This window comes from Gymnodinialimonas sp. 202GB13-11, from assembly GCF_040932485.1.
In the GTDB taxonomy this organism is placed as follows: domain Bacteria; phylum Pseudomonadota; class Alphaproteobacteria; order Rhodobacterales; family Rhodobacteraceae; genus Gymnodinialimonas; species Gymnodinialimonas hymeniacidonis.
The window spans coordinates 2,696,936-2,895,184 of record NZ_JBFRBH010000001.1; the positions used below are offsets into that span (position 1 = coordinate 2,696,936).

208 protein-coding genes, 1 tRNA gene, 1 pseudogene and 1 riboswitch (1 of these 211 running past the window's edge) are annotated in these 198,249 nt (G+C 61.0%); of the genes and pseudogenes, 99 read left to right on the forward strand and 111 right to left on the reverse strand.

Features of this window, described 5'->3' with window-relative positions:
- Together V8J81_RS13605 and V8J81_RS13610 are read right to left on the reverse strand one after the other, a co-directional pair.
- Positions 1–134 carry the 5' end (the start) of a DUF4178 domain-containing protein gene (locus tag V8J81_RS13605; RefSeq protein ID WP_368476293.1) on the reverse strand. The gene continues 502 nt to the left of window position 1, outside the view, so only the first 134 of its 636 coding nucleotides appear in the window; the start codon lies at positions 132–134; its stop codon lies off the left edge, out of view.
- A gap of 96 nt (positions 135–230) precedes the next feature.
- Positions 231–1,601, reverse strand: coding sequence for an aspartate aminotransferase family protein (locus tag V8J81_RS13610; RefSeq protein WP_368476294.1), 1,371 nt, complete (start codon positions 1,599–1,601; stop codon positions 231–233).
- Between the two features lie 112 nt (positions 1,602–1,713).
- Between V8J81_RS13610 and V8J81_RS13615 the strand changes: the two genes are divergently transcribed.
- The 5 genes from V8J81_RS13615 to V8J81_RS13635 all read left to right on the forward strand — a co-directional run bounded on the left by V8J81_RS13615 (position 1,714) and on the right by V8J81_RS13635 (position 6,782).
- Complete coding sequence (locus tag V8J81_RS13615; RefSeq protein WP_439649924.1) at positions 1,714–2,091, forward strand: DUF1801 domain-containing protein; 378 nt, start codon at positions 1,714–1,716, stop codon at positions 2,089–2,091.
- A 163-nt stretch (positions 2,092–2,254) separates the two neighbouring features.
- Positions 2,255–3,433, forward strand: a complete 1,179-nt coding sequence (doeA, locus tag V8J81_RS13620) for an ectoine hydrolase DoeA (RefSeq protein WP_368476296.1) — start codon at positions 2,255–2,257, stop codon at positions 3,431–3,433.
- On the forward strand, positions 3,430–4,425 hold the full coding sequence (gene doeB, locus V8J81_RS13625; RefSeq protein ID WP_368476297.1) for a N(2)-acetyl-L-2,4-diaminobutanoate deacetylase DoeB: 996 nt from the start codon (positions 3,430–3,432) through the stop codon (positions 4,423–4,425). Before doeA ends, doeB begins: the two co-directional genes overlap by 4 nt.
- Before the next feature lie 43 nt (positions 4,426–4,468).
- Positions 4,469–6,013, forward strand: coding sequence for an ATP-dependent DNA helicase (locus V8J81_RS13630; protein WP_368476298.1), 1,545 nt, complete (start codon positions 4,469–4,471; stop codon positions 6,011–6,013).
- Between the two features lie 40 nt (positions 6,014–6,053).
- Positions 6,054–6,782: an SDR family oxidoreductase gene (locus V8J81_RS13635; RefSeq protein WP_368476299.1), complete on the forward strand. Its 729-nt coding sequence runs from the start codon at positions 6,054–6,056 to the stop codon at positions 6,780–6,782.
- Between the two features lie 86 nt (positions 6,783–6,868).
- Here the strand turns inward: V8J81_RS13635 and V8J81_RS13640 are convergent, their stop codons facing one another.
- The 3 genes from V8J81_RS13640 to V8J81_RS13650 are packed head-to-tail and all read right to left on the reverse strand — an operon-like array spanning position 6,869 to position 8,948.
- On the reverse strand, positions 6,869–7,300 hold the full coding sequence (locus tag V8J81_RS13640; RefSeq protein WP_368476300.1) for a nuclear transport factor 2 family protein: 432 nt from the start codon (positions 7,298–7,300) through the stop codon (positions 6,869–6,871).
- Positions 7,261–8,025, reverse strand: a complete 765-nt coding sequence (locus V8J81_RS13645; RefSeq protein WP_368476301.1) for a TIGR02186 family protein — start codon at positions 8,023–8,025, stop codon at positions 7,261–7,263. Before V8J81_RS13645 ends, V8J81_RS13640 begins: the two co-directional genes overlap by 40 nt.
- Positions 8,022–8,948, reverse strand: a complete 927-nt coding sequence (locus tag V8J81_RS13650) for a sulfite exporter TauE/SafE family protein (protein ID WP_368476302.1) — start codon at positions 8,946–8,948, stop codon at positions 8,022–8,024. Before V8J81_RS13650 ends, V8J81_RS13645 begins: the two co-directional genes overlap by 4 nt.
- A gap of 252 nt (positions 8,949–9,200) precedes the next feature.
- Between V8J81_RS13650 and V8J81_RS13655 the strand changes: the two genes are divergently transcribed.
- Both V8J81_RS13655 and V8J81_RS13660 read left to right on the forward strand, forming a co-directional pair.
- Complete coding sequence (locus V8J81_RS13655) at positions 9,201–9,740, forward strand: RNA polymerase sigma factor (RefSeq protein ID WP_368476303.1); 540 nt, start codon at positions 9,201–9,203, stop codon at positions 9,738–9,740.
- Positions 9,737–11,866 carry a vWA domain-containing protein gene (locus tag V8J81_RS13660; protein WP_368476304.1) on the forward strand — a complete coding sequence of 710 codons (2,130 nt, stop codon included), beginning with the start codon at positions 9,737–9,739 and terminating at the stop codon, positions 11,864–11,866. The genes V8J81_RS13655 and V8J81_RS13660 overlap by 4 nt, the downstream gene beginning before the upstream one ends.
- 49 nt (positions 11,867–11,915) lie before the next feature.
- Here V8J81_RS13660 and V8J81_RS13665 read toward each other — a convergent pair whose 3' ends face one another.
- The 3 genes from V8J81_RS13665 to V8J81_RS13675 all read right to left on the reverse strand — a co-directional run bounded on the left by V8J81_RS13665 (position 11,916) and on the right by V8J81_RS13675 (position 13,471).
- On the reverse strand, positions 11,916–12,686 hold the full coding sequence (locus V8J81_RS13665) for a hydroxypyruvate isomerase family protein (RefSeq protein ID WP_368476305.1): 771 nt from the start codon (positions 12,684–12,686) through the stop codon (positions 11,916–11,918).
- Between the two features lie 282 nt (positions 12,687–12,968).
- Positions 12,969–13,044: transfer RNA gene (locus V8J81_RS13670), tRNA-Ala, on the reverse strand.
- 85 nt (positions 13,045–13,129) lie between these two features.
- Entirely contained in the window at positions 13,130–13,471 is a 342-nt protein-coding gene (locus V8J81_RS13675) for a TIGR02300 family protein (RefSeq protein ID WP_368476306.1), read from the reverse strand.
- 99 nt (positions 13,472–13,570) lie between these two features.
- Here V8J81_RS13675 and V8J81_RS13680 point away from each other — a divergent pair, with 99 nt between their 5' ends.
- From V8J81_RS13680 to V8J81_RS13690, 3 genes are all read left to right on the forward strand, one after another.
- Complete coding sequence (locus V8J81_RS13680) at positions 13,571–14,287, forward strand: M48 family metallopeptidase (protein ID WP_368476307.1); 717 nt, start codon at positions 13,571–13,573, stop codon at positions 14,285–14,287.
- Between the two features lies 1 nt (position 14,288).
- Positions 14,289–14,942 (forward strand): GntR family transcriptional regulator, encoded by a 654-nt coding sequence (locus tag V8J81_RS13685; protein WP_368476308.1) that lies wholly within the window; start codon positions 14,289–14,291, stop codon positions 14,940–14,942.
- Positions 14,943–15,009: 67 nt separating this feature from the next.
- Positions 15,010–15,426 carry a hypothetical protein gene (locus tag V8J81_RS13690; protein WP_368476309.1) on the forward strand — a complete coding sequence of 139 codons (417 nt, stop codon included), beginning with the start codon at positions 15,010–15,012 and terminating at the stop codon, positions 15,424–15,426.
- Here the strand turns inward: V8J81_RS13690 and lpdA are convergent, their stop codons facing one another.
- The 16 genes from lpdA to sucC form a co-directional block, all read right to left on the reverse strand.
- Positions 15,427–16,815: a dihydrolipoyl dehydrogenase gene (lpdA, locus tag V8J81_RS13695; RefSeq protein ID WP_368476310.1), complete on the reverse strand. Its 1,389-nt coding sequence runs from the start codon at positions 16,813–16,815 to the stop codon at positions 15,427–15,429.
- 135 nt (positions 16,816–16,950) lie between these two features.
- The gene (locus V8J81_RS13700) at positions 16,951–17,295 is read right to left on the reverse strand and encodes a hypothetical protein (protein WP_368476311.1); all 345 of its coding nucleotides are present in this window, start codon (positions 17,293–17,295) and stop codon (positions 16,951–16,953) included.
- Positions 17,295–17,708, reverse strand: coding sequence for an MAPEG family protein (locus V8J81_RS13705; RefSeq protein WP_368476312.1), 414 nt, complete (start codon positions 17,706–17,708; stop codon positions 17,295–17,297). The genes V8J81_RS13700 and V8J81_RS13705 overlap by 1 nt, the downstream gene beginning before the upstream one ends.
- A gap of 51 nt (positions 17,709–17,759) precedes the next feature.
- Positions 17,760–18,287, reverse strand: coding sequence for a peptide-methionine (R)-S-oxide reductase (locus V8J81_RS13710; protein ID WP_368476313.1), 528 nt, complete (start codon positions 18,285–18,287; stop codon positions 17,760–17,762).
- Positions 18,288–18,489: 202 nt separating this feature from the next.
- Positions 18,490–20,043 (reverse strand): 2-oxoglutarate dehydrogenase complex dihydrolipoyllysine-residue succinyltransferase, encoded by a 1,554-nt coding sequence (gene odhB / locus V8J81_RS13715; protein WP_368476314.1) that lies wholly within the window; start codon positions 20,041–20,043, stop codon positions 18,490–18,492.
- A 6-nt stretch (positions 20,044–20,049) separates the two neighbouring features.
- A complete protein-coding gene (locus tag V8J81_RS13720) occupies positions 20,050–23,004 on the reverse strand; it encodes a 2-oxoglutarate dehydrogenase E1 component (RefSeq protein ID WP_368476315.1) in 2,955 nt (984 codons plus the stop codon).
- A gap of 55 nt (positions 23,005–23,059) precedes the next feature.
- Positions 23,060–23,479 carry a DUF805 domain-containing protein gene (locus V8J81_RS13725; protein WP_368476316.1) on the reverse strand — a complete coding sequence of 140 codons (420 nt, stop codon included), beginning with the start codon at positions 23,477–23,479 and terminating at the stop codon, positions 23,060–23,062.
- On the reverse strand, positions 23,476–24,066 hold the full coding sequence (locus V8J81_RS13730; protein WP_368476317.1) for a DUF805 domain-containing protein: 591 nt from the start codon (positions 24,064–24,066) through the stop codon (positions 23,476–23,478). The genes V8J81_RS13725 and V8J81_RS13730 overlap by 4 nt, the downstream gene beginning before the upstream one ends.
- Positions 24,063–24,692, reverse strand: coding sequence for a DUF805 domain-containing protein (locus tag V8J81_RS13735; RefSeq protein WP_368476318.1), 630 nt, complete (start codon positions 24,690–24,692; stop codon positions 24,063–24,065). The genes V8J81_RS13730 and V8J81_RS13735 overlap by 4 nt, the downstream gene beginning before the upstream one ends.
- A 4-nt stretch (positions 24,693–24,696) precedes the next feature.
- Positions 24,697–25,578 (reverse strand): succinate--CoA ligase subunit alpha, encoded by an 882-nt coding sequence (sucD, locus tag V8J81_RS13740; protein ID WP_368476319.1) that lies wholly within the window; start codon positions 25,576–25,578, stop codon positions 24,697–24,699.
- Between the two features lie 36 nt (positions 25,579–25,614).
- A complete protein-coding gene (locus tag V8J81_RS13745) occupies positions 25,615–26,163 on the reverse strand; it encodes an STM3941 family protein (protein WP_368476320.1) in 549 nt (182 codons plus the stop codon).
- A complete protein-coding gene (locus V8J81_RS13750; RefSeq protein WP_368476321.1) occupies positions 26,160–26,717 on the reverse strand; it encodes a succinyl-CoA synthetase subunit beta in 558 nt (185 codons plus the stop codon). The genes V8J81_RS13745 and V8J81_RS13750 overlap by 4 nt, the downstream gene beginning before the upstream one ends.
- The gene (locus V8J81_RS13755) at positions 26,714–27,454 is read right to left on the reverse strand and encodes a class I SAM-dependent methyltransferase (RefSeq protein ID WP_368476322.1); all 741 of its coding nucleotides are present in this window, start codon (positions 27,452–27,454) and stop codon (positions 26,714–26,716) included. The genes V8J81_RS13750 and V8J81_RS13755 overlap by 4 nt, the downstream gene beginning before the upstream one ends.
- Positions 27,455–27,525: 71 nt before the next feature.
- The gene (locus V8J81_RS13760) at positions 27,526–27,978 is read right to left on the reverse strand and encodes a hypothetical protein (protein WP_368476323.1); all 453 of its coding nucleotides are present in this window, start codon (positions 27,976–27,978) and stop codon (positions 27,526–27,528) included.
- Positions 27,975–28,649 (reverse strand): class I SAM-dependent methyltransferase, encoded by a 675-nt coding sequence (locus V8J81_RS13765; RefSeq protein WP_368476324.1) that lies wholly within the window; start codon positions 28,647–28,649, stop codon positions 27,975–27,977. Before V8J81_RS13765 ends, V8J81_RS13760 begins: the two co-directional genes overlap by 4 nt.
- A 3-nt stretch (positions 28,650–28,652) precedes the next feature.
- Positions 28,653–29,846 carry an ADP-forming succinate--CoA ligase subunit beta gene (gene sucC / locus V8J81_RS13770; RefSeq protein WP_368476325.1) on the reverse strand — a complete coding sequence of 398 codons (1,194 nt, stop codon included), beginning with the start codon at positions 29,844–29,846 and terminating at the stop codon, positions 28,653–28,655.
- A gap of 246 nt (positions 29,847–30,092) precedes the next feature.
- On the opposite strand from sucC, the gene V8J81_RS13775 reads away from it, so the two are divergent.
- Both V8J81_RS13775 and V8J81_RS13780 read left to right on the forward strand, forming a co-directional pair.
- Positions 30,093–31,106 (forward strand): glycosyltransferase family 2 protein, encoded by a 1,014-nt coding sequence (locus tag V8J81_RS13775; RefSeq protein ID WP_368476326.1) that lies wholly within the window; start codon positions 30,093–30,095, stop codon positions 31,104–31,106.
- A 57-nt stretch (positions 31,107–31,163) separates the two neighbouring features.
- Positions 31,164–31,778, forward strand: a complete 615-nt coding sequence (locus V8J81_RS13780) for a sulfotransferase family 2 domain-containing protein (RefSeq protein WP_368476327.1) — start codon at positions 31,164–31,166, stop codon at positions 31,776–31,778.
- Between the two features lie 20 nt (positions 31,779–31,798).
- Here V8J81_RS13780 and mdh read toward each other — a convergent pair whose 3' ends face one another.
- Entirely contained in the window at positions 31,799–32,761 is a 963-nt protein-coding gene (gene mdh, locus V8J81_RS13785) for a malate dehydrogenase (protein ID WP_368476328.1), read from the reverse strand.
- A 116-nt stretch (positions 32,762–32,877) separates the two neighbouring features.
- Positions 32,878–33,183 (reverse strand): hypothetical protein, encoded by a 306-nt coding sequence (locus V8J81_RS13790; protein WP_368476329.1) that lies wholly within the window; start codon positions 33,181–33,183, stop codon positions 32,878–32,880.
- 282 nt (positions 33,184–33,465) lie between these two features.
- Between V8J81_RS13790 and V8J81_RS13795 the strand changes: the two genes are divergently transcribed.
- The 11 genes from V8J81_RS13795 to V8J81_RS13845 all read left to right on the forward strand — a co-directional run bounded on the left by V8J81_RS13795 (position 33,466) and on the right by V8J81_RS13845 (position 41,072).
- Positions 33,466–34,323, forward strand: a complete 858-nt coding sequence (locus V8J81_RS13795; protein ID WP_368476330.1) for an HpcH/HpaI aldolase/citrate lyase family protein — start codon at positions 33,466–33,468, stop codon at positions 34,321–34,323.
- Entirely contained in the window at positions 34,323–34,874 is a 552-nt protein-coding gene (locus tag V8J81_RS13800; protein WP_368476331.1) for an NnrU family protein, read from the forward strand. Before V8J81_RS13795 ends, V8J81_RS13800 begins: the two co-directional genes overlap by 1 nt.
- Before the next feature lie 3 nt (positions 34,875–34,877).
- The gene (locus V8J81_RS13805) at positions 34,878–35,081 is read left to right on the forward strand and encodes a DUF1737 domain-containing protein (RefSeq protein WP_368476332.1); all 204 of its coding nucleotides are present in this window, start codon (positions 34,878–34,880) and stop codon (positions 35,079–35,081) included.
- A complete protein-coding gene (locus V8J81_RS13810) occupies positions 35,078–36,097 on the forward strand; it encodes a MaoC family dehydratase (RefSeq protein ID WP_368476333.1) in 1,020 nt (339 codons plus the stop codon). Before V8J81_RS13805 ends, V8J81_RS13810 begins: the two co-directional genes overlap by 4 nt.
- Before the next feature lie 257 nt (positions 36,098–36,354).
- Positions 36,355–36,738, forward strand: a complete 384-nt coding sequence (sdhC, locus tag V8J81_RS13815; RefSeq protein ID WP_368476334.1) for a succinate dehydrogenase, cytochrome b556 subunit — start codon at positions 36,355–36,357, stop codon at positions 36,736–36,738.
- A gap of 14 nt (positions 36,739–36,752) precedes the next feature.
- A complete protein-coding gene (gene sdhD, locus V8J81_RS13820; RefSeq protein WP_368476335.1) occupies positions 36,753–37,124 on the forward strand; it encodes a succinate dehydrogenase, hydrophobic membrane anchor protein in 372 nt (123 codons plus the stop codon).
- Between the two features lie 12 nt (positions 37,125–37,136).
- On the forward strand, positions 37,137–38,957 hold the full coding sequence (gene sdhA, locus V8J81_RS13825; RefSeq protein WP_368476336.1) for a succinate dehydrogenase flavoprotein subunit: 1,821 nt from the start codon (positions 37,137–37,139) through the stop codon (positions 38,955–38,957).
- A 2-nt stretch (positions 38,958–38,959) separates the two neighbouring features.
- The gene (locus V8J81_RS13830; protein ID WP_368476337.1) at positions 38,960–39,244 is read left to right on the forward strand and encodes a hypothetical protein; all 285 of its coding nucleotides are present in this window, start codon (positions 38,960–38,962) and stop codon (positions 39,242–39,244) included.
- The gene (locus V8J81_RS13835; protein ID WP_368476338.1) at positions 39,241–39,600 is read left to right on the forward strand and encodes a succinate dehydrogenase; all 360 of its coding nucleotides are present in this window, start codon (positions 39,241–39,243) and stop codon (positions 39,598–39,600) included. Before V8J81_RS13830 ends, V8J81_RS13835 begins: the two co-directional genes overlap by 4 nt.
- A gap of 41 nt (positions 39,601–39,641) precedes the next feature.
- A complete protein-coding gene (locus V8J81_RS13840; protein WP_368476339.1) occupies positions 39,642–40,421 on the forward strand; it encodes a succinate dehydrogenase iron-sulfur subunit in 780 nt (259 codons plus the stop codon).
- A 6-nt stretch (positions 40,422–40,427) separates the two neighbouring features.
- Positions 40,428–41,072, forward strand: a complete 645-nt coding sequence (locus V8J81_RS13845) for a hypothetical protein (protein ID WP_368476340.1) — start codon at positions 40,428–40,430, stop codon at positions 41,070–41,072.
- Between the two features lie 4 nt (positions 41,073–41,076).
- Here the strand turns inward: V8J81_RS13845 and V8J81_RS13850 are convergent, their stop codons facing one another.
- Together V8J81_RS13850 and V8J81_RS13855 are read right to left on the reverse strand one after the other, a co-directional pair.
- Positions 41,077–42,213 carry a Hint domain-containing protein gene (locus V8J81_RS13850; RefSeq protein WP_368476341.1) on the reverse strand — a complete coding sequence of 379 codons (1,137 nt, stop codon included), beginning with the start codon at positions 42,211–42,213 and terminating at the stop codon, positions 41,077–41,079.
- Between the two features lie 196 nt (positions 42,214–42,409).
- Positions 42,410–43,105: a DUF1868 domain-containing protein gene (locus V8J81_RS13855; RefSeq protein WP_368476342.1), complete on the reverse strand. Its 696-nt coding sequence runs from the start codon at positions 43,103–43,105 to the stop codon at positions 42,410–42,412.
- A gap of 57 nt (positions 43,106–43,162) precedes the next feature.
- Here V8J81_RS13855 and V8J81_RS13860 point away from each other — a divergent pair, with 57 nt between their 5' ends.
- The 5 genes from V8J81_RS13860 (at position 43,163) to V8J81_RS13880 (ending at position 49,421) form a co-directional block, all read left to right on the forward strand.
- The gene (locus tag V8J81_RS13860; protein ID WP_368476343.1) at positions 43,163–44,290 is read left to right on the forward strand and encodes a WD40/YVTN/BNR-like repeat-containing protein; all 1,128 of its coding nucleotides are present in this window, start codon (positions 43,163–43,165) and stop codon (positions 44,288–44,290) included.
- Positions 44,291–44,322: 32 nt separating this feature from the next.
- Positions 44,323–45,048 (forward strand): ZIP family metal transporter, encoded by a 726-nt coding sequence (locus tag V8J81_RS13865; protein WP_368476344.1) that lies wholly within the window; start codon positions 44,323–44,325, stop codon positions 45,046–45,048.
- A gap of 49 nt (positions 45,049–45,097) precedes the next feature.
- Positions 45,098–46,729, forward strand: coding sequence for an FAD-binding dehydrogenase (locus V8J81_RS13870; protein ID WP_368477647.1), 1,632 nt, complete (start codon positions 45,098–45,100; stop codon positions 46,727–46,729).
- Positions 46,730–46,958: 229 nt separating this feature from the next.
- Complete coding sequence (gene creD / locus V8J81_RS13875; protein ID WP_368476345.1) at positions 46,959–48,401, forward strand: cell envelope integrity protein CreD; 1,443 nt, start codon at positions 46,959–46,961, stop codon at positions 48,399–48,401.
- Between the two features lie 165 nt (positions 48,402–48,566).
- On the forward strand, positions 48,567–49,421 hold the full coding sequence (locus V8J81_RS13880; protein WP_368476346.1) for an urea carboxylase-associated family protein: 855 nt from the start codon (positions 48,567–48,569) through the stop codon (positions 49,419–49,421).
- A 99-nt stretch (positions 49,422–49,520) separates the two neighbouring features.
- Here V8J81_RS13880 and V8J81_RS13885 read toward each other — a convergent pair whose 3' ends face one another.
- Positions 49,521–50,144 (reverse strand): cysteine hydrolase family protein, encoded by a 624-nt coding sequence (locus V8J81_RS13885; RefSeq protein ID WP_368476347.1) that lies wholly within the window; start codon positions 50,142–50,144, stop codon positions 49,521–49,523.
- A gap of 247 nt (positions 50,145–50,391) precedes the next feature.
- Between V8J81_RS13885 and V8J81_RS13890 the strand changes: the two genes are divergently transcribed.
- A complete protein-coding gene (locus tag V8J81_RS13890; protein WP_368476348.1) occupies positions 50,392–51,558 on the forward strand; it encodes a type III PLP-dependent enzyme in 1,167 nt (388 codons plus the stop codon).
- Between the two features lie 63 nt (positions 51,559–51,621).
- Here the strand turns inward: V8J81_RS13890 and V8J81_RS13895 are convergent, their stop codons facing one another.
- From V8J81_RS13895 to V8J81_RS13910, 4 genes are all read right to left on the reverse strand, one after another.
- Positions 51,622–52,593, reverse strand: a complete 972-nt coding sequence (locus tag V8J81_RS13895) for an aldo/keto reductase (RefSeq protein WP_368476349.1) — start codon at positions 52,591–52,593, stop codon at positions 51,622–51,624.
- Positions 52,590–53,294, reverse strand: coding sequence for a purine-nucleoside phosphorylase (gene deoD, locus V8J81_RS13900; protein WP_368476350.1), 705 nt, complete (start codon positions 53,292–53,294; stop codon positions 52,590–52,592). Before deoD ends, V8J81_RS13895 begins: the two co-directional genes overlap by 4 nt.
- A gap of 128 nt (positions 53,295–53,422) precedes the next feature.
- Positions 53,423–53,740, reverse strand: a complete 318-nt coding sequence (locus V8J81_RS13905) for an H-NS histone family protein (RefSeq protein ID WP_368476351.1) — start codon at positions 53,738–53,740, stop codon at positions 53,423–53,425.
- A gap of 112 nt (positions 53,741–53,852) precedes the next feature.
- Entirely contained in the window at positions 53,853–55,817 is a 1,965-nt protein-coding gene (locus V8J81_RS13910) for a methylmalonyl-CoA mutase family protein (RefSeq protein ID WP_368476352.1), read from the reverse strand.
- Between the two features lie 276 nt (positions 55,818–56,093).
- Here V8J81_RS13910 and V8J81_RS13915 point away from each other — a divergent pair, with 276 nt between their 5' ends.
- The 3 genes from V8J81_RS13915 to ccrA are packed head-to-tail and all read left to right on the forward strand — an operon-like array spanning position 56,094 to position 59,388.
- Entirely contained in the window at positions 56,094–57,488 is a 1,395-nt protein-coding gene (locus V8J81_RS13915) for a 1-acyl-sn-glycerol-3-phosphate acyltransferase (RefSeq protein WP_368476353.1), read from the forward strand.
- Positions 57,489–57,541: 53 nt separating this feature from the next.
- Positions 57,542–58,081, forward strand: coding sequence for a hypothetical protein (locus tag V8J81_RS13920; RefSeq protein WP_368476354.1), 540 nt, complete (start codon positions 57,542–57,544; stop codon positions 58,079–58,081).
- An 11-nt stretch (positions 58,082–58,092) separates the two neighbouring features.
- Positions 58,093–59,388 (forward strand): crotonyl-CoA carboxylase/reductase, encoded by a 1,296-nt coding sequence (gene ccrA / locus V8J81_RS13925; protein ID WP_368477648.1) that lies wholly within the window; start codon positions 58,093–58,095, stop codon positions 59,386–59,388.
- Positions 59,389–60,043: 655 nt separating this feature from the next.
- Here the strand turns inward: ccrA and V8J81_RS13930 are convergent.
- The gene (locus V8J81_RS13930) at positions 60,044–60,979 is read right to left on the reverse strand and encodes an aminotransferase class IV (RefSeq protein WP_368476355.1); all 936 of its coding nucleotides are present in this window, start codon (positions 60,977–60,979) and stop codon (positions 60,044–60,046) included.
- Positions 60,976–61,653: a ribulose-phosphate 3-epimerase gene (gene rpe / locus V8J81_RS13935; protein WP_368476356.1), complete on the reverse strand. Its 678-nt coding sequence runs from the start codon at positions 61,651–61,653 to the stop codon at positions 60,976–60,978. Before rpe ends, V8J81_RS13930 begins: the two co-directional genes overlap by 4 nt.
- A 100-nt stretch (positions 61,654–61,753) precedes the next feature.
- Here rpe and V8J81_RS13940 point away from each other — a divergent pair, with 100 nt between their 5' ends.
- The 5 genes from V8J81_RS13940 (at position 61,754) to V8J81_RS13960 (ending at position 66,191) form a co-directional block, all read left to right on the forward strand.
- On the forward strand, positions 61,754–62,200 hold the full coding sequence (locus V8J81_RS13940; RefSeq protein ID WP_368476357.1) for a DMT family transporter: 447 nt from the start codon (positions 61,754–61,756) through the stop codon (positions 62,198–62,200).
- A gap of 77 nt (positions 62,201–62,277) precedes the next feature.
- Positions 62,278–63,279, forward strand: coding sequence for a deoxyribose-phosphate aldolase (gene deoC, locus V8J81_RS13945; RefSeq protein ID WP_368476358.1), 1,002 nt, complete (start codon positions 62,278–62,280; stop codon positions 63,277–63,279).
- A gap of 4 nt (positions 63,280–63,283) precedes the next feature.
- Positions 63,284–63,565 (forward strand): hypothetical protein, encoded by a 282-nt coding sequence (locus V8J81_RS13950; protein WP_368476359.1) that lies wholly within the window; start codon positions 63,284–63,286, stop codon positions 63,563–63,565.
- A 3-nt stretch (positions 63,566–63,568) separates the two neighbouring features.
- Positions 63,569–63,850: a hypothetical protein gene (locus V8J81_RS13955; RefSeq protein WP_368476360.1), complete on the forward strand. Its 282-nt coding sequence runs from the start codon at positions 63,569–63,571 to the stop codon at positions 63,848–63,850.
- Position 63,851: 1 nt separating this feature from the next.
- Positions 63,852–66,191 carry an aldehyde dehydrogenase family protein gene (locus V8J81_RS13960; RefSeq protein WP_368476361.1) on the forward strand — a complete coding sequence of 780 codons (2,340 nt, stop codon included), beginning with the start codon at positions 63,852–63,854 and terminating at the stop codon, positions 66,189–66,191.
- A gap of 84 nt (positions 66,192–66,275) precedes the next feature.
- On the opposite strand, the gene V8J81_RS13965 is transcribed toward V8J81_RS13960, so the two are convergent.
- Both V8J81_RS13965 and V8J81_RS13970 read right to left on the reverse strand, forming a co-directional pair.
- Positions 66,276–66,887 (reverse strand): DUF1523 family protein, encoded by a 612-nt coding sequence (locus tag V8J81_RS13965; protein ID WP_368476362.1) that lies wholly within the window; start codon positions 66,885–66,887, stop codon positions 66,276–66,278.
- A gap of 10 nt (positions 66,888–66,897) precedes the next feature.
- Positions 66,898–67,158: a hypothetical protein gene (locus V8J81_RS13970; RefSeq protein ID WP_368476363.1), complete on the reverse strand. Its 261-nt coding sequence runs from the start codon at positions 67,156–67,158 to the stop codon at positions 66,898–66,900.
- A 98-nt stretch (positions 67,159–67,256) separates the two neighbouring features.
- Here V8J81_RS13970 and V8J81_RS13975 point away from each other — a divergent pair, with 98 nt between their 5' ends.
- Positions 67,257–68,528, forward strand: a complete 1,272-nt coding sequence (locus V8J81_RS13975; protein WP_368476364.1) for an acetylornithine deacetylase/succinyl-diaminopimelate desuccinylase family protein — start codon at positions 67,257–67,259, stop codon at positions 68,526–68,528.
- Positions 68,529–68,603: 75 nt separating this feature from the next.
- Here V8J81_RS13975 and V8J81_RS13980 read toward each other — a convergent pair whose 3' ends face one another.
- Positions 68,604–68,795, reverse strand: coding sequence for a hypothetical protein (locus tag V8J81_RS13980; RefSeq protein ID WP_368476365.1), 192 nt, complete (start codon positions 68,793–68,795; stop codon positions 68,604–68,606).
- A 221-nt stretch (positions 68,796–69,016) separates the two neighbouring features.
- Here V8J81_RS13980 and V8J81_RS13985 point away from each other — a divergent pair, with 221 nt between their 5' ends.
- Positions 69,017–70,489, forward strand: coding sequence for an ABC transporter substrate-binding protein (locus tag V8J81_RS13985; protein ID WP_368476366.1), 1,473 nt, complete (start codon positions 69,017–69,019; stop codon positions 70,487–70,489).
- The gene (locus V8J81_RS13990; RefSeq protein ID WP_368476367.1) at positions 70,489–71,448 is read left to right on the forward strand and encodes a hypothetical protein; all 960 of its coding nucleotides are present in this window, start codon (positions 70,489–70,491) and stop codon (positions 71,446–71,448) included. The genes V8J81_RS13985 and V8J81_RS13990 overlap by 1 nt, the downstream gene beginning before the upstream one ends.
- A 17-nt stretch (positions 71,449–71,465) precedes the next feature.
- On the opposite strand, the gene V8J81_RS13995 is transcribed toward V8J81_RS13990, so the two are convergent.
- Positions 71,466–72,290 (reverse strand): MBL fold metallo-hydrolase, encoded by an 825-nt coding sequence (locus tag V8J81_RS13995; protein ID WP_368476368.1) that lies wholly within the window; start codon positions 72,288–72,290, stop codon positions 71,466–71,468.
- Between the two features lie 81 nt (positions 72,291–72,371).
- Here V8J81_RS13995 and V8J81_RS14000 point away from each other — a divergent pair, with 81 nt between their 5' ends.
- The 12 genes from V8J81_RS14000 (at position 72,372) to V8J81_RS14055 (ending at position 83,467) form a co-directional block, all read left to right on the forward strand.
- Positions 72,372–72,770 (forward strand): winged helix-turn-helix transcriptional regulator, encoded by a 399-nt coding sequence (locus V8J81_RS14000; protein WP_368476369.1) that lies wholly within the window; start codon positions 72,372–72,374, stop codon positions 72,768–72,770.
- Positions 72,771–72,854: 84 nt separating this feature from the next.
- Positions 72,855–74,258 carry a hypothetical protein gene (locus tag V8J81_RS14005; protein ID WP_368476370.1) on the forward strand — a complete coding sequence of 468 codons (1,404 nt, stop codon included), beginning with the start codon at positions 72,855–72,857 and terminating at the stop codon, positions 74,256–74,258.
- A gap of 350 nt (positions 74,259–74,608) precedes the next feature.
- Positions 74,609–75,550, forward strand: coding sequence for an ABC transporter permease (locus V8J81_RS14010; protein ID WP_368476371.1), 942 nt, complete (start codon positions 74,609–74,611; stop codon positions 75,548–75,550).
- The gene (locus V8J81_RS14015; protein ID WP_439649896.1) at positions 75,547–76,371 is read left to right on the forward strand and encodes an ABC transporter permease; all 825 of its coding nucleotides are present in this window, start codon (positions 75,547–75,549) and stop codon (positions 76,369–76,371) included. Before V8J81_RS14010 ends, V8J81_RS14015 begins: the two co-directional genes overlap by 4 nt.
- Positions 76,368–77,921 (forward strand): ABC transporter ATP-binding protein, encoded by a 1,554-nt coding sequence (locus tag V8J81_RS14020; protein WP_368476372.1) that lies wholly within the window; start codon positions 76,368–76,370, stop codon positions 77,919–77,921. The genes V8J81_RS14015 and V8J81_RS14020 overlap by 4 nt, the downstream gene beginning before the upstream one ends.
- Positions 77,918–79,372, forward strand: coding sequence for an aldehyde dehydrogenase family protein (locus tag V8J81_RS14025; protein ID WP_368476373.1), 1,455 nt, complete (start codon positions 77,918–77,920; stop codon positions 79,370–79,372). Before V8J81_RS14020 ends, V8J81_RS14025 begins: the two co-directional genes overlap by 4 nt.
- A 175-nt stretch (positions 79,373–79,547) precedes the next feature.
- Positions 79,548–80,105, forward strand: coding sequence for a hypothetical protein (locus V8J81_RS14030; protein ID WP_368476374.1), 558 nt, complete (start codon positions 79,548–79,550; stop codon positions 80,103–80,105).
- Positions 80,095–80,835, forward strand: coding sequence for a glucose 1-dehydrogenase (locus V8J81_RS14035; RefSeq protein ID WP_368477650.1), 741 nt, complete (start codon positions 80,095–80,097; stop codon positions 80,833–80,835). The genes V8J81_RS14030 and V8J81_RS14035 overlap by 11 nt, the downstream gene beginning before the upstream one ends.
- Positions 80,832–81,320: a hypothetical protein gene (locus V8J81_RS14040; protein ID WP_368476375.1), complete on the forward strand. Its 489-nt coding sequence runs from the start codon at positions 80,832–80,834 to the stop codon at positions 81,318–81,320. The genes V8J81_RS14035 and V8J81_RS14040 overlap by 4 nt, the downstream gene beginning before the upstream one ends.
- Complete coding sequence (locus V8J81_RS14045; RefSeq protein WP_368476376.1) at positions 81,317–81,640, forward strand: hypothetical protein; 324 nt, start codon at positions 81,317–81,319, stop codon at positions 81,638–81,640. The genes V8J81_RS14040 and V8J81_RS14045 overlap by 4 nt, the downstream gene beginning before the upstream one ends.
- A complete protein-coding gene (locus V8J81_RS14050) occupies positions 81,637–82,617 on the forward strand; it encodes a P1 family peptidase (RefSeq protein ID WP_368476377.1) in 981 nt (326 codons plus the stop codon). The genes V8J81_RS14045 and V8J81_RS14050 overlap by 4 nt, the downstream gene beginning before the upstream one ends.
- Before the next feature lie 292 nt (positions 82,618–82,909).
- On the forward strand, positions 82,910–83,467 hold the full coding sequence (locus V8J81_RS14055; protein ID WP_368476378.1) for a hypothetical protein: 558 nt from the start codon (positions 82,910–82,912) through the stop codon (positions 83,465–83,467).
- 73 nt (positions 83,468–83,540) lie between these two features.
- Here V8J81_RS14055 and V8J81_RS14060 read toward each other — a convergent pair whose 3' ends face one another.
- From V8J81_RS14060 to V8J81_RS14080, 5 genes are all read right to left on the reverse strand, one after another.
- A complete protein-coding gene (locus V8J81_RS14060; RefSeq protein WP_439649897.1) occupies positions 83,541–84,110 on the reverse strand; it encodes a F0F1 ATP synthase subunit B in 570 nt (189 codons plus the stop codon).
- A gap of 5 nt (positions 84,111–84,115) precedes the next feature.
- Positions 84,116–84,700, reverse strand: a complete 585-nt coding sequence (locus V8J81_RS14065; protein ID WP_368476380.1) for a F0F1 ATP synthase subunit B' — start codon at positions 84,698–84,700, stop codon at positions 84,116–84,118.
- An 81-nt stretch (positions 84,701–84,781) separates the two neighbouring features.
- Positions 84,782–85,018 (reverse strand): F0F1 ATP synthase subunit C, encoded by a 237-nt coding sequence (locus V8J81_RS14070; RefSeq protein WP_368476381.1) that lies wholly within the window; start codon positions 85,016–85,018, stop codon positions 84,782–84,784.
- A gap of 58 nt (positions 85,019–85,076) precedes the next feature.
- Positions 85,077–85,823, reverse strand: a complete 747-nt coding sequence (locus V8J81_RS14075) for a F0F1 ATP synthase subunit A (protein ID WP_368477651.1) — start codon at positions 85,821–85,823, stop codon at positions 85,077–85,079.
- A 91-nt stretch (positions 85,824–85,914) separates the two neighbouring features.
- Positions 85,915–86,247: an AtpZ/AtpI family protein gene (locus tag V8J81_RS14080; RefSeq protein ID WP_368476382.1), complete on the reverse strand. Its 333-nt coding sequence runs from the start codon at positions 86,245–86,247 to the stop codon at positions 85,915–85,917.
- A gap of 197 nt (positions 86,248–86,444) precedes the next feature.
- Between V8J81_RS14080 and V8J81_RS14085 the strand changes: the two genes are divergently transcribed.
- Positions 86,445–86,774, forward strand: a complete 330-nt coding sequence (locus V8J81_RS14085; RefSeq protein ID WP_368476383.1) for an ArsR/SmtB family transcription factor — start codon at positions 86,445–86,447, stop codon at positions 86,772–86,774.
- Between the two features lie 103 nt (positions 86,775–86,877).
- On the forward strand, positions 86,878–87,543 hold the full coding sequence (locus V8J81_RS14090) for a hypothetical protein (protein WP_368476384.1): 666 nt from the start codon (positions 86,878–86,880) through the stop codon (positions 87,541–87,543).
- Positions 87,544–87,804: 261 nt separating this feature from the next.
- Here V8J81_RS14090 and V8J81_RS14095 read toward each other — a convergent pair whose 3' ends face one another.
- The 3 genes from V8J81_RS14095 to V8J81_RS14105 form a co-directional block, all read right to left on the reverse strand.
- A complete protein-coding gene (locus V8J81_RS14095; protein ID WP_368476385.1) occupies positions 87,805–88,287 on the reverse strand; it encodes a ClbS/DfsB family four-helix bundle protein in 483 nt (160 codons plus the stop codon).
- Between the two features lie 162 nt (positions 88,288–88,449).
- A complete protein-coding gene (locus tag V8J81_RS14100; protein WP_368476386.1) occupies positions 88,450–89,337 on the reverse strand; it encodes a DMT family transporter in 888 nt (295 codons plus the stop codon).
- 126 nt (positions 89,338–89,463) lie between these two features.
- Entirely contained in the window at positions 89,464–90,342 is an 879-nt protein-coding gene (locus tag V8J81_RS14105) for a LysR family transcriptional regulator (protein ID WP_368476387.1), read from the reverse strand.
- A gap of 199 nt (positions 90,343–90,541) precedes the next feature.
- On the opposite strand from V8J81_RS14105, the gene V8J81_RS14110 reads away from it, so the two are divergent.
- From V8J81_RS14110 to rimM, 12 genes are all read left to right on the forward strand, one after another.
- Entirely contained in the window at positions 90,542–91,123 is a 582-nt protein-coding gene (locus V8J81_RS14110) for an FMN-dependent NADH-azoreductase (RefSeq protein ID WP_368476388.1), read from the forward strand.
- Positions 91,120–91,476 carry a DoxX family protein gene (locus V8J81_RS14115; RefSeq protein WP_368476389.1) on the forward strand — a complete coding sequence of 119 codons (357 nt, stop codon included), beginning with the start codon at positions 91,120–91,122 and terminating at the stop codon, positions 91,474–91,476. The genes V8J81_RS14110 and V8J81_RS14115 overlap by 4 nt, the downstream gene beginning before the upstream one ends.
- Positions 91,477–91,537: 61 nt before the next feature.
- A complete protein-coding gene (locus V8J81_RS14120) occupies positions 91,538–92,050 on the forward strand; it encodes a hypothetical protein (RefSeq protein WP_368476390.1) in 513 nt (170 codons plus the stop codon).
- A 380-nt stretch (positions 92,051–92,430) separates the two neighbouring features.
- Positions 92,431–92,607, forward strand: a complete 177-nt coding sequence (locus tag V8J81_RS14125) for a hypothetical protein (protein ID WP_368476391.1) — start codon at positions 92,431–92,433, stop codon at positions 92,605–92,607.
- 152 nt (positions 92,608–92,759) lie between these two features.
- The gene (locus V8J81_RS14130) at positions 92,760–93,098 is read left to right on the forward strand and encodes a hypothetical protein (protein ID WP_368476392.1); all 339 of its coding nucleotides are present in this window, start codon (positions 92,760–92,762) and stop codon (positions 93,096–93,098) included.
- 3 nt (positions 93,099–93,101) lie between these two features.
- Positions 93,102–94,601: a signal recognition particle protein gene (ffh, locus tag V8J81_RS14135; protein WP_368476393.1), complete on the forward strand. Its 1,500-nt coding sequence runs from the start codon at positions 93,102–93,104 to the stop codon at positions 94,599–94,601.
- Positions 94,598–95,158, forward strand: a complete 561-nt coding sequence (locus V8J81_RS14140) for a GNAT family N-acetyltransferase (protein WP_368476394.1) — start codon at positions 94,598–94,600, stop codon at positions 95,156–95,158. The genes ffh and V8J81_RS14140 overlap by 4 nt, the downstream gene beginning before the upstream one ends.
- 88 nt (positions 95,159–95,246) lie before the next feature.
- Positions 95,247–95,786 carry a GNAT family N-acetyltransferase gene (locus V8J81_RS14145; RefSeq protein WP_368476395.1) on the forward strand — a complete coding sequence of 180 codons (540 nt, stop codon included), beginning with the start codon at positions 95,247–95,249 and terminating at the stop codon, positions 95,784–95,786.
- Entirely contained in the window at positions 95,783–96,292 is a 510-nt protein-coding gene (locus V8J81_RS14150; RefSeq protein ID WP_368476396.1) for a GNAT family N-acetyltransferase, read from the forward strand. The genes V8J81_RS14145 and V8J81_RS14150 overlap by 4 nt, the downstream gene beginning before the upstream one ends.
- 91 nt (positions 96,293–96,383) lie before the next feature.
- The gene (locus V8J81_RS14155) at positions 96,384–96,683 is read left to right on the forward strand and encodes a chorismate mutase (protein ID WP_368476397.1); all 300 of its coding nucleotides are present in this window, start codon (positions 96,384–96,386) and stop codon (positions 96,681–96,683) included.
- Positions 96,684–96,724: 41 nt separating this feature from the next.
- Positions 96,725–97,156: a 30S ribosomal protein S16 gene (gene rpsP / locus V8J81_RS14160; protein WP_368476398.1), complete on the forward strand. Its 432-nt coding sequence runs from the start codon at positions 96,725–96,727 to the stop codon at positions 97,154–97,156.
- A gap of 60 nt (positions 97,157–97,216) precedes the next feature.
- Positions 97,217–97,759: a ribosome maturation factor RimM gene (gene rimM, locus V8J81_RS14165; protein ID WP_368476399.1), complete on the forward strand. Its 543-nt coding sequence runs from the start codon at positions 97,217–97,219 to the stop codon at positions 97,757–97,759.
- Between the two features lie 90 nt (positions 97,760–97,849).
- Here rimM and V8J81_RS14170 read toward each other — a convergent pair whose 3' ends face one another.
- Positions 97,850–98,611: an ABC transporter permease gene (locus tag V8J81_RS14170; RefSeq protein ID WP_368476400.1), complete on the reverse strand. Its 762-nt coding sequence runs from the start codon at positions 98,609–98,611 to the stop codon at positions 97,850–97,852.
- Positions 98,608–99,543: an ABC transporter ATP-binding protein gene (locus tag V8J81_RS14175; RefSeq protein WP_368476401.1), complete on the reverse strand. Its 936-nt coding sequence runs from the start codon at positions 99,541–99,543 to the stop codon at positions 98,608–98,610. Before V8J81_RS14175 ends, V8J81_RS14170 begins: the two co-directional genes overlap by 4 nt.
- 146 nt (positions 99,544–99,689) lie before the next feature.
- On the opposite strand from V8J81_RS14175, the gene trmD reads away from it, so the two are divergent.
- The 3 genes from trmD to rpmE all read left to right on the forward strand — a co-directional run bounded on the left by trmD (position 99,690) and on the right by rpmE (position 101,262).
- The gene (trmD, locus tag V8J81_RS14180) at positions 99,690–100,496 is read left to right on the forward strand and encodes a tRNA (guanosine(37)-N1)-methyltransferase TrmD (protein WP_368476402.1); all 807 of its coding nucleotides are present in this window, start codon (positions 99,690–99,692) and stop codon (positions 100,494–100,496) included.
- A gap of 148 nt (positions 100,497–100,644) precedes the next feature.
- On the forward strand, positions 100,645–101,028 hold the full coding sequence (gene rplS / locus V8J81_RS14185; protein WP_368476403.1) for a 50S ribosomal protein L19: 384 nt from the start codon (positions 100,645–100,647) through the stop codon (positions 101,026–101,028).
- A 12-nt stretch (positions 101,029–101,040) separates the two neighbouring features.
- Positions 101,041–101,262, forward strand: a complete 222-nt coding sequence (gene rpmE, locus V8J81_RS14190; protein ID WP_368476404.1) for a 50S ribosomal protein L31 — start codon at positions 101,041–101,043, stop codon at positions 101,260–101,262.
- 75 nt (positions 101,263–101,337) lie between these two features.
- On the opposite strand, the gene V8J81_RS14195 is transcribed toward rpmE, so the two are convergent.
- Positions 101,338–102,621, reverse strand: a complete 1,284-nt coding sequence (locus V8J81_RS14195; RefSeq protein WP_368476405.1) for a tetratricopeptide repeat protein — start codon at positions 102,619–102,621, stop codon at positions 101,338–101,340.
- A 194-nt stretch (positions 102,622–102,815) separates the two neighbouring features.
- On the opposite strand from V8J81_RS14195, the gene V8J81_RS14200 reads away from it, so the two are divergent.
- Positions 102,816–103,625 carry a division plane positioning ATPase MipZ gene (locus tag V8J81_RS14200; protein ID WP_368476406.1) on the forward strand — a complete coding sequence of 270 codons (810 nt, stop codon included), beginning with the start codon at positions 102,816–102,818 and terminating at the stop codon, positions 103,623–103,625.
- Between the two features lie 15 nt (positions 103,626–103,640).
- Here V8J81_RS14200 and V8J81_RS14205 read toward each other — a convergent pair whose 3' ends face one another.
- The 4 genes from V8J81_RS14205 to V8J81_RS14220 form a co-directional block, all read right to left on the reverse strand.
- The gene (locus V8J81_RS14205; RefSeq protein ID WP_368476407.1) at positions 103,641–104,654 is read right to left on the reverse strand and encodes a cytochrome d ubiquinol oxidase subunit II; all 1,014 of its coding nucleotides are present in this window, start codon (positions 104,652–104,654) and stop codon (positions 103,641–103,643) included.
- 6 nt (positions 104,655–104,660) lie between these two features.
- Positions 104,661–106,097, reverse strand: coding sequence for a cytochrome ubiquinol oxidase subunit I (locus V8J81_RS14210; protein WP_368476408.1), 1,437 nt, complete (start codon positions 106,095–106,097; stop codon positions 104,661–104,663).
- A gap of 14 nt (positions 106,098–106,111) precedes the next feature.
- Positions 106,112–106,660: a GbsR/MarR family transcriptional regulator gene (locus V8J81_RS14215; protein WP_368476409.1), complete on the reverse strand. Its 549-nt coding sequence runs from the start codon at positions 106,658–106,660 to the stop codon at positions 106,112–106,114.
- Between the two features lie 114 nt (positions 106,661–106,774).
- Positions 106,775–107,500 (reverse strand): HAD-IA family hydrolase, encoded by a 726-nt coding sequence (locus V8J81_RS14220; protein WP_368476410.1) that lies wholly within the window; start codon positions 107,498–107,500, stop codon positions 106,775–106,777.
- A gap of 261 nt (positions 107,501–107,761) precedes the next feature.
- On the opposite strand from V8J81_RS14220, the gene V8J81_RS14225 reads away from it, so the two are divergent.
- Positions 107,762–108,622: a DUF4394 domain-containing protein gene (locus tag V8J81_RS14225; RefSeq protein WP_368476411.1), complete on the forward strand. Its 861-nt coding sequence runs from the start codon at positions 107,762–107,764 to the stop codon at positions 108,620–108,622.
- Between the two features lie 41 nt (positions 108,623–108,663).
- On the opposite strand, the gene V8J81_RS14230 is transcribed toward V8J81_RS14225, so the two are convergent.
- Both V8J81_RS14230 and V8J81_RS14235 read right to left on the reverse strand, forming a co-directional pair.
- Complete coding sequence (locus tag V8J81_RS14230) at positions 108,664–109,974, reverse strand: calcium-binding protein (protein ID WP_368476412.1); 1,311 nt, start codon at positions 109,972–109,974, stop codon at positions 108,664–108,666.
- 164 nt (positions 109,975–110,138) lie between these two features.
- Positions 110,139–110,981 (reverse strand): MBL fold metallo-hydrolase, encoded by an 843-nt coding sequence (locus V8J81_RS14235; protein ID WP_368476413.1) that lies wholly within the window; start codon positions 110,979–110,981, stop codon positions 110,139–110,141.
- A gap of 93 nt (positions 110,982–111,074) precedes the next feature.
- On the opposite strand from V8J81_RS14235, the gene V8J81_RS14240 reads away from it, so the two are divergent.
- Entirely contained in the window at positions 111,075–111,626 is a 552-nt protein-coding gene (locus tag V8J81_RS14240; protein WP_368476414.1) for a hypothetical protein, read from the forward strand.
- 118 nt (positions 111,627–111,744) lie between these two features.
- Here V8J81_RS14240 and V8J81_RS14245 read toward each other — a convergent pair whose 3' ends face one another.
- From V8J81_RS14245 to V8J81_RS14270, 6 genes are all read right to left on the reverse strand, one after another.
- A complete protein-coding gene (locus V8J81_RS14245; protein WP_368476415.1) occupies positions 111,745–113,109 on the reverse strand; it encodes a DUF3179 domain-containing (seleno)protein in 1,365 nt (454 codons plus the stop codon).
- A 172-nt stretch (positions 113,110–113,281) separates the two neighbouring features.
- Positions 113,282–115,108 (reverse strand): 30S ribosomal protein S1, encoded by a 1,827-nt coding sequence (gene rpsA, locus V8J81_RS14250; RefSeq protein ID WP_368476416.1) that lies wholly within the window; start codon positions 115,106–115,108, stop codon positions 113,282–113,284.
- 840 nt (positions 115,109–115,948) lie between these two features.
- Positions 115,949–116,461, reverse strand: a complete 513-nt coding sequence (locus V8J81_RS14255; RefSeq protein WP_368476417.1) for a type III secretion system chaperone family protein — start codon at positions 116,459–116,461, stop codon at positions 115,949–115,951.
- A 103-nt stretch (positions 116,462–116,564) separates the two neighbouring features.
- Positions 116,565–117,179 carry a (d)CMP kinase gene (gene cmk / locus V8J81_RS14260; protein WP_368476418.1) on the reverse strand — a complete coding sequence of 205 codons (615 nt, stop codon included), beginning with the start codon at positions 117,177–117,179 and terminating at the stop codon, positions 116,565–116,567.
- Positions 117,180–117,211: 32 nt separating this feature from the next.
- Entirely contained in the window at positions 117,212–117,622 is a 411-nt protein-coding gene (locus V8J81_RS14265; protein ID WP_368476419.1) for a GFA family protein, read from the reverse strand.
- A 55-nt stretch (positions 117,623–117,677) separates the two neighbouring features.
- Positions 117,678–118,025 (reverse strand): metalloregulator ArsR/SmtB family transcription factor, encoded by a 348-nt coding sequence (locus V8J81_RS14270; RefSeq protein ID WP_368476420.1) that lies wholly within the window; start codon positions 118,023–118,025, stop codon positions 117,678–117,680.
- 75 nt (positions 118,026–118,100) lie between these two features.
- Here V8J81_RS14270 and V8J81_RS14275 point away from each other — a divergent pair, with 75 nt between their 5' ends.
- Together V8J81_RS14275 and V8J81_RS14280 are read left to right on the forward strand one after the other, a co-directional pair.
- Complete coding sequence (locus tag V8J81_RS14275; protein WP_368476421.1) at positions 118,101–119,006, forward strand: acyl-CoA desaturase; 906 nt, start codon at positions 118,101–118,103, stop codon at positions 119,004–119,006.
- The gene (locus V8J81_RS14280; protein WP_368476422.1) at positions 119,003–119,953 is read left to right on the forward strand and encodes an acyl-CoA desaturase; all 951 of its coding nucleotides are present in this window, start codon (positions 119,003–119,005) and stop codon (positions 119,951–119,953) included. The genes V8J81_RS14275 and V8J81_RS14280 overlap by 4 nt, the downstream gene beginning before the upstream one ends.
- Positions 119,954–120,346: 393 nt before the next feature.
- On the opposite strand, the gene aroA is transcribed toward V8J81_RS14280, so the two are convergent.
- From aroA to V8J81_RS14330, 10 genes are all read right to left on the reverse strand, one after another.
- Complete coding sequence (gene aroA, locus V8J81_RS14285; RefSeq protein WP_368476423.1) at positions 120,347–121,702, reverse strand: 3-phosphoshikimate 1-carboxyvinyltransferase; 1,356 nt, start codon at positions 121,700–121,702, stop codon at positions 120,347–120,349.
- Between the two features lie 96 nt (positions 121,703–121,798).
- Positions 121,799–122,491 (reverse strand): tRNA (guanosine(46)-N7)-methyltransferase TrmB, encoded by a 693-nt coding sequence (gene trmB / locus V8J81_RS14290; protein WP_368476424.1) that lies wholly within the window; start codon positions 122,489–122,491, stop codon positions 121,799–121,801.
- Positions 122,492–122,522: 31 nt separating this feature from the next.
- Positions 122,523–122,972: an ABZJ_00895 family protein gene (locus V8J81_RS14295; RefSeq protein ID WP_368476425.1), complete on the reverse strand. Its 450-nt coding sequence runs from the start codon at positions 122,970–122,972 to the stop codon at positions 122,523–122,525.
- Between the two features lie 31 nt (positions 122,973–123,003).
- Positions 123,004–124,185, reverse strand: coding sequence for a methionine adenosyltransferase (gene metK, locus V8J81_RS14300; protein ID WP_368476426.1), 1,182 nt, complete (start codon positions 124,183–124,185; stop codon positions 123,004–123,006).
- Between the two features lie 6 nt (positions 124,186–124,191).
- Positions 124,192–124,240, reverse strand: a riboswitch (SAM-SAH riboswitch).
- 30 nt (positions 124,241–124,270) lie between these two features.
- The gene (gene lnt, locus V8J81_RS14305) at positions 124,271–125,776 is read right to left on the reverse strand and encodes an apolipoprotein N-acyltransferase (RefSeq protein WP_368476427.1); all 1,506 of its coding nucleotides are present in this window, start codon (positions 125,774–125,776) and stop codon (positions 124,271–124,273) included.
- Positions 125,773–126,669, reverse strand: a complete 897-nt coding sequence (locus tag V8J81_RS14310) for a hemolysin family protein (RefSeq protein ID WP_368476428.1) — start codon at positions 126,667–126,669, stop codon at positions 125,773–125,775. Before V8J81_RS14310 ends, lnt begins: the two co-directional genes overlap by 4 nt.
- A 44-nt stretch (positions 126,670–126,713) precedes the next feature.
- Positions 126,714–127,211, reverse strand: coding sequence for an rRNA maturation RNase YbeY (ybeY, locus tag V8J81_RS14315; RefSeq protein ID WP_368476429.1), 498 nt, complete (start codon positions 127,209–127,211; stop codon positions 126,714–126,716).
- A gap of 47 nt (positions 127,212–127,258) precedes the next feature.
- Complete coding sequence (locus V8J81_RS14320) at positions 127,259–128,281, reverse strand: PhoH family protein (protein WP_439649925.1); 1,023 nt, start codon at positions 128,279–128,281, stop codon at positions 127,259–127,261.
- Positions 128,282–128,501: 220 nt separating this feature from the next.
- Entirely contained in the window at positions 128,502–128,870 is a 369-nt protein-coding gene (locus V8J81_RS14325) for a hypothetical protein (protein WP_368476431.1), read from the reverse strand.
- Between the two features lie 19 nt (positions 128,871–128,889).
- A complete protein-coding gene (locus V8J81_RS14330; RefSeq protein ID WP_368476432.1) occupies positions 128,890–129,465 on the reverse strand; it encodes an OmpA family protein in 576 nt (191 codons plus the stop codon).
- 476 nt (positions 129,466–129,941) lie between these two features.
- Here V8J81_RS14330 and V8J81_RS14335 point away from each other — a divergent pair, with 476 nt between their 5' ends.
- Positions 129,942–130,268, forward strand: coding sequence for a hypothetical protein (locus V8J81_RS14335; RefSeq protein WP_368476433.1), 327 nt, complete (start codon positions 129,942–129,944; stop codon positions 130,266–130,268).
- A gap of 38 nt (positions 130,269–130,306) precedes the next feature.
- Here V8J81_RS14335 and miaB read toward each other — a convergent pair whose 3' ends face one another.
- Positions 130,307–131,623 carry a tRNA (N6-isopentenyl adenosine(37)-C2)-methylthiotransferase MiaB gene (miaB, locus tag V8J81_RS14340; protein ID WP_368476434.1) on the reverse strand — a complete coding sequence of 439 codons (1,317 nt, stop codon included), beginning with the start codon at positions 131,621–131,623 and terminating at the stop codon, positions 130,307–130,309.
- A 143-nt stretch (positions 131,624–131,766) separates the two neighbouring features.
- Here miaB and V8J81_RS14345 point away from each other — a divergent pair, with 143 nt between their 5' ends.
- Together V8J81_RS14345 and V8J81_RS14350 are read left to right on the forward strand one after the other, a co-directional pair.
- Positions 131,767–132,645, forward strand: coding sequence for a hypothetical protein (locus V8J81_RS14345; protein WP_368476435.1), 879 nt, complete (start codon positions 131,767–131,769; stop codon positions 132,643–132,645).
- 97 nt (positions 132,646–132,742) lie between these two features.
- On the forward strand, positions 132,743–133,747 hold the full coding sequence (locus tag V8J81_RS14350; protein ID WP_368476436.1) for a Hint domain-containing protein: 1,005 nt from the start codon (positions 132,743–132,745) through the stop codon (positions 133,745–133,747).
- A 55-nt stretch (positions 133,748–133,802) separates the two neighbouring features.
- Here the strand turns inward: V8J81_RS14350 and V8J81_RS14355 are convergent, their stop codons facing one another.
- From V8J81_RS14355 to V8J81_RS14375, 5 genes are all read right to left on the reverse strand, one after another.
- Positions 133,803–134,267 (reverse strand): Hsp20 family protein, encoded by a 465-nt coding sequence (locus V8J81_RS14355; protein ID WP_368476437.1) that lies wholly within the window; start codon positions 134,265–134,267, stop codon positions 133,803–133,805.
- Positions 134,268–134,412: 145 nt separating this feature from the next.
- Positions 134,413–135,261: a trypsin-like serine peptidase gene (locus tag V8J81_RS14360; RefSeq protein WP_368476438.1), complete on the reverse strand. Its 849-nt coding sequence runs from the start codon at positions 135,259–135,261 to the stop codon at positions 134,413–134,415.
- 73 nt (positions 135,262–135,334) lie between these two features.
- On the reverse strand, positions 135,335–136,663 hold the full coding sequence (gene glcF / locus V8J81_RS14365) for a glycolate oxidase subunit GlcF (protein ID WP_368476439.1): 1,329 nt from the start codon (positions 136,661–136,663) through the stop codon (positions 135,335–135,337).
- A 4-nt stretch (positions 136,664–136,667) separates the two neighbouring features.
- On the reverse strand, positions 136,668–137,807 hold the full coding sequence (glcE, locus tag V8J81_RS14370; RefSeq protein WP_368477652.1) for a glycolate oxidase subunit GlcE: 1,140 nt from the start codon (positions 137,805–137,807) through the stop codon (positions 136,668–136,670).
- Positions 137,808–137,888: 81 nt separating this feature from the next.
- Positions 137,889–139,334: an FAD-linked oxidase C-terminal domain-containing protein gene (locus V8J81_RS14375; RefSeq protein ID WP_368476440.1), complete on the reverse strand. Its 1,446-nt coding sequence runs from the start codon at positions 139,332–139,334 to the stop codon at positions 137,889–137,891.
- 128 nt (positions 139,335–139,462) lie between these two features.
- On the opposite strand from V8J81_RS14375, the gene V8J81_RS14380 reads away from it, so the two are divergent.
- Together V8J81_RS14380 and V8J81_RS14385 are read left to right on the forward strand one after the other, a co-directional pair.
- Positions 139,463–139,876: a CopD family protein gene (locus V8J81_RS14380; RefSeq protein ID WP_368476441.1), complete on the forward strand. Its 414-nt coding sequence runs from the start codon at positions 139,463–139,465 to the stop codon at positions 139,874–139,876.
- Between the two features lie 64 nt (positions 139,877–139,940).
- Positions 139,941–140,291, forward strand: coding sequence for a hypothetical protein (locus V8J81_RS14385; protein ID WP_368476442.1), 351 nt, complete (start codon positions 139,941–139,943; stop codon positions 140,289–140,291).
- 342 nt (positions 140,292–140,633) lie between these two features.
- Here the strand turns inward: V8J81_RS14385 and V8J81_RS14390 are convergent, their stop codons facing one another.
- The 5 genes from V8J81_RS14390 to V8J81_RS14410 are packed head-to-tail and all read right to left on the reverse strand — an operon-like array spanning position 140,634 to position 148,341.
- The gene (locus tag V8J81_RS14390) at positions 140,634–141,602 is read right to left on the reverse strand and encodes a leucine-rich repeat domain-containing protein (RefSeq protein ID WP_368476443.1); all 969 of its coding nucleotides are present in this window, start codon (positions 141,600–141,602) and stop codon (positions 140,634–140,636) included.
- Between the two features lie 7 nt (positions 141,603–141,609).
- Entirely contained in the window at positions 141,610–143,679 is a 2,070-nt protein-coding gene (locus V8J81_RS14395; protein ID WP_368476444.1) for a hypothetical protein, read from the reverse strand.
- Between the two features lie 2 nt (positions 143,680–143,681).
- Positions 143,682–146,441, reverse strand: a complete 2,760-nt coding sequence (locus V8J81_RS14400; protein WP_368476445.1) for a DUF4159 domain-containing protein — start codon at positions 146,439–146,441, stop codon at positions 143,682–143,684.
- Positions 146,438–147,325, reverse strand: coding sequence for a DUF58 domain-containing protein (locus V8J81_RS14405; RefSeq protein ID WP_368476446.1), 888 nt, complete (start codon positions 147,323–147,325; stop codon positions 146,438–146,440). Before V8J81_RS14405 ends, V8J81_RS14400 begins: the two co-directional genes overlap by 4 nt.
- Positions 147,322–148,341: an AAA family ATPase gene (locus V8J81_RS14410; RefSeq protein ID WP_368476447.1), complete on the reverse strand. Its 1,020-nt coding sequence runs from the start codon at positions 148,339–148,341 to the stop codon at positions 147,322–147,324. Before V8J81_RS14410 ends, V8J81_RS14405 begins: the two co-directional genes overlap by 4 nt.
- Positions 148,342–148,466: 125 nt before the next feature.
- On the opposite strand from V8J81_RS14410, the gene V8J81_RS14415 reads away from it, so the two are divergent.
- The 4 genes from V8J81_RS14415 (at position 148,467) to V8J81_RS14430 (ending at position 150,888) form a co-directional block, all read left to right on the forward strand.
- A complete protein-coding gene (locus tag V8J81_RS14415; RefSeq protein ID WP_368476448.1) occupies positions 148,467–149,048 on the forward strand; it encodes a DUF1285 domain-containing protein in 582 nt (193 codons plus the stop codon).
- Between the two features lie 14 nt (positions 149,049–149,062).
- Positions 149,063–149,647, forward strand: coding sequence for a hypothetical protein (locus tag V8J81_RS14420; RefSeq protein WP_368476449.1), 585 nt, complete (start codon positions 149,063–149,065; stop codon positions 149,645–149,647).
- A gap of 64 nt (positions 149,648–149,711) precedes the next feature.
- Positions 149,712–150,104 (forward strand): VOC family protein, encoded by a 393-nt coding sequence (locus V8J81_RS14425; RefSeq protein WP_368476450.1) that lies wholly within the window; start codon positions 149,712–149,714, stop codon positions 150,102–150,104.
- 82 nt (positions 150,105–150,186) lie between these two features.
- Complete coding sequence (locus V8J81_RS14430; RefSeq protein WP_368476451.1) at positions 150,187–150,888, forward strand: helix-turn-helix transcriptional regulator; 702 nt, start codon at positions 150,187–150,189, stop codon at positions 150,886–150,888.
- On the opposite strand, the gene V8J81_RS14435 is transcribed toward V8J81_RS14430, so the two are convergent.
- Positions 150,885–151,733, reverse strand: coding sequence for a cobalamin B12-binding domain-containing protein (locus V8J81_RS14435; RefSeq protein ID WP_368476452.1), 849 nt, complete (start codon positions 151,731–151,733; stop codon positions 150,885–150,887). The genes V8J81_RS14430 and V8J81_RS14435 overlap by 4 nt on opposite strands.
- Positions 151,734–151,945: 212 nt before the next feature.
- On the opposite strand from V8J81_RS14435, the gene V8J81_RS14440 reads away from it, so the two are divergent.
- On the forward strand, positions 151,946–153,154 hold the full coding sequence (locus tag V8J81_RS14440; RefSeq protein WP_368476453.1) for a cytochrome P450: 1,209 nt from the start codon (positions 151,946–151,948) through the stop codon (positions 153,152–153,154).
- Positions 153,155–153,333: 179 nt separating this feature from the next.
- Here V8J81_RS14440 and V8J81_RS14445 read toward each other — a convergent pair whose 3' ends face one another.
- From V8J81_RS14445 to V8J81_RS14520, 16 genes are all read right to left on the reverse strand, one after another.
- Positions 153,334–155,394: an FAD-dependent oxidoreductase gene (locus V8J81_RS14445; RefSeq protein WP_368476454.1), complete on the reverse strand. Its 2,061-nt coding sequence runs from the start codon at positions 155,392–155,394 to the stop codon at positions 153,334–153,336.
- Entirely contained in the window at positions 155,391–156,287 is an 897-nt protein-coding gene (locus V8J81_RS14450; RefSeq protein WP_368476455.1) for a helix-turn-helix transcriptional regulator, read from the reverse strand. The genes V8J81_RS14445 and V8J81_RS14450 overlap by 4 nt, the downstream gene beginning before the upstream one ends.
- A complete protein-coding gene (locus tag V8J81_RS14455; protein ID WP_368476456.1) occupies positions 156,284–156,715 on the reverse strand; it encodes an acyl-CoA thioesterase in 432 nt (143 codons plus the stop codon). Before V8J81_RS14455 ends, V8J81_RS14450 begins: the two co-directional genes overlap by 4 nt.
- Positions 156,716–157,174, reverse strand: coding sequence for a flavodoxin domain-containing protein (locus V8J81_RS14460; protein ID WP_368476457.1), 459 nt, complete (start codon positions 157,172–157,174; stop codon positions 156,716–156,718).
- A 48-nt stretch (positions 157,175–157,222) separates the two neighbouring features.
- Complete coding sequence (gene boxB, locus V8J81_RS14465; protein WP_368476458.1) at positions 157,223–158,671, reverse strand: benzoyl-CoA 2,3-epoxidase subunit BoxB; 1,449 nt, start codon at positions 158,669–158,671, stop codon at positions 157,223–157,225.
- Between the two features lie 58 nt (positions 158,672–158,729).
- Positions 158,730–160,388 (reverse strand): 2,3-epoxybenzoyl-CoA dihydrolase, encoded by a 1,659-nt coding sequence (gene boxC, locus V8J81_RS14470; protein ID WP_368476459.1) that lies wholly within the window; start codon positions 160,386–160,388, stop codon positions 158,730–158,732.
- Between the two features lie 99 nt (positions 160,389–160,487).
- Complete coding sequence (locus tag V8J81_RS14475) at positions 160,488–161,270, reverse strand: alpha/beta fold hydrolase (protein ID WP_368477653.1); 783 nt, start codon at positions 161,268–161,270, stop codon at positions 160,488–160,490.
- A complete protein-coding gene (locus V8J81_RS14480; RefSeq protein ID WP_368476460.1) occupies positions 161,270–162,781 on the reverse strand; it encodes a benzoate-CoA ligase family protein in 1,512 nt (503 codons plus the stop codon). Before V8J81_RS14480 ends, V8J81_RS14475 begins: the two co-directional genes overlap by 1 nt.
- Positions 162,782–162,794: 13 nt before the next feature.
- Positions 162,795–163,982: a thiolase family protein gene (locus V8J81_RS14485; RefSeq protein ID WP_368476461.1), complete on the reverse strand. Its 1,188-nt coding sequence runs from the start codon at positions 163,980–163,982 to the stop codon at positions 162,795–162,797.
- Positions 163,982–165,736, reverse strand: coding sequence for a feruloyl-CoA synthase (locus V8J81_RS14490; protein ID WP_368476462.1), 1,755 nt, complete (start codon positions 165,734–165,736; stop codon positions 163,982–163,984). Before V8J81_RS14490 ends, V8J81_RS14485 begins: the two co-directional genes overlap by 1 nt.
- Positions 165,717–166,190: a MarR family winged helix-turn-helix transcriptional regulator gene (locus V8J81_RS14495; RefSeq protein ID WP_368476463.1), complete on the reverse strand. Its 474-nt coding sequence runs from the start codon at positions 166,188–166,190 to the stop codon at positions 165,717–165,719. The genes V8J81_RS14490 and V8J81_RS14495 overlap by 20 nt, the downstream gene beginning before the upstream one ends.
- Positions 166,187–166,939: a crotonase/enoyl-CoA hydratase family protein gene (locus tag V8J81_RS14500; protein ID WP_368476464.1), complete on the reverse strand. Its 753-nt coding sequence runs from the start codon at positions 166,937–166,939 to the stop codon at positions 166,187–166,189. Before V8J81_RS14500 ends, V8J81_RS14495 begins: the two co-directional genes overlap by 4 nt.
- Complete coding sequence (locus tag V8J81_RS14505) at positions 166,936–167,700, reverse strand: SDR family NAD(P)-dependent oxidoreductase (RefSeq protein ID WP_368476465.1); 765 nt, start codon at positions 167,698–167,700, stop codon at positions 166,936–166,938. The genes V8J81_RS14500 and V8J81_RS14505 overlap by 4 nt, the downstream gene beginning before the upstream one ends.
- A 54-nt stretch (positions 167,701–167,754) precedes the next feature.
- Positions 167,755–169,356 (reverse strand): TRAP transporter large permease, encoded by a 1,602-nt coding sequence (locus tag V8J81_RS14510; protein WP_368476466.1) that lies wholly within the window; start codon positions 169,354–169,356, stop codon positions 167,755–167,757.
- Positions 169,353–169,937 (reverse strand): TRAP transporter small permease, encoded by a 585-nt coding sequence (locus V8J81_RS14515; protein ID WP_368476467.1) that lies wholly within the window; start codon positions 169,935–169,937, stop codon positions 169,353–169,355. Before V8J81_RS14515 ends, V8J81_RS14510 begins: the two co-directional genes overlap by 4 nt.
- Positions 169,938–169,993: 56 nt before the next feature.
- Positions 169,994–171,031, reverse strand: a complete 1,038-nt coding sequence (locus V8J81_RS14520; protein ID WP_368476468.1) for a TRAP transporter substrate-binding protein — start codon at positions 171,029–171,031, stop codon at positions 169,994–169,996.
- A gap of 220 nt (positions 171,032–171,251) precedes the next feature.
- Here V8J81_RS14520 and V8J81_RS14525 point away from each other — a divergent pair, with 220 nt between their 5' ends.
- Positions 171,252–171,731, forward strand: a complete 480-nt coding sequence (locus V8J81_RS14525; RefSeq protein WP_368476469.1) for a MarR family winged helix-turn-helix transcriptional regulator — start codon at positions 171,252–171,254, stop codon at positions 171,729–171,731.
- Here V8J81_RS14525 and V8J81_RS14530 read toward each other — a convergent pair.
- Complete coding sequence (locus V8J81_RS14530) at positions 171,716–172,498, reverse strand: hypothetical protein (protein ID WP_368476470.1); 783 nt, start codon at positions 172,496–172,498, stop codon at positions 171,716–171,718. The two genes, V8J81_RS14525 and V8J81_RS14530, sit on opposite strands and share 16 nt — an antisense overlap.
- A gap of 2 nt (positions 172,499–172,500) precedes the next feature.
- Positions 172,501–174,501 (reverse strand): phenylacetic acid degradation bifunctional protein PaaZ, encoded by a 2,001-nt coding sequence (gene paaZ / locus V8J81_RS14535; RefSeq protein ID WP_368476471.1) that lies wholly within the window; start codon positions 174,499–174,501, stop codon positions 172,501–172,503.
- 82 nt (positions 174,502–174,583) lie between these two features.
- Here paaZ and paaI point away from each other — a divergent pair, with 82 nt between their 5' ends.
- From paaI to V8J81_RS14575, 8 genes are all read left to right on the forward strand, one after another.
- Complete coding sequence (gene paaI / locus V8J81_RS14540) at positions 174,584–175,015, forward strand: hydroxyphenylacetyl-CoA thioesterase PaaI (RefSeq protein ID WP_368476472.1); 432 nt, start codon at positions 174,584–174,586, stop codon at positions 175,013–175,015.
- Entirely contained in the window at positions 175,012–176,316 is a 1,305-nt protein-coding gene (gene paaK / locus V8J81_RS14545) for a phenylacetate--CoA ligase PaaK (protein WP_368476473.1), read from the forward strand. The genes paaI and paaK overlap by 4 nt, the downstream gene beginning before the upstream one ends.
- 184 nt (positions 176,317–176,500) lie before the next feature.
- On the forward strand, positions 176,501–177,478 hold the full coding sequence (paaA, locus tag V8J81_RS14550; protein ID WP_368476474.1) for a 1,2-phenylacetyl-CoA epoxidase subunit PaaA: 978 nt from the start codon (positions 176,501–176,503) through the stop codon (positions 177,476–177,478).
- On the forward strand, positions 177,478–177,933 hold the full coding sequence (locus V8J81_RS14555; RefSeq protein WP_368477654.1) for a DUF3291 domain-containing protein: 456 nt from the start codon (positions 177,478–177,480) through the stop codon (positions 177,931–177,933). Before paaA ends, V8J81_RS14555 begins: the two co-directional genes overlap by 1 nt.
- The gene (paaB, locus tag V8J81_RS14560) at positions 177,930–178,220 is read left to right on the forward strand and encodes a 1,2-phenylacetyl-CoA epoxidase subunit PaaB (RefSeq protein WP_368476475.1); all 291 of its coding nucleotides are present in this window, start codon (positions 177,930–177,932) and stop codon (positions 178,218–178,220) included. The genes V8J81_RS14555 and paaB overlap by 4 nt, the downstream gene beginning before the upstream one ends.
- Positions 178,217–178,957, forward strand: a complete 741-nt coding sequence (gene paaC, locus V8J81_RS14565; protein ID WP_368476476.1) for a 1,2-phenylacetyl-CoA epoxidase subunit PaaC — start codon at positions 178,217–178,219, stop codon at positions 178,955–178,957. Before paaB ends, paaC begins: the two co-directional genes overlap by 4 nt.
- The gene (gene paaD, locus V8J81_RS14570; protein ID WP_368476477.1) at positions 178,951–179,412 is read left to right on the forward strand and encodes a 1,2-phenylacetyl-CoA epoxidase subunit PaaD; all 462 of its coding nucleotides are present in this window, start codon (positions 178,951–178,953) and stop codon (positions 179,410–179,412) included. The genes paaC and paaD overlap by 7 nt, the downstream gene beginning before the upstream one ends.
- On the forward strand, positions 179,413–180,474 hold the full coding sequence (locus tag V8J81_RS14575; RefSeq protein ID WP_368476478.1) for a 2Fe-2S iron-sulfur cluster-binding protein: 1,062 nt from the start codon (positions 179,413–179,415) through the stop codon (positions 180,472–180,474).
- 3 nt (positions 180,475–180,477) lie between these two features.
- Here the strand turns inward: V8J81_RS14575 and V8J81_RS14580 are convergent, their stop codons facing one another.
- Complete coding sequence (locus V8J81_RS14580) at positions 180,478–181,359, reverse strand: AraC family transcriptional regulator (protein WP_368476479.1); 882 nt, start codon at positions 181,357–181,359, stop codon at positions 180,478–180,480.
- A 151-nt stretch (positions 181,360–181,510) separates the two neighbouring features.
- Here V8J81_RS14580 and V8J81_RS14585 point away from each other — a divergent pair, with 151 nt between their 5' ends.
- Positions 181,511–182,458, forward strand: a complete 948-nt coding sequence (locus V8J81_RS14585) for an SDR family oxidoreductase (protein WP_368476480.1) — start codon at positions 181,511–181,513, stop codon at positions 182,456–182,458.
- 182 nt (positions 182,459–182,640) lie between these two features.
- Here the strand turns inward: V8J81_RS14585 and V8J81_RS14590 are convergent, their stop codons facing one another.
- A complete protein-coding gene (locus V8J81_RS14590; protein WP_368476481.1) occupies positions 182,641–182,994 on the reverse strand; it encodes a hypothetical protein in 354 nt (117 codons plus the stop codon).
- A 111-nt stretch (positions 182,995–183,105) separates the two neighbouring features.
- Between V8J81_RS14590 and V8J81_RS14595 the strand changes: the two genes are divergently transcribed.
- The gene (locus tag V8J81_RS14595) at positions 183,106–184,056 is read left to right on the forward strand and encodes a LysR family transcriptional regulator (RefSeq protein WP_368476482.1); all 951 of its coding nucleotides are present in this window, start codon (positions 183,106–183,108) and stop codon (positions 184,054–184,056) included.
- Between the two features lie 142 nt (positions 184,057–184,198).
- On the opposite strand, the gene pcaF is transcribed toward V8J81_RS14595, so the two are convergent.
- The 4 genes from pcaF to V8J81_RS14615 form a co-directional block, all read right to left on the reverse strand.
- Positions 184,199–185,395 (reverse strand): 3-oxoadipyl-CoA thiolase, encoded by a 1,197-nt coding sequence (pcaF, locus tag V8J81_RS14600; RefSeq protein WP_368476483.1) that lies wholly within the window; start codon positions 185,393–185,395, stop codon positions 184,199–184,201.
- A gap of 96 nt (positions 185,396–185,491) precedes the next feature.
- A complete protein-coding gene (locus V8J81_RS14605) occupies positions 185,492–186,181 on the reverse strand; it encodes a YjbF family lipoprotein (RefSeq protein WP_368476484.1) in 690 nt (229 codons plus the stop codon).
- Positions 186,172–188,346: a YjbH domain-containing protein gene (locus V8J81_RS14610; RefSeq protein ID WP_368476485.1), complete on the reverse strand. Its 2,175-nt coding sequence runs from the start codon at positions 188,344–188,346 to the stop codon at positions 186,172–186,174. The genes V8J81_RS14605 and V8J81_RS14610 overlap by 10 nt, the downstream gene beginning before the upstream one ends.
- Positions 188,347–188,498: 152 nt before the next feature.
- Positions 188,499–188,813: a hypothetical protein gene (locus V8J81_RS14615; RefSeq protein WP_368476486.1), complete on the reverse strand. Its 315-nt coding sequence runs from the start codon at positions 188,811–188,813 to the stop codon at positions 188,499–188,501.
- A gap of 749 nt (positions 188,814–189,562) precedes the next feature.
- Between V8J81_RS14615 and V8J81_RS14620 the strand changes: the two genes are divergently transcribed.
- The 3 genes from V8J81_RS14620 (at position 189,563) to V8J81_RS14630 (ending at position 191,718) form a co-directional block, all read left to right on the forward strand.
- Positions 189,563–190,111: a hypothetical protein gene (locus V8J81_RS14620; RefSeq protein WP_368476487.1), complete on the forward strand. Its 549-nt coding sequence runs from the start codon at positions 189,563–189,565 to the stop codon at positions 190,109–190,111.
- A gap of 171 nt (positions 190,112–190,282) precedes the next feature.
- Entirely contained in the window at positions 190,283–190,573 is a 291-nt protein-coding gene (locus V8J81_RS14625; protein WP_368477655.1) for an HGGxSTG domain-containing protein, read from the forward strand.
- A gap of 101 nt (positions 190,574–190,674) precedes the next feature.
- Positions 190,675–191,718, forward strand: coding sequence for a tyrosine-type recombinase/integrase (locus tag V8J81_RS14630; protein ID WP_368476488.1), 1,044 nt, complete (start codon positions 190,675–190,677; stop codon positions 191,716–191,718).
- Between the two features lie 410 nt (positions 191,719–192,128).
- Here the strand turns inward: V8J81_RS14630 and V8J81_RS14635 are convergent.
- The 3 genes and pseudogenes from V8J81_RS14635 to V8J81_RS14645 form a co-directional block, all read right to left on the reverse strand.
- Positions 192,129–192,389: pseudogene (locus V8J81_RS14635) on the reverse strand (integrase core domain-containing protein); the annotation flags it as partial.
- A 533-nt stretch (positions 192,390–192,922) separates the two neighbouring features.
- The gene (locus V8J81_RS14640; protein ID WP_368476489.1) at positions 192,923–194,227 is read right to left on the reverse strand and encodes an HlyD family type I secretion periplasmic adaptor subunit; all 1,305 of its coding nucleotides are present in this window, start codon (positions 194,225–194,227) and stop codon (positions 192,923–192,925) included.
- Entirely contained in the window at positions 194,224–195,879 is a 1,656-nt protein-coding gene (locus V8J81_RS14645) for a type I secretion system permease/ATPase (RefSeq protein WP_368476490.1), read from the reverse strand. Before V8J81_RS14645 ends, V8J81_RS14640 begins: the two co-directional genes overlap by 4 nt.
- 513 nt (positions 195,880–196,392) lie before the next feature.
- On the opposite strand from V8J81_RS14645, the gene V8J81_RS14650 reads away from it, so the two are divergent.
- A partial coding sequence (locus tag V8J81_RS14650; protein WP_368476491.1) for a M10 family metallopeptidase occupies positions 196,393–198,249 on the forward strand: 1,857 nt, incomplete at its 3' end.

Here is a 198,249-nt window from a genome sequence, read left to right on the forward strand (position 1 = left end):
CCGATGGGATTGAGCGCAGCCCCCTCGCGGAACAGCGTCGTGTCGCAGGACGGACAATCAAACATCCGCGTGGATTTGCGAAGGTTGTCAAAGCCGTACCCACAATTTGGGCAAGTGACGTGAGTGTCAGACATCTACTGCGCGGTTCCGAAATGCTTTGCCTGTAATTAACGCCAGACTAGCCGGATCACGCCACAGCCGTAAAGGGGGGCCGGGGTTAAGGATTCCCCTTACCCCAGAACGTTCGCAATCGAGTCGTGTGTGACCGATACAACCGTATCCGCTTCTTCGCGGCTGAGGCACAGGGGCGGCGCGAAGCCGATGATATCCGCCTGCGGCATCGCCCGCGCGATCACACCGCGCCGGCCCATCGCCGCCACGATCTGCGGCACGATCTTGTCCGCCGGGTCAAAGCCCTTGCGCGTGCCCGGTTCGCTGACCAACTCCACCGCAGTCAGCATGCCCACACCACGCACATCTCCCACATGGTGCATGTCGCCCACAGCCTCCGCCATGGCTTGCGTCAGGTAAGGCCCAACCTCCGCAGCGTTGCTAACCAACCCAAGGCTGTCGAGCAGCGTCAGGTTCGCAACCCCCGCCGCCGCACCAATCGGATGCGCCGAATAGGTCCAGCCATGGCCTAGCGGCCCGTTCTCATCTGTGCCGCGCGCCAGAACCTCGAACACGCGATCATGCACGATGGACCCTGACAAAGGCGCATAGGCACTCGTCAGCCCCTTGGCGATGGTCATTATGTCAGGCTCCAGCCCATAGACGGGCGAGCCGAACATCGACCCCAACCGCCCGAACCCGGTAATCACCTCATCCACGATCAGCAGGATGTCATGCTTCTTCAGGATCGGCTGGATTGCCGCCCAATACCCCTTCGGCGGCGGCACAATCCCGCCCGTCCCGATCACAGGTTCCGCAATGAACGCCGCAATCGTATCCGCGCCTTCGGCCTCGATCATCGCCTCCAGATCGGCGGCACACATGGCGACAAACTCGGCCTCGCTCTGCCCTTCATCCTCGCGCTGGAAATAGTAAGGTGCCGTCGTATGGCGCACCGTATCCAGCGGCAGATCGAATTTCTTGTGAAACAGGCTGAGCCCCGTCAGCGAGCCGCTGACAATGCCCGAGCCATGATAGCCGCGCCACCGGCTGATGATCTTCTTCTTCTCAGGCCGGCCGAGGATGTTGTTGTAATACCAGACCAGCTTGATGTTGGTCTCGTTCGCGTCCGACCCACCCTGCCCGAAATAGGTTCGGTTCATGCCCTCCGGCGCGCGTTCCGCAATCATCCGGGACAGCGTGACCGAGGCCTCCGTGCCGTGCCCGACATAGGAGTGATAATAGGCCAACTCCCGCGCCTGATCCGCGATGGCCTCCGCCACCTCCTGCCGCCCATAGCCGATGTTCACGCAATACAATCCCGCAAACGCATCCAGCAGACGGTTCCCGTCGCGGTCCGTTACATGGCAGCCTTCGGCACTCTGAATAATGCGTCCAGGCGCCTCGCCCCGCGCGTGCTGGCCCAGATGCGTCGACGGATGGAAAAAGTGATCGCGGTCCCACTTGGAGAGTTGGTCATTCGTCAGCATGGGCAGGGCCTCCGGGTAAGCTCACATATCCTCACGCTGGACCGGAGCAAGGATTTGCGCAACCCTGAAGGGGTCGCAGATATGGGAGAGCCCCCTGTCAAAACCCGCCACGATCGACGCGTTCCACGCCACCCTCGCGCCCGAAGATCGCGCCATCGCCGGCATGCTGCGCGCCAGCATCACCCAAGCCTTGCCCGAGGCGGAGGCCAAGATCTGGCACGCCCACCCGGTCTGGTTCCTCGATGGCAATCCCACTGTCGGCTATTCCAAGTTGAAATCCTGCATGCGGCTGTTCTTCTGGTCCGGCCAGTCCTTCCCCACTCCCGGCCTCGCCCCCTCCGGCACCTTCAAAGCCGCCGAAAAACGCTACGCCGACGCCGCCCAGATCGACCATGACCTCCTCGAAAAATGGCTCTCCGACGCGCGCGAGATCCAGTGGGATTACAAAAACATCGTCAAAAACAAAGGCCGCCTCAAACGCCTGAAATAGCCGCTCGCCCCCTTTTCATCTTGCCAGAAAAACACCGGCGGAGGCGCACACAGCGCGACGGGGGCAGCGCCCCTCTTTTACGAAAACCCACACACCCGTCGCAAACGGGCTGGACGCCATCACATCCCTCGGCAAACCTCCCGCCTAACAGGAGAGCCCAGCCATGCCCGACCGCGTCCCCAATTTCACGCCCGAGGAATACGCCGCCCGCCTCGCCAAAACCCGTGCGGCGATGGAGGAGGCCCGGGTCGAATGGCTCATCATCACCGACCCGTCGAACATAGCCTGGCTCACCGGCTATGACGGCTGGTCCTTCTACGTCCATCAGGCGGTCATCGTGCCCTCGACCGGCCTGCCGCTCTGGTGGGGCCGCGCCATGGACGGCCTCGGCGCACTCCGCACCGTCTACATGCCCGACGACCACGTCATCGGCTACGACGACACCTACGTTCAGAACCCGGAAAAGCACCCCCACGAAACCCTCGCCGACCTGATCCGCCAGCGCGGCGGGTCCGGCACCCGCATCGGCGTGGAGCTCGACAATTACTACTATTCCGCCGCCGCCCACCAAACGCTTCTGCAACACCTCCCCGACACCCAATTCATCGACGCCACCGGCCTCGTGAACTGGCAGCGCGCCATCAAGTCCGAGGCCGAGATCACCCGCATGCGCAAAGCCGCGAAGATCGTGGAGGCCATGCACAACCGCATCCTCGAGGTGGCCGAACCGGGCCTGCCCAAGCACCACCTCGTCGCCGAAATCCTCGCCACCTCCGTCAAAGGCACCAACGAGACCTGGGGCGACTACCCCGCTATCGTTCCCCTCACACCCTCCGGAATGGACGCCACTGCCCCCCACCTCACATGGGACGACAAGCCGATGGCGACAGGTGAGGCCACCTTCTTTGAGATCGCTGGCGTCTACCGCCGCTACCACTGCCCGCAATCCCGCACCCTTTTCCTAGGCTCCATGCCACAGCACTTCAAAGAGGCCGAAAAAGCGGTCATCGAGGCCACCCACAAAGCCCTCGACCAAGCCAAACCCGGCAACACCTGCGAAGACGTGGCCAATGCCTTCAACGGCACCCTCAACCGGCTAGGCTTCGAAAAAGACAGCCGCACCGGCTACGCCATCGGCCTCTCCTACCCGCCCGACTGGGGCGAGCGCACCATGTCTTTCCGGCGCGGCGACACGACGCCACTCCAACCCGGCATGACCTTCCACTTCATGCCCGCCCTCTGGCTCGCCGATGGCGGCATCGAAATTACCGAACCGATCCTCATCACCGAGACGGGGCATGAATGCCTCTCGACCCTCCCGCGTAAGGTCTTCGTGAAATGACCAGCCTCACCGTCCCCCTCAACCAACCCGGCAAGCACTTCGGCCACATCCGTATCCCCCATTCCGCCGACGACAGCGCCTGGGGGCACGTCATGATCCCCGTCTGCGTGATCAACAACGGCACCGGCCCCACCGCGCTTATCACCGGCGCAAACCACGGCGATGAATACGAGGGCCCCATCGCCATCCGCCGCTTCATGGGTGTTGCGGAACCCTCCGACATCCAGGGCCGCGTGATCCTGATCCCGACCCTCAATCACCCCGCCTTCATGGCCGCCACCCGCAATTCGCCCATCGACAGCGTCAACATGAACCGTGCCTTCCCGGGCTCTCCGTCCGGCACGATCACCCAAAAGATCGCAGCCCATATCAACGACCACCTGATCCCCGAGGCCGATCTCGTGCTCGACTTCCATTCCGGGGGCAAAACGCTCGACTTCCTGCCCATGGCCATCAGCCACATCCTCGACGATGCGGAGCAAGACCACCGCTGCGCCACAGCCGCCCGGGCCTTCTCCGCGCCCTATACCGCCCGCCTGCGCGAGATTGACGATACCGGCATGCTAGACGGCGCCGCCGAACGGGCGGGCAAGACCTTCGTCACCACCGAACTTGGCGGCGCCGGCACAACCAACGCCCAAAGCGCCGAGATCGCCTATCAGGGCCTGCGCCGCGTCCTCGCCTTCCATGGCATTTTCTGCACCAACTACGCGCCCGCGCCGTCTCGCGCCCTCGACCTGTCCGATCCCACGGGCTTCCACTTCGCTGAACATCGCGGGCTCTTTGATCCGCAGGTCTCGCTTGGTGATACGGTCGAACGACATCAACGCCTCGCCCACATCTACCACCCCGAAGACCTCCAAAGCGTGCCCAAAGCGATCTACGCCCAACGCCCCGGCCTCATCGCCGCGCGCCACGTCCCCGGCCTGATCAAACCCGGCGATTGCGCGTTCGTTACCGGCACTGATACCGGCCCTGCCGGTTTCCCCTGATCGAGGCCTCGCACTCCCCTCCCGCGCGGGCTAGGGTCGCGCCATGAACGCCGTCCCTGCCCCCACCTTCTCCGACGATCAGGCCATGGCCCACGACCGCGTGGCTGAGGTGTTACGCGATATGGGCGTCGATATTGACGACGAAACGCTCACGCCCGCAGCCGATGGCAAGGGCGCGGTGCTGGCCATCACTGGTAAAGCGGGATCCGGCAAAACCCTTCTTCTCGCTGAAATCGTCAAGGCCCTGCAACGCTCAGGCGTCGACCTTATCTCCGGCGATTGGGAGGGCAAGCGCCGCAAAGACCGCCGCACCGTCGCCGTCCTCGCGCCGACCAACAAGGCCGCCTCCGTTCTACGCAATCGCGGCGTGCCCGCGACTACGATCCACCGCATCCTCTATACGCCCGTCTACGACCCGGAATTCGAGAAGGTCGCCGAATGGATGGCCGGCCAAGGCGAGCGCCCGGTGATCGAGGCGCTGACCGACGCCGCGCTGGATCGCGCGAAAGAGGTCTATGACGCCACCAAATCCGTCCCTGCCGCACTCGCCTCCGCTGGCCTCAGGGGCAGCGATTTCATCACCGGCTGGAAACGCCGCGAAGATGCGCTCGACATCGGCCTTGTCGATGAATCCTCCATGCTGGACGACAAGCAATATCAGGATCTTAAGGAAATCTTCCCCGTCCTGATCCTCTTCGGCGACCCGGCGCAGCTTGCCCCAGTCGGTCAGTCCGGTGAGATGGTCTTCGACAAATTCAAAGGCCCCAACCTGATGCATCTGGGCCGGGTCCACCGACAAGACGCCGACAACCCGATCCTTGATCTCGCCCATGCGCTTGGCGACCCTGACCTGGAATTCTCGGATTTCGAGCGCATGATCACCGAGGCCGCCGCCCGCGATGACCGCGTGCAGGTCGCAGGCGCGGTGAATTCCGACATGATGGCGCGCTCGCCGGTTCTGGTCTGGCGCAATGCCACGCGCATTCGCCTGATCTCGGCCTTCCGCTCCGCCCATGGTGCGGCGGATGATGAGCTTCTGCCGGGCGAGCCGCTGATCTGCGACGGGATCGAACTGCCCCTCAAGCACCGCAAGAAGCGCATTGATCTTGAGGCGCGCGGCCTCATCAAAGGCGCGCCCGTGATCTATCTCGGCCCCGGCAACCGCCCCGGTTTCTCGCGCCTGCATGTCATCGGCGCCGAAACCCCGCGTTTCTCCGCCGCCTCCATCGTGAAGATCGAAAAGCCCGATGAGGATGAGCCGTTCATCCCCTACGCCGCCCGCATGGGCGCGGCCTTCCTGCACGGTGCGGCTGTCACGACCCACAAGGCGCAGGGCTCGCAATGGCCCGAGGTGCAGGTCTTCGCCCCCGACCTCTACGCCGCCTCCCGCGCCGGTCGGATGGAGGCGGGGCAGGCCCTCTGGAAGCGCCTCGCCTATGTCGCCATCACCCGCGCCGAAGAGCGTCTGATCTGGGTGACGCGCTACCGCCTCTCGCGCCCGACCGAGGCGCTTGGCATCGACGATCTGGAAGTGAAGGTTGCGCCCTTGTCGCTGGAGGCTGAAGACGACGGCGCACCACAAGTGTAACTACAGAAGAACTACAGGTTCACTACAGGATCAGGCACCCATGAAAACCATCCTCATTACCGGCGCCAGCAGCGGCATCGGCCACGCCACAGCCCGCGTTTTTCTCGAAGATGGATGGCACGTCGGCCTCCTCGCGCGCCGCGCCGAACCGCTTGCGGAACTGGCAGCAAAACATGAAAACGCCCTCGCTCTACCCGGCGACGTGACCGATTTAGGTCAAGTCGAACAAGCGGTTGCGCAGCTCGTCGGGAAATGGGGCCGCCTCGATGCAGTCTTCAACAATGCAGGAATCTTTTCGCCCCAAGGCACGATCGACGAGATCGACCCCACCGACTGGCACAATTCCGTCGCCGTGAACTTGACCGGCATGTTCAACACCGCCCGCGCAGCCTTTGCCGCCATGCGAACCCAATCCCCCCAAGGCGGCCGCATCATCAACAACGGCTCGCTTTCGGCGCACACGCCACGCGAAGGAAGCATCTGTTATACAACAACAAAACACGGCGTGACGGGTCTGACAAAGACCCTTGCGCTCGACGGTCGTCCCTTCAATATCGCCGCTTGCCAGATCGATATCGGCAACGCCAAAACGGATCTCGTCGAAAAGCTCAACGACCGCCTCCTCGCTGACGGCAAACCACTTTTGCCGATGATGGATGTCGAAGACGTCGCCCGCTCGGTCCTGCACATGGCGAACATGCCACCCAGCGCCAATGTCCTCTTCCAAACTGTGATGGCCACCAACATGCCCTATGTCGGCCGCGGATAGTCTCCGGATCAGCCAGCCTCCCAAAGAATTTTCATACTTTCAATGAATTCGGTCACTTAACCCTATTGCTCAACCTTGAGCAGCGGCTAATCCCCCGGCATCCGCACCCATTGCCGTCGCCAATCCGGGGCCTCGAAAGGATCCGGCCAGAACTCGCGCTGAAGCGCAATCAGATCGCCACGCACCGTGTGAAAGGTGATCGCAGTGGCCCGCATCTCACCATCGCTGACACCGACCTCTGTGACGATCTGATCCCCTTCCCCGACGATCCGCCGCAAATCGAAGGTCCACAATCCACTCGCCGGATAGGCCGTGTTGATCGCCGCAAAGTTCTCGCGGCCTTCGATCATCTCTTCGGATTGTGGCCATTGAAGACGAAAATCCTCAGTCAAACAAAGGCTGGCCGCGTGAAAGTCATTGCTGGCCATCGCCTTCCAGAACCGGCGAACGACAGCTTGGGCGGCGGCGGACACCGCCTTCAGGCCCGGATATAGCGGAAGACGGCTGAGGCTAACCACCCAGCCGCAATGGCAATGGCGAGCGAAAGGATGCCGTACACCAACGGCCGTTCGTGGGCGAGATTGTAGATAAACCGTTCTATGCCGACTTTTCGCACCGCAATATCCTGCTCATACACGTCGAGGACTTCGCCCCCACGCGTCAAGAATATGCGTGTACGGTAGTCTCCTTCAACAAGGTTTGCAGGCAAACGGATGGATGTGTCGAACAATGTTTCGTTACGGAGGGTCACGCCGCCTTCGATGGACTGATACAAATCCTCGGATTCTCGTATACGGATCAAAGCGTTGGTGAATTCCTCAGGGTGCTCTACGCCGGTGCCAACCGCCCGAATCGCGCGCGAGATCGAAACATGGTGGCGCAGGTCTTCCACCTGACTTAACGCGTCTGCCATCGTTCCCGTTGTGGCCACGGCGTAGAAAGAGGGGGCTTCGTCCACCTCGATTGAGGCCGCATTCACCCAAATCCCAAAGCGTCTGTCCTTGCGCCGAACGGCCACAGGTTCGCTTGGACCTTCAATCGTGATGATGACCTCAAGGTCGCCCTCGGGCGAGGGGGCATCGCGCTCGACGGCTCCGAAGATCAAGATCTCGGAGCCAACGAAATTCGCGGTGATGTTGATCGCATCCCGGCTGAGGCCCGCCACAACCGTTTCAGCGCGCAAGGGCAGGCAAACTGCGAGGAGGGCTGCAAGCCCGAGGAGGGTTTGAACAGCGCGTCTCAATGGGCCGCTCCCGCGCCAATCGAGTAGAGCTCAGAGGGCATGACCAGCAGATCGAACGCGAGCTTTCCACACACCGCAAGCACCATGATCGCGAGCAGAATACGCAGCTGTTCCGCCTTCAACCGTGTCCCGATCCGCGCGCCGATCTGTGCGCCGATAACGCCGCCGACCAGCAACAGAACTGCCAGCACCATATCGACCGTGAAGTTCGTGGTCGCATGCATCAGAGTGGCGAATCCGGTTACAAAGATGATCTGGAACAGTGAGGTTCCGACCACAACTTTCGTCGGCATTCCAAGAAGATAGATCATGGCAGGCACCATGATAAAACCGCCACCCACACCCATGATGGCTGCCAAGACACCGACGAACAGGCCGACCAGAAGCGGCGGGATCACGGAGATATAAAGGCCCGATGTCCGGAACCGCATTTTGAAAGGCAGCGCGTCGATCCAGCCGCGTTGGCGACGCTTGGGCACAGCCGCTTCACCGCCCGGCGCGCGCGCTTTGCGGATGGCATTCAGGCTCTCAAAGAACATCAGCCCGCCGATGATGCCCAGAAACACCACGTAGCAAAGCTTAACCAGCAGATCGACTTGCCCGATGGCAGTCAGGGCCGCAAACACCTGCACGCCGATCGCGGCCCCGACAAGGCCGCCAATCAACAAGACGACCCCCATTTTGAGGTCCACCGTTTTTCGTTTGAAATGGGCCAGCACGCCCGAAAACGACGACGCGACGATCTGATTGGCCTCAGTCGCCACGGCCACTGCGGGCGGAATGCCGATAAAAAACAGAAGCGGGGTCATCAGGAACCCACCGCCGACGCCAAACATGCCCGACAGAATGCCGACGAGCCCACCCAGCCCCAGCAGAAGGAAAGCGTTCACGCTCACCTCGGCGATGGGTAGGTAGATCTGCATGGGCTTTAGGCTTTCGTTGAGTCGCGTCGCGTGTACCCCGGCTAACGGGATTCTGCACTGCGGCACCATGGCCAATCACGGCAATAGACTCAGCCAATGGGGCAGTGTCTTCGTGTGGGACGGAGTGCCGCCTCTCGTCAAGGCTATTTTGAGAACATGGGTCTCAATTATCTATATCCCGGTTTTATAGTTTTTTTCTGAATTGAACCCAAGGATCAAGCCGCGTGCTGCGTCATAGGGTATGAGATGCGCATGGATGTGAGTGACGAAGATCTGGCCCTTGCGGCGGCTGGCGGCGATGCGACCGCGTTCGAGCTTTTGCTTGGGCGGGTCTACGACCGTCTGTTCGCGCTCTGCTTTCGGCTGACCGGCGCACAGGCCGAGGCGGAGGATCTGACGCAGGACATCTGCCTCGCCCTGCCCGCCAAGCTCGCCGGGTATCGCGGAGATGCGAAGATCACGACCTGGCTTTACCGCGTCGCCATGAACGCGGCGACCGACCGGCGCAGGCGTGCGGCGAGCTATGCGCGGGCCACCGATGGGTGGGCGGATGTGGAGATTGATCGCCAGAAGGGCGCGGTGGAAGCGGCTGAAGGCACTGAATGGCTCTACCGCGCGATGGCGGGTTTGAGCCCGAGTTTACGGGACACGCTGGCACTGGTGCTGGATGATGTCACCCATGCAGAGGCGGCTGAGATCCTTGGAACCACTGAGGGAACGATCAGCTGGCGCGTAGCCGAAGCGAAGAAAAAGCTGCGCGAGATGAGAGTATTAGAGGAGGAGGGCCAATGACCTCCCGCGATGAATTCAACGATCTGAAACGCGCGATGGCCGACGCCACGCCTCCGCCCGATGCCGCGCGCAAGGCAGCCAATCTGGCGCAAGCGCAGGAAATTTTCGCCCGCACCCAAGGATCGCTGCAACAGGCCCGTCAAAGCTCTGACCCTTCCCCGAAGAAGGGATTTTTCAAAGGAGCTTTTGATATGCTTTTGACCCGCACCACTGGCGCATTGACCGCCACAACCGCATTGGTCGCCGTCGGCGTCCTGACGCTTAGCCCCGTCGGGCAAGACCTTCTGCGTGGGCCTACGACTCTCTCGGAGCCGGGTATCAGCGAGGTTGATCTGGCTCCGTCCGAGGCGGAGACAGGATCGGTCCCGGCAGCACAGGCAGAAGAAGCCATTTTGGATGACGTGGCTCTGGCCCCTGTCAGTTCGGATGGCGACGCTGCGGGTGCGCCCGCGCCTGAACCTGTACCGGCGGTTGAGCCTCGCTTAGAGATCGCGGACACGGAAGCCGCGCCAGAAATCGCGCGACCACGGATTGCTTCACCCAACGGCTACAATGCCACGACAGGCGAAACGACTGGCGCTTTGGACGGCTTGCTTTCGCTTGAGGAATCGGGCGCTGGCGCGATCACACAATTCGGCACCGGAAATACAGCGGCGCTTCAACAGGAAGGTCGCGTTGCGACCGGGATTTTCCAGGATGTCGCCCCGCTTCCGGCACCGCAGAACACCGAAGAATTCGCCAATGCTGATGACAACCCGGTGCAGGTTGTGGCTGAAAACCCGGTCTCCACCTTCTCAAGCGACGTCGACACCGCGGCTTATTCCCTGCTGCGTTCCTCCCTGAACCGGGGGCAATTGCCCAACCCCGATGCCATCCGCATCGAGGAGATGATGAACTATTTCCCCTACGACCTGCCCGCACCGGACGCAGATGATGTCAGCCCCTTCCAACCCACGGTGGAGGTCTTCCAGACCCCGTGGAACCCCGACACACAATTGGTTCATATCGGCATTCAGGGTGAATTGCCCGCCATTGAGGATCGTCCACCACTGAATCTTGTTTTCTTGATCGACACGTCGGGCTCAATGAACGACCCGACCAAGCTGCCGCTGCTGATCCAGTCCTTCCGCCTGATGCTTGACCGTCTGAACCCCGACGATCAGGTCGCTATCGTGACCTATGCGGGCTCTGCCGGTGTGGCGCTGGCGCCGACTGCGGCCAGCGACACAGCCACGATTTCCGCCGCGTTGACCGCGTTGCAGGCCGGGGGTGGCACCAATGGTGTGGGCGGTTTGCAGGCAGCGTACGACTTGGCGGCTGAGATGACCGAGGATGGCGAAGTGTCCCGCGTTTTGCTGGCCACCGATGGCGATTTCAACGTCGGCATTAGCGACCCGGACGCGCTGGAGGACTACATCAGCGAGCAGCGTGAAACCGGCATCTACCTGTCCGTCCTCGGCTTTGGGCGCGGCAATCTGCAGGACGACACGATGCAGGCGCTGGCGCAGAACGGGAACGGCACGGCGGCCTATATCGACACCCTGCACGAGGCGCAGCGCGTGCTGGTGGATCAACTGGCTGGGGCGCTGTTCCCTATTGCCGACGACCTGAAGATTCAGGTTGAGTTCAACCCGGAGGTCATCGCCGAATACCGACTGATCGGCTACGAGACGCGCGGTCTGGCCCGTGAGGATTTTGCCAACGACGCCGTCGATGCGGGAGAGTTGGGCGCGGGCCATTCGGTGACAGCGATCTACGAGGTCACGCCGGTCGGCTCCCCCGCCACGCTGGTCGCACCCCTGCGCTATGCGGCGGACGATGGGGCAGAGACGGAATTCGGCGATGAGCTCGGCTTCATCTCTCTCCGCTGGAAGGAACCGGGCGAGGATGAGAGCACGCTGGTCGATTTCGCCATCCCCGCCGCCGCGTCCGAGCCGGGGCAAGAGGCGCAATTCGCCGCCGCCATTGCGGGGTTCGGCCAGCTTCTGCGCGGGAATGAGTTCCTTGGCGACTGGGGCTATGACGAGGCCATCGCACTCGCCAATGCGAACCGCGGCGAAGACGAGTTCGGCTATCGGCAAGAGGCCGTGCAATTGATGCGGCTGGCCCAAAGCCTTTCCCAATAAACCCTTTTCCATGACGCTCAGGCGCCCGGTGCTTCACGGCCCGGGCGTCTTATTCTGTGAAAGTCGGGTCGCTGAGCCATTCCAGCGTCGCCTCGGTCGGGCCACTCGGTTTGTATTCCGCCCCAAGGGGAACCTCCCACCCAAGTGCGCGAATATGCCGGAAGATGTGCGAGTAGTTGACCTCACCCTGATCGGGCGCGCCACGGTCGGGGACGGAGGCGAACTGGATATGGCCGGTAATCGGGAGGCAGTCCGCTAGAAGCCGTGTCAGATCGCCCTGCATGATCTGCAAATGGTAGCAATCAAACATCAGCTTGAGGTTTGGAGCCGCGACAGCGTCGATGATCTGACGGGCCTTGTGTGTGGTCTGAAGGTGGTAGCCGGGCGCATCGTATGTATTGAGCGGCTCAATCAGGATCGTAAGGCCATGGGGCGCGGCCTGCGCGCAAGCGTAGGTGAGATTGTCAATGAAAGTGGCGTCCGCCTCTGAACCTTGGGCGAACCCGGCCATGACGTGGATATTCTGTCCGCCGATTGCGTTTGCGTAGTCGATGGCCTGATCAATCGCAGCACGCGCCTCCACCTCGCGGCCCGGCAAGGCGGAGAGGCCGTTTTCACCGGCGGCAGTGTCGCCGCGGATTGTGTTGAGCCCGAGCATGGGCAGGCCGGTCTCTTGCAACGCGGCGGCTATGTCGGCTACCGGAGTTTCATAGGGCCAATGGCATTCAACAGCGTCGAAACCCGCTTTCTTGGCGGCACGGATGGCATCGGGGAGCGACAGGTCGGCCCAGAGAAAGCCGAGATTTGCTGAGAAAGGCATGGGAGCCGGGTTAGCCGGAGCAAATGGTTTTGTCTATCTGGAGGGGTTCGGCCTTTCGGGAGCCTTTCTTTGAAAAGCCCCTGTCGGCCGCCACCCGCGAAGCGGGTCTTGGTGGAGCCTAGCGGGATCGAACCGCTGACCCAAGCGTCCCGCAAGGGCGCAAGGGTCATGCGTTAGCCGTGGTGCAAACCATAAAAAGCGGGATAATTGTTTGGCCTTTCGGGAGCTTTTCTTCGAAAAGCCCCTGTCGGCCGACGCGCTTTTTGCTTTGCGAAAAGCGCTTGGTGGAGCCTAGCGGGATCGAACCGCTGACCTCCTGCATGCCATGCAGGCGCTCTCCCAGCTGAGCTAAGGCCCCATCGGTGGTGCGGTTTAAGGCCGGGCGGCGGACCGTGCAAGCGAAAAAATCGCCCCGGCCTGCCGTGCCCCGGCCTTATCCCTAATCAGTCGTCGTCGCTGCCTTCGGCGGCAACATCGGCCAGATCGTCGAGGGCGACGGTATCTTCGTCGTCATCGTCCAGCACATCATCATCATCGATGTCCGCCTCGGCATCTTCTTCGATATCGAGGTCGTCATCGAGGACCAGATCTTCTTCCTCGGTCTCCGCTTCCTTGGCTTTGGTCGCGGATTTGTCGGCGACAAGGCTCTGCGCGCCGCCTTTGCCGGTCTCAAGGATCACAACTTCGCCGGTATAGGGGCTGACGATCGGGTCAGCGCCAAGATCGTAGAAGCGTTTTCCAGTGGTGGGGCAGACGCGCTTAACGCCCCATTCCTCTTTGGGCATGACACCCCCTTGCATAATCGGTATCGCGGGATGCGGTCCTCTGCCATAGTGTCAGAGGACTGTCAAAGGCTTTCCCCAAACCCGCCTGAGAGGTGTCAGTTGGCCACGCGCACGCCCGTTTCAACCCATGTGCTTCCCGGCGATCCGCCGGTTGAGGTTTTGGTGCGCCGGAATGCACGTGCAAAACGGTTTTCATTGCGGGTCAGCCGGGCCGATGGGCGGGTGTCCTTGAGCTTGCCGACATGGGCACCAGAGGCTGAAGCTTTGGCCTTTCTGCGGGCGCGGGAGGATTGGGTGCGGCAGCATTTGCAGCGTGCGCCAGAGGTGCAGCGGGCGCAGATTGGGGCGCAGGTTCCGATCTGTGGCGTGCCGCGTGAGGTTGTGGCCGGATCAGGCCGTGCGGCGCGGTTCACCGATGGCCGGATCGAAGTGCCTGAAGGCGCGCGCGAAGGCCCGCGCATCAAGGCCCTGCTGACAGCTTTGGCACGCGAGCGGCTGACGGCTGCGGTTGCGCGTCACGCAAGCGCCCTTTGCCGCCCCTATGGCCGCATCACACTACGCGATCCCCGGTCCCGCTGGGGGAGTTGTTCGTCCAAAGGGGACCTCATGTTTTCGTGGCGGCTGATCATGGCTCCGCCGGAGGTGCTTGACTACGTCGCCGCGCACGAAGTCGCCCACCTGGCCGAGATGAACCATTCGGATCGATTCTGGGCGGTGTGCAGGCGTCTTTGCCCGGAAACCGACACCCATCGCCGCTGGATCAAGCAATATGGTGCGGACCTTCTGGCCTGGCGTTTTGACGGAGACACGACCTGACATGCTGATGAACCCCCGCCCGACCGAAACCGGCGCCGCCGTCGCCCATGACCGCGTCTACCGCGCCCTGCGCACGCGCATCATGTACGGCGAGGTGGGGCCGGGCGAAGCGATGACCCTGCGCGGCCTGGGAAAGGAATTCGGCACGTCGATGACCCCCGCGCGAGAGGCTGTACGCCGCCTGGTCAGCGAGGGGGCGCTGTTCCTGTCTACCTCTGGCCGTGTCTCGACGCCCGAATTGTCCAACGAGCGCATCGAGGAGCTGGCCGCAATTCGCGCTTTGCTAGAGCCGGAATTGGCTTCGCGCGCCCTACCTCGCGCGCACCCTGCATTGATCGAGCGGATGGAGGCGATCAACGCCCAGATCGCGCAGGTCATCGCGCGGCGCGATGCGGTGGCCTATATCCGCACAAACCTAGAATTCCACCGCACTCTCTATTTGCGCGCCCAGGCCCCCGCGATGCTGGCACTGGCTGAAACGGTCTGGCTGCAAATGGGCCCAACGATGCGCGCGCTTTACGGGCGATTGGGCCGGACCGAGGCCCCGCCCCATCACAAGCTGATCCTTGCCGCGTTGAAGGCCGGGGATGAACCGGGGCTGCGCCTTGCCCTGCGGGCGGATGTGACACAAGGGCTCCGGCTTCTAGCGAACTAAGAGACCGCCGTTGGCGGAAACCCCTACTTGCCGCGGCGGGGCCCGCTTGGGACACTGGGCCATGTTCATGACGATGAAATTGCCGCTCTGCGCGGCGCTTGGGGCCTTGGCCCTATTTGCACCAACCCTCGCCTCTGCGGATAGCCTGTGGCGCTTGGCCGATGGGTCAATTCTCCGACTGACCGATGCGGGGCAGTCTCGCATTCTCCGCTATGTCACGCCAAGCGAAGAGGCGGCTTATGCGGGCGAATTTCCTAATGCGACGCTATTTCAAGGCCGCCTTGACGGAAGTAACCTGACCGGAGCGGTCATCACCCGCAGCGAAGTTTGCGGGGAAACGACCTACCCAGTCATCGGTCAAGTCGAGCAAGACCCCCTGAGAATTGTCTTGGCCGGTCAAAGCATTGTACGCAATTGCCTCATCCCGACTGCAAATGTTCGGGATGAGCGCTTGGTATTGGAATTTGTGGGGCCAGCCGACTGATCAGCTGTGGATCGGACCATCCCCGCAAGCGAGCGCCGCCTCGCGCACGGCTTCCGAATAGGTCGGATGCGCGTGGCAGGTCAGCGCCAGATCCTCGGCTGACGCACCGAACTCCATTGCAACGCAAACCTCATGGATCAAATCGCCCGCCATCGGCCCGATAATATGCGCGCCTAGAATGCGGTCGGTTTCCTTGTCAGCCAGCAGCTTCACTAAGCCATCGCCCGCGAAGTTCGCCTTGGCGCGGCCATTGCCCATGAAGCTGAATTTGCCGACTTTGTAGGCGCGGCCCGCTTCTTTTAGGCTTTCCTCAGTCTCACCTACTGTGGAAACCTCAGGGTGCGTGTAGATGACACCTGGGATCACGCCGTAATTCACATGACCATGCTTGCCCGCGGCAACTTCAGCCGCGGCCATGCCCTCATCCTCGGCCTTGTGCGCCAGCATTGGCCCTTTGATCGCATCGCCGATGGCCAAGATGCCCGGCACATTGGTGCGATATTGACCGTCCACTTCGATCTGGCCGCGGTCCGACATCTTCACTCCAAGCGCGTCTAGCCCCAGCCCGTCGGTGTAGGGCTTGCGACCTGTCGCAACGAGGACCACATCAGCATCCACCACCGCTTCGCTGTCATCCTTACGCAACTTGTAGGTGACCTTCGCCTTGGTCTTGGTGGCATCCACCTTCTGCACAGCCGCCCCAAGCACAAAATCAATGCCCTGCTTTTTGAGCGTCCGCTGGAACACCTTTGATACTTCCGCATCCATGCCCGGCGTGATGTGGTCGAGAAATTCGATAACCTGCACTTCTGTGCCGAGCCGCGCGTAGACCGAGCCCAATTCCAGCCCGATCACGCCAGCGCCGATCACCACCATCTTCTTGGGGATCTTCGGCAGGCTCAGTGCACCCTCGCTGTCGACCACAACCTTCTGGTCGATCTCGATCCCCGGCAGGCTCGATGGCTCTGACCCGGACGCGATGATGATGTGTTTGGCCTCGTGCACCTCATCGCCCACCTTCACCTTGCCCGCTTCAGGGATGGACCCCCACCCTTTCAGCCATTCGATCTTGTTCTTCTTGAACAGAAACTCAATGCCCTTGGTGTTTTGGCCAATCACATCCGTCTTGTAGGCCTGCATCTGTTTCCAGTCGACCGACGGGCTTTTGCCCTTCAGGCCCATCTTGGCGAAGTTGTGCTCGGCCTCATGCAACTGATGGCTGGCGTGCAACAACGCTTTGGAGGGGATACAGCCGATGTTAAGACAGGTTCCACCAAGCGTCTCACGCCCCTCAACACAAGCCGTCTTCAGACCCAACTGCGCGCACCGGATCGCGCAGACATATCCACCGGGGCCGGAGCCGATTACGATAACATCATAGCTGGACATGGGGGTCTCCTAGAGCGTGCTGATCGTTAGGCTGAACCTATGGAGCAGCAGCCCTCGCAACAACCCCAAGTTGACGAGCGCGCCTGCGTGTCGCGGGCTAATGTCTCGATCGGTGTCCGCTTGTGATCACAATTCTCAGCCGTGGCGTCGCAATGTAGGTCGCGGCAGCTCTCCACACCCGGCAAGCCATGAGATTAGAAACAGCGGAGCCACGCACAAAAGAAGTATGAAAACTGTCGCGCCGTCGCTTGGTTGTGTTGCGTAAATCAAAAGCATCAGGTCATCAAAGGTTGCGACCAACACACCTATGAACGCGGGGATTGCGATCCACGACCTTGCCAGCAACAGCCCAGCCATTGCACCCCAGGCGAGCATCAAATCCCATGGGATAAGGGGCCAATTCACATACGCGCCAAACAGCGACAGGCAGAAAAACAGCGCGAATAATGCTGTAAGACCAATACGCACCACCTTGGCCATCATCCGAACAAAGCTGCCAGAAGCATGGCCAAAGTCGCCAGAAAGCCGGCAAACCAGATGAAGCTGCGCCACGGCACCCAGCCGAATGCATAAGCTGGCACGTACAAGACCCGCGCCGCGAGGTAGATCCACGCGCAAGTAGCTGTGAGGGGTGACGATTGATCCCCAAGCGTGACCACAAACACCGCAATCGTGAACAGGATCAACGCCTCGAAATGATTGTTCATCGCGCGGATCAGGCGCCCGGTGCGCGGGCTGACCTGTTCCTCGATCGACCCACCGGACCGCCCCTTGTCACGCGGCGACAGGGTTTTGCCCGTTCCAACCTCTAAATTGGCGGGGATCGCCATGAGAGCAAATTGGAGCACCTGCAAAAGGCCCGCGAGGGCAAGAACCGTCAATTCGGGGGACATCACAATCTCCGCGTACCATTTATCGGCAATGTGCGCTGATCCCCCGCCGGGTCAACTGGCTTCGTCTGCTGCAAAGCTGAGGCTCGCGCCGTTGATGCAATGCAGCATCTCCCCCTGCACGATCAGGTAATGGCCGAGATGGCTGCCGCAGCGGCGGCAATGCACCTCGGTCACCTGACGGACCTCCTCGATCTCGGTCTCCGACATCTGCGCAGGCCATTCGTCGATGCCGAGCAGGACATTGTCGGGACGGGAATGGTGGAAGAAGACCCAGCCGATCAAGCGATTGGTCTTCTGATCGCTATCGTAAATGGTGAGGTTGCAGCCCTTACAGTGGTAATGGCCGGCCTCTTCTGATTGCCAGTAATCCGACGAAAAGCGCGGCTCCGTCCCGAATTCCCGCATGATGCGGTATTCGTCCTCAGTCAGCATCGCGCGCCATTCTTCCTCTGTGCGAGTGACCTCGTAAGCGAAGTCTTCGCTACCGGGGGCCTCCGTATGGGCCTTCGCCATGGGGGCAGCGAGCGCCGTTGCCGCAGCTGTCCCGAGGAAGGCCCGGCGGTTCGGGTGATGTGTCATGGGCGTGTCTCCTTGTCCTTCGGGCAAGGTGGCACGCGAGGGCGATCACTGGGAAAACACGAAGGCGGGAGGTGCCGGGGATGTGAGGAAGCGCGAAATCTGCGTCCAAAGAGGAAATTTCTCACTTCCGACCCGCATCGAAAGAAAGCCCCCTACGTTTGCTGGGGGCTTTCGAAACGATAAGTTGGACAACTGGGTCAGATTACAAATCCATCAGCAACCGCCGCGGATCTTCCAGCGCTTCTTTAACCCGCACAAGGAACGTGACCGCCCCCTTACCGTCAACGATCCGGTGGTCATAGGACAGCGCCAGATACATCATCGGGCGGATCACGACCTCTCCATTGATCGCCATCGGACGGTCCTGAATCTTGTGCATGCCCAAAATGCCGGACTGCGGCGGGTTCAGGATCGGCGACGACATCAGTGAGCCGTAGACCCCGCCATTGGAGATCGTGAAGGTCCCGCCCTGCATCTCGGCCATGCTGAGCTTGCCGTCCCGCGCACGCGCGCCCTTTTCGGCAATCGCCTTCTCGATATCGGCAAAGCTCATCGCATCCGCGTCGCGGATCACCGGCACCACAAGGCCCTGCGGCGTGCCAGCGGCGATGCCCATATGCACGAAGTTCTTATAGACGATCTCTTGCCCGTCGATCTCGGCGTTCACCTCCGGCACTTCACGCAGCGCGTGCACACAGGCCTTGGTGAAGAAGGACATAAAGCCAAGTTTCACGCCGTGTTTCTTCAGGAAAAGGTCCTTGTATTCGTTGCGCAATTCCATCACCGCGCCCATGTCGACCTCATTGTAGGTCGTCAGGATCGCGGCCGTATTCTGCGCATCTTTTAGGCGGCGCGCGATGGTCTGGCGCAGGCGGGTCATCTTCACACGCTCTTCGCGAGACGCATCTTCCGCGGGGCTCGGGGCGCGCGGGGTCTGGGCAGGCTGGGCGGGCGCGCTCGTCGAAGACGGCGGGGCCGACACAGCTTTCATCACATCCTCTTTCATGATCCGGCCATCCCGGCCCGATCCCTGAACCTGATCCGCGCTCAGACCCTTCTCGGCCATCATCTTCTCAGCCGAAGGGGCGTTCCGAACATCTGCTGCGTCGCGACCTGCCGGAGGCGTGGAATACTGATCGCCACCAGTCTCTCCGTCACCACCACCCGTCGAGGCCGCGCTTTGGGTCCCGGAAGACGAGGCTCCGCCGATCACGGCCAGCTTGGCGGAAGCTTCAACGGTCGCCCCTTCAGGCGCGAGGATTTCGGACAAGACACCAGCCGCAGGCGCTGGCACCTCGACGGAGACCTTGTCCGTCTCCAACTCACACAGCATTTCATCCTGCGCGACCGTGTCCCCCACGGCCTTGAACCAAGACGACACTGTCGCCTCCGTCACGCTTTCCCCTAGGGTCGGGACCATGACGTCAACGGCATCGCCAGACACCTCTTCACGCGGCGCGGCAGAGGCCTCGTCCTTGGCGGCTTCCTTGGCTTTCGGGGCGGCGGCCGAGCCGGCATCCCCTTCGCTCAACGTGGCTAACAGGGCGTCTACGCCAACCGTTTCGCCCTCGGCGGCGACGATTTCGCCCAACGTCCCTGCCGCGGGCGATGGCACTTCGACCGTTACTTTGTCGGTCTCAAGCTCACACAGCATCTCGTCCACGGCGACGGCATCACCCGGCTTTTTGAACCAGGTCGCCACGGTCGCCTCGGTCACGCTTTCCCCCAGCGTCGGCACTCGGATTTCTACGGACATGTCTGATTATCCTTCGATGGTCAGCGCGCTGTTCACCAGCGCGGCTTGTTGGGATTTGTGGGCGGAGGCCAGCCCCGTCGCGGGCGAGGCCGAGGCACTGCGGCCCGCATAGCGCGGCCGCTTAGTATCAGCACCAATGCGGGTCAGGACCCATTCAAGGTTCGGCTCAATGAACGACCAGGCGCCTTGGTTCTTAGGCTCTTCCTGGCACCAGACGATCTTCGCTTGCTTGAACCGCTCAAGCTCTTTGACCAGCGCGAGTGCCGGGAACGGGTAGAACTGTTCAAGCCGCAACAGATAGATGTCGTCGATGCCGCGTTCGTCCCGCTCTTCCAGCAGATCGTAGTAGACCTTGCCCGAGCAGATGACGACTTGCTTGATCTTGTCATCCGCCACCAGTTCAGTTTCTGAATTTCCTTTCTGGGCGTCGTCCCAGAGGCAGCGGTGGAAGCTGGAGCCGGTGGTGAAATCCTCAGCCTCGCTGACCGCCAGCTTGTGCCGCAGCAGCGATTTCGGCGTCATCAGGACCAGTGGCTTGCGGAAGTCACGGTGGATCTGGCGGCGCAGGATGTGGAAGTAGTTCGCGGGCGTCGTACAATTGGCGACGATCCAGTTGTCTTCCGCTGACATTTGCAGGAACCGCTCCAACCGGGCGGAGGAGTGTTCCGGCCCTTGCCCTTCAAAGCCGTGCGGCAACAGCATGACGAGGCCGGACATCCGCAACCATTTACGCTCACCCGATGAGATGAACTGATCGAACATGATCTGCGCACCATTGGCGAAATCGCCAAACTGCGCTTCCCACAAGGTCAGCGCATTCGGTTCAGCCAGTGAGTAGCCGTATTCGAAACCAAGCACCGCATATTCCGAAAGCATCGAGTCGATGACCTCGTAATGCGCCTGTCCGTCGCGGATATGGTTAAGCGGATAGTAGCGTTCTTCGGTTGTCTGTTCGATCAGGCCAGAATGGCGCTGGCTGAACGTGCCCCGCGTCGAGTCCTGTCCCGACAAACGCACCGGATAGCCCTCCGTCATGAGCGACCCGAACGCGAGCGCCTCACCCGTAGCCCAGTCAAACCCCTTGCCCGTCTCAAACATCTGCTTCTTGCTCTCAAGCAAGCGTCCAACCGTCTTGTGCAGGTTGAACCCATCCGGAGCGGTCGTCAGGGATTTGCCGATTTCTGCCAGCGTTTCCGGTTTGATCGCGGTCTGGCCGCGCTCGTATACCTCTTCATCTTTACGATCGAGATGGCTCCAACGCCCGTCCAGCCAATCGGCCTTGTTGGGCTTGTAATCCTTGCCCGCTTCGAACTCGTCATTCAGGTGGCTCTGGAAGGCCGCCTTCATATCCTCGATCTCGCCTTCGGGGATCAGGCCATCTTTCACCAGCCGATCCGTGTACAGCGCAAGGGTTGTCTTATGGCCCTTGATCTTCTTGTACATGATCGGGTTGGTGAACATCGGTTCATCACCCTCGTTATGGCCGAAGCGGCGATAACAGATGATGTCGAGCACCACGTCCTTGTGGAACATCTGCCGGTATTCCGTGGCCACCCGCGCGGCGTGCACAACGGCCTCAGGATCATCGCCGTTCACATGGAAGATCGGCGCTTCCACCATCAGCGCAATATCAGTTGGATACGGGCTGGACCGAGAGAAATGCGGCGCAGTGGTAAAGCCAATCTGGTTGTTGACCACAATGTGGATCGTCCCGCCGGTTTTGTGACCCTTCAGGCCCGACAGCCCAAATCCTTCGGCAACCACACCCTGACCTGCGAACGCTGCATCACCATGCAGCAAGATGCCCATGACCTTGGTGCGATCCACATCGCCTTTCTGGTCCTGCTTGGCGCGGACCTTGCCTAGAACCACGGGGTTCACGGCCTCAAGGTGCGACGGGTTCGCTGTCAGCGACAGGTGGACGTTGTTGCCGTCAAATTCCCGGTCGCTGGATGCGCCAAGATGGTATTTCACATCCCCCGATCCATCCACGTCTTCGGGTTTGAACGACCCGCCCTGGAACTCGTTGAAGATCGCGCGGTAAGGCTTGCCCATCACATTGGCGAGAACGCTCAGACGCCCCCGGTGCGGCATACCGATAACAATCTCTTCCAGACCCAGTGCACCGCCACGTTTGATGATCTGTTCCATCGCGGGGATCAGGCTTTCGCCGCCATCCAGGCCAAACCGCTTGGTGCCCATATACTTGACGTGCAGGAACTTCTCGAAACCTTCGGCCTCGACCATTTTGTTCAGGATCGCCTTACGACCATTCTTGGTGAATTGGATTTCTTTGCCCAGGCCCTCGATCCGCTCCTTCAGCCAACTGGACTGAACCGGGTCCGAGATGTGCATGTATTGCAGGGCGAAGGTGCCACAGTAGGTGCGCCGAACGATATCAACGATCTGCCGCATGGAAGCCATTTGCAGGCCAAGCACGTTGTCGATGAAGATCGGACGATCCATGTCAGCGTCCGAGAAGCCGTAAGAGGCCGGGTCGAGTTCCGGATGCGGCGTCTGATCGCGCATTCCAAGTGGGTCAAGATCGGCCACTAGGTGCCCTCGAATGCGATACGCCCTAATGATCATCAGTGCCCGAATGCTATCCAGTACCGCGCGCTGGATCTGATCATCGGTCAGCTCAACCTTCGCTTCCTTCGCCTTCTCGGCAATCTTCTTGCCTGCAGATTTGGCCTCTTCCACCGGCCATTCACCGGTGAGCGCAGCGGTCAGATCATCGCCGGGAACAGGCGGCCAATCCCGGCGCGCCCAAGACGGGCCTTCGGCCTCTGCCGGGGCGGCATCGGCGTCACCAAGCGCATGGAAGAAATCGGCCCAAGCCGCGTCCACCGCCGAGGGGTCCTTGGCGTATTGCGCGTAAAGCTGCTCAAGATACTCGGCATTGTGACCCTGCATGAAGCTCGAGGCGTGGAATTGATCGTTCGGAGAATGTTCGGTCACAGCAAGACCTCCCGGATTGAACGTGGCATTGGGGTTTTGGTGGATTGGGTGTAGGTCATGCTAACGGATCCTCCCCGTATTGGTTCGGCCCGTCGGTGCCGCGGGATGCCCAGAAGACGATGTTCACGATGGACATGACGACAACGCCAGCAAGACCGATCATGAACAACGGACCGCCGGGGCTGTACGGATCGCCCGTGAACATCCCCAGGATCATCACGGCCAGTGGGATCAGTGGCACAAGCGTCCACAGACCCGTGCGGTCCGTGTCATGCAGACGACGCCAAGCAACCGCCGCGTAGGGCAACAGTGTGCCCAGGTTCCACAAGCCCGATAGAGCGTCAGAAACCAGAGACAACGCGACGTCGACGATGGCCAGGAACAGGGCAAACCACCAGAACTCAGACCGGCGGGCGCGTCCCGAAAAGTCGACATACTTGCTAAAGCAGGTGGAGATGCTTTCCGTGAAACTCATGCGATAGGATCCTCTCCATGGCGGTTCGGCCCAATCGTGCCGCGTGTGGCCATCCAGATGATGATAAGAAGGCTCGGCAACGTCTGTATGCCCGACAGGATGGTCGAGGTGCGGTTGTACTCCTCAAAATCGGCAAGCGCGCTGTTGATTTCGTTGAAAGACGCGGAGGGATCAAAAGCGACAATCATGAGTTCGGCGGATTGCGGACCGGTCACATTGAACACAATCACAGACATGATCGTGACGAAAATGATGGTCACGATGAACCACCAGGCGGGCTTGTCCTGATCGTTCATGCGCCGCACGCCACACGCGAGGATCGGCAGGTAGTTCAGCAGGTACCAGAACGTCGTGATCGGCATCACGTTGATGTAGAAATCAGTGATTGATTGGAAGTTTTCGGACAGAAATCTGGCAACGCGCCCCTCTCCGGTCGACGGCCAGAAAATGATGAAATCAAGGATCATCCCGACGAACGCACCAAGCGTGACGAATAGGACGTACCACCAATAGGCAGACCGTGGATCACGGTCGCGGAAATTGGTGCAGTGCACGATGTTGTGACGGATGGATTCAGTGAAAGTCATGCCAGCGGGTCCTCCCCAAATCTGTTTGGCCCGTTCGTTCCTTTCGTCGCCATCATGATCAGAATGATGATGCCGGCGGCGAACTGCGCCAGCGACAGGAACGAGGCTATACCCATGAAGCGCAAAAGCGACGTAAGCGCTTCGTCATCATCAAATGGCGATGCGGCGAAATTCGGGTCCTGTGCAGAAGCAAGGGCGAAATCCATGAACTCACCGAAGAATTGGAACATGTAGATCGTGGCCACCACAGTGGAGACAAGCGCCACCAGAGTGATGATGGCAAACGCCGTCCCCGACTTGTCGCAATCATGTCTGCGCCGGATGCCGCAGGAAAACAGCGGCAAGATGTTTACAATCGACCAGATGATCGTCACCGGAGCGAACGTGAAATAGATCCATGGATTTCCGGCAATAAGCTCCAGAAACTCTTCAGGACGCTCTATCGTTTCCATCATGTTGAAAAACGAGTCTGCCCTGAGCAGCAGCAGGGCCGCATCAATCGCGTTCGCCACGACCGAGCCCACGATCACGAAAAGGACATACCACCAGAACGCCGAGCGCGGATCGCGCCCGGAAAACCGGAACATGTTCCGAATGTTGTGGGATATGGCCTCGCCGAAGGTCATGGTCTTAGCCAATCGCCTCTAGAACCGCCTCACCCAGCGTGGCGGGGCTGTCGGCGACGACAATGCCTGCAGACTTCATCGCTTCGATCTTGTCCTCAGCGCCGCCCTTGCCGCCAGCCACAATGGCGCCGGCATGGCCCATGCGACGACCCGGAGGCGCGGTACGACCGGCGATGAAGCCAGCAACCGGCTTTTTGCGGCCGCGCTTGGCTTCGTCCGCCAAAAATTGCGCAGCTTCCTCTTCGGCAGAGCCGCCGATTTCACCAATCATCATGATCGAATGGGTTTCATCATCGGCCAGGAACCATTCGAGCACGTCGATATGCTCCGTCCCTTTGATCGGGTCGCCTCCGATGCCCACGCAGGTGGACTGGCCAAGGCCCACATCCGAGGTCTGCTTCACAGCCTCATAGGTCAGTGTGCCAGAGCGCGATACAACGCCGACAGATCCACGGCGGTGGATATGGCCTGGCATGATGCCGATCTTGCAGGCGTCGGGCGTGATGATACCGGGGCAGTTCGGCCCGATCAGGATCGACGAAGACCCTTCTAGCGCGCGCTTCACTTTCATCATGTCCAGCACCGGGATGCCCTCGGTGATGCAGCAGATCAGCTCCATCTCCGCATCAATGGCCTCAAGGATTGAGTCTGCAGCGAAGGGTGGCGGCACGTAGATCACGGATGCGTTCGCTTCAGTCACGGCTTTTGCCTCATGGACCGAGTTGAAGACCGGCAGATCAAGGTGCGTCATGCCACCTTTGCCGGGCGTCACACCGCCGACCATTTTGGTGCCATAGGCAATCGCCTGTTCCGAATGGAACGTGCCTTGGCTGCCGGTAAAACCTTGGCAGATCACCTTGGTGTTTTCATCAACGAGTACGGCCATCGGGGCCTCCTGTGGTCGTTTGAGTGCGGGATTTCATCATGCGGCTTCCATCAGATCGGGGCCGCCATGGGCGTTGGAATAAATTGCGATCAGAACAACCAGCTCATCCAGCGTGCCTTCGATCTGGTTGTGCCAGACCGTCAGCCCCTTGGACCCAAGCAAGGCTTGGTCAAGCTTCGCGGCAGAACGCATGGCGCGGGACGGAACAACACGGGCATGGGCCTCATCCGTGATCCGAACAATCAGGCCGGACTGACCCTTAACACTGATCGAGCCCAAGCCGGTCACCTCGTGCCAAGCCACTGGCCCGCCGCCTTGGACTTCGAAGTTCACACCCTCGGGGGACAGCGTAATCATCGGCTGGCCAGCCTTGCGCTTTGTCATCACCACGGCGGCTATGCCGAGCAGCCCAAGGAGGATGCAGAGAATGGCGACAACGACGATGCCGACCTCACCCTCCTCCGGGCCAATCCAAAAAACGCTGCCGCCAAGCGCGACCATGAACAAAGCGACGAGAATATACTTCCAGCCAAGAGCACGGCGGTGCAGCGTCAGCGCTTCATTTGGGTTCACATCAACAGTCATGGCGCAATCGGCATGAGCCGCTCCACGAGCAGGAAGGTCTCAATGCCATTGGGACCAGGACGCGTGCCAACGTGCACGACAGCAACGCGGCGCGGGTTCAACTGGCGCGCACCAAGAAGTGCCGTGCCTTCGGTCGGTCGATAGCGGTCGGGAATGGGTGCCTCGGTTCGGATACCTTCGGCCTCCAATCCCGCAACGGCGGCACTGGCGGCAAAGTCCCCATATTCCCCGTCGAAGGCAACCTCACAGCGACGGTCCGTTCCGGTCGTAGCGGCGCGTCCCGTCACCGGTGAAGGCGCCGCGTCGGAAAACGGATCGAGGTCATAGAAATCAACACGCACGCCGGGCGCTTCAAGAACCTCTGCGGCGCGGGCGGCGGTCATAAACGGGCTGAAACAATTGAGGGCGAATGCCTCGCTGGCCGTCTCGGCCACCTGACCAGCATCCTCCTGCCCCTGCACGCGCGCCGTGGTCGCAAGCGCGACCAGCCCGGCAATCCCGGCCACATGCACCATCGCCCAGATCAGGCTGCGTTTTTGCGAAGGGCCAATCATGCCGCCCCCCGTTCGAACAAGACATTGATATTGTCGTCCAGTGGAAGCCGAATTGGATTCAGCAAGCGCACGGAAAACCCGGTTCTGCGCGCAAGGTCACGCAACGTGTCCAACGTGAAATACTGGACATGATCGGGATACCGCAGCCCGACCCATTTGCGCTGGAAGATCTTGCGCCCGACACTGTTGAAATTCGGAACACGCACGTAGGCGCGGCCACCGGGTTTCAGGATGCGGGCCACCTGTTGCAGAACAGTGTGCGGATGCTCTTCATGTTCGAGGTAGGAACGTAGGATCACACCATCGAAAAGTGCGTCGGGAAAGGCCTTGATCGCCTCTGCGCCCGGCCCATGAACGCAATAGCCTCCATGTGCACGCAAGTTTTCGTCTGCTTTCGCAGCCAAATCTTCGGAGATTTCGATGCCGTATTGCGTGAAACCAGGATACTGCTCTGATGCTCCAGCGCAGCCCACGTTCAAAAGGTTGCCCGCGCCAAACCATTCTGCATAGCGCACCGCATCCGGCTTGCGCCCGATCTTATGCCGCCAACGAGTTGCCAGATCAGCGCGTTGCAGCAGGGGCTGCGCTTCGAGCCGTGCGGCCTTTTCCGTTACCCAAGTCTTCTCCCAGGCGAAGTCCTCAACCAAAGCCTCATAGCCCGGTGGGTTCGTGAGATAGACCAGATCGCACGACCGACAGCGCCCCATACGCCATTCATCGCGGTGGAATTTAGGCATCTCGGAAGGCCCCTCCGCCCCGCAAGACGGACAGGCGCGCACTCGGGTCGCGTTATGGACGCCATCCGCCATCACCAACGCGCCTCCACGCTGGCCCGGAAGAACTGATCTGCATTGCCTTCCAGCTGGCGGATTTCAATATCAGCGGCCTCTCCGCCGACAACGGCAGCAGCGGAGGCTCTGAAAACATCGGCGACTGCTGCAGCGTCGGCGACGGAAAACACCATCGAGCACAGCTCACCCGAAGGGTTCACCGACATGTCGAATTGCTGGTGAAAATAGGTGCCCGTCTCAGGGTTCGGAACCATGCCAGCATTGGCCAGTAGGGCCTGCGCCTCCGCCAATGCGCCGCTTTCTATACAGGTCGCCGCGAACAGGCGCGCAAGGACTGCTGGGTTGGCCTCGGCACTGCCCACGGACGGTGCCTGCGCGTCAGCCGCACCGGCAAAGGTCATCGCGAGCAGGCCCAACGCTGCAAACAAGCTGCGACGCCACGCCGTGATATGACAGCCCGCGTGGCTCACGCCTTGCCTCGCGCCTCCAAAACCTCACCCAGTTGTTCGTGGCCCCACAACGCCATGGTGCGGCGGCGCTTCCACGGTCCAACACTTGCGTCGGTCAGATCGTCCAGATCAAGCTGGTCATGGCTTTCGGGGATATGGCGTTCTGGCTTGGGGAAATTGAACGGGGCTAGCATCGGGTTGAAATTGGCATGTTGGCCATTTTCGGTCAGCGGCACATTCTCGTTCACCAGATCCACCGTCAGCAACAGGTGCGGGATCTTGGCCTTGTGAATGTTCTCGATCACCTTCCAGCGGAAATCGTCCGTCAGATGGATCAGGCATTCGCGCACCATGATCAGATCGCATTTCGGAAGCTTGTCGGTTGCAAGGTCGAGGTGCATGAACCGGCGGCCCGTTCCGCCATGGGCAGCCTTGACCTCATCCACCAGCTCTTTGGAGATGTCGCCGCCAATATACTTGATACCCGTCAGGTCGACGGCAGCCATCCAAGTCCAATCCCCGCAGGGCGCATCAAGAAAGGTTTTGACTCCAAGGTCCTGGAACAAGCCTGGAAGCGCACGGCGCAACCGACGTGTCCGCCGCACTGTCGAGCCTGAGCCAGAGCGGGGCTTGCCCTTGTCCTCATCGGCCCAGGTTTTCTTTTCAAAAACGTCCTGAAGGGAGCGATCCATGGATTATCCCTTTACGGCAGCCACGATCTTTTCAGCACCGTCCTTCAGATCGTCTGCGGCGATCACGTTGAGACCGGAAGTATTGATAATCTCCTTGCCCTTCTCGACGTTTGTGCCCTCAAGGCGCACGACAAGCGGCACTTCAAGACCGACTTCCTTCACCGCGGCCACAACACCTTCAGCGATGATATCACAGCGCATGATGCCGCCGAAGATATTGACGAGGATGCCTTTGACGTTGGGGTCGGAGGTGATGATCTTGAACGCCTCGGTCACTTTCTCTTTTGTGGCACCACCGCCCACATCAAGGAAGTTCGCTGGCTCCGCGCCGTAAAGCTTGATGATGTCCATCGTCGCCATGGCGAGGCCGGCACCGTTGACCATGCAGCCAATCTCACCATCCAGTGCGATGTAATTCAGGTCGAACTTCGATGCGGCCAGTTCCTTGGGGTCTTCTTCCGTCTCGTCGCGCAGCGCCGCAATATCAGCGTGGCGGTAGACGGCGTTGCCATCGAAGCCAACCTTGGCGTCCAGCACCTTCAGATCACCGCCATCGGTCACGATCAGCGGGTTGATCTCCAGCATCTCCATGTCCTTCTCGACGAAGGCGTTAAAGAGGATACCCATCAGCTTGACGCACTGCTTGACCTGCGCACCCTCCAGCCCGAGCGAGAAGGCGACGCGCCGCCCGTGATAGGGCTGGTAACCGGTCGCAGGATCGACACTGAAGGACAGAATCTTTTCCGGCGTCGCTGCGGCGACTTCCTCGATATCCATACCGCCTTCAGTCGAGCAGACGAAAGAAATCCGGCTCGTCTGCCGATCTACCAGAAGGGCCAAATACATCTCGGTCTCAATGCCCGAGCCATCTTCGATGTAGATGCGGTTGACCTGTTTGCCGACGGGGCCGGTCTGGTGCGTCACCAGCGTGCGACCCAGCATCTTCTTGGCTTCGTCCGCCGCTTCTTCAACCGACTTCGCCAGACGCACACCGCCTGCCTCACCCGCATCGGCTTCCTTGAAACTGCCTTTGCCACGGCCACCGGCGTGGATTTGCGCCTTTACGACCCAAAGCGGTCCGTCCAGTTCACCAGCGGCGGTTTTGGCGTCTTCCGCCTTCAGAACCACCCGTCCGTCCGAGACCGGAGCCCCATATTGCCGCAAAAGTGCCTTCGCCTGGTACTCGTGGATGTTCATGGGATCGGTCCGTCTGTTAGGTCACGTTGTCTCTGGCTAAGCACAACTTTTAGGTGCAAGGAAACGGGAAAGTTCAGCTTTTACAGGCTTTCGCCCGAAAACCCGACATTTGTGATCACAGTCTAAAAAAGTGTGATCACAAATTCTAGCCTGTATACCTCAGACACCGACTCACCGGGGGCTTGCCCCATTTCGCGATCCATCGCAGCCTGCAAGCAACGGGATGGCAGAACGGCACGAGAGCACATGACAGACAAACCCCGCTGGGGCATCGTCGCAACCGTGGCCGAACCCGCCCCTCTCGTTCTGGCCTTTGTGGCGCATCACTTGTCGCTCGGCGCGTCGGAGATCCACATCTACCTTGATGAAGCCAATGATCCGGTTGGTGAGGCGCTGGACTGGTTGCCGCCGGTCCACGTAACTCGGTGCGACATGGATTACTGGCAGGCCGTTGCGCCACGCAGGCCCCGCCGCCATAACAACCGCCAATCCATCAACGCGACCCACGCGCAATCCGTCTGCAATCTTGATTATCTGCTCAGCTGTGATGCCGATGAATTCCTGCGCCCCGGCTCGAACGTTGAGGCGCAGATTGCAGAAATCCCCGACTGGGCCACGTGGACGAAGGTGTTCAACCTCGAACGCACAATGGTGCGTGGCGTGCCGCAAAACTCGATTTTCGACGGGGCCTTCAAGGTCCACTACCAAGGGCGCGATGATACGCCGTTGCGCACTTCAGACCTTGCTCCGATGGGCTTCACCGGTCACGCAGCGGGCAAGCCGATGGTGCGCACGAAAATTGGCATGAACATTGGAATCCACGTGCCCCGGCATGGCCATATCAAGGACCGCGTCGTGCCGCCCCACTACCCTGCCGATCAGATCGAATTGATCCATTTCGACGGGCTCACACCGCTCCATTGGGCTGGAAAATTCATCCGGCAAGCCGCGAAGACCCCGGATCGCCTGGCGCAATTGCCGCCCTTCCGCATCGCACAGTGGCGCAAGATCGCCGCTTGTCTGAACGACGACGCAGCGCTGCGCGGCCTATATGATGACGTAAACGCCTACGACACGGCTCGACTGATCCAACTGGAAGAGGACGGCTATGTTGTGCGCGAGCGGTTCGACCCTACGGCTGCTTTGCAAAGCATCTTTCCCGGACACTCCGTAGATTTGAGCCCCAAGCATTTCGACAGCCTGTTACGCCCACGCATCGATCAATGGCTCCGAACCGCGCGCAAACACGGGGTCCTCTAGACGGGCGCGCCATCCGCCGACTAGGGTGCCAAAAAACCAAATGCAGCAGGCTCAAATATGCCCCTTGCCCGGATCGGCGACAGGATCCTTTTCTTCGCGCACATCCCCAAAACCGGGGGCTCGAGTGTCGAGACCTATCTCGACCAAAAAGGGGCTGTCGCACTGCGCTTCAAACGTCGCATGGGGTGGTCCGAGACGACTGCGCAGCATATGGAGGCGCGGATTCACACGCGCCTTGTGCCCGACGGGTTCTTTGATGCCAGTTTCGCCGTCCTTCGCGACCCGGTCGCCCGTATGGTCAGCGAATACCGCTACCGCAGGGATCGCTACGAACGACAACGCGATTTCCCGGCCTGGGTGCGGGCCGCATTCGATGCTTATGGACGCGACCAGTACGTGTTCGACAATCACATCCGACCGCAGACCGAATATCTGCGGCCCGGAATGGTCTTGTTCAGGCTTGAGGCCGGGATGGACGCGGTTTGCGATTGGATAGATGCGGAAACCGGAACACCGCCAGCCTCACGCGACATCTGGGAAAAGAAATCTGCCACCGAAAAGGTGGCCGTCCCGGACGATCTGAGGGATGAAATTATCAAGTTCTATGAGGCGGACTATGCCGTCATGGACCGGATGATAGAAAACGGCCGGGCGCTGGACCCGGCCGCTTGAATATCGCTTGAAACTGTGGCTCAGGCCAGCGTTTCGTCGATCTGCTTGCAGGCGTCGACCAGGCCTTTGACGGCCTCAACGGACGCATCGAACATCGCTTGCTCGTCCTTGTTCAACTTTACGTCGACCACACGCTCAATGCCGCCCTTGCCGATCACTGTCGGCACACCCACGTACATGCCCTTCAGACCGAACTGCCCATCGCAGTAGGCCGCACACGGCAGAACGCGCTTTTGGTCTTTCAGGTAAGCTTCGGCCATTTCGATCGCCGAAGTGGCAGGGGCGTAGAAGGCTGAGCCCGTCTTGAGCAGGCCCACGATCTCAGCGCCGCCATCACGGGTGCGCTGCACGATCTCGTCCAGCTTTTCCTTGCTGGTCCAGCCCATCTCCACCAAATCCGGCAGCGGGATACCGGCAACGGTCGAATACCGAACCGACGGAACCATCGTGTCGCCATGGCCGCCAAGAACGAACGCGGTGACGTCTTTCATGGAAACGTCGAACTCTTCGGCAAGGAAGTGGCGGAAACGCGCGCTGTCCAGAACGCCTGCCATACCGCAGACTTTCTCATGCGGTAGGCCGCTGAACTCACGCAAAGCCCAAACCATCGCATCAAGCGGGTTGGTGATGCAGATGACAAAGGCATCGGGCGCGTTATCGCGGATGCCTTCGCCCACGGCTTTCATGACTTTCAGGTTGATGCCCAGCAGGTCGTCGCGCGACATGCCCGGTTTGCGCGGCACGCCGGCGGTGACGATGCAGACGTCCGCGCCCGCGATGTCGGCGTAGTCGTTGGTGCCCTTCATTTTGGCGTCAAACTTCTCGGACGGGCCGGATTCGGCGATGTCGAGTGCTTTGCCCTGCGGCACGCCTTCGGCAATGTCGAACAGGACGACGTCGCCCAATTCCTTCAGTGCCGCAAGGTGGGCAAGGGTGCCCCCGATCTGTCCCGCGCCGATAAGCGCAATCTTGGGTCTGGCCATATCTCTGGTCCTCGGTCCGGTGATTTGTCGGGCGGAGGGGTAGCCCCAGCCCGCCCCCGGCGCAAGGGTGCTGCGGCGCGGCGGATGGCCTCAACCGGAGCGCGAGTGCCTCCGGCTTACAGGTCTTCACCCGCTGCGACCGGGTCCATCGTTGCAAAATGCTGGCCCGCCGCCATCAGGCACGTCATGCCATTGGGCGAAGTTACCGTGATCGTCCAAGTCCCTGTTTCCTCTGAAACAAATACCTCCACGATGCGGTTTTGATGCGCTAGCCCCATGCCGCGCACCTCTTCGCCATAGCGGCCCGTCAACTCATTCACGACCATCTCGCGTTGGCCGCAAAGCATGTTCTGAGCCTCGGCAGGCAGAGCCACAAATGTGATCAACCCGGCGAAAGCAATGGATGCGATTCTTTTCATCATGTCGTCAGTCCCGTGTCAGGGGCGCGACGGATTGCAGGCCAAAGCAAAAGCAATTCGGCGCCCGGTTCCTCATGGAACGACCTCCGAATGGGCAAGGCTCTTGGGGCCTTTGATGGAACCAGCATTGCATCGAAACGGTTAATTTCCGGTGAAGTCTCGCAAAAATGTTGAAAATCGGCACGAAATATTGTTGCGCAACATTCTGCATTGCAGCAAGACACTTGCGCTTGCAGCGTGAATATGGTCCCTCAGAGGAAACGACAGCAAGGATTCCACCTCGCCATGACCCGCCCCTATCGCTCCGTGCTCTACATTCCCGCCTCGCGCGCCCGCGCAATGGAAAAGGCCAAGACGCTGCCTGTCGACGCGATCATCTTCGATCTCGAAGACGCCGTCGCAGTGGATGAGAAGGCGAATGCACGCGACCTATTAAAGAACACGCTTTTGGATGGCGGCTATGACAATCGCGCGCAAATCGTGCGGATCAACGGCCTTGATACCGATTGGGGCAAAGACGACCTCGCCACAATCGCCGCGGCCAAGCCGCAGGCCGTACTGCTGCCCAAAGTAAACAAGGCGGCGGATGTCGAAGCCCTCGCAGCCCTTCTCGATGCCGACCCAAACACAGCCGTCACCCAGATCTGGGCCATGATGGAAACGCCCGAGGGCATCCTGAACGCGGCTGAAATCGCCGCCGCCCCGCGTATGGCGGGGTTCGTAATGGGAACGAACGACCTTGCCAAAGACCTGAACGCACGCACGCGCGAGGCGATGCTGACTTCCCTCCAACTCTGTCTTCTCGCTGCCCGCGCCCACGGCCTTGCCTGCATCGACGGGGTCTACAACGCTTTCCGCGATGAAGAAGGATTGGCACTGGAATGCGCGCAAGGCCGCGACTTCGGGTTTGACGGCAAAACACTCATCCACCCTGCACAAGTCGCCACCGCCAACGCAATCTTCGCCCCAAGCGCCGAGGAAATTGACCTCGCCCGCCGCCAGATCGAAGCGTTTGAAGAGGCAGAAGCGCGCGGCGAAGGCGTCGCTGTCGTGGACGGCAAGATCGTCGAAAACCTACACATTGAAACCGCGCGAGCGACGCTGGCCAAGGCCGATGCAATCGCTGCGACGGAGGCCGCGTAATGGGCTGGGTCCTGCTAATCGCAGGCGTCCTGCTCTGGTCAGGCGCGCATCTGTGGAAACGTGTTGCCCCAGCGTCTCGCGAGCGTTTTGGTGATGCCGGCAAAGGCATCGTTGCCGGGCTTCTTGTCTTGTCCATCGTGCTGATGGTCTTCGGCTACAAAAACGCCGATGGCCCGGTCTGGTGGGGCCGGTCCGCGGCTTTGGTTGGAATCAACAACCTTCTGATGGTGTTCGCCTTCTACCTTTTCGCCGCCTCGGGTGCGAAAACGCGCATCACCCGCATCATCAAGAACCCGCAACTGACAGCCTTCAAGGTTTGGGCCTTCGCGCACTTGTTGGTGAACGGTGATCTGGCTTCCTTTGTCCTGTTCGGTGGCCTGCTGGCCTGGGCAGTGGTTGAGGTCATCACCCTCAAACGCGCCGGTGTCCCGTGGGAACCGCCACATCCCGTACCTGTCAAGAAAGAGGTCTCTGCCATTGTCGCAACGATCGTCGTGACGGCGGTAGTTATGGCCATCCACTATTGGCTCGGCGTCACCCCCTGGGGATAAACGATGAAAATCTACCGTTTGCTGACCGAGGATGACACCTCGGCCTTCTGCCACAAAGTGTCCGAAGCCCTTTCCAAAGGGTGGGAGCTTCACGGCGATCCAACCATGACATTCGACGCGGCGCGCGGCGTTGTGCGCTGCGGGCAGGCTGTCACCAAGGACATCGAAACACCCTACGCACCAGACATGAAGCTGGGACAACAATGAGCAGCACGAAAACCAACCCCGGCTATTTCTTTGAGGATTACCACGTCGGCCAGATCCTCAACCACGCCACGCCGCGCACGCTTCACGATGGCGATGTGGCGATGTATCAGGCGCTCTACGGCCCTCGCTTCGCGATGCAAAGCGCCCGCACATTCGGTGCGTTCGTGGCCCTTGATGACCTGATCACCTTCCACGCTGTGTTTGGTAAAACGGTGCCCGATATCTCACTGAACGCGGTAGCCAATCTGGGCTATGCCGAAGGGCGGTTCCTCGCCCGTGCCCAATCGGGTGACACGATCCATTCAGTGTCCGAAGTGATCGGCTTGAAGGAGAATTCCAACGAAAAAACCGGCATCGTGTGGGTCCGCACACACGGCTATGCCAACGGCGACCGGCCAGTGCTCGAATATGTCCGCTGGGTCATGGTCCGCAAACGCGACACCTCTGCCCCCGCGCCGGAAACGGTAGTGCCTGACCTCGCCAAAGCCGTCGAGGCAGAGGATTTGCAGGTTCCAGAGGGCCTCGATTGGTCGAATTATGATTTCGCCATGGCCGGAGAGCCGCACCGCTGGGGCGACTACGAGGTGGGCGAGATCATTGACCACGTCGATGGCGTGACCCTGACAGACCCTGAGCATATGATGGCCACCCGCCTTTGGCAGAACACGGCCAAGGTGCATTTCGACGTCACCGCGCGCCCCGATGGCAAGCGCCTGATTTATGGCGGCCACATCATCTCTATGGCCCGCGCGCTCAGCTTCAATGGCCTCGCCAATGCGCAACTGATTGCGGGCATCAACGCAGGCGCCCACGCCAACCCTGCCATGGCGGGTGACACGGTTTACGCGTGGTCCGAGGTTCTGGATAAGGCCGAAACGACCAACCCCCACGTTGGCGCGTTGCGCCTGCGTCTGGTCGCGACCAAGGTCAATGCAGGTGAACTGCGCGGAGAGGATGGCAAGTATCTGCCGGATGTTCTCCTCGATCTCGATTACTGGGTACTCATTCCACGCTGAGCCGAAAAAACTTCAGTTTTTCCAAAGGATTTCTACAGATATCCCGGTGGAAGCCCCAATTTCACTCTCGGCATTCAATTTTGTGATCACACTGCCTTCAAGTGTGATCACGCTCCAGCATTCTGCGGCGTTAAGCCCCATAATTCACCGCATTTTCAACAGCTGCTCGCGTGACAGTTGCGTGAAACTTGCTATTGATATGGCAACGACCGGCTTCAAGCCAGACCTGACGGCACACCCAAAGGGGGACTCCAGCCATGGCCGATGTGAACCGAGGCAATCGCCCGCTTTCACCGCATTTGACGATCTATCGTCCGCAACTGAACTCCATCACCTCGATCCTCGTGCGGATCACGGGAAACGCGATGCTGGTCGCGGCAATCCTTGTTGTCTGGTGGATGATGGCCGCCGCCTCTGGCCCGGATTATTTCGCCACGATCGACGGTATCGTCACATCTTTCTTCGGCGACCTGATCATGACGCTATCAGTTCTTGGCCTTTGGTATCACGCGCTTGGCGGCGTGCGGCACCTGATCTGGGATGCAGGTTACGGTCTCGATGTCGACACGGCCGACAAAATGGGCTGGGGCATGATCATCGGTTCCGTCGCGCTCACCTTCCTGACACTTATCGCGATCTGAGGGGGCACACGCATATGGCATTCGTAACCGACCGCAAACGTGTCACTGGTTTGGGCGCTGCGCGCTCCGGCACTGGCCACCACTGGACAATGACGGTCACTTCCGTCGCACTCCTGATCCTGACGCCCTTCTTCCTCGGCATCATCGGTTCGGCCCTCGGGTCCGAGCATGCAGATGTCGTGGCCACGTTGTCGCGCCCCATTCCCGCTCTGGTCGTTGCGGCCTACCTCATCGTAGGAAGCCACCACCTGCGGCTGGGTATGCAGACACTGATCGAGGATTACACCCGCGACCTGACGCGCAAAGCCGCCATCGTCGCAACCACGATTCTGAGCTACGGCATCGCGCTCGGCGGCCTTGTGGCGCTTGTTCAAATCGCTCTCTGAGAGGCATTTCAGATGAAAGATACCATCTCCCCGGCCTATGATGTCACCCACCACACCTACGACGTTGTCGTTGTTGGGGCAGGCGGCTCCGGGCTTCGTGCAACGCTTGGCATGGCCGAACAGGGCCTCAAAACCGCGTGCATCTCCAAGGTGTTCCCGACCCGCTCGCACACAGTGGCGGCGCAAGGCGGCATCGCGGCCTCGCTTGGCAACATGGGGCCAGACCACTGGCACTGGCACATGTACGACACAGTGAAGGGGTCGGACTGGCTCGGCGACACCGACGCGATGGAATACCTTGCACGCGAGGCGCCCAAGGCCGTGTATGAGCTGGAGCATTACGGTGTTCCCTTCTCCCGCACGGAAGAGGGCACGATCTACCAGCGCCCCTTCGGCGGCCACACCACCGAATTCGGCGAAGGCCCGCCCGTGCAGCGCACCTGCGCCGCCGCCGACCGCACCGGCCACGCGATCCTGCACACGCTGTACGGCCAGTCGCTCAAGAACGACGCAGAATTCTACATCGAATACTTCGCCACCGATCTTCTTATGGACGATGACGGCCAGTGCGTCGGCGTCGTGGCCTGGAAGCTCGACGACGGCACCATGCACGTCTTCCATGCCAAAATGACCGTTCTGGCCACTGGCGGCTATGGCCGCGCCTATTTCTCGGCTACGTCCGCCCACACCTGCACCGGTGATGGTGGTGGAATGGTCGCGCGCGCGGGCCTGCCGCTGCAGGATATGGAATTCGTGCAATTCCACCCCACCGGCATCTATGGCTCCGGCTGCCTGATCACCGAAGGTGCCCGCGGCGAAGGCGGTTACCTGACGAATTCCGAAGGCGAGCGGTTCATGGAACGCTATGCGCCGACCTACAAAGACCTCGCCTCCCGCGATGTGGTTTCGCGCTGCATGACCATGGAAATCCGCGAAGGCCGTGGCGTGGGGCCGGATGGCGACCACATCCACCTGCACCTCAACCACCTGCCACCCGAAACGCTTGCCGAACGCCTGCCGGGCATCTCCGAATCCGCACGCATCTTTGCGGGCGTCGATCTCACGAAAGAACCGATCCCGGTTCTGCCCACGGTCCACTACAACATGGGCGGCATCCCCACGAACTACTGGGGCGAGGTGCTGAACCCGACCAAGAAAGACCCCGACGCGATCGTGCCTGGCCTGATGGCCGTGGGCGAGGCGGGCTGTGCCTCCGTGCACGGCGCGAACCGGCTTGGGTCCAACAGCCTGATCGACCTCGTTGTCTTCGGCCGCGCAGCTGCGATCAAGGCCGGCGAAGTGGTGGACCCGAACTCGGCGACACCCAAAGCTAGCCAAGCCGCCATCGACAAGGCGCTCAGCCGCTTCGATGCCGTCCGCTACGCGGATGGGGGCACCCCCACCGCCGAGCTGCGGCTTGAGATGCAGAAGACCATGCAGGCCGATGCCGCCGTTTTCCGCACTGATAAGACGCTCGCGGAAGGCTTGGAGAAGATGACCAACGTCGCCGGCAAACTCGACGACATCGCCGTCACCGACCGCTCGCTCGTCTGGAACTCTGACCTGATGGAGACGCTGGAGTTGGGCAACCTCATGCCCAACGCTCTGGCCACCATCGCGGGCGCCGAAGCGCGCAAGGAATCCCGAGGCGCCCACGCACATGAGGATTATCCGGACCGCGACGACAACGATTGGCGCGTGCACACCATCAGCCGCGTGGATGGCAACAAGATCGACCTCGAATATCGCCCCGTCCACCTGAACCCTCTGATGGGCCACAACGAAGGCGGCATCGATTTGGATAAGATCAAGCCGAAGGCGCGGGTCTATTGATCATGCGCCTCGCCACCACGCTGCCTGTTTGCTCGGTCACCGCCACACCAGTATGGGCGCAGATGATACTCGACGACATAAACAGCATCATCGTTGAGGAAAACGCCAACCATGGCCTGCATGTGGCATTAGCGCATATGCTTGCAGATTGCTTTACCGACAACATGACGGAGGCCGAAGCGGAAACGATTATGGCGGCAGACGGACATCAAGCGCGACAGGATGCTGTTGCTTCCATGGCTGGCTACGATGCGGCCATGGAATGCACTGCGGCAGCTTTCCAATGACGCGCGCATTTCTCCTTTTCCCCGCGTTGATCGCCTTGTCGGCATGTGTCGGTGGTTTCCAGGACGCCGCCGACCAGATCGCGCGCGAACAGGCCCGCACCTATGTGAACCAGGAGGTCGAGCGCCGCTTCCCCGGCGTCGATGCAACCGTTGTAACCGATTGCGTCATAAACAACGCCTCTGCGCAGGAAATCATCACGATCGCAGGCGGCATCGCGCTTGGAAATACTGAGGCAGCCTCCAGCACCGTAGGCGACATCCTCGCCCGCCCCGCCACGATCCAATGCACCGCATCCGGCGCACTCAGCCCATTGGTAGGTGGCGGCCAGAACATCCTTCAGGGGCTGCTGCAATGACACGCGCCCGCATCCGAATGACCCGAGTGGAGACCTAGATCATGGTTGAACTGACCCTCCCGAAGAATTCCCGCATCCGCACGGGCAAGACCTGGCCCAAGCCCGAAGGTGCCACCAACGTGCGTAAGTTCCAGATCTACCGCTGGAACCCTGATGATGGTGAGAATCCCCGCGTCGACACCTATTTCGTCGACATGGACACCTGCGGCCCGATGGTTCTGGACGCGCTCATCAAGATCAAGAATGAGATCGACCCGACCCTTACGTTCCGCCGCTCCTGTCGCGAAGGGATCTGCGGATCGTGTGCGATGAATATCGACGGCATCAATACGCTCGCCTGCATCTACGGCATGGACGAGGTGAAGGGCGACGTAAAGATCTACCCCCTGCCCCACATGCCCGTCGTGAAGGACCTGATCCCCGACCTGACCCATTTCTACGCTCAGCACGCCTCCATCATGCCGTGGCTGGAGACCAAGACAAAACGCCCCGAAAAGGAATGGCGCCAGTCCATCGAGGATCGCAAGAAACTCGATGGACTCTATGAATGCGTGATGTGCGCATCCTGCTCCACCTCCTGCCCGTCCTACTGGTGGAACGGCGACCGCTACCTCGGGCCAGCCGCCCTCCTGCACGCCTACCGCTGGATCATCGACAGCCGCGATGAAGCGACGGGTGAGCGTCTGGATGAGCTAGAAGACCCCTTCAAGCTCTACCGTTGCCACACGATCATGAACTGCACCAAAACCTGCCCCAAAGGCCTGAACCCGGCCGAGGCGATTGCATCGATCAAGAGGATGATGGTCGAACGGCAGCTCTGACAACCGATGACTGCTGCCACAGGCGCAGTCCTGTTTACGCTTCTTTGGCTTGTCCTCGCGCTCGTTTGCGGTGGGCTCTGGACGGGTTTCGCCATCCGCGGACTGATCCGCATGACCAAGGGCAAAGGCGGCCCTTGGGCCTCGGCCATGGCGCAACTCTCGGTCGTCGCCATGCTCGTAGGCCTTCTGCGGTTCGGCCCGACATGGGGCATCGGCGCGGTCCTTTTCCCGCCTGCGCTCTTGCTATTCCTGCCGGGCATTGCGGAGCTATCCATAACGCCCCAAATCGCGCTTTACGCCCTGCCGATAACAGCCGCCGTGCTTGCGCTGAGCCTCTGGCACCCGATCACGCGCCTTTTCTCCGTGATGCTCACCTGCGCAACCCTTGTGATCTCAACCCTTGTCGCGGGTGAGGCCATATCCGCGCGCGCCATGTGCCAAACCGCTGCCGGACAGAACCTCACGAACGTCACCCGCCATCCCTTCTGGTGGTCGATCCACAACACCGGATACGACTTCCAGTTCCAGCTTCACGGGCTGGCCACACGCGGCGAAGACCAGTTCGCGTGGAGCTATTCGGAAATGGATTGGTACCCCCTGCCCGACACGATCTGGCCCAACATTACCTCCGGTGAACCAGCCTGCGAGTAGGTGATCAGGCCGAGGCGCTTTGTTGAGCTCCCCCGGCAATCAACGGTTTGTTGTTTATCCTGTGCCGCTGCACCAACTTGCGCATCCTCTTGCCCTTTTCGGGTATGGGACGAGCCGGATGCCCCGCAAATGAGGCCTCTCCGATTCTAGGGAAGAGTGTTAGCAACTCCTCCCGCGCTTCGGTCGATACAGCCTTCAGAGCTTCAGGACCTGTATAAAGGCTTTCGGTCGGCATGCCGTTGGACCAGACAACCTCATGCGTCTCAAGCAGGAAATGCCAGTATTGTGCGCCGTCCGCGATCTCCTGCCGCACCTCCACCCCATCAAGCGGCAGAAGCTTGATTGCTGGGATCAGCACTTCCTTTGCGCCAAACATCCTCATCGCCACAGCAGAGGACACGAGAACGCGGTGCTGAGGTGAGACGACAAGGTCCGTTGAGGGGAAACCGGCGCCCAATGCATCGGAGCGGATCAGGATCGGCCTGAGCTTTGGGTTGGACGCCAACTGCTCGGGCGTGACGGCGCACGATCCGATCCAAAGGATTGGTTTGAATGCATCGTCGACAGTTCGAACCTGGTCACCGACCCGTAGGTCCTCGACGCGCACTGCACCGCGTTCGGTATCAATTAATGTGCCAGCCGCAAAGCAGATGACATCCTCGAAGTCGCCGCTCGAATTGGTTGGCCCCGTTACCGCCTGACCCATGGTGATGGTATTCGTACCGGGATCGTTCCATGCCGCCGCAATTGCTGCGGTATTGACGGTCATCCCGTTGAACAATTCCAGCGGCTCCAACGGACCATTGGTGGTCTTGACGCCCCAAAACGAAATCGTGCCGTCCGGGTTAATCTCCAGACGGACGATGGGCTCACCGTTCGTATTGCCTTGTTGCCAAATTTCCTGAGTGTTGACGGCATAAAGGTCGCCATCGGCAAACCGCACGGTTTGACCCGCCGTGCCACTGCTTTGGAATTCCGCCTCATTCGGGGCGCCTGCAGGCCCGCCGACGAAAAGCTGAACGCCGTTGACCTGAATGTTGAAGCTGTTGTCGAGGCTATCAAAATCGATCACCACGCCAGTGCCAGGCGTCGTATCGGTGTAGGTCGCGGTGCTACCGTTTGAAGTGGAAAAACTTGGCATATCCTGTGTCTCTTCAGTCTTTAGTGCAGGACGCGCGGTGCACCGCAAAGGCATTGGACGGCAGCGCGATTCTGTGAGCAGTGGATCTAGTTGCCAATTGCGTCAGAAATAAGCAGGAAACGCGCGCGCGTCCGACTGAAAGATCTTGGGATTTAGGACTTAAATTCGCGCATCTCCGCCGGCGCTCGCGGGCAGATCACCTCAATCCCACCAACTCCTCGAAGCGAGTCATATCCGCGAACCGGCAGAAGGCAGGTGGCCTGAGCGGAACGACCGGTGCTTTCGCAACCAAATCTGCTTGAATCCGCGCAAGCCCCTCTTTCCATACCGGAACCAAATCATCCGACAGCCAATCCAACGAATAGGCAAAGGTCATGTGAAAGCCATATCTGTCATGCTCCCCCTGCCGATAGCCAAAGGCCTCTGACAGTGCCTCCCGCCAATCGCGCGCGACCGCCTCATCGGCCTCTGTCGCTCCGCACAACTCCAGCCCGCCGGGCCGGACCTTTGCCACCCGCACGGCAAATTCACCCGGCCCCTCGAATCCGTCCAGCCGCACGCATATCTCGCGCGTTACATCCTCAACCGGTGCATCCGGGTCCATCCACGCGGGCCATGCATCCGCCACACGCCGATTGTCCAGCACGCCATCAAAGATCGTCATGTGCAGGCTCTCGACCGGCGTAAACAAGAACCGCTCCGCCCCCGGTAACGCCATCATTGCCGACCGCGCAGCCAAAACCACCTGCCCTGGCTGCGCATCCAAATCCAAATGTCGCACAACCGTATTTCCCGGATCAGGCAGAAACCCGTCACGATCATAACGTTGGCCCAACCGCCGTGGAGGCCCGGAATGCGCGCTTTCTGCGAACGCCTCGACTGTATCATCCATGACGCCACCCAAGACCAAATGCGCGCAATGTGCTACCCTCAAAACGGGAGGAGGGCCATGGCAAACTCAACTCAAACAATTCTGATCGGAACCACCAAAGGTGCCTTCCTGCTGCGCCAAGGCCCCGATGGCTGGCGTGCAACGGGACCCCATTGCAATGGCTGGCGCATTGCTCACGTCGTCTCTGACGGCTCCAATATCTATGCAGGCGGCGGTGATGAGTGGTCGGGCGCGGGTATCTATCGCTCCTCCGACCATGGAGAGACCTGGAGCTTTTCCAAACTGACTTCCGGCAAAATGGATGAATGGGCCGCGGGCGACCCTGATTTCGCTGCGATGATCAACTGGGACGCGACGCCGCCGCCCTTTGGCGACAGCTTCAGCGCTGTATGGTCCCTCCACGCCGCCCACGGCCTCGTTTACGCCGGTACCAATCCCGCGCAACTCCTGATCTCCAACGATTGCGGCGCGACATGGCAGCAAAACGAAGCAATCGCCGCTTTCGAAGGGCGCGATCAATGGAACCCAGGCGCGGCGGGTCTTGTGCTGCACACCATCGTTACCTCGCCCGAGGACCCGCGGAAACTCTGGCTTGCAGTCTCCGCCGCCGGGGTCTTCGCATCCGAGGATGGCGGGGCCAGTTTCGAGCGCCGCAACCGCTTGTCCAACGCTGAGGCTTGCGAAGGCCACATCCACCCCGCCGCCCCTGCAAATGGCGATACCGGCCTTTGCGTGCATAACATGCAACGCGCACCGGGCGATCTGCTTTACCAGCAAAACCACCACGGCGTCTGGCGCTCCAATGACGGAGGTCGCCATTGGGACGACATCACCGATGGCCTACCGTCGACCTTCGGCTTCCCCCTCGCGCTCGACCCCGAGGATGATCAAACGATCTGGACTTTTCCGCTCAATGGCGACAGCCAAGGCCGCTTTCCGCCCGACGCGAAAGCAGCCGTCTGGCGCTCAACTGATGGCGGGGCATCATGGCAGGCCCAACGCAATGGCCTCCCTCAAGCTGCCTGGTTCACTGTCCTACGTCAGGCCATGGCCGCCACGCCCAGCCATGTTGCGTTCGGCACCAACACTGGCTCGGTCTTCCTGACCCGAGACAGGGGCGAAAGCTGGGTTGAAGTCGCCCGCCACCTCCCGACGATCCTCTCCGTTGAGATGGCTGCGCTCTAGCCCATTCCACCCTGACACCCTACGCTGCCGCCATGCTTGATGCCCTCACAACGCTGCCCGGCGGGCTGCTGCTGGCCACTTTCGCTGGCCTCTCCATCCCCCTGGGCGCTGCCCTGTCACGCGTGCCCACTCTCCTCCCAGGGTGGAGCACGGAGGAATATCGCCACGGGGTCACGGCCTTCGGCGGCGGCGCGCTGGCCTCAGCCATCTGCTTCGTGCTGGTGCCCGAAGCCGCCGACCGCCTCCCTGCTGCCCTTCTCGTGGCGCTTTTCATTGCGGGAGGCCTGCTCTTCCGCCTCATCGATGCGGCGTTGGAGAAGCGCGGCGGCGCAGGCTCTATGTTCATGGCCATGCTACTTGATTATCTGCCCGAGGCACTGGCGCTTGGCGCAATCTTAATGATCAATCCCGCAGCCGCTCTGCTGACCGCGGCCCTCATCTTCCTGCAAAACGTGCCCGAAGGCTTCTCTGCTTGGCGAGAGATGGAACATGCCCACACCATCCCTACTTCCCGCCTTTGGCTGCTCTTTGCGCTGACGGTCCCCCTTGGCCCCCTTTGCGCATGGATCGGTCGCGATATCTTGGCCGAGGCCAACCTCATGCTCGGCTCCATCCTCGCGCTCGCAGGCGGCGGTATCCTCTACCTGCTCTTTGAGGACATCGCGCCCGAGGCGCAGATCAAAGGCTCTACCCGCCCCGCCCTCGGCGCTGTGCTCGGCTTTGCCCTAGGCCTCGCGGGCCACCTCGCCATTGGCTGACGCAACGCCCGGATCGACAGAACCGCTCAGCCACCCTAGCCTGCCAGTCATGGAGTACGACACGATCATCATTGGCGCAGGTCTTTCCGGCCTCGTCGCCGCCTACCACGCAGCTGAACGCAGCCGCAAAGTGGCTCTTCTCGACATGGAAGGCCCGCAATCGCTCGGCGGCCAAGCCTGGTGGAGCCTCGGCGGCCTTTTCATGGTTGATACGCCCGAACAACGACGCCTCGGCCTGCGCGACAGCCGCGATCTAGCCGCATCAGACTGGTTCGGCTCCGCCCAGTTCGACCGCCCGGAAGACGCCATGCCCCGCGCTTGGGCCGAGGCCTATCTCGAGTTCGCAAGCGGTCCCATGCGCGACTACCTCCACGACATCGGGTTGCGTTGGTTCCCCGTCGTCGGATGGGCCGAACGCGGCGGCGGCCATGCGAACGGCCACGGCAATTCCATCCCCCGCTTCCACGTCACATGGGGCACCGGCACCGGTGTCGTGAAACCCTATGCCGACCGCGTCCAGGCGCACCCCAACATCACCCTCCACTTCCGCCACCGCGTCACGTCCCTGATCATCGAAGGCGGCACGGTGAAGGGCGTCGAAGGCGACATCCTCGCCGATGACAGCGCAGAGCGTGGCCAGTCCACCAACCGCACCGTCACCGGCCAATTCAGCTACACGTCCGAGACCACCGCGATCACCACCGGCGGCATCGGCGGCAATCACGACCTTGTCCGCGAACACTGGCCCAGCGACCGTCTTGGCCCGCCGCCCATCCACATGATCTCCGGCGTGCCGGATTACGTCGACGGCCAAATGGCGCAGCAGGCCAAGGCCCAAGGCGCGGCCGCCATCAACGAAGACCGTATGTGGCACTACACCGAAGGCCTCAAGAACTTCGACCCGATCTGGCCCAATCACGGCATCCGCATTCTGCCCGGCCCCTCCTCGATGTGGTTCGACGCCGAGGGCGCGAGGATGGAGGCCCCCTGCTTCCCCGGCCACGACACGACCTCCACCCTGAAGCGCATCCTGCAAACCGGCCACGACCACAGCTGGTTCATCCTGACGCAGTCGATCATCGAAAAGGAATTCGCGCTTTCGGGGTCCGAGCAAAACCCCGACCTCACCTCCGCCAAATGGCGCGCGGTCCTAAATGAGCGTCTGGGCAAAGGTGCAACCCAAGCCGTCGAAGCCTTCAAGGACAAGGGCGAAGATTTCGTCGTCGCCCAAGACCTCGACACCCTCATCGCCGGCATGAACCAAATCACGCCGCAAGCCCCGCTGGACCCAGCCAAAATCCGCACCCAGATCGAGGCGCGCGATGCCCAACTCACCAACAAGGTCTCAAAGGACGCGCAAATCAACGCCATCCGCGCCGCCCGCAAATATATCGGCGACAAACTGATCCGCGTGGCCAAACCCCACAAAATCCTCGACCCCGCTCACGGCCCCCTCATCGCCGTCCGCCTTAACATCATCACCCGCAAATCCTTGGGTGGCCTGCACACCGACCTCACCGGCGCCTGCCTCCGCCCCGATGGCACGCCCCTGCCCGGCCTCTTTGCGGCAGGCGAAGTCGCAGGCTTCGGCGGCGGCGGCTATCACGGCCACAACGCGCTTGAAGGCACGTTCCTCGGCGGCTGCATCTTCTCCGGCAAGACATTGGGCGACACGCTCTAAACCCGCACCCTTTCATCTTGCCCAAAAACTCCGGAGGTTTGGAGGCAGCGCCTCCAATCGGGCCAATGGCCCGACCACCGCGCACAAGCGCACATAGATGGAATGCGGCGCAAGCCGCTCCTTTTGCGAAGACCGCGCAAACACCTCAAAACCTGCACAACACCTGCACACGCCCGCGCATGACGCTCCCTAAGGTCGGCCCAAGACTGCCCCAACCAAGGACCTATACATGCGCTCCCTCGGCACCCGTTTCCTGATCGTCGGCCTCCTCGCCGTGCTGATGTTCATCCCCACTTTCTTCGTCTCACTCGTGGTCGAAGAACGCGACTATCTCGCTCAACAGACCATCCGCGACATCGGTCGCGAATGGGGTGGTGAACAACTCCTCTCCGGCCCCGTCCTGATCCTACCGGTCCAGGGCACCTTTCAGGTGAATGAGACCTTCACCGTCACCGATCCCGATACCGGCGAGGAAACCGAAGAGATCCGCCAGGTCCCCCGCATCCGCCGCACCGACCCGATCTACCTGCTGCCAGAGGATTTCGCCCTCGACCTCACCACGGAAACCGAAATCCGCTCTCGTGGCCTCTTCGACGTGCCCGTCTTCCAGGCGCTCGCCACCATGGGCCTGACCTACGATCTCGACAGTGCTCCGGGCCAAATCCGCTCCAATGAGGAAATCCTCTGGTCCGAGGCCAGCCTCCGTCTCACCGTGTCCGACAACCGCGCGCTCCGAGGCGAGGCGTCCCTCGAAACTGGCAGCGACACGATCCAACTCGAACCCCGCGCCGATGGGCAAGCGGGTGTCATCGCCGCCCTCGGCGATCCACGCGACCATAACGGCTACACGCTCACCCTAGGCTTCAACGGCGCAGACACGCTGCGCGCCACACCCATGGGTCGCCAATCAACTGTGACCATCACCTCCGACTGGCCCCATCCCAGCTTCACCGGGGCCTTCCTACCCAATATGCGCGAAATCGGCGCGACCGGCTTTTCGGCAACATGGGACATTCCGCACCTCGCCCGTCCCCTCCCACAAGCCTCGCGGCAAGACCACGACCAATCCGCCAGGTCACAATCCGCCTTCGGTCTGCAATACTTCCAACCCAACGATTTCTACCAAAAGGCCTACCGCGCCGCCCGCTACGGCATCCTCTTTGTCGCGCTGACCTTTCTGACAGTCCTGCTGATCGAAGGCGCAACCAAACGCCCGACCCACCCGGTGCAGTACATCCTGATCGGCCTTGCCCAATCCACCTTCGTGCTGCTGATGGTTTCCTACGCCGAGCAAATCGGCTTCGGCGCGGCCTACCTGCTCTCCGCCGGGGCCACCACCGCGCTGCTGACCCTCTTCGGGCTCGTCGGCCTGAAACTCGGGCTGCGCACCCTGATCCTCGGCCTCATGCTCGCGATCACCTACGCGGTCCTCTACCTGATCCTGCAATCGGCCGATTATGCCCTGCTCGCAGGCTCCACCCTCGCCTTCTTCGCCCTAGCCCTGACGATGTACATGACCCGAAACGAAGACTGGTACGGCCCCCCGCGCGACCCGTCGAAAACCATCTTCGGCACCCCACGCCATGGCCACCCGCAAACCCCGCAGAAGACGCCCACTCAAACGGCCCCACAGGCGCCGCCCGAGCTCCCTGCCTCTCCCCAAAGCTCGTAACCGGCAGGCCCAAGTGGCCCCGTCTTCTGCCCCCTTGACCCCGAGGTTCTTGTCCTGCCTCGGGGTCTTTTTTCGATCTTTCGCGCCTTGGCATGATCCTCGTAGGATAGGTGCAACAAACTGCGCCACTGGCACATACCGTGTGCGATTCCTCGAAGGTCCAAGATGCCCAACCGCCGCCCCAAGCACTCCATGCCACCCGCCGATGCCGCCTCCCGCCGCGCCATCCAGCCCGTCGTCTGCTACCCGCCCGAGACGCTCCCCGAGCCCGCAAACCTCGGCCCCTCCACGCACACTGGCCCGATCACCACATCCATAGCCCAACCGCGCGAGGCCGCCACCTTCCGCGCCAAGGCCGGCCAAACCATCCGCATCACCTCCGTCGACGGCCCGCAGGTGGGCGATCTCAACCTCTGGAACGCCCACGACCTCTCGGAACGCTTCTTCTCCGGCAAAACCCGCGCGCTCCACGGCACCCATGTCACCACTGGCGACACGCTTTGGTCCAACCTGCCCCACCTGCGAGCCATGGCCATCGTCACTCATGACAGCCTCGACTGGTACGGCATCGACGAATACGGCGGCGCGGTCCACGACGTCATCGGCACACGCTGCGACCCCTACACCAACGCGCTCCTGAACTCCGGCGACCAATACCACCATTGCTGCCACTCTAACCTCACCCGCGCGCTCGCCGATGAGACCGGCCTGCCGCTACACGAGGCCGAACTGCACGTCCATGATGTCCTGAACGTCTTCATGTGCACCGGCTTCACCCGCGACACCGGACAGTACTTCATGAAGGCTTCTCCCGTCCGCCCCGGCGACATGCTGGAGTTCCGCGCTGAGATTGACCTTCTAGGCGCCCTCTCCGCCTGCCCGGGCGGCGATTGCGGGGCGGAGCATTCCTCCGACACCACACCCTGCTACCCGCTCAAGATCGAGGTCTTCGATACCGAGCACACGACTGCCCACCAACAACCCGGCACAAATCCCTACAACCGCACCCACGGCCGCTGAGTGACGGCCCAAAAGAGCGCACCCACCTTCTTTGCTTCAAAAATACCTCGGGGGAGGGGCCTTTGGCGACGGGGGCAGCGTCCCCCAAATAATCCAGCCTCAGTTCAAAGCCCGTATCGCCGCCTGCACTTCGTCCAGCGACCGCACGGCCCCTGTCTGAAGGTATTCCATCGCCCGCAACGCCGCCTCATGCGCCTCAACGCTCGACCCGGCCACACACTCCTCGATCACCCGGCAGAAGTAATCGCTCTGATGCCCGTCAACGAAGGTGTAATGCACGCACACATCCGTCAGCCCGCCCACAAGAATGAGCGTGTCGACCTTCAATCCCTTCAGGTAAATCTCGAAATCCGTCCCGAAAAACGCCGAATAGCGCCGCTTGCGGATCACGATATCCTCGGGCCGGACATCCATCTGCTCCACCGCCAAGGCCGTCTTCGGATTGTCCTCCAGGCAATGCACATCCTCGTCCCCATCCAGCTCTCGCCCGAAATCCACGCCGCTGGGATGGTGCACTTCCTGAATGAAGATCACCGGGATGCCACATTCCCGCGCCACATCAATCGCACCGCGCGCCGCCTCCATCCGCTCCCGGTAACCCGGCATGTTGTCAATCGACCGCACCTCACTCGCATCAATGAAGGTAGAGGCCTGAATATCCACAACAATCAGCGCCGCATTCCCCTCGATCAGCGCGCGCTCGACCTTGTTCAAATTCACCATTCTGTCCTCCCCTTGCACATGTCGGTATTTTTCCGCGCAAGCGTGCAATTTCCCTCTTGATCCGAATCCTGTTTTGCCTGAAACGCCCGCTCACATATAGACGCCAACGCACGCGCCTCTGTCACGGGTGGTAAGTCGAAGCCTCGCTTCGGGATAACCATCGCAGTTACGTAGCGACGGTAACGTCTCCCTTTGAACGCAACGCTGTCCCCTTAAGTGGGGGGCTTACGATCTCTTGGAGAACGTCATGACCGCTACGTTTCCCGCGCCCACCGGCGCGCCCGTATCCGTATCCCGAGCCGAAGCATATGCTCGCGCGCATAGCTTTGAGCGTCCCACGCTGATCCTCGACGTGGATCACGTGGCTCAGCAATATCAGGCGCTCGCAGCAGGTTTGGGCCGTGCTCACATCCACTACGCGGTCAAGGCGAACCCCGAACCCGCGATCCTCAAGCGCCTTGCCGCACTCGGCTCCGGCTTTGATGCCGCGTCCCGCCACGAAATCCAGATCTGCCTCGATGCAGGTGCCGCGCCCGCGCAGATTTCGTTCGGGAATACGGTCAAGAAACCTGCTGACATCGCTTTTGCCCATTCGGTCGGCGTCGACCTCTTCGCCGCGGATGCCAGCGAAGAGCTTGAAAAGATTGCAGACCACGCCCCCGGTGCGCAGGTCTATGTCCGCCTTCTGGTTGACGCATCCGGCGCTGACTGGCCACTCACCCGCAAGTTCGGCACCACCCACGACACCGCCATTTCCCTGATGCACGACGCCCGTGCGCTCGGCCTTCGCCCGGTCGGCCTGAGCTTCCATGTCGGCTCCCAAACGCGCGATCCTGCCATGTGGGCCCCTGTGCTCGACGGTATCGCGCAAGTATGGCGAACCGCACGGGACCAAGGCTTCGCTCTCGACCTGCTCAATATCGGCGGCGGCTTCCCTGCCTTCTATGGCGACGACATCCCCCACCCCACCGCCTACGCAGCACAGGTGATGGAACTGGTCGAGGCCCGGTTCCCCAACGTCCCGCGGATTATGGCCGAACCCGGTCGCGGCCTTGTCGCCGAAGCAGGCATGATCGCCGCCGAGGTTCTTCTCGTCTCCCGCAAATCCCCCGATGATCTGCACCGCTGGGTCTACCTCGATATCGGCAAATTTTCCGGTCTGGCCGAAACGATGGATGAAGCGATCCGCTACCAATTCGCCACCGAACGCGATCATGAGCCATTCGGCCCCTGCATCCTCGCCGGCCCCTCCTGCGATTCCGCAGACGTTCTCTACGAAAAACGTCCCGTCGCCCTGCCCCTTGGCCTCAAGGCAGGTGATCGCATCTGGATCAGGAATTGCGGTGCCTACACAACGACCTATGCCTCTATTGGCTTCAACGGCTTCCCGCCGCTCGACGTCGTCATTTTGTGAAGCGCCCTACGGGACGGTGGGAGGGGCGAGGCGCAAAGCGCCAGCGTCTCCCCGCCGCAGCCCTCAGCCGTAGATCTCCACGGCCGCCCATTGCGACGGCGCGTATCGCGCCCCATGGGCGAACCCAACCGGCAAAAGCCGTTCGATCTCGGCCAGATCGTCCGAGCTCAACACCATCTCGGCCCCGGCCACAAACTCCGCCAGATGCGCCGCAGATCGCGTGCCCGGGATCGGGATCACATGCTCGCCCTGCGCCAGAACCCAAGCCAACGCAACCGCCGCCGTGGACCATCCGCGCCCATGGCACCAAGTCTTGAACCCTTCAACCACAGCCATGTTCGCCGCATAATTCGGGTCAAGGAACCTGGGCTGCCCTTTGCGAAAATCACCTTCCGGAAACGCCTCACGTCCGGAAAATCCATCCCCCAAAACACCCCGCGCCAAGGGCGAGAAAGCCACAAAGGCCACGCCCAGTTCGGCACAGGTCTGGATCATCCCAAGCTCTGGCTGCCTCGACCAAAGCGAGTATTCCGACTGCACCGCCGCCACCGGATGAACCGCGTGGGCCCGGCGCAGCGTTGCAGGTGAAATCTCCGAAAACCCGATACCGCCGATCAGCCCCTCACTGACGAAACCCGCAAGCGTCTCCATGACCTCTTCGACGGGGCGCTCGTGCTCGCGACGGTGGATGTAAAACAACTCGACCGAAGATCGTCCCAACCGCTCCAATGACCCCTCCAGCGACCTCCGCAAATCGCTGGCGGCATTGCTGAAATGCCGTTCAGGCTGCGTGTAAATGCCCGCCTTCGTGGCCAACATCACCTCCGCGCCGGTTTCGCCCAAAAACTGCCCGATCACCGTTTCACTGACGCCGCCGCCATAGATCTCGGCGACATCCCAATGGGTCACACCCAGGTCCAGCGCGGCTTGCATACAGGCAAAACTCTCCGCCGTGTCGGTGGCCCCGTAAATGCCACCAAAACTCATGCAGCCAAGGCCGATTGGCCCGACGGGATGCCCGGCCAGCTCTCTCATGAGAAGGCCGCTTCTAGCGCGATTTCCACCATGTCCGAGAAGCTCGATTGCCGATCTTCCGAAGGCAAAGCTTCTTCCGTGAGCAAGTGATCCGACACCGTCAGCACCGCTAGCGCCCGGCACCCATATCGCGCCGCCAGCGTGTATAGCTCCGCCGCCTCCATCTCCACAGCCAGCACGCCATGGCGCACCATCTGCTCGTTCAGATCAGGCCGCTCGTCATAGAACACATCCGACGAATAAATGCCGCCCACATGGATCGCAGATCCCTTGCCTTCAGCGGCTTGATACGCCGCCTGCAGCAGGCCGTAATCGGCACAAGGCGCGTAGTTCAACTCCCGGAACATCCCGCTCGACGGCGTCGACAAGGACGAACACGTCATGGCCAAAATCACATCTCGCAGCTTCACATGGGTCTGCATCGCCCCAGTTGAGCCGATGCGGATCAACGTCTTCGCCCCATAATCGCGGATCAGCTCATTGGCGTAGATCGACAGGCTCGGCATCCCCATGCCCGAGCCGTGGATGGTCACGCGATTGCCGCGCCAGGTACCGGTGAACCCCAACATCCCGCGCACTTCATTGACGCAAACCGGATCGTCCAGAAACCGCTCCGCCGCCCATTTCGCCCGCAGCGGGTCCCCCGGCATCAGCACCGTTTCCGCAATATCTCCGGGCTGTGCCCAAATATGAACCGTCATCGCCGCGCTCCCTGCTGGATGTGTTGGCACCGGAATACCTCGCCCCAGTCTGGACGCAAACCCGATTGCCAACGAAAAAGGCCGCCCCCGAAGGGACGGCCATTTTACATATCAACGCAAAGCGTCGATCAGATCGCCATGGAATCGAGCGATTTGCCCTTTGCTAGTGCGTCCTTCACCCAATTGGGCTGACGGCCGCGTCCGGTCCATGTCTGCGATGCATCCGCAGGATTGGCATATTTCGCCACGCCCTTGGATTTGGACCCGCCTTTCGTTTTGCCGCCAACAACTTCATCCAGCGAGAAACCATATTTCTTGGCCACTGCTTTCAGTTCGTTGAGGCATTCAGAACGCCGCTTCTTTTCATAGCCTTTAATAGTGGCCGCGACTTCCTTTTGGTGGGCTTCCAGTTCTTCTAAGGTCATTTTTTCCAATGCTTTTGCCATTTTGATCTTCCTTCTTCTTAGGCAGAGTGCAAATGGCCCATGGCAGGAATGACCTACCAATGGCAAGCAAACTTTTAGACATGTCCTTTTTGAGCGGAAAGCGCCGTAGGCCTTATTCTGCTGCGATTGCCGTAGGGTCAACCAGTGTCACAATATCCATCATGATGCGGTTCAACTCGAAATCCTTCGGCGTATAAACACGTGCCACACCGTATCCCAAAAGCGTTGCACGGTCTTCATCGGGAATAATGCCACCAACCATTACCGGAATATCCAGACCCTCGGCGCGCAGCCGGTCCATCACGTCCTTAATCAACGGAACATGGCTGCCCGACAGGATCGAAAGGCCAATGACATGTGCATTGTCCACCTTCGCGGCCTCAACGATTTCGGCAGGTGTCAGGCGAATACCTTCGTACGAGATATCCATTCCGCAATCCCGTGCGCGGAATGCAATCTGCTCGGCCCCGTTCGAATGGCCATCAAGCCCCGGTTTGCCGACAAGGAATTTCAGGCGCCGCCCCAGCTTGTCTGATACTGCATCCACCGCACCACGAATATCATCCAGCCCCTCTGTTTTGTTCGAAACGGCCCCCGACACACCAGTCGGCCCACGATATTCCCCGTGCACAGCGCGCATGACACCGGCCCATTCGCCGGTTGTCACCCCCACTTTCGCCGCCGCGATGGATGCGGGCATAACGTTCTTCCCTTCCCTCGCAGCAGCCCGCAGGTCGTCCAAGGCCCCCTGCACAGCTGCGCCGTCGCGTTCGCTGCGCCAAGCCTCCAGCCGCGCGATCTGCTCCTGCTCAACCGCCGGGTCCACAACCATGATCCCGCCATCCTCACCCATCAGCGGCGAAGGCTCGGACGCGGTGTATTTGTTCACACCTACGACCACGGTTTCCCCGCGCTCAATCGCGTTCACCCGGTCAGCATTCGACTCAACCAAACGGCCCTTCATGTAATCAATCGCAGCAATCGCCCCGCCCATCGATTCCAGATTGGCCAATTCCGCGCGCGCGCCCTCTTTCAGCGCCTCGACCTTTCCATCTACGACCGGATTGCCATCAAACAAATCGCCGTATTCCAGAAGATCGGTCTCGAACGCCATGATCTGCTGCATGCGCATCGACCATTGCTGATCCCAGGGCCGTGGCAGGCCAAGCGCTTCATTCCACGCCGGCAATTGCACGGCACGCGCCCTCGCTTTCTTCGACAGAGTTACTGCCAGCATCTCAATCAAAATACGGTAGACGTTATTCTCGGGCTGCTGTTCGGTCAGGCCTAGTGAATTGACCTGCACGCCATACCGAAACCGCCGCATCTTCGGGTCGGTCACGCCATAACGCGTTTCGCAGATCTCATCCCAAAGATCGACAAAGGCACGCATTTTGCACATCTCGGTCACGAACCGAATACCCGCATTCACGAAGAACGAAATACGCCCCACGAGAGTCGGAAAATCCTCCTCTGGCACCCGGGGGCGCAATTCATCCAGAACCGAAATCGCCGTGGCCAGGGCAAAGGCCAATTCCTGCTCCGGCGTCGCACCCGCTTCCTGGAGGTGGTAGGAGCACACATTCATCGGGTTCCATTTCGGAACCTCTTTGTAGCAATACTCTGCCACATCCGCGATCATCGCGAGGCTAGGCTTTGGCGGGCAGATATACGTCCCCCGCGACAGATATTCCTTCATCAAATCGTTCTGAACGGTGCCCTGCAGCTTGGATACATCGGCCCCCTGCTCTTCGGCCACCGCGATATAGAGCGCCAACAGCCAGGGCGCCGTCGCGTTGATCGTCATCGAGGTATTCATCTGCTCCAGCGGGATCTCGTCAAACAGTGTACGCATGTCGCCCAGATGACTAATCGGCACGCCGACCTTGCCCACTTCGCCGCGCGCCAGAACATGATCGCTGTCATAGCCTGTCTGTGTTGGCAAATCGAAGGCTACCGACAAACCCGTTTGTCCTTTGGCCAGATTACCGCGATAGAGTGCATTAGAAGCCTTCGCTGTCGAATGACCCGCATAGGTCCGGATCAACCAGGGGCGGTCTTTTTTCATATCCGACATGGCGCTCTCCGACTCATTCAAAGCAATATCGTTTCGTCAATTCGCATCTAGACGGAACAAAATGTCTCTGTCAATTCGCTGCAACCGCAAAGCTGCACTGCGGCAAGGCGGCAATGCGCGTTTCCTCGTTTTCCAAATACCTTGGGGGGCAAGGGGGCAGCGCCCCCCTTGCGGGACGGTGGGAGGGGCGAGGTGCGGCCCCGCCGCACAAGCGTCTCCCCCGCTCCGGCCCGTCCTCAATTGCACCACCCCCAATTTCCTGACACCCTCCGCGCCATGACGTCCCCGGTGACCCTTCCACTCTGGCTCTTTGTCCTGATCGTGCTGTTCGCGGCCTTCACCTTCGCGTCCCACTTCCTCTTCCCGTCCGTCCGCTGGTTCCTGCGCCGCAGGCTTGAACGGGCCGTCGCCCGCCTCAACACCCGCCTCAAGCGCCCGATCCAGCCCTTTAAACTCGCCCGCCGCACAGACACGGTGCGCCGCCTCATGTATGATCCACAGGTGGCCCAGGCGATCCACGAGCACGCCCGCGAGAACAAAATCCGCGTCGACGTCGCCGCCGAAAAGGCCGAACGCTACGCGCGTGAAATCGTGCCTGGCTTCTCTGCCTTCACCTATTTCTCCTTCGGCACCCGCGCCGCGCGCTGGCTCAGCCAATCGCTTTACCGCGTCCGCCTCACCAACCCCAACGATGACGCGCTTGAGAAAGTGCCTGACGACAGCACGGTCATCTTCGTGATGAACCACCGCTCCAACATGGACTACGTGCTCGTCACCTGGATCGTCGCCGAACGATCAACCCTTGCTTATGCCGTCGGCGAATGGGCCCGCGTCTGGCCGCTGCGCTCGCTCGTGCGCGCCATGGGGGGCTACTTCATCCGCCGCCGCCACAACAACCCGCTCTATCGCAAGGTCCTCGCCCGCTACGTCCAGATCGCCACCGATGAAGGCGTAACCCAAGCCGTCTTCCCCGAGGGCGGTCTCTCGCGCACCGGTGGGCTCGGCCAACCGAAACTCGGCCTCATCTCCTATATTCTCGACGGCTTTACCCCGGGCGAAAGCCGCGATGTCGTCTTCGTCCCGGTCGCGCTGAATTATGACCGCGTGATGGAAGACCGGAACCTGATCGAAGCTCAGAAAGGCGGCACTGCCGGGTTCAATTTCACCCTCACCCCCATCTTCCGCTACCTCCGCCGACAAATCTGGCACCGCATCACCGGCAAATTCCACCGCTACGGCTATGCCGCTGTCAGCTTCGGCGAACCGCTTTCCCTGACCGATTTCCTCGCCACCAAGCGGCCCGACCAACCCGCAGCCCTCGGTGACGCCCTGATGGACAGCATCGCCTCCGTCACCCCCGTTGTCCCTGTCCCCCTCGTCGCCCACGCGCTGCGTGACGGGGCGGTCACAGCCGAAGCCCTCGATGCCGCCATCGCCACTCGCATTGCCCGCGCCGAACAAAAGGGCGTCGGCATCCACCTCGCCCGCGATGATTTGCAATACACCGTCGAGGCTGGCCTCCGCGCGCTGGAAGAACGCGGCTTCATCGACCGCGACGAAGACCCGAACGCCATCACAATCACTGAACGCGGCGCACCGGTCGTCGATTACTACGCCGCCAGCGTCGCACATTTGCTGGACGCCGAACGGCTGGAAGACGCGGCTGAGTGAGGATCGTCGCCAACAGCCCCGAACAGCTTCAAATCAGCAGCCGCAGGCTGATCTTGGCCGATGTCGGCCTGGCGGTCATCGCCCTTCTCGGCATCGGCTTCACCTTCGGCATAGCGCGATCAGAGGTCACGCAACTCACACCACTCTTCCTCATCGTCGGACTGGGTTTTGCAGCGCTCGGCCTCTGGGGCCTCCTGACCAACGGCGCGGCGACAGCGACGTTCGATGCGCGTCTCCAAACCCTGACCATCAAACGCCGTGGCGTTCTGGGCGCGCGCACAGAGACCATCCACCTCGCAGACCTGACCCGGATTGATGTGCACGAAGATGACGCGATGCATACGCTCGCCTTCCACCGTGCCTCCGAAGAAACCATTCTTTTCGAAACAACCTTCACCGGCAATCCGGCTGCCTACGACATTGCGTCAGAGGCGCAGGACTGGCTGAGCCAAAGTCAGAAACTATCCGACGCGACACAAAATTACCCAAACGCCACTTTTCTGGTTGCATTATTACTCACTCGCAAATATCTCTCGCATCAGCAGCAATTGATTCCGCAGCGCGGCATAACCGCACCCGGAGGCACCAGATGACGGAGACAGCCATGGCCCTCGACGCCCCCACGCAAGACGCCCCCTACGATGCGCCCATGAAAGACCTCTACGAGATGGGCGAAATGCCCCCCATGGGTTACGTGCCGCCGAAGATGTACGCTTGGACCATCCGCCGCGAACGTCATGGTGAGCCGGACAAAGCGTTCGAGGTCGAAGTCGTCGATACCCCTGTGCTCGACAGCCACGAAGTCCTCGTCCTCGTGATGGCTGCGGGCGTAAACTATAACGGCGTCTGGGCCGGCCTCGGTCAGCCGATCAGCCCCTTCGACGGTCATGGCGCACCCTACCATATCGCGGGCTCCGACGCGGCGGGCATCGTCTGGGCCGTGGGCGACAAGGTGAAACGCTGGAAGATCGGCGACGAAGTCGTGGTCCATTGCAACCAGGACGATGGCGACGACGAACACTGTAACGGCGGCGACCCGATGTTCTCCACTTCCCAGCGCATCTGGGGATACGAAACACCCGATGGCTCCTTCGCGCAGTTCACCAACGTGCAGGCACAGCAGCTTATGCCGCGCCCCAAGCACCTGACTTGGGAAGAGGCCGCCTGCTACACGCTGACCCTCGCCACCGCCTACCGGATGCTGTTCGGCCACGAGCCGCATGACCTGAAGCCCGGCCAGAACGTTCTGATCTGGGGCGCCTCCGGCGGCCTCGGCTCGTACGCGATCCAGCTGGCCAACACGGCGGGCGCGAATGCCATCGCGGTGATCTCCGACGAAAGCAAACGCGACTTCGTGCTAAGCCTCGGCGCCAAGGGCGTCATCAACCGCAAAGACTTCAACTGCTGGGGCCAGCTGCCCACGGTAAACACGCCCGAGTATGCCGAGTGGTTCAAGGAAGCCCGCAAGTTCGGCAAGGCGATCTGGGACATCACCGGCAAGAGCGTGAACGTCGACATGGTGTTTGAGCATCCGGGCGAGGCGACGTTCCCCGTCTCCACTCTGGTCTGCAAGAAGGGCGGCATGGTCGTGATCTGCGCGGGCACCACCGGCTTCAATTGCACCTTCGACGTCCGCTACATGTGGATGCACCAAAAGCGTCTGCAAGGCTCCCACTTCGCGCACCTCAAGCAGGCATCAGCAGCCAATGACCTGATGGTTCAGCAGCGCCTTGATCCCTGCATGTCCGAGGTCTTCCCGTGGGCCGAGCTTCCCGACGCGCACATGAAGATGCTCCGCAACGAACACAAGCCCGGCAATATGTCCGTGCTGGTTCAGGCTCCGCGCACGGGTCTGCGGACCCTCGAAGATGTGCTGGAGGCCGGGCCAACCGCCTCCTGACACCCACACGAAATGCACCCCAAGACTGCCCCGCGTTGAATCACACCAACGCGGGGCTTTTTCATCGGCGCTCCTGATTCTGCTCCGTCGCCGAAGCCGCCACAAAAAGTCCACAATCCAACGCGTTGGAAGAAACAATGCGAGCTTAATCGAAGAATTTGGCTGACACCCTGACCAAGGACATGACCTTTTGGTCAAGTGGCCCGCTAAGCCATGTGATGGCATATAGTGCATACCGGAGCGCTCATGTCAGACCTCCGCGGCTTTCCAGTCTTGTTGCCGCACGTTGCGGCTTGCGTGACCAGTCCAGTTGAATTCGTCAGACAAACGAGGCCACCGTCACGGGCGCCCCTTTGCCTGAGATCGACGATGTACAGCGAGGGAGAGCCTCTGCCTCCCTCGCACCGCGCACCTTCCTAAACCAACCAAAAAACGCATCGTTTCAGGCCGAAGTTTTCCCGCTATGTCCACACGACGTTCGAAATGCCGGGTACGCGTAAGACGAGCCGAATGCATATCTGGGAGTCGTTCGAAACCTGCCAGCGGCACAGGGCGTGGATTTAGTCAGTTTAGAGTTATTGAGAAGTTAACGAAACAATATTTCTTCTTTTGAATCAAATACATAATCCCATTGCTCACGCGTGAGCAGACCCAATCAGCCCCCCACTTTTATCGCTGCCACATGCTCCGCAATGGCCTGCTTATACAGCCCCTGTATTCGCGCCGTAACAGGCCGCTCTCCCGTCCCTATCGGCTTCCCATCCAGCGATGCGACCGGCGTCTGCGCCCCGAACGTGCCGGTCAAAAACGCCTCCTCCGCGCCATGAACATCCACCAGCGAAAAGTTCCGCTCGAACACCGGAATCCCGTCCGCCTTGCACAGCTCGATCACCTTCGCCCGCGTAACCCCGTTCATGCAGTAATCCCCGGTGGAGGTCCAAACCTCCCCCTTCTTCACAATGAAGAAGTTGCACGCGTTTGTCGTATTCACGAACCCATGCGGGTCCAACATCAACCCCTCATCCGCCCCCGCCTGCTCAGCCTGAAGGCAGGCAATCACACAATTCAGTTTCGAGTGGGAATTGTACTTCGCATCCTGGCTCATCGGCAGCCCCCGAACCTGTGGCACGGTCGCCAGCCGGATGCCCGCGCCCTGAAGCCGATCCACCGGCTTCGAATGCTCCATGATGATCACCAGGGTCGGCCCGCTCTGACTCAGTGACGGGTGCTGAAATGGACGCACCTTCACACCGCGCGTCAGCATCAGGCGACAGTGAACATCCGTCTCCATCCCGTTCGCTGCCCGCGTCTTCTCCAGCGCGTCGAAGATGCCCTGTCGGTCCATGTCGACATAAAGGCTCACCGCCTTACAGCTGTCGAAGAACCGATCCATATGCGCGTCGAAATAGGCCCAGACCCCATCGTAGAGCCGCAGACCCTCCCACATGCCATCGCCCAGCATGAACCCGCTGTCATAGACCGAGACCTTGGCCTCGTCGCGGTGCACGATCTCGCCATTCACATAGATGCCGATATCGGCGTTGCGCGGGTCTTCCAGTGCGTCGTGGGTGGTGTGGGCGTCCGTGCTCATCCCGCAGCCGCCCGGATCGCGCGGATATTCTCGCCATACGGTGCTGGGTCTTCGACCGAGCCGCCCCGGAACACGGCAGACCCTGCCACCAGCACATCCGCTCCAGCACCCGCTACAATCGGCGCTGTGCCGACATCCACACCGCCGTCGATCTCGATATGCACTTCGCGGTCGCCAATCATGGCGCGCAGCTCCGTGATCTTGTCGGACATATCGATGAAACTCTGCCCCCCGAAACCGGGGTTCACCGTCATCACGCAGATCAGGTCACACAGGTCCAACACATGCGCGACTGCCCCCGCAGGCGTGCCAGGGTTCAGCGCAACACCCGCCTTCATCCCCGCCCCACGAATGGCCTGAAGAGTGCGGTGGATATGCGGACCGGCCTCCACATGGGCGGTCAGCACATCGGCCCCCGCATCGGCATAAGCCTCGATATACAGGTCGACCGGCGCGATCATCAGATGCACGTCCATCACCGTTTTCACATGGCGACGCAGGGCTTTCACCATGGGCGGGCCAAAAGTCAGATTCGGCACGAAATGCCCGTCCATGACGTCAATGTGGATCCAATCCGCGCCCTGCGCCTCAACGGCCTGAACCTCGGCCCCGAAATTGGCGAAATCGGCGGCCAGGATGGACGGCGCGATCTTGATGGAACGATCAAATGACATGGGCTTCCCTCCGGTTATCGCGGTCCTAGCTTGCGCGTGCACTCTTGGCAATTCCGACCGCTCAGCGCATCGTCACACTCCACTCTGCCGGAGGCGCGCCATGTCCAGCCAATACATCTTTGCCCTGATCGCCATCGCCGTCGGCGGGGCGTGCATCTCTACCCAAGCCCCAATCAATGCACGCCTCGGAAGTTTCGCAGGCGACCCGGTCGTGGCCGCCGCCATCAGCTTCATCGTGGGCGCGATCGTCCTCTCCGTCATCGTGGTTCTGCGCGGGGCTGTGCCGAGTGTCGGCCAAATGGCCGCCGCGCCATGGTGGGCTTGGGTCGGCGGAGCACTCGGGGCGGTCTATGTTTGGGCCGCGGTCTGGTCTGTGGGCACCTTGGGCGTGGTCACAATGGTCGCCGCCTTGATTTTCGGACAACTCGCGGCGGCCCTCGTGCTGGACGCAATCGGTGCTTTCGGCTTGCAGGTGCGCGAGGTCAGCTGGACCCGTATCGCAGCCGTCGGACTCGTCGCTGCAGGGCTCGTCTTGTCGCGCGTATAATTTTTGACCGTTTGGTCAACCTTGCCATCCACGCCCCCGCGTGAGACGCTATAGACAACGCGCATCAGGGCTTTCCCATGACCGACACGCTTCACCACACCGCCACAACCACCGCCGACCAGCTGCCGCAGGTTCACTTGCCCCGGAACGAGGGTATGGAGTTGGACCTCGACTGGGTCGCCTCCGTTCAGGCCAACACCTCCGCCATCGAACGCCGGGCTGCGACCTTGCCCGGCCGCCGCTCCGTCAAGAAAAGCCATCAGGCCGCGTGGCTTGCCAAGGCGGTCACATTGATCGACCTGACCACGCTTTCTGGCGATGACACGGTTGGCCGCGTCCGCCGCCTCTGCGCCAAGGCCCGACAGCCCGTGCGGGCCGACCTATTGGAAGCGCTCGGTCTGCCACACATCACCACCGGTGCGGTCTGCGTCTACCACGATATGATCGAGACCGCCGTTGAGGCACTGGAGGGCACGAACATCCCCGTTGCCGCCGTCTCCACCGGATTTCCTGCGGGCCTCAGCCCGTTCGAGCTGCGCGTGAAAGAGATCGAGATGTCGGTGGCCGCCGGTGCGAAAGAGATCGACATCGTCATCTCCCGCCGCCACGCGCTGACCGGGAACTGGCAAGCGCTATATGAGGAGATGAAGTCGTTCCGTGAGGCATGTGGTGAGGCGCATGTGAAGGCGATCCTGGCCACCGGCGAACTCGGCACCCTGCGCAACGTCGCCAAGGCCTCGCTGGTCTGCATGATGGCAGGCGCGGATTTCATCAAGACCTCCACCGGCAAGGAGTCGGTTAACGCGACGCTGCCCGTCAGCCTCACCATGATCCGCGCCATCCGCGCGTTCGAGGCGCGGACGGGCTACAAGGTCGGTTACAAACCGGCGGGCGGAATTTCCAAGGCGAAAGACAGCCTCGTCTACCTATCGCTGCTGAAAGAGGAACTCGGCAACCGCTGGCTGCAACCGGATCTGTTCCGGTTCGGGGCGAGCAGCCTACTGGGCGATATCGAACGCCAACTCGAACACCACGTCACCGGCGCCTACTCCGCCGGTTGGCGACATCCGATTGGGTGAGGCCATGCAAGTCAATTTCAACTTCATCCTCCTGTTGATCGTTGTCGGCGTCTGCGTTTGGCTGATGATGCGCGTCAATCGCCCACTGAAAGAAGAGGCGCTAAAGCTGACGGTCGATCAGGCCCGCACGTTCAACCGAGAATACCGCAACAAGGCCAACCGCGCTGACATGCCCGCAGAGTTCCGCGCCGTGGCCGAAGCCTCGGACCGCGCCCGCCCTGTTACGATTGGGGCAGCGCTTGCCATCGCGGCGTCCGTCGCGGCATACATCTTGATCGGTGGCTGAGCGATGCACCTAAGCTTCAACGCGATCATCACGCTCTGCCTTGTCCTCTACGTGATCTGGATGGCCTATAGCGAGAATGCAAAAGAGAAGGCGTCGGAGGCCAAGCTGTCCCCCGATCAGCTCAAACGGTTCAACGACGCCTATACCTTCGCCCAACCGGCCCAAGAGTATCCGAACGACCTCCAAGACCATGCCGCCATCGCGCAACGCGCCCGCATCCGCAAAGTCGTCTCAGCTGTGATTTTGGGCGCAGTTGTCCTTTTTGTCCTGCTCAGGGGGCTTTGATATGACCACCCGCGAAATCTTCGAAACTATGGACTACGGCCCCGCCCCGGAGTCCTCAGCCGAGGCGCTGCAATGGCTGGCGGACCGCGGTGGCATCGCGGGCCATTTCATTGCCGGTAAATGGGGGCCTTTGCGGGACGATTTCGCATCGAACAACCCAGCCACGGGCGAAAAGCTGGCGGGCGTGACCAAAGGCACAGCGGAAGAGGTCGCCAAGGCCGTCAGCGCCGCCCGCAAGGCGCAGCCGAAATGGGCGAAGGACAACCGTGCCCGCGCGCGCATCCTCTATGCCATTGCGCGGCTGATGCAGAAGCACTCCCGGCTTCTGGCCACAATGGAGAGCCTCGACAATGGCAAACCGATCCGCGAAAGCCGCGATATCGACGTGCCGCTGGCGATCCGGCATTTCTACTACCACGCAGGTCTTGCGCAGCTGGTCGATACCGAGATGCCGGGCCACGCCCCCATGGGCGTTTGCGGCCAGATCATCCCGTGGAACTTCCCCTTGCTGATGCTGGCGTGGAAAATCGCGCCTGCGCTGGCCGCCGGGAACACGGTGGTTCTGAAACCTGCGGAATACACATCGCTTTCGGCCATGGTTTTCGCGGAAATCTGTCAGGAGGCCGGCGTGCCGCCGGGGGTCGTGAACATCATCACCGGCGATGGGGAGACGGGCGCGGCCTTGGTGGACGCCGAAGTGGATAAGATTGCCTTCACCGGCTCTACGGCCGTGGGCCGGCGCATCCGTGAGCAGACGGCCGGGACGGGCAAGAGCCTGACGTTGGAGTTGGGCGGGAAGTCCCCATACATCGTTTTTGAAGATGCCGATATCGACAGCGCGATTGAAGGGCTGGTGGATGCCATCTGGTTCAACCAAGGTCAGGTCTGCTGCGCCGGATCCCGTTTGCTGGTGCAGGAGGGCATCGCCGACGACTTCCATGCCCGCCTGAAAGCCCGCATGGCCAACCTGCGCATCGGCGACCCGATGGACAAATGCATCGACGTCGGCGCCATCGTCGACCCGGTGCAACACGCCGCGATCACCAAGATGGTCAGCGAGACGGACGGAGAGGTCTACCAAGCGCCCATCCCCCTGCCGGAAACCGGCTGTTTCTATCCGCCAACGCTGATCACCGGCCTGCACACGGCTGCCCCGCTCATGCAGGAGGAGATCTTTGGCCCGGTCCTCGTCTCCACCACCTTCCGCACGCCGTCGGAGGCCGTCGAGGTCGCCAACAACACACGCTACGGGTTGGCCGCGACGCTGTGGACCGAGAATCTGAACCTCGCGCTTGATATCGCCCCCAAGCTGGTCGCGGGCGTGGTTTGGGTGAATGCGACGAACCTCTTCGACGCCGCAGCACCGTTCGGCGGAGTGCGCGAAAGCGGGTTCGGGCGTGAAGGCGGGTGGGAAGGCTTGCAAGCCTATCTCAAGCCCACCGCGAAATTGCTGGCCGCAAGAGCGCTCCCCGTTCATCCCGCGCCCGAGACACCGGCGACCGAGGGCATCGACCGCACAGCGAAGATGTATATCGGCGGCAAGCAGGCGCGGCCCGATGGCGGCTATAGTCAAGCCCATTACAGCAAGAACGGCACGCTTCTGGGCCATACCGGCCTCGGCAACCGCAAGGACATCCGAAACGCGGTTGAGGCCGCTGCAGGTGCAAAGGGCTGGTCGAAAACGTCCGGCCATCTGCGGGCGCAGATCCTCTATTATTTGGGCGAGAACCTTTCGGCCCGCGCGGCGGAATTCGAAGATCGCATCCGCGACTCAACCAACACCTCTGCCGCCAAAGCACGGGCCGAGGTCGACGCGGCGATCAACGCGTTCTTCACTTATGCCGCCTTCGCCGACAAATATGACGGTGCGGCGAAAGGCGTTCCGATCCGGGGGATTGCTCTGGCCATGAACGAACCGGTAGGCGTGATTGGCGCGCTCGCGCCCGATGACACGCCCCTCCTCGGGTCTGCGACCCTCCTCGCAGCGGCGCTTTCGATGGGCAATCGGATGGTGCTGGTGCCAAGCCAGGCGGCCCCGCTAGTGGCGACGGACCTTTATCAGGTGCTAGAGACCTCGGACGTTCCCGGTGGCGTGGCGAATATCGTCACGGGCCTGCATGGCGATATGGCGGGGACACTTGCGGCGCATGCCAATGTCGATGCGCTCTGGTCGTTCACGCCGCACGTGGATGTGGCAGAGCTTGAGCGGGCCAGTGCGTTGAACCTCAAACGGACTTGGATGAACCACGGCGGCAACCCGGATTGGACGGCAATGGATCCGAAACTGGCACTGGCGCAGGCGACGGAGACCAAGACGATCTGGGTGCCTTACGGCGAGTGACGCGGCCAGAATTGCTTGCAGGCAAGCAATGCCTCCGGCGGGCATTTTCGGGGAACAAAGATGGAGCGCTTCGCGCGTTAGCGGCTAGCCACGGCCCGATAACCGATCCTTGATCTTCGCCCACCGGACCGAGGCGGCATCGACGATGGGCAGGATCACGCGATCCTCGAACCGTTCCCAGATGCGCCAAATCATGAACAGGATCAGGGCGAAGATCAGCAGGATCACGATGGGCATCCACGGGATCAGGGTGACGTCCGGACCATCGACACGCTCAATCGACAGGGCATTGGGGTAGGACGACAACAGGTTGTTGCGCCATCCGTAATGCGTGATGGCAACCCAAACCGGCGCGTCGCGGGTGGAGCGCAGGTCTTGCGCCTCGGTCTGCAAATCCTGGCTGTCGATCTTGAAGTAAGGCGGCCAGCCGAAGATCCCCGTATCCTCATTGCGATAGTCGATAGGTGTATCATCCGGGCGCACGGCAGAAATTATCCGCACATCGCGCTGCACGGAGGTGCCTTCCACGCCGCTATCAGATTGTGCGTAGAACCAAGCCGTCCAACCCGAAATCTCGGTCAGTTGCAGCTGCGTGTCGACGATCCGCACCACGTCGCGCTGCGGCAGTGTGTAGTGCAGGAACGCCCCGAAGACCGCGAACACACACAGCAGAAAGATGATCCGGGCCCAACGCATGAGACGTCCTTCAGTTGGTCAGCGCCACAAAGGCGAACAATCCAACAACGGGAATGACATAGACAAACAGGACAAGCCACACCCGAATGCGCGATGCCGCCTCGCCGATGCGGGCATCGACCCAAGCTTCGCGTGTATCTGGGCGACCGGCTTGCACCCATTCCTCTTCCAGACGCATCCGCGCACCGGAGCGCAGGTAGAAGAACATGCAGACGTAAACGACGGTCAGCCCGATCATCATCACAATGGCAATGCGGCCCAGTCCAAGCATTGAGTCCTCCGTCGTAACTTGTTGGTTCAGATATAGGATGTAATGCCGCCGAATGGCAGGGCTTGCGGCCAGATCACGCGCGGCGCAAATTTGCCCCCATGTCCGAACAAGCTCTCTTGAACGCTATCACGGCTCGCCGCGACGATCTGATCGCGCTGACGCAAGACCTGATCCGCATCCCCACGCTAAATCCGCCGGGCCGCAACTACCGCGAGATTTGCGGCTATCTCGCCGACCGGCTTGGCCCGCGCGGCTTCAAGGTTGAATTGATCCGTGCGGAGGGTGCGCCTGCCGACAGCACCACCTATCCGCGCTGGAACCTCGTGGCGCGGTATGAGGGCGGCCCGGGCGACTGCGTGCATTTCAACAGCCATCATGACGTTGTGGCCGTGGGCCACGGCTGGACGAAAGATCCCTTCGGCGGCGAGTTGGAAGACGGCAAAATCTACGGACGCGGCGCGTGCGACATGAAAGGGGGTCTTGCCGCGTCGATCATCGCGGCAGAGGCGTTCATCGAAACCCACCCCACGTTCAACGGCAGCATCGAGATCAGCGCGACGGCGGATGAGGAATCCGGCGGCTATGGCGGCGTGGCCTACCTGGCGGAGAAAGGCTATTTCGACCCCGACCGCGTGCAGCATGTCATCATCCCCGAGCCACTGAACAAGGATCGAATATGCCTGGGCCATCGCGGCGTCTGGTGGGCCGAGATCGAGACCCATGGCCGCATCGCCCACGGCTCCATGCCGTTTCTGGGCGATTGTGCCGTGCGCCATATGGGTGCGGTGCTGGAGGAGATGGAACGTTCGCTCTTCCCGCTCCTCGCCACCAAACACACCGAAATGCCGGTTGTTCCCGAAGGTGCGCGGCAGTCCACCATGAACATCAACGCCATCCATGGTGGCGAGCCGGTGCAGGACGACGACTATACCGGCTTCCCCTCCGCCTGCGTACCGGACCGCTGCAAGATAACCATCGACCGGCGTTACCTGATCGAAGAGAACGAAGGCGAAGTCCGCGCCGAGATCGAGACTGTTTTGGAGAAGGTGAGGGCCGAGCGCCCGAATTTCAGCTATGAGCTGAAAGAGCTCTGGTCCGTCTCCCCCACCATGACGGAACGCGACGCACCAGTGGTGAAAACGGTTGAGGCAGCGATTGCCAAGGTCCTCGACACGCAAGCCGATTTCGTCGTCTCACCGGGAACCTATGATCAAAAACATATCGACCGGATCGGCAAGTTGAAGAATTGCATTGCCTACGGGCCAGGCATCCTCGACCTCGCCCACCAGCCCGATGAATGGGTTGGTGTTCAGGACATGGAGGACAGCGCCAAGGTTATGGCGCTGACGCTGGCTGAATTGCTGCTTTGACCGCATCAGGCACCGGGGAAATCTCAAGATCTCCTGCCAGAAAAAATGCAGTTTTTCTGCACTGAACCTCGCGGCTCAGGCGTATTCGACGAACCCGAGATGACGCAAAGCGCGGCTCGCAAGCTCCCGCGCGGCGGTGTCTCCGGCAATCAAATCCTCGTTGAGGCGTTTGATCAGGGCGGTCAGCGTTTTCGCGCTGGCTTGGTCTTGAATGAACTTGGCGATCTGGTCGCGTCCCAGCGCCAGAATATCTTCCGAACTTGGCATTTGGCGTCCCCCCAATGCGCGTTTCGTTGACTGTTCGCGCCATGAGCGTACGGGGATTCGCACCGCGCGCGATGCCAAAAACGACCCCTGTGACACTTCTATCCACAGAAAAATCGCGCCGGACGAAATCGGCCCTGACGCGGCGTTCGCCACTTTTCGGTAGGATTCCGCCCCAACCCTGCGCAACAATAGGGAAAACACGACTTCAGGGAGATCAGACCATGACCCGTCACCTTCGCTTGTCCGCCGCCATGCTGGCGCTGACCGCTGGCGCCGCGTTTGCGCAGCAGACCGACATCACTATCGGGATGCAGCTTGAACCCCCCATGCTTGACCCAACCGGCGGCGCCGCCGCTGCCATCGACGAGGTCGTCTATGCAAACGTCTTTGAGGGCCTGACGCGCTTTGCCGCCGACGGCTCGATCATCCCCGGTCTCGCTGAATCGTGGGAGATTTCCGAAGATGGCACAACCTACACCTTCACCCTGCGCTCCGGCGTGACGTTCCACGACGGCGAAGCGATGACGGCGGATGATGTCGTCTTCTCCCTCGACCGCGCCCGCGCCGAGGACACGACCAACGCCCAAGCCGCTTTGTTCGCGAATATCGTCAGCGCCGAAGCTGCCGATGACACCACCGTCGTCGTCACGCTCGACGGCCCCGATGGCGCGTTCCTGTTCGACATGGCCTGGGGCGACGCGGTGATCGTCGATCCCGCTTCCGCCGAGAATAACGCCACCAACCCTATCGGCACCGGCCCGTTCCGCTTCGTTGAATGGCGGCAGGGCGACAGCGTTGAACTGGCCCGCAACGACGACTACTGGGGCGAGGCCGTAGCGCTTGAGGCTGCAACCTTCCGCTTCATCTCCGACCCCAACGCCGCCTTCGCGGCCATGATGGCCGGCGATGTGGATGCCTTCCCTGTCTTCCCCGCGCCCGAGACACTGGCGCAATTCGATGGCAACCCGCAGTTCAACGTCATCGTGGGCTCCACCGAGGGTGAGACGATCCTCGCCATGAACAACGGCGCCGAGGCTTTGCAAGACGTCCGCGTCCGCCAAGCCATCACCCACGCCATCAACCGGCAGGACATCATCGACGGGGCCATGTTCGGCTACGGCACACCCATCGGCACCCATTTCGCACCGCACAATCCCGACTACGTGGACCTGACCGGTAATTCCGAATTCAACCCCGACCGTGCCCGTGAACTGCTGGCCGAGGCGGGCGTTGAAAACCTGACCCTGCGCTTGATGCTGCCGCCCCCGTCCTACGCGCGACGCGGTGGTGAGATTATCGCCAGCCAACTCCGCGACGTGGGCATCGAGACTGAGATCACCAACCTCGAATGGGCGCAATGGCTGGAACAAGTGTTTCGCGGCTACGACTATGACCTGACCATCGTCAGCCATACCGAACCCGCCGACATCAACATCTACGCGCGCCCGGAATACTACTTCCAATACGACAGCGCCGAGTTCCAGGCCCTGATGGACGAGCTCGCCGTCACTTCCGACCCGGCGGAACGCACGCGCATCAACCAGGCCGCGCAAGAGATGATCTCAACCGACTACGTCAACGCGTACCTCTTCCAGCTTGCAAAGACCGGCGTGGCAAACGCCAATATCGTGGGCTTGTGGGAGAATTCGCCAACCCAAGCCAACGACCTGACGGGCGTCAGCTGGACCCAGTGATGCGCAACACGATGATCGGATTGGCCCTCGCATGTGCGGGGGCCTTTCCGTCTTTGGCCGACGACCTGCCACAGGGATCCTTCCTCGCTGCGCCCTTCTTCGCCAACGATACGGTGCTGCCGCGTTACGTGGTGGTCGAGATTGACGGCAATGACCTGACGTTGCGGCTACGCAGCCCGATTGCCATGGACTGGGCCGCCTGCGAGCAAGAGGCACGCTGCGAGTTCGACCTGATCGCCGCTAGGGCGGAAGTTGAACTTGAGGCGGATCAGGTGGCGTTGAAGACCTTTGAAATCGTCGCGGAGGCCGGAATTGACCAGCCGCGCTTTGGCCCGCCATCGCAACGCTATACCGCCCCGCTGTTGGCGGTGATCGACGGGGCCACGTTCCTTGAGACGGGCCATGGCTTCACACTCAATCAAGGCGATCAATCACTGGCCTTCTTTGCGGCAGACCAATCCGCACAGGAGGCGATTATCCCCTATGTGGCCGCGTTGGAGCTGTCCATGCGGATGAGCGGTGGGTGTGAAGTCGCGGCCCTTGCGCCGCTGTTCACAGACCCGGACCCCAGCGCTGGCGAAACCGCATTTCGCCATGTTCTGGAGGGGTTCGCGCGGCAATGGGCAATCTCTGCCGAATTGGAAGCACTTGGCGATGCGCTGTTCCTGCCGGACGACGACCCTGCCGCGCAGCAGGCCGCCAACCTGCAACGGGCCGGCGCGTTGCCCACTCTGCTCAGTGCAATGACCGAGGCTGGGCAACCTGTGGCGGATCGTTTCGCAGCGCTGCTGGACGGCGGTGCTTTGCCCTTCCAACCCGAAGATGCACAGGCCTATGGCGATACCCTGCCGGACCTGGTGGCATTCTACGATCATGTCAGCGCCACGCGGCCGGATATGGAAACTGTTTTTTGTAGCGATCCCTCGCTCGGCTTTATTGTGCGTCAGCGCGGCGGCTGAGCCGCCGCGCCAGAGCATCACTCCGGATAAACCGCGCCCACCGCCATCTGCACGGCAAAGGCCAGGCCCAGATCCTCACGTCCCTCCATCATGCGCGCGGTCAATTCCTCTGCGCTGGAGGTTTCGGCGAGGGCTTGTTCCCAGACAGCAAGATAGGCGCGGGTATAGGCGAAGACGCCCGCATCATTGGCCGAGCTGTCCAGCCGGTGGCCGGGGATCACGGTCGCGGCCCCCATCGCTTCCAGCGTATCGAGGTTCGCGCGCCACAGGTTGATGCGCTCCGCCGTCGTATTCTCCGCCACCCAGACATGACAATCGACATATGCCATATCCGCCGCAATCAGCGTGTCCAGCGCGGGCACATATAGCGGCGTGATGACGTCCGTATCGCCATGCATCGGGCCCAGGACCTCAATCTCCTCACCCTCAAGCATCAAGGGGCCGTCCAACGCCTCAACCCCGCCAATGTCATCCACCGGTAAAAGGGCCAGAACGTCAGGATGCGCCACCGCGCGCAGACCGGGGAACCGGGCGCGGATGATCGGCAGGCCCGAATAATGGTCGGGATGGGCGTGGGTGATGAAGACCGTTTCCAACGTGCGGCCGGTGGCCTCGATCACATCGGCAAGACGCGTTGCATTGTCTTCGGTGAACTGGGTGTCGACCAGCAGGGCTGTGCTGTCGCCCATCAAAACCACCGAATCCACATTGCCGCCCATGGCATCACCAGTGAAGACCTCTGCGCCCGTGGGGGCGGCATTGGCGCTGGCGGGCCAAAGGCTGGCGGCCCCGGCCGTGGCAGCGGTCAGTTGTACGAAGGTGCGTCGATCAAGCAGGAACATCCGGTTCTCCTTGCGGGTATGGTTACGAATCAATACCAACACTACATACGGAACCGATTTCATCCGTGAAGGAGGCACTTTTTGGTAACCCGCCCCACAACGCGCGATGCCTATGGGCATCTGATCGAGTATGACCCGCAGATTTGCCCGGTGCGCCATGTGCTGGACGGGATCGGCGACAAATGGACGATCCTTGTGCTCACCGCTCTGAAACCCGGACCGATGCGATTTTCGGAACTCCGCCGCGCTATTGCCGACATCTCGCAGCGGATGCTGACCGTCACCTTGCGCAAACTGGAACGCGACGGCTTCGTGAACCGTGAGGTCACGCCAACTGTTCCCGCCCGCGTCGATTACGAGCTGACCGACCTCGGCCAATCGCTTGTCGATACGCTTGCCCCCCTCGCGGAATGGGCGCTCGACCATCGCGACCCCATCGCCAAGTCCCGCGCCCTCTACGATCATGCAAACAACAACTGACCTCGCGCCCCGGATCATGTCATGGTGCTGTCACGTCACGCGTCTAAATCACGCGTGAACCGAACGATTGGGGGACGACACGCAATGAATTTCACCCGTTTTCTGGGCGCAACAGCCTTGGCCCTGTCCTGTGCACCCGCCGCCATCGCTGAAACCTTTATCGTGACCAACCCCGGCGACAGCGGTGAAGGCAGTCTGCGACAAGCCCTTGCTGACGCGGCGGCGACTGCGGATGGCGTCGATTTCATCCACATCACCACCGAGGATGACATCACGCTGGCCGCGCCCCTGATCTATGACGGTGTCGATGCGCTTGAGATCATCGGCCACGGCCACACCCTTCAGGCCACGGGCGACTTCGCCGTTCTCACCACGACACGCACAACAAACCTGACCCTCCATCGCCTGCACCTCGCCGGAACCGGTGGATATTCCATCGAGGCCCAAGGCGAGGCGGGGGCACCCGGCCTGTTGATCGACGTGCCCGAGGATGCGGCCAGCCTCGTTCAGGTGTTTCTGCACGGCGTCGAGGTCTCCGGCACGGCCGGGCATGGCATCCACGTCTCTGACTGCACGCTGGCCGAAGACTGCGGCGGCGGTGAAGGCGGAACCGGCGAAGGCTCGGACGCGTCCATCGCATTGTACCTGACCCATGTGACTGTGCGCGACAGCGGAAACGGGCGCTTCGATGCGGATGGCATTCGCGTCGACGAACGCGGCCCGGGTGACATCCTTTTTGAAGCCATTGATCTGGAGGTCGACAGCGTCGGCGCAGACGGGGTGGAACTCGACGAAGGGCAGGACGGGCAAGTGGTTGTTTCAGTGGTCCGTGGCACATTCTCGGACAATGGCGCCTATTGCGACCCTGCCTTGCTGACGCCCTTCCTGCCCGACATCCCAGAGGCCGAATTCAGCGAAGGCACCACACAGGCCGACACGATTCCCGCCCCGATCACCGGCACTCCAGATGATGGCTGCTTTGAACGGGAAGTGGATCTTTACGACGATGGCAGCGTCGAGGCATTTGAATTCAGCATCGACGTGGATGACGGATTCGACATCGACGAAGCCGGCCCAGGCCGCATCACGGCCAGCTTCATTACCTCGGAAATGACCGGCAACTACGATGAAGGCTTTGACTTTGACGAGGCCGGTGCAGGCGATGTGGAAGCCACCTTCCTCTACACGCTGGCCGCCGACAATGTGGACGACGGCATCAAGATTTCTGAGGCCGGGCCCGGCGATGTCGTGGGCGTTGTCACCGGGTCCGAAGCCATCGGCAATACCGGCGTTGGAATCGTCTTTGAGGAGGAAGATGACGGCGATCTGCAGCTTGTCATTCTGCGTTCCTCCACTGTTGGCAACGATGGGGGCGAGCTTGGGATCGAAGCCGTGCAGGACGGGGACGGGGCTGGGTTTGTGTCTGTGATCGACACCGAGGTCGCCGATGGGATCGAGGTCGACGGCGCGCAGATTGATCCGGACTAGCCCAAGGCTTTTGCCAACTCATCCCACCAGATGGGCCGAATAGCGATTGCTCCGGTCATACACTCAAGACAAAAGCTGATCCGGTGCCGGTGGTGTTCACGATGATCCATTGTGCTGCGCGTCCGTCAACGTCCGGCTAACCATGGTTTCGGGAACCCAAGGCTCCAACCCCTCCGCGACATCGTTCATTCGACGCGAACGACGCCATGCATTTGGTCGGCTCTGTTTAAAGCGCACATGCGCTCGCGCGTCTCTCTCTGCGGCCCCTACGCCACGTTAGCGCTGCCCCAAGCCACGGCGCAGCAAGGCTCCTCTGGTCCATCGCTGCCGAGCCGCCTAACGTGTCGCCCATGCTGCGTTATCTGCTCATTCGCGCCCTGTCGCTTTCACTCAGCCTGATCGTGGCCAGCATAGTGATCTTTGCGGTGATCGAGGTCATTCCCGGCGACCCCGCCGCTTTCATGCTTGGGCTGAACGCCACGGATGAGGCCATTGCCAACCTGCGGGCGGAACTGGGCCTCGGCGGATCGCTGGTCGAGAGGTACTTCGCGTGGATCGGCGGGATGCTCCAAGGCGATTTCGGCACGTCCTACACCTACCGCGTGCCGGTGGCCGAGCTGATCGCGGATCGCATCTGGGTTTCCCTGCCACTGGCCGTATTCGCGCTGATCCTCTCCACCCTCATCGCGATCCCGGTTGGCATCATCGCTGCGACAAACAGGGGCAATGCGGGCGATTTCTCCATCATGGGATTCACACAACTGGGCATCGCCATTCCGAATTTCTGGTTCGCCATGCTCCTTGTGCTGCTCTTCGCGGTGACGCTGCCGTGGTTCTCCGCCGGCGGCTTCCCGGGTTGGGACAATCCCGGCCCGGCGCTTAAATCCCTTGTCCTGCCCGCCATCGCACTGGCCCTTCCGCAAGCCTCCATCCTCGCCCGTGTGATGCGCTCGGCCCTGATCGAGACGCTGGATCAAGACTATATCCGCACCGCCCGCGCACGCGGCCTTTCGCGCGGCCAAACCATCCGCCGCCACGCACTCCGCAATGCGCTCATACCAGTGCTCACCATCATTGGGCTGCAATTCAGCTTCCTGCTGGCCGGCGCCATCATCATCGAAAACGTCTTCTTCCTTCCGGGCCTCGGACGGCTGGTGTTCCAAGGCATCACCCAGCGTGACCTTGTGGTCGTCGAGTCCGTCACCATGCTGCTGGTCTTTGCAGTGATCGTCGTCACCTTCCTCGTCGACATCGCCTACGCCATCGCCGACCCAAGGCTGCGCCGCAAATGACCCGCCTGCCCGCAGCCCTCGTCATCGGCGCCATCATCACGCTGATCTACGCGGTCATCGCCCTGATCTCGCTGGTCTGGACGCCTTTCGACATCACCAACCTGCAAATCTCCAACCGCCTTCAGGATTGGTCCGCCACCCACCTCCTCGGCACCGACCAATTCGGGCGCGACATGGTCTCCATGCTCATGGAAGGCGCGCGCACCTCCATCGCCGTGGCCATCGTGGCCGTGGGCATCGGCGTGGCCATCGGCGTACCCCTCGGCCTCGCCGCCGCCGCCAACCGTGGCAGCCTGCTTGATGAAATCATCATGCGCGGCAACGACCTGATCTTTGCGTTCCCCTCGCTGGTGATCGCCATTCTCATCACCGCAATCTGGGGTCCGTCCGCCACCAACGCGATCCTCGCCATCGGCATCTTCAACATCCCCGTCTTTGCCCGCGTGGCCCGCGGCGGCGCGCTGCCGATCTGGACGCTCGATTACATCCTCGCCGCCCGCACCGCCGGCAAATCCCGCGCCCGGATCTCGGCAGAACATGTCCTGCCCAACATCGCCAACCTGCTGATCGTGCAGGCCACGATCCAGTTCTCCCTCGGCATCCTGGCTGAGGCGGGCCTCTCCTATGTGGGCCTCGGCGCACAGCCGCCCACCTCCTCGCTCGGGCGGATGCTCAGCGAGAGCCAGACGATGATCTATTCCAATGCCTGGCTCGCCGTTCTGCCGGGCCTTGCCATCGTGATCCTCGTCCTTGGCCTCAACCTTCTGGGCGACGGGCTGCGCGACGCGCTCGATCCCCGACTGCGGAGGGCGCGGGAATGATCGACATCCGCAACCTCTCCATCCAGATCGGCGCGCTCGACATCCTGCGCGACGTGTCGTTGAAGATCAGCGAAGGCGAGATCTTCGGCCTTGTCGGCGAAAGCGGCTCGGGCAAATCCATGACCGCGCTGTCGCTCATGGGCCTCCTGCCCCGCGTGATGGACGCAACCGGCACCGCCAATCTCGACGACACCGACCTCCTGTCGCTCAGCGAACCCGACCTCTGCGCTCTGCGCGGCAATGACATCTCGATGATCTTTCAGGAGCCGATGACAGCCCTGAACCCCGTCCAGACCATCGGGGACCAAGTGGCCGAGGTCCTCACCATCCACGACGAGGCAGACGGCGCAGAAGCCCGCAACATCGCCCGCAACCGGCTGGACCGCGTCGGCCTTTCCCATATCGGCCTCGACCGCTACCCTCACGAGCTTTCCGGCGGCCAGCGCCAGCGAGTCTGCATCGCCGCCGCCATCGCACTCCACCCGCGCCTCCTGATTGCGGATGAACCCACAACCGCCCTCGACGTCACCACGCAAGCGCAAATCCTCGACCTCCTGCGCGACCTCGTGGCCGAGGAAAACATGTCCCTCCTGCTCATCACCCATGACCTCGCCGTGGTCTCGGAAATGGCCGACCGCATCGCCGTGATGGAACGCGGCGTGATCGTCGAACAGGGTGACACCGCACAAGTCCTGCGAGATCAATCCCACCCCTATACCCGCAAGCTCTTCGCCGCCTCCTCCCATCACCCCGACCGCGACGCAGACGCGACCTCCGACGCGATCCTCCGCGTCGAGAATGTCCACCGCCACTATCCCGGCGCGCGCGACGGCTTCCGGCGCGGCCCACCCGTTAAGGCCGTCCATGGCGTCAGCTTCGCCATCCAACGCGGTGAAAGCCTCGGCCTTGTGGGCGAGTCCGGCTGTGGCAAATCCACCCTGACCCGCACGATCCTGGGCCTCGACCCAACGACATCCGGCACGATCACCCTCAATGGCAACGCGATCTCGCCCCATATGCCCCGCGCGCAACGCGCCGATATGCAAGTCGTCTTCCAGGACCCCTATGGCAGCTTCAATCCCCGCTGGCGCGTGGACCGCATTATCGCGGAACCCTTCCACCTGCTGGCCCGCAAACCGGACTCGTCCGACATTGCCGAGGCGCTCGACGCCGTCCGCCTCTCGCCCGACGACGCATTGAAATACCCCCACGAGTTTTCCGGCGGGCAACGCCAGCGCATCGCCATCGCCCGCGCGCTCATCACCCGGCCCAAACTGCTGGTGCTGGACGAGGCCGTCTCCGCGCTCGACGTCTCGGTCCGCGCCCAAATCCTCGACCTACTGGCCGACCTGCAAAACCGCTTCGACCTCTCCTACCTCTTCATCTCCCACGATCTGACCGTTGTCCGCGCCATCACCGACCGCGTGCTGGTGATGCAGGCGGGCGAGATCGTCGAACAGGGCGCCACCGAACAGGTTTTCACCGCGGCTACCCATCCTTATACCCAAAACCTCCTCGCCTCGGCCCCAACGCTGGAGATCCCCGCATGACCGACCTGCCGCTCTGGTTCGACCCGTCCCAAGTCTTCATCAGCGGCCAATGGCGTGCCCCTGCCGGCGGTGACACACTCCCCGTGGTGGACCCCTCGACGGGTGCCGAGATCGCGCGCATCGCCCGTGGCACCGAGACCGACATCACTGATGCCATCGATGCGGCGGAGGCTGCACTCGCAGGTGATTGGGGCGCAATGACTGCCGCAGAACGCGGCCGCATCCTGTTCAAGCTCGGCGACCTGGTCCTACAAAATTCGGATGCTCTTGCGACGCTAGAGGCGAGCGACGTCGGCAAACCTCTCAAGCAAGCAAAAAACGATGTCATCGCCCTCGCCCGCTACTGCGAATTCTACGGCGGCGCGGCGGACAAACTGACCGGCGAAACGATCCCATTCAACGCGGGCTTCACCGTTTACACCCTGCGCGAACCCCATGGGGTGACGGGTCATATCATCCCATGGAACTACCCGATGCAAATTATTGGCCGTTCCATCGGCGCCGCACTGGCAACCGGCAATGCCTGCGTCCTGAAACCGGCCGAAGAGGCCTGCCTGACCGCACTCGCCTTCGCCGACCTCGCGCAGCAGGCGGGCCTGCCCGCGGGCGCTTTGAACGTGGTCCCGGGCCTTGGGGTCGAAGCCGGGGCCGCGCTCACGGCGGAACCGCGCGTGCGCCACCTGTCCTTCACCGGCTCCGTCGCTACTGGCAAAAAGGTCCAGATCGCAGCGGCAGAGAATATCGTGCCCGTCACGCTGGAACTGGGCGGCAAATCCCCGCAAGTCGTCTTCGAAGATGCTGACCTCGACAAAGCGTTACCCTTCCTCGTGAACGCAGGCATCCAGAACGCGGGCCAGACCTGCTCCGCAGGCTCCCGCATCCTCGTGCAGCGGTCCATCCACGATGAACTGGCCGCTCGGCTGGCAGAGGCCATCAGCGCGCTCAAAGTCGCCCCAGCCATGGACGACGCCGATGTCGGCCCGCTGGTTTCCGCCCGCCAGAAAGGGATTGTCGATGGCTTCCTCGCGCAAGCCACACCGGACCAAATCCTTGCCCAAGCGGCTCTGCCCGACGGGCTACCCGAAGGCGGCAACTACATCGCCCCCACCCTCCTTGGCCACCTCGCCCCGGACCACTCGCTGGCGCAGGATGAGATTTTCGGCCCCGTCCAGACCCTCATCCCCTTTGAAGATGAAGAAGACGCGATCCGCATCGCCAACGGCACCAAATACGGCCTCGTCGCCTCAGTGTGGAGTGCAGATGGTGGCCGCCAGATGCGGCTCGCAAAACGGCTTCATGCAGGCCAGGTGTTTCTGAACAATTACGGGGCCGCCGGTGGCGTGGAACTTCCCTTCGGCGGCGTCGGCCATTCCGGCCATGGCCGCGAAAAGGGGTTCGAGGCCCTCTATGCCTTTACCGCCCTGAAGACCGTCGCCGCCCATCACGGCTAGGGATTGCGCCGCCTTCGGCGTCGCCGGGGTCCGCGCGCTGCGCGCGCGGCAGGGGGGCGCTGCCCCCGTCCTGGCGGACTCCCCCGAGGTTTTTCGGGCAGGATGAATGAGCGGGTTGCCATGGACGCTCCGGGGCCGAACAGGTAGCGTTTGACGGGGAGGTAAGAGCCGCATCATGGGAAAATTTCCGATCTTCTTTCTGTTGTTGGCGCTGGCGGCTTTGGCTGCGGCGCTTTTCGGCGCCGCCCACAATCAGCTTAGTTACTCCGTAGGACCCACCTATTTCACCGAGTTCAAATTCGACCAATTCCAGATCACAGAAGGCACGCCCAACCGCCTCGGCGCCTCCATCGTCGGCGTGCAGGCCAGCTGGTGGATGGGCCCGATCATCGGCCTTCCTGCCTTCCTGTATGGCCTTTTCGCCGTGCCCAAGGCGCGCACATATCTTGCTGCCGGTCTCGGCGCGATCTTCCTTGTTGTGTTGCTGACGACATTTGGTGCGCTCACCGGGCTGGTCGGTGGGCTCGTCGCCGACAATACAGGCCTGCTAGACCCATATCTCACCTTTCGGGATGGCCCCACCCGTTCGGACTTCCTGCGCGCGGGCTTCATGCATGACGCGAGCTATCTCGGGGGCGCCCTCGGCCTGATCGCAGCGTTCTTCCCCATGCGCCGCGCGCGTAAGATCGACCACCACAATGCCCATCAGGAGGCCCCCCATGCTGCGACTTGAAGGCAAAACCGCTGTCGTCACCGGTGCCGCCTCTGGCTTTGGCGCGGGCATCGCGCGCGTCTTTTCCCGCGAAGGTGCCTCTGTCATGGTCGCCGACCTCAACGAAGAGGCCGCCATAGCCATCGCCGACGAAATCGGCGGCGTTGCGATCCGCACGGATGTCTCGGATGGAAACTCTGTAAAGGCAATGGCTCAGGCTGCGCTCGACCAATGGGGCAAGATCGACATCGTCGTGAACAATGCGGGCATCACCCATCAAAAGGGCAATCTGGAGGACGTATCGGAGGAAGAATTCGACCGCGTCCTCGCCGTGAATGCCAAATCTGTCTACCTGACCGCCCGCGAGATCGTGCCGCACATGAAAACTGCCGCTACCGGCGCGATCCTCAACGTGGCCTCCACCGCCGGTCTTTCTCCGCGCCCGCAGCTCAACTGGTACAATGCCTCCAAGGGTTGGATGATCACTGCCACTAAAACCATGGCCGTCGAACTTGCCCCCGCCGGCATCCGCGTGAACGCCATCTGCCCCGTCGCCGGTGAAACGCCCCTGCTCGCCGCATTCATGGGCGAAGACACACCCGAGATGCGCGAAAAATTCCTCGCCACCATCCCCATCGGCCGCTTCAGCCAACCGCAGGACATGGGCGAAGCCGCAGCCTTCCTCTGTTCGGACGCGGCTTCCATGATCACCGGCGTGGCGCTGGAAGTGGATGGAGGCCGCTGCATATGAGGGAGTTCTGGCGCATTTTTCACGCCAGCCTCGGCTCGTTAAGTGCCGTCATGGGCTCTCAGTTGCGCGAACGGCAGTTGGGCAGCACCGGCGACCGCGCGACCGATCCCAACCGGATCAACCTGTTTGCAGGGTCTTTCCCATCCGAGGCAGAGATGTTCGCCTATTGCTTCACGCCTGTGACGGAACATGGACCTGAACAAATTAACCTTGATCTGCCCGAAGCGTCGATCGACACATTCCAGGTCGACGCCGTGATGTACGACCAAGTCATCCCGCGCCTGTCAGAATATTTCGGCCCAAAGATACGCCGTCGCATCTTGCGGAAACTCAAACCGGGGGAGGCGCTTATTCTCATCCCCACCGCCGCGTTCAGCGGATCGGAATACCGCATCCACAGCACTCCGAAGTTGCGCCACCTGGGGTATGAGACAAGCCATGCGGCCGCGATGCAAAGCCAATTCGGCGCGGAATCCTCCCTGTGACCAGCTACACCCGCCGCAACCTCCCCGCCGACATCACCATCTTTGCCGGTGACTTCGCCAGCCAACCGCTAGCCTTCGCCCACCTTCTCGACACCGCCCCGGACCTCGACCTCACCCATGTCGAAGTCATCCAGTCGAACCACACAGCGCGCCTGTCGGCTTATTTCTCCCCCGTCCCGACACTGCCCACAGACGGCACGCTCATCCTTATCCTGCCCGCCGCCCATGCAGGCCTGGCTTGCCCGGTCACGGAAACCGCCCACCTGACACCGCTTGGCACATTTCGCGGCACCGTCCCACACCTGAGCGCAACACCATGATCCAACCCGGCCCCCGCAACCTCATCACCGATGTCGCTGGCCTCCGCGTCGGCAACGCGCAGGACGATGCCATCAAGACCGGCACCACCGTGCTGGTCGGTGACCGCCCCTTCACCGCCGCCGTGCACGTCATGGGCGGCGCGCCGGGCACGCGCGAAACCGACCTGCTCGCCCCCGACAAACTGGTGCAGGAGGCCGACGCGCTGGTCCTCTCCGGTGGCTCCGCCTTTGGCCTCGATGCCGCCTCCGGCGTGGCCGATGCCCTGCGCGCGCAGGGGCGCGGCTTCGCCGTGGGCGACCAAACCGTACCGATTGTCCCCGGCGCGATCCTGTTCGACCTGATCAACGGGGGCGACAAGGACTGGCCTGACAACCCTTACAAACGTCTGGGCCGCGAGGCGCTCGCCAACGCCTCCGACAGCTTCCAACTGGGCTCCCACGGCGCGGGCACCGGCACGCTGATCGCCGATCTCAAAGGCGGGCTCGGCTCAGCCTCTGCTACGCTCAATGGCATCACCGTAGGCGCGCTTGTGGCCGTCAATGCACTTGGCCGCGTTACCATGGGCGACAGCAAGCACTTCTGGGCTGCCCCGTTTGAGATGGACGGCGAATTCGGCGGCCACGGCCCGGCCCCCGCATTCGACCCCTCAACGCCGCCGCCCGTCAAAGGCGGCGACGCGCAGAACACCACCATTGCCATCGTGGCCACCGACGCGGCGCTCACCCAGGCTCAGGCCACCCGCATGGCCACCGCAGCTCATGACGGCATGGCCCGCGCGATCTATCCCAGCCACACACCGATGGACGGCGATCTGGTCTTTGCCGCCGCCACCGGAACGACGCAAACAGAACCCGATCCCCTTATGCTCGGCCACCTCGCCGCCCTCTGCCTCTCCCGCGCCATCGCGCGCGGCGTCCATGCCGCCACCCCAGCCCCACACGACCTCTTCCCGACCTACCGCACCAAACACGGGTGAGTCGTCTGGGGGTCAAGGACGGCGCAGCCGCCGCGCCAGCGGTTTATCCTTGAGGCCAAGGCGACTCGCCCCCACCCTCGCACCCGCGCCTTGACGGGGCAGACCTGCCCCTCAAGCGCTTCTCAGCAAAAGTAAATTCTGAAATAGCAGCCACCCAATTCGCCAGGATAGTGCAAGGCGGGATGGTGCGACGGGGCGGGCGGGTGGGCGGCGCGCCATCCCGCCGCCCTTGCCGCAAAGCCATTCCGACGGCTACCCTTCATCCCACATTTTCATTATCCGGAGATTTTCCATGCGCGCCGCCTTCCTGACTGCCCTCCTCCTTACCCCACTGCCCGCCACCGCCGACGACATTACCGATGCACTGCATGCCGCCATCACATCATACGAGGCCGGCGATGTGGGTGAGGCATTGGAAGAAATCACCTACGCCACACAGCTACTGAATGCTTTGCAGGCGCAGGGCTTCTCCGCGTATCTGCCCGAACCGCTTAGCGGCTGGACACGCGAGATTGACGAAAACGCAGGCGCATCGCTTGGCTTTATCGGTGGCGGAACGGCGGCGGCGGCCACCTATTCCGGGCCGTCCGGTCAGTTCACCATCACCATGATGGCAGACAACCCGATGGTCATGTCCATGGCAGGCATCCTCGGCAATTCCGGGCTAATGGCCACGATGGGAACGATTGAACGGATCAACCGCGAGAATTTCCTCAACGACAACGGCGATCTGTCTGGACTCATCGGCAACCGTATCCTGATCCAGGCCGAAGGCGGCAGCAATCTGGACGATGTCATCGCACACCTCGAGATGATCGACTTCGACGAATTGGCGCGGTTCGGAAACTGACCTCTGCTTGTCAAAAGAAAAGGCCCCGTCGCAATGTGACGAGGCCTTTTGATCTTTTGCTCGGAAGCAGCGCTTAGTGCAGCTGACGTTCCACCTCAGCAATCGCGTCGTCGATCATCTTGTTCTGATCGGCCGCCTTCGTGCCCTTTGCAATCACCTCGGCCGCAGCCGCCACAGCGACAGACGCCGCCTGATCGCGCACCGCGCGGTTGGCCTTCTGCTCGGCGCTGGCAATTTGGTCTTCCGCCGCCGCCAAGCGACGCGCGATGGACCGTTCGATCTCACCCTTGGCCTGTTCCGCTGCGTCTTCCGCATTGGCGCGGGCTTCGGCCACAATCCGCTGGCTCTGCTCTTCCACTTCGCGCGCCTTGCGCTCGTAGGAGGCCAGAAGCGTCTGCGCCTCTTCGCGCAGGGCGCGGGCCTCATCCAATTCCGCCTTGATGCCTTCCGCGCGCTTGTCGAGCATTCCACCCAACATCGCCGGCACACCGAAATAGAAGATGATGCCAAGGAAGGTCAGGAAGCCAATGGCCACAACCCAGTCGGTGTTGAACAGCGACACAAGGCCATAGCCGGGCTCATAATCGCCAGCCGCCATTGCTGGCGTGGCCAGAGCGATCAGTGCAATCGTCAGATACCGCATGTCTCTCACCCCTGCACCCGCGCCGACACTGCGGCAGAAACCGCGTCAGCATCCACATCCTGTCCCGGCGCCAGGGCCTGAACGATTTCGGCAGCCACGTCGCGCGCGACCTCTTCGGCGGTGGCAACGGCACCCGCCTGGATCTCGGCAATCCGTGCAGTCGACTCTGCCGTCTTCGCGGCAATCTCGGCATCGGCCTTGTCAATCTCGACCTGCAAGTTCGCCTGAATTTCGTCACGGGTTTCCTGGCTGATGCGCTGCGCTTCTGCGCGGGCATTGGCCAGAGCCGTGTTGTAGCTTTCCTCGGCCTCAGCGGCTTGACGCTTGAGGTCCTCGGCGGCGGCCAAGTCGTTGGTCAACGTCCCCTGCCGTTCCGCAATCACCGCCGAGATGCGCGGCAAGGCGATCTTCGACAGGATCAGGTAAATCGCGACCAGCGTCACAACCAACCAGAACACCTGGTTGTCGAACGTGGCAAAGTCCAGTTGCGGCATACCGGGGGCATCACCGGCACCGTGATCGGTTCCGATAGCAACCTCTAGGCCGGCTTCAGCACCGCCATGGCCTGTATTTTCGGCATCGTCTGCCATGATATCCTCCAACCGGGTCGTTTACGTGGCGCGCCACCACAAGGATGGCGCGCCCGACGTAAGGATCGTCTTCGCTAAGTTTTAGACAGCGAACATCAGCAGCAGCGCGACGAGGAAGGCAAAGATGCCCAGTGCCTCGGCGAACGCGATGCCGATGAAGAGGGTTGCGGTCTGACCAGCAGCCGCGGAGGGGTTGCGCAGGGCGCCGGCGAGGAAGTTGCCGGCCACGTGGCCCACACCGATGGCAGCTGCGCCCGAGCCGATGGCTGCGAGGCCTGCACCGATGAATTGACCCATGCTTGCGATATCGCCTTCCATAACAGTTCTCCTTACGTTGGAAGTTGCGTTCTCCCGAGGCGCCTCGCCCCGAGAAGAATTAGTGATGCGGGTGAAGCGCGTCCTTCAGATAGACGCACGTCAGAATGGTAAACACGTAGGCTTGGATGGCCGAGACGAGCACTTCAAGGCCGTAGATCGCCACAACCCCAAGGATCGGCGCGATACCGGCTAGGCCCAATGCGCCCGCGAAGCCGGCGAACACTTTCAGAACCGCGTGGCCCGCCATGACGTTGCCCGCCAGACGAATGGAGTGGCTGACGGGGCGCACGAAGTATGAGATCAACTCGATGATCGCGAGGATCGGGCGCAGCACCAGCGGCGCGGACGACACCCAGAACAGGCTCAGGAAGCCAGCGCCGTTCTTCACGAAGCCCAGGATCGTCACGGTCAGGAACACCGCACCCGCCAGGATCGCCGTCACGGCAATATGCGAAGTCGTTGTGAAGCTGCCGGGGATCAGGCCAAGGAAGTTGGCGCACAGAATGTAAAGGAACAGCGTGAAGATGTAGGGGAAATACGGCAGCGCATCCTTGCCTGCGACGTCTTCCACCATGTTGCGCACGAAGCCATAGGCCAATTCTGCGATCGACTGGCTCCGCGACGGGATCACCGCGCGACCGCGCGTGCCAACCACCATCAGCAACACAACCGCCAGCACGGCCAAGCCGAACCACAATGTCGCATTGGTGATCGAGAACATGCTGACCGCACCATCACCGAACAGCGGCGAGACGATGAACTGATCCATCGGGTGGATCGACAGCCCGCCCTCATAATCGTCCATCAGCGCCGCGATGAACGCGATGATCGCCAGACCGAACAGAACAAAGCCAACAACCTTGCCGCCACCGCTCTTGGTCTGCGAATTCGTGCTTTCAGTCGCCATCCTGCGTCTCCGTCCCTGCCCGCTTCTCTGCGGCCTGTTGAACCTCTTTCGCCGAGCGGATCATGGTTTTGACCCCGGCGATAAAGCCCAGAAGTATGAACACGATCATCAGCCACGGCGTGGTGCCGAATGCCCAATCGAGCCCGTATCCAATTCCAAAGCCAATCGCCATGCCGGCCACCAGCTCGATCACCATCCGCCACGCAAGTTGCGCTTGGGAGTAGTGCTCCTCCATGTGCTTGCGCTCCGGCTCAGCCTTGGACTTCGCCGCCGCGATCCGCGCTTCCAGCGCGCGCATGCGGTCTTCGTCACTCTCGGCCATGCCTGAAACACCCACTTGGGGAAGTTGCGCGGAACCTATGCAGCGCCCGGGTCAGAGTCAACGTATCGGTTGAGCATCTATCTAACTGACAAATAATAACAATTTTCCGGTGCGACAGTCACGCCGCACCCGTTCCGCTGCAAACCCATATTCAACCATCTGGTTGACGATTGCGCCCGAACCCGCCTAATCGCCCCATGGTCGCCACGCTCGATACCGTCTTTGCCGCCCTCGCGGACCCGACCCGCCGCGCCATCCTCTCGATGCTGTTGGAGGATGACATGGCCGTCACAGACGTGGCCGAGCCGTTCGAGATGAGCCTCGCCGCGATCTCCAAGCACCTCAACGTGCTGACCAATGCGGGGCTCATCACCCAGGAAAAACGTGGCCGCGTGAAATGGTGCAAGCTGGAGCCCGACGCGATGAAAGCCGCCTCCGTCTGGATGCAGGGCTTCGGCCAGTTCGAGCCGGTGAACCTCGACGCGTTCGAGGCGTTTCTGGAAAAAGAGTTTCGAGACGACCCGTAGGGCGGCATTTGTCCCGCCGCGCACCCGTGGGAGACCACAGGAAAACCGGCAAAGACCGAATCCCGCAACGATGCTAACCTTTCGTCCAAAAGGATCTCATCCCATGCGCCTCACCCTCGCCGCCCTTCTCGCCCTCGCTGCCTCTCCCGCCTTCTCTCAGGCCACCTGCACGGAACCGACCGGTCCTATCGAGACCTGCCTTGTCGGCGCGTGGATCGGTGGCAGCACCATCCCTGTGGCGTTGGAACAGGCCATGCGGTCGATGCCCGATACAGTGCGCGCCAATTTCAACGATCTGGGCCGCCCTGTCGGCATGGTCATCTACGACGATGGCTTCTTCGAGACATTCCCCATCGGCGCGAACGGCGTCACCGCCACCCGCGACGATGACGGCAATGTCACCACATTCGAGATGGCGGGTCAGACCGTCACCACAGTGGGCTACATCTCTGCTCTCGGCGGCACGCTCGACATGTGCTTCCTGCCCGGCGCGCAGGGTGATCTAAGGGGGGAAATGACGGTCACAACCTCTGATGGATCCAGCACAACACGGCTCTTCGCCGTGCCCGAAAACAGCTTCAACCCGGTCATTACCTATACCTGCTCCGGCGACCGCATGACCCAAACTGTGGCTCTGCCCGAGCCATTGGGCGCAATCGTCTATGACCTCTCCCGCGTGCCCGACGATCTTTTCGAGACGGTCATGCAATGGACGACAGAAGACTTGGAAGGCGAAGGAGGCGACGACGGTTCCGACGCTACAGAATAAGCGCAACGGGCCGGCTACTGTAATGCAGCCGGCCCGTTGCGAGCTTTAGACCAGTCCTGCCAATCGCAGGATCACGATAACGACGACGATAACGCCGATGATGTAAAAAATACTGCGCATGATCTATCCTCCGTTAGACGAGGTTGATGACGGCAATGACGACAACGACGAGGCCGATGATGGTAAAGATCGAACGCATGGTATTTTCCTTTCATTCTGTGCCGGGGCAACGCGGCACCGGCTGAAAGGGTTCCAAAAGACTTATTCTGCTTTCAGCCGCGCCCGCACATATTTCGCCGCAGATCTGAAATGGCTTGGTCCCGCGGCTTCCGCATACCGTCCCCGCGTCCAGCCCGTCCCACCCGGCATGGGCCCAGCGTAAAGCGTGTCCTCGTCCTGCGCCGCGATCCAGTCGCGCAGCCGCGCCGCCTCGCGCGTCAGCGTCTCGCGCGCCTTTGGGAATGGCACACCCGCGTATCGCTCCCGAAGCCCCGCATTATAGGGCTTTAGCGCATTCCACTTCACCCCATGGTCTGGCATCTGGGCGTCTTCCCCCTCTTCCAGCCACTGGAAATAAAGGCCAATCCAATGCGCCCGGTGAGTCAGGATATCCTTGATACTGGTGTCGTCCGCATCCTTGGCCTCCGCCAGATCATCCGGCACGTCCTCCAACAAGGCGGATAGCTTGCGCCATTCCTTGTCGTGAACCTCCAAGAGGGCGGCTTTTGTTGTGGCAGCAGGCATCGGAAAGCTCCTTTCCCGCCCATCCTATCCACGCCACTTGAGCCCCACCTTGATCCGCCTCAATTCGGGCGGACACGGGTTAACAAAAAGGTAAAGGAAATACCGATTACTTATGAAACACAGTAGCTTAACCCTTGTGTGCAACCTTGCACACCTTCCCCCTCATTCCTTCAACAGCATGGCCAGCGCCAGCACCGTCAGCCCGATCCCCACCAGTACCAGTCCCCCCGGCACCGGCTGACCCAGCGCGATCTCCCACAAGATCACCCATGTCGGCGTGAGGTAGGTGTAGGCCATCACCTTCGAGGACGGCAGCCGCATCGACGCAAACTGGATCAGAAACACCGTCGCAGCGCTCGCAAAAATCGCCACATAGCCAATCGCCACCCAAACCATCGGCCGCAAACCTGCCCAATCCGTCGCCGCAATATCCCCCACACCCCACACGGCAATGCAAGCCGCACAGGCCACCAGCGTCAGGAACGAGAACACCAATACCGGCTCCCCCCGGTTCAGCTTGCGCACCATCGGCGTGTAGATCGCGTGGGCAATACAACCGACGAAGTAAATCGCCTCCCCCCGCCCCACCTCGAACGCCAGCAATGCCGACAGATCCGCGCGAAAGATCACCCAAGCGGCTCCCACAGCCCCAATCGCCAAAGCCGCCGCAATCCGCCCACTCATCACTTGCCGCAGCAACAGCCAGCCAAACAAGGCCGACATCAAAGGCGTCAACGTGAACACAGCCGCAGCTGAAACCGGCGGCGCGGTCTTCAACCCCTCGAACATCAAGACGAAGTAGATCGCGAACAAACCACCCAGGATCAGATAGCGCCATGGCGCCACCAGCGCTGGCCGCACAGCCCCGCCCCGCGCCCAGACCACAGCGCCCATAATCACAGCCGCAATCGCGAACCGCACCGCGTTCAACGCTGTCGGCGCAATCTCTGCTGCAACTTGTCCGCCCAAGCTGAACGAGCCCGCAACCAGCGCCGAGAACAGCAGCATCGCCAGATGTCCGCCCCGCGCCGTGCCAATCGCCGCGCTCATCTTTGTTCCCAAAAAATGCGCGGGGGGAGCGTCAGCAGGGGGCAGACAACCCCCTTCCACCTGAAAAGCAGGGGCGCCTTACCCGTCGGACAAGGCACCACCGTCGGCCGCTTCGGGCGCAAGGCATCAGTCAACGGGCCAAGTCTTCACTTCATCCTTCAGGTGCCGCACGAAGGTCTGCACCTTCGCCGTGCGGTGCAGGTCCATATGCGTGACCAGCCAGATCTTGGCGGTCCAATCCTCTAAAGGCGGCAGCACTTCAATCAAGTCACCCGTCCGGTCCAGATCCCACGAGGCGACAAAGCCTATCCCGATCCCCGCCAGAACGGCCTCTTTCACTGCCACCATGGACGAGGCACGGAAGAAGATCGAACTTCCCGGCACATTTTCGTTCAGCCACCGGAAATAGGGCGCCCGCGGCGTTTCCTCGGTGGTGCCCACAAACCGATGCTCCGCCACGTTGTCGCCAGTCAGCATTCCGAACCGGTTCACGTAGCTGCGGCTGGCCACCAGTTTCAGGGTCTGGGTGAAGAAGGGCTGGACAATATTGTCCGGCTGATCGGGCAGTTTGCCCGCTCGGATAGCCACATGCGCCTCGCCATACTCCAGCCGAAACAACCGCGCGTCCGAGATCAGGCGCACGCGCAGGTCGGAGTGCTTTTCCTGAAACCGCGCCACCGTCGGGACCAGCAATGGCGACAATGCCCCGAGCGACGTCACAATCAACTCGCCCGTCACCTCATCGCCGCGGCCCTTGATCCGGCCCGCAAGCTGGGTGAACTGATCGTCGGTCTGCCCGGCGACAGAAAGCAGATCTTGCCCGGCTTCGGTCGCCGTATATCCGCGCGCATGGCGTTGGAACAGTTTCGCACCCAACCGCCCTTCAAGCGAGTCGATGTGGCGAATGACCGTGGCATGGTGCACACCCAAGGCTTCTGCCGCGCCGGACACGGTCCCCAGTTTGGCCACCTGAAACGCCGTTCGCACCTCATCCCAATTGTCCATGGTTCTGTGCGCCCTTTCACAAAGATCAGCATTTCCACGACCATGCGCGCACAAATCGCACATTGCAACGCCCGGAAACTAGAGGGTTCGCCCGCCATGTGCGCGAATGAACAGAATAACTGCGAAATCGTCGAATTGTGAATTCATGCGCAGATTGCATCTTCCTGCATATCGAATTCATCCAACAAGGACCCGACCGATGACAGATACACTCCTCCGCATCGATGCCTCCGCCCGCCGCGACGGCTCGATCTCCCGCGATCTGACCGACAAGGTCATTGACCGCCTCGCACCCGTTCAGACCATCACCCGTGACCTCGCCCATGGCCTGCCGCTTCTGGATGAGGCATGGGTCGGCGCAAACTTCACGCCAGCTGATCAACGCACGCCGGATCAGGCCGAAAAGCTCGCCCTCTCCGACACGTTGGTGGCCGAAATCAAGTCTGCCGATACACTCGTCATTGGCGTGCCGATCTACAATTTCGGTGTGCCTGCCGCTCTGAAGGCTTGGGTCGATCAGGTTGCCCGTGCTGGCGTCACATTCAAATACACCGAAAACGGCCCGCAGGGCCTGCTCTCAGGCAAGCGCGCCATCCTTGTCGTGGCGTCCGGCGGGACAGAGGCCGGGTCCGAAATCGACTTCGCCACCAACTACATGCGCCATGTTCTGGGCTTTATCGGTATCAAAGACGTAAGTGTCGTCACCGCTGACCGTCTGATGGTCGATGCCGAAGTCGCGATTTCGAAAGCCAATGCGCAGGTGGAGGCGCTGGCAGCATGATCGGCAAATACCTCCCCCTCGCGGTAAAGGCCTTGTTGACGCTCGCCTTCGTTGCAGCAGGCGCCGCCAAGCTGATCGGGGCCGAGATGATGGTCGCCACCTTCGACGCCATCGGATGGGGCCAATGGTTCCGCTATCTCACCGGCGTGATCGAGGTTGGCGCGGCCATCCTTCTTTGGGTGCCCGGAAAGCAAATCATCGGGGCCGCCCTTTTGGTCGCCACAATGATCAGCGCCGTGGCCTTCCACCTGCTTGTGCTCGGCCCCTCGGCCCTGCCCGCTGCAATCCTTGGCGTGCTCGCGGCGTACATCCTCTATGTGCATCGCGGCCAGTTGAGCGGCCAGACTGCCTGAAGCAAACATCGCCCGCCGCGCATGATTTGTGCGGCGGGCGATCCGTGCTAGCTTTTCATCCATGCGCTGGATCACGACCGCCCTTGCCCTGTGCCTCGCTGCCCCCGCCTCGGCGCAGACTTGCACGCTCGATTTCACCATCGAAGTCACGCAAGGCGTGGGCTTCATAGCACCCGGAACCGAAATTCCCGGCACCGCTGAATTCGTGACCGATGGCCGGACTTTCCGGCAAGAAGGTGGCACCATGGCCCATTTCGCCACGGGCCAGATGACCATCGGCGACGATATCTCGGGCAGGATCTGGACGCTGATCACAACCTCCCGCGGCTCCGCCGCAGACCTGATCGGCGTATACGCCTACGATGTGGAGGGGCTGACTTTCGCGGGCCAAAGCTTCGACGGCCCTATGGCGCTGACCCTGTTCGGCGATCCCGGCACCCGGCCCACCACCGCCCCGCCCGCCTCGCAAGCAGAATGGGACGAAATGAGCCTCCGCCGCTCGTTCACCCTGCACGCGGATGCCGACATGCTGGCAGGCGATGTGGTCGATCTGACCGCGACCTGCACCGGATAACATTGCCGAGTGTGACACCTCATTCGCCTCCAAATATCGTCGAGCAATCTGCCGACAGGCTTGTTGTTCGGCAAAACAATCATCACCGCTATTTCACGCGTCTGGTTGTCGCCTTCACCTTCCTCGGGCTTGCGTTGCTTTTCTTGGTAACGGAACTGATTGCCGTTCCCGCCCTGGTCTATGCCGCGTGCGCTTTCGTTTTGGTGGCGTCCCTTCTGCCTTTCGAGAAGACCGTGACTTTTGATGCCAAGGATCGTTGCATTCTGATCGCCCAACGAGGGCCATTTGGGACGTCCCGCAGAACCATACCTGCAAGCTCACTTGCGTGGATCGGCGCGCGAACATCGAACAGACGTGATCAGCCAACCGGTTTTCAACCAGTGACCCTGACTGTTGGATTGACCGACATTGAAAGTCGCGAGGCGCTGTTTGAGACCTCTCACAAGGATGCGGTGGAGATATTGGCACATCTGGATCGGATCATCGCCATGCCGTGGCGGATTCATACATACCTGCCAGACCGCGAGCCGTTCCTTGTCAGCCCGGCCGAGGATTGACACCGTAAGTTGGCACGCTTATCAGCGCCTTCGAATAGCCGGAAAGCCCTAGCTTCCCGGTCCCGCGCGCGTTCGTAGGATCGCCCCCCGTCAGCGAGTTTCGCCCACGGGGGTAAGTTGCGTTTGGCGCTTGTGATGGATGGTGAGGATGAATGCAAAGTGCATTCGCACGCAAATGGATGAAAGCCAGCCTCTGGGTGCTGGCCGCCTTGGCGTGCCTTGCGCTCGCCGGGCTGGTCATCCACGGCCTCGATCTCTGCACGGGCGGTCCGTTCTCGGGCTTCAACGAGGGCACGTCGCGGCCGTGGTCCTGCGCCTACAGCCCCGATTGGCTTGGCGCACTCACGGGCGAGGCCGCGATCATCATGCTGTTTTTCTGGTGGGCCATCGTCCCCATATGTCTGGCAATCTGGCTGTTGCCACCTGCAATCGCCGAAGCCATCGCGCGGATGCGCGTCAGGAAAGACAATGCGCGGATGCGCAAGGAGTGATCCATGTTTGAGAATCTCTCAGAACGCCTTTCAGGCGTCTTCGACCGCCTCACCAAACAGGGCGCCCTGTCGGAGGATGACGTCCGCACCGCCATGCGCGAAGTGCGCGTCGCCCTGTTGGAAGCCGACGTCTCCCTCCCCGTCGCGCGCTCCTTCGTCAAGGCGGTCGAGAAGAAAGCCACCGGCGCCGCCGTCACCAAATCCGTGACCCCCGGCCAGCAGGTCATCAAGATCGTCCATGACGAGCTGATCGCCACCCTCACCGGCGACAGCGACCCCGGCAAACTGAAAATCGATAACCCGCCCGCGCCGATCCTGATGGTCGGCCTCCAAGGCTCGGGCAAGACGACGACCACCGCCAAACTCGCCAAACGCCTGAAAGATCGCGAGGGCAAGAAGGTCCTGATGGCCTCGCTCGACACCAACCGCCCCGCGGCCATGGAACAACTCGCCATCCTCGGCGTCCAGATCGGCGTCGACACGCTCCCCATCGTGCCCGGCGAAGACCCCGTCCAGATCGCCAAGCGCGCCAAGACACAAGCCTCCCTCGCGGGCTACGACGTCTACATGCTCGACACCGCCGGTCGGTTGCACATCGATCAGGAACTCATCGCCCAGGCCGCCGCCGTCCGCGACGTGGCGCAACCCCGCGAAACCCTTCTGGTTGTCGACGGCCTCACCGGCCAGGACGCCGTGAACGTCGCCACCGAGTTCGACGACAAGATCGGCGTCTCGGGCGTTGTCCTCACCCGGATGGACGGCGATGGCCGCGGCGGTGCGGCGCTCTCGATGCGCCAGATCACCGGCAAACCCATCCGTTTCGTCGGCCTCGGCGAAAAGATGGACGCCATCGAGACCTTTGAGCCCGAACGCATCGCGGGCCGCATCCTCGGCATGGGCGACATCGTCGCCCTCGTCGAGAAAGCGCAGGAAACCCTTGAGGCCGAACAGGCCGAGCGCATGATGAAGCGCTTCCAGAAGGGCATGTTCAACATGAACGACCTGCGCAGCCAGCTTGAGCAGATGCAGAAGATGGGCGGCATGCAGGGCATGATGGGGATGATGCCCGGCATGGCCAAAATGTCGAAGCAGATCGAGGATGCGGGCTTTGACGACACAATGGTCAAACGCCAGATCGCGCTCATCAATTCGATGACCAAACGCGAACGCGCCAACCCGCAGCTTCTGCAAGCCTCCCGCAAGAAGCGCATCGCCAAGGGCGCGGGGCAGGAAGTCTCCGACCTTAACAAGCTTCTGAAGATGCAGCGGCAGATGGCCGACGCGATGAAGAAGCTCGGCAAGATGGGCAAGAAGGGCATGATGAAGGGCGGCCTCGGCGCGCTCATGGGCCGTGGTGGCGGAATGCCCCCGGGTATGCCCGCAGGCATGGACCCCTCCAAGATGGACCCCGCCGCGCTTGAACAGGCCATGAAGGGCATGGGCGGTGGCCTTCCGGGTGGCATGCCCGGCCTTCCCGGTCTCGGGGGCGACAAGAAGAAGTGACCGCGCACCGCTGCACCCAGGCACCCACCGGTGCCGCAGCCAAGGCTGCCACCTCCCACCGGGACTCCATCCCGGTGCTGGAGACCGCGCGCCTGCGCCTCCGCGCGCCCACGCTTGATGACCTGCCCGCCTGGACCGCGATCTTCGCCGCGCCGCCGTTTGAGGCCGACGCCGAAGAAGCCTGGACGGAGTTCAGCTATTACACCGCCGGTTGGATGCTGCACGGCCACGGCCTTTGGGCGGTCGAACTGCACGACGGCACGCTGGTGGGTTTCACCCATGTCGGCCTCGAATGGGGCGACGATGAACCCGAGCTTGGTTGGATGTACCTGGCCGAGCACCACGGCCAGGGCTACGCCACCGAGGCCGCCAAAGCCGCCCGCGATTTCGGCCTGTCGCTCCTGCCCACATGCGTCAGCTACATCGACCCCGACAACGCCGCATCCAGCGCCGTCGCGCGCCGCTTGGGCGCAGAGCGCGATGCCACCGCCGAGTCGCAAATCGCGGAAACCGAAAACGTCACCATCGAGGTCTGGCGCCACGGAGATGCCGCATGACCTTACACATCCGCGCGCAACTCACAGCTTTATCCACGGTTTCCGGGCCAAATCGCAGCACTTTCGGAACATCCACCGGAGGTCGCGCATGATTCCCCGCCTTGTGGATATCCCCCAGCTTGAGACCGAGCGCCTCATCCTGCGCGCCCCGCAGGCCAGTGATTTCGACGTGCTCGCCCCCTTCGTCATGTCCGACCGCGCCAGCTTCATCGGCGGCGGCACCGACAAGGATATCAGCCACGCCTGGCGTATCCTCGCGATCCTCTCGGGCCACTGGCACCTGCGCGGCTACGGCGTCTACGTGCTGGTTCCCAAAGGCTCCGACACACCCATCGGTTCCATGGGCCCGTGGAACCCCGAAGGCTGGCCGGAACCCGAACTCAGCTGGACGATCTGGGACGCGGACGCCGAGGGCAAAGGCTACGCGTTCGAAGCCATGACCGAGATCCGCCGCTACGCCTATGACGTGCTCGGATGGGACACCGCCGTCAGCTATATCGACGCCGCCAATACGCGCTCCATCGCGCTGGCCGAGCGCATGGGCTGCGTGATCGACGAAAGCGCAAACGGCCCGCATCCCGACGACGTCGTCTACCGCCACCCTGCCTTCGCAGAGGTGCTGGCATGATCCCCGTCCTCCACACAGAGCGCCTCACCCTCCGCGGCCCCGAAGCGCGCGACTACTCCGCCTTCCGCGACTTCTTCCTGTCCGACCGCTCGCAATACACCGGCGGTCCGTACGAAGATGCGAAGAAGGCGTGGCTCCTCTTCGCCGCCGAGCTTGGCCACTGGCAGTTGCGCGGCTTCGGCATGTGGACAGTCGAACTGGAAGGCGACCCCATCGGCCTCGTCGGCTGCTGGTATCCCGATCAATGGCCAGAGCGTGAAATCGGCTGGCTGATCTGGGAGGAACATGAGGGCAAGGGATACGCCTATGACGCGGCTCTTGCCGCCCGTGCCCAATGCTACGGCCCCTTTGGTTGGGACACCGCCGTCAGCTACATCCACCGCGACAATGCCCGGTCCATCGCGCTGGCCGAACGGCTCGGCTGCACCATCGACAATGCGGCGCAGCACCCTAACCCCGACGCACTGGTCTTCCGCCATCCGTCCCCTTCGGAGGTTGCGGCATGAGCATCGGACCAACATCGCAAAGTGTAGTTACAGAAAAACTACAGAATAACTACAGCTTCACTACAGCGGTTTTCGCCGCCTCGGAGGCCCCATGACACAAGACGCCACCACACGCGCCGCCGAGATTTTGGCAGGCCACCGCGACAGCATCGACCGCCTCGATGCGATCCTGATTTACACTCTGGGTGAACGCTTCAAGCACACCCAAGCCGTCGGTCGCCTCAAGGCCGAACACGACCTTCCGCCCTCCGATCCGGCCCGCGAGGCCAAGCAGATCGCCCGGCTCGAAGACCTTGCAAACCGGGCCGACCTCGACCCGGAATTTGCCAAGAAATTCCTACGTTTCGTGATCGACGAAGTCATTCGCCATCACGAGCAACATCAATCCTGAGACTGCGGTCTCACCCAGCCATTCCATAGGAGATACTCACAATGGCCATGAAAATTCGTCTCGCCCGCGGCGGCTCCAAAAAGCGTCCTTTCTATCGCATCGTGGCGGCAGACAGCCGCATGCCCCGCGACGGCCGCTTCATCGAGAAGCTCGGCACCTACAACCCGCTCCTGCCCAAAGACAGCGAAGAGCGCGTGAAGATGGACATGGAGCGCGTGCAGCACTGGCTCGACAAAGGCGCCCAGCCCACCGACCGTGTGAGCCGCTTCCTTGAAGCCGCTGGTGTGCTCGAAAAGAAAGAGCGCGCCAACATGGAGAAGGCGCAGCCCGGCAAGAAAGCCGTCGAGCGCGCCGAAGAGAAAGCCGCAAAGGCCGCTGAAGCAGCCGAAGCCGCAGCCGCTCCTGCCGAAGAAGAAGCACCGGTTGAAGAGGCTCCCGCTGAGGAAGCCGCAGCCGAAGAAACGGCTGAGTAATCAGTGTATTGGGCGCCCGTATCTGCGGGCGCCCTTCCCCATTCAGGACCAAGCATCGCCATGGCCAAACCCGACCATATCTGCGTCGGCGCCATAATGGGCGCCTTCGGTGTCCGCGGCGAAGTGCGCGTCAAAAGCTTCTGCGCCGAACCCTCCGACATTGCCTCCTACGGTCCTTTGGAAACCGAGGATGGCACCACGACCTACAAGATCACCCTGACCCGCCCGGTCAAAACCGGCTACGCGGTCAGACTCTCAGGTGTGCAAACCAAGGAACAAGCCGACGCTCTCAAAGGCACCCGGCTTTACGCCCCTCGCGCAGCCCTCCCAAACCTGCCAGATGACGAATTCTACCACACGGACTTGATCGGCCTCACAGTCCTCGACACGGGCGGAGAGACCATCGGCAAGATCGCCGCCGTCCTCAACCACGGCGCAGGCGACTTGCTGGAAGTGCGCGGCAAGGGCCTCGGCAACGGGGTCCTGATCCCCTTCACCGCCACCGTCGTCCCCACAATCGACTTGCAAGCTGGCCGCGCCATCATCGACCCGCCCGAGGGCTTGCTGGACCCACCGTCCAAGACGGACAAAAGCGCCAACTAGGGCCTTTCCTTGTCTCGAGAATACCTCTGAGGTGTCGCGCACCACGCGACGGCGAGGTGAAAGACGTGCGGCGCAAGCCGCTCCTTCAGATCACGCGCGAATGCGCCAGCCGGTTTTGAAGATCCATCCGATAGTCAGGATGCACGCCCCGGTGAACCCAAGGATCGCCACGATGGACCAGACGAGCGCCACATCCGCCGTCCCGAAGAAACTCCACCGGAACCCGCTGACCAGATAGACTACCGGATTGAACAGGCTGATGGTCTGCCAGACGTCCGGTAGCATGGTGATCGAATAAAACGATCCGCCAAGGAAGACCAAAGGCGTCACGGCGAGCAATGGGATCAACTGCAACTGCTCGAAATTCTGCGCCCAAATGCCGATGATGAAGCCGAACAGGCTGAACGACAGGCAGGTCAGGACAAGGAATGTCAGCATCCAGATCGGGTGCAGGATTTGCAGATCGACAAAGAAAAACGCCGTGATGAGGATGATGATCCCTATCATGAAACTTTTTGTTGCTGCCGCCAGCACGTAGCCCGCCGTGATCTCAAGAAAGCTCGCGGGCGCGGACAGCAATTCATAAATCGTGCCAATGAACTTGGGGAAGTAGATGCCGAAGGAGGCATTCGAGATCGACTGCGTTAGCACCGTCAACATGATGAGGCCCGGCACGATGAACGCGCCGTAGCTGACGCCTTCGACCTGATCGATCCGCGACCCGATCGCCGTGCCGAACACCACGAAATACAGAGACGTGGATAGAACCGGCGACACGATGGATTGTGCAATCGTGCGGAAGGTGCGTGCCATTTCAAAGCGATAGATCGCGCGGACGGCTTGAAGGTTCATGCCGCGTCTCCTTCCTGCACAAGGCCCACGAAGATTTCTTCAAGGCTCGATTGCTTGGTTTCCACGTCCGCCACTTGCACGCCCGCCTCTTGCAGGGCCCCCAGCAGCCTTACGATCCCTGTCCGCTCCGCCCGCGTGTCATAGCGATAGGTCAGGCGCTTTCCATCTTTGGCCAGCTCAAGGTCCCGGTCCGCGACTGCCTCGGGCACCGCCTCCAAAGGTGCGGCCAAATCGATCCGCAATTCCTTTTGACCCATCCGGGCCATCAGGTTGCCCTTCTCCTCGACCAACAGGATCTGACCCTTGTTGATCACGCCCACCCGGTCTGCCATCGCCTCGGCCTCTTCGATGTAGTGGGTCGTCAGGATGATCGTCACGCCCGACTCCTTCAGGCGACGCACGACCTCCCACATGTCGCGGCGCAGCTCCACGTCCACACCCGCCGTCGGCTCATCGAGGAACAGCACACGCGGCTCGTGCGAAAGCGCCTTGGCTATCAGCACCCGCCGTTTCATCCCGCCCGACAACTCGCGGATCGCATTGTCCTTTTTGTCCCACAGCGACAGGTCCCGCAGGATTGCCTCGATCTTGGCATCGTCCGGCGCCTTGCCAAACAACCCGCGCGAAAAGCGCACCGTGTTGATGACCTTCTCGAACGGCTCAAGGTTGATCTCCTGCGGCACCAACCCGATCAGCGCCCGCGCCTCGCGGTAGTCGCGTTGCGTGTCATGCCCGCCCACCGACACCGCGCCGGAGGTCGGCTGCACGATCCCGCAAATCGCCGAAATCAGCGTCGTCTTGCCCGCACCATTCGGCCCGAGCAAAGCAAGGATCTCGCCTTCCATGATCTCCAGTGACACAGCGTCCAGCGCGGTGAACCCCCCATCATAGGTCTTGGTCAATTGATCGACTTTGAGGATCGGGGATGTCATGGGCGTCTCTCCTTGGACAGCAACAGCTACGCCGATGCGCAGCGCGCGACAAGGCGCGGGTTTGCATGGGACCTCTGCATTTCTGAACATTGCTGACACCGCCTGTCATGATTGATCCCGCGCCCTGCCCCGCGTAGACCCGCCCCATGACCGACAAGCCCGCCAAATCCCACGGACGCCTCAGCCAATCCGCCAGCCTGCAACCGCGTGAGCTGATGACGGACCGCCCCCGCCTCAAAGGGGCGTGGACGGCCAAGGTGCTGACGCTGTTTCCCGAAACCTTCCCAGGCGTTCTGGGCGCATCGCTGACCGGTAAAGCGCTAAAGGATGGGCTTTGGGCACTGGAACCCATCGGCCTGCGGACCTTCGGCACCGGCAAGCATCGGCAGGTCGATGACACGCCAGCCGGTGGCGGCGCGGGGCTGGTGATGAAACCCGACGTCATGGGCCGCGCGCTGGATATGGCGCTCGCGGGCACGCCAAGCGATCCCGTCAAATGGCCCCGCGTCTACCTTTCCCCACGCGGCAAACCGTTCGACCAACGCGACGCCGAACGCTTCGCGCAGGCCGAGGGGATGACGCTGGTCTGCGGCCGGTTCGAAGGCCTCGACCAAAGGGTGATCGACCACTACGCCCTCGAAGAAATCTCCATTGGCGACTACGTTTTGACCGGCGGTGAACTGGCCGCGCAGGTTCTGCTCGATGCCACCGTGCGGCTCATCCCCGGCGTGCTTGGCAATGCGGAATCCACGCAGGAAGAGAGCTTCCAGAACGACCTCCTAGAGCATCCGCAATACACCAAACCTGCCGAATGGCGTGGCCATGCAATCCCGCCCGTGCTCCTGTCCGGCGACCATGGCGCAGTGGCGCAATGGCGACGGGAACAGGCCGAGGCCCTCACCCGTGCCCGCCGCCCGGATCTTTGGGCAAAACACCAAGACAATAAGGGTTGATCGCCCACCCCCTCCCCCGTATACGCAGCACATCGCGGCGGCCTGGGTGACTCGGGCCGCTTTGATCGTTTGCCGGAACGTGTCCTGCAGCAAAAAAGAATTGATCCGCGGGCAAACCGCGCAGAACCAGTGAAAAGGAGCGCATCAGATGGACTTGATCGCACAGATCGAGGCGGAACAAGTCGCCGCCCTCGGGAAAGACATTCCCGATTTCAAAGCCGGGGATACCGTGCGCGTGGGCTTCCGCGTGACGGAAGGCACCCGCACCCGTATTCAGAACTTCGAAGGCGTCTGCATTGCGCGGAAGAACGGCGACGGCATTGCCGGCTCGTTCACTGTGCGCAAGATTTCCTCCGGTGAGGGCGTGGAACGTGTGTTCCCCCTGCACTCGACGAACATCGACAGCATCACCGTCGTGCGCCGTGGCCGTGTGCGCCGCGCGAAGCTCTACTACCTCCGCTCGCGCCGCGGTAAGTCCGCGCGTATCGCCGAGGACACCACCTACAAGCCGCGCAAAAGCGCCGAAGCGTAAGGAGACCACGAGATGAAAAAGGATCTGCATCCCGATTATCACGTGATCGACGTGAAAATGACCAACGGCGACATCGTTCAGATGCGCTCGTCCTGGGGTTCCGAAGGCGACACCCTGTCGCTCGACATCGACCCCACGGTGCACCCGGCTTGGACCGGCGGCGGCGCCCGTCTGCTCGACACCGGCGGCCGCGTGTCGAAGTTCAAGAAGAAGTACGAAGGTCTGGGCTTCTAAGCCACGTCACCTTCACAGAATTCGAAACGCCGCCCTCAATCGGGGCGGCGTTTTTCGTTGAAATCAGCTACGCGCCTAAGCGTATCCGGCGAGCGGTGCGGCCTCCGCAAAAATTGGCCGCCGCGTTGCCGCCGCACGCTTCGCTTCGTCCTTCCGGCCCAACCGCATCAGGCACAACATCCACGTCAGCTCCAACAGATCCCGCTGAGCTCGGCTCCCGCCGAACCGCGCATGATCTGCCATCACGGGCGTCAGCGCCTCCAACGCCCCCTCCCAATCCTGCCGCGCAACGGCCTGCCACCCCCGCGCCACAGGCCGCACCAGATCGGCGGCGAACCCGCGCTTGGCCTCTGCCAGCTTCGCCAATGCCTCTCCATTGCCCGCAATCGCATGGGCCAGCGCCGCATGCATGTCGGCAAAGCTCTGCCCGGGATTGGCGAACGTCTCACAAGCATAGGCCGAGACGGCCTGCCAGCGCTCCGGCGCAACCTCCTGCCCCGCCAATTCCGCGCGCCACAACAACGCCGCCGCGTCGGTCAGCACGTTGATCGGCAAGGCCGACCCCGGTCCGGTGCCCGGCCCAACCCCGCCGTCATACCACGCCCAGAACGCCGCCATATCGCCCTGCTCAAGCGCCCAAAGCGCCGCGTGCCACGACAGATGCCCATGCAGCAGCCCGCGCGGATCATAGCCCTCCATCCATGCATCCAGATAGGCGCGACCCTCCGCCGTCTGCCCCATCTCGTACATCGCGTGGGATTTGAAATGGCTAGCATTGGCATTGCCGTTGTTCAGCTCCAACGACCGCTCCATCACCTCCAATGCCCGGTCGGGCCGACCATTCTCACACAGCGATTGCGCATGGACCGACAGGAACCACCAATCCTCGCCATAGGCCGGCGCCAGGGCCGAGGTATAGGCAAGCATCTCAGCCTCGCGGCCAGCACAGCCGGAAAAGCCGATCAGGCCGAACACCTGGCAGTTCAACTGCGCCACAATCGGATCACAGGGCCAGTCACGCACATGGGCATTCACCGCCGCGCGCGCCTCAACCGGTTTACCGCTCATCAACAGTTCATAGACATGGATATGCGACCGCTCCCGATCACTCAGCCCATCGGCCAGCGCCACCGCACGGGCTACCGCTTCGCGCGCGCCAGCCATGTCGTTGGCATACATCAGTGCCCGTGCATGGCCGACATGCCCCAAGGCAAAGCGATCGTCCAACTCGACCACCCGCGCCAGCGCCTCCACGCCGCCATATGTGTTGCCCAGAACGTGATCCACACCCTCCACGTAGGCCGAAGCCGCGTCTGCCGAGGCTGTGCTCAAGGCATTCCCGTACCGATCCTGCTGCATCCGTGTCCCTCCCCGTTGCGGCAAAAGCGTCGCACGGGCGGCACGATTCGGTCCATTGCCCTGCGCTTTCACCTTAACAGCCCCCCGGAGCGTCCCTATACTTCGCCCCAACACCTCGCGCCCCGTCAACGAAGGGCGCACGGATAAGGCGATCCGTCACGCAGGGTCGCACAGCCAAAAGGCGGGACAGGCAGATGGCACATATTATCGTGCTCGGGAACGAGAAGGGCGGATCGGGCAAATCCACCACCGCCATGCACATCGCGACAGCGCTTGCGCGGATGGGCCATGTGGTGGGCGGGCTGGATTTGGACCTGCGGCAACGCAGCTTTCACCGCTACCTGCAAAACCGTGAGGCGACGATTGCCCGCAAAGGTATGGACGTGGCCTGCCCGCTCGTACTCGACCTGCCAGACATGTCCCCCGACGACATCGGCGAAGGTGAGAATATCTATGACCGCCGCCTCTCCGCCGCCGTGGCCGACCATGAGGCGCGCTGCGATTTCATCGTGATCGACTGCCCCGGAAGCCACACCCGGCTGAGCCAGGTGGCCCATTCGCTGGCCGACACGCTCGTGACGCCGCTGAACGACAGTTTTGTAGATTTCGACCTGCTCGCAAAGATCGACCCTGAGACCTATGAACTCAAGGGACCGTCCGTTTATTCCGAGATGGTCTGGCACGCCCGCCAGCTGCGCGCCAAGGCAGGGCTACAGCCCACCGATTGGGTCGTGGTGCGCAACCGCCTGCCTTCTCAGCAGATGCACAACAAACGCAAGATCGGCAAAGCGCTGGAAGAACTCGCCAAGCGCATCGGCTTCCGCGTCGCGCCGGGCTTTTCCGAGCGTGTGATTTTCCGCGAACTCTTCCCGTCCGGAATGACCCTGCTGGACCTGCGCGATCTGGGCGTTGAGCGGCTCAACATCTCCAACGTCGCCGCCCGGCAAGAGGTCCGCGATCTCGTCGCAGCCCTCAACCTGCCCGGCGTCAGCGTCGATTTCTAGGCTGGTTGCGCTGCCCTAGTCGTAACGCAGCGCCGTCGCTTTACCGCGGAAGATGTAATAGGCGAGGATCGAATATCCCGCGATGGTTGGCACGACGAAGCACGCCCCCACGAGGATGATCATCAGGCTCTCCGGCGCCGCCGCAGCCTCGTAAATCGTCAGCTGTTCGGGAACGACATAGGGGTAAAAGCTGTAAGCCAGCCCCAGATACGCCAGCGCGAAAATCGCGGTGGAGACCGCAAACGGCAGCCAGGATCGCGCGTCGTTCTCAAACGGCATCTGCCGGATCATCCGCCACAGCACCACCACAAGGATCAAAGAGATGATCGGGATGGGCGCGAGGTAAAGCGCGTTTGGGAAATCGAGCCAGCGGTCGAAAATGCGGGTGGAGACCAAGGGCGTTGCCAGCGACACGGCGCCGATCCCGATGATGATGCCCCAAAGGCTTTCCTTCGCCCATTGCACGGCCTTCAACTGCAAGCCGCCTTCCGCCTTGTGGATCAACCATGTCGCCCCGATGAAGCTATAGCCCACGGCCAGTGCCACAGCCGTCAGCGCACCAAACGCGTAGGTCGCCAGCGTTTGCTCAAGCCCCATGATGTAGATGCCCAACATGAAGCCCTGTGACAGCGCCGTCAGGGTGGAGCCCACGAAGAACAGGTTGTTCCATAGGCGCTTGTGCTTCGCGTGCGCCTTGGCCCGGAACTCGAAGGCCACGCCGCGCAGGATCAACCCGATCAGCATGATGAAGACAGGCAGGTACAAAGCCGTCAGGATCATCCCGTGCGCCGTCGGGAAGGCCACCAGCAGCAGCCCAACCGCAAGCACCAGCCATGTCTCGTTGGCATCCCAGAACGGCCCGATGGAGCCAATCATCTTGTCCTTCTCGGCATCGTCGGCGAGGGGAAAAAGGATCCCCACGCCCAGATCGAACCCATCGAGGACAACGTAGACCAGGATAGAAAAGCCCATGAGCGAGGCAAAGGCCCACGGCAGCCACTCGGCGGGATTGGCGAAATCAGGAAACATGATGCGTTACTCCGCCGGGGTCAGCGCCGCCACCTGCGCCTTGCCGGAATGTTCCATGTCAATCGCCCGGCCATCGTCACCGCGTGCCGCCTTGCGGGCGAGGTAAACGATCACGCTGATATAGGCGAATAGCAGCGCTGCATAAGCCACGAGGTAGCCGATCAGCGTTCCGGCGACCATGCCAGCGGGCACTTGCGCCACAGCCTCGGCCGTTGTCACCACGCCGTTCACCAACCACGGCTGGCGGCCAATCTCGGTCGTGTACCACCCGGCCAAAGTCGCCACCCAGCCACTGAACGCCATTGGCACCAGCGCGAACAGGAACAGCTTGGGCAGGCCCTCAACAGCCAGCCAATGCCGCGTGGCCGAGGCTTCGTGCATATGCCGACGCTTCCACATCAGGAACACGGCCAGCCACGACATCGCCAGCATCGCCAAGCCCGTGCCAACCATCGTCCTGAAACTCCAGAAAACCGGTGCGACGGGCGGGTGCATCACGGTGCCGTCCTCTTCGACGAACTCGTTCAGGCCCACGACTTCCCCGTCCCACGAATGGGTTAGGATCAGCGAGGCGAGGCCGGGGATGCCGATCTCATAATCGTTCGAGCGCGTCTCTTCGTTGGGCAGCGCAAACAGGATCAGCGGAACGTTCGTGCCGGTCTCCCAATTGCCTTCCATCGCCGCAACCTTCGCAGGCTGATACTCCTTCGTGTTCAGACCATGCAGGTCGCCCACGAAAATCTGCACCGGGATCAACAGCGCGCCCAGGCATAGACCAACCTTCAACATGGTCTTCACCTCGCGCGTCCGGTCGCCCATCAGGCGGCGCAGCGCGCTGACGCCTGCGATCAGGAAGGCCACCGTCAGGAAGCTCGCCAACATCATGTGCATGAAGCGGTAAGGCATGGACGGATTGAAGATGATCTCCCACCAGCTGGTGGCGAAGGCCACGCCATCGACCATTTCAAAGCCCTGTGGCGTGTGCATCCAGCTGTTGAGCACGATGATCCAGAAGGCCGACATCGTGGTGCCAAAGGCCACCAGGAACGTTGCCAGCATATGCAGCCACCCAGGCACACGGGAAAAGCCGAACAGCATGATGCCGATGAATACCGCCTCAAGGAAGAAGGCCGTCATCACCTCGTAGGCCAGAAGCGGCCCCGCGATATTGCCCACGGTTTCCATGAATCCCGGCCAATTGGTGCCGAACTGGAACGACATAGTGATGCCGCTGACCACACCCATGGCAAAAGACAGGGCAAAGATTTTCACCCAGAAGCGATAGGCATTCATCCACTTTTCATCCTGGGTCTGCGCAAAGCGCACCCGGAAAAAGAACAACACCCAGCCCAAGGCGATCGTGATCGTCGGGAACAGGATGTGGAACGAGATATTGGCCGCAAATTGAATGCGGCTCAGCATAAGGGTATCGAGGGCTTCCATAGTGATGTCCTCTCTTACTTGCGTTTCGTCAGCGACAGAGCGCCGCTGGTTCTGTCGATCAGGCCAGCAATCTTGCTGCCCAACGTCATGAGTTTGACCAATCTTTCGGTCTCCAGCTTCTCCATGTCGTCGTAGAAGCCGGTCATCAGTTCGATCATCTCGCGAAGTTCTGCGATCCGGGCCTCGGCGTAATCGTCGCCCTGCGGCCCCTCCATCTCCAGCTCGCGCAATTTCGTTAAGGTCGGGTCAATCTCGCGCTTCTTGCGTTCCGCAATCAGGATGCGCGTGATCTCCCACATATCCTCTGGGGTGGTGAAATAGTCCCGACGGTCGCCAGGGAAATGGCGCAGTCGCACCAAATTCCACGCCTGAAGCTCTTTAAGCCCCATCGACGTGTTGGATCGGCTGACGCCGAGCCCCTCAGTGATCTGTTCTGCATTCAGCGGCTCGGACGACAAGAACAACAGGGCATAGATTTGCCCCACCGTCCGGTTGATGCCCCAGCGGCTGCCCATTTCGCCAAAATGCAGGACAAACTCCTGCTGTAGATTTGTCAGTTTCATCAGTCCCGTTCGCGCGATTCTGAGATTTCAGTAATTTCTGAAATTGAGATAATGCTTGAAAACGCAAAGGCAAAGCTAAACCGGTGCGACACATCGCACCCTTCTAAGGACGGCTCACACCACAGCTTCGGGCAACAGCAGAGCCGCTAGGTGTTCAAAATCCCGCGCGACGCAGATTGCTCCTTCCGACAGCAATTCAACACCTTGGTTGTAGCCCCAGTTTACGCCCACGGCCCGAATGCCTGCGGCCCGCGCCATCCGCATGTCATAGCGTGAATCGCCTACCAGCAAGGTCTCACCAATGGATCGCCCGGTCGCCATCATGGCCCGCCGCACCATCGTCGGATCGGGTTTGGACGGATTGTCATCGGCGCATTGGACCGTGTGGAAATACTGCCCCCAATTGTTGTCGGACAACATGAACTCCGTACTCCGCCGCGCCTTGCCGGTCGTCAGGCCAAGTACGAACCCCGCCTCCCGAAGCCGCCGCAGGGCCTTGTCAGCGCCGGGAAAGACCTCGGGCGTCTCTTCCTGCTCGACAAGGTCGAAATAACGCAGACGATAGCCAGACAGGATCTTCGCCTGCAGATCCGCTGACTGTTTGTCAGCCAGATGAGCGACCATCTCCGGCAACGAAAGTCCGATGATAGAGCGCACGTCAGCCGTGCGCGGAGGAGCCTCTCCCGCAGCTAAAAACGCCTCGATCATTGTCCGTGCAATAAGATCACCGGCATCCAGAAGGGTGCCATCGACGTCGAAAAGTATGAGTGATCCGTTAAGCGGAACTAGATCGGGCTGGGACCCTTGCTGGGCCTTATGCGACCAATGTCGACCAGCCATGTTACCCGTGAGACAGAAGTACACTCTGATATTTCAAACGCTAGCATGAGTCCTTAGCAGCGATAAGTGTGGTATTATCGCACTCTCCCCGGATAGGCCGGACGACGCAGCAACCCAGGCGATGGTAGAAAAAATGCTCTCCGATCGCGGCTTATTTTCTCGCCCGGCATCACACTGAAACTTTTGCAGGCGCTTACCCGTGTCTTCTCCATCGCCGCCGGACCAACCGGTCGGCCGCATTAGCTGGAGGACACTTTTCTGATGACCAACAACCTAACCAAAGCCGCCACCCTCGCCCTGCCCTTGACACTCGCGGCGCTGCCCGCCTTCGCCGATGGCCATGCTGGCACGGCCGGTTATGCGCTTGCCAATGACGGGGCGACACTCGTCGTGATGGCCTCCATTGCAGCACCGGGCGAGATCGAGACATTTGACCTCGCCACGCCGCTCCATGGCCTCGCCTACCGCCCTGTGACGGGCGAGCTCTACGGCTTCACCAATGGCATGGTTGTCACCATCAACCCAATGACAGGGGAACAGACCGACCTCGGCGCAACCTTCGCAGATGATGCGATGACCGCAGGCGACGCCGTCGCATTCGACTTCAACAACGCCATCGACGCGGTCCGCGCTGTGGGCTCCGACGGAGCCAATCTTGTCTATTTCCCGATGGACTTCGGCGACAATGACGAGCGCGCCAATTCCGTGCTGCGCTTCACCGATACCTTCTACTCAGACGGAGACATGAACGCCGACTTCACGCCGGAAATCTTCGCCAACGCCTATACCAACGCCATTGCCGGTCAGACCGCCGCAGGCACGGCGCAATTTGCGCTGGATGCGACAACGAACTCGCTCGTGGCTTTGGCCAACAATGCAGGTGAGCTGACCTCAGTGGCATTCCTCGAACTCGACGGCTCCGCCGTGGACCTCTCGCCCATGGGCGGGTTCGACATAATCTCGCCCGAAGAAGGCACCGACGCGGCCTATGCGATCCTGCAGATGGACGGCGCCGACACTGCTGGCCTCTACGCTGTGAACCTTGAAACGGCAGAGCTGACGATGCTGGCCGATCTTGGCATGGGTGGCTTCACCGGCTTTGCCGTCGCTCCCGCCATGTAAGCTGTGCTCGACCCCGCCAAAGCAGGCGGGGTCGACACCCTTCAAAAGATGAACTGGTCCCCGGTCAGGTCGGCGGATTCCACGCCCCACAGAACCACACCGCCAAGGCTACGGTCGAACGCGCCATCATCATCGCGGAAGCGCAACAGGGTCGAGGCCTGACCATCCAGAATGTAGTCGACCATGATCACCTGATCGAAGCGGTCGACCTCGCCCGCAAAGCGCATCCGATCCTCGCCGGTGTCGAAGTCACCCACCACATCGAACCCCCAATCGAAATCCGTGAACTCGAACGTATCCGCCCCGGCCCCGCCCGCCATCATGTCACGGCCCGCGCCAGAGTTCAGAACATCATCTCCGAACCCGCCCTCCAGAAGGTCGTTGCCCGCCCCGCCCAGAAGCGTGTCCTTACCACCGCCCCCATCCAGCAGATCATTACCCGATCCGCCATCAATCCAGTCCCAGCCCCAATCGCCCGAGATGATGTCGTTGCCGGCCTCACCGTGGATCACGTCACCGAACCCGCCGCCATCAATGCGGTCATTCCCGTTCCCGCCGTGGATCGTATCGAGCCCGTTTTCACCAAGGATCACGTCGTTACCTGACCCGCCCCACACGACGTCATTTCCGTCACCTGCATGAACCGTATCGTCATTGAGCCCCGCCGCGATCAGATCGCCCAAGTCCGAGCCTTCGATCAACGCAAGCGCATCGTCGCGGAACACATCCGTATCCTCAATCACCAGCCCGCCATCGGCCTCAAACCCCGCGGGCACGTAGTTCACCGGGTCCACAAACGAAACATCGACAAGCGCGTCGAAATCAGGGGCTTCCATAAGGAAATGCCCCTCCTGCGCCAGCGGGTCACTCATATCTTGGCGTGCGCCCTCCAGCGCGTAGAAGACATGGCCCGCGCCTGTATCAATCAAAAGCCATTGCTGCGGATCCATCACATCCGGCCCCAATGCACCTGCAAATTCCACCAGTCGCACGTTTTTGGGAAGGTTGTCGAAATCGAGCGTAACCCCGTCGATCAAGATACGATCTCGCGAGCGGTCGAAATCCTCGATCCGTCCGACCACCGTTGTCTGAACATTCTGAAGCGAACGGAATTCGAACGTGTCGGCACCTCCGGCGCCCCGCACGTGGTGGCCATGGCTGAACCCCGTCATCACACTGAAATCGAGGATCGTGAAATCATCCCCGTCCCCGGCATAAGTATGGATCTGGCCAAACCCCGGCCCCGCCGTCGCATGGATCGTGTCGATCCCGCCATAGGCAATGACACCGCCGCGCGTGGCTTCCAGAAAATCATCGCCCTCGGTGCCGAAAACCCGGTTGCCGTGATGCATGTCGTGCTCCGCTTGCTCAAACTGTTTGAACCAGCAGAACAGCCGACGGGATTAACAGGAGGTTAAGGGATGGACGTTGTTTGGAAATGCCACAACGTCGCCCGGATTCTGACCCGCCCGCCGCACGGGAATTGCCACGTTACGCACACAATCCGCCAGATTGCTCAATCAGCCTGCCAGCGGAACGCGTCCCCCTTTGCAACGACCCGGCCCGTTGATGGCAGCAAGAAATGCGTCCCCAGCACCTTGGCCCCGCTTTCCGCGACGGTCTCCAACAGATGCCGCCGCGCGGCGACCGCGGCCTCTTTGTCGGCATCATAGACGAAATGCCAATCCGGATAGGCGCATTGCGGGGTGCAGTGGATCGCATCACCGGTGATGACCGCCTCCGCTCCGCCCGATGTGATCCGGACGGAGACATGGCCCGGTGTATGCCCGCGCGTCGCAATCAGCGAGATGGCATCCCCAATCTTAAAATCCGCCCCGACTTCTTCGACCTGCTCGGCCTCAACCACCGGCAACACGCTCTCGCGGTACTGATCCGGCCCCACCTCTTCGAGAAACGGCAAATCGGACGCGGGCATCAGATAGCGCGCGTTGGGGAAGGTCGGCAACCAGCGCCCATCCACCAGCCGCGTATTCCAACCAACATGATCGGTGTGCAGATGCGTGCACATGACGTAATCCACATCGCCCGGTGCCGTGCCTGACGCTTCCAGCGCCGCCATGAACCGCCCGCTGTCGCGCATATTCCAATCCGGGAAATTGTTGGTCTTGTGATTGCCCACGCAGGCATCGACCAGCACAACATGGGTCCCGGTCTTCAACAGGAAGCCCTGTACCGGAAGAACCACCTTGCCCGCTGCATCCACCTGCCCCGGGGCCAGCTCGTTCATGATGCGGGCCACATCCGGCCCAGCCGTCGGGAACAGCATCTCCGCCTCGCGGAAGGGGCCGTTCATCTCAAGGATACGCCAGACTTCCACATCACCGATTTTGCACAGCATGCGCCTACCCTCCGTTGCCGCTTCGCCCCACCTTATCGTGCAAATTCATCCTCGTCCCGTGACATCCGCCGCCCGCCCACGCAGGCTACCGCAATGAAGTTGTTTGACGGAGAAGACGGCCTTTTCAAAGCCGCGCTGGAAGGCTGCCGCACCTATGGCGAATACGGGCTTGGCGCCTCTACGCTTTGGGTGGATGCCCATACCGACGCCTCTATTATTGGCGTGGAAACGGATCGCACTTGGGTTGAGCAGACGCAGGCCGCGCTCACCCGGCCGACCGCCCATGACCTTCGCCATATCGACGTGGGCCCAGTGGCCAAATGGGGCAAGCCGCGCACCTATCGCAAGCGCCGCAATTTCATCCACTATATCGAAGGCCCATGGTCCAGCCTCGCCAAGCCCGAGGTCGTGCTGATCGACGGGCGTTTCCGGGTCGCCTGCTTTCTGACGTCCCTGCGCATCGCGGATCCCGGCACCGCCCTCATCTTCGATGATTATTTGGGGCGAAAGACCTACCACATCGTCGAAGAGTTCCTGCGCCCGGAGGCCACGAATACCCGCCAAGCTGTCTTCGTCGTGCCAAAGACGCGCAACAAACCCGCGATTGAACGGATGCGCGACCAATTTCTCATGGTCATGGACTAGCGGTGCATCCCGCGTCCTTGTTTCAAAATACCTCGGGGGGCGAGGGGGCAGCGCCCCCAGATACGGGACGGCGGGAGGGGCGAGGTGCGGCTAGGCCGCAGCAGCGTCTCCCCGTCCCTCAACCGTCCGGCCACAACGCAGTGTTGGGGTGAAACTGCGACCAGGCGAACCAGAACGCCTCATGGCTGCCCAGATCTTCGCCATCGGGCCCCACAGCCCGCAATCCTCCTGCGGCTTGCACGATCCGCACATCGTCAAAAGCAACCTCGGCCCCATCGCTCAACGCCGCCAGCGCCAGACCCCGCGGGAACGCGACCGGGCGCCCGTCACCCGTGAACACACCGACCACATCCTCCTGCACCGGCAGGCGCGGATCGACATCTCCCACCGGAAAGATCGGCCCATCCGCATCGCGCGTATTGCGGAAATCGAAATCCCGCCCCAGCGCCAGCTCCTCCACCAGCACGGTCGTGTGCGGGTAAGCCTCCCGCCATGAGGCCCAGTCCGTGGTGATCACGCTGGCCTGCTGCAACTGAAGGCCCCGCACAGCCAGCGGCCCCGTCACCGCTTCGCCCGTGAAGGTATCAAAGACCGACATGGACGTGATGTCATACATCACCTTGTTCGACCGGATCAGCAGGCCCGAGGTGCGCAAGACGGGCCGCTCCACCCCGATGGGCAATTCATCCGTGAAATAGGCCTGCGCCGCACCGCACAAGGTGCAATAGGGCATGCCCAGATGCCGCCCGCCCAACGTATCGTTGACCATCTCGCGCACTTCCATGATCTGGCGCGGATAGGCGCGGGCCTCTCCGTTGATCTCGATGCCGAAAATGATGTCATCATCGTCCAGCCATGTGGCCTCGTCCGCCGTCTGCACCGGCGGATTGTCCGAGGCCGGAATGCACTGGCACGGCGTCGCTGTGGTGTCATAGGGCCGGTCATCAATCCGCACCCCACCCCACGAGACGAGGTGCCAGTCGATGTCTCCCTCGACCATCAGCTCTTCAAGCCCCGGCAGATAGGCCGTAAAAATCTGCCTCTTGTGGTCCAGATAACCGGGATAAGCGGGCACCTCCCACGCGATCAGGTGATCGGCAATCTCGGCGCGCGGGCGGAAGGTCTGCGGCTCTACACCCAGTAATTCAACGCTCACGTCACGCAACGCCACGAACACCTCAGGCCGCCAGGTGAACCGCATCAGATCCGTGATCAGCCAGGCCGCTCGGGGATCGCCCGAGGCCGCAATCGTCTCAAACGCGTCTGTGTCCACGAGGTCCCACCCCGCCTGATCCCGCCCGATCTCAATCGCACGCTGCAACGCCACCTCAAGCTCCGGCGCCAATGGGCCTTCGGGAATGGCAGGCGGCTGGCCAAACGCTTCTATGACATAATCCGGCAGATCTGTCTGGGCTGCGGCCAGAGAGGGCGCCATTGATACGGCCAAGCCAAGAGCGAGTGCTTTAAGGATCGGGGGAAGCATGGCCAGGTTCCTTCATGCAGATACAGACTAGCCTGAAAGCTAGCACCGCCCCCGCACGGCTTGTGTTCACATTCCCTTCAGACCAAGGCTACAGCCTCCAAGCCACTGACCCACAACGAAAAAGGCCCCGCCGCATCCGGCAGGGCCTTCCCCAATTCAATCGCCTTAAGGCTTAGTCGTCGTCGCTTTTCAGCGCCGCGCCGAGGATATCGCCCAGCGATGCACCGGAGTCGGAGGAGCCGAACTGTTCCACGGCTTCTTTCTCTTCCGCGATCTCGCGTGCCTTGATCGACAGACCCAGGCGGCGCGACTTGGCGTCGATGTTCGTCACACGGACGTCCACCTTGTCGCCAACGCCAAAACGCTCAGGGCGCTGCTCGGAACGGTCACGCGACAGGTCCGAGCGGCGGATGAAGGACTTCATGCCCTCATATTCCACTTCGATCCCGCCATCCTCGATCGCGGTGACTTCCACCGTGATGACCGAGCCGCGCTTCACACCTTCGACCGACTCCGCGAACGGATCACCGTCCATGGCTTTGATCGAGAGGCTGATACGCTCCTTGTCGGTGTCGACCTCGGTGACAACCGCCTTCACGATATCGCCCTTGCGGTAATCGTTGATGACGTCCTCGCCACGACCTTCCCAGGTCAGGTCGGACAGGTGCACCATGCCGTCGATCTCGCCTTCGAGCCCCACGAACAGACCGAACTCGGTGATGTTCTTGACCTCGCCCTCGACCTGCGTGCCCTCGGGGTGGCTCTCGGCGAACACTTCCCACGGGTTGCGCATGGTCTGCTTGAGGCCAAGGGAGACGCGACGTTTCACGGTGTCGATCTCCAGCACCATCACTTCGACTTCCTGAGAGGTCGAAACGATCTTGCCCGGATGGACGTTCTTCTTCGTCCAGGACATCTCGGAGACGTGGACCAGGCCTTCAACGCCCGGCTCAAGCTCAACAAACGCACCGTAATCCGTGATGTTCGTCACGCGGCCCGTGTGTACGGAATCTAGCGGGTACTTGCCTTGGACGGCATCCCACGGATCGTCCTGCAGCTGCTTCATGCCAAGGCTGATGCGGTGGGTTTCCTTGTTGACCTTGATGACCTGCACCTTGACCGTCTCGCCGATGGTCAGGATGTCTTTGGGGTCGTTCACACGGCGCCAGGCCATGTCGGTCACGTGCAGCAGGCCGTCCACGCCACCCAGATCGACGAATGCGCCGTACTCGGTGATGTTCTTGACGACACCGTCCACCACGTCGCCTTCGTTCAGCTTGCCGATCACCTCGGCGCGCTGCTCGGCGCGGGATTCTTCAAGGATTGCCCGGCGCGACACAACGATGTTGCCACGGCGACGGTCCATCTTCAGAATCTGGAACGGCTGCTTGAGGCCCATCAGAGGGCCCGCATCGCGCACGGGGCGGACATCGACCTGAGAGCCGGGCAAGAACGCAACCGCGCCACCCAGATCCACGGTGAAACCACCCTTCACGCGGCCAAAGATTGCGCCTTCGACACGCTCTTCTGCGGCATATGCCTTTTCCAGACGATCCCAGGCGGCCTCACGGCGGGCCATCTCGTGCGACAGCACGGCCTCGCCACGGGCGTTCTCGACGTTGCGAAGGTAGACTTCGACTTCGTCACCGACCTCGATCGAGGGCGCTTCACCGGGATTTGCGAATTCCTTGAGTTCAACGCGGCCTTCCATCTTGTAGCCGACGTCGATGATGGCTTGTCCCGCTTCAATCGCGATGACCTTGCCTTTGACAACCGAGCCCTCTTCGGGCGTGTCAATTTCGAAGCTTTCGTTCAGGAGGGCTTCGAATTCCTCCATGGTTGCATTTGCCATGTGGCTTTGGGTTCCTATTCGGTTTTGATCTGGCCGCGCGGTTGTCTCCGCCGGTCTTTGATTGCGTTTTTCCGCGACGTTGCTCCGAAAACGAAAGAAGGCGGGACGTATCCCACCTGCCTGCACCTTCGCCCACGATTTATGCACCGCCTTGGACTGGCGCGCGTATAGCCGGGGTTCGCCTTATGCGCAAGGGGCGTAGGGTGGGTGCAACCCACCGCGCGCCAAACCGTAGGGCGGGACTTGTCCCGCCGCCCGCTCCCCCACTCAAACCACCGGTAAACCGGTCTATCGCCGTCACGCCGGAGTGGCGATCCGACCTTCGACGAAGGCCATTTATTTCTGCCAAACTATTCGAGGCTATCTATCCAAACACTCAGCCTCTGGCACAAGTCGCATCATTTCCACAAACACGTCTGCAGGCATGAGTAAAAATCTGCCCTCCGCTTCATGGTGCGAGAACTCAGTCGGACCTTCGTGCCGGTAACGCATTGAGTATCCATTTGGCCCCCGGACAGTCCACGTTGAGTTGCCGCTCGAAGGCGGGTTCGATGACAGCTCTCGCCACCAAATCTGCAGAGTCCTGAAAGCCTCTCCGCTCATGACATGTCTCTGCCACCCTGAATTTGGTGACCTTTCAGGATCGGGCGACTTCCGAATATCGAGCCACTCAATGTCGCCCGGAACACTTTCCCAAAGTCGCACTTCCCATTGAGCGGGTAGTGTCACTGCGCGGTCAGGAGGACCAACCGGCCCGCGCTGGCGCGTTATCCAATCGAGAACCTTCTTCGCCCAAGCGATCATCCGAACCCTTGCCCAAGACACACGCCAAACCGGCTGATTTGATCCCACACACCTCACCAGCCGAACGCAGATCAAACAACCGAAAACCCGTTTTAAATCCTTAAGAAAAGGTAAACGTTTTTCTCTATTTAATTTTATATCAGATACTTACCCCACTTGCTCACGTGTGAGCAGCCCGGTCCCTCAAAGCTCCTCACCCAGCTCCAGCAGCTCCTCGATCAGCCCCCGCGTATCGCCGCCGCCAAACATCACCGCGCCCGAGGAATAGGTGTCGCCGTAGGTCTGCGCCAGCACCACAGTCTGCGCCACGCCCGAGATCAATTGATCCGTCTCCAGCGGCGAGAGCGGATGGATAAACGTCGACCAAACCCGGTTGTTGGCGATGGCGTATCTGGCATCCAAAGCCGTGTCGAAATTGGCCTGCATCAGCCGCAGCAGCGCGCCATCATCCAGCCCTTCGGCGGATGAGATCGGCACCAATATCCGCATCCGGTCCGCCGCCGGATCCATGATGACCGTGACGGGCACATTGGCGACCGTGAAGGACATGCCATTGGATTCGATCACAGCTTCCGGGTCCAGCGCCGTGAAGATTTCCGCCATCCGCTCCGGCGTCATCGGCGGTTCGGATTCCTGGGCCGCTAGGCTGAACGGCGAAAGTGCGATGAACAGGATAAGGTAGATGGCTTGGCGCATGGCTGGGTCTCCGGCGACGGGTTGATCACCGTCAGCCTAGCCCGCACCCGGCAATCTCCCTAGACCCAATCGCCTCACCCCCGGTCACGAGGGCGGCACCGGATCACGCGCCTTTGCGGGCCTCAACGGCGGCGACGGCAGCCGCTACTGCCTCATCAATGCTCATGTCGCTGGTATCGAGGACAAGGGCATCGTCGGCGGCCACCATAGGCGCTGTCGCGCGGTCCGCATCGCGGGCGTCGCGGGCCTTCACATCCGCCAAGACCTCAGCGAAATTCGCGGCAAGGCCACGCCCCGCCAGCTCATCCATCCGCCGCTGCGCGCGCACCTCGGCGCTGGCCGTGACGAACAGTTTCACCTCGGCACGCGGGCAGATCACCGTGCCAATATCGCGACCGTCGAGGACAGCTCCGCCCGAACGGTTGGCAAATGCCCTTTGAAAATCAAGCAGATGCGAGCGAACCTGGGGGATCACAGCCACCTTCGAGGCCGCCTGCGCCACGTCAGGTGTGCGCAACGCATCGGGATCACCCAAATCCTCAGGCGTCAGGCCACGCGCCGCATCTTCTGCTTTCTCACCGGCCAGCATCCGCGCGCCCACGGCCCGATAAAGCAGCCCCGTGTCCAGATGTCCGAACCCAAACTTGGCCGCAACCGCGCGCCCTATGGTTCCTTTGCCCGCAGCGGCGGGCCCGTCGATGGCTACTGTGAATCTCATCTTGCTGTTCTAGCGCGGTTTTTCGCGGCGCACTAGCGCGCCACCTGTGTCGTAAGGTTGGGATCGTATCCGCCCGCTTTGGGCAAATCATCCGTCAACTCGTAGTACCCGCCCTTGTCGTCGCAGAAGATGTGGCCTGCCATGTCTAACCCGGGGTCCCCGTCCAGAGTCCCTGCAAAGATTGAGATATTTGCCCCACCGCCGTCCCAAAACAGGTTCGATCCGCAGGCACCACAAAAGCCGCGTTTCGCAGTGTGAGATGAGGCATACCAAACCGGCTCGCCCGACATGGAAATCTCATCTCGTGCCGCCGAGGTTGCAGCGACGTGATGGCCAGACGTTTTGCGGCATTGTGTGCAATGGCAAGCGATTACAGGGCGGAGTGGGCCTGAGATCTGAAATTCGATCGCCCCGCAAAGGCAAGATCCAGTGATGTTGGCCATGGTACACCCTCGAACTGTGGTGCATCCAAACTAACTACGGAAAGCTATCAGATCGTCACGTCACCGACGGATCACCATCCGGTTCCGGCGCGCCCTGCTCCATCTCTTCACGCACTTCGCGGCGTAGCGCGCGCGACGGCGGGCAGACCTCTTGCATGAAGGTCCAGAGATGTCCGGCCAGATTCTCCTGCTCCATTCCATACAGAATGAACTGACCTTCACGCTTCTTCCAGATCAGCCCCGCCGATTCGAGGACCGACAAATGTTTGCTGACGGCGGGCTTCGACATATCGAACCGATCCGCAATCGCACCGGCGTGCAGCGGCCTTTCCCTAAGATAGGCAAGGATTTTCCGGCGCGTGGTCGAGGAAAGCGCTTCGAAGACTTTTTCAGGGCTTGACATATTTCACCAGTTAACTCACAGGTTAAATAGAGATTTCACTTATTAGTTAAATGCTGAAAGACGGAGGTGCAAGAGATGATAGCGAAATTGAGTGCAACAGATCGGGTGACGCCATGTCCTGACAGCTCGGCCACCCACGGACGCGTTGTGTGGGCACCTGCGAAATCTCTGTGGTTCACAGCAATGGCCGTCATGGGTGTGACCGGCGTTGTCTTCTTTCCCTCGTGGGAAGCCGCGGGCGTCACTTTCGCCCTGATGCTGTTGACGCTCTGCCTTGGCCATTCCGTAGGGATGCATCGCCTTCTGATCCACCGCAGCTTTGAAGCGCCGATCTGGTTGGAACACGTCCTAGTCTACCTTGGCACACTGGTCGGAATGGCAGGCCCGATTGGAATGTTCCGCATCCACGAAATCCGCGATTGGCAACAGCAGCAACCTGACTGCCACTCCTTCGCCAAACACGATGTCGGCTTCTGGCGCGATGCGCTATGGCAGATGCACTACGAGCAAGTGCTCGATCACCCGCCTGTCCTGCACATTGAAGAGCGTGTGACCCGCGACCGTTTCTATCGCTTCCTTGAGGCGACATGGCGCTGGCAGCAAGTACCGCTTGCCCTCGCTCTCTTCGCGCTGGGTGGCATCGGCTTTGTGCTGTGGGGCATCGGCCTGCGGGTGGCGGTATCGCTCGCCGGACATTGGGTGACGGTTCACTTCGCGCACACACGCGGTGAACGGCCTTTTGTGCAAAACGACATCGCCATTGATGGGCGCAATCTGCCCGCCCTCGGCCTCGTTACCTTTGGGGAGGCCTTTCACAACAACCATCACGCCTTCCCGCGTTCGGCGCGCATGGGCCATGACGCCAGCCAGATCGATCCCGGTTGGTGGGTAATCCGCACGCTCGCCGCCCTTGGCCTTGCCTGGAACATTCGCACCCCTCACGGCGTGGAAGCCCCTGCCCTGAAAGGAGCCACCCAATGACCCTGATCGACACTGACCGCGTTTTCGCCGAGGCCAACACTTCCGCAACCCAAGGGCAGATTGAGTGGGACATGCCCAAGTCGCTTTGGACGTTTGGCCATATGGCTGGGACTGTGGTCGCCCTCGTCTGGTTCCCAAGCTGGGGTGGATTCGCCGCGTTCCTCGTCTTGGCAGCTATCACCCTGTGTGCCGGTCACTCGGTCGGCATGCACCGCCTGCTGATCCACCGCAGCTTTACCGCGCCGAAATGGCTGGAGCGCACGCTTGTCTGGCTTGGCACCCTTGTTGGCATGGCGGGCCCCTTCGGCATGATCCGCGCCCACGATATGCGCGATTGGCACCAACGGCAGGTCGAATGCCCACCGCACCCGTCCCACGGCGCAGGCTGGCTGCGCGATGCCTGGTGGCAGATGCATTGCCGCTTTGCGCTGACCCACCCACCGCATTTCGAGATTGAGCCTGAGATCGCAAACGACCCCGTCTATCGCTGGATGGAGCGTCACTGGATGGCACAACAGTTGGTCCCGGCAGCCGTTCTGTTTGCGCTTGGCGGGATCGGTTGGGTTCTGTGGGGCATCTGCCTACGTGTATCGGTCTCGCTGATCGGTCATTGGGCTGTGGGGCATGCCGCGCATAAGGATGGGCATCAGGGGTGGGAGATCCGCGGCCTGCCGGTGCAGGGCTACAACCTGCGCGGGCTCGGCTTCCTGACCTTCGGTGAAAGCTTTCACGGCAATCACCATGCCTTCCCACACTCGGCACAGCTTGGGGTCGAAGAGGGGCAGCTCGATCCGGGCTACTGGTTCATTCGCGCATTGGAAGGGGTCGGTCTGGCATGGGATGTGAAAGGCCCCCACTCAGAACCCGCGCGAGAGGGATTGGCCAGAAAGGACAGCTGCGAGGAGGGCCGCCGGCCCGAGGAGGCACTGGCCCATGTCGGTGGATAGGTTTTCCCTTGGGTGTGGCTTGGCCTATTTGACTGGACTGGGTGTTGTGATGCTTTTTCTAGGCGGGCCATACCCATCGGAAAGCGGTAGCTTTGTTTTTGGCCTAACCCCTTTCATTGCATTCTGCGGCTTGATCTTGATGATCCCACTTTGCACTTTGGCGTGGACCATTGTTAAGCTCCTCGCGCGACTTGAGATCTTTGTTCCTTGGTGGCTTGGTGTTTGTGTCACGCTCCCTTTGACGGTTCTGGTGAACAACGTCTGGGTCGGGCAGTCGGGGTATTGGGATTGGCTCGGCTCGGTTTCATTCGGCACAACTACGGGCCTCGCTTTTTGGGTGGGAACGGTCGGGTTCAAGCGCCGGACCAAACTCTCCCTGGCGTCATATCCGGACTAGCCCCTGTTCGCCCGGTCCAACTGCCCACCGAGGCTACGCATGAGGGGCTCGAAGATCGGGAAGCTCGTTGCGATCGGCCCGGCATCATCCACGGTAATGCCCTGTTGGCTGGCAAAACCCGCGCACAGGAACGACATGGCGATGCGGTGATCGAGATGGGTGGCAACAGTCACCCCGCCTTTTACGCCACCCGGCCCGCGACCGTGGACGATCCACCAATCCGGGCCATCCTCAACGTCTACACCCGCAGCGCGCAGGCCGTCCGCCATTGCGGCGATCCTGTCGCTTTCCTTAACGCGCAGTTCTTTCACGCCCCGCATCACGGTGGCGCCTTCGGCATTGGCCGCGACCACGGAGAGGATTGGATATTCATCGATCATGGAAGCTGCGCGTTCGGGCGGCACCTCGATGCCTTTCATGTTCGGCGAAAAGCGCGCGCGGAGGTCGGCGGCAGGCTCGCCCCCTTCTTCCCGCATGTTCTCGTAGGTGAGGTCCGCACCCATATCCCTGAGCGTCTCGAACAGCCCCGCGCGGGTCGGGTTAAGGCCGATATTGGGCACCAAAACGTCAGAGCCTTCCGTGATGAGTGCGGCACAGACCGGAAAGGCGGCGGAGCTTGGATCACGGGGGACTGCGATGGTTTGCGGCTTCAATTCGGGCTGACCGGTCAGGGTAATGACGCGGCCTTCGGGCGTGATCTCGGTGGTGATCTCGGCCCCGAAGCCCGCCAGCATCCGCTCCGAATGGTCGCGTGTCGCCTCGGCCTCAATAACGACGGTCTGGCCCGGCGCGTTCAAACCCGCCAACAGCACGGCTGACTTTACCTGGGCCGACGGCACGGGCGTTGTGTACGTCACGGGCAAAGGCTCCGCGGCGCCGACGAGCGTCATTGGCAATCGCCCCTGCGCCCGACCGTAGGACTGCGTTCCGAACAGCGTCAGCGGGTCAGTCACCCGCGCCATGGGACGTGACCTGAGCGACGCGTCGCCGGTGAACGTTGCGGTGATCGGAGAGGTCGCCATAGCGCCCATGATCAGACGCACACCGGTGCCGGAATTGCCGCAATCGAGCACATCCTCAGGCTCCGCAAAGCCACCGACGCCAACGCCGTGGACATGCCAAGTGCCGTCCTCGTCGCGTGTGATGTCGGCCCCGAATGCCCGCATGGCGGACGCCGTATCAAGGACGTCTTGGCCTTCCAGAAGACCCGTCACCTTGGTCTCGCCCACCGCCATTGCGCCAAGAATGAGGGAGCGATGAGAAATGGACTTATCGCCTGGCACCTCGGCCACGCCTTCCAACGCAGACCCCTTTCGGGCCGTCATAGGCTGGGGTTCACCATGTGCTGACATGTGGGGCCTCTTCGCTGGCGATTGCGGGCCGGTGATAGACGCGGCATGGGCGGGCGTCCACACCCCTTTGCGGCGGGCGGGACGTCGCGGTGATGCTCAGGTTTTTCGAAAAGTCAGGTAATGCGGCGTACGTCCTTCGCGGAGTGCTTTCTGTTCATACCGCGTCGAGTACCAATCATCCCAAGGTTCGCGCCAATCCGACGCGGCCTCAGCCAACCAGTCAAAACCTGCTTTCGGCACCTCTTCCAAGGTTTGGCGCACATAATCCGGAATGTCCGTGGCCACGCGGAACTCGGCACCCGGCTTTAGGACCGTCGACAGAGGGGCTAGATGTTCTGGCGTGACAAAGCGGCGTCGGTGATGGCGCTTTTTCGGCCAGGGATCAGGATAGAGCAGGAAGGCCTTGGAGATGCTCTGCGGTGGCAGAACATCAAATAGATCTCGCGCATCACCGGGATAGACGCGCAGGTTTTCGACGCCAGCCTGCCGGATCTTACCCAGAAGCATCGCAACGCCGTTGATGTATGGCTCGCACCCGATGATCCCGACATCGGGGTTCGAGGCGGCTTGATGCACCAGATGTTCACCCCCGCCAAAGCCGATCTCGAGCCAGACATTTTTGCCGCCGAAAAGCGACTGAAGGTCCAGCGGTGCTCGGTCAGGGTTCACATCCCAGTCAACGGGCCCGGGCGATAACGCCTCTAAATCCTCAGCCAGGTAACGTTCCTGGCTGTCCTTGAGGTGCTGGCCCTTGCGACGGCCGTAAAAATTGCGGTGTGGACGTTCCATGGCTGGCGCTTAACGGTCCGGGTGCGGACGCTCAAGTCCCGCTGCGTTCGGCGCGTTTGATTTGCCCCCGGATCGCAGCCCAGAAAAACAGACGGTATACCAACATCAGGAATACGACGAGAACGCCAAGCGGCAGGAACGCGATAATGAAATCGCCGCCAATTTCTCGCTGCAAGTCCGCGAGAGCAGTGGGGTTTTGCCACAAACGCAAATAGACGACGCCGCACATCACGGCAACGAACAGGAGTGCACCGATGACCGCCAAGCCCCAGCCCTCGCCGCCGGTCATATGACGCTGTTCATGACGATAGAAGATCTGCGCCAACTGCAAGGGAGGGAAGATCATGACCCCTACGAAAATTCCAATCGCGAATGGCCCGCTGGACAACGTCATGGCAATATCAGGCGCAAATTGCGCGAGAAGATTTGAGCCGCCCCAGATGAAGGCGAACAGACTAACTAGCGTCAGTGCGAATCGCATGACGTAAAAGCCGAAAGACTTTTGCATAACCTTAGAGCGCGCCTTTGATTGCGTCAGCCAGATCGGTGCGTTCCCATGAGAAACCGCCATCGGCCTCCGGCGCACGGCCAAAGTGCCCGTAGGCCGCGGTGCGCTGATAGATCGGCTTGTTCAGACCAAGATGCGTGCGGATACCGCGTGGGGTGAGGTCCATAACCTGCCCAAGGGCCTTCTCAATCTCGGCCTCATAAACCTGTCCCGTCTGGTGCGTATCGCAATAGATCGACAGGGGTTTAGCTACGCCAATCGCGTAACTCAGCTGGATCGTGCAGCGATGTGCAAGCCCTGCAGCCACCACGTTCTTGGCAAGGTAGCGCGAGGCATAAGCCGCAGAACGGTCCACCTTGGTCGGGTCTTTGCCCGAGAATGCGCCGCCGCCATGGGGCGCAGCGCCGCCGTATGTGTCCACGATGATCTTGCGGCCCGTAAGGCCAGCATCCCCGTCCGGGCCGCCGATGACGAATTTGCCGGTGGGATTCACGTGCCACTCGGTCTCAGCGCTGATCCAACCCTCGGGCAGTTCTTCGCGGATATAGGGTTCAACAATTGCGCGCACGTCGTCGGAAGACAGGCTTTCGTCGAGGTGCTGCGTGGACAAAACGATGGAAGTCACACCGACCGGCTTTCCGTCTTCGTAACGCACCGAAAGCTGCGACTTCGCGTCGGGGCCAAGAGCGGGCTCAGCGCCGGATTTGCGGACATCTGCCAACCGTTTCAGCACGGCATGCGCATAGTGGATGGGGGCAGGCATCAGCTCAGGCGTTTCACCGCAGGCATAGCCGAACATGATCCCTTGGTCGCCCGCACCTTCATCCTTGTTATCTGCCGCATCGACGCCTTGCGCGATGTGGGCGGATTGTTCGTGCAGCAGGTTGGTGATCTCCACGGTTTCGTGGTGGAATTTGTCCTGCTCGTAGCCGATGTCGCGGATGCAATCGCGCGCAATGGCATCGATGCGACCCATGTATTCCTTCAGCTTTGCCTGATCGCTCAGGCCCACTTCGCCACCAATCACAACGCGATTGGTCGTGGCAAAGGTCTCTGCCGCCACGCGCGCTTCGGGCTCTTCAGCTAGGAATGCATCCAGAACGGCGTCGGAGATGCGGTCGCAGACTTTATCCGGGTGGCCCTCAGAAACAGATTCCGAAGTGAAGAGGTAGTTGTTGCGCGCCATGGGGAGTGCTCCATTGTCTGTTACGTCCCACGTCAGGAAGCCGTTGTGGGAATTGCGAAGCGCTTACGCCCCTTTGCAAACAGGTTCAATGGGCCTTTCGGAAACGTGGCCATGCAATGCCCGCGCCTGTGACAAATACCGCAAGTAGGATCACCGGCAGATGGCCAAAGCGGGCGTAAAGCGTTGGTGGCAAGGCCGCTGGCAATTGGGCGTCAATCACGCCATCCACATCCATTGGCAACGCCTCAATGATTTGACCATGGGCATCAATCACGGCCGAGATTCCAGTGTTCGCTGCCCGGATCAAAGGCAGACCCTGTTCGGCCGCCCGCAACTGCGCCAGTGCAAGATGCTGGTAAGGCATGGCGAAACTGCCGAACCACGCGTCATTGGTGACCTGTACCAACCAGTCGGGCCGGTCCACGCGTTCGATGTAGTGTGGAAAGATCGCCTCGTAACAGATCATCGGAAAGGCACGTCCGAATGGGCCGAGGTCCATAACCGCAGGCCCCTCACCAGGCCGATAGCCACCGGACAATTGCTGCGCCAACCCGGCGAGACCAAGGTCATCAGCGAGGCCGCGCAACGGCATGTACTCGCCAAACGGCACGAGATGGTGCTTGTCGTAGACCTGCACGACCGCTCCGTCGGCATCGAGATGGACCAGCACATTGCGCGGCTCGACCCCGGCATATCGCTGGCCGCCGATCAAAACCTCCGCGCCGTCGGCAGCAAGCGCAATCCTCGCCCGTGCCTCCTCTGAACTGCGCAGGATCGTGGGCAGGCTGGTTTCCGGCCAAATCACGAGATCGGGCTGGCTGCCTTCGGCCGTCAATGACAATCCACGGTCAAAGAAGACCGGGATCATGTCAGGCTCCCACTTGAGGTGTTGTGGTGCGTTGATCTGCACGACCCGGATGGTGGGTGCTAGGGGCGCAGGCAGCGGCCCGGTCCAGGGAACCATGGCAACTGAAACGCCCACAATCAGTGGGACCACCGACAGCAGCGGATAGCGCGTCAGAACCAAAGCGCCGGAAAGCGCCGCGATCAAAACGGTCAAAAGGGTGAGGGATAAGGGCCCACCCAAACTGGACAAAGCCAAAGCCTCCGTCCCGATCAGCCCGTGGCCGGGTTGCGCCCATGGCAAACCACTCAAAACACGGCCCCGAGCAGCTTCTACCAAGGTAACGAGCCCCGCAAAAACGATCGCGCGCGACCCGTGCGGCGGGCAGAGCAGCGCGGCAGCACCACCCGCCGCAGCCCAGAACAACGCCAAGCCACCGGCCATCAATACGATTGCAAAAGGAGCCATCCAGCCATGGGTCGTGGCATCCACGAAGAAAGGCTGCACGATCCAGTGCGTGGCAACGCCGAACCAGCCCGCGCCCGCAAACCACGCCCGCCAAGCCGCCGCTTTGGCGTCAGGCGCGGTCGCGACCAGGGCGCAAACCAGCGCCAGCGCCGGAAACAAAAGAGGCCACAGATCAAATGGTGGAAGTGCCAGTGCTGCCAACGCGCCGCTGAATGCGGCCACGCCGCGCCCCTGCCATCGGCCCAAACCCTCAAGGCTTGCGCGCAGGCGCTGCCTCACTCCGCCGCCTCTTTCGGCATCCTTACGCGCAGACGCTTGATGCGACGGGGATCGGCATCAATCACTTCGAACTCAACACCTGATGGGTGCGGCACAACCTCGCCACGGGTCGGCACCCGACCTGACAGCAAGAAGACAAGACCGCCGAGTGTATCAACCTCCTCCTCCTCGTTCTCATCGACCAGATCCATGCCGATCTCACCCTCGAACTCATCAAGCGGGGCACGGGCAAGTGCAAGGAAGGCACCGTCCTCTTCACGCATCCAGGGTTGCGCCTCTTCCACGTCATGCTCGTCTTCGATCTCTCCGATGACTTGCTCGATAAGGTCCTCGATCGTCAGCAATCCGTCGACGCCACCGTATTCGTCGATAACCAAAGCCATATGCGTGCGTTCGGTCTGCATTTTGGTCAGCAGAACGCCAATTGGCATGGACGGCGGCACATAGAGAACCGGGCGGAGGCGTTCGGACAAAGTGAACTCGTCCTCCTCTCCATTGAAGCCATGCTTCAAGGCGATGTCTTTGAGGTGCACGAGGCCCACAGGCTCATCAAGCGTACCGTCATATACGGGCAGTCGCGTCAGGCCGCTGTCACGGAACACCTGCACCAGATCGGGCAGATCAGCGTCGATCCCGACCGAGACGATTTCGGCGCGGGGAATGGCAACGTCTTCAACCCGCATCTTGCGCAGGTTGGACATCGACGGCAGGGGCGGCCCAAGTTGCGCGGGCACAGCCTGACTATCCTGTTGAGGGTCATCATCGGGTTCAGCAACCGCAGGCGCGGCACCGAACAATCGGGCGAAAAAGCCCGGCCTCTGGGCCGGTGCATCGTCACTCTCCGGGGGCGCGCCACGCGCCGCGGGAGACGACGGATCGGGATTTGAGCTCATGGCTCCTTTCCAAGAAACAAACCGGGCCTGAATTGCCCATGGCTCTAATATGGGTCAGGGACCCCCAGTGTGGCAAGTATACGTGTCTCTAACTGTTCCATAAGTGCTGCATCTTCGTCGGTTTCATGGTCAAATCCGAGGCAATGCATCAGGCCATGCACGACCAAATGGGTGATGTGATCGCTTAGCGGTTTGTTGCTTTCGCGAGCCTCGCGCGCGCAGGTCTCAAAGGCCAAGGCGATATCACCCAGTTCTTGCGGCGGGCTACCGAGTACGGAGTCAGGCAGTTTCGGCATAGCACCCGGCTCTTCCGGGGACCGTTCGACCGCAGGCCAGGACAACACATTGGTCGGCACCGGCTTGCCGCGAAAATCTGCGTTGAGTGCTGCGATCCGCTTATCATCAGCGGCCAGAACCGAAAGGGCGCACCGGTCTGAATCCAGATCCAAGGCACCAAGCGTTGCCCGCACAGCGGCCTCTGTCAGCACTTCCAGGTCCAGCGTGTCCCAGGCCTCAGCCTCGATGAGGATGTCAATTTCCATGGGGCGGCGGATACCATGGACTGACACTCGGTCAATAGCCCGCCAGCTTATCCGACCGGCGCGTCCTTGTCGTAGGCTTCGATGATTTTCGCGACCATGGGGTGCCGCACGACATCCTTGGCTGTGAAGTAATTGAAGCTGATCCCGTCGGTGCCTTTCAGGATGCGCTCTGCCTCGCTCAACCCGCTGGTGACGCCGCGCGGCAAGTCGACCTGTGACCGGTCGCCCGTAATCACCATTTTGGAGCCGCGCCCCAGACGGGTGAGGAACATTTTCATCTGCATGGATGTTGCGTTCTGCGCCTCGTCCAGCACGACATAGGCATTTGACAGCGTGCGCCCGCGCATGAAGGCGAGCGGCGCGATTTCGATGGTCTTTTCTTCGATCAGCTTGGCCAGTTGCTTGCCCGGCAGGAAGTCGTTCAGCGCGTCGTAGAGCGGCTGCATGTAGGGATCGACTTTGTCCTTCATGTCGCCGGGCAGGAAGCCTAGCCGTTCGCCCGCTTCGACCGCCGGGCGGCTGAGGATGATCTTGTCGACATGGCCACCCATCATCTGGTTCACGGCCACAGCCACGGCAAGGTAGGTTTTGCCGGTGCCAGCGGGGCCGATCCCAAAGGCGAGTTCATTCTGGAACAGGGCGTGGACATAGGCCTGTTGCGCCTGGGTGCGTGGCTCGACCGTTTTCTTGCGGGTTCCGATTTCCAGATCGCCGCCTTTGAACATTTCGATCTGGTCGCCGTCGCGCACGCCGGTGCCTTCGTCTGACCCGCCGAGGCGAACAGCGGCGTCGATGTCGCCGGGCTCTAGCGATTTTCCAGCCTCAACCCGTTCGTACAGGGCTTCAAGCACTTCGACCGCGCGGTCGCGTGCTTCACCCAGCACGGCCAGCGCATTTCCACGCCGTAAGATATGCACAGACAGAAGATGCTCGACCTGGGCAAGGTTGCGGTCAAACTCGCCGCACAGCTCAATCAGAAGCCGGTTATCGGGGAATTCGAGAAGGCGTTCCGGAGAATCGCTGGCAACTGGAGTTTCGCTGGACGGGTCAGGATGGGGCAGCGGATTGATTGCCAAGGAAAACTCCGGTCAGGGTATGCACCCCGGACCATCCGGGGTGTCTGGCTACTCTGAGTCTGACCCCGCACAGGCCGACTTGTCCACAGTCGATCTGCGAATTTAACCAATATTTTGTGGTTAAGCAGCACGCTTGTCGCCAAACCTGCCCCTTCGCGCAAAAGAAACAGGCGGCCCCGAACGGGACCGCCTGCCTATGCGCCATAGCGCGAAATCAGTTGCGGATGCGCGGCACGCGATCCGGGATACCCGGGCTGCCCGAGCTGTAATCACCCACGATGGAGCCCGGAGGTGCAGGCTGGGTGCAGACCGGCAGACCCGAGCGCGGGTCAAGGCGGCGCGACCAGTAGCCTTCAAGGCCGTCGTCAATCATCCAGATGTGGCAGCCGTCAGGGTCGATGAAGATCCCGGCCTCAAGACGGGAAAGCGAGCCCTCGTCTCGGCCACGGTCTTCGCCAATTGCGATGACGGGCGGTTCACCATTGGGGCCGACTCGCGCGGCCGTGGTGCCTTCGAAGCTTTCCACGCAGCCCATCAGGGCCAGTGGCGCAACAGCCAGAAGGGGAAGTTTGAATAGGTTCATCTGATTGTCCCTTTCCGGTTTAGCGGTAGCACACGATTTCAACGCGACGGTTGCGCTGCATGTTCGCGGCGCTGTCGTTCGGAGCGACCGGACGGCGTTCGCCATAGCCAATCTCACGTGCAACCCGCGCACCAACCGAGCGGGCTACATTGGCCACGGCCGCGGCACGACGCTCACTCAGGCGCATGTTGTATTCATCCGAGGCGCGGCTGTCGGTATGGCCATAAATGGCATAGGCAAATGCGCCGGCGCTTTGGAAGAACTGCTGAAGATGCGCACGACCGGACGAGGTCAGTCGCGCACTGTCTGTGTGGAACATCGTGTCGGTGTTCGCCACGCCGCACGGGTTCACGTCCAGACATACGGGCATGCCATTTTCAGGATTCACACGGCCTTCCATGTAACCCTCGATACCGCCATCAGCGACCCAGTGCAGGCAGCCGTCCGGGTCGACCCAAAGGCCGGGCTGAACTTGGCCACTTACGATGATTTGTTGTTGTGCAGCTGCCGGGGTTGCGAGGGCGAAGAAGGCCCCTGCAACCAGGGCCGTCGCACCAATCGCACCTTTGAGTGCGCGAGTCAGAGTGTTGATCACACCTGCATCCCCCTGTTGTTCCGATTCTGCCGACCTTGCTTGCACAAGTTTCGGTCATTCAAGTTTCCCTCGCGGCAGTTCCCAACAGGCTTGGCAGCACCATGTCTGAAAACGCCTTAGATTACGGCACGATAGCACCTTATCCACACATGGAAAGGGGTTTATTGGCACGCACGTTGCCTAATCGGAAACAGCAACCGGTCGATTCGGCCATTTTTTCGCCTCTAGCGACGCCAGCCAAGATATTGATGAAAGCCCAACACCTGATTTCGCGCCGTTCACGGACAAATCGGAGACAATGGCCCGAATCGGCGACCATTGTTCGCCTTGGATCCGAATCTTAACCTTTTGGTAAGATGTGATGCGCGTTTCGCATGTCTTCGTGCTACCGTTCTCGGGTTCGGACTGCGGTGTTTATGTCTGCCAACTGGGAATTATCCCAAAGCGCCGCAGTCAGTATGATTGGGGGAACACGTATGTTCAAAAAGTTTGCACCCGCCGCACTCAGCGGCGCTCTTCTGGTTGGCGCGTCTTTGCCTGCCACCGCCACGACCTATGAGTACCGGATGGTTGTGAATACGGTCCATGTCACTGTCAGCTGCTTTCGCGGCCCGTTTTCCGAGGTCATTTGGGACAGGCCGAACCCTGTGTTCATCGATAGCCTCGTGAACGCTGGCTACACCTTCCCGGAAGCCCACGCGATTGGGGAACGAGTCTGCCGCGATCCATCGACTGTGGATCGGCCAGATGCGGCTGTTCAGGTGATGTATCAGATCATCGCAGAAAACCCGCCGGGCCGGTGAGCCATTAGAACAGACAGACCACCTTGGCCCCGTCTGGATTACACCAGGCGGCCCTTGAGCGAGTTTGTGCGGCTTTCGACGATCTCAACCGGAGCGATCTGACCGCGAAGGTCAGACGGGCCATCGACGTGCACGGCGTGGAGATACTCGGATTTGCCAACCATCTGCCCGGCCTCGCGACCCGGCTTCTCGAAAAGCACGTTTACGCGTCGGCCAATCATCGCATTTTGCGTGTTGCGCTGTTGTTCACTCAGAAGCGCCTGAAGGCGCTGCAACCGATCGCTGGCCTCCTCCTCAGGGACTTGTCCATCACGCTCCATCGCCGGAGTTCCTGGCCGGGCGGAGTACTTGAAGGAATAGGCCGTGCCGTACCCAACCCCGCGGACCAGATCGAGCGTGTCCTCGAAATCCGCTTCCGTCTCGCCTGGGAAACCAACGATGAAATCACCGGACAGGTGCAGGTCAGGCCGGGCCGCGCGAATCCGTTCAATCAGGCGCATATATTCGTCGCGCGTATGCTTGCGGTTCATCGCCTTGAGGATTTTGTCAGACCCCGCCTGAACCGGCAGATGCAGATAAGGCATGAGCTTTTCGCAATCGCTATGGGCGGCGATCAGGTCATCATCCATGTCATTTGGGTGAGATGTTGTGAACCGAATGCGGGCAAGCCCTTCGATTTCCGCCATTTCACGGATCAACCGGGCAAGCCCCCATTCCCGACCATCCATACCATCCCCGTGATACGCGTTTACGTTCTGCCCGAGCAGGGTGATTTCGCGCACGCCACGTTCAACCAAGGCTTGCGCCTCTCCCAGAAGACGCTCCGCCGGACGAGACACCTCGGCTCCGCGCGTGTACGGCACCACACAGAAAGAACAGAATTTGTCACAGCCTTCCTGCACGGTGAGGAAAGCCGTCGGGCCGCGCGTTGTCCTAAGCTTTGGCAGATGGGCAAACTTGTCCTCTTCAGGAAAGTCCGTGTCCAACGCCTTTTCGCCGTTCTCAAGCGCCTCCATCATTTTGGGCAACCGGTGGTAGGTCTGCGGTCCAACCACCAGATCGACCATCGGCTGCCGCCGCATGATTTCTTCGCCCTCAGCCTGCGCCACGCAGCCCGCAACGCCGATCTTCAGATCTGGGTTTGCCTCCCGCAACGGACGAAACCGACCGAGTTCGGAATAGACCTTCTCAGCCGCCTTTTCGCGGATGTGGCAAGTGTTGAGGAGGATCATGTCCGCACCTTCGGGGCGGTCGACCTGCTCATAGCCTTCGCCACCCAACGCCTCGGCCATACGCTCACTGTCGTAGACGTTCATCTGGCAGCCATAGGTCTTTACGAAGAGTTTCTTTTTCATAAGCAGCGCGCCACCCCGAGGTGTAAGGAAAACTCAATCGCGCCCATGTATCGTGACCCTGCCCGCGCATCAACCGACGCTTGAATTGCAAAAGGGGCCGGAGACATGCATTTTGCGAAAAACACAGTGCGAGCAGACGCCACATGGAATTCAGCAACCTGAGCGACTTCAAAGGTGCAACAGCATCTTCCCTTGGGAAGGGGCCGTATGCTGTTTTGATTGCGGAAGACCGCGTGGAATTTGAGAGCTCGCTTAATCACCTGATATCGCTTGGGTTCAGAGCCATTCTAATTGTTGCTCCGGATGAGTTGCCGGTGCCAGACGAACCGCCGTCTTCAGAGATTAAACAGCATGTGATCCGACACCCTTCCCGCCAACCGGGTGCAACCGAAGAGGTGGTCAATGCGCTGATCGAAAAGGTGCCCGGCCAATGGATCCACTACTGTTACAACGGTGAATACCTTTTCTTCCCATTTTGCGAGGATCGCACGGTGGGCGAGTTGGTGACGTGGGTGATGGAAGAACGTCGCGAGGCCGTCTTAACCTACGTGATCGATCTGTATGCCGGCGACCTGACAGCTCATCCAAATGCAGTCGATCTTGACGGCGCCCTTCTCGACAGTTCGGGATATTACGCCGACACCCGTAAAGGCGGTGTCGAGGGCGATGAGGTTATGGAGCGGCAGTTGAACTTTTACGGCGGCTTACGCTGGCGGTTCGAGGAGCACGTCGCAAAACCAAAGCGCAAGATAGACCGGACCGGATTATTTCAGGCGAAACCTGGCCTTCGATTGCGTGAAGACCATACCCTGACCGACGAAGAGATGAACACATATGCCTGCCCCTGGCACCATTCGCTGACGGCATCGATTTGTTCGTTCCGCGTCGCGAAGGCATTGCGCACCAATCCAGGATCGCGCCACGACATCAGCGACTTTCGCTGGCACAAGTCGACACAGTTTCATTGGTCTTCCATGCAATTGATGGAGCTGGGCCTCATGGAACCGGGGCAATGGTTTTAAGCTAAAATTCGATGGATTTTTTCCTACGCGTTTAACCGCAATTTATGCGCGCCTGCCACATGCCTGATCGCACTGAATACGCGACAAGAGGCATGACATGGCCACAATCGACGGAAGCGGCAATGACGACACGCTGAGTGGCACTGAAGGCGATGACACCATCAACGGCAGCTCCGGAGAAGACAGTTGCTCCGGCGGAGGGAGAAATGATTCCGTCGACAGGGGTGATGACGGTGATCAGATCAGCGGCGACGCGGGCGACGATGGCAGTACGGTCCACGGTTACAACGATGACGGCACTCTCACCGATGGCAAATCAGAGGATGCATTCGTCATCCGCGATGGTCACGGCAATGACGTTATCACCGACTTTGATCCCGATAAGGAAATAATCGCCTTTGAGATGACGGAAATCGCGTCCTTCTCGGACGTTTCCGCAAGGTTGACCGAACAGAATGGCAATTCGATCATCACGTTCGACAATGGGGACCTGATCACCCTCTACGGCGTGACGAACGCTGATCTCTCCCCAAGCAATTTCGCCTATTCTGCCGGGCCCGTTTGCCTGATGGAAGGCACAATGATCCAGACAGAAAGGGGCGAGGTGGCGATCGAATACCTGCGTCCCGACGATATCATCTGGACAAAGGACAAAGGCTGGCAGGCCATTCGGTTGGTTACATTCGAACGCATGGTGTTCACACATCGGGACGATCCGGCGAAACCGATCCTTATTCCTTCAGGCGCCCTCGGAAGTGGGATGCCTAAGGTTGACCTGATCACGTCACCGCAACACCGGATCCTGCAAATCCTCCCTCGCACTGGTGAGGAGATTTTGGTCCCGGCTGTAAAGCTCATCGGGGAAAACGGCATCCGACGCATGCGCGGAAAGCGACGCGTGCACTACCTGAATATCGTTTTGGAGCGGCACTCCATCATCCAAGCCTCAGGATGCTGGGTCGAGTCCATGTTGATTACGTCCCGCAGTCTCGAACGCCAAACTAAGGCAGCGCGGCGATTGCTGGCCCATTGCAAAGACATGAGGGCCGCCCGCCGCATCGAGCAAAAGGGAGCGCGCGTTCGCCGATTGCGGTCCGCCTGACGGAAAAGGGCGGCCCGCTAAGGACCGCCCCCAAAAGAACCGAATTGCTCTCTGATCAGGCTTCGACAGCTTCCGCTTCGATGGCCTTAGCGCCGGATGTCCCAATCTCAATCCGGCGGGGTTTCAGCGCCTCGGGCACCTCACGCACAAGATCAATGTGGAGCATCCCGTTTTCGGCAACAGCGCCCGTCACCCGAACATGGTCAGCCAGTTGGAAGCGTTTCTCGAACGCGCGGGTTGCGATGCCGCGGTGCAGGTAAGTCCGCTTGTCGGCCTCATCCTTGTCCTTCTTCGCAGCGATCACCAACTGGTGCTCGCGTTGCTCGACGTTCAGGTCTGCCTCGGAGAAGCCCGCAACAGCGACAGAGATGCGATAGGCATTCTCATCGGTCTTTTCGATGTTGTAGGGCGGGTAGGAGTTGCCACCGGCATCCTGGGTCAACACCCGGTCAAGCATGTCAGCGACACGGTCAAAGCCAACGGTTGCACGGTAAAGCGGCGAAAAATCATAAGTGCGCATGGGTTATCCTCCATTGAGCGACAACGATATGGATGGGCTGCCCTTTTCAAAGGCGCAGGCCCGTTTGCGATAGATGTCGGCCCGCTCAGCGGCACCGACACAGCAGATGTGGGAAATGATTTCGGGGCTTTCAAGCCCCTTGAGGTCAAGGCCTCACAAAGCGGGCACCGATCCCGTCGCGCGTGTCATTTGAAGGGGACACGAAGCTTGTAGAGCCACCGAAGGTAGTAAAGGTCGCCGTCGCACCGGAAGCGTTTCTTTGCTGCATCAAGGTGTCCAACTGACCGTTCAACATGACAGCCAGCGAAATATCCTCACCATCTGCATGGCCGCTGGCGGACATAACGGCGATGACCTGCGCCCGCCCTTGGTTGATGTGGAGGACCGGCGCACCTGATGTGCCTTGCGCAACCTCGCAGCTCAGCGACCGCACTGCACCCTGTCGGGCCAGCACTTCGCACCCTTCTTCGATCGAGGCATAGGCTTCCCGATCCTCGCCGTACGATACGACGGTTACATCGCCATCTGGAACACGGGTCGCCGCAGCCCCGATATGTGGGATCGTCGCCGGAGAGATCGGTTGCCGCAGTTCAAGCAAGGCCAAATCACGCCCGATCATCTCAAGCTCTGGTCCAAGCTCATGACGGTATCCGGGCATGACAATTGTACGACGCACCTGCCGAATGGCCTCGGCGCGCCCGTTCCGCAAACCTGCAAGGAACGTCAGGTCTTCTGCGTCCAACAGCGCGTGCGTTTCCGGGTGGTAGACACAATGGGCCGCCGTCAAAACGAGGTCGGGCGCAATCAATGTGGCTGAGCAAAACGAAACGCCGGTATCAAGCCTGCCGACCGCGCGCCATTGGCGTGCCTCCGTCGCACTTGCCATGTCGCGCAGCCCGCTTTCCCCGTCACCAGGCCGGACCTGCGGCAAAACCTGTGCCGACAGCGGGATGGCAAGAAGACACGCGAGAAGGGCGAAATACACGCGATACATTGGCAGGCTCCGAAAGAACTCGTCGAGAGGAGCTAACCATTAACCGGGGCAAAAATATGACTATGACCGGACGTTACCTTAAGATCGGAACGGCAGGCTCCTCACGCCCTCGGTCAAGCGCGGCAGGTCGGGGGCCGCCTGTCGCCCAATCCAGAAGCTCTACCGTGTGAACGATAGGAACGTCAGAGGCTGAGCCGATTTGCATCATGCAGCCGATGTTACCGGCGGCAATGATGTCAGGTCTGGTGGCTTCCAGCGTTTCCACCTTTCGGGCCTGGAGTTGTTTCGAGATCTCAGGCTGCATCAGGTTGTAGGTGCCCGCACTGCCACAACACAAATGGCTGTCGGCAGGCTCCGTCACCTTGAACCCCGCCCGCTCCAAGAGGTCTTTTGGAAAGGTTTTGATCTGTTGGCCATGCTGCAACGAACAGGCGGCGTGGTACGCGACGCGAACGCCCTCCCCGCTTTGGGTCACTGCGCTTTCCGGCAGAAGGTCCATCAAGACCTCGCTGATATCCTTCGCAAGACCAGCCACCGCTGCTGCATCGTCGGCCAATTCACCGTCTTCTCGGAACATGTGGCCGTAATCCTTCACTGTCGTCCCACACCCGGAGGTGTTGATGACGATGGCATCCAGCCCTTGCCCCTTCATCTCATCCGCCCAGGCACGGATGTTCTTGGCAGCGGTCGCATGACTTTCCTGCGTCTTGCCCATGTGATGAGTCAACGCCCCACAACAACCGGCCCCTTCGGCCACGACCACTTCCGCGCCCAAGCGGGTCAGCAGGCGGATCGTGGCATCGTTGATGTCCGTGTTCAGCGCCTTTTGGGCGCAGCCGGTCATCAAAGCGACACGCATCTTCTTGTCCGGCACCGTAAAGACCTGCGGATCATCATTTCGACTGACCGGCGGGATGTATTTGGGTGCCATTTCCAGCATCGCGCGCAAACGGGCATCGGGCATCATCCATGCGAAAGGACGGCCTATCTTGGCCCCAAGCAGCGCAAGGCGAAACCGGGTCGGATAGGGAAGGATCTGCGCAAGGGTCCAGCGCAAGACACGCTCAAAGAACGGGCGCTTGTAGGTCTGCTCAATATACTCCCGCGCATGGTCGACCAGATGCATGTAATGCACCCCAGATGGACACGTCGTCATACAGGCGAGGCAAGAGAGACACCGGTCGATATGCTTCACGGTCTTCTCGTCGGCCGGACGCCCGTTTTCCAGCATGTCCTTGATCAGGTAGATGCGTCCGCGCGGGCTATCGAGCTCGTCCCCCAGCACTTGGTACGTGGGGCAAGTCGCGGTGCAAAACCCGCAATGCACGCAGGTCCGCAGGATTTCGTTGGACCGCGCGGTGGCGGGGTCTTTCAGTTGCTCAGGCGTAAACGTCGTCTGCATTGGCTTAGGCCCCCATCAATCCCGCGTTCAGAATGCCCCGCGGGTCAAACTGCTGCCTCAACCCCCGCGACAGGCGCGCAACACCAGCAGCTTCGGGTTGGAACACACTAACCTCGGACAGCACGGTTTCCGGGCCTTTCACCAAAGTCGCATGTCCCCCAACGCTCAGGCAAAGCTCCTGCAGCTTGTTGTGGAACTCGGTGACGCCAGCCTCTTCTGTCAAACGGACCCACGCCAAACCACCTGCCCAATCCAGCCGATAATCGAATCCAACGGTCTCATGCATCCCGGCGATCAATTCCTGCACCATGTCAGAAGGCTTCATCGAAATGCGCCAGACAGCCGCCGATCCTTCTTTAAAATCCTGAACGTCGCGCAGTCGTTTCCAAAGGTTTTCAGAGGCAACCGGATCATCGATCAGATCAATCTCACCACCGATCAGCGCCCGCAAACGCTCCGTCCGGTAGGAAACCGAGCTCTCCAATCCCTCGACCCGCAGATAGACCGCTTCGCCCGGCACGTAGGCCGCCCCATTCACGTCAAAGGGCGAGGTCGTGGCCTGCGTCATGGCCTCCAAAGCGGCGGCATCAGATTTCACCCGCACAGCAAGAGTGGCCCCGTTCAGCTTCGGCAGAACCTTGAATGCGACCTCGCTCATCACACCAAGGGTGCCCCATGACCCCGCCATCAGCTTCACCAAGTCGTAGCCGGTGACGTTTTTCATTACACGACCACCGTTTTTGAGAACCGTGCCGCTTCCATCCACAAACCGCACACCGATCAGGGAGTCCCGGCACGCCCCCGCCTGAAAGCGCCGCGGGCCAGAGGCATTGGTGGCAACGACGCCGCCAATGGTCGAGGCGCCGTTGCGCCCCAGCAAGGCGCCCATATGGGGCGGCTCGAACGGCAGCATCTGTCCTTCCGCATCCAATAACGCCTCAATCTCTGCCAGTGGCGTACCGGAGCGCGCCACCAGGGTCAGTGCACCGGGTTCATACAATTCCACCCCCGACAGCGCAGACAGAGACAATACTTCCCCCGCATTAGGCGCACCAATCGACCGGGTGCCGCCACCGACGATCCTGAGCGGGCCCTTCGCATCCGCAATCATTCCGGCCAGCTCGGCCTCACTTGCAGGGCTCAACATCTTGCCCGTCCCTCTTTGTTCCAAAAAAATGCTGGGGGAGCGCGAGGGGGCAAAGTCCCCTCGCATTGGTCGACGCCGTCAGGCGGCGACATCTCTTTCCCGACGCGCTCGCGACGTCTCAAGCGGAAACACCTTCGCGGGGTTCAAAAGCCAAGCCGGGTCGAACACGTCCTTCACCCGCATCTGCGCTTCCATGTCGGCCTCTGTGAATTGTGCCCCCATCAGGTCGCGTTTCTCGATGCCGACTCCATGCTCGCCCGTCAGGCAGCCACCGACTTCAACGCATAGCCGCAGAATGTCCGCGCCGCATTGCTCACAAAGCTCCAGATCTCCGGGCTTGTTGGCGTCGAACATGATCAGCGGATGCATGTTACCGTCGCCTGCGTGGAACACATTTCCAACCTTCAATCCGTACCTTGCCGAAATGTCCTCAATCCCCTTGAGAACACGGGGCAATTCACTGACCGGGATCGTCCCGTCGAGGCACATGTAATCCGCCACCTGCCCCACGGCACCAAAGGCGCTTTTGCGACCAAGCCAGATGCGTCCGGCCTCTTCGGCCGTTTCTGCTTCGCGCAGTTCCACCGGGTTGTGGGACCTCGCAATCTGTTTGATCAGGCCTAGTTGCGCGTCGATTTCGGCTTCGCTGCCCTCCACCTCCACAATCAGCAAAGCCTCGCATTCGGGATAACCCGCCTTTGCGTGCTTCTCGGTGATTTCCAGAATGGGCTTGTCCATGAACTCGATGGCGACCGGCAGAACACCCGCCTTGATAATGTCGCTAACGCAGGCACCAGCCACTTCGTTTGAATCGAAAGCAATAAGAACCGGCCGCGCGCCTTCGGGCTTGCGAAGGATGCGAAGCGTCGCTTCGGTCACCACCCCCAGCTGCCCTTCACTGCCGCAAATCAGGCCAAGCAGGTCGTATCCGCCGGAATCGAGATGCGCGCCGCCGATCTCGATCACGTCCCCCTCCATCGTGACCATGGTCACGCCCAGAAGATTGTTCGTCGTCACGCCGTATTTCAGGCAATGCGCGCCGCCGGAATTCATCGCGATGTTGCCCGCAATCGCGCAGGCCAATTGCGAAGACGGGTCTGGCGCATAGAAGAAGTCTTCGGCTTCAACCGCGCCCGTCACCGACAGGTTTGTTCGCCCTGTCTGCACGCGGATGATGCGGTTGTCATAGTCCGTCTCCAGCACACGGTTCATGCGCGCCACGCCAAGAATAACCGAATCTGCTGTTGGCAGTGCACCACCTGCTAGCGAGGTGCCGGACCCACGCGGCACCACGGGCACGCCCTCTTCATGGCAAACCTTCAGGGCGGCAGCGACTTCTTCGGTGTTGCTTGGCAAAATGGCCGCGAGAGGCGGGCATTTATAGGCTGTCAGCGCATCGCATTCATAGGCGAGCGTCTCTGCTTCATCGTGGATCACCGCCGATTTCGGAAGCACCTTTTGCAGCCGTGCAACGATACGCGCTTTGCGTGCCAGAACACTGGCATCGGGCTTTGGCATTTCCATCGGTCACACTCCTCAAGCAATCGAATTGGTAAAAATATATAACCAATATGGAAATTTGGCAAAGGAATTCATCTGCTGGCCGCGTCTCAACTTGCAGGCCGGTGAAATAGCCCCCAGAACCCAAAGCCATGGAATGGGTCAAGGTCTTGCATCTGTTGTGTGTTCTGGGGTGGATGACCGGCATCTTCGCCGCCCCAAGGGCCATCATTTTCTGGAAACGGGAATATGCTGCAAGCGGGCAGTTTGGCCCAACGGGGGACCTGACGATCCGCATCTATCGCTTCTCCCTCGGCCTAGGGGTCATCGCGATTCTCTCTGGCCTCTACCTCGCGCACCTTTGGGGTTGGCCCACCTGGAGCCATGCCAAGATCGCGGTCGTTGCTGCGCTGGCCGCGCATTACGGTTGGACAGGTCGGCTGGTCCTGCGGGCGCGTAAAGGTATCTTCACCGAAAGCGATCGCTGGCTGCGCATCTACAACGAAATCAGTGTGCTTGGGGCAATCGGGGTGCTGATCCTCGTCGTTTACAAACCCTGGGGCTGAGCTGCGGAATGCCCCTCACACCATTGTGGCTTTCAACCTTCGCCGCACCCGGTATCGTGACCGCATGAAATATCTCATTCCATTCCTTCTCCTCGCCCTGCCTGCCCACGCTGATCCCGCCGAAATCGTCGGTATCGAGGCGCAGCCCGGAGCTGATGGGTGGCGCTTTTCCGTGACACTCGCCCATGCCGATACCGGTTGGGACGATTATGCCGACGGTTGGCGCGTTGAACTTGCGGATGGCACCGTTGTCGGGGACCGCCCCCTCGCGCACCCGCATGTGAATGAGCAGCCCTTCACCCGGTCCACGTCTGGCGTTGTGATCCCTGATGGAACGACTGAGGTCTATGTCAGGGCGCGCACCAACGTGGACGGTTGGGCGGACGAGACTACCCCGTTCCAGCTTCCGCGCTGAAAATCGCCTTACCCGCGCCTTAACTCGATCCTGAAATCGCCGCGATGCCCCTGCAACTGTTTCCTCAATAAACGGAGGCAGTCCTATGCTCGACACCTACAAACCGCACCATGCGTCCCGCAAACCCAAGGCAGCTGTTGCCACGCGCCGTTGCCATCGATGCCGCTCCAGCGGGATGTGCCCCTGTCGCACATGCGGTGGTTCGGGCAAAATCTTCGCGGGCGCGGACCGCGCCGGGCGACCTTCGTTCCGGACGTGCCAAGGCTGTTCCGGACGCAAGCAAATGCGTTGCACCACCTGCAACGGCGCGCTCTTCCTCTGAACGGTCCGGATCAGCAGCGTCTAAGCACGCCCTACGCCTAGCAAGGCCGCAATCGCTGGAACCAAACCCAGCTGGTATTGCCCCAAAGCAATCCTGTCCCCGTTGACAGATAGAGAGCCCGCCTCTGGATCAAACCAGACGCCATCAGGTGTCGGGCAAACGGCACCGATCTGTTCGGCCCAATCGTGGCCAGACCATTCAGGATCGTGAAATCCGTTCAGGTAATCGACATCGACGGTGAACCAGCCACCCTTGGAAACAGCCGATATGGCCCGCTTTCGATCAAACGGAAGGCTTTTGTCCATGCGGATCATGTCCAGCCGCTCGGCACGATCCTTCAGGGCCGCGAACGGCGTCGGGTCGGGGCCATTCACCGCATTCAGCCAAAGCAGCCGAAGCCGATGATCCGGCAGGCAATCCCAATCGGGCAGTGAAAGGCTTTGCAAGCGTAACTCGGTCAGCGCCGCGCAGTCCTTCAGGGCAGAGATACCTTTCGAATATCCCATGACGTAGAGTTTCCTGAGGTGCTTTAACCCCGCCAAACCCGCCAAATTGACAGCTTTGGATGCTTTGCCTTCTCGGATAAGAGATAGCTCTTCCAATTCAGGCCAACCGGCCAAAACCTCACCCAACGAGTACGCGGCACGGACCTCAAGATTGGCGGATTTCAGTTTGGTGAGAGACGCCAAGGGGGCTACGTCAGCGATTGCCGGAACGCCGTAATGCACATCGAGATGCTGCAGATCCGGAAGCGCCCGTAGCCCTTCCAGATCAACGGTTATACGGTGATCCATCGCAGAGTAGAGACGCAAACGCTTGGACGGGTGGGCCTCAAAGATCGCGTTGAGCGCCCCGAGCACATCGTCAGGTAGAGTTGCGAATTGGTCTGACAGGCATTGCAGCGTAATGTGGGCTGCATCATCGCCATGAAGATCACGTTCGACACGTTTCAAGTCGTCGACAGTTGCGGCGGGCAGCTCGACAATCATGTCTGCCTCACGCCCGCCCCTCGCGAAGCCAACCTGCCAGCATCAGGGTTGCGGCAATCACTAGAAACAACCAGGCCGAGACCAAGGGTGTGACCGCCACATCGGTCGTTACGTAGGCCTCGCGTGTCGTCAGACCCAGCCAACCGCGGCCATGGGCCACCCTGCCCTCACCCACGCGACGGATATCGGGCAAGCCCTCTTCCAAACGGAAGGTCCGCCCGCCGGTTGCCTCGGCCAAAGGATCAATCTGATCCGAACCGGCTATCGTTACCTCAAACTCGCGCGGGGCGGCGGGACCCAACGCAATGACGCGTTCCAGATCGCCTTCGACCAGCCGATAAAGGCCCTGCTCCGCCCCTTCGATTTCGGCCGTGAATGCACCGGGAGAGGTCTCCTCAAGCAGCACTTCAATCTCTTCGCCATCCGGCGTTGTGACCGTGACGGCCCCGACTTCATCGGCCAAGGTCCGGCGTGTGATCAGGATGGTCTGGCCGTCGACTTCAGCGGTCAGGGCCTCTTCCTCAAGATCCGGCTCACCCATCATCCAATGGGCCAGACGGCGCAACAACTCCAACTGCGGGCCGCCGCCCTCATAACCGCGATCCCACAGCCAGGCATGGTCGGAGGCCAGTAGCGCAACACGCCCCTCCCCCACACGGTCCAGCATCAGAAGCGGCGCACCGTTTACGCCCTCCATCACCGTTTGCCCGCCTTGCTCGGTCAGCTCGATCTGCCGGAACCAACGGCCCCACGGGTCGTCGCTTGTGGGCAGCGGCGTATGTTCCATCTCCAGCCCAGTTGTGACCGGGTGGCGCGCGCCCAATTCACTAATGGTCGGCAGGTAAGGTTCTTCCAACACGCGCGCGGTGGGCCGCCCTGGCAAGATGTCCGCCAAGGGCGTTCGGAACAGCGAGGACGCGCCCGCGAAATCGGGTCCGGCCGCCAGCAAAAGCGCGCCACCGTCTTCGACATACCTGCGGATATTGTCGAGGTAGAGCATCGGAAGGATCCCCCGCCGCTGGTAGCGGTCGAAGATGATCAGGTCGAATTCATCGACGGCTTCCATGAACAACTCGCGCGTCGGGAACGCGATCAGCGAGAGTTCCGAGACAGGCACTCCGTCCTGACGGTCGGGCGGGCGCAGGATGGTGAAGTGGACAAGATCCACAGACGGGTCAGACTTCAGCAGATTGCGCCAGGTGCGCTGGCCGGGATGCGGCTCACCACTCACCAGAAGAACGCGAAGCCGGTCGCGGATGCCGTTGATCTGCACGACAGCAGCGTTGTTGCGCGTCGTCAGTTCATCGGCGGCTTCAGGGACCGTGAACTGGATCACGTTCTGACCGGCGTGTTCCAGCGTCAGTGGCAATTCCAGGCTTTCACCAACGGGAACGGTGTAGGTCTGAGGCGCCCCCCCATCAACGGAGATGACAATGTCTGACCGCCCACCAATGACCGCGGGCGGCAACGCGCCCTGATCTTCGATCCGTAAGGTCAGGGTCAGTTCTTCGCCAATAATTCCAAAGGCAGGCGCCGTCTCGATCACCAAGCGCCGGTCCCAATCCGTCTCACGCCCCGTGATCAGCGCGTGGATCGGCGCGGGCATGTCCGGCACCAAATCTGCGTCATGCAGACGGCCATCTGTGACCAGCAGAGCACCGGCGACACGGGCGCGCGGCTCCTCTGCCATCATCCGCTGCAATTCAGCCATCATGAGGGTTCCGGAATTGTCCTCCGCATCGCGCACACGGGCGATGCGGGGCTCCATCCCAAGGCCTTCAATCTCAGCTTCCAAGGCCTCCAGCGCCTCAGCCGTTTGTTCGGGTCGGTCGCTGATCCGCTGTGATGCGCTTTCATCGACGACGACCAGAACGATATCCGTCAGCGGCTCCCGTTCTTCGTTTTGCAAAGACGGGTTCACCAGCGCGGCCAGAAGCGCCACACCCGCCAGCAGGCGATAGAACCAGCCAGACAACCCGCGCCAGATGCCAAGCGCCGTGATCAGCACCAGCGCAATCCCAAGCCCGTAAATCACGGTCCATTGCAACAAGGGGTCAAACAGGATCAGATTTTCCATGTCTACTGCCCCAGCCGGTCAAGAAGGGCGGGCACATGCACCTGATCGCTTTTGTAGTTGCCCGACAGGACATGCATCACAAGGTTCACACCGAAACGCAGCGCAATCTCGCGCTGCCGCTCGCCCGTTTGGCCGCGCCCGACCGGGAACATCGGACGTCCGCTTTCGTCTTGCGCCCACGCCGCCGCCCAATCATTGCCGCCGATCAGAACCGGCGTGACGCCATCGTTGAGGTTGCGGAAAGGCATGCCCTCGATCTGTTCCGCATCGGCAGGTGCGGCTTCGACCCATACGTCGCGGCTGATGTGACGCCCCGGAAAATCCTGCAGCAGATAGAATGTGCGCGTCAGAACATGGTCATCGGGGATCGGCTCAAGCGGCGGAATATCAAGCGGGGCCGCGATCAACTGCAACCGCCGCCCTTCTGGCGTGCCGGATCCGAAGCGGCCAACATGGGCATCGCGCGTATCGAACACGATCATCCCGCCGCCGCGAAGATAGTCATTCAAACGGCGGTAGGCAGCAGCTGAGGGGATTTCCTGATTGGGCGTGATCGGCCAGTAAATCATGGGGAAGAATGCAAGCTCATCCAACTCAAGATCGACGCCGAGCGGGGGCGCGGGTTCGACGCTCGTGCGCTGGTAAAGTGTGTTGGATAAGCCCTGTAGACCGGCGCGAGAGGTCTCATCGACATCTGCATCGCCTGTCAGAACATAGGCCAAAGTCGCCTCGGAAGTGGCGAGCAGTGCAAGCTCTTCCTCAACGGAAAGGCCCTGGGCGTCAGCGCCCTGCGGGATTGCAAACGCAGCCAGTACCATTGCCGCGCGGGTTAACCCACCAAGGCGTCCTGCCAGCCAAAGCGCGGCGATCGCGTCGATCAGAAGCAGGACCAAGGCCCCGGTCAGGAACGCAGCCATCAGATCAGTAGGCTCAACCACAACCATCCCCTCAACCGGCACATTCGCGGGCCACTCAGCAGCAGTCAGTGCAGCACCTTGCGCGATGACATTGCGCGCTAGGCGTCGATCCTCACCGGCATAAAGGCCCGGCAACAACTCCGCCGACAATGGCGCGGTCGCCAGATCCTCACCCAGCACGCCGGGGCGGGTTCCGGCGTCGCGCAGAACGCCATATCCATCCAGCACCTCTTCTGGCGTCCAGACCGTGCCTTCCAGATCCTCGGCTTCGGGTGCCACGGGCCGGGTCGAGACCGCCAGCCGCTCCAGCATCTGGACGAACAACCCGGAGAGCGGAAGGGTCGACCATTCCGCATTTGCCGTCACGTGGAACAGGACAACGCTGCCCTGTCCAAGCGGCGCGCGCGTCACAAGCGGTGTGCCGTCTGAAAGGCTCGCAATCGTGCGTTCGCTCAAAGTCGGGTCTGGCTGCGCCACAACTTGGCTGGTGACTTCCACATCTTCTGGGATCGACAGGCCGAAGAAGGGCGATCCCTCCTCAAAAGGCTCAAGCGATTTGGGTTCACCCCAAGACATGGCGCCGCCGACCGTGCGTCCACCAATGCGCAGGCGCACGGGCATTAGCGGGCCGGATTCATCCCGCGCCACGTCCGACCCCGCCAACCTTGTGCCGGCAAAGCGCACCAGCAACCCGCCGTTTTCGACCCATTCAATCAGCGCCTGCTCTTCTTCCGAGGCGAAGGTGGCAACATCTGCCAGCATGATCACATCGGGCGATGCGACAAGGATGTCGGACAATGAACCTTCCATGAGATCGGCAGTCGGCTCCAAAGCTTCGCGCAGGTAGTGCAGCGGCGACAAAAGTGCCTGCTGCTCATCTTCCGCGCCGCCGGAAATCAGGGCCACTTGCCTGCGCTGCAAGGCATCATCCGTCAGCGCAACGGCACCGGCATGGCGTTCCGTGCTCAACTCGAACCGCGTGATGCGGTTGCGCAATTCGGGCGGCAGATCGAATTCAACCTGCGCAACCATCGCGCCCGGCTCAAAAGTCGCGCTGGCCTGCGCTAAATCCCGTGGCAGGCCGGAAGGGTCCAGCCCGTGGGCAACCACCGTGACCTCTCGCGGCGTGTCCGAACCAATCCGGGTCAAATCCGCACGGATCGCCCCATCCTCAAATCGCGGCGGGGCAAGCGCGATCAGGTCGCGGTCACCCTGAAACACCGAAAGCGGCCCAAGATTTTCAAATGCTGATGTCAGATCATCACGGCCGTCATGGGCCACACCATCCGAGAACCAGAACACCTCAACCGGGCCGTCAATCTCCGCCGCCCATTCCATCGCCGCCGCCATATCCGGCGCGTAAGGTGCGGGTTCCAAAGTGGGGACACGCGGGGCCCAGGCGCTTGCCGTCTGAAAGGCGAGGTCCCCCGACGGCAAATCCGTCAGCTGTACAACAGCCACTTCACGGCCCGCACGACCGGCATCATCCAAAAGCAAGCCCGCACGGTCCAACCGCATGGGCCAGTCGCGGGCCGAGGCCCAAGAGCCATCCATCACAATCAGCAGCGGACCATCGCCTGCCACGCGGTCCACTTGCGGGTTCAGCACCGGGCCAGCAAAGCCCACGATAGCCGCAGCAACCGCCAGCATACGCAGGAATAGCAACCACCACGGCGTCTTGTCCGTTTGGCTTTCGTCGTCTTTGAGACCAAGCAACAAGGCGATGCCGGGGAACCGCCGCCGGATCGGCGCAGGCGGGACAGCGCGTAACAGCCACCACAACACCGGCAAGGCGATTAGGCCCAACAACAGCAGCGGCGTGGCGAAGGCAAGCGATCCGATCATTGCCGCTCCAACACCTGATAGAGCCACAGAAGCGCAGGCTCAGCCGGGCCATCCGTGTGGTGCACGTGAAACTGCCAGCCGGTGCGCCGTGCCATGGCCTGAAGTGCGTCTTTCCGGGCGGCCAACCGTCCCAGATACTCTTCGCGCAGGGACTTTGCCTTCAATGTCTCAAACCGAATGGCACCCGACATCGACTCAAACAAAGTCCGCCCATCAAAGGGAAACGCCTCCTCGTCGGGGTCCAGCACCATGACCAAAGCGCCTTTTACGCCCCGATCGGCGGACCGGCCTAGAACCGTTTCAATCGCGCTTGGCTCGCCAAGAAAATCGCTGAAGAACACAGCGCGCGCGCCGCTTGGCATCATCTGCGGCTTGGGCTCACCATATTCTGGCCGGTCATCCCCATCCATCAGCGCGGCTGCCATCCGCATCAACTGGGCCTGCCCGCCACGCGGCGGCTCCGCAAGATGGGTCAGGCCCACACGCTCTCCACCCCGCACCGCAATCACGGCCAAGGCCATCGCAAGTGTCTGCGCGCGGCGGAGTTTTGAGGGGCGCGATTTCGAGCCGGAATAGGTCATGGAGGCCGCATCATCGACGCCAAGCATCACGGCCTGCGCGGCCTGCCATTCGGTCTGCCGTAGAAAATGTCCGTCTGACCGGGCCGAGCGTCGCCAATCAATGGCACGATAACTGTCACCGGCCTCCGCCGGGCGATATTGCCAGAACTCATCCCCCGTGCCTGCACGTTTGCGGCCATGCACACCCAGCAGAACCGACGCCGCCAGATGCTGCGCGTCGGCCAGCAGCGCGGGCATAGAGGCCGCAACAGCCTCCGACCTGGATCGCAGCGTGTCCGGAGTATGGAGGGAAAGCTCGCTCAAGCGGCCGCCTCGATCCGGGTAACGCGGGCCGTGACTTCGTCAATGACCTGCTCAAGCACCGCACCCTCAGCGCGGGCCGCAAAGGTCAGCGCCATGCGGTGCGACAGCACGGGGCGCGCCAATGCTGCGACATCGTCAGCGGAAGGCGACAGACGCCCATCCAACAGCGCCCTCGCCCGTGAGGTCAGCATCAAGGCCTGCGCCGCGCGAGGGCCCGGCCCCCAAGCGACAGAGGTCTTCACAACGTCCGGCGCCTCAGCTTCATCCGGGCGGCACGCGCGCACCAGATCAAGGATCAGGTCCACGACAGCCTCACCCACCGGCATCTGGCGCACGACCTGCTGCGCCTTGATCAGCTCTTCGCCGCTAAAGACCTCGCGTGAGACGGCTTCCTCCGTGCCGGTCGTGGCGATCAAAATGCCGCGCTCGGTCTCCCGGTCAGGGTAAGGCACGTCAATCTTCACAAGGAAGCGGTCCAATTGCGCTTCCGGCAAGGGATAGGTCCCTTCCTGTTCAATCGGGTTTTGCGTAGCGAGGACGTGGAACGGTGCGGGCAGTGGCCGGTGCTCACCCGCGATGGTCACCTCCCGCTCCTGCATGGCCTGAAGCAAAGCGGATTGCGTGCGCGGCGAGGCGCGGTTGATCTCGTCCGCCATCAAAAGCTGGCAAAAGATCGGCCCTTCAAGGAACCGGAAATTGCGCGATCCGTCGTCCGCCGTCTCCAGCACTTCCGAGCCAAGGATATCCGCAGGCATCAGGTCCGGCGTGAACTGCACACGGTTGGCCGACAGCCCCATGACCGTCGACAGTGTATCGACCAGCAAGGTTTTCCCTAGCCCCGGAAGACCCATCAGAAGCGCATGGCCACCCGACAGCATCGCCGCCAACGACAACTCCACGACGTTCTCTTGCCCGATGATCCGTTGCCCGATGGAGGCCTTCGCCTCACCAAGTTTGGCCCCCAGGGCCTCAATATCGGCAATCAGCTGCGGGCCGGGAAGTTCGGGGGGGGTCATGGCAATGCTCCGCTGGGACGTTAAATATGCATGTAATAGGTAGAGACCTATGCCGCCGACCACAAATGGCAAAAGCCAAAGGCGGACAAATGATCGTGAAAACGCGTGCACAAGGGAGGGCCGCGATGAACCCGGCAACGGATCAACTGCTCAAAGCGGCGCAAGATGCGCAGAAACAGGGTAAATTACCCCCCGTCCACCTATGGAACCCCGCGTTCTGCGGCGATCTGGATATGGAGATTAAGCGCGACGGTACGTGGTTTTACGAGGGCACGCCCATTGGCCGGAAACCGCTGGTGCGCCTGTTTTCTACGATCCTGAAGCTGGAAGACGGCAAATACTTCCTCGTCACGCCGGTCGAAAAGGTCGGCATCCGCGTCGAGGATGCGCCTTTCGTTGCGGTCGATATAGAAGCCGCGGGCGACGGCCCGACGCAATCCATCTCTTTCGCGACGAATGTGGGTGACACAGTAATCGCCGGCAAAGATCACGCCATCCGTGTGGAGCGCGATGAGACGGGCGAACCCTCGCCTTACGTCCACATCCGCGCGGGGCTTGAGGCGCTGATCGATCGCAAAAGCTTCTACCGCTTGGTCGATATGGGCGAAGCGCATGAGGTCGACGGAACCGAGATGTTCGGCGTCTGGTCGGGCGGCCTGTTCTTTCCGATTATCCCGGTCGCAGACCTCGACCTGAGCGAAGCGTAGAAGATCCGCTGTCCATGGCTGACCACCTGAACCCAGTACGACGCGCCTTGCGTAAGTCAGCGATTTCCGCACCGCCCGACCCTTGGCGAGAGGTCGCGCGCCTTGCCGTGGGTGGCCTGACCGGCGTCGGATTTGAGCGTGAGAACGAGACGCTTCTGGTCACGTCAGCCAATGGCCAAAGCGTCATTGATTGTACAAACGGGGAGCGGCTCTACCGCAACCGCGACGATGACGGTTTGGGCCATGGCTTCCTGCAGGCGCAGCGCCTTGACCGGCCGCAAGACGCGCCGATCAGCACGTCTGGTATTGAAGGCGGAGGCCTGCCCTGCCTCACCACCGATGGCTGGACGTGCCGGAGCATCCCGCTGGATTGGCCAGAGACCTTTCACATTCTGGAGCCGCCGGGCGCTTCCATCTATTTCTCCAAATCCCTCTTCGCTGGCAGCAACAAAGACGCCACTTTCTTCCTAATGGCGAAAGCCGCAGATGAGACGCGCGCCTTCGGGTTTTCATGGACAGGGCAAACCCTGATTTGGGCATGTTCATCGGATTTGTTCATATGGTCGCGCGCTCCTGAAAACCGGGCGACACGCTCCTGACACAACCCTGTCAGGAGGGGGGTGTTAGACCTGCTCCATCACAACCTCAGATGGAACGAAACACATGTCACATACCTGCATGAACCCCGGCTGCTGGTTCGAAATCGCGGTCGCAGACCTTGAAGCTGCGCGGGATTTCTACGCCGCAATCCTTCAAACCGAACTTGCCATCACCGATGATATGGGCCCCAACCCTGTCGTGTTCTTCCCCCACAACGACGAAAAGCCCGGCATCGGTGGCCACCTTTACCCAGGCACGCCGTCCCGTGACGGAAACACCGTTCATATGATGGCCCCGCCAGACCTCGACGCCATGCGCGAACGGATCACGGCGGCCGGCGGAACGGTCGAAAGCGCCGACATTCCCATCCCGTCAGGCGCGTTTTTCTACGCGCGCGACCCCGACGGAAACTCTATCGGTTTCTTCAACTTCAACGCCAAGGCGCAGGCGGCGTAAGTCGAATGGGCGGGCCCCTGAATGGCGGCCCGTCTCGCCTCACGTCTTTCAAGCAGCATCAACCCAAGGTAGAATTTCATTCATGCGCCGCGCCGACCGCCTTTTTCGACTGATCGACCGGCTTCGCCCCGGCAAGCTCACCACGGCCCGAGATCTGGCCGAAGCGATGGAGGTGTCGGAACGCACCATCTACCGTGACATCGCGCATCTTCAGGCCTCGGGCGTGCCGGTAGAGGGGGAAGCGGGCTTGGGCTACATGATGCGCGACGGCTACGACCTTCCGCCCCTGATGTTCACCGAGGAAGAGATCATTGCGCTCAGCGTCGGTGCGCGCATGGTGCAGACCTGGGGCGGGACAAGCATGGCGCGTGGAGCGGAACAGGCGCTTGAAAAGATCACCGGCGTGATCCCCGAAGCGACCCGAAGCAAGGCTGAACGATTGCAATTCAAAGCATGGGCCAGCCGACCGCTCGACGCCCATACGCGCACGACAATAGACACGGTCGAGGCCGCCATCCGCGCGCCAGAACGGATCATGCTAGAATATGCGGACGAAAAAGGTGCGCGCACCGAACGCCCGATACGCCCTTTGGGCCTATGGTTTTGGGGTGCTGTGTGGACCTTGGTGGCGTGGTGCGAATTGCGGAATGATTTCAGGATGTTCCGGTTAGATCGTATTCGCGATGCCGTATTGCTGGGGCCGTACGTGCCCGATGCATCTCAAACACTGGATGCATTCTACGAAAGTGATGCGGCTGGGTATCATTCGACCGGCAACCCTTAGCCTGTTGCCGATATCTGCGGCTGCTGTTGCCGCGACTTTGCACAATCAAGCGCGGCCTGGATATCCGTTTCCGCGGTTTCCAAACCTTCGATAATGCCATCACACTCGGGCAATTGCGCCATGGCCAACGGGTCTTGCGTAACAGCGCCAGCCAATACAATCGCAAGGTTAGGCCGCCGCGCTTGAACGTCTGCAACTAGCCGGCTCAACGTGTCCATCGTGAGCGACCCGGAACAGCTGATACCCAGAACCGGCCGATCGTCGGAAAGAATCTGTCGAACCAAGGCGTCATGGCCCAGCCCGACCAAGGCACTTACATCCCAACCCAAACGCCGAAAATGATCGGCGGCCATCAGCACACCCAAAGTATGGGTTTCACCGGGCGTCGCAACGAACAGGGCTTCCTTCACATTGCCCGTCAGGCTCGCAGCCACACCACCTGGCAAGTTGCGCAAAATCGCATGCATCCGCGCGGTCGCCATGGAGACTTCTGTGAACGGTAGTTTGTCGCAATCCCACAGGCGGCCAAGCTCTCGCGCAGCCGGAGTGAAATAGGAAAGACAAAGTTCCCGCACTGTCAGCCCGGCGTCCAAGAGGTCACTGACCAAGGCCTCTGCTTCATCGCTATCGGCATTCGCCATTGCGCGCGCCATTGCACTGACATGGGGATTTGGAAGAGCAGCCATCGCTTCTGCCGATAATTCGGCCTCCCTCGGACCTGATGCAAGCTCAGCCAAGGCCAATGCCGCAAGGTCGCTCACCCCGTCCCGGCCCATAAGAGCCTCGGGGTTTTGCGTTACCACCGTGCCGCGCTTGCTGCCGGTCTCATCGAATCGGGTCGCCACGTTCCTTCTCTCCACCTGAGCGGAAGAGGGAATCAGCCGATCCGGAGGCTTCTCCTCGCGCTCACGATATGTATACCACGGCATTCACTTAATGTGTCAATTTTTGTTTACACCATCAAAGCTTTGGCCGGCGTAAACCAGCTGCCAATCCTTTTCTTTTGCTTGTTATGTGTTGGTTTTCCCTGCAATAATTTCAGCATGGAGGCGTACACATGCTCGACCTTTCCAGCTTCGATTTGAACGCCATCGACGCTGAATTCATTGACGACCCCTACCCAACACTTGCGCAATTGCGCCGGGATGCTCCGGTGCATCACAACGCTGATAGCTCGGTTTTCCTGACCCGGCACGATGATTGTCTAGCGACCTATCGCTCGCGCGACATGCTGTCGGACAAGACCGAGGCGTTTGGAGCGAAGTTCGGGGAATGCCCGCTAAAGGTCCATCACACCACCAGCCTGATCTTCAACGACCCGCCCTATCACACGACCGTCCGAAAACTGATCGCAGGGGCCTTCACGCCCCGAAAACTGGCAGAGATGGAGCGCCTGATCGAAGGCATCGTGGATCGTCTTCTGGATCGTGTTGAAGATCTGGGCGAGCTCGATTTGATTGCCGATTTTGGAATGATGCTACCAACCGAAATCATCAGCTTCATGCTGGGTGTGCCCGAAGACTACCGGGCCAAATTGCGCGGCTACTCCATCGCAATCCTTGGCGCGCTTGATCCGGTGGTCCCAGCCCAACGTATGGCGGCGGGCAACAAAGCGGTTGAGGAATTCGGCGCGATCCTTTCGGACCTCATTGACCATCGCCGCGCAAATCCAGATGGCGCGGGCGAAGGGGAAGTTTTGGAGTCGCTGATCTTCGGGGAGCATGACGGGCGGCGGCTGACGCAGGAAGAACTCGTGCAGAACTGTATTTTCCTGCTGAACGCGGGGCATGAGACGACGACGTCGCTGGTGGGCAACTCGGTGGGTCTGTTCCTTGATCACCCGGACCAGCACCGCAGATTGCTGGACGATCCTTCATTGGTCGGCACGGCGGTTGAGGAATGCCTGCGCGTCGAAAGCCCGCTTCAGATCGGCAACCGCTTGGCGGGGGAGGATATTGCGTTGCCTTCGGGGACGGTCATTCCGAAGGGCACGTATATCCACACCTCCATTGCGGCCGCCAATCGCGACCCGGACGTCTTTGACAATCCAGACAGTTTCGATATCGCCCGCAAGCCGAACCCGCACATCGCCTTCATCACTGGCATCCATGTCTGCCTTGGCGCGAGCCTTGCGCGGATGGAGGGGAAGATCGCCTTGGGGCGGTTCTTTGAGCGCTTTCCGAAGCTGGCTGCGAACGGACCGAGAGAACGGTTGGGACTGGCGCGATTCAGGGGCTACACGAGCTTGCCGATCCGAGTGAAGTAGGGCCGGTTGCGAGGTTGCAACCGGGGGCTAACACACTATTTTCGAATAGCTTTTCGGATCCCATTTGCTGAAAACTAGTAGTTTCCAAGCGGTTCTTCGCACCTCGAACAATAGCGCGTGACGGTGAGGTCGGACCCTCTGGGGGAGCCGTATCGGCCAAGATGAAGGAGCGGGCGCGCCTAGCTCTTCGACCACTCCGCTAACGAAATACCGCGTTCGGCACAGTCCGCGAGCACCGGCGAGAGTTTCCAAGCCACTGGGTCTTCAGCTTGCAGGGCGGTGATCCGTTCGACGATATGAGGAACGCCAAGCGTATCGGCGTAGTGCATCAGCCCGCCGCGCCAGCGCGGAAACCCGTAGCCGAAGACGGTCACAAGGTCGATGTCGGCGGCGCTTTGCGCGATGCCTTCGGCCAGCACATCGGCGGCCTCGTTGATCATGGCCATTGTCAGGCGTTCAACGATCTGCGCCTCGTCATATTCGATGCGCTCGATGCCCGCAAAATGCGCTTCTTCCAGCGCGAGGTCAGCAACGATGGGGTCTTCGACTTTGCCGCCACCGCCGGGGTAGCGATACCAGCCCGCGCCGACCTTTTTGCCGAGTTTGCCGAGTTCGACCATGCGATCCGCGATGGGGATGTAGCGCCGGTTCGGGTCGCGCGTGGCATCCTGCCTGCGCCGGGCCGCGTAGCCGATGTCGAGGCCGGAGAGGTCCGCGACCTCATAAGGGCCCATCGCGTAGCCAAAATTCTCCATGGCTTCATCGACCTCCCATGGGGTCGAGCCGTCCATGAAGACCGTATCGGCGGCCTCGCGGTAGCGCGAATAGATGCGATTGCCGATGAAGCCATCACAGACCCCAGCCAAGACGGGAACCTTCTTAAGCAGTTTGCCAAGCGCGTAGCCTGTGGCCAGCGCGTGATCCGACGTCTTTTTGCCCTTCACGATCTCCAGAAGGCGCATGATGTGGGCGGGCGCGAAGAAGTGCAGGCCAAGCACGCGGGACGGGTCACGCGTGCTGGCCGCGATTTCATCGACGTCGAGGTAAGATGTGTTGGTGGCCAGCACCGCGTCAGGCGAGAGGGCCGTGTCGAGTTGGGCGAAGATCGCTTTCTTAACCTCCATATCCTCGAAGGCGGCTTCGATGGCGAGTGGGGCGTTCCCGGCTTTGCCGTAGTCCGTTGTTGCCGTCAGCCGATCTCGCAGCGCCTGAGCGCCGTCCTCAGAGAGGCGGCCGCGGTCGATGCCGGATTGGATCAGCTTGCCGATGTTCGCCTCTGCCCGGTCGACACCATCTTGGTCGGTTTCCAGAAGCGTGACCGGAAGGCCAAGCGACAGGCAGGCATAGGCGATGCCCGCACCCATCGTGCCGCCGCCCACCACGGCGATTTCCGTCAGTTCAGGCGCGGCAGGCAGCCCCTTGGGCGGCTTTGCAGCGCGTTCGGCGAAGAACATATGGCGCAGCGCGCGAGATTGATCGCCCTGTTTGAGGTCCATGAACGCTGCGCGTTCTTGAGCCATCGCGTCGGCGAAAGGCAAGGATAGGCCCTGCTCAATGACATCCACGGCGCGCAGCGGCGCAACTTGACCGGGCGACCGCTTGGCAAGCCTCTCGCGGATCGCCGTGAAGGCCGCTTCATCATGGTCGGGCGTGGGCAATTCCCATGTGGGCACGACGCATTGCAACTCCTCGGTGTTGATCATGTCGGCAGCCTCGACCGGATCATCTTCGACCGCGTGGATCAGGCCCGCCTTGAGTGCATCTACCGCACGCAGGGGCCGCCCGAAGGCGATCATGTCGAGCGCTTTTTCCAGACCCGTCAGGCGCATCGCGCGCTGTGTGCCACCCGCACCGGGGATTACGCCAAGGGTCACTTCCGGCAAACCGATCTGCGCTTTCGGGCCTGCAATGCGCATCCGGCAGGCCAGCGCGATTTCCGCGCCGCCCCCAAGGGCCACGCCGTTGATTGCGGCAATCCACGGCACAAAGCTGCGCTCAATGGCATCACAGACGTCAGGCAGAAACGGTTCCAACGCCGCACCATCGAATTCGCGCGCATCGGCGCCGGCGGCAAAGGCGCGGCCCGCGCCCGTCACGATCACGCGGTCGAAATTCTCCCGCTCGGCCCAAGCGACAGCCTCCATCAACCCTTCGCGCATCGCCTTGCCGATGGCGTTCACGGGCGGATTGTCGAGGGTAACGAAGCCGGTCAGGCCGTCGGCGCGCAGGGTGACAGTCATGAGGTCTCCGGTGGCAGAAAGCCGTGTTGGTCGATCAGGGCAAGCAGGTCAGTGATAGACGCGTCCAGTGTCGCGCGGGACGTATCCAGAATGGCATCGGCGCGGCCATATTCAGCCTCTCGCCCTGTCAGGATAAGGCGCAGTTGCGCCATGGCTTGCGGGTTGCCTTCCATGGGGCGGGTGTCGCCTTGGGCCTGAACCCGGGCCATATGCTCTTCCGGCGTGGCTTTGACCCAAACGGTGTGGAACCGTGCGAGAAGGGCGGCAAAGGTCCGCGCCTCATCCACAATACCTCCGCCAACGGCGATGATGGCGCGGTCCTGGTCGGCAACGATGGCATCTAGCGCGTCAGCCTCAAGCTGGCGGTAGCCATCGGTGCCGTAAAGCGCCATGATCTCGGCCACGGGCATCCCACCTGCCGCTTCAATCTGTTCATTGAGTTCGATGAAGGGCACACCCCGCGCCTTCGCCAAAGCCGCGCCGAGGGTGGATTTGCCCGCCCCGCGCAGGCCAATCAGGCAGATGCGGCTAGCCTTCTGAGCATCGGCCTGGTGCAACAGGGCCTGCACACGCGCCTGAGTGTCGGCATCGGCGCGCGCAAAGGCGGAAGCCACGCGGGCGCAGTCAGGTGTTAGACTTTGGCGTGCGACGAGTGCCTCTATGGGCAAGTCGAGGGCAGATGCGACACGTAGAAGCAAGCCGATGGAAATATTGCCCTCACCGCTTTCAAGCTGCGCGAGATAGCGGGGAGAGACGCCCGACGCCTCTGACAGGACACGGCGCGACATGCCCTTTGCACCACGGGCCGCACGTACACGGTCACCGACCTGCGCCTGCAGTGCGGTCACGGCTGTGTCGTTGGCGATAGGGGGATGGCCGGATTGGTCGGTCATTTCGGGATGTGAGCCTCCACCAAAGTGCGGATGTCGTCGGGGGCGGGGCGGGATTTGAATTGGTCCGCGATGATGAAAACGCAGGTGAATGCGCCCTCGAAACAGGTGGTGCCGTCCTGCACTCCGTCGACGCGAAAGGTGATCGACTTGGTGCCAAGCGCCGACGGCCAGGTGTGGCACTTCAGGATGTGGCGCGGGGTGACGGGGCTTCTGAAATCCATCTCCATCCGCACGAATGGGGTCCCGACGTTTTTGTCGAGCTCCATCTCATACCAGCCTGCATCGGCGTAGTGCGTGGCCCACCAGGCGTTGATCGCATCGAGCGCGAACCAAGGCAGCCGCGCGGTGTAGGCAATCTGAGCCGGGTCGCAATCGCCCCAAGTGACACGGATGTCATGGACGAACGCACTGTTAGGGCGGGGCTGCATTCAAGCGGCCTCAGCCTTGGCGAGACCCATGATTTCCTGCGCCCAAGGCACGGCCACGTCCTCCGGCAGATCGGGGGAGGACGCGTCGTGGATGCCACGTTCACCGACCATTTTGGCGCCGCGTTCGATGAGCTTCTCCATCATGATCTTGGAGCCAAACGCGAAGGTTTCCGAGAACACCATGTCGCCGAGGCCGAAGACCGCGAACTTGACGTGGGAGAGGTCGGGTTTCTCGGCCTCCATCTTGTCGTAAAAGGGCTGCGCGGCCATCGGCAAGTCGCCGTTTCCATAGGTTGATGTCACAACGAAATAGAACGTCTCGCCGTCCAGATCGGCGGGATCGATATCGCCAAGGGACGTGATCGTGCAGTCGAAACCGTCGCCCAGATCCTCTTCGATATCCTCGCAGAGAATTTCGGCAGTGCTGGTCTCGGTCCCATAGAGAAAGTGGATTTTCATCGCGCGTTTCCTTGTTGGGGCGCGACCAAAGCCGCGCCCGTTTGGCCCTTAGGCCATGTGCAGTTTGACGTATTCGAAATCGCCGGGCTTGTTGTCGATCCCCTGCTTGGGCGGGGCGATCCAACCGGCGAATTCACCGGGCTCGTAGCACGGCACCATCAGCGACTGGATATAGGCGCCGTCCTCTTTCGTGGGCAGCCATTTGTCGACGTTCGCAGCCCATTCCTCGTTGGAAATCAGCGCGCCCTCTGGGTTCGCCTTGATCGCCGAGAACACGCCAATCTGCCGGTGGAAGGCCTGATCGGGCAGCTTGAGTTCAAACTCCACACCCGTCTTCTGGATCGTCTTGTTCCAGCGCCGCAGACCGCCCGACGCATCGCGGATGTAATCATCGCGCAAGCGCATGTTGATCGCGGTCAGCGCGGGCACTTCCTTGTCGAAGATCTTGCCGTCTTCCAGCACCTTCACGACGTAGGTGGCGTCGGTCAGCTTGTGGTCGTCGTCAATCCGCTGCTCCATGTATCGGCCCTTGATGCCCGCGTTGAACGCGTTGGCGGCGTTGGTCGAGACCTCTTGCCCGAACAGGTCGAGCGACAGGGAATAGTGCAGGTTCAGCTTCTTCTGGATCGTGGGCAGGTCGATGACGCCCAGATCGCGCACGCGGCCGATGTCGTAGGGGTCGGTGATGCCCGCTTCTTTCATCGCTTCGCAGGTGCGCTGCACGATGCGGCTGACGCCGGTTTCGCCCACGAACATGTGGTGCGCTTCCTCGGTCAGCATGAAGCGGCAGGTGCGGCTGAGTGGGTCGAAGCCTGATTGCGCGAGGGATTCCAGCTGCATCTTGCCGTCACGGTCGGTGAAGTACGTGAACATGAAGAAAGACAGCCAATCGGGCGTTTCTTCATTGAACGCACCCAGCATCCGCGGCGCCTCATCCGAGCCAGAAGAGCGGCGGAGCAGATCATCGGCCTCTTCGCGACCATCCTTTCCGAAATATTTCTGCAGCAGGTACACCATCGCCCAAAGGTGGCGGCCCTCTTCGACGTTCACCTGGAACAGGTTGCGCATGTCGTAAAGCGATGGCGCGGTGAGGCCGAGGAAGCGCTGCTGTTCGACGCTGCCCGGCTCGGTATCGCCCTGAATGACGATCAGGCGCTTGAGCATGTTGCGATACTCGCCCGGCACTTCCTGCCACGCGGGCTGACCGGCGTGCTCGCCCATCGGGATCGTGCGTCCTTCAACGGCGGGGGCCAGAAGCACGCCCCAGCGATATTCGGGCATCTTCACGTAGTCGAATTTCGCCCAACCCTTCGGGTCCACGCTGACTGCTGTGCGCAGATAAACCATGCTCTCCTGAAAGTTCTGGGGGATCAGACGGTTCCACCAATCCAGATAGCCGGGGTGCCATTTCTCCAGCGCCTTCAGAACCTTACGATCGCTGGACAACCCCACATTATTGGGGATCTTGGTATCATACGAAATATCTACTGCAGTCATGTCTTGCTCCCAAATCTTCTAGAAGATTTGAACAGGCCGAGTTTCCTTAGAAACTCGGTTACACCCGTTCCATGTTGTAGTCGCCCCGGATGCCGGAGCCGTAGCGCTGTAAAGCGCCGTTTTCGCCAACCGCGTTGGGTCGGTTGAATATCCAGTTCTGCCATGCGGTCAGACGCCCGAAGATGCGGGTTTCCATCGTCTCCGGCCCGGCAAAACGCAAGTTTGCTTCCATCCCTGTCATCGCGTCGGGTGAGAAACTGGCGCGTTCTTCAAGGATGATCCGGATCTCATCTTCCCAGTCGATGTCGTCCATAATCATGGTGACAAGGCCATGTTCTTCAGCCTCTTCCGCCTCCATCCCCTCACCGATCTGCTCTTGCAGGGCAACAACGGCCTCGGGCGTCGCCAAGAACCGCGTCTGCAGGCGCGTCAGATCATTGCCCATCGGGTAGGTGCCGAAATTGTCGGGCGTCAGCGTGATCGTGGCCATCGGGCGATTGTCGCCCTCGAACTCATCTTCCATCATGTAGGAGCGGTCGGCGGCCCAGATCAGCTCCGCCAGCAGCCCAGCGAAGCAGGAGCCATGTTCGACAAGCGTCACAAGGCTGCGCGAGGTCACGTCGAGCCGCTTGAGCGTACGCTTCCAGTAGTGGCGGATTTCATTGGCGAGCCAGTGATCTGCATTGTCGCGCAACAGCGCTTCGTGGGCTGCCACGCCTTCCGGGTCGCCTTGCGTGCGCAGCGTCCACAGCCCGCATTCCATTTCGTTCAAACGCAGATGCAGGATCGCGTCTTCGAATTCCCGCGCGAGGCGTAGCATGTAGCTCTGATCGCCCTGCGCCTGCAGGGCGTCCATACCGGCAGGCGCGTCCCCATCCGGGCCGCTCAGCGTGATCGTGGCTGTGCGCGCCGCGCGGTCCACCTCAACTTCGACCAGTGAATAGGAGAGCGATCCGTCATCGGCCACGGCTTTTGTAAGCGGACCAAGCTTGATGCCCGTCGCGTCTGGCTTGCCAGAGGCGGCAGCAAATTCAGCGGCACGTTCCGCCACAACCTCATCGAATTTCGAATTAGGCACGGCTTCATCGACCAACCGCCAATCGACGGCGCGCTTGCCTTTCACACCCTCTTCGGTCGCGCAGAACACATCGGCCAAATCACGGCGCACCATGCGCTTGTCCGTCACGCGGGTCAGCCCGCCGGTGCCGGGCAGCACGGCGAGAAGCGGAACTTCAGGGAGAGAAACGGAGGAGGTCGCATCATCGACCAGCATCAGATGATTGCAGGCCAGCGCAAGTTCGTAGCCTCCACCGGCGCAGGCGCCCTTAATGGCAGCGATATACTTCTGGCCCGACTCTGCTTCCGCAGCCTCGTAGCTGTTGCGCGTCTCGTTGGTGAATTTACAGAAGTTCACCTTGTGGGAATGCTCTGCCCCGCCGAGCATCCGAATATTCGCTCCGGCGCAGAAGACCTTGTCCTTGCCCGATTGCATGACGACGACCTTCACCTCGGGGTGCTCGAACCGCATCCGTTGGACGATGTCATTGAGCTCAATATCAACACCGAGGTCGTAGGAATTCAACTTTAGCTCATAACCATCGAAGAGGCCGCCGTTTTCGTCCACATCCATGGTGAGCGTCGCAACTGGGCCGTCATAGTTCACGCGCCAGTGGCGGTATTTGGACGGGTCGGTCTGGAAATCGATGACCTTGGACATGAGAATCTCCTGTTGCGCAGATGCAGGATAGCGCCGAGAGCGATCACTTCAAGCGCGATAGTGCATTACTTGAGTAGAATTTCTGCCCAAAATACGGATTTATGCATTTTTTTGCATAAATTGACCGATGATTTCAAGCACCGCCTCTGACTGCTCCAGATGCGGAACATGCTGACATGCATCCAGAACCATCGTTTGCGCCGTCGCAACCCGACGCGACACAACCTCTATCTGTGCCAGCGTGCCGTATTGGTCTTCTCGCCCCTGTATGGCCAACACCGGGCAGGTGACCCCGTCCAGCGCATGCTCCACGTTCCACTCCCGAAACTCCGGGTCCAGCCATGCATCGGCCCAACCCCGGAAGGTCGCCTCCGGATCACGGTGATATTTTGCCATCCGCGCAGCCATATCGGATGTTCGAAACGCCTCACCCGCCCGTGCGATTTCGGCCAACCCCATCTCTTCGGTGAAAAAATGCGGTGCCATCAGGACCGCTGCGAGGAGGGGCGGCGCCCCGAGGAGCGATTGGCGCCCCGCATAGATCGCCGCGATCGTCGCGCCGTCCGAATGACCCAACAGGATCGGTTGCGAGAGGCCGAAGGACGCCAGAACCTGTGGCAGAACTTCGACCGCCTCGCGTGTCATCCAATTCAGAGGGCGAGGCAGGTCATCGGGGTCGGATTGCCCATAGCCCGCCCGCGAATAGGCCAAGACTGGCAGACCTGTTGCCTCTTGCAGGCGCTGCGGAAAGTCCCGCCAAAGCGCGACACAACCGAGGCCCTCGTGCAGCAGAACAATCGCGCGCCCGTCGTCGGGCTCAGGCCCCCAGCAGCGGTACTCCAGCCGCTTGCACGAAACCTCGACAAACCCCGCGCCCCACATCACGCGCGCAGGCGGAACCGTTGGATCTTGCCCGTCGCCGTCTTTGGCAGGTCATCGACATACTCAACCCAGCGCGGGTATTTCCACATGCCGATCTTGTCTTTCACGAAGTCCTTCAACGCCTCCGCCTCTGGCGCATTGGCCCCGTCTTTGAGCACAACGAACGCCGCTGGTTTGTCCAGCCCCGCCTCATCTGCACGGGCCACCACGGCAGCTTCCAATACGGACGGGTGGTCGATCAGAGCGCTCTCCACCTCGAACGGGCTGACCCAGATGCCCGAGACCTTGAACATGTCATCCGTGCGGCCACAGTAGACATAGCGACCTTCGTGGAATTCGTACTTGTCGCCCGTCCGCGTCCAGGCCCCCTCGAACGTCGCCTGCGATTTGCTGCGACGGTTCCAATAGCCCTCGGCGCTCGACGGGCCACGCACCAGCAACTCGCCCACTTCACCTTCCGGCACATCCTCGTCATGCTCATCGACCAGACGCACCTCGTAACCAGGCACGGCCGTTCCGCTCGTCCCGTAGACACAATCGCCGGGGCGGTTGGACAGGAAGATATGCAACATCTCGGTGGACCCGACGCCGTCCACGATCTCGGTTCCCGTCAGGCGTTGCCAGCCCTCGCCCACTTCACGCGGCAAGGCCTCCCCTGCAGAAGTGCAGAGCCGCAACGCGTGCTCCGGCGCTTCAGGTGCCGCCTGCACCATCGCGGCGAACAGCGTTGGGACCGCGCATAGGATCGTTGGGCGCATCTCTTCCATGATTCCGTAGACCGCATCCGGCGTTGGCCGCCCTCCAAACAGAACCGTTGTCGCGCCAACAGACATCGGGAAGGACATGCCGTTGCCCAAGCCATACGCGAAGAACAACTTGGCGACGGAGTAGACCGTGTCCTCTTCACGAATACCCAGAACCTGATCGCCAAACGTATCGCACGTCGCCTTCAGCGACCCATGCACATGGCGCACGCCCTTGGGCTGCCCCGTGGAGCCACTGGAATAGAGCCAGAAGGCCAGCTCATCTTCGTGAGCGTCGACCGTTTCAACTGGCTCTGCCCCGGCGATGAAATCGCGGTAGCTTTCGGTCATTTCGGGCGCATCGCCAATCACGAGGATGGCGCGCAGGAACTTGTTGTCGCGCGTGGCAGGTTCCACCACCTCCCACATCTCTTCCGACACGACGAGGATGGAGGCGCGACTGTCGGTTAGGATCGTCTCGTAGACATCCGCTGAAAGCAGCGTGTTCAGCGGCACCGGAATGGCACCGGCCTTCAGACTGCCCCAGAAGACCACCGGAAATTCGATCTGGTCGCGCACGATCATCGCGATCCGTTCCTCACGCCGCACGCCGTGACGGTAAAGCGCGCCTGCAAACCGCGCAGTATGGTCGTTCAGCTCCGCATAACTCAGCGATCGCTTGCGCCCGTCGGCCTCGGCAAAGGCGGTCTTGTCGCCGCGCCCTTCGGCCACGTGGCGATCTACAAAATGGGTTGCTGCATTTGCCATTCTGTCTCTCCCTTCACCTCACGCGCAGGATCACGGCCATGGCCGAGTCCCCCGCGGCACAGCCCTGAAACAAGCCTGTTCCTCCGCCGCGGAGCGTAAGTTCTTCTATAAGTTCAATCATCGCCCGCAGGCCCGTTGGCCCCTGAGGATGCCCCCAGATCAGTGAGCTGCCGAAGTTGTTCATATCGCGCCAGTCGATCCCAAAGGCGCGCGCAAAGGCGATGTCGTTCACCGCAAACGGATTGTGCGATTTGATCGCATCCACCTGATTGATCAGCAGCCGGGCGCGATCCAGCGCCGCGACACTGGCCTTGATCGGCGCAGCAGGCATAAAACCCTTTTCCTCTCGCGCTTGGGCAATGGCCAAGATCTCGACAATCGGGTGATCCACCCCGCCAATCTCCCGCGCGCGTCCTTCATCCCCCACCACAACCATCCCCGCATTGCCGTCCGCCGGATGGGTCTGGCTCGCGAAAGTGATAGTGCCATCCTTCATCACCGGGCGCAGGCGGGCGATCTTTTCGGCGTCGGCAGGCTCAACGCCCTCATCCGTGTCCAACCGTCCGACCGATTTACGGAACCGAGCATCGGGCACATCCAGCACCGGCATATAGCGTCGCTGGAACGCGCAATCATCAGCCAACGCATCGTCATACTGAGCGCGCCGATGCAGGGTAAGATCGTGCTGTTCTTCCGTCGTGATACCTTCGCGCGCGGCGACATTCTCGCCCGTCTGGATCATCGCGTTGCAGGCCCAAGGGTCGTGGCCGAAATTGTCCATCACCACGTCTTCCGACGCCCCCGTTCCACCCGGCCCACCCGGCGCGGGGAAATAGACGTGCGGCCCGTTCGACGTGCGATCCCCTGACACGATCAACGCCTGCTGCGCGCCTTGAAGTGTTTCCCCCACCGCTGTCGCCAAAAGCCGCGCCCCTGTCGCGCAGGCTTGGGAAACCATCGGAGCGGCAAGCCCCTCCGCCCCCATCATCGCCGTAAACCATGGCCCGCCGAAAAAGCTGCCCTTCTGGATCACGGTCTGCCCGAAGGCCGCGAAATCGAAGCTGCCCGCGGGCAGGTCCATCCGCGTGATCTGGGCCTTGGCAACATGTGCTGCGAATTCGACAGAGTTCAGATGCGCAAGGCTGCCCTGCCAGCGGGCGAAGGGTGTGGACCAATAGGCGCCGTAGGGGATGTAGGCCATCAGGCACCTCCGATCGTGATGGTGGCGGGGTCGGTATCGTCATAAAGCCGGTCGATCAGCGCGGCCCGCCGGGCCCTGATCCGCGCGAAGTTCAGATTGCCCTTGGCCGTGATCTCGCCCTCCGCAATCGAAGGTGGTTCTGAAAGGATCAGCGCGCGCGTGATTGTCTGGGCGGAGCCGCCGGTGAAGCCCGAAAGCTTTGCGCGGATCGGGAGGGCGTCGGCAATCAACGCGCCACCGTCTTCCTCGGATGCATCCCGCATCGCTTGCGCCGGGACGATCAGCAGGCCCACTTCGTCGCGCTCCTCACCCGTCACGATCACATCCTGCGCGATGCCCTTCAGCGCGCCCAAAACCTCCAACCGCAGGGCCGCCGCGCGCACCCAAATGCCGGTGCTGAGTTTGAAGTCTTCGGAGATACGTCCATCAAAGGCGAGGCCCTGGTTCGCGTCGCCCTCGTCCAGAAATCGCATCGCATCGCCCGTGATGAAAAAGCCCTCATCATCGAGCGCCTCCGCCGTTTTCTCCGGCGCGCCCAGATAGCCGGTGAAGATCGACGGGCCTTTCACGCGCACTTCCGACCGGTCATCTGCGGGCACCAGTTTCACATCGACGCCGGGTAATGGCACGCCCACGACGCCGGACCGCTCAGTCGGTTCATGTTGCAACAGCGCCGCCGGGGCGGTTTCGGTCAGGCCCCAGCTTGAGGTGAAGAAGGGCTGTTTGCCCGCCTGTTCCGCCATGGCCCAAAGGTCGGCCCAGACATCCTGCGGCAAGGACGCGCCCGCATAGAACAGCATGTCGAGGTCTTCGAAAAACGCCCGCGCAAAGCCTGGATCGTCTCGCATCGCGTCGCGCAGGGCGGCGAAGCCCACCGGCACATTGAAGCTGATCGTTCCCTGCTTGATGCGGTTGTTCTCAATGGTCTTGCCGATCAGCGAAGGGATCGGCTTGCCGCCGTCGATGTAGAGGCTACCGCCATTGGCGAGCACAAGATTGAAGTTGTGCGACCCGCCAAAGACATGGTTCCACGGCAGCCAATCGACCAGCACCGGCGGGCGTTCGCGCAGAAAGGGCAGGCAGGCCGCGATCTGTGCCTGATTGGTCGTCAGCATCCGGTGCGTGGTCAGCACGCCTTTCGGGGCGGAGGTGCTGCCCGACGTCATCAGGATCTTTGCCACCGTATCGGGCGTGACGCCTGCGTTCACTGCGCCGCCGGCTTTCGCCAGATCGTCCAGCGTCAGGCCCGGCCCATGCGCCATAATCGGGCGGGCATCGCGGAAGACGTCGCGCTCAAACACCTCGGCCAGCACAAAGCCGTCCTCTGCAAAGACAGCCGAAGGCTGGATGAGGGTTGCGATCTCGTCCAACCGCGCGCGTGCTGCCGGGATCATCGCATATTGTTCCGCCACCGGGCAGAACGGCACGCCCGCATATTGCGCCGCGAGCGACAAAAGGCCATGAGCCACCGAATTGCCGGTCAGGATCATCAGCGGGCGGTCCGGACCCATCCCAAGATCGAGCAACCCTGCAGCTATCGACCGCGCCTGCTCACGCGCCTCTGCATAGCTGACTTCGTGCCAGCCATCCCCGCTGCGTTCCGCAAGGAGAACCGCATCTGGCGTGGTCTCGGCCCAATGGTCCAGCCAATCCGTCGTCCGCGTGGCAGCCTCACCCAAAGGCTCCCTTGCCCGCAGCAAAATCGCTCCATCCGGGCGGTCTTCGCGGATCACATCATGGGGTTTGAACGCCACGCCGCACCTCCCCTTCTTCCGCCCCCGGTCCCGCCGCCTCCACAGCATTCAACCCATCGATCAGCGCCCAAACCGCTGCCTCATCCAACTGCGCCGTCAGCTTGCCATCGAACACCTGCAACGCCCCCCGCGCCTCGGTGTAGTGGGCCCTCCCGGCCAAAGTCGGATGCAGCTCATAGGCCCGACGGTCCCCTTCAACCCGCCGCCGCGTGATCCATCCGGCCTTCTCCAAACCGTCGATGATCTGCACCAGATTGGGCCGCTCGATCGCCAAGACCTCCGACACATCCGCCTGCCGCAGCCCCGGCGTTTCGACCACAACCGAAAGCACGGAATAAGACGCCCGGCGCAGCCCGAACGGTTTCAACACCCGGTTCACCGCCCCCATCACAGCACTCGATGCGCGCTGGATGTTGTAGCCGACAAGGCGGCGGAGGTCGGCGTCACGGGTCATTGGAAATTCGGCGCCCGTTTTTCAAGGAAGGCGCGAAACCCCTCCTCCGCGTCCGGTGAAGTCTGGGCCAGTGCGGTGCAAAGCGCCTCGGTAAAGAATCCCTCCTCCGGAGCCATGGCGTTAATCCGGGCAACACCATGGATCGCAAAGTAATTCGACAGTCGCGCGTTGGACGCGATCTGTTCCGCCAGCTCCCGCGCCGTGTCCATCGGGTCGTCCGCAACGTAGTGACAAAGCCCCAGCAATGCGCCCTCTTCCGCGCCATAGGTCCGGCCCGTCAGCATCATTTCGGTCAGCCGATCCGGCCCGATGATCCGCCCCACACGCACCGTCGCGCCGCCACCTACAAAGAACCCGCGCTTGCCCTCGGGCAGTTGGAATTTCACATCCGGCGCAGCCACGCGCACATGGCAAGCCGAGGCCACTTCCAGCCCGCCGCCGATCACCGCACCGCGCATGGCCGTCACCATCGGCAGGCCACCGAATTGCACCTTATCAAGATAATCGTGCCACATCCGCGAATGCGCCATGGCCTCATCCGTTGAGCGCTCCACCTGCTCCGCCAGATCCAGCCCCGCGCAGAAATGGTCGCCCTCTCCGGTCAGGATCGCCACGCGCACGCCATCGGGCGGGTTGGCGCAGAAGCCCGCGAGTTCCGCAATCAGCGCGTCGTTCATCGCATTGCGCTTCTCGGGGCGGTTCAGCGTCAGCGTGGCGACAGGGCCGTCTATGTCGATCAGCAGGCTCACCGGGGGGGCAACCGTGTGGCGCCGTCCAGGCGGATCACTTCGCCGTTCAGATACGGATTCTGCACAATGTCAGCGACAAGCTGGCCAAACTCGGAGGGATCCCCGAGGCGATGCGGAAACGGCACGTTGGCGACAATCGCCTGCGTCGTCTCTTCCGGCAGGCTCTCCATCATCGGCGTGTTGAATAGGCCTGGCGCAATCGCATTCACGCGGATGCCGGGCTTGGCCAATTCGCGCGCCAGTGGCAGGCACATCGACGCAATCGCGCCCTTGGAGGCCGCGTAGGCCGATTGCCCCACCTGCCCGTCCTGATAGGCGGCAGACGCCGTATTGATCACCACCCCGCGTTCGCCTGTTTCCAAAGGCGGCAGATCCATCATCGCCTGAACCGCGTAGGTCATCACGTTGTAGGTGCCGATCAGGTTCACCTCGATCACGCGCCGGAACAGGTCGAGCGACGTCTTCCCCTCACGCCCCACGATCCGGGCCGCATGGCCAATGCCCGCACAATTCACGCAGATCCGCGCCGCCTGCCCGAACCGAGCCATGGTCGATGTCACCGCGGTCGCTGCGTGTTCCGCATCTGTGACGTCGCATTGCTGGGAATATCCGCCGATCTCGGCAGCTACGTCACGCGCCCTGTCGCCATCCATATCCAGAACGGCCACGTCCGCGCCTCGGTCCGCAAGGTAGCGCGCCGTGGCCTCCCCCAGCCCACTTGCACCACCCGTGACGATGGCCACTTGTCCGTCGAGTTGCATCCGGCCTCCCTTCCTTCAGCATCCGATTCCCGGATAGTTATATCATATAATCATCTACCAGGTGATAAAGACCAACGTGATCACCGGGAACGCCACCAGCAGCACCACGCGCAGCAGGTCGGACGCGATGAAATACAGCACTGCGCGATAGGTCGCCGTCATCTTCGTCGTCTTCTCCATCGCGTTGATGATGAACAGGTTCATGCCCACCGGCGGTGTGATCAGCCCGACCTCCACCACAATCAGCACAAGGATACCGAACCAGATCGCCACCTGCTCGGAATTGATCCGGTTCAGCGCGCCTTGGTTCACCCGCCGCAACTCCAGCGCGCGGGTCTGATCGCGGGTCAGTTCCTCACCCGCCGCCAGCGCCCGCAGCGCCTCGTCCAGCGGCACGATATCCGCGCCGAAATGCGCCATGATCGTGTCGAACTGCACCGTCTGCGCCAACGTCAGCTGCGCGCCTTCACGGTAGGCGGCAAGCAGCGCATCTACGCTGTCTCGGGTCATATCCGGCACCGACAGCAGCGCCTCCATCCCCCGCGCGGCATGCAGCTCCGCCATCGACACGAAGCCGAAATCAAGGCCTTGCATCACCGGCCAGAAGATTGGGATGGTCAGCAGGATCATCGACAGCGAGTCCATGAAACAACCGAGGATCAGGTAGAAAATCAGGATCAGGATCAGGATCGTGTAGGGGCTGAAGCCGCTGGTTGTGACCCATTCCGCGATGCCCTGCGGCACCTGTGTCAGCGCGAGGAAGCCATTGTAGAAGGCCGCACCGAGGATGATGAAGAAGATCATCGCGGTGGAGCGAGCCGTGACCATGAAGCTCTCGATCAGCGAGGCACGGTTCAGCCCGCCGTTGAAGTACGCAATAAGCCCAGTGCCAAGCGCACCAACGGCGGCCCCTTCGGTCGGCGTGAACCAGCCCGCATAGATGCCGCCGACAACCGCACCGAAAACCAACAGGACCGGCCAGATCTTGGTCAAAGCCGCTAGCCGTTCCGAATAAGGCATCCGCGGCCCGACGCCCGCGCTTTCGGGGTTCAACGCGACGTATATGCGGATCGCGATGATATAGCCCAGCGCCGCAATGATGCCGGGAATGAACGCCGCAAGGAAAAGCTTCGCGATGTTCTGCTCGGTCAAGATCGCGTAGATCACCAGCACGATGGAGGGCGGGATCAGGATGCCAAGCGTGCCCCCCGCCGCCAGCGCTGCCGTCGAGAACCCACCGTCATAGCCATACCGCCGCAACTCCGGCAGCGCCACGCGCCCCATGGTGGCTGCGGTCGCCAGCGAGCTTCCGCAAATCGCCCCAAAGCCCGCGCAAGCGCCCACAGCCGCCATCGCCACTCCGCCCTTGCGATGGCCCAAGAAACCTTCCGCCGCCTTGAACAACGCTTGAGACATACCGCCCAACGTTGCGAAGTGCCCCATCAACAGGAACATCGGAATGATGGTCAGCGAGTAGCTGGAAAACGTCGTGAACGTTTCGGATTTCAGCCGCCCGAATGGCACCTGCGTGTCGCCCGTCACCATGATCAGGCCAACGAGGCCCGTGAAGAACATCGACAGGCCTATTGGCACCCGCAGGAAGATCAGCGTCAGGAGGAAGGGAAACGACAGGATCCCAATGAGTTGGTCGCTCAATGCTCCGCCCCCAGGTCGGGGGGCAGTACCGTACGCCCTGACACCATTTCAATGAACCGTACAACGCCGAGATATACGGCCACCACTGCGGCCAAAGCCGCGCCGACAAAGCCGATGGCGTAGGAATACCAGACCGGCAATTGTAGCTCCAACGTGGTCTGGCCGCTGTTGAACTTGGTCATCAGCCCGCCGAACAACTGCACCGCGATCAGCACCATGACGCCCGCGAAAACCACCTCCGTCACGCCGCGCAACCAGCGGTTCGTGCGGTCGGACATCGCGCTCGTAAATATATCCACCGTCGCGTGCCCGCCGGTGATCTGGCAGATCGGCAGGAAGGCAAAGATCACGAACGCCACGCCCGCCTCGATCAATTCGAATGTCCCGAGGATCGGCCCCACGCCAGCGTCGATCATCCATTGGCCAAGGCCCGCCAGAAAGCCGTCTTCCACCATCCAGTGAAACAGCCGGTCCACCAGCCGCATCACGATGTTGAAGACCGTCATAAGGATAAGCACCGACAGCATGATCCCACCCAGGATCGCCATCAGGCGCGACAGAAACAGAAGCGCGCGGTACATCTATGTCCCCGGAGAAAGAAAAGGGGCCGCGTGGTGTCGCGGCCCCCTCGTTTGGCTTACTGGGCGCAGTCGCCGTCCATCAGCTCACGCGCGCGGTCGATCAGCGCCTGGCCGTCCAGCCCGCTGCCCGCCACGTCGTCGATCCAGCTCTGGTAGATCGGCTCAACAACCGGCATCCACACTTCCTGTGCGGTTGCCTCATCAATCATGATGATGTTGTTGCCCGCTTCCACGGCCAGTTCACGCGCCGGACCATCGGCATCGGCCTGCGTGCCGCCTGCGAAGACCGAGAACTCGAGGCCCGAGTTTTCGTCGAGGATCTGCTGCAGATCTTCCGGCATGTTGTTGTAGGCGTCGTTGTTCATCGCCAGCACAAAGGTCAGCGTGTAAAGGCCGTTGCCTTCAAACCCGGTATGGTTCTCGACCAGTTCCGGCACGCGCAGCGCCGCCGTCACTTCCCACGGGATCGTCGTGCCGTCGATCGTGCCGCGCGACAGGCCCTCAGGCACCGCAGGCACAGGCATACCAACTGGCGTTGCACCGGTCAGTTCCAGCAACTGGTTCACAAGACGCGAACCACCGCGAATCTGCATGCCCTGCAGGTCTTCGGGCGTCTCAACCGGATCCGCCGTGTGGAACATGCCGGGGCCGTGGACCCATGTGCCAAGCAGGTGCACGTCCGAGAACTCTTCCTGCATGCCCTCTTCATACATCGTCCAGTAGGCGCAGGACGCGGCGCGCGCATCGGCGACCATGAACGGCAGTTCGAACACTTCCGTCGACGGGAAGCGGCCCGGCGTGTAGCCGACCACGGTCCAGACGATATCGGCCACGCCGTCAATCGCCTGATCCATCAACTCTGGCGGGGCGCCGCCCAATTGCATCGAGGGATAGCGCTCGATCTCGATCCGACCGCCGGATGCTTCTTCGACCTGATCGGCCCAGACATCCAGAACCAGCGCGGGGACGTTGGCCTGCGCGGGCAGAAACTGGTGGAGCTTCAGCGTCACCTCCGCCTGCGCAAATGCGCCTGTGGCGGCCATCGCGCCCGCGGCAACTGTGCCAAGCGCCGTCATGAGGGTTTTGGTTTTCATGTATCTTCCTCCCTAAAAACTCGTTGAAGCATGGGTTTGCCCCATGTCTGTGTCGGGGCCGGTCACACCCGGCCTCCCTTAGATAGATATGATGCATAACTATTGTCGTCTGTCACCATATTCGATTGCTCTGCCCTATCCCTTTGCTCTGCGGCCCAAAAAGAAAGCGCGCTTATCATCTGTCTTGGCCCGCCGAGCCTTGGGCGATAGAATCACCAACATGTCTGAAATCTACACGATGCCCGGCCATCTGATACGGCGTTTGCAACAAATCTCGATCAGCGTCTTCACCGACCGCATGAAAGCGCTCGGCCACGACCTCACCGCGCCACAGTTTGCGACCCTTGCGGTCCTGTCGAACTCGCCCGGCATCGATCAGGCCACACTGGCCGGAATGATCGCCCATGATCGCCCGACCATTGGCGGTGTGGTGGAGCGGTTGGAGGCCAAAGGCCTGCTCACCCGCCGCCGGAACGAAAAAGATCGCCGCGCCATGATCCTCGAACTGACCGACGCGGGCGCGGCCTTGCTGGATGCCATCACGCCTGAAGTCCGCGCGCTGCAAGACGACATCCTTCCGGGCCTGACAGAAGCTGAGCGCACCGAATTCGTCCGCCTCGCCGCCGAGGTCGCCAAAGTCGGCAACGACGCCGCCCGTGCGCCCATGGTTCTGCCCGCAACCGCTCAAGACAGCACCTGATCGGGGAGCGCCGGGCCGAGGGCGTCAAGCAAGTCTGCAACCCGGGCCCGGCACGCAACCTCTGCGCGGCCCGCCCCCAACGCGGCCTCCGCCGCCGGGTTGGACCGCAACACCAACCGCCGCCAGCCGTGCAGAACCAGCACCCGCAAAGCGAACCGGTCGAGCGGATCGTTCGGCAGGTCATCGTCACCGGGCAACGTCGCAGACAGCGCTGCAAACTCCGCCTCACATGCCGCCTCATCCAGCGCCGCACGCACCCATGCGGGCCAGTCACGGTTCTCTGGAACAGCGACCAGCCATTCCTCCGGCAAGTCCACCTCAGCCCCGCAAACGAGCGCGAAACTGCGAGAGATTGGCACAGCAGACAGGGCCTCCGGCAACAGCGTCAGTGCGTCGGGCGCATCCGGCGGGAAGCCCACCAAGCGGCACGGCGCGCCTTCAGCGGCGTCTCCATAAACGCGGTCCGCCACAGCGCGCGTCTGCGCCTTTGCGCTGTCCGTCAGCCTGTGGAACCCCACGCGCCCTTCGCGGCGGCTATCGACCCACCCGTCGCGCTTGAGCCGGTGCAACGCCACACGCATCGCTTGTGGCTGCAATCCGATCCGCTCGACCAAGGCCGACAGGACCAGCCCTGAGACCTCCCCCTGCCCCGCCTGCGCACAATCGCCAAGGCACGACACGATCACAGACCACAGTTTCAGCGGGCTGGCCTCGGACAAAGCACTGGCCAAGTCTGCCACGGGGTCGCCTGCGTGAAGCTGCGTCACATTCATTTCGCCACCATCGTCAGCAACTCATATTCAGCGACGGCCTCATCATCCTGATTGCGCACATCCGCGTGCCACCGGACCTCACCGTATTCCTCATTGCGCGACTTCTTATCCATCACAGTCAAATGCACCCGGATCGAGTCCCCCGGGCTGACGGGCTTCAGGAACCGCAAGCTGTCCAACCCGGTATTGGCCAGCACCGGCCCCTCGTTCGGCTCCACGAACAGCCCCGCCGCAAAGCTCAGGATCAGGTAACCATGGGCCACGCGCCCCGGAAAGAACGGGTTCCGCTTGGCCGCATCTTCATCCATGTGCGCGTAGAACGTGTCGCCGGTGAAATGCGCGAAATGCTCGATATCGTCGAGTTTGATCTCCCGCGCCTCGGTCTCTAGCGTTCGCCCGACCTCCAGACCCCCGAACCGCATCTGAAACGGATGCTCTACCGCCGCGTGTTTCGTCCCGCCCGGCACAAACCGCCCCGTGACTGCGCTCAGAATATCAGGCGAGCCCTGCACCGCCACGCGCTGCATGTAATGCTTTACCGCGCGGATACCGCCAAGCTCCTCCCCGCCGCCGGCGCGCCCCGGCCCGCCGTGGGTCAGATGCGGCATCGGCGCGCCGTGGCCCGTGGCCTCCTTCGCGCTGTCGCGGTTGTTCACGTAGACGCGCCCGTGCCATGCGCCGACACCGGTTACAACCTCACGCGCCACCTCACCCGAATGCGTGATGAGTGAAGCCACAAGCGACCCCTCCCCCCGGTTCGCAAGCGCGCAGGCGTGGCCCAAATCACGATAGGGCATCAGGGTCGAGACCGGCCCAAATGCCTCCGTCTCATGGACGAGCGTTGCCGCATCGGGGTCAGCGCAGTGAAACAGCATCGGGCAAAGATACGCGCCGTTTTCCGTGTCGCCGCCAATCTCGCCTTCAAACACCAACTCCGCCTCGCGGTTGATCCGCGCCATCTTCTCGCGCACATCCTGCTGCTGGGACATGGACACCAACGGCCCCATGTTCGTCTCGCGATCCCGCGGATCGCCGACCACAACCTTGGACAGCTGCGAGGACAGCCGATCAACGAGCGGCTGTAGGAGGGGCTGGGGCACCATCACCCGCCGGATCGCCGTGCACTTCTGCCCCGCCTTGGTCGTCATCTCGCGTAGAATTTCGCGTGCGGCGATCTCGAACTCCGGGCTCTCCACCGTCACATCCGGCCCCAGAATGCTGGAATTCAGCGAATCCTGCTCCGCCGTGAACGGCACGCCGCGCGGCAGCCCATCCGCCACAACCGCCGCCGTCGCCGCCGAGCCAGTAAACGTCACCGCGTCCTGCGGGCCCAACACGCTCAAACCCTCTCCAACGCCGCCCGTCACCAATTGCAGCGCACCGTCCGGCAGAACGCCAGCCTCCAGCATCAGCCGCACGCATAGCTCTGTCACATGCGCCGTCGCTGTGGCCGGTTTCACGATAGACGGCACACCTGCCAGAAACGCAGGCGCGATCTTCTCCAACATCCCCCAGACCGGGAAGTTGAACGCATTGATGTGGAACGCGACGCCCAGACGCGGCGTGTAGATATGCTGCCCGCCGAACGCGCCGGTCTTGCCCAAAGGCTCCCACGCGCCATCAACCAGCACATGCCCCTCCGGCATCTCCCGCCGCCCCTTGGAGGCGAAGACGAACAACGTCCCAATCCCGCCGTCGATATCGAATGCGTGATCCCTCTGCGTCGCGCCGGTCGTGAACGACAGGTCATACAGCTTCTGTTTGTGCGCATTCAGATGCAGCGCCAGCGCCTTCAGCATCCGCGCCCGGTCGTGGAAATCCATCTTGCGCAACGCAGGCCCGCCAAATTCACGCGCATAGGCCACAATGCCCGCCACATCGAGCGTGTCATTGCCCGCCTCGGCAATCACCTCGCCCGTCGCCGCATCCGCAATTGGCCGCGCACCGGCCCCGGCCGCAACCCAGACACCCTTCGCGTAGCTTCCAATGCGTTGCATGATTTTCCCCTCCCGAAAAATCTTGTAACACTTTGCGCGATGCGGCAGGGTGACGCAATAGGGAGTTTGGGAGGACTCGCGAATGACCCCGAAAGAACGTGCTGAGCGCAGCGCGGAAGCGATGTGGAAAGGCGATCGCGCGTCCGCTTGGGTCGGCATGCAGATAGTCGAAATCGACGAAGGCCGCGCAATCCTTACCCTGCAGATCGTTGAGAACCACTGCAACGGTCACGGCATCGGTCATGGCGGCGTTACCTTTATGCTGGCAGACAGCGCTTTCGCCTTTGCCTGCAATTCTCGCAACGTCGTCACCGTCGCCCAGCACAACAGCATCAGCTTTCTTGCGCCCGTCCGCCTTGGCGATACGCTGAAAGCCGACGCGCGCGAGATCACGCAATCCGGGCGGTCTGGCATCACCGATGTCACCGTCACCAATCAGGACGGCGTTGTCGTCGCAGAATTCCGCGGCGCCTCGCGCGCCATCGGCGGCCAGCTTTTCGAGGAAGAGACATGAAAGACCTCACCCCACCCCGCGATACGCTCGATCCGATCGAAATCGCCTCCCGCGACGAAATCGCAGCGCTGCAACTCGAACGCCTCAAATGGTCCCTTAGACACGCTTACGACAACGTCCCTTTCTACCGCGCGCAATTCGACGCGAAGGGCGTCCACCCTGACGACCTGCAAAGCCTGTCGGACCTGTCGAAGTTCCCCTTCACGGTCAAATCCGACCTGCGCGACAATTACCCTTTCGACATGTTCGCCGTCCCGCGCGAGCAGATCGTGCGCATCCATGCCTCCTCCGGAACCACTGGCAAGCCGACGGTCGTGGGTTACACGCAAGGCGATATCAAGATGTGGGGCAACATGGTGGCCCGCTCCATGCGCGCCTCCGGCACGCGTCCCGGCGACATGATCCACAACGCCTATGGCTATGGCCTTTTCACCGGCGGCCTTGGCGCCCATTACGGCGGTGAAGCACTGGGATGCACAGTGGTGCCCGTCTCTGGTGGCATGACGGCGCGACAAGTTACTCTTATAGAAGATTTTCGGCCCACCACGATCATGGTGACGCCCTCCTACATGCTGAACATTCTGGAAGAGTATCACCGCCAAGGCCTCGACCCGCGCGCATGCAGTCTTGAGGTCGGCATCTTCGGGGCGGAGCCTTGGACCAACAAGATGCGCGCTGAGGTCGAAGCCGCCTTCGACATGCATGCCGTCGATATCTATGGCCTGTCCGAGGTCATGGGTCCCGGCGTCGCCAATGAATGCGTGGAAACCAAAGACGGGCTGCACATCTGGGAAGACAATTTTTACCCGGAGATCATCGACCCGCAGACCGGCGAAGTTCTGCCCGACGGCGAAATGGGCGAATTGGTCTTCACCACACTGACCAAAGAAGGCATGCCCATCATTCGCTACCGCACCCGCGATCTGACCCGCCTTCTGCCCGGCACAGCGCGGTCCATGCGGCGGATGGAAAAGATCACCGGGCGGTCCGACGACATGATCATTCTCCGCGGCGTGAACGTCTTCCCCTCCCAGATCGAGGAACAAGTGCTGACGGTCGACGGCCTCGCCCCCTACTACCAGATCGAGCTGGTCAAAGCGGGCCAGATGGATGCGATGAAGGTGCATGTCGAAAGCCTGCCAGAGCATGGCGACGGTGAAGCAAAGGCCGTTCAAGCCGCCACGTTGGCGCATCGAATCAAGGAAGTCGTCGGCGTCACCGCAGAAGTGATCGTAGCCGATCCGGGCACGGTTGAGCGCTCTCAGGGCAAGGCGCGACGCTTGGTGGATAATCGAGCATAACCGGATCGTCCCGGCCTGTGCCGCGCCGATCGAGCCCCCCCCGCACCCCCCAGGATATTCCAGGCACATGGAAGACAAAACGAATTGCGTTACCGTTTTCTTACTGTCGCGCCATGTGTGTAACATTTTGTTGGACCGGGCAAACCTGATCTGATACAACATGACCGCGAATGGGAGGCCCGCCATGTATGCTCAAATGATCAAGTCCGAAGCGACCAGTGACGACCCCGAGAAGCTCGCGGCGTTTCAGGCCCGCATCGATGCGGGTGAGAAAATCGAGCCGAAGGACTGGATGCCCGAAGGCTATCGCAAGACCCTGATCCGCCAGATCGGCCAGCATGCCCATTCAGAGATTGTGGGCCAGCTGCCTGAAGGGAACTGGATCACCCGCGCACCTTCGTTGGAGCGTAAGGCGATCCTTCTCGCCAAAGTGCAGGACGAGGCGGGGCATGGCCTCTATCTCTATTGCGCCGCCGAAACCCTTGGCGTCAGCCGTGATGAGATGACGGAAATGCTGCTCGACGGCCGCATGAAATACTCCTCGATCTTCGCCTATCCCACACTGACTTGGGCCGATATGGGCGCAGTCGGCTGGCTCGTCGATGGGGCAGCGATCATGAATCAGGTGCCGCTGCAACGCACCTCTTTCGGCCCCTATGCCCGCGCAATGATCCGGATCTGCAAGGAAGAGAGTTTCCACCAGCGGCAGGGCTTCGACATCATGATGAAGATGTGCTCCGGCACGCCCGCGCAAAAGCAAATGGCGCAAGACGCGCTCAACCGTTTCTGGTTCCCGGCGCTGATGATGTTCGGTCCGTCCGATGCGGAAAGCACGCATTCCGCGCAGTCCATGGCGTGGAAGATTAAGATGAATTCCAACGACGAGCTGCGCCAGAAATTCGTCGATCAGACCGTGCCGCAGGCCGAATATCTTGGGCTGACCGTGCCCGACGACACGCTTGCCTGGAATGAGGAGAAGGGCGGCTACGATTTCGCCGAGCCCGATTGGGACGAGTTCTTCGAGGTACTTAAGGGCAATGGACCGTGCTCCGTGGACCGCATCGCCACCCGCAAAAAGGCGTGGGACGATGGCCAATGGGTGCGCGAGGGGCTGATGGCGCACGCAGCGAAGAAGCGTGCCGCCAAGGTGGCCGCAGAGTGATGCACCTCGCCGAGATCAACATCGCGCGCCTCAAGCATGATATCGACGACCCGCGTGTGTCGGAATTTGCCGACAACATCGCACGCATCAACGCGCTTGCAGAACGGGCAGAGGGCTTTGTCTGGCGCAATGAGGCCGAAACATCGGGCCCTATTCAAGGGGACGCGCGGATGATTGCAACCATCTCGGTATGGGAAACGGTCGAACAGCTTGACCGCTTCGTATTCGGCACCCTGCATCGCCGCTTCTTCGACAAGCGCCATGCCTGGTTCGATATGCTTGACCGAATGGGTGTCGCGATGTGGTGGGTCGCGCCAGGCACGCAGCCCAGTTTAACCGAGGCACTGGATAGGCTCGACCACCTCGACACCCACGGGCCGTCGGAAACCGCGTTCGGCTGGGAACACCTTGCCCCGCAACCATTCCGCGCAAAGGTTTTGGAGGCTGCGCAATGACCGATCAGCAAGAATGGCCCCTGTGGGAAATCTTCATCCGTGGCCAGCATGGCGCGTCGCATCGCCATGTGGGATCACTCCATGCGCCAGACGCCGAGATGGCAATCAAACATGCGCGCGATGTCTACACACGTCGCAAGGAAGGCGTCAGCATTTGGGCCGTGCCCTCCGCACAAATCGCCGCCTCCAGCCCCTCCAAGAAGGGGCCGATGTACGACCCGGCGGAGGACAAGACTTACCGCCACCCCACCTTCTTCGACATCCCCAAAGAAGTGGGGCCGATGTGAGCGACGACGTTTTCGAATTCCTCCTGCGGTTGGGCGACAACACCCTTGTTCTGGGGCATCACCTGTCTGAATGGTGCGGCAAGGGTCCGGTGCTGGAAGAGGACATCGCGCTGGCCAACACGGCGCTTGATCTGATCGGCCAGACGCAGATGTGGCTCGGCCTTGCGGGAGAGGTCGAAGGCAAAAGTCGCACAGCAGATGATCTCGCCATGCTGCGCGATGCCTGGGATTTTCGCTGCTGTCTGCTGGTCGAGCAACCCAACGGCGATTTCGGCCAGACGATCATGCGGCAATACCTCTTCGATCAATGGCATCTGCTGGCCCTCACCGCTCTTGCCCAAAACCCCAACAACCAGATCGCAGCCATCGCCGCGAAGGCCGCCAAAGAGGTCACCTACCACTGCGAACGCTCCGCGGAGTTGATCGTGGGCCTTGGCGACGGCACTCCGGAAAGCCATGCGCGCATGCAATCCGCGCTCGATCTGCTTTACCCCTATATTGGTGAGCTATTCGAAACCGATGCCACCGACAGCGCCGCGCACTTCGACCCTGCCAGCCTGCGGAGTGCGTATGACGCGGGCCTGGCGGCGACCATGGCCGAGGCCACGCTGACCTTGCCCGACAGCCGTTTCGCCCACAAAGGCGGCCGCACCGGCGCGCGACACTCCGAACATCTCGGACACATGCTGACGGAAATGCAATGGCTCCAGCGCGCCTACCCCGGCGCCACATGGTAAAGCCATCCACCGCGCAGGTCTGGGATTGGCTCGACCAAGTCCCCGACCCGGAAATCCCCGTGATCTCCGTCGTTGACCTTGGCATCATCCGCGACGTGCAGTGGCAGGATGATACCCTCGAAGTCACGCTGACACCCACCTATTCCGGCTGCCCCGCGACTTCCGTCATTGAACTTTCTGTCGATGCTGCCCTGCGTGACCACGGCGTCGAAACCCTGACGCTTAAACGCCAGATTGCCCCGCCCTGGACCACCGCTTGGCTGTCTGACAAAGGCCGCGCCAAGCTAGAAACCTACGGCATCGCCCCCCCGAACCCCGCAGGCGGCCCGACCCGCTGCCCGCGCTGCCAATCCGAAAACCTCAAGCGGATCAGCCAATTCGGCTCCACCCCTTGCAAGGCGCAATGGCAATGCCGCGATTGCCTTGAGCCTTTCGACTATTTCAAGTGCATCTGAATGGCCAAATTCATCCCCCTCACCGTCATCTCCATCCATCGCACCACCGCCGACGCCATCGCGGTGCGCCTAAAGCCCGCTGACGGATCCACCCTGCCGTTCACGCAAGGCCAATATCTGACCTTCCGGCAGGTCATCGACGGCACCGAACTGCGCCGCGCCTATTCCATCAGCGCGGGCGTCACCGACGAAATCCTCGAAGTCGGCATCAAGCGTGTCAAAGGCGGGGCCTTTTCCAACTGGGCGCATGACTCTCTCAAACCCGGCGATACAATCGAGGCGCTCTCACCCATGGGGGCTTTCCACACGCCCCTCCAACCGGACCACGCCAAACACTATCTCGGCTTTGCAATCGGCTCCGGTATCACGCCCGTCCTGTCGATCCTGCGCTCCGTCCTCGCGATAGAGCCGAACTCTCGCTTCACCCTCATCTACGCCAATCGCTCCGCCCGAGACGTGATGTTCCGCGAGGAGCTTGAGGACCTCAAAAACGAGCATCTCACGCGCCTCAATATCGTCCATATCCTCAAGAATGACCCGCAAGGCATCGACCTGTTTACCGGTCGGATCAACGCCGAAAAACTCGACGTGATGTTCAAAACATGGGTGCCCGTCGCCACTGCGGACGCCGCCTTCATCTGTGGCCCGGAACCGGCGATGGAGACCATTGCCGCCAGCCTGCAAGGCCACGGTATGGCCAAAGACGCGATCAAGTACGAACTGTTCGCCAGCGCCCAACCCGGCCAACTCCCGCAACGCGCCATCGCCGACGAAACAGCCACCGGCGCGAAGGCCACCATCATCCTCGACGGCACGGCGCAAGAGATCGACATGACGCCGGGCGAAACCGTGCTGGAGGCCGCCCTGCGCGCAGGCCTTGACGCGCCATATGCCTGCAAAGCCGGGGTCTGCTCCACCTGCATGTGCACAGTCCAAGAGGGTGAGGCTGACATGATCACCAACCACGCGCTTGAAGATTACGAAGTGGCGCGCGGCGTGGTGCTATCCTGCCAAGCCGTGCCCAAAGGCGATGCGATCACGGTCGAATACCTCGATCACTGACCGCTAGGCCGCACCCTGTGCGTCACTCCATTGGCGCGGCGACTGGCCGTACATCCGCTTGAACTCACGGCTGAATTGCGACGCACTGGCATAGCCCACATCCAGCGCCGCCTCGCTCACCGCGACGCCCCCGGCAATCCGCATCGCCGCATTGCCCAACCGCATGGATTTCACGAACTGGATCGGCGACATCGTCGTGACCTGCTTGAACTTTCGATGAAACACCGCCCGGCTCATGCCCGCTCGGTCGGCCATCTCGTCGATGGAAATGGGCGCCTCCAAATGCGCGGCAACGTGAGCGATGGATCGCGCAATCGCATTGCCCGCCCCAAAGGCGTGCCGCGCAAACTGGCCCGCCTCCCCCCTCAGGACCGCGTAGTAGAATTCCCGCAAGCGGAGCGGCCCCAACACGGCCGCCTCCACCTCCGCCTCGCTGGCCTGCACAAGACGCAGCAATGTGTCTGCGAAAGCTTCGTCCCACTGTGCCAACTTGATACCACGCGCGGACTGGCCCGATGGATCGGGGCCGAAAGACGCTCCGGCATTCTCCATATCCATCGCCAACTCCCCCATGATCCGCTGGTCGAGCGTGACAAACACACCGAACAGGGGATTGTCAGAAGATGCCGCGGGGGTTCCCGCCTTCACCGGCAATGACGTGGGACAGCACAGATATTGGGCGCTGTCGTAAACGTAGCGCTGGCCATCCAGCACCGCCTCTTTCGACCCGCTCACAATGGCCACGATACACGGCTCATAGACCGCAGGCGCGCACGGCAAAGGCTCCGTCGCGCGGAACAGTTTGACGCCGGGCACACGGGTTTCGGTCAGCCCATCCTGATCCACCCGAGCCTCAATAATTTGCCTGATCTGCTCCTGTGACATGCAGCATGCCTACAACGCAGAACTGCTCCCTTCAAGCCAAGCGAGACGATTAGACAAGTATTCAATACAATTTTGGCTATTTTTCATTCAGGGTGAGATTTATCTACATACCGAACACGACATCACGACGCTCTGCATCAGGACCCGACCCATGCCAGACACCCAATTCGGCCCGAACGGCTGGACCCCAGACCGCCTCACCTCCCTCGCCGGGAAGACGTACCTGATCACCGGTGCCAATGCGGGCGCGGGCTTTCAGGCCGCCCGCATCCTTCTGTCGAAGGGCGCCAAGGTCGTCATGCTCAATCGCTCTGCTGAAAAGTCCGAAGCCGCCATCGCCGATCTGAAGGCCGAGTACGGCCCCGACGCAGAGGTAAGCTTCATTCGTATGGACCTGTCCGACCTCTCCAGCGTGCGCGCCGCCGGGGCCGAAGTGCTCGCGTCCGTTCCCCGGATCGACGCGCTGATCTGCAACGCCGCCATTGCGCAAGTCCCGACGCAAAAACTGACCGTCGATGGCTTCGAAAGCCAACTCGGCACCAACCATTACGGCCACTTTGTTCTGTGCGGAATGCTATTCGACCGGATCGACGAAGCGCAGGGGCGGATCGTCGTCGTGGCGAGCCTCGGCTATCGCATGGGGATCCGCACGATCCAGTTCGACGACATGAATTGGGATAAGAATTACAGCGCCAATCCGGTCTACAGCCAATCCAAACTTGCCCAGATGATGTTCGCCTATGAGCTTCAGGATCGCATCGCAGAGGCTGGTAAATCGGTCGAGGTCTATGTCTGCCACCCCGGCTCCTCCGCGACGTCGCTGATCTCCACCAGCGGCAGCATCTTCACCCGGATGATCTGGTGGCTCGCCACGAAAACGCCCATGGTCCAGACCGCCGAACAAGGTGCGTTTCCTGAGGTTATGTGCGCCACCGAAAGCGGCCTAGAACAACGCGCGCTCTACGGCCCCACAGGTCGGATGGAAGCCGTGGGCCCCGTCGGCAAAGGCACCTTGCAACCCCACGCCTACGACAAGGACGTCATGTCTCGGCTTTGGGATGTGTCGCAAGACGCAACCGGGTTCGACTGGCCGATCTGATAGGCCCTACGGTGGTCATGGAGTGGGACCCAGGCGGCCTACCAGAACAAGACGAAACGCCGCCCCACAAGGGCGGCGCTCCGCATTTCAGATGCGCGGCAAGACGGCAGCACGATCAACCGGAAGAGGTAAGCTTCGCTGATAGCCACCTTCGACTGCGCATCGAAATCCCGTCGGGTGCGTCAGCTCACACAGGTGTCGCACTCGATAACCCGCAAAAAGCTCAGGCGCTGCGCCGGGGTCAGATGTTGCATGGCCGGATTTGTCCAATCCGCATCCAGCGCGTGCAACTCGATCGCGTCACGGTGGATCGCAACGACAAACGCCTCCGCGTAGCCAACTGTCGGCGCGTCAATGACCAGGTAGTGGGCGTCATTGTGCATAAAGTCTTCAACGACGGTCACCCGAAGGGTTTCCATTAGTCTTGGGCTTGCACCCTCGTAAGGGGCGTCAATTTGAACCGCGAATTGATCGGCAGCGGCAGGCAGGGCAGCCATCGTGGCGAAGAGAGCAGCGGAAAGTACTAAGCATTTCATTGGAGGTCTCCTACAGGTTTTGTTGGTCAACGATGGGGAGAAGGTGCTGTTTCAGGGCTCAGCTGACAAACGGGATTACTTTTGCCCTTGGACAAGTTATCCTTGTGTCAAATGCCCAATCGCCTACCCTCCCTGACGTCTCTCAGGACCTTTGAAGCCGCGGCCCGCAACCTCAGCTTCGCCAAGGCCGCAGATGAGCTCTTTGTGACACCCGCAGCTGTCGGCTTTCAGATCAAACAGTTGGAGCAGGAGCTTGGCGGGCCTCTGTTCCTACGCAAGCATCGCGCAATCGAACTGACGGATAAGGGGCAAGTGCTGCAAAAGCGGCTCGGGCGCGTCTTCGAAACTATTCAAACTGCATGGAGTGAGGCTCGCGAACCTCTCCAAGAAACGGTCTTGAAGGTCAGTGGACCGGCCAAGGCGCTGCACAGTTGGGTCATGCCGTCGCTGGCAGCAGCCAAGGGGGACCGCCCCGATATCCGGATGTCATGGGATCTCTCCAAACAGAACCGGGATCTCGCGGACACAGATTTCGACATGGTCGTGCGTTGGGCGGATGAACCTCTAAATGAGCATCATTGGATTCCGTTATTGCGGACGTGGTTCACACCACTCATGCGACCAGACGTGGCCCGTTTCGTCAGAACACCCCAGGATGTCGGCAAGCAGGGCCTTATCGGCGTCGAATTCGCCACCGACCCCAAAGGCGGCCTGACCAATTGGGCCGCATGGCATAACCTACACAGGATAACGCCACCCACAAGCGATGCAGTCAGTTGCGCGGATACCGCAAGCGCTGTCGAAACCGCGATTGCGACGGGGCACATCGCGATTGGCGGGTCGTTTCTAGCTTGGGAGCATTTGAAGTCCGGAGCGCTTGTTGCGCCGTTCGATACTGCGGTCACGCCTTTCTCGCGGTTTTGGCTTGTGTGCCGCGAAGGGATGCAAAACAGCCCGGAATATCATTGGTTTCTCGATGCTGTACTGGAAGGCGCGCGGCGCTTCGATGCCGCCCCGCACGGCATTTCCCTGTATTTCCCCGATGGAAAAAAGGTTCAGTGAATTGGGGCCTTAGGGTTTTAGCCGCTGACCCTCACGCTGTCTGATTGGTCGTTTGAAGAAATCTTAACAATACGTAACCAAAATCGCCTTTCCCAATCGATTACAAACACTTAACCCCTCTACTCACGCGTGAGCAGCCCTCTCAAACCGCCTCCAGCGCCACCGCGATACCCTGGCCTACCCCGATGCACATCGTCGCCAGTGCCCGCTTCCCGCCGTTCAGTTTCATCTCCAGAGCCGCCGTCCCCGTGATCCGCGCGCCCGACATCCCCAACGGATGCCCCAGCGCAATCGCGCCCCCGTTCGGATTCACACGCGGGTCATCATCGGCAACACCAAGCTCCCTCAAAACCGCAAGCCCCTGCGCCGCAAAGGCCTCGTTCAACTCGATCACATCAAAGTCCGACATGGTCAGCCCCAACCGCTCCATCAGCTTCTTTGAGGCGGGCGAAGGCCCCATCCCCATGATCCGCGGCGGCACCCCTGCAACGGCCCCTCCCAGCACCCGCGCAATCGGCGTCAGACCATGTTTTGCCGCCGCTGCTTCTGACGCGATAATGAGCGCAGCAGCGCCATCATTGACGCCACTCGCATTGCCTGCCGTCACGCTGCCACTCTCCCGAAACGGCGCCCGCAACGCAGCCAGCTTTTCCAGAGTCGTGGCGCGAGGATGCTCGTCTTCCGAGACAACAACATCCTCACCCTTCCGCTGTGGGATCGTGACCGGAGCGATCTCCTCCGCCAAACGATCACTTGCACCAGCCGCCTTCTCCTGCGAGCGCAGCGCAAACGCATCCTGATCTGCGCGGGAAACGCTGTAATCCTCCGCAACGTTCTCCGCCGTCTCGGGCATGGAATCGATCCCGTACTGCGCCTTCATCATCGGGTTCACAAAGCGCCAACCGATCGTCGTATCAAAGATCTCGGCCTTCCTCGAAAACGCCGCATCCGCCTTCGGCATCACAAACGGCGCACGGGACATCGACTCCACACCACCTGCGATCATCAACTCAGCCTCACCTGCCTTGATCGCACGAGCGGCGGCAATCACTGCGTCCATCCCAGATCCGCAAAGCCGGTTGATGGTCGTCCCGGGAACGCTCTCTGGCAAGCCTGCCAGAAGCGCCGACATGCGCGCCACATTGCGATTGTCCTCGCCTGCCTGATTGGCGCAGCCGAACCACACATCTTCAACCGCTTCCCAATCCACGCCGCTGTTTCGAGACATCAAAGCCCGTAGTGGTACAGCCCCCAGATCATCCGCGCGGACGGAGGCGAGCGCCCCACCGAACCGTCCGATAGGCGTGCGGATATAGTCGCAGATGAATGCCTCTGGCATAGCAGCCCCCCTTTTCGTTTCGGGAAAGCTAGCAGGATAGAGGGATGGAGGGAATGCGTTACGCGATGCATCGCCACCAGAAATCGCAGTAACACATCAACGATGTAGGCGTTCGATCCTCAGATGGCCAAGATCGGGGCCCGCATATTGCTCGGATGCCCAAGCCATCCCACTTCCGTCAATCCAGTAACGGTTTTCGAAATCAGCCAAGTCAGAGCCAGGCTGGGCTGAGCACCGTTCCACCACGCGGGTGAGCGTCTGTACACGGCCGAAGATGTTGATCCGTTCAGATCCGGCAAAGCCGACCTCGCAGATATAAGAGGCAACCAATGTCTCCAGATCCCCAACAACCCTGGTATGAACGCGTGGCGCCGAGCCACCGCTGCGCTGCACCAGTGCCTGACGGACCGCCGAGATGTCGGCAGAATACAGATCGTGCAAGTAGCCCCGTGTCGCCCGCAGCACGCCTTCACGACTGAGCGTCACAGTCAGATCGTCGTCACCTTGCCAGGTCTCGTTTGGGCCGTTTGTCGCAATACGGGTCAGCGTGGACGATGTGCCAGCCGACTGGCGCTCCAAAAGGATCAAGGGAACGCCAGCCCGGTTGATCGCTTCGCGTGTCAGAACCGCGCGAGGATCGACAGGGGGCGTTTCGGGGGCATTCCGGGTGAGCAGACTTGTACCAATGGCACGGGCGGCACCCAAAAGTGGGTCATTCGCCTCACTCCCGCAACCTGCAAGCAGCGCCGACGCGGCGAGGCCAGCCATGACACCCTTCAGCGCCATATCATCGACTCCGTTTCTTCAAAGGAGGGGCGGGTATAGTCGATCACCATATCGTGGAGGCGTCCATCCACATCCAAGCGCGCGCCGCCATCGCGCAGAACGGGCCGGATCACGCCGCCACGGCTGTCGCGTGTTGAATTTCCGGTGAACCACGCCAGCGGGATTTCAATGACTAGGCCCTTGTCGAACGACCCTTCCCCGAAACTTTCGAACGAGACATCCGTAAAGGTTGCAAAAGCGCCCACGCGCCAGCCGTTATCGAAGCTGCGTTCCAACGCGATCGTTGTGCCCCAATCACCCGCTAGATAGCGGCCAGCATCTACTTGCAGGTCGAAACTGTCATTCAGACGGTAGTAGGCCGAAACATGGCCAGAGGTGACGTCGTAATCACGCAATCCAAACAGGCCATCATATTCGCGCTGCCAAACGTGATTAAGCTCAACCCCAAGTCCGAGGCGCGAATTCGCCGGCTGCCACAGCAATTCGCCCGACACACCAGCAAACATACGTTCCAGATAGCCGACAGTGACGCGACTGTAGAGGTTTTCGCCAGGTCGCCCGTAGTGGCTGAAGGTCAGACGGTCGACGTAGATGTGACTTTCCTGATGGTAGAGCGCACCATCAGAGCGCACGACTGGGGGCGGGTTTGATGGCGGGTCGTTGGTAATGGCTGCTTGATCCAACGTGCCTACAATCGGCGCACGCACCAATCCATCGGCCACGAACCCGTTTCCAAAGCGGTATTGGCCCGAAAACTCGACGCCCAGATCAAATAGGAATGGATTGTCGGGGTCAAAAACAGACGTGTTGAGGTAAGGCCCGATGCCCCATGTGAAGCGCGGGCGTTCAACCTCGACTTCCAAGCCAACAGGGTCTGGTGTCGTGCGGGCATCCTCAATCTCGGCAACCGCAATAGCAACTTCTGCGCCGCCGGGATCGAATTCCAGCAATTCGAGATCCGATCGCGCGATGCGGACGCGACTTGTGTCGATGCCTTCGACGACGAAGATGACCTCGAACACCTCAACCGATGGCGGCAAGGCCGCACTCATGGCGCGCAAGACGCGGCCAAGGGCCTGGCTTTCATAATTGTAGCGCGTGTTACGCACGCGAATGGTGGCGCGGTGTGCATCAACTGTGAGGCGTTCGAGATGCAAGCCCTGATCCTCGAACAATTGCGCAAAATTGTCCCGCAGGATCGGCCCGCCACCGGGCTGCTCCACCCAATCTGTCGCGTAGGGCTCGGCGGATGGCGCGCGAACCGCAACGGGACGTGGGGCCGGGTCGCCGGCGCTGGGCGGAACCGCTGGGCGATTTGGATTCAGCGTCATTTGAAGGCTGAAGCCAACCGTATCGCCGCCGAGGACGTATGCGCTCCCAATGAACGTGTCGGAGAAGGCGTATGAAGCGGCAATGTTAAATGGAGATGAGGCATCAATGAGCCCATCTGCGGTCTCACGCGCATAGATTTCGGACGAGTATTCAACCTGTACACGCAAACGGTCGGAGGCCTGCCATTCAAGACCACCGAAGAAGGCTGCATCTCCGCGAAAAAACTGATCGGCATTTACCGTGCCGCCGTTGCCAACATCGCGGGAGGGCCGCGTTTCGAACCGTTCGTCGATCGCGCCGAGCGGGTTGGTGAAACTGTTCCGCCCGCCAAGACGGCCCCAGCCAATGCCGCCAGTTACCGCGAGCTGGTCGTATTCGCCAAAATGGCGAGTGGCGACCACGTATTCGCCACTATAAATGCCGGTCCCGGCAATGTCGCGGACACCGACGGCCACAGCAGGAAACCAGCCACGTTCTTCGAGGATCTGCCAATGCAGGTCAAAGCTTCTGTCAAAAAGGAGATCCCGTCCCCTTCCAACATTTGCGAAATCGATAGCGCTGTAGCGGAAGGTCGTCGTCACGCTCGGCAAAACCTGAAAGGCCAAAGTGCCGCGCGTCCCAACACTGGAGTGAGAAACCGTGAAAGAAAGCTCACCATCGGGGAGCGCATTGGCCGTCGGCATGTCGATCAGCCCGGGAAGGCCGTAGGTGTTGACAGTGGTGGACCGGAACAGGTCGGAGGTATCGTCAGCGATTGCTTGAGCAGATACACCGCATCCGAGGCCGACTGATAAGGCGACAACCGAGAACCGCAGTTTGCCAATGCGTCGCAAGTCTTGCCCCACCAAGTTGATTCTGAGCGATCTCAGCGGCCACTCAATCAAGGCTAAGGGATAGCTGCATTGCTGGGGTGGCGGCAATCCCCGGATCGGCACATTCCCTCCGTGCCAGTGCAAAGGAGTGACGCAACTGGGCGCCTTGACGTCTATTCGCGGGAATAGGCGCTCTCGAACCGGTTAATGCCTTCCTCACCGAAGTAGCTACGGGTGGGCATCTCGGTTAAACCAACGGGCACCTTCCTAGGGTTTTCCAAATTGAGTGCCGCCCTAAATGGGACGTAAACCGGTTGATTTTCGGCGACTTCATCAGAGGCGTCACCCATGTTGACTTTGGTGGTGCTGCCCATCGCAACTATTTTCCGTTCGCGCCACACAGCATGCCAACCCCCAAATCGCTTCAATCTCCGGCATGAGGGACAGTCACGAGGCCACTGGCCTTCTGCAGGAATGCAATATCGCATTCTCGATCGAGTTGCCCGGAAGGCCGTTCCACCGTTCGGTACAGGTTGGTGACCCAGGATTGCGCGTACTAAGATTCACAACGGGGTGTAGGTCAATTGCTGCCAGTAGCGCGCTTCCGATAAGCCCAAGCATCATTTTCCAACGTGAAACGAATGACTCGGAACTTGATAGATGCCGATTTCGCTGCGCCCAGTGCGAGAGAGATTCTTTTTGCAGAATGAGTTCCATTAGAACAACCCCATGCAAAGTAGAAAATATCCAAGATTCCCGGCTACACCGACGTTCCGATCTCCGAGTGCCAGCGCTTGGACAACCACTATCAGCCGCGAACTCCCTGGATACCAGCGTAACGCGCTTTGTGCCGTCTCTGAGATTTGGAGAACGGCGTCGTTCCGCTCTGCGCACACTCGCGCCTACGATTTTGGTGGCACTCGACGGGGCAGAACACGTCGCGCTGTATGTCGTCGAAAGTTGGACACGCCATTTGCCTGATCTTCTCGTGCTTAAGTAGATTGAAGAAGAACTCACTACGAGACGTTCATGATGTGGAATTAGCGAACCGAAAACTGAGCTGCGGCGCCCGTCGCATTTGAAGGCCCTCTACAAAAAAGCAGAGGGGTCATCAGCAACATATTTCAAGTAATTGTTTTTATACATTTTTTTGAAACTGGGTGAATTTCGGTTGCCCTTTGATATTTCAACGAATCGGTACATAATGTGAACAAATCAGGACCTTTAGAGGTACAAAATGTCCCAGCACAACACGCACCTTTTGAACTCGGCCTCGTATGCAGCCGTTGAAGCACTGCACAACGCCCAACAGTGGGCCACAAAGGCGACCGATCTTTCAAAATCCATCGGCGAGGATCCGCAGCACAACTTCGATGTGACCACTCACACCGAAGAAACCTCCTCAGAAATAGAGCAGGATTCGACGAGCACGCACGAGATGGTAGATGAAAACGACTACGCACGGCTTGCCAAACTTCATGTAGTTGACATGAACACCCTTCAACGAACGACTCGTGACATCTTCGACACCGATCAGTCGCTCGCCATCCCCCGCGCTGCGAAGGCGGCGGAGTACTTCGAGCGGCTCGGCGAGCTCGATCCAATTCAGGAAATGCTGCTTCACCAAATGATTTCGGTGAATAAGGTTTTTATTGATTGTGGAATGCTTGCAGCGGTTACACCGGACAATCTCGACGTTAATGATCGGTGTGTAGGTAAGATGGTGAAGCTCGGAAACCTTTATGCGAAGCAGGCGATCGTCTTTAATGAACTACGAACAAATTAAGGAAGGAGAAGCGGTTCCAACAATTTGGCACGCTTTGAATACACCACTTTGAAGTGCGTAAGGGCCTACCGACCTGCGCACAAAAATATCACTAGGTGGAAACCAAACTTTTTCTGGAGAGAAGGTAGGGAGAGCTAAATGGGTAGTGGGCACAAACGGTCGACCTCGGCAATGCGCTCTTCTCCTAGATGCCTCGCCAAGACTCGAAATGGTACACCATGCATGTCCCCGGCTGTAAAAGGAAAGCATCGTTGCCGCATGCACGGTGGCGCAAAGGGGACGGGCGCTCCAAAAGGAAACCAGAACGCTCTTAAGCATGGTGCGTACACTCGTGAGAGCCAGGAATTTTTCAACGAAATAAGGGAACTCCTTCGAAGCTGCTCGGATACTCTGCTTCAGTTACAAAATGATGAACTGCCGCGCAAAAATACAAATAGAAAAAGACGTTCAGGGAGAGATTAGAATTGCAGAAAACTCACTACTCGGGGTGCGTTGTATCGAACACAATATCCGACCTGACTGATGATTTAGTAGAGCGAATCGTTCTTCCTTCCAGTGGACAAATGACCTATTGGGACAACGAATTTCCTGGCCTAGGGCTTCGTTGCACAACTAGGGCAAAGTTCTTCGTTTTGAAAATTAATGGATCTACGCGGCCAGCGACACTTGGAGTTTATCCTGAAATACGCTCACTAGACGCGCGCAATCGCGCGGCAACCCTCTTGAATACGCCGAGCGGCGCCACCCTCAAACCAGCCGAGGACGAGTTCGCTGGTTTGGTTGAACGCTACTTGCACGAATGTTCGAATCGCCTTCGCGACTCCACAGCTTCAGCCTACGCTATGTACCTCACTCGCATTGATCTGTGCGGAAACGTAGCAACCATCAAACGCCGAGAAGTGTTGCGCGCGATCCAGCGCCTGACTCCATCTCCGTCTAGCCAAAACCATGCTTACCGTACTTTGAAAGCCTTTTTCAGTTGGCTTGAATTACACGAATATGTGAACTCCAACCCGCTTGATGGGTTTAAGAGTCCGCACAAATTAAATGGCCGCGAGAGAACGCTCAGTGAAGACGAAGTTCGAAACTTGCTGAAATATGTTTTGGTCGAACGGGGAAGGTTCCATGACATTGTCAGCCTACTCATCATGACAGGGCAAAGGCGCGGCGAAATTGCTGGGCTTCGGTGGGGCGAGCTCGATGGAGATTGGGTTCGCCTCGGAGGCGAACGCACGAAGAACGGCCACGCACATAATTTTCCGCTGCCCAGCGCAGCAAAAGACCTGATCAAGGGAATTCAGGGTGGCAAGGTCCACGTCTTTGGGACGCACGACCTCGACAAACCTTTCAGTGGATGGTCACGAGCTCAACGTCGGCTTTTGCGAGAGACTGGCATAAGTGCCTTTACGCTGCATGATCTGAGACGAACATTTGCAACGCTACACGCGAAAATAGGGACTCCTCCGCACGTGATTGAGAGGCTTCTTAATCACAAGAGTGGAGCTGTGAGTGGAGTTGCAGCAATCTATAATCGGCATCACTACGAGGAAGAGATGCTGAAGGCTATGAGTGAATACGAAAAGAAATTGGCTAGCCTCCAAAGCTGATTATGGAAATGCCGTTTCCGCCGTACTCCTCCTTCCAGCGTCAAAATATCTGATCAGCCACACCGATCTGGATAATCGCGCCCAACTCGGCCTGCTTTGCCCCGTAAACACCTCAACTCATCGTAACTTCGTGACACTCTCTTCGGGCTTCGGGCGCCTTCTTACCGTGTTTTTCCTCCGTTTCCGCAAACATAGGGGAGGATTACTCGGGCGGGGCCGGCCGCAATGCGCGCCAGTTTACGATCGGCAGCAATCGTTAACGGTATATTAGTTGCTTTTTTGCGCCAGCAAAAACCCGCCTTGCGTGAAATGGCGGTGCTGGGATGAACCATGTCTTGTTAAACCCGTACTCGTTCTGCACCTAAAGGCGCTCCCAACTGGAGTTGGAGTTGCCCCGGTTTCGTGGACGGTTACGGGCTTAGAGATTCCAGCCCTTCAGTGGCGATCCTTTCGTAGTTGATCGGCGACCTGCACCCCAAAGCAGAATGCCTGCGCGAGGGGTTGTACCATCTTTCGATGAATTCGAAGCATGCGATGCGGGATTCAGCCTTTGTCTTGAACTTCCAACGATCCAGCAACTCGCATTCAAGGGTAGCGAAGAAGCTTTCGCACATGGCGTTGTCATAAAAATCGCCGACCGATCCCATTGAAGGGCGAAATGCAAGTTGGCGATGATTTGGCACTTTCACTACAGGATTGCGCGGATGGCAGCGGCGCATTGGTGCTGGTGGACGGGGAGTCATACGTCAAGTTGCTTGGCGTTAGCGTCTCTGAGTCTCCATTTGTAGAAGCAGTCATTGCCGTGGCCTAGCCAGCAAAACTGCGCAGTTTATCGAATTGGGCCATCGCCTATCTAAAGAGGCGCTTCACTTCGAAGTCTTCGCGAACGTCCACTTGGAGCACTCATTCGCAACGGTATTCGCTTTGAAAACTCCCGCGTCTGTTAATGGGAATTATCGGGAAAACCGTCCACGCGAAAACAGCTTCGGCTGGGCCTCACGCTGCATCAGCGCATTTTCATCGTGTGCCGTTTTGTTGCCATTTAGATGCCCCTCTGACAGCGATTTTTAGTTGCCCAATTCTAGAGTCGGAAGACACGTTCGGCGCTGACCTCAGGGGTGACCCGAAAAAATCGTCCAGATGAACCAAACTGCTTCTGCGACCCTGCCGGTCAGCTTGAAGCGTTTCAGTAACCTGGTGATCTTCAACTCTCCCGCAATGCCCGCCCGAAATACGCCATGAACGGCTCTAACAGATAACTCATAGGCGTGCGATCTTCCGTGCGGATAAACGCGTCTACGGGCATACCGGGCACCAAAACGCGCCCTCCAAGAAGTGCAGCCTGATCTTCGGGAAGGGTGATCTCGGCGCGGTAGAAACTGCTGCCGCTTACGTCATCGACAAACGCATCCGCCGAGACCTGACTGACCAGCCCAGTGATTTCCGACAGCTCATTCTGGTTGAAAGCCGGGAAAACCAAGGTCACGTCCTGCCCCGTATAAACCTGATCAACGTCGATCGCCGGAACGCGTGCAGAGATGACAAGCGGCCGCCCCTCAGGAACCAAATAGGCGAACGGATCGGCGGGGCGCAAAACCGAGCCTGATCCAAATATCGTCAGGCCGTGGATATGACCAGGCACCGGCGCGCGCAGCTCCATGCGGGCAATGCGCGTCGCAAGACTGTTGGCGCGTTCTGTCAATTCTTGCTCGGCGACGCGGGTTTCACGTAGCAACGCTATCGCCTGTTCTCGCCGCTCGGTTTGAAGCTGCAGGATTTCCAACTCCGTCTCGATTATTCGTTCCGCGGCTTCAGCCTGACCAGCGACCACTTCGCCGGCCGAGCCCTGAAGCTGAACAAGCTCTTGGCGTAGTCGCACCACCGGCTCGCGCGTGCCAGATCCGCTGTCCAGAAGCGCCTGCCGCCGTTCCAATTCCTCCTCGACAAGGGCAACCTGACCGACCAAGGCCTCTTGCTGCGCCTGAAGGGCCTGCACTTGCGCACTGATCTGCGTAATGCGACCGCGCAATTGCTCCAGCGCCTGTTCAGCGGTCTCGGCGCGGGCGGCAAACAGGTATTGTTGACCTGCCACAAGGTCAGCGATTTCTGGATCGGTTTCCGCGAGCGCGCGCAACTCTGGCCCAAATGAAAGCTCTTCGCGCCCGTCCCGCTCGGCCTCCAGTCGCGCGCGGCGCGCCTGCACTTCAGCCAGGTTGGCCTGCACAACGGCCAGTTCGGTTTCCAGTTCCGACGGATCGAGGCGAACAAGGACCTGCGCAGCGTCCACGCGGTCCCCTTCATCGACAAGCAATTCCGCCACCAGCCCGCCATCAGGATGCTGGATGGCTTGCCTATTGCGGTCCACCTCGACCTGGCCTGAGGCGACCACGGCACCCGACAGCGTTGTAGTCACCCCCCATGTACCGAACCCACCGACAAGGACCAGCAAGGAAACCAGCCCAAGTCGCAGCGGCCCGCCGACGGACCAGGACTTTTCGCGCGCGCTCATGACAAACCTCCCTTGCTGGGATTGTCCGCCACCAACCGGACGTCCGCCGAATTCTTCAAGACGCGCGACAGGACCTCATCCCTCGGTCCAAAGGCCTGCGCCATACCGTCCCGCAGAACCAATAGCTTGTCGCATTTCTGGATAGCGTTGGGACGATGCGCCATGATGATTACTCCGAGGCCTCGCTCCTTCATGCCCTGTACAGCTTTGTTGAGGGCGTCCGAGCCAGCGCTGTCCAATGCGGAGTTTGGCTCGTCCAAAACCAGCAGAACAGGATCACCGTAAAGCGCACGGGCCAACCCGACACGCTGGACCTGGCCGCCCGAAAGCCGCGGTCCTAGACCGGCCACCTGCGTGTCATATCCGTCCGGTAACGCCCGGATCATCGTGTCTGCATCCGCCGCAATGGCGGCTTGTGACACCTCCTTCGCATTGGGGGTCGGATCGAGCCGTGCGATGTTCTCTGCGATGGTGCCGTCAAAAAGAGTGACGCTCTGTGGAAGATACCCAATCAGCTTCCCCAGCCGGTCCGGATCGTATTGATCCAACGTCGCCCGGTCGAGGCGGATCGAACCGCCAGACGGTTGCCAAAGGCCGGTCAGCGCCCGGGCAAGGCTGGATTTTCCGGAGCCGGACGGCCCAATAATGCCTACCGCTTCGCCGGGCTCGACCCGGAAGGAAACGCCACGCAATGTCGGAACGTTTGATCCTGGCGGCACAACCGACAGACTGGCCACTTCCAGCGCAGCTGCGGGCCGCGGAAGGTCAAGCCGCGCAGGAGTCTCCGGCTCATCCGCCAGCAAACCGTTCAGCCGACCCCAACCGCGTGCAGCCTCTGAGATCATCGACCATTGCCCAATCGCAAGATCGATTGGTGCCAGCGCCCGGCCCATCAGGATAGAGCCTGCGATCATAGCTCCTGCGCGCAGCTCCCCACGCAACACAAGAAGCGCTGCCAAACCAAGAATTGCCGATTGCAGAAACAGCCGCAGCGTCTTCGAGAGCGTCGAATAGCCCCCAACCTTGTCGGCCGCCCGCATCGAGACATCGAGTGCCTGCCGGCGTTGCCCATGCCACCGCGAAAACGCCGCTTCCTGCATCCCGAGGGAGCGGATAACCTCCGCTTGCGACTGCATTTCACCCGCCATCCGGTCGGCACGGCGTCCTGTCTCCGCCGCTTGCCCCAAAGGCGTCACCGTCGTTTGTCGGTTCAGGATTGTCACGAGGATCAGAACTGCGGCACCGCCCAAAGCCAGCCATCCCAACCATGCATGGAATATGAAGATCACCGCGATGAATAGTGGTGTGAAAGGCAAATCAAACAGGGCCATAAAAACCGGGGACGAGGTCAGCCGCTGCACGGCAGCCAAATCGGAAAGCGCCGTCTGCGCCTGACCGGTCCGCTGCGCCCGTGACAACGCTGCCCGAAACACCCGCGCATCAAAGGCCTGCTGCAACTTCGCACCGTAGCGCGCAGCGACCCGGGCGCGGGCAAAGTCCAACAGCCCCATCATCAGGAACAGGAACCCGACAAGTATAGTCAATGCGAGAAGTGTCTCTTCGCTGCCAGAGCCAAGCACACGCTCATAGACCTGAAGCATGTAGAGTGGCCCGGTCAACATCAGGACATTGACGAAAAGGCTGAAAAACATGACCGACCACAAGATCCAAGCGTTTCGCCTACGGAACGCGCCTAGTTCTTCAGAGGGATTTGTAGAGTGTCTGATCAAAGGAAACCGTCTAATTATCTAGCGAACATAACAAGCATCGCGGGTCCGCCACGCACGTCCATCTTCTCAATGGAGCTTGGAGAAATGGTTAAGGGCAATGCACTTCAGATCAAACACCATTTCTTTTTTCGACCTGTGGTAAAATTCGTGTCACCGCTGACAGGCGGCTGACGAGCCAACACTTCAACCTGTCGGGGGGCATGAAATTCTCTTCGATTTCGTGCCGCCAAGACCCTGCATCTTCCGCCTCGTTGTCCTGATAGGCGCGGGAACATGCAATGAGAGCGGGTCAGGACGGCAAACACTTGTAGCCCAGGAGCGCAGCGCCTAGGTGCCCCGAAAACCGCCAAGCTTTTGCATGGTTTGGTCAACATTCTCTGAGATTCAATCCGAAAAATCCCCCGTCGGAGAAACGCAGTGTGCCAAGTCTGTTCCGTGCTTCAACCTTCCTTTGACGGTTGCCCCTATTCGTCTAACGACAGCAGTTTTGTCACGCCGGTTGGTATCTACACTGGCGACGATCCACTGATCACTGAGACCGGGGATGCCGCTGGAGATACTACGACAGCGTATGAGTTGGGATCGGGAGGGTACTTTCACGGGACGCTTTCGAATTCCAGCGATGTGGACGTTATCGCGTTAGACGTCACGTCAGGCGTCGAATACTCGTTTGCCGTCGTTGGTATAGGCGGGCTTGACGCGCAGTTGGAAGATCCGATCCTCACCATAAAAGACGCCGACGGAAATATACTGTTCAGCAATGATGATGTTGTCGCGGGCAAATATCGCTACTCCCACATCACCGAGACCTTCGGTCTTTTCGGCGATGACGATACCGGAACGGTTTATCTTGAGATTTCCGGCTGGAACGGGGCAACCGGCGGCTACGGCCTCTCTGTGGTTGAAGACAGCGTTCCAAGCTACGACATTCATATGGGTGCAGGCGCTTTGGTTCGCACTGGCCTTTCATGGGCGGCAAACCCGGAAACGCCGACAACTGTAACATGGGCTTTCCGTGAAACGCAGGGCACCAATTCACCGGGCATTCCAGCCGGCGGTGAAAACCCCGAATCCTTCCAGCAGTTCACCGCGATCCAGCAGGCCGCTTTCCTTGAGATCATCGCGCTTGCCGAAGGTGTCTCAGGCCTTACGCTGAACCAAGTTACCGATGGTGGCGACAACTTCTCGGACAGTGCCGAAATATTGATCGCGGCATATAACACTTCAGATAATTCCGGAGGCTACGCTTGGCTACCGTCTGGCCCATCATTTCCCGAAGGCGGCGATATCTGGATCAATGAAGCAGGCGGCAGTAGCGACACGTCGGTGCCGATCGGAAGCTACAGCTACTACACCCTTTTGCACGAACTGGGCCATGCGCTCGGCCTATCTCATCCTGCTCTCTACAATGCAGGCAGTGGTGGCTTCATCTCTTACGATGGGTCAGCGATCTGGCAAGAAGACTCAGTACAATTCACCGTCATGAGCTACTTCGATGAAAGCTTCACCGGTGCATCTGGCCCGGGGGGGCTGCCAGCGCGTTATCCAGACACATTCATGTTGATGGATATCCTTGCCCTTCAGAGCCTCTACGGAGCCGACCTGGGCTATAACTCTGAAAATACGACATACGGGTACAACGCGACGCACGCCAACACTGCCTACGATTTTACATTCAATAGAGACCCGTTCCTTACCATCTGGGACGGTGCCGGTGTTGATACAATTGATGTCTCGGCATACGGCGGTGCTCAGAAGGTCAGCTTGGAGGACGGAACGTTCTCAGATGTGCTTGGGTACACAGGAACCCTGGCGATTGCCATCGGCGCGGTAATCGAAAACGCGATCGGTGGCGCAGGGGATGATACGATCATGGGTAATTCCGTTGCCAATTCACTTGAAGGCGGAGCGGGCGCGGATTCCATTGTGGGCGGAGACGGCGCGGATTCGTTGCGTGGTGGCTCAGGCAATGACACGCTCCTTGGTGGACTGGCAGACGACTTCATCTTTGGCGACGATGGAGATGATGTTGTACGAGGTGGTGCTGGCGACGACCAGCTGTACGGTTTGGCCGGTGACGACACGCTCGATGTGGGCGAAGGCACGGGCGGGTGGCAGTACGCGTATGGCCACGAAGGCAACGACACGTATCTCTACCAAAAAGCTGCGGGGCTGCTGTTTATCAACTCGATCCAGGAAGGGGCCGGCGACGGGGCCGCGGATCGGTTGGTCTTTGATGATCTGCTGTTGAGCGATCTGAGCTTTGCCTCATTCGATTATGGCGGCGAGATC

Coding starts and splice junctions, on each gene's coding strand:
- V8J81_RS14095 (WP_368476385.1), bottom strand. CDS start 88,287: ATGCCTGCTGCCACAACAAAAGCCGCCCTCTTGGAGGTTCACGACAAG.
- doeA (WP_368476296.1), top strand. CDS start 2,255: ATGCCCGACCGCGTCCCCAATTTCACGCCCGAGGAATACGCCGCCCGC.
- V8J81_RS13860 (WP_368476343.1), top strand. CDS start 43,163: ATGGCAAACTCAACTCAAACAATTCTGATCGGAACCACCAAAGGTGCC.
- V8J81_RS14360 (WP_368476438.1), bottom strand. CDS start 135,261: ATGTATCGCGTGTATTTCGCCCTTCTCGCGTGTCTTCTTGCCATCCCG.
- metK (WP_368476426.1), bottom strand. CDS start 124,185: ATGGCGCGCAACAACTACCTCTTCACTTCGGAATCTGTTTCTGAGGGC.
- V8J81_RS14205 (WP_368476407.1), bottom strand. CDS start 104,654: ATGTTTCCTGATTTCGCCAATCCCGCCGAGTGGCTGCCGTGGGCCTTT.
- V8J81_RS13710 (WP_368476313.1), bottom strand. CDS start 18,287: ATGACACATCACCCGAACCGCCGGGCCTTCCTCGGGACAGCTGCGGCA.
- V8J81_RS14415 (WP_368476448.1), top strand. CDS start 148,467: ATGAACCCGGCAACGGATCAACTGCTCAAAGCGGCGCAAGATGCGCAG.
- V8J81_RS13955 (WP_368476360.1), top strand. CDS start 63,569: ATGCACCTAAGCTTCAACGCGATCATCACGCTCTGCCTTGTCCTCTAC.
- V8J81_RS13870 (WP_368477647.1), top strand. CDS start 45,098: ATGGAGTACGACACGATCATCATTGGCGCAGGTCTTTCCGGCCTCGTC.
- V8J81_RS13810 (WP_368476333.1), top strand. CDS start 35,078: ATGAGCAGCACGAAAACCAACCCCGGCTATTTCTTTGAGGATTACCAC.
- V8J81_RS14645 (WP_368476490.1), bottom strand. CDS start 195,879: ATGTTTTTCAGCCTTTTCGTCAATGTCCTGATGTTGACCGGGCCACTC.
- V8J81_RS14625 (WP_368477655.1), top strand. CDS start 190,283: ATGCGCTCTTCTCCTAGATGCCTCGCCAAGACTCGAAATGGTACACCA.
- V8J81_RS14115 (WP_368476389.1), top strand. CDS start 91,120: ATGATCGGCAAATACCTCCCCCTCGCGGTAAAGGCCTTGTTGACGCTC.
- V8J81_RS13840 (WP_368476339.1), top strand. CDS start 39,642: ATGGTTGAACTGACCCTCCCGAAGAATTCCCGCATCCGCACGGGCAAG.
- V8J81_RS14485 (WP_368476461.1), bottom strand. CDS start 163,982: ATGGCCTACATCCCCTACGGCGCCTATTGGTCCACACCCTTCGCCCGC.
- V8J81_RS14495 (WP_368476463.1), bottom strand. CDS start 166,190: ATGACCCGTGACGCCGACCTCCGCCGCCTTGTCGGCTACAACATCCAG.
- V8J81_RS14130 (WP_368476392.1), top strand. CDS start 92,760: ATGCAAAGTGCATTCGCACGCAAATGGATGAAAGCCAGCCTCTGGGTG.
- V8J81_RS14345 (WP_368476435.1), top strand. CDS start 131,767: ATGGAATTCAGCAACCTGAGCGACTTCAAAGGTGCAACAGCATCTTCC.
- V8J81_RS13735 (WP_368476318.1), bottom strand. CDS start 24,692: ATGACCTTCGGCGAGGCCATATCCCACAACATTCGGAACATGTTCCGG.
- V8J81_RS14085 (WP_368476383.1), top strand. CDS start 86,445: ATGGTCGCCACGCTCGATACCGTCTTTGCCGCCCTCGCGGACCCGACC.
- rimM (WP_368476399.1), top strand. CDS start 97,217: ATGGCCAAACCCGACCATATCTGCGTCGGCGCCATAATGGGCGCCTTC.
- V8J81_RS14050 (WP_368476377.1), top strand. CDS start 81,637: ATGATCCAACCCGGCCCCCGCAACCTCATCACCGATGTCGCTGGCCTC.
- V8J81_RS14005 (WP_368476370.1), top strand. CDS start 72,855: ATGAATTTCACCCGTTTTCTGGGCGCAACAGCCTTGGCCCTGTCCTGT.
- V8J81_RS14525 (WP_368476469.1), top strand. CDS start 171,252: ATGTCTGAAATCTACACGATGCCCGGCCATCTGATACGGCGTTTGCAA.
- trmD (WP_368476402.1), top strand. CDS start 99,690: ATGACCGACAAGCCCGCCAAATCCCACGGACGCCTCAGCCAATCCGCC.
- V8J81_RS14235 (WP_368476413.1), bottom strand. CDS start 110,981: ATGCTGTGCAAAATCGGTGATGTGGAAGTCTGGCGTATCCTTGAGATG.
- V8J81_RS13855 (WP_368476342.1), bottom strand. CDS start 43,105: ATGGATGATACAGTCGAGGCGTTCGCAGAAAGCGCGCATTCCGGGCCT.
- V8J81_RS14580 (WP_368476479.1), bottom strand. CDS start 181,359: ATGTCACAGGAGCAGATCAGGCAAATTATTGAGGCTCGGGTGGATCAG.
- rplS (WP_368476403.1), top strand. CDS start 100,645: ATGGACTTGATCGCACAGATCGAGGCGGAACAAGTCGCCGCCCTCGGG.
- V8J81_RS14015 (WP_439649896.1), top strand. CDS start 75,547: ATGACCCGCCTGCCCGCAGCCCTCGTCATCGGCGCCATCATCACGCTG.
- V8J81_RS13930 (WP_368476355.1), bottom strand. CDS start 60,979: ATGAGCACGGACGCCCACACCACCCACGACGCACTGGAAGACCCGCGC.
- V8J81_RS14265 (WP_368476419.1), bottom strand. CDS start 117,622: ATGGCCAACATCACTGGATCTTGCCTTTGCGGGGCGATCGAATTTCAG.
- V8J81_RS14605 (WP_368476484.1), bottom strand. CDS start 186,181: ATGGCGCTGAAGGGTGTCATGGCTGGCCTCGCCGCGTCGGCGCTGCTT.
- V8J81_RS13850 (WP_368476341.1), bottom strand. CDS start 42,213: ATGCCAAGTTTTTCCACTTCAAACGGTAGCACCGCGACCTACACCGAT.
- rpe (WP_368476356.1), bottom strand. CDS start 61,653: ATGTCATTTGATCGTTCCATCAAGATCGCGCCGTCCATCCTGGCCGCC.
- V8J81_RS13650 (WP_368476302.1), bottom strand. CDS start 8,948: ATGCAGATCTACCTACCCATCGCCGAGGTGAGCGTGAACGCTTTCCTT.
- V8J81_RS14475 (WP_368477653.1), bottom strand. CDS start 161,270: ATGTGGGGCGCGGGGTTTGTCGAGGTTTCGTGCAAGCGGCTGGAGTAC.
- paaI (WP_368476472.1), top strand. CDS start 174,584: ATGACCCCGAAAGAACGTGCTGAGCGCAGCGCGGAAGCGATGTGGAAA.
- cmk (WP_368476418.1), bottom strand. CDS start 117,179: ATGAGATTCACAGTAGCCATCGACGGGCCCGCCGCTGCGGGCAAAGGA.
- V8J81_RS14090 (WP_368476384.1), top strand. CDS start 86,878: ATGCGCCTCACCCTCGCCGCCCTTCTCGCCCTCGCTGCCTCTCCCGCC.
- V8J81_RS14030 (WP_368476374.1), top strand. CDS start 79,548: ATGGGAAAATTTCCGATCTTCTTTCTGTTGTTGGCGCTGGCGGCTTTG.
- V8J81_RS14480 (WP_368476460.1), bottom strand. CDS start 162,781: ATGGCAAATGCAGCAACCCATTTTGTAGATCGCCACGTGGCCGAAGGG.
- V8J81_RS14575 (WP_368476478.1), top strand. CDS start 179,413: ATGGCCAAATTCATCCCCCTCACCGTCATCTCCATCCATCGCACCACC.
- V8J81_RS13950 (WP_368476359.1), top strand. CDS start 63,284: ATGCAAGTCAATTTCAACTTCATCCTCCTGTTGATCGTTGTCGGCGTC.
- V8J81_RS14255 (WP_368476417.1), bottom strand. CDS start 116,461: ATGCGCCAAGCCATCTACCTTATCCTGTTCATCGCACTTTCGCCGTTC.
- aroA (WP_368476423.1), bottom strand. CDS start 121,702: ATGTCAGCACATGGTGAACCCCAGCCTATGACGGCCCGAAAGGGGTCT.
- V8J81_RS13830 (WP_368476337.1), top strand. CDS start 38,960: ATGCGCCTCGCCACCACGCTGCCTGTTTGCTCGGTCACCGCCACACCA.
- V8J81_RS13750 (WP_368476321.1), bottom strand. CDS start 26,717: ATGATTGGCCCTTCGCAAAAACGCAGCCTGATCTGGGCGATGGTGCAT.
- V8J81_RS14280 (WP_368476422.1), top strand. CDS start 119,003: ATGACCCTGATCGACACTGACCGCGTTTTCGCCGAGGCCAACACTTCC.
- trmB (WP_368476424.1), bottom strand. CDS start 122,491: ATGGAACGTCCACACCGCAATTTTTACGGCCGTCGCAAGGGCCAGCAC.
- V8J81_RS14270 (WP_368476420.1), bottom strand. CDS start 118,025: ATGTCAAGCCCTGAAAAAGTCTTCGAAGCGCTTTCCTCGACCACGCGC.
- paaZ (WP_368476471.1), bottom strand. CDS start 174,501: ATGCAACGCATTGGAAGCTACGCGAAGGGTGTCTGGGTTGCGGCCGGG.
- V8J81_RS13965 (WP_368476362.1), bottom strand. CDS start 66,887: ATGCGTTGGGCCCGGATCATCTTTCTGCTGTGTGTGTTCGCGGTCTTC.
- V8J81_RS14215 (WP_368476409.1), bottom strand. CDS start 106,660: ATGAAACTGACAAATCTACAGCAGGAGTTTGTCCTGCATTTTGGCGAA.
- paaK (WP_368476473.1), top strand. CDS start 175,012: ATGAAAGACCTCACCCCACCCCGCGATACGCTCGATCCGATCGAAATC.
- V8J81_RS13990 (WP_368476367.1), top strand. CDS start 70,489: ATGCGCAACACGATGATCGGATTGGCCCTCGCATGTGCGGGGGCCTTT.
- V8J81_RS14375 (WP_368476440.1), bottom strand. CDS start 139,334: ATGGAAATGCCAAAGCCCGATGCCAGTGTTCTGGCACGCAAAGCGCGT.
- V8J81_RS14230 (WP_368476412.1), bottom strand. CDS start 109,974: ATGCATCACGGCAACCGGGTTTTCGGCACCGAGGGCGATGATTTTCTG.
- V8J81_RS14150 (WP_368476396.1), top strand. CDS start 95,783: ATGATCCCCGTCCTCCACACAGAGCGCCTCACCCTCCGCGGCCCCGAA.
- V8J81_RS13755 (WP_368476322.1), bottom strand. CDS start 27,454: ATGCCTAAATTCCACCGCGATGAATGGCGTATGGGGCGCTGTCGGTCG.
- V8J81_RS13910 (WP_368476352.1), bottom strand. CDS start 55,817: ATGTCGGATATGAAAAAAGACCGCCCCTGGTTGATCCGGACCTATGCG.
- V8J81_RS14060 (WP_439649897.1), bottom strand. CDS start 84,110: ATGCGGTATCTGACGATTGCACTGATCGCTCTGGCCACGCCAGCAATG.
- V8J81_RS14070 (WP_368476381.1), bottom strand. CDS start 85,018: ATGGAAGGCGATATCGCAAGCATGGGTCAATTCATCGGTGCAGGCCTC.
- rpsP (WP_368476398.1), top strand. CDS start 96,725: ATGGCCATGAAAATTCGTCTCGCCCGCGGCGGCTCCAAAAAGCGTCCT.
- V8J81_RS13655 (WP_368476303.1), top strand. CDS start 9,201: ATGGATGTGAGTGACGAAGATCTGGCCCTTGCGGCGGCTGGCGGCGAT.
- doeB (WP_368476297.1), top strand. CDS start 3,430: ATGACCAGCCTCACCGTCCCCCTCAACCAACCCGGCAAGCACTTCGGC.
- V8J81_RS14555 (WP_368477654.1), top strand. CDS start 177,478: ATGCACCTCGCCGAGATCAACATCGCGCGCCTCAAGCATGATATCGAC.
- V8J81_RS14325 (WP_368476431.1), bottom strand. CDS start 128,870: ATGAACCTATTCAAACTTCCCCTTCTGGCTGTTGCGCCACTGGCCCTG.
- V8J81_RS13915 (WP_368476353.1), top strand. CDS start 56,094: ATGACGTCCCCGGTGACCCTTCCACTCTGGCTCTTTGTCCTGATCGTG.
- V8J81_RS13705 (WP_368476312.1), bottom strand. CDS start 17,708: ATGTCCCCCGAATTGACGGTTCTTGCCCTCGCGGGCCTTTTGCAGGTG.
- V8J81_RS14385 (WP_368476442.1), top strand. CDS start 139,941: ATGAAATATCTCATTCCATTCCTTCTCCTCGCCCTGCCTGCCCACGCT.
- V8J81_RS13985 (WP_368476366.1), top strand. CDS start 69,017: ATGACCCGTCACCTTCGCTTGTCCGCCGCCATGCTGGCGCTGACCGCT.
- deoC (WP_368476358.1), top strand. CDS start 62,278: ATGACCGACACGCTTCACCACACCGCCACAACCACCGCCGACCAGCTG.
- V8J81_RS14520 (WP_368476468.1), bottom strand. CDS start 171,031: ATGAAAACCAAAACCCTCATGACGGCGCTTGGCACAGTTGCCGCGGGC.
- V8J81_RS14170 (WP_368476400.1), bottom strand. CDS start 98,611: ATGAACCTTCAAGCCGTCCGCGCGATCTATCGCTTTGAAATGGCACGC.
- V8J81_RS14390 (WP_368476443.1), bottom strand. CDS start 141,602: ATGATTGTCGAGCTGCCCGCCGCAACTGTCGACGACTTGAAACGTGTC.
- V8J81_RS14055 (WP_368476378.1), top strand. CDS start 82,910: ATGCGCGCCGCCTTCCTGACTGCCCTCCTCCTTACCCCACTGCCCGCC.
- V8J81_RS13725 (WP_368476316.1), bottom strand. CDS start 23,479: ATGAGTTTCACGGAAAGCATCTCCACCTGCTTTAGCAAGTATGTCGAC.
- V8J81_RS13895 (WP_368476349.1), bottom strand. CDS start 52,593: ATGAGAGAGCTGGCCGGGCATCCCGTCGGGCCAATCGGCCTTGGCTGC.
- V8J81_RS13890 (WP_368476348.1), top strand. CDS start 50,392: ATGACCGCTACGTTTCCCGCGCCCACCGGCGCGCCCGTATCCGTATCC.
- V8J81_RS14355 (WP_368476437.1), bottom strand. CDS start 134,267: ATGCGCACTTATGATTTTTCGCCGCTTTACCGTGCAACCGTTGGCTTT.
- V8J81_RS13885 (WP_368476347.1), bottom strand. CDS start 50,144: ATGGTGAATTTGAACAAGGTCGAGCGCGCGCTGATCGAGGGGAATGCG.
- V8J81_RS14100 (WP_368476386.1), bottom strand. CDS start 89,337: ATGAGCGCGGCGATTGGCACGGCGCGGGGCGGACATCTGGCGATGCTG.
- V8J81_RS13730 (WP_368476317.1), bottom strand. CDS start 24,066: ATGACTTTCACTGAATCCATCCGTCACAACATCGTGCACTGCACCAAT.
- V8J81_RS14395 (WP_368476444.1), bottom strand. CDS start 143,679: ATGGAAAATCTGATCCTGTTTGACCCCTTGTTGCAATGGACCGTGATT.
- ffh (WP_368476393.1), top strand. CDS start 93,102: ATGTTTGAGAATCTCTCAGAACGCCTTTCAGGCGTCTTCGACCGCCTC.
- ybeY (WP_368476429.1), bottom strand. CDS start 127,211: ATGGAAATTGACATCCTCATCGAGGCTGAGGCCTGGGACACGCTGGAC.
- paaB (WP_368476475.1), top strand. CDS start 177,930: ATGACCGATCAGCAAGAATGGCCCCTGTGGGAAATCTTCATCCGTGGC.
- miaB (WP_368476434.1), bottom strand. CDS start 131,623: ATGAAAAAGAAACTCTTCGTAAAGACCTATGGCTGCCAGATGAACGTC.
- V8J81_RS14440 (WP_368476453.1), top strand. CDS start 151,946: ATGCTCGACCTTTCCAGCTTCGATTTGAACGCCATCGACGCTGAATTC.
- boxB (WP_368476458.1), bottom strand. CDS start 158,671: ATGACTGCAGTAGATATTTCGTATGATACCAAGATCCCCAATAATGTG.
- V8J81_RS14515 (WP_368476467.1), bottom strand. CDS start 169,937: ATGTACCGCGCGCTTCTGTTTCTGTCGCGCCTGATGGCGATCCTGGGT.
- V8J81_RS14450 (WP_368476455.1), bottom strand. CDS start 156,287: ATGACCGACCAATCCGGCCATCCCCCTATCGCCAACGACACAGCCGTG.
- sdhD (WP_368476335.1), top strand. CDS start 36,753: ATGGCATTCGTAACCGACCGCAAACGTGTCACTGGTTTGGGCGCTGCG.
- V8J81_RS13980 (WP_368476365.1), bottom strand. CDS start 68,795: ATGCCAAGTTCGGAAGATATTCTGGCGCTGGGACGCGACCAGATCGCC.
- V8J81_RS14590 (WP_368476481.1), bottom strand. CDS start 182,994: ATGAAATGCTTAGTACTTTCCGCTGCTCTCTTCGCCACGATGGCTGCC.
- sdhC (WP_368476334.1), top strand. CDS start 36,355: ATGGCCGATGTGAACCGAGGCAATCGCCCGCTTTCACCGCATTTGACG.
- V8J81_RS13660 (WP_368476304.1), top strand. CDS start 9,737: ATGACCTCCCGCGATGAATTCAACGATCTGAAACGCGCGATGGCCGAC.
- V8J81_RS13880 (WP_368476346.1), top strand. CDS start 48,567: ATGCCCAACCGCCGCCCCAAGCACTCCATGCCACCCGCCGATGCCGCC.
- V8J81_RS14275 (WP_368476421.1), top strand. CDS start 118,101: ATGATAGCGAAATTGAGTGCAACAGATCGGGTGACGCCATGTCCTGAC.
- V8J81_RS14175 (WP_368476401.1), bottom strand. CDS start 99,543: ATGACATCCCCGATCCTCAAAGTCGATCAATTGACCAAGACCTATGAT.
- V8J81_RS13635 (WP_368476299.1), top strand. CDS start 6,054: ATGAAAACCATCCTCATTACCGGCGCCAGCAGCGGCATCGGCCACGCC.
- V8J81_RS13675 (WP_368476306.1), bottom strand. CDS start 13,471: ATGCCCAAAGAGGAATGGGGCGTTAAGCGCGTCTGCCCCACCACTGGA.
- V8J81_RS14195 (WP_368476405.1), bottom strand. CDS start 102,621: ATGCAGCAGGATCGGTACGGGAATGCCTTGAGCACAGCCTCGGCAGAC.
- V8J81_RS14310 (WP_368476428.1), bottom strand. CDS start 126,669: ATGAGCTCAAATCCCGATCCGTCGTCTCCCGCGGCGCGTGGCGCGCCC.
- V8J81_RS13800 (WP_368476331.1), top strand. CDS start 34,323: ATGGGCTGGGTCCTGCTAATCGCAGGCGTCCTGCTCTGGTCAGGCGCG.
- V8J81_RS14105 (WP_368476387.1), bottom strand. CDS start 90,342: ATGGACAATTGGGATGAGGTGCGAACGGCGTTTCAGGTGGCCAAACTG.
- V8J81_RS13780 (WP_368476327.1), top strand. CDS start 31,164: ATGCCCCTTGCCCGGATCGGCGACAGGATCCTTTTCTTCGCGCACATC.
- V8J81_RS13765 (WP_368476324.1), bottom strand. CDS start 28,649: ATGGATCGCTCCCTTCAGGACGTTTTTGAAAAGAAAACCTGGGCCGAT.
- sucD (WP_368476319.1), bottom strand. CDS start 25,578: ATGGCCGTACTCGTTGATGAAAACACCAAGGTGATCTGCCAAGGTTTT.
- glcF (WP_368476439.1), bottom strand. CDS start 136,663: ATGCAGACGACGTTTACGCCTGAGCAACTGAAAGACCCCGCCACCGCG.
- paaA (WP_368476474.1), top strand. CDS start 176,501: ATGTATGCTCAAATGATCAAGTCCGAAGCGACCAGTGACGACCCCGAG.
- boxC (WP_368476459.1), bottom strand. CDS start 160,388: ATGTCCAAGGTCATCGATTTCCAGACCGACCCGTCCAAATACCGCCAC.
- V8J81_RS14240 (WP_368476414.1), top strand. CDS start 111,075: ATGAAGTTGTTTGACGGAGAAGACGGCCTTTTCAAAGCCGCGCTGGAA.
- V8J81_RS14220 (WP_368476410.1), bottom strand. CDS start 107,500: ATGGCTGGTCGACATTGGTCGCATAAGGCCCAGCAAGGGTCCCAGCCC.
- V8J81_RS14210 (WP_368476408.1), bottom strand. CDS start 106,097: ATGGAAGCCCTCGATACCCTTATGCTGAGCCGCATTCAATTTGCGGCC.
- V8J81_RS14145 (WP_368476395.1), top strand. CDS start 95,247: ATGATTCCCCGCCTTGTGGATATCCCCCAGCTTGAGACCGAGCGCCTC.
- V8J81_RS13960 (WP_368476361.1), top strand. CDS start 63,852: ATGACCACCCGCGAAATCTTCGAAACTATGGACTACGGCCCCGCCCCG.
- V8J81_RS13700 (WP_368476311.1), bottom strand. CDS start 17,295: ATGGCCAAGGTGGTGCGTATTGGTCTTACAGCATTATTCGCGCTGTTT.
- pcaF (WP_368476483.1), bottom strand. CDS start 185,395: ATGCCAGAGGCATTCATCTGCGACTATATCCGCACGCCTATCGGACGG.
- V8J81_RS14380 (WP_368476441.1), top strand. CDS start 139,463: ATGGAATGGGTCAAGGTCTTGCATCTGTTGTGTGTTCTGGGGTGGATG.
- V8J81_RS14080 (WP_368476382.1), bottom strand. CDS start 86,247: ATGGCCGAGAGTGACGAAGACCGCATGCGCGCGCTGGAAGCGCGGATC.
- V8J81_RS13685 (WP_368476308.1), top strand. CDS start 14,289: ATGCTGATGAACCCCCGCCCGACCGAAACCGGCGCCGCCGTCGCCCAT.
- V8J81_RS14410 (WP_368476447.1), bottom strand. CDS start 148,341: ATGACCCCCCCCGAACTTCCCGGCCCGCAGCTGATTGCCGATATTGAG.
- V8J81_RS14420 (WP_368476449.1), top strand. CDS start 149,063: ATGGCTGACCACCTGAACCCAGTACGACGCGCCTTGCGTAAGTCAGCG.
- V8J81_RS14425 (WP_368476450.1), top strand. CDS start 149,712: ATGTCACATACCTGCATGAACCCCGGCTGCTGGTTCGAAATCGCGGTC.
- V8J81_RS14295 (WP_368476425.1), bottom strand. CDS start 122,972: ATGCGATTCGCACTGACGCTAGTTAGTCTGTTCGCCTTCATCTGGGGC.
- V8J81_RS14020 (WP_368476372.1), top strand. CDS start 76,368: ATGATCGACATCCGCAACCTCTCCATCCAGATCGGCGCGCTCGACATC.
- V8J81_RS14620 (WP_368476487.1), top strand. CDS start 189,563: ATGTCCCAGCACAACACGCACCTTTTGAACTCGGCCTCGTATGCAGCC.
- V8J81_RS14075 (WP_368477651.1), bottom strand. CDS start 85,823: ATGGACGATTATGAGGGCGGGCTGTCGATCCACCCGATGGATCAGTTC.
- V8J81_RS13690 (WP_368476309.1), top strand. CDS start 15,010: ATGACGATGAAATTGCCGCTCTGCGCGGCGCTTGGGGCCTTGGCCCTA.
- V8J81_RS13795 (WP_368476330.1), top strand. CDS start 33,466: ATGACCCGCCCCTATCGCTCCGTGCTCTACATTCCCGCCTCGCGCGCC.
- sdhA (WP_368476336.1), top strand. CDS start 37,137: ATGAAAGATACCATCTCCCCGGCCTATGATGTCACCCACCACACCTAC.
- rpmE (WP_368476404.1), top strand. CDS start 101,041: ATGAAAAAGGATCTGCATCCCGATTATCACGTGATCGACGTGAAAATG.
- V8J81_RS14460 (WP_368476457.1), bottom strand. CDS start 157,174: ATGAAAATCCACTTTCTCTATGGGACCGAGACCAGCACTGCCGAAATT.
- V8J81_RS14400 (WP_368476445.1), bottom strand. CDS start 146,441: ATGATCGGATCGCTTGCCTTCGCCACGCCGCTGCTGTTGTTGGGCCTA.
- V8J81_RS14640 (WP_368476489.1), bottom strand. CDS start 194,227: ATGAGCGCGCGCGAAAAGTCCTGGTCCGTCGGCGGGCCGCTGCGACTT.
- V8J81_RS13805 (WP_368476332.1), top strand. CDS start 34,878: ATGAAAATCTACCGTTTGCTGACCGAGGATGACACCTCGGCCTTCTGC.
- V8J81_RS14350 (WP_368476436.1), top strand. CDS start 132,743: ATGGCCACAATCGACGGAAGCGGCAATGACGACACGCTGAGTGGCACT.
- V8J81_RS14505 (WP_368476465.1), bottom strand. CDS start 167,700: ATGCAACTCGACGGACAAGTGGCCATCGTCACGGGTGGTGCAAGTGGG.
- V8J81_RS13970 (WP_368476363.1), bottom strand. CDS start 67,158: ATGCTTGGACTGGGCCGCATTGCCATTGTGATGATGATCGGGCTGACC.
- V8J81_RS13975 (WP_368476364.1), top strand. CDS start 67,257: ATGTCCGAACAAGCTCTCTTGAACGCTATCACGGCTCGCCGCGACGAT.
- V8J81_RS13865 (WP_368476344.1), top strand. CDS start 44,323: ATGCTTGATGCCCTCACAACGCTGCCCGGCGGGCTGCTGCTGGCCACT.
- V8J81_RS14120 (WP_368476390.1), top strand. CDS start 91,538: ATGCGCTGGATCACGACCGCCCTTGCCCTGTGCCTCGCTGCCCCCGCC.
- V8J81_RS13630 (WP_368476298.1), top strand. CDS start 4,469: ATGAACGCCGTCCCTGCCCCCACCTTCTCCGACGATCAGGCCATGGCC.
- creD (WP_368476345.1), top strand. CDS start 46,959: ATGCGCTCCCTCGGCACCCGTTTCCTGATCGTCGGCCTCCTCGCCGTG.
- V8J81_RS13845 (WP_368476340.1), top strand. CDS start 40,428: ATGACTGCTGCCACAGGCGCAGTCCTGTTTACGCTTCTTTGGCTTGTC.
- V8J81_RS13995 (WP_368476368.1), bottom strand. CDS start 72,290: ATGTTCCTGCTTGATCGACGCACCTTCGTACAACTGACCGCTGCCACG.
- paaD (WP_368476477.1), top strand. CDS start 178,951: ATGGTAAAGCCATCCACCGCGCAGGTCTGGGATTGGCTCGACCAAGTC.
- V8J81_RS14430 (WP_368476451.1), top strand. CDS start 150,187: ATGCGCCGCGCCGACCGCCTTTTTCGACTGATCGACCGGCTTCGCCCC.
- V8J81_RS14200 (WP_368476406.1), top strand. CDS start 102,816: ATGGCACATATTATCGTGCTCGGGAACGAGAAGGGCGGATCGGGCAAA.
- V8J81_RS14225 (WP_368476411.1), top strand. CDS start 107,762: ATGACCAACAACCTAACCAAAGCCGCCACCCTCGCCCTGCCCTTGACA.
- V8J81_RS14455 (WP_368476456.1), bottom strand. CDS start 156,715: ATGCAGCCCCGCCCTAACAGTGCGTTCGTCCATGACATCCGTGTCACT.
- ccrA (WP_368477648.1), top strand. CDS start 58,093: ATGGCCCTCGACGCCCCCACGCAAGACGCCCCCTACGATGCGCCCATG.
- lpdA (WP_368476310.1), bottom strand. CDS start 16,815: ATGTCCAGCTATGATGTTATCGTAATCGGCTCCGGCCCCGGTGGATAT.
- V8J81_RS13790 (WP_368476329.1), bottom strand. CDS start 33,183: ATGATGAAAAGAATCGCATCCATTGCTTTCGCCGGGTTGATCACATTT.
- V8J81_RS13775 (WP_368476326.1), top strand. CDS start 30,093: ATGACAGACAAACCCCGCTGGGGCATCGTCGCAACCGTGGCCGAACCC.
- V8J81_RS14065 (WP_368476380.1), bottom strand. CDS start 84,700: ATGGCAGACGATGCCGAAAATACAGGCCATGGCGGTGCTGAAGCCGGC.
- V8J81_RS14335 (WP_368476433.1), top strand. CDS start 129,942: ATGTTCAAAAAGTTTGCACCCGCCGCACTCAGCGGCGCTCTTCTGGTT.
- V8J81_RS14615 (WP_368476486.1), bottom strand. CDS start 188,813: ATGCGATATTGCATTCCTGCAGAAGGCCAGTGGCCTCGTGACTGTCCC.
- V8J81_RS14630 (WP_368476488.1), top strand. CDS start 190,675: ATGACCTATTGGGACAACGAATTTCCTGGCCTAGGGCTTCGTTGCACA.
- V8J81_RS13940 (WP_368476357.1), top strand. CDS start 61,754: ATGTCCAGCCAATACATCTTTGCCCTGATCGCCATCGCCGTCGGCGGG.
- V8J81_RS13905 (WP_368476351.1), bottom strand. CDS start 53,740: ATGGCAAAAGCATTGGAAAAAATGACCTTAGAAGAACTGGAAGCCCAC.
- V8J81_RS14585 (WP_368476480.1), top strand. CDS start 181,511: ATGCCAGACACCCAATTCGGCCCGAACGGCTGGACCCCAGACCGCCTC.
- odhB (WP_368476314.1), bottom strand. CDS start 20,043: ATGTCCGTAGAAATCCGAGTGCCGACGCTGGGGGAAAGCGTGACCGAG.
- V8J81_RS13610 (WP_368476294.1), bottom strand. CDS start 1,601: ATGCTGACGAATGACCAACTCTCCAAGTGGGACCGCGATCACTTTTTC.
- V8J81_RS14010 (WP_368476371.1), top strand. CDS start 74,609: ATGCTGCGTTATCTGCTCATTCGCGCCCTGTCGCTTTCACTCAGCCTG.
- sucC (WP_368476325.1), bottom strand. CDS start 29,846: ATGAACATCCACGAGTACCAGGCGAAGGCACTTTTGCGGCAATATGGG.
- V8J81_RS14155 (WP_368476397.1), top strand. CDS start 96,384: ATGACACAAGACGCCACCACACGCGCCGCCGAGATTTTGGCAGGCCAC.
- V8J81_RS14025 (WP_368476373.1), top strand. CDS start 77,918: ATGACCGACCTGCCGCTCTGGTTCGACCCGTCCCAAGTCTTCATCAGC.
- V8J81_RS13665 (WP_368476305.1), bottom strand. CDS start 12,686: ATGCCTTTCTCAGCAAATCTCGGCTTTCTCTGGGCCGACCTGTCGCTC.
- V8J81_RS14445 (WP_368476454.1), bottom strand. CDS start 155,394: ATGACTGTCACCCTGCGCGCCGACGGCCTGACCGGCTTCGTTACCCTC.
- V8J81_RS14245 (WP_368476415.1), bottom strand. CDS start 113,109: ATGCTTCCCCCGATCCTTAAAGCACTCGCTCTTGGCTTGGCCGTATCA.
- mdh (WP_368476328.1), bottom strand. CDS start 32,761: ATGGCCAGACCCAAGATTGCGCTTATCGGCGCGGGACAGATCGGGGGC.
- V8J81_RS13745 (WP_368476320.1), bottom strand. CDS start 26,163: ATGACTGTTGATGTGAACCCAAATGAAGCGCTGACGCTGCACCGCCGT.
- V8J81_RS14040 (WP_368476375.1), top strand. CDS start 80,832: ATGAGGGAGTTCTGGCGCATTTTTCACGCCAGCCTCGGCTCGTTAAGT.
- V8J81_RS13835 (WP_368476338.1), top strand. CDS start 39,241: ATGACGCGCGCATTTCTCCTTTTCCCCGCGTTGATCGCCTTGTCGGCA.
- V8J81_RS14595 (WP_368476482.1), top strand. CDS start 183,106: ATGCCCAATCGCCTACCCTCCCTGACGTCTCTCAGGACCTTTGAAGCC.
- V8J81_RS14110 (WP_368476388.1), top strand. CDS start 90,542: ATGACAGATACACTCCTCCGCATCGATGCCTCCGCCCGCCGCGACGGC.
- deoD (WP_368476350.1), bottom strand. CDS start 53,294: ATGACGGTTCATATTTGGGCACAGCCCGGAGATATTGCGGAAACGGTG.